The sequence below is a fragment of the Leptotrichia sp. oral taxon 417 genome, from assembly GCF_013394865.1.
GTDB classification, from domain to species: Bacteria; Fusobacteriota; Fusobacteriia; order Fusobacteriales; family Leptotrichiaceae; genus Leptotrichia; species Leptotrichia wadei_A.
The window spans coordinates 1384116-1614801 of record NZ_JABXYV010000001.1 but is presented as its reverse complement, the minus strand read 5'-3'; the positions used below and the strand labels follow the sequence as shown (position 1 = coordinate 1614801).

The following is a 230686-nucleotide window of genomic DNA, read 5'->3' as shown; positions in this document are numbered from 1 at the left end:
CTTCTCCGTTATCATCAGCTAATGCCCCTATTCCATAAATAGTTGATGTTGTTGGTGCTGGAGTTATTATTGCCTTAGATTTACTGTTTTCATCTCCATCATAAGTTGATACTGTTACTTTTGAAGTTGTTGAATTTGAACCTAAAGTTACTTTACTTCCAGGACCTGTAGCATATCCTCCTATATTTGTGTAATGGTATTTTTTAGTTTCGTCATCATGTGATGCCGCATCATCTGTTGCAGTAACAGATCCATAGTTAGTCACTTCTCCTTCACCAGAAGCATATCCAATTATAGAACCATATCCATGAGCTGTTGTATTTTTGTAAGCATTTACTTTACCTTTATCCATTGCAGCAAAAGCTATTGGATATGATTTTGACTTATTGCCGTTATCATCTGTAACTTCTCTGTATCTTGCTGACAACTCAACATCTTTTCCTATGTTGATTTCACTTCCTTTTCCTTGTAATGCTTGAGCACTAGACGATTGCATTTGATTTTTATGATCAATTGCACTTGTATAATAATTTCCTGTATCCCATGTTCCTTTAGAATAAGCAATTATTGTTCCTGTTGCCGCTTTATTATTAGCATCATTATAAGAAGAGGTTGGAGCAGTTGTGCCAGAATAATCTTTAACAGATGATCCCATTTTTGTTACAATCGTAGGATTAGTCGGCATCAAGACATCCATAACAGTTCCATTTTCTGAAGCTAGCATAATTCCATCTTTAGAGTATTTTCCAAATGTTATTTCAGCATTGTTTATTTGTAAATTGTGTATTAAATCATTATCAAATTTGGCACCATTAGTTTTACTAGTTTCAGCTCCTAAATTTTCAGATGGCTTAATACCGTCTCTTTGTCCAGATTTTGCATAAACTCCCACATTCTTTTCAACATAATGCTCATTGCCTTCTGTATCACCATCAGTTGTTTGAGTAGTTTGTTTTGAATCTATCCGTGCCTGATTACCTATATTAGCTCTTGCTTCTATTTCACCTTGATAAATACCTATTGTTGTTTTATTCCAGTTATCTCTTTCAATACGAGCTTGCGCTGGATTGTGAGTAGGTAAGTCAGATAGCCATGGATTTTGACTAGTTGATGAAGATAAAGTATTGTTAAAGAATAAGATTACATTATTATCTCCATAAGATTCCACAGGTTGTGTTAATTTTATAAATGGTTTCCAATAAGTTGCTGGCTGATTTTTTCTTATCAATCCTGTTTCAGAAAATTTAGAGAAATCTGCTGAATATCCTAAACCTGCATAAACTAAGTTACCTGCACCTTCTAATTTATAAGTTCCGGTACTATCTATTCCATAACTTCCTGAAGCCCCTAGTATAGAATATATTATATTATTTTTGGAAGCTATATCAGCATTAAAATTTCCCTCAAATCCTCCTCTTTGATAATATGCACCTCGATTGTTTCGTGTTATCTCTTGGTATATTGTTGGAAAAATAAAAAATACTGTATTCTTCTCTCTTGTTACATCTAACTTAACATCTGTTAATGTTGTTTTTCCAGCCCACCAAGTTTCAAGTGAAATAAATGCAGCTTGACCATACAAATATCCATGCACATTTTCTATTGTTCCATTAGCAACTGTATGTATTCCAATTTCACCAGTTACATTTCCTCTATTATTATGAGGGCCACCAGCTACGTGTATATCAAAATTGCTCAATTTAAATTGTCTGTTTAAAGTATAGCCATCACCATGAGCATAAATTATATTAGGTGTTATACCTTCAAAAACAATTGGCAACCCAGTATATTGCTTTGAAGTGGTATTATAAATACCACTTGCATTTGTAGAATTTCCAGTTCCTAAAAAATTTATACCATTGTAATTGGGTTTATATCCAGCAAAAAAAACATTATTACTCCCATCAAATTCTTTTGGTAGTTGACCTTCCAAAATATCCGCACCCGCAGGTTTACCTTGGTATGCCCGATCGAAATAATAATCAGTAAATACATCTGTATTTACCACAGGTGGTGTCACAGTAATTTCAGGAACATTAACTTTTATTTCATCTATTTTAGCAGGTTCCGATACACTTATATTCAAATTTGGCTTTTGTGGTGGCTCGATTATTGGCAGGTTAAGATTTAAAGGAGTTTTGTGAATGTCCTTTGGTCTTACTGCGGCATTTACTGGTATAGTTGAAACAGGCTCTATTACGTTTCTTTTCAAAGTTGTAACTCCGTATTTTCCTCCAGAATAAGTTCCAAACTTGTCATCTGGGTTTCTTGTGTACTTCGTGTTTCCTGCTTTGCCTCCATAGCCTTTGTATGTGCCGTGCCAGTCGTTATAAAAATTATTGACTCCATATTGCCAGCTTGACCAAGGTGACTTAACTACATGATCTCCTTGTTCCATTAGCTTGATTAGTTCCATATTTGATTTTTTTAGAAGTCTGTCGTTTTCTTTTCGGACTTCCGTGAATTGATTGTGTATGTCCTTTATTGATGTAGTGATGACTTGTTTTTGATTTTCGATGCTTTTGCCCGTTTCAGCAGAAAACAAGTTGTTTGCAATGCTTATAGCACCTGTAATCAAAAATATAATTAATGCTGAATCTGTATACTTAAAATCTTTGCATTTTTTAGCAAATGAGCATAAGTCTTTTTTTGCCTTTCTTAAATTGTTTGTCATTTCTAATCTCCTTTTTCTAAATTTTGATAGTTATTTGTAAAAGTAGAAGACTTTTAATAAATACAATATGTTTTAATGCTTGTCTTTGCTATCTTTTCGCTTTCTGGCAAGCAGTTTTGACATAAATAATTTATTTGCTTTTACAATAACTTACTAAATTTTGATACTAAAACTATTTGAAAAATAGACAAAGATCTTTTTTATTCTTTGAAAAACCTATGATTCTAACAGGGAAATAGTATCGCTTGTTTATTTTGGAATCTAAATTCATATTTTATAGCTCCAAAAATCAGCTCTGGTTATCATTTTTTAAAATCAAATTAATAAAAATCAACCAAAGTTAAGTTCAAAATAACCTCTCATCTCCTTTAAATCCAGCTTTAAAGCACATTTAATATGAAAACAATCCAAAAATATTTCTGTTTCATTGTATTATATCATAATGGCAAATATTTTTCAAACATTTTATATTAATTTTTAATGAATATTAATCATTATTTAAATTTAAAAGCGGGAGAGTTCATAAAATGTTTTGACAATATTGTCAAGCGATAATATAATTAAATCGATCTAAAATTGACTTTTTAAAGATAAAAAAACTTAGGTTGTCAAACATATTTATCAATGAAAATTATATTAAAATTTTTATTCTGTCAAAGTAGAAAAATAAATTGGAAAAAAATAGCAAATTTGCTATAATATAAAAAATGAAAAAATTTGGGAAAATGGAGAGAAAATTAAGTTGAAACAGGAAATGGATTTTGGAAAAAATAAAAAAATGAATATTTTGGCACCAGCAGGAAATTATGAAAAATTAGTTGCTGCAGTAAAAGCTGGAGCCAACGAAGTTTTTTTTGGATTAAAAGGATTTGGAGCAAGAAGAAATAATGAGAATTTGGCTATGCAGGAGGTATTTGACGGGATTGACTATGCTCACTCACGTGGGGTTAAGACGCTTATGACTTTGAATACGATTTTGAAGGACAGCGAAATTAACAGTATGTACAATAATGTTAAAAGAGTTTATGAACACGGAATTGATGCCGTCATTGTACAGGATCTTGGATTTGTGAAGTTTCTAAAGGAAAATTTTCCAAACTTAAAAATTCACGGAAGTACACAGATGACTGTGGCAAATCATGTAGAAGCCAATAAATTAAAGGAACTGGGCCTAACTCGTGTCTGTCTTGCGAGAGAACTTTCCTTTGAAGAAATAAAAAAAATTCGTGAAAAAACTGATATAGAGCTGGAAATCTTTGTTTCAGGTTCACTTTGCATTTCCTACTCTGGAAATTGCTATATAAGCAGTTTTATTGGGGGAAGAAGTGGAAATCGTGGACTTTGTGCATATTCCTGCCGTAAAAAGTTTATAGATGAAAATGGAAAAAGTGCATATTTTTTAAGTCCAAATGACCAGCTTCTGCAGGAAAAGGAAATTAATTTGTTAAAAAGCATTGGAATTGATGCGATAAAAGTTGAAGGGCGGAAAAAATCGAGCGAATATGTTTATGAAACTGTGAGTTATTACGATAATATTTTAAAAGGGACTCCACGGCCGACAGAAAGCTACAAGCTGTTTAACCGTGGATATTCAAAGGGATACTTTTATTTGGATGGCAAACTTATGAACTTTAAATATTCTTCAAATTTTGGATATTTTCTGGGAGCGAGAATTGGAGAGTCAAATAACTTTAAAATTGATGATGAATTAATTTTAGGAGATGGAGTTCAATTTGTAGATGAAAATTTTGAACAAATTGGCGGAGAATATGTAAATAAAATTAGGATTATTGAAGCTTATGAGAATGGAAATAACGAGAATAGGGAGTTTGGAAAAAAAGATTCTGAAAAGAAAAATAAAAAACAGAACCCAAAAAGTAAAGGTAAGGAAAATGAAGATAAAAAAGCTGAAGAAAAAACTTCAAAAGCTGATAAATACGATATTATTTCCATTGGAAAGTTGCCAAAAGGGACAAAGTACATTTATAAAAATTATTCTAAAGAGATTAACGACAGAATTATTCATAATATAAAGGTTTCCAAAAGATATGCGGCTGTTAATGCAAAATTGCTGGCAAAAAAAGGGCAGGAAATTGAACTTACACTGGAAATTGAAAACTTGAAAAATGAGATAATTTCTGTTACGAAAAAAGGGAATATTATCGAGCAGGATGCCAGAAAATTAATTACAAAGGAGCAAATTGCCGAAAAAATTGGAGAGTTAGGGGATACAACTTTTGAACTTGGAAAAATTCAGATTGACTATGATGGAACTTCGTTTATTCCCTTTAGTGAACTGAAAAATTTGAAAAGGGAATGTGTTTCAGAACTTTTGGAAAAATTGCTGGAATCATATAAAAGAACAGCTGCTGAGCGAAAAAAATATGATTTTGAATTAAATAAAAATTCTGAAAGCAAGGAAAATGAAAATACAGAAAATAAGAAAAGGCCTGTTATTTCAGCACTTGTTGCGAATGATGAGCAGGAAAAAGCCTGTCGTGAAATGGGAATAACAAAAATTTATCGAAAACAGTTTGATGTTGCCAAAGAAAAGAACTTGTCCAAAACAGATAAAATAAAAATTGAAACAAATTTAGTTTCTAATCTTTATCAGGCAATCATGGGAGAAAAAACTGGAGCAAGAGGGCAGTCCTTAGATTGGAACTTAAACGTTTTCAATAATCATACAATTGAAATGTTTTCTAACTTTAAAAATTTAGAAACCGTATTTTTATCGCCAGAATTAAGCTATCGACAGTTAAAAAACATAAAATCTGATAAATTGAAAAAGGGTCTTGTGATTTACGGTTATCTAAAGGGAATGTATATTGAACATAAAATTTTTGATGAGAATTACAAAGAATTGGAAGGAGAATTTTATGATAAGTATAAAATTGTGAAAAATGAATTGGATAATATTGAGCTTTATTTGGATAAGCCGATGAATTTGATTCCAAGGCTAGATGAGATTTATGAACTGGATTTGGATGAATTGAGGCTGGATTTTACGTTTGAAAATGCTGATGAAGTAAGAAAAATTATAAAAAGCGTTGATACGAAAAGTGGAAAATATACTCCTTATGCTTTTGAGCAGGGAGTTTTATAAATTTTTAAAATTAAAGGAGGAACCTTGGAAATTGAGAAAAGACAGAAATATCTGGAAAAGTTATATTTACTTTTAGGTGCATCGATTTTTGTGCATTATGCTCTAGTTATTTTATTTAGCATTTTAATATTAGTAAATATTTTTACAACTGGCGAATATAAAAAGATATTTAAAGATAAATCGCTTATTACTGTGGGAATTGTTCTTGGATTTTCCCTTATAACATCTGCCTTTTACAAAAATATTCTGGGATTAATGGCAATTCCAATATTTTTGTGCATTATAGTCGGGCGCTATTATACATTGATTGTAGATGTGGAATTTAAAAAAAATAATCTGGAATGGATGGCAAAATTTTCTGGAATATCGCTTTTCATTGGAATTGGTGAATTTCTGTTCACGCATAACAGAGTAGGATATTTTGCATATTTTAATCCAAATTATCTTGGAAGCATTATGATGATGTCGGCAATTATAAATTTATATTTTACTTTTGAAAAAAGGTCAAAAATTAATTTTGCCGTATTTATTATGAATATTTTAACAATCCTGATAACAGGCTCAAGGTCATCGCTAATTGCAGTAATTCTTGGAGTATTTGTACTTTTTTTCTATTTTTTGAAAAGAAGATATTTTGCAGGATTAATTTTAATGCTATTGTCATATATTTTAGGAGTAATTTCAGGAGTTTTTCCATTTTTGCGAGAAAGCACGCTAATAGAATATTTTTGGCTAAGAGTAGAAATTATTGATATGGCAATTAGAATTTTCAAAAGAACGAATCTTTTATACGGACACGGAAACTTTTTTTACTATAAATTTACGAATTACGTGTATCCACATTCGCATAATGCATTGGTAGAATTGCTTTTAAGCTATGGATTAATTGGAACAATAGCTTTACTTACTGTATTTTTACGATATTTATACGATATTTTAAGAAACGACAGAAATAATGTCTTAAAAATTGCTTTAATTGCTGGGATTGTAGTTCATAATTTTACTGATTTTGCGATTTTTTGGGTACAGACTGTACTTTTATTCATTATGGCTCTGGCTTATAAGGAAAAAAATGAAAAAATACGTGGCTATAGACAAATACGAAATAAATAAAAAATCAAAAACAAGAAAGGAACAAAAAAATGAGAGATAACATATATGTGGGACTTGTCCACTATCCTGTATACAATAAAAATAACGCAGTTGTAGCGACTTCCGTTACAAACTTTGATATACACGACATTTCCAGAACATGCAGAACTTATGATATAAAAAAATATTTCATAATTACTCCAGTTGATGCCCAGAAGGAGCTGACAGGCAGAATAATCGGCTACTGGACTGAAGGAAACGGAATAGAATTTAACAAAAATCGAAATGAAGCCTTTGAAAATACAGAACTTGAAGATTCTGTCCAAAGTGCAGTAGAAACAATTGAGAAAATCGAAGGAAAAAAGCCAAAAATCATTACAACTTCAGCAAAAATTTTCCCAAATACTGTAGGATATGCTGATTTAGGCAGGGAAATAGTCGAAGATGACACTCCATACTTAATTTTATTTGGAACTGGATGGGGACTTACAAGTGAAATTATGGATTTGTCCTACAAAATTTTAGAGCCAATCCGTGGAAAAACCCAATATAATCATTTGTGTGTCAGAAGTGCTGTCTCAATAGTTTTAGATAGGCTGCTAGGTGAAAATTAAATTAATAAAAAATATATAGAAAATCTGGAAGGAGAGAATGAACAGAAATATGGAAGCAAAAAATAAAGGATTAGTAGGAATTGTAGTAGTCAGCCACAGTAATACACTTGCAGAAGAAGTTATTAACTTTGTAAAAGTGTTCAAGCAAGAGGATTTTGCCTTGGAAAATGGAGGAAATGCGAAAAGGGAAGTTTATGGAACAAATGTTGAAAATGTAAAGCAGGCTATAATCCGTGCTGACAAGGGAGCAGGAGTGCTTGTCTTTGTCGATATGGGAAGTTCTGTATTTAATGCAGTTAAGGCAATAAAGGAATTGGAAGGGCAAGTTGAAGCTAAAATTGCAGATGCTCCGTTTTTGGAAGGGGTAATTTCAGCAGTTGCAGGTAATTTTGAAGGAATTGACCTGGATGATCTGAAAATAATTGCTGAAGATAGCAGAAAATTTACAAAATTAAAAAAGGAAATCTAATTAAAATAAAAAATTAAGAAAGTGAGAAATAATAGTAAATAATGGAAAACTTAGTAAATATAGGAACAATTGTTGGAACACACCATTTACGGGGAAGTGTCAAAATTAACTCAATTTTTGAAAACATCGAACTTATCCAAAATGAGCGTGTTCTTCTTGAAAAAGATGACAAAAAAAGATTGCTTACTGTAAAAAATGTAAAAAGACTAAATGAAAAAAAAGCAATTTTAGATTTTGAAGAAATTGGCAATGTCGATAGTGCAAAGGAACTAAATGGCTATAAAGTTAAAATTAGACGTGATTTATTGCCAGAAAAAAGTGAAGATGACTTTTATATAAAGGATTTATTTGGACTAGAAGTATTTTCTGAAAATAATAAAATCGGTGAAATTGTTGATGTAATGGAAACCGCTGCCCATAACATTTTAATTATCGAAGATATTGATACCAAAAAAGAAATCATGATCCCGCTAATTGATGAATTTGTAACAAAAATTGACTTTCCAAATGGGAAAATCGAAGTAACTCTAATTGATGGAATGCGAGAATAATAAAATCTAATATAATTTTATTAGATGTGTCATTAAATTCTATTTTTTAAAATTATTATAAAAGGAGTAAAATCAATGAAATTTAGCGTACTCACATTATTTCCAGAATTATTTGAGCAATATTTATCACAAACAATCCTAAAAAGAGCAAGTGATAAGGACATCATCAATTTTAATATCGTAAACATCAGAGATTATGCCAGAAATAAACATAGCCAGATGGATGACATCCCTTTTGGCGGCGGTGCAGGAATGGTTCTAAAGCCAGAAGCCTACTGGAACTTCTTTTACGAAAACTACGAATTTTACAGCAATGAAAATAATGAAAATTCAGAAAAGCCTTACGTAATTTTCTTATCTCCGCAAGGGAAACAGCTGACCCATAAAAAAGTTACAGAACTTTCAGAAAAAGAGGAAATTGTCCTCATTTCAGGGCGTTACGAAGGATTAGACCAAAGAGTAATTGATAAATTTGTAGATGAAGAAATTTCCATTGGTGATTATGTGCTGAGTAGCGGAGATTTGCCATCTCTTGTAATCATGGATTCTGTAATCCGTATAAAAGAAGGCGTAATAAAAAAGGAATCCTTTGAAACTGACTCATTTTATAACGGGCTTTTGGGATTTCCGCAGTATACAAGACCTGTGGAAATTGATGGCTATACTGTTCCAGAAGTCTTGCGAAGCGGAAATCATGCTAAGATTGATGAATATCGGTTAACAAAGTCTATTGAAAAAACTATTCAAAATCGGAAGGATCTGTTTGAGAAAAAGTTGTCTGAAGATAAAGAATTTTTGAAATTTTATGAAAAATATAAAAAGATCTAAATAAAAAAATAGAGAATAGGGTATTCTAAATTTAATTCTCTATTTTTAAATTGTTAAAATTTTAATGCTTTAAAACTTTCATAATTAACACCATTAATTTCTTGATTAGTTATCCAAGCACCATTGTATTCGTAAAATTTACCATCAACTTGATTAATAACATTATCTGGATCAAAAAAAGTAAATTCAAGGTTTCTTAGTGAATTAAATTTTTCCTGTGTTAAATTAGAAAATTTTATAGTTAGCCATAAATATTCATCTTTAGGATCTCCAACATCATTTTTTAAATTGTCTGGATTAAAAACACATCTTGTATATTTAATTTTACCAATTCCTGTAGTTTCATCAAAATATCCTTCTACTGGAGCTCTACAATTGGGTATATGTGGATAATCTGCTCCCCATGATGGATATTCATCTAAATTAATTGTACTTTGATATTTTTCTTCAGCAGTCGTATTTGTATCTTCATTTACAGTTTCAGTTTCATCATTTTTTGGAGTTTCTGTATTTCCTTTTATAGTTTCAGTAGTTGTATTCTCTATTTTTTTATTATTACTATTTTTATTGTTGTTTAAAAATAATAATAAAATCATTAAAAGTAAAATTATTGTAGATACTGAAAAAAAATAAATTTAAAAAAATTTATTTTTTGGTTTATTTTCTAATTCTTCTATTTTTTTCTTTAGTTTTATGATTTCTTCGTCTTTTTTATCATCTGTCATTTTAATTTCCCTTCTAAATCAATTGTAATTCATTTTTATTAATAATTTTTCTTTATTATTTTCCAATCATGTTTTTTATTTGGTGATTTAGGACAACTATTTCCTTTAGGTGGTTCACCTTGTGTTCCCATTCTTATTTTACAATAATTACATTCATATTTAATTCTTTCATTCATTTTTATTACCTCCTATTAATTTATTCATAACTTTTAACTATATCTATAAATGTTTTTTCATCAGAAGAAAGTGAAATTTGATTTTCATCGGAAGTATACCCTTTATACCATGATTTATTTAAAAAATATTTTTTTAAATCTTTATTTTTGAAGATATATCCTTTTTTCGCATATATTGTATTTCTAATGATTTTTAACTCATCTGATGAATATTGATTTAATATTTCTTCATTTCCATTTAAAATTTGATTCATTATTTCATAAACATTTTCTGAAATATCTAATTTAGAATTATTATTTTGGTTAGATTCTTCACACAACTCCCCTGTATTAAGATGATAACATTCATATGCTGGAGTATAATCTAATTCACCATACCCTCTTTTTGGATCAAAATCCCAATATGTGTAAGTATTAACTGCAAATAAGATAAATATTAACATGCTAAAAAATTTCAAATTTTTTATATATTTTTTTTGATGAAAACATAAAATATTGTACACTCCTTCTTTTAGAATAAAGATTGTATTATTCTATTATTTTTGATTCAATATACACAATTTTTTATAAAGTAATCTTTTTATTTTATTACAAAAGAACTATTTATACTAGTATTGTACCCCCCCCCGAATTATTTTAAACTTATTTTAAGATTAAAATTAATTTAATTTTTTAAAATGTGATTTAAAAATTTTTCTAAATTAATTGATCATATAAAGAATTATACTCAAACCTATTTAAAATCAAACTACTAAAATTGTATAAATGTAAGTAGCCATAATTTTTGAGTTTAGTTTTAAAGCAGTTTTACTATATTATAGAAATTAAAATAATTTTACAATAAAAAAGAATTTAGTAACTTAAACTAAATTCTTTAATTTTTTTTAAATTTATTCAAATGAAATTACTAATTTTTTACCAAATGCAGCAGCCAGTTTTTTTAATGTTTTCAATGAAGGATTGGCATTTCCATTTTCTATTTTGCTTATATCTCCTTGCGTTATCCCAGTTAAGTCTGACAATTCCTTTTGTGTGATATTTTTATCTTTTCTTGCTTCAATAATTTCTTTTATAATTTGAAATTCTGCTTCAAGACTTTCATATTCTTTTCTAAACTCTTCATCTTTTAATTGCTCGTTTAAGGAATCTCTAAAATATCTACTCATATTTCTCACCCCTTTTCATATATTCTGAACGAAATTTTTTAGCTTTATTTATCTCTGACTTTGGTGTTTTTTGAGTTTTTTTATAAATCCATTAGTTAAAATAATCTTTTTATTTACTACAAAAAAATATAAAACTCTCCCAATATTATTCCCTTGTCGTACCCTTACTTCATAAATACCATCTCCTAAAAACTTGGAATAAGGTTCTCTAATATTGTTTCCAGCTGTTTCTAGTACAGCTAATGTACGATATAATCTAGACTTCATTTTTAAGTCTTGAGATAAAATAAACTCTTCTGCTGGATAAGTTCCATCAGATTTTTCAAAAAATTCTACAATAAATTTACTCATATTTTCCCCTCCCTTTTATATTTTATATGATATAACATATATTGTCAAGAATTTTTTAATAATTTTTCTTCAAAAGCCCAACTACATCCCTAACTTCATCCATCTTGGCAGTCGCAATACTTCTAGCCTTAACTGCACCTTCATGTAAGATTTCATAAACATAATCCATATTATTTTCCAGCTCTTCACGTTTTTTCTGGAATGGTGCGAAATAATCCATGAATTTGTCAAATAATTCATTTTTGGCATGTCCATATCCAAAGTTTCCTGCTCTGAATTTTTCTTTCAATGCCTCTACTTCTGCTTCTGTTGCAAAAAGGGCATATAATTTTGTAATGTTATTGTCAGGATCTTTTGGCTCTTCTAAAGGCGTTGAATCTGTTACAATGCTCATGATCTGTTTTTTCAATGCTTTTTTTGAACCAAACATATTTATTACGTTTCCATAGGATTTACTCATTTTATCGCCATCTGTTCCTGGCACAGTTGCTACGTTTTCAACGATTTTTTCCTTTGGTAATTTAAAAATTTCCTTTTCGTAAGTTTCATTAAATTTAATGGCAATATCACGAGTTATTTCCACGTGCTGCTTTTGATCTTTCCCAACAGGCACAATATCAGGTGAGTACATTAAAATATCAGCCGCCATAAGTATTGGATAAGTAAATAATCCTACATTTGGCTTAATTCCTTTTGCGATTTTATCTTTATAAGAATGAGCTCTTTCCAATAGCCCCATTGGAGAAATATTTGATAAAATCCAAGATAATTCTGTATGTTCAGGCACATCCGACTGTAAAAATAATGTGGATTTTTTAGGATCTAGACCCAAAGCCAAATAATCTAAAATTACGTTTATTGTGTTAGATTTTAAATCTTCCCCTTTTGGCGAAGATGTCAGAGCGTGATAATTTGCTAAAAAATAGAAACCTTCATATTCATCCTGCAATTCCACAAATTGCTTAATTGCTCCAAAATAATTCCCAATATGTAAAATACCGCTGGGTTGAATACCAGACAAACTTCTCATAAAAACCTCCATAATTTGTTTAAATATTTTTATTCTAAAACTTAATTAATTTAATTTTAAAAAAGTTAAAATATGTTTTAATAATATGTCAATATTATATCACTAAAAAAATTTTTTGTAAAACATTAAAATATAGTTCATTCTATTGATTTTAAAATATAACTTTGATATAATATGCTCAAATTGAGATATGAAAAGGAGAAGTTTATAAAATGAACAGAAATAGATTAACAAAAATATTGTTGCTTATTGTTATTGTACTATTTGGACTTGGAAAAATGTATTTTGGAAGAAACAGTAATAAAATAAAAAATGATTTTTCAAAAGGATTTGTTGCACAAGATGAAAAAAGCAGAAAATTTGCCAAATGGGAAAATAATAAAAAAAATGAGAATAAGAAAAATAGTGCTGAAAAACAATATAAAAGTGATGAAAAATTAGAAAATAAAAAATATAAAATTGATTATGAACATGTGATTGGCGGGGATGAGAATTCGCAAGGGAAAGTTACGGGAGGACATTCGCTTTTACGTGGAGATGTCAGAATTGTGAAAAAGATTGGAAGTCCAGCTAAAAATGGGGTATATCGGGCAAGCATTGAAGTAAAGAAAAAAGATGGAACTTGGCAAGTAAAAACATCTAATGGTGGAGTAAATACGATGTTTCCAGAAAATTGGGATGAAGCTAGAATTATTGATGAAATAAATTCAGCCTGGGAAAATAGAAAAGATTTAAAGGGCAGAGATAGCAATATGTGGCAAGGGATCAGCAAAAGCGGAGTTTTAATTCGAGGTTATAAAAGTCCTAGAATAACAGCTTATCCAGTTTATGAAAATCGTTAAAAATTAGTTTGAAGAAAGGAAAAGCGTAATGATTATAAAATTTAGCTATTATGATGATGAAGATTTTGGGCTGATTGCATTTCCAGAAATAAAATTTTCTGAAGTAGAAATAGAAAAAAATAATAAAAAAAATAGATCTTTGGAAAAAAAGAAAAAAGAATATACAAAATATTTAATAACTGGAATAATGGAAGATTTTCCAGATACAGAAATAATTGATATCCTATTGCCTAAATTGGAACAAGTTGAAAGTGGGGAATTACGTGAAATTACTTGGGATGGACAGGCTTTTCAGCATAAAATTAATAAAAATAGAGTAGAATTTGAGCATACGATTTTTGGGATTTGTGAGGAATATCCGCTGTGGAGCTGTAAGTTTGAGGAGTATAAAAAAGTTTTGGAAAGCTGGAAAAGGTTTTTGGGGATGGAATTCGATTTAAAAAGCGAAATTGTGGTGGAGATTTAATAAAAAATCTTTATTACAATTTAAAAATTTTATGGTATAATATATTTACTAAGAGGAAAACCTTGTAGGGTATAAATTGTGACTAAAAAAAATAGCGATGGAAAGACTAGATTTTTCTAGTCTTTTTTGTTACGTTAAAAAAAATAAAAAAGACTATCAAAAGAATTAAATTTTTTCTAAAAGATAGTCTAATTATTTTATTTATTTCTAAATTATATTTTATCAGGTTGTTAAAATTAAGGTCTTAATTTTGCCAATTCTTCTAAATCAAGATCAGCATCGTAATCTACGTTGTCAAAGTCAAATCCGTTTAATTGCATGAATTCTTCCCTTGCTCCAGCGTAATCACTTATTTCCTTAAAGTTTTCTGGAGTTACTTTGTCCCAAAGTGTTTCTACTTCAGCTTGAACGTCTTCACGCATTTCCCAGTTATCTGGACGTAATCTTCTTTCTTCGTCAATTACTGGATGATTTCCATAAACCATTTGAGTTAATAATCTATGTTTTTGCTGAATTGTACCTTCGTGAATACCTTTTTCCTTCATTACTTTATAAAGCAATGCCGCATATAATGGGAAAATAGGGATAACTGCACTTGCTTTTGTCATTAATGCCTTACTTAATGAAACATAAGCCTCTCCATTATATTTTTCCTTCAAAAAGTCATTTAAAATATCAGAAGTATGTTCCAAATCTCTTTTTGCCGCTCCAATTGTACCTTCCTTGTAAATTCCGTAAGTTACTTTTGGACCTAAATATGAGTAAGCAACTGTTTTAAAGCCTTCAGAAAGAACGCCACCTTTATCAAGTGCTTCAATCCATAATTTCCAGTCTTCTCCACCCATAACTTTTATAGTACTTTTAATTTCTTCAGGAGTTGCAACACCCATTGTTGTCTCTTCCATAGTTTCCTTTTCAAAATTGATAGTTGGGCCTGTAATTTCTTTTGTAGTAGATTTTAATGCTGAACGGTAAGTTACGCCATCAATAGGATCAGTTCTAACTCCACTTGCTAAACTGTAAATTAACAAATCAATTTTTCCACCAAATTCTTCTTTAATAAATTTTATTACATCATCTTTCATTTCAAATGAAAAAGCATCACCAATGAAATTCTTATATTTTAATCCTTCCTTTTCAGCAGCTTCATCAAATGCAATTGTGTTCCACCATCCAGCAGATCCAGTTCTTTTCCCTTCTATACCTTTTTCAAATGCCACTCCAATAGTTTCAGCTCCAGCACCAAAAGCAAGGGAAATTCTTGTTGCAAGCCCATAGCCAGAAGAAGAACCAATAATTAGTACTTTTTTTGGACCTTCATACTTATCTTGAGATTTTACATAATCAATTTGTCTTTTTACAAATTCCTTTGCTCCAATTGGGTGGTTTGTAAGTGCTAAACCACCTTTTAATCTAGGTTTTATAACCATTTATTTTTTCCTCCTAAAATTATTTATTATATCATTTTTTATTTTTTAAAATACATATATTTAAAATGATAACATATTTTAAGCCACGTTTTCAAGAAATATTTTAAATTAAGTAAAAATAAATAACTTTGATTATCAAAATATTTTTAAAAATATTGACTAAAATAAATTATGTGGTAAACTAATAAAGAAGATAGAAGTATCAAAAAAATTTAAAAATAATATGGAGATGAGTAAAATGGGAATGACTATTGATTTTACAGGAAAAACAGTTTTAGTGACAGGAGCAGCAAAAGGTTTAGGAAAAGATATGGCATTACTTTTTGCATCTTGTGGAGCAAATGTTCATATTGGTGATTTTAATACAGAAGAAGCTGAAAAAACAGTTGCTGAACTTAAAAATTTTGGAGTAAAAGCAGATTTTACAAAATGTGATGTTTCAAATGAAGAAGAAGTTCAAAAAATGGTAGAAGATGCAAAAGCGTTAGGAAACGGGAAATTAGATGCGGTAGTAAATGCAGCTGGAGTAATTTCTATACAAGACTTGCTTTATACAAATGCAAAAGAAATGCAAAGAGTACTGAATATTAATGTTGTAGGATCTGCATTAGTTTTGAAACATTCTTTGGAAATTATGATGAAGCAAAAATCTGGAAATATAATACTGGTGTCATCAATTGCTGGTAGAGAAGGAATGGATATGCTGCAAATTTACTGTGCTTCAAAAGCAGGAGTTACTTCATTGGTACAAAGTGGAGCAAGAAGAGGAGCACCGTATAATGTCCGTGTAAACGGTATCTTGCCAGGAATTATCCGTACATCAATGTGGGAAGAAATATTAGATGGAATGTCACATAACTGGGATCCTAACAATAAAGAAGAAGTATCACCAGAAGTTCGTGAAGAATTGTGGAAAAAATCTGTAGAATCACTAATACCTTTAGGTCATGCTCAAAGTGGAAAAGACATAGCATACGCAACTGCTTTTTTAGCTTCTGATTTTGCAAAGGAAATCACAAGTGAATGCTTGTCAATTGATGGTGGAACTACTGTTGGAAGATAGGAAACTTCATAAATAGTAAATTTTATTAAGTGTGTTAGAACACTCGTTGTTTAGCCATGAGATGAGTAACACCAACATTGAAAATGTTGCTTTAAAATTTGCAATATTACTAATATATTTGGGTTTAAAATATAATATACAGATAAAAAGTAGCAGTGTAGACATAATGTCTTATCTAGTAGTGGCTATTGTGGACTAGCCAAAAAGAATAAGGATTTTAAAATCAAACTTCTTAGAAGATAACTTACTTTTTCAGTTATCTTATGAAGTTCTCGACTTTTAGTCGTGAGTAGTTCACAAAATAGCACAAGGAAACTCGGAATTGAAAATATGGGAGGAATTGTGCTATTTTTAAATTGGAAAAATATAAAAAGGAGAAGTAAAAATTGGACGATAAAAAATTAATGATTTTGGAAGAAAAGTTAAAAAATGAGTTGTCAGAAGATAAAATAAATTATATAAACAAATATAAATTAAAATTAAATGATAAAAGGCAATGGATGACGACTAAAAATAATGTTCCAGAAAGAGTCTATTTTTCGCATAATTTTATCTTGAAAAATACGATATTAGAAGTTATTTTTAGAAAATATCAACTATGTTATGCAAAATTAAAATACTTCAGAGAAAACCTTGATAAATTTTCATATTTTAAATATGATCCAAAATTAGGATTTATTGAAACAGAATTTTGGGATATTGAGTTTTTTTATCATAAAAAATCTGGAAAATATATTGACTTGAGATATTTGCAACAAATAACAGAGATAGAGGTGTTTTTAGAATTTGTAAATTGGCTAGAGAATTTATAGTGGAGGAGAGTTATTTAGAAATTAGAAAAATATTTTGAAAAATTGAAATAGATCCCATTTTTTGATATAATTTATTCATTAAAGTAAAAATTTTAAGAATAATCGAGGAGGGTTGTTATGATAAAAAGAATAGATACAAAAAGTGGGAAAACAATTTCATATGTATATAATTTAAAAGATGAAGATTATAGAATTGTATCTGAAAGATTGGAAATGGATGAAGATAAAATAAAAAATGTTATTGATGAAGAAACTTTCACTCCAAGAATTTCAAAATCAGACTGGGAAATTTATAAGCTGTATTATCCGACTGTGAAGAAACCTGTGATAGATAAAGAGATTACATCTTACGAGATTAATCCAATTGTAATTTGTATGAGAGAGGATAGGGTTGTCATTTTAGATGATGACTATTTTGAAGATTTTTATGATTTTGTTGAAGAATATGCTGAATTAAGAGATGATGTTCTTGAGGAAAATCGTTTTTTTCTAAATATGCTTCATAAAATTTCTCAAAGTCTTTATAAATATGTGCGACTTTTGATTGGTGAGCACGATAATATTGAAACAGTTTTAAGGGAACAGCAAAGCAATGAAAAATTGATTTCATTATCGGAAGTGGAGCAAGGCTTTTATGTTTACAATATTGCAATGAGAAACTTGGATTATGTCGTTGAGAATTTGAAAGAGGATGAGCAATTTGATCAATATGAAGAATATATGACAAGAATTTTACAAGAGATAAACTTTACACTTGATTTGTCGTCTTCATACTGTGAAATCTGTAAAACAACACGAGAAACATATTCATCATACATTGGCAATAATATGAATATTACAATGAAAGTTTTAGCAGCGGCGACAATACTAATTACAGTTCCAAATATGATTTTTGGATTTTATGGAATGAATGTGAAGTTACCGCTTCAAGACACAGGATTTTGGGCATTAGTCATAATTTTTGTGATAATGGTAGCTTTGATGGTTGTATTGTGGAAGTATTTGAAAGATAAGGTTTTGTAGAACGATATTATAATATTGTAATTTATAAATTTAATAAATTTTGAAGGATTAGTTTTTATGAAAAGTGAAGGCTAATCTTTTTTATTTTCGTATTTATTTGCTAAGTTATAACTTATAAAATTGTAAAAAATATATTTTTGTAAGTTATAACTGATAAAAATATTGATTTTTAATTTTTTGTAAGTTATAATTGAAAAGAGGTGATAAGATGTTAAAAAGAGATGAGTATATAAAACAAATAGTACCTTTTATTGATAAAGATGTGATAAAGGTTTTGACAGGAATAAGGAGAAGTGGAAAATCGGTTATGTTAAAACTTTTAATGGAGGAATTGAAAAATAGAGGAATAAATGAAAATCAGTTTATTTATATTAATTTTGAAAATTTGAAATATAGAAATCTAAAAAATTATGAGAGATTATATGATTTTATTTTAAATAAAGTTGATGATAAATATAAGAGCTACTATATTTTTTTAGATGAGATTCAAGAAGTGGAAGAATGGGAAAGATGTGTGAACTCTTTGAGGGTGGATGAAGACTTTAATTTTGATATTTATATCACAGGTTCAAATGCTAAGCTTCTTTCAGGAGAACTTTCGACATATCTGTCTGGGAGATATATTGAATTTGTTGTGTATTCGTTTTCATTTAAAGAGTTTTTTGAAATTATGAAAGAGAAAAATAAAGAAATAGATTTAAAAGAAGCATTTCAAAAATATGTAAAATTTGGAGGAATGCCATTTCTTCATAATTTGGATTATAATTTTGAAGCAAGTATGCAATATTTACAGGATTTGTATGCTTCCATTATATTAAAGGATATTACCCAGAGAAATAATATTAGAGATACAGATTTGCTTGAAAGAATAATAAATTATGTTATTATGAATATTGGAAATACATTTTCAGCGACATCAATTTCTAAATTTTTTAAAAGCGAGAATAGAAAAGTGGCAACAGAAACAATACTAAACTATATAAAGGCATGTGAAGAGGCATTTTTAGTTTACCGAGTTGCTAGAAATGATTTATTAGGAAAAAAGATACTGAATGTGAATGAAAAATATTACATAGCTGATCATGGGATAAGAGAAGCTATAATGGAAAATAATCAGAAAAATATAAATCAAGTACTGGAAAATATTGTGTATTTTGAAATGCTAAGAAGAGGATATAATATAAAAATTGGAAAGGTAGATAATCTTGAAGTAGATTTTGTCTGTAAAAAAAATGATGAAACGATATATATTCAAGTAAGTTATTTATTAGCTTCAGAAGATACAAAAGAAAGAGAATTTTCAGTTTTAGAAAATATTAAAGACAATTATCCAAAATATGTGCTGTCGATGGATGAATTTGATATGTCAAGAAATGGGATAAAGCATGTAAATTTGATAAAATTTTTAGTAAAATAAGCTAACTGCAAAAATTGAATAATTATAAAGAACAATATTGATTAAAAATAATATTTTTCAGTATTTTTTGTTATATAAAATACTGTTGCTAAAAGAAAAAAAGTAGGTATACTTATAGTAGAATAAAAACAATAAATAAAAAATCAAAGAAAGGAATGGTAATGATGAAAATAAACAAATTTATTGATCACACAATTTTGAAGGCGAGTGCTACGAGAGAAGATATAAAAAAATTATGCGATGAAGCAAAAGAATATGGATTTTATTCAGTTTGTGTAAATGGGGCAAATGTTGAGTATGCTTTTAGTCAAGTTAAGGATAGTGATGTAAAGGTTGCAGCAGTAGTTGGGTTTCCTTTGGGGGCTATGGCGACGGATGTAAAGGTATTCGAGGCGAAAAAGGCGATTAAAGATGGAGCTTCAGAAATTGACATGGTTATTAATGTTGGAGCATTGAAAGATAAGGATTATGAATTGGTGGAAAACGAAATTAGAAGAATTAAGGAAGCGATTGGAAAAAATATCTTGAAAGTGATTATTGAAACTTGCTATTTGACTGATGAGGAAAAAGTGAAGGCTTGTGAATTGGCTGTTAATGCTAATGCTGATTTTGTGAAAACTTCGACAGGTTTTGGAACAGGAGGGGCTACATTTGAAGATGTGGAACTTATGAAAAAAACAGTTGGAGATAAGGCTAAGGTTAAGGCAAGTGGTGGAGTGAGAGACTTTGAAACTGCGAAAAAATATATTGAATTGGGTGCTGAAAGATTGGGAACAAGTTCTGGGATTGCGATTGTGACTGGGGATGAAAACAAAAGTTCTGGATATTAAATTTTGAAAAAATATTTTTTTCTTTGAATAAAAAAAATTATGATAGCAAGGGGTCAATGCCCCTTGTCAAAAAATTATAATTTTTACAAATAATAAATTTTCTAAAAATAGGTGGGAAAGATGAAATTTAAAAATTATTTATTTTTTGTATTTTTGCTATTAATTTCTGTAGTTGGTTTTGGGAAAAATACGAATGCTCAAGAAATTTTATTGACTGATAACGGTGTAATTTTAAATTTAAGAGGGATTTTTAAGATGGATTGGGATAAAAGTGATCCAGATGTTCCTTGTTTTGCGACAGGATATGGTGAAATGCTATTTTATCCTGAAAATAAGGATATTGTGAATGGGAAACCGCTAGTTTTGAGGTTTAGAAATTTTGACTATAATAATCCAGATATGAATGTGGATTATGAAAAAGAAGCGTCTAAGGAAGAGAAAATTATTACTGAAACATTGAAGAAAAATTTTCCAGAAGAATATCAAAAAATGCAAAAAATTCGTAAAGGGAAATTTGAAGTTCCAGCGACAGTTAAGATAAAAAAAGTTTTGCCATATACTGAATGTGATTTTACGACTGTTTATGCTTATGCTACAGAATTAAAGAGAGTTGATGGTGCGAAATCGAAAATTACTGAAATAAAAACAAAAAAATCGAAGGATTCTGAAGAAGAATTTTCGGATCCGAATGAACCTTTTGATTTGAAAAAATATGAAGTGAGTTCGAAGGATGGATATGCGAATTTGCGTGAAAAACCGACAACAAACTCGAAAATTATTTCAAAAATGGATAACGGAACTGTTGTGAAATATATTACAAAATCTGGCGACTGGTATTATGTTTTTGATGTTGAGTATCCTGATGAAAGTAATAAACTCTCAAAAACAAAGGAATATCGAGGTTTTATTCATAAAAGCCAGTTGAAAAAATATGTTGATTAAAAATTTGAAAATATAAGAATTTCATACAAAAATTTTATACTAAATATCATTTGAAAAATAGGAAAATATTTTATTTATTTTTTGATAAGGAGTTTTGATTTCTCATTAAATAAGATTTATATCTAATGGGAAATAGTATGAAAATATAGAAAAAGGAAGAGAAAAAATGACTTTTGAAGAAATAGAGAAATTTTACAAGAAAGACACGATTACGGTAGCAAAGGAGTTACTTGGAAAAATTTTGATTTCAAAAAGTGAAAATGAGATATTTGCTGGATACATTGTTGAAACAGAGGCGTATTTGGGTGAATTTGACAGAGCGGCTCACGGTTATGGGAAAAAACGGACTCCAAAAGTAGAAGCGTTATTTGAAAAAGCTGGAACTGTCTATATTCACTCAATACACTCTCATAAAATGCTAAATATTGTGACTTGTGAAAAAGAAAATCCGCAAAGTGTATTAATTAGAGCAATAGAGCCAATTTTGAATGTCAAAAGAATGGAAGAAAATCGTGGAAAAAGTGGAATTTTAGTGAGTAATGGTCCAGGAAAATTTACAAAGGCATTTGGGATTGACGACAGATTTTATAAGACGGAAATTCAGATTGTTGAGAAAAATATGTTTGAAATTGAAAATTTTTCTGAAAAATTAGAAAATAAAAATTTTAAAATTAAATATGACATTTCTAAAATAAATGAGAAATATTTGTATCTTGATTTTGAAAATGCTAAAATTCCTAAGAAAATAGGTACTTCTGCGAGAATTGGGGTTCCGAATAAAGGTGTTTGGACTGAGAAAAAGTTGAGATTTTTTGTGGAAGGAAATAGGTTTGTTTCTGGGATGAGGAAAGCGGATATGAAAGATGATGTTTGGGAGTGAGATGTTTTATTGTAATTTTTGTTTGAAAAGAAATTTATAAAATTGAATTTGAATCGAAAGGAGAATATGTGAAGAAAAATATCTTAAAAGTATTGTTATTTCTAGTTTTGGGAAATGTGGGATTTGGAGATGCTGCTCAAATTTTAGGAGATTATTATTCGATAGACAAAGGAAAGGTTTATTATGGAAACAAAATTTTGGAAGGAGCAAATCCGAAAACTGCTGAGTTGATAGGATTTTCTCTTTTAAAAGATGATGAGAATGTTTATTACATGGGTGAAAAAATAAAAGATGTAAAAATTAAAAATTTTGAAAAATTAGGTAAAAATTATTGGAAAAATGATAATAAAATTTATTATCGGGATGAAAAAATAGAAAATGCTGATATTATGAGTTTTAAAGTTTTAAATGAATATTTTGCGAAAGATAAAAATCATATTTATAGAGGAAGTGAAGCAATAGATTCTTCATTATCTGGAAAAATTAAAGATCCTAAAACATTTGAATTTTTGCCAAATGGAATAATAAATGCTACATTGTATGGAAAAGATAAATATAATGTATATTATATTGAAAATAAAATGATAAATTGTTTTGATACATACTATTCTATTTATGAAGTAAAAGGAATTAATAAAGATAAAGTAGAACTTTTGAATGATTGGTTTATAAAAGATGATAAAAATATTTATTTTAAGGGAAAAATTTTAGAAGGTGCAGATTATAATACATTTGAAGTGCTTCCAAATGGAAATGGAAAAGATAAAAATCGAAGTTATGAATATTTGACTAAAGATGAATGGAAATGGTTTTAATCAAGAAAAAATTAATTATTTATAAAAATAAAAAAGATAGGAAACAAAAATGGAATTTAGAATTATAACATACAATATTTTTGGGGCAAGACTTACCAATGGAAGGGAACTTGCTCGGAGCTTGAAAAAATATAATCCAGATTTTATCGGACTTCAGGAAGTTGATAGAAATACGAAGAGAAGCAAATTTCGGGATGTTGTACAGGAAATGGCACAGGAATTGGGTTATCATTATCATTATTTTCAGAAAACGATGGATTTTGATAAAGGTGAGTTTGGAATTGCGTTTATTTCAAAGTATGATGTGAAAAATATTTACATTCATCAGCTACCTGGAAAAAGCAAGGAAAAAAGGCAAGTTTTGGCAGCTAGATTGAATACTTCAAAATTTAAAAAGAAAATTTTAGTTGTGAATACACATCTTGATAACAGTTTGGACAATAAAAATGAGGAATTGGATGATTTATTTACTGCAATTGAGAGATTTAAGGGCGATGTGAAGTTTTTGTGTGGAGATTTTAATCTTTTACCAACGACAGAATATTATGCGAAAATCAGGAAAGATTGGAATGACAGCTATTTTCAAGGTAGAGATTTGGAAAATAAGAAAAACTCAGAAAATAGGGAGATTGAAACAGCTAGAATTGATTATGTGATGGTGAAAAAAGGGACAGATTACAAAGTAAAAAAGAGTTTTTATATTAACGATGATTCAAGGAATTGGACGAAATTGTCGGATCATCTGCCGTATATGGCGGTTTTTGAGGTGGAGTAAGTTTGTTGGGAATGATTTTGAGATTTTTGAAATAGAGTAAAATTTTGAAATAATGAAGTATTGTTGTAATTTTTGTTGATGTGTGGAAAATAATATTAACAAGAAATAGAAAAAATGACTGATATTTTGACTGATAAAATGACTGATAAAGAGCTACAAAGGCTGAAAATATTGGAAATGTATTTTGAGAAAAATAATTATATTGATAGTAGTGAGGCTCAAAAGATTTTGAATGTTTCGGATTCTACGGCGAGAAGATTTTTGAATAAACTTGTGAAAGGTGGGATTTTGGAAGCGGTTGGAGAGAAGAAAGGGATAAAATATAGGAAGAAATAATAAAATATGGAGATAAATTGAATGAAAATAAGATATTCAAAATTTGAAATTAATATGTGGGATATATTTTTTCTAGTAATATATTTAAGTCATTTATTAGGAGGAATTGATATTTTATTTAATAAAAAAGAAAAGGTTGGAATAATTTTTTTGGTTATTGGAATAAGTTATTTTGTTTATAGATTTCTTTTGGTAATGATTATTAAAAGTAAGATGAAATTTGATTTTTTTGATTATGAAGTGAAAATAAAAGGTCTATTTTTTGAGAAAACTATTGAATATAGTGATATAAAAAAATTGATAGTGAGAAAAAATATACTAGGTTCTTATGATATTCTTTTGAATTTTGACAGTACAATAAGTGTTTATAAGTATTTATGCAATTTGATAACTGATGTTTCAATAGAAAATAATCATGAGAAAAGTTATGTTTTTTGTGATATAAAAAATAAAGATGAAATTTTGGAATATTTGTTGGGGAAAATAGGTTATCCAAAAAAAGAAATTCGTGAAAAAGTGAATGGAGAAAAATTATATGTGAAATATTCAATTTTTGAAAGATTTCATATGTTGTGCTGTTCAATATTTAGCATAGTATCAATTTTTTCGGTTGGAGTTGCTTGGGGGGATTTAGAATTAATGATTGAACTATTTGTAATAATAATATTATTACTAGTGATGATTATGATAAAATTTTTTAGAAAAGATTATATTATGAAAAGATATAGTAATTATAGTATATCAATATTTGAAAGGAAAAAAGGAATTTATATTGTAGACAGTTTTTTGGAAACAGATGAAAAAGTAGTGATTAATTATGAAAATTATTTTTATAAAAGGGATTATTATTATTTTCAGAATAATGTTATGCCTAAAAATTATAAAAAATATGATAATTGAAATTATAAAAATAACGATTTACAGGAATGAACGAAATTATTAGATTATTTATCATATTTAAATGGCTATGGATGGGCGGCTTTAATTGAAAGTTATTTGGAAAATAATTATCCAGAACTTTATGAAGATTATGATTCTGATCCTGAAGCTGGGGGATATGTTGGACGCTATTTTGGAAATACTAAGGAAAATTAGGAAAAAATACGGAAAGTGGCTGAAATAGTTGAGGATTTGATTGAAAATGAAGATAAAATTTATAAGTATATTAAAGAAAATGGAGATGATATTTTCTGGGATTCATTCTAGGTAAAAAAATAGAAATGAGGGAAAATGAAGATGGCGTTTAATGTAAATGATAATGGCGATATTGAGGATTTTGAAGTTGATTGGCTTGGGAAAAAAGTGTATGTGTCAATGGAAGAAGCTGAAATTTATGATAAGGAACTGGAAAAACAGATATCTTTTATTTTTAATAACATAAAAGAATGGGATGTTAAAATAAAAAATAGCATTGTAAAAAAATATTTAGGTATGGCAAACAGCCGTTTAAGAGAGAATAAATTGTCTGTTCCATTGGAGAACGTTATTCAAAAGTTGGGAAATAGTCTAACTAAATACGATGTAGAAAATGCTAGAAATGGAATTATTACAGAAAACTTTTTCTTTCAAAATTTAACAATTGATGAAATAATGCCATATTCTATTAGTCAATTTAGTGTGTGGGCTTACGATGAAGTACTTTTTGATGGATATATGTTTATAACTGATGCTGAGATTTATGAGAAAGTTGTTTTTGACGATTTGACAAATATTTATAAAAAATCATAATTTTGAAAAGGAATTATCACAATGAAGAATAAGGATTGCATTGAAGGATTTATTAAAGGTGTCTCAATGTGTTGGATAATGGGATGAAGATTTATCCTGAATATACAGCAATATATATTTATACATTTTTTATTGATAATGATAAAAATAATGATTTGAATGAAATAATAAAGAAAAAATTATTGCAATATTATGAAAATATTTCATTTGAGAAAAAAGACGATAATATTAGAAAAAAATTGGAAAAATTGAATATTGTTTTCAAAAAAAATAGAAAATACGAAAAGCTGATAAAACAAAATGAAACAAAAACTGGTTACGATAGAATTTCTGAATTTATTAAATTGCAAACAGAATTTACTGTTGAGGAAATAATTGAAAATTTAGAAAATAAAGCAGATAAAAAGGAACAATACTGGAATGTAAGACATTTTTTTTATCAAATAACACATTGGTTTGGTGAGCCTGTAAATTTTTATTTAGCGATAAAGAAATATGAAGATATTTTAAGTGAATTTTATGCATATAATGTTTTTTCAGCTGGAATAATACGGTACAAAGAACATTTATTAATGATTGTTTATGGTTCTGATGAATAAAAAAATCTTAAAATCAATTGCTTTTAAAACAGATAAAAGATATAATTAAATAAAAAAGAAAGGAAGATAAAAAATGAAAAAAATAGAAAGAATAACAATAATAGTTTTAGACAGTGTTGGAGCAGGAGAATTGCCTGATGCGAATTTGTTTGATGATTGCGGATCAAATACTTTAGGGAATATGGCGAAAGCTCATGGTGGAATGAGTTTGCCTAATATGGGTAAATTAGGACTTGGAAATATTACTGAGATTGAAGGAACTCCAGCTGTGGAAAGTGCTGAAGGGGCCTATGGAAGAGCGATTGAGGTGTCGCATGGAAAAGATTCTACGACTGGACATTGGGAAATTGCTGGTGTGCCATTGGAAAGACCGTTTCCAAACTATCAAAATGGATTTTCAGATGAAGTTATAAAGGAATTTGAAGAAAAAACTGGAAGAAAAGCTATGTTGAATAAGCCAATTTCAGGGACTGTAGCGATTGATCAATATGGAGAAGAACAAATTAAAACTGGAAATTGGATAGTTTACGGTTCGGCAGATCCTGTGTTTCAGATTGCTGCGAATGAAGAAATTATACCATTGGAAGAACTTTACAAAGCGTGTGAAATTGCACTTGAAATTTGTAATGAAAAATCGCCTGTGGCAAGGGTAATTGCAAGACCTTATGTTGGTAAAAAAGTTGGAGAATTTAAAAGAACTGCAAACAGACACGACTTTTCGATTGATCCGCCAAAAGAAACAATGCTTGAAAGATTGGAAAAAGCTGGACTTGATGTAGTTGGAATTGGAAAAACGAGCGACTTGTTCAATGGAAAAGGAATTACAGACAATAGAAAAGCTAATCAGGATAATTTAGATGGAATTAAGAAAACAATTGCAGCATTGAAGGAAGATACAAAAGGATTGATTTTTACTAACTTGGTTGACTTTGATGCTGTTTATGGGCATAGAAGAAATGTGGAAGGTTATGTAAATGCTTTGATTGAATTTGACAATTGGTTGCCTGAAATCGAAAAGAACTTGAAAGATGATGAAATCTTGATTATCACTGCCGATCACGGAAATGACCCTACTTATAAAGGGACTGACCACACAAGAGAGTACATTCCAATATTGATTTACGGTAAAAATGTTAAAAAGAATGTAAATATTGGAACTAGAAAAACTTTTGCTGATATTGCGGCAACTGTTGAGGAAATTTTGTTGGGGACTGAAAAAGAAGGAAGTTTTGCGAAAGAGATTTTGGAAGACTAGGAAATAGGTAAATGTGGGTTAACAAAAAGATAGCAAGAAGTCTCCGACTTTTGTAAGTGGGAGATAAATTGCTTTTTTTGTAAAAAAATTAAAAAAAAATATACATATGGATACAATATCAAAAGGAGGTGTAATTTTATGAAATATAATTTAGCATTCAAATACAGAATTTATCCAAGTAAGGAGCAAGAATTATTGATAAATAAGACTTTTGGATGTGTTCGTTTTGTTTACAATACGATTTTGTATATTGCTAATAAAATTTATGAAGAAACTGGGAAAAATAAAATAATTACACCTGCTAGTTTGAAGAGTGAAAATCAATTTCTAAAAGAAGTAGACAGTCTGGCACTTTCAAATGCTCAATTAAATGTAAAACTATCATTTACGAATTTCTTTCAAAAGAGAGCAAAGTTTCCAAGATTCAAATCTAAAAAGAATACTGTTAAAAGTTACACGACAAATTGTGTGAACAATTCGATACGAATTGAGGAAAACAAATATTTGATTTTGCCAAAATTGAAAAAAGTAAAATTGAAATATCATAGAGAAATACCAAAGGATTACAAGATAAAGTCAGTAACATTGATAAATAGTAATGGAAATTATTATGTTTCTATTTTGACGGAATTTGGAAAGGAAATTCAAAAGGTAGCTAGTAATGATAAAGTAATTGGACTTGATTTCTCAATACCTGAATTATTTGTCAGTTCTGAAAACCAAAGAGCTGATTATCCAAGATATTTTAGGATGTTGGAGAAAAAATTGAAGAAATTACAGAAATCGTTATCAAGAAAAGTGAAATTTTCTAAAAATTGGTATAAACAAAAAATGAAAATATCAAGATTGCATGAGTATATCAAAAATTGCCGAAGGGATTTTTTGCATAAATTATCGAAAAAATTGTCTGAAGAATACAATGCCGTGGTTGTTGAGGATTTGAATATGAAGGGGATGAGCCAGGCATTAAATTTTGGGAAAAGTGTAGGAGATAATGGATGGGGAATGTTTTTGAGAATGCTTGAGTATAAACTGATGTTTTTAGGGAAACAATTTTTGAAGATAGATAAGTGGTTTCCATCGTCGAAAACTTGCAGTAAATGTGGAAATGTTAAAGAGAAACTGGAATTATCAAAAAGAAGTTATAAATGTGAGTGCTGCGGGATTGAAATTGATAGAGATTACAATGCGGCATTGAATATAAAAAACATTGGAAAAGCGATGTTGGAATATTAAGAAAATAAAAGAAAACAGGGCAGGGACTGCCCGAAGAGCTTGGTAAATATATTTGGCTAACAAAAGCAGATACTTCCCAAGAAGCTCCCGCTTCTAAAAGTGGGAGTAGTTCACAGATAGGGATAGCATTTTATGGGAAGAAAGTAAAAGTTTTTAGTAAATAAATTAGATTAAGAAGCATTAAGTAGGCGATAGATATGAAACCAAAAAAATTTTCAATAAATTTTATTCATAGACCAGAATTTTTTTATGCAGCTTTTGAATTGGAATTAAAAATTGAAGGAAAAAATATTTGTGAATTTACAGTTGATGGGAAAATAGAAAAGGATACAGCAAATTTAATATTTTTATCGGATTGGTTTGAGAATAATTTAAAATTTATTTTGAGTGAAGAAGATAAGTTTCCGTATAAAATAAAAGGAAATTGTGGAATTGAAATAATAGAAAAAGCATATGAAATGGGAAATAAGAATCATGAAGAGATAGAATGGTTTGAAAAAATTCATGAATGGAGTGAACGGCATTTATGGACTTTTTCAGGACTCGAAATGGTGTATCCTGATGTAATGTTTAGAAAAATTAATGATAAAATAGAAGTTTCTTGGGATAGTACAAATAAATATAGAGATAATATGACATATAAAATTGAATTTACTAATTTAAAAGGAAAATCTTTTATTAAAATCGAAGAGTTTAAAAAGGAAATATTGAAATTTATTGAAAAAATAAAAAATATTTATAAAATTATAACAGATAAAATGAAATCAATTTTTTATGGAGAGTATTTTAATAGTGAATATTTATACAAGAGAGAAGAAACAAATAATTTACAGGAAAATTTTTTAAAAGAAATAAATAATTTAGGTTATAATTTTAATACAATTTATGACTTAATTCTTTTAGAAAAAAAACATAAAAATGTGATTCCAATTTTTAAAAAATATTTAAAATTATTTGATTTAGATACAAGAAAAAATTTAGTTAGATTTTTAGGTGTAAAGGGATTTGATGAAATAATTCCGCTTTTGGAAAATGAATTTTTGGAAAATGTAGATAAAGAATATAGAATATCAATAGTAAACAGTCTAAGATTAATAGAAAATGATGAGATGGCAAAGGATTATTTAAAAAAATTGATGAAGATATAAATTTTAAAAATAAAAAAAATTTATTAATTTATATTCCTGATTAATGATTTCATCATGATTTTCTAAATTAAATTTTTATAATGTAGGCTAATATTGAAGAATAATAATTAATTAATAACTTTAAAACAGTAGGTGATAATTATGAATAAAAATGAAGAAGAAGAACAAAAGTGGCTAAATTGGGCAATTGAACTGCAAAGTCTAGCACAAGCAGGACTTGCATATGGAAAAGATAAATTTGATATTGAACGATTTGAGAGAATTAGGGAGATTTCGGCAGAAATGGTGGCACACAAAACTGAGATTTCGGTGGAAAAGGTAAAGGATTTATTTTGTAATGAAGTTGGATATCAGACGCCTAAGATTGATGTGAGAGGTGTGATTTTTGAAGATGATAAAATTCTTTTAATTCAGGAAAGTAATGGAAAATGGGCATTGCCAGGTGGATGGGCGGATGTTTATCTTTCTGTGAAGGAAAATGTGTTGAAGGAAGTTAAGGAAGAAGCTGGGATTGAGGCTAGTGCTGAGATGATTATAGCTTTGCTTGATGTTACAAAAAATCAAGGTAAAAAGATACCGTATGGCATAACAAAAGTTTTTGTTTTGTGTGAATATTTGAGTGGAAAATTTGAAAAAAATATTGAAACGATTGACAGCAGATATTTTGGGATTAATGAATTGCCTGAACTGGAAACAAAGAAAATTACAGCTGAGCAAATAAAAATGTGCTTTGAGGCGAATAGAAATAGGGATAAATGGAAGGTTGTCTTTGATTAAGAGAGTATCCATAATTTTGTGTAAACTCAAAATATAATACATGGTAAAGAATGTCAGGGATTAGTTGAAATTTCATAAGTTGAAATTTTTTAGAAACAGGAATATTGTTTATTCTAATTGCTCTAGAAAGTAAAAAAATAGATTATTTTTATTAGTTTTGAGAGTATTCAATTTTTTTAAAAACTGTAAATCATCTAAATAAACAAATTAATTATTTTATTATACAAAAATTTGTACTCTCTTAATTTTGAAAATTTATAAAAAATTAGAAAAGGAAAAATAAAAAATGAAAATTAGAAAAGCAACAATTAATGATTTAGAAGAATTGACAAGAATTGAAGCAGAGTGTTTTCCTGCTGCGGAGGCGGCAACGGAAGAGAGTTTTCGTGGGAGATTGGAAGTTTATCCAGATTTTTTTTGGATTTTGGAAAATGAGGGTGGTAAAATTGTTTCGTTTGTAAATGGGATGGCTACGGATGATGAAATTTTGACTGATGAAATGTTTGAAAATCCTAATTTGCATGATGAAAATGGCGATTGGCAGATGATTTTTGGAGTGAATACGCTTCCAGAATTTAGACGGAGAGGCTATGCTGAGAAAGTTTTGAGAAAAGTTGTGGAAGATGCAAAAAATTTTGGAAGAAAGGGTGTTGTATTGACTTGCAAAGATAGGCTTGTTCCGTTTTATGGGAAGATTGGGTTTGTGAATGAAGGAGTATCAGAGTCGACTCATGGGGGTGCGGTTTGGTATAATATGAGGATTGTTTTTTAAAAAAATGAGAAATGAAAAAGTAGTATCGCTAAAAAATAGTTAATGTGATATAATAGGTTATAAATTAAAATCAAAAAGAACGGAGATGAGAAATGACAACAGGTGGAATAGAAACTTTTATAACGTTTGGAATATATTTAATATTTTTAATGGCGATAGGAGTATATTTTTATGTGAAAACGGATACTCACGAGGAATATATTTTAGGTGGAAGAGGTGTAGGTTACTGGGTAACAGCAATGTCAGCTCAAGCGAGTGACATGAGTGGATGGCTATTGCTAGGATTGCCAGGAGCCGTTTACTTATCAGGATTAAAGCAAGTCTGGGTTATAATAGGATTAATAATAGGAACTTATATAAATTGGAAAATAGTAGCACCAAGATTGAGAATGCAGACAGAAGAACACGAAGCATTGACAATTCCAACATTTATATCAAAAAAATCAAATGATACGAAAGGTTATGTAAAAACCTTTTCAGCAATTGTAATTTTATTTTTCTTTACAATTTATTCGGCATCAGGATTGGTTTCAAATGGGAAATTATTTGAATCGTTATTGGGAATTGATTACAAATTAGGAGTATTAGTAGGTGGAGGAACTATAATATTTTATACATTTTTAGGTGGATATTTGGCAGGAGTTTGGACGGATTTTTTTCAAGGAATATTGATGTTTTTTGCAATTATAATTGTTCCAGTTGCAGCGTATTTTGTAGTTGGAGGAAGTAGCGCTATTGATGTTGCAATGACTCAAAAGCATATTTCACTTAACTTGTTGAAATATCCAGAAGCACTTAGCGTACCAGTAATTATTTCTGGATTAGGTTGGGGACTTGGATATTTTGGACAGCCACACATAATTGTAAAGTTTATGAGTATAAACAGTGTAAATGAACTTTGGAAAGCTAGATTAATCGCAATGGTATGGGTTATAATTTCATTGGTTTGTTCTATCGCAATTGGTATTACGGGAATTGCTCTTTTCAAAAATGTTCAAGATCCAGAAAAAATCTTCATTTACATGATAGGAAAATTATTCAATCCTTGGATAGCTGGTATTTTATATGCAGCAATTTTATCAGCAATAATGTCAACAATTTCAGCACAATTGCTAGTTGCTTCAAATACTTTGACTGAAGATTTCTATAAATACATTGTTAAAAGAGAAAAAACGAATAAAGAACTTATTTGGGTTGGAAGAATTTGTATTATAATCATTTTTATAATTGCAACATCGTTATCAATGAATCCAAATTCAGAAGTATTGTCGTTAGTTTCATACGCATGGGCAGGTTTTGGAGCTGTATTTTCTCCAGTAATTTTATTTATTTTGTACAAAAAAGAAATGAACTGGAAAAATATTTTGATTTCAATGATTGTCGCTACAATTACAGTAATTTTCTGGAATCAAAGCGGACTTGGTAAAATAATTTATGAAATTGTACCAGGATTTTTAGTAAATATGTTTTGTTTGTATATTTTGGAAAAATTTAATAAGAGTAAAGAGTAAAAAATAAAAAATATAAAAAAGACTGATTTTAAAATTTAAAATTCTAAAATAGTCTTTTTTTATATATTAAAGTTCTTTTATTCTTAAAATATTAAATGCTTTTTATAAATTAAGATTGACGAGTACCTTTTTTGTTGTGGTCTTTTTGTTTTTCTTTATATTTTCTAACTTGTCTTTCCAATCTGTCGGATAGATCATCAATTGCTGCATATAAGTCTTTATTTTCAGCTTCTATTTTTATTTTTGTACCACTTGCGTAAACTAATCCATCAGCTTTGTGAACTGGACCTTCAGATTTTGTATCTTCGACAGTCAGAACAACATCGACTTCTGTGATAGCATCTGAATACTTGGAAATTCTGCTTATTTTTTCTTCAGTATAAGTTTTAATTGCATCTGTGACTTTAAGTTGTTTTCCGCTAATAATGATTTTCATAAATCATCACATCCTTTCATCTATGTCAATAATATTGTACCTTGAAAATTCAAAATGTCAATAGCGAAAATAAAATAATTAAAATTTTTTAGTAAAATATTGTAAAATTTTATTAAATTAAAGAAAAATAGGAAATGGAGATTTAAGAAATATTGGGAAAGTATACTATGAAGAAAGAAACTTATTTTGGCACAGAAATAATTTTTTTGGTATTGAAAAAATAGTAAAATTTTGTTATACTTTTAATAGGTAGGAATTTTACAGCAATACAAGATTTTTTAAGGGAAATATTTTATTGGAGGAAAGATGAAAAAAAGATTTTTTGTCAGAAGAGCATTCAGGATATTTTTTACTAGACAAATTGTAAAATTGTCTACTTTGTTATATAAAAAATATAAAAAATTAAATATACAAATATATGAAAAATCTGGGTAATCTTTTTTGCTTGGATTTTTATTTTTTATAAAATATAAAATATAGAAGGAGAGATAAAGATGAATTATAGAATCTTTGTGGAAAAAAAGAAAGATTTTAGAGTAGAAGCACAGAACTTGTTCAGCGACTTGAAGGAAAATGTTGGAATAAGTGGACTTAGCGATGTAAGAGTTCTGAATATTTATGATGTGTTTAACTTGGGTGAAAATGATTTGGAAAAATTGGAAAGAACGGTGTTTTCAGAAATAAATGCTGACAATGTTTTTAGATCGTTGGATGAAGTATTTGAAGAAAAAAATTCAGAAAATGTATATTTTTCAGTGGAATTTTTGCCAGGGCAATATGATCAAAGAGCAGATTCTGCAATTCAATGTGTAAATTTATTAATTGATAAAAACAATAATATTAACGTAAAAAGTGGGAAATTGATAATTTTATACGGAAAAATTTCTCCTGAAGAACTTGCTAAAGTAAAAAAATACTATATAAATGAAGTTGAAGCAAGAGAAAAGGATTTGAATGTTTTAAGTGAAAATGTTGAAAATGAAAATAAAGATGATGTTATTGTTTACGATGGATTTACTGAAAAAACAAAAGAAGAAATTGCAGATTTAAAAGATAAATTGGAACTGGCAATGACAGTAAATGACTTGCTATTCATTCAGGAATATTTTAAAAATGAGGAAAAAAGAAATCCTACAGAAACTGAAATTCGTGTTCTTGACACTTACTGGAGTGACCACTGCCGACATACAACTTTTGAAACAATCATTGATGACATTAAAATTGAAAATGAAACTTATAAAAATATCATTGAAAAGGCTATTAGCGAGTATTTAGAAAGCAGAAAATATGTTCATGCCGACAGAATTTCTAAAAAGCCTATGACTCTTATGGATCTTGCTACAATTTTTGGAAAAGAGCAGAGAAAAAATGGAAACTTGCCAGATCTGGAAGTTTCAGATGAAATAAATGCCTGCTCGATTTATATTGATGTGCCAATTGAAAGAATTGGTGAAGATGGGGAAAAGAGCATAACTACAGAAAAATGGATTTTGCAGTTTAAAAATGAAACTCATAATCACCCAACAGAAATTGAGCCATTTGGTGGGGCTTCTACTTGTATTGGTGGAGCAATTCGTGATCCGTTATCTGGAAGAACTTATGTTTATCAGGCTGTAAGAATTAGCGGTTCTGCTGATCCAACTGAAAAAATTGCAGATACAATGGCTGGAAAATTGCCGCAAAAGGTTATTACACAAGTGGCAGCACACGGATTTTCATCTTATGGAAACCAAATTGGACTTGCGACAACTCATGTAAATGAAATTTATGATGAAGGCTACAAAGCTAAAAGAATGGAATTGGGACTTGTTGTAGGAGCAGCGCCTGCTGAAAATATTATCCGTGAAAAGCCTAAAAATGGAGATGTTGTAATTTTACTTGGTGGAAGAACTGGAAGGGATGGAATTGGTGGAGCAACTGGTTCATCTAAGGAGCATACAACAGAATCTTCTGAAAAATCAAGTGCAGAAGTGCAAAAAGGAAATGCAATTGTAGAAAGAAAAATTCAAAGACTTTTCAGAAACAGAAATGTTACAAAATTAATTAAAAAATGTAACGATTTTGGAGCTGGAGGAGTTTCAGTCGCAATTGGGGAACTTGCTGATGGACTTGAAATTGACTTGAATAAAGTAAGAGTGAAATATATCGGGTTAAATGGAACGGAACTGGCTATTTCAGAGTCACAGGAAAGAATGGCAGTTGTTATTGAAAAACAAAATTTAGATAAATTTATAGAATTTGCAAATGAGGAAAATTTGGAAGCATATCAAGTGGCTGAAATTAATGATTCAAATAGACTTATTATGAAATACAATGGAAAAGCGATTGTTGATATTTCAAGAGATTTCTTAAATACAAATGGAGCTGCTTCAAACATTAATATTACAATTGAAAATACGCCAAAATTGAGCTTGAACAGAGAAATTGAAGGAAATGACTTTAGAAGCAAATTTGTAAATAATTTGAAGGATTTAAATGTAGCTTCACAAAGAGGACTAGTTGAAACTTTTGATTCAACAATTGGAGCAACTACTGTATTAATGCCATTTGGTGGAAAATATCAATTAACTCCTGCAGAAGTTTCGGTGCAAAAAGTATCAGTAATCAATGCAGAAACTGATGTCGCTTCAATGGTCGGATATGGATACAATCCTTATGTGGCAAAACAAAGTACGTTCCACGGTGGTGCTTACGCTGTAATTGAATCGATGGCAAAAGTTGTCGCTGGTGGAGGAAATTACAAAAATATCAGATTTACGTTCCAGGAATATTTTGAAAGATTGGGACAAGATTCTAAAAAGTGGGGAAGACCATTATCAGCATTATTAGGAGCATTGCACATACAAAAAGCCTTTGGATTACCTTCAATTGGTGGAAAAGATTCGATGAGCGGAACATTTAATGATATTTCTGTACCGCCAACATTGGTATCGTTTGCAGTAAGTGTTACAGATGCGGAAAATGTAATTTCTAGCGAATTTAAAAAGGCTGGAAACAACGTTTACTTGATTACAACTCCAAATGATGAAGATGATTTGCCAAAACTTGATGAATTAAAGGCAAACTTTGACTTTGTGACTGAAAATATTAGAAATAAAAAGATTGTTTCCGCTATGGCTGTTAAAAATGGTGGAATTGCTGAAAGCATTGCAAAAATGGCATTTGGAAATAAACTTGGTGTAGATGTTGCAGCAGATCTTTCTGAAAATGAATGGTTTAAAGTAAATTATGGAGCATTTATTGTAGAAACTGCTGGAAGTATTGAAAATAAAAATGCTGTTTTACTTGGAAAAGTTACGGATAATGCGAAAATTTCTATAAATAATATAACTTTTGACTTGGATGAATTAATTGGAACTTGGGAAAGTAAACTTGAAAGAATATTCCCAACTAAAAAAGAAGTTGAGGAAGAACATAAAATTGCACATTGCAAAGGTGTAAAATATGAAAAAATCGAAAAGATTGAAACTCAAAATATAATTAGCAATATTTCAAACGCTTATGCGAAACCAAGAGTATTTATTCCAGTATTCCCTGGAACAAACTCAGAATATGACTTGGAAAGAGCATTTAATAGAGAAGGTGGACTTGCAAAAATTGGTGTATTTAATAACTTGTCACATAGCAATATTTTAAGTTCAATCGATAATTTTGTTAAAGAAATTAATAATTCGCAAATATTGATGTTGCCTGGAGGATTTAGTGCGGGAGATGAACCAGATGGATCGGCTAAATTTATGGTTGCTGTATTGAAGAATAAAAAAGTTAAAGAAGCAGTGGAAAATCTATTGAAGAGAGATGGATTAATTTTAGGAATTTGTAATGGATTCCAAGCATTGATTAAATCAGGATTGTTACCTTACGGAGAAATTCGTGAATTAAATGAAACTTCGCCAACATTGACATTTAATACAATTGACAAACATATGTCGAAAATTGTGCAAACAAAAATTATTACAAATAATTCACCTTGGTTAGCTAATATGAAAGAAGGAGATATTCATTCAGTAGCAATTTCTCACGGAGAAGGAAGAATTGTTATTACAGAAGAAGAATACAAAAAATTATTTAAAAATAATCAAATTGCAACTAAATATGTTGATTTGGATGGAAATTCGACAATGGATTCACAATTTAATCCAAATGGTTCGTATTATGCGATTGAAGGAATGTTGGCTTATAATGGTAGAATCTTTGGTAAAATGGGACATTCTGAAAGAAAAGGTAAAAATGTTTATAAAAATATTTATGGAGATAAAGAACAAAATATCTTTAGAAATGGAATTAAATTCTTTAAATAGAGAAAAGGAGAAAGTAGAAAATGAAAGTAGCAATATTTTTTGGAAGTCAGTCAGATACTGACAAAATGAGAGGTGCAGCAAATTGTTTGAGAGAATTTGGGATTGAGTTTGAGGCTTATGTATTGTCGGCTCACAGAGTTCCTGAAAAATTGGAAGAAGTTTTGGCTGATGTTGAAAAAAGAGGTGCAGAAGTGATTATTGCTGGTGCTGGACTTGCGGCACATTTACCTGGAGTTATTGCTTCAAAAACAATACTGCCAGTAGTTGGAGTTCCTTTAAATGGAGCACTTGAAGGATTGGACGCACTTTATTCGATTGTTCAAATGCCAAAATCTATTCCAGTAGCAACTGTTGGAATTAATAATTCATACAATTCAGGAATGTTGGCAGTACAAATTCTTGCAATAAAATATCCTGAAATTAGAGAAAAATTGGTTACATTTAGAAAAGAAATGAAAGCTAAATTTATTGCTGATAATGATAAGAAAGTTGAGTTATAATTTGTAATAGACTTATTCAAAAATTATATGTATTTATAATTTAATAAAACAAATATTTTGAAGCAAGAGGCATTGATATTGATCCCTTGTGGAAATAAAAAAAATTCAAGTTATTGAACAATATAATATTTATTTGATATGATTTAAAAATAAAAAATGGAGGAAATAAAAATGGAAAAAAGAGAACAAATTTATGAAGGAAAAGCAAAATCAATTTTTGCAACAGATAATGCGGATGAAATAATTATGTATTTTAAAGATGATGCGACTGCATTTAATGGAGTTAAAAAAGATCAATTGGAAGATAAAGGAATTTTGAATAATAAAATTTCTACATTACTTTATGGATATTTGATTAAACATGGTGTAAAAACTCACTGGATTAAAACTTTGAATGAAAGAGAACAACTTTGTAAAAAAGTGGAAATTGTGCCTTTGGAAGTAATTATTAGAAATAGAGCAACTGGAAGTTTTGTAAAAAGATATGCGGCTGAAGAAGGAAAAATCTTTAAAAGACCTACATTTGAATTGTCTTACAAAAATGATGATTTAGGAGATCCATTATTGAATGATGATCATGCTTTAGCATTAGAATTGGTTACTGAAGAAGAATTGGCTGAAATTAAAAAACAAACTTTCTTAATTAATGATTTGTTGTCTGCATTATTTGATAAAATGAACTTGATTTTAGTAGATTATAAAATTGAGTTTGGAAGAGATAAAGATGGAAATATTTTACTTGCAGATGAAATTAGTCCAGATTCAATGAGACTTTGGGATAAAGATACACTTAAAAAATTGGATAAAGATAGATTTAGACAAGATTTAGGAGACGTAATGGGTGCTTATCGTGAAGTTCTTCGTCGTATGGAAGAAGTTTTAAAATAAATTAAAAAAATAAATTTCTGAAATCATATATTAGCAAGGGGTCTTGACCCCTTGTCATTTAAATAAAATAAAAAATATTGATAAAGTATAAACTAAACTGTTTATAACAAAATGGAGGAAAACTACAAATGATTAAGAGCTTGAATGAAGAATGTGGAGTTTTTGGAGTTTTTGGACACCACGAAGCGGCAAGACTTACTTATTATGGATTGCATAGTTTGCAACATAGAGGGCAAGAAGCAGCAGGAATTGTAGTAAGTGACGGTAAGCGTGTGAATGGTCATCGTGGGCCTGGACTTGTGTCGGAAGTATTTAACGATGATAGAATTTTTAACCGTTTGCAAGGAAATTGTGCTATTGGGCATGTTAGATATGCGACTTCTGGAAGCAGCAGTGGTCGTAATATTCAGCCATTCTTGTTCCAATTTTTTGACGGAAGTATCGCTTTGGCACACAACGGAAATTTGATTAATGCGAAAAAATTGAAAAGAGAATTGGAAAAACACGGTGCAATTTTTCATTCTACATCAGATACAGAAGTGTTGGTTCATTTGATTAGAAGAAGTAAAGAAAAAGATTTTTTGAGCCAATTGAAAGATGCATTAAGACAAGTAAAAGGTGGATTTTCTTTCTTAGTTCAAACTCAGACAGAATTGTACGGTGCAGTTGACCCTTTTGAATTTCGTCCTTTAATTTTAGGAAAAACAAAAAATGGAGCGTATATTTTGGCGAGTGAAACTTGTGCGTTGGAAATTGTTGGAGCGGAATTTGTTAGAAATATTAGATCTGGAGAAGTTGTAATCATTGATAAAGATGGATACAGAATTGAAAAATATACTGACGATACTTCGACTGCGATTGCGGCGATGGAATATGTGTATTTTGCAAGACCTGATTCGGATATTTCAGGAATAAATGTACATTCAGCTCGTAAAAGATGCGGAAGAAGATTGGCACAAGAAGCACCTGTTGAAAATGCAGATATTATAATTGGAGTTCCAAATTCGTCATTGTCGGCAGCGAGTGGTTATGCAGAAGAAAGCGGAAAACCTTATGAAATGGGATTAATCAAAAACCAATATGTAGCGAGAACATTTATTCAGCCAACTCAAGAATTGAGAGAACAAGGTGTCAGAATGAAACTTTCTGCTGTAAAAGGTGTCGTAAAAGACAAAGTTGTAGTTATGATTGACGATTCAATAGTTCGTGGAACTACTTCAAGCCGTATTGTTCAGTTATTGAAGGAAGCTGGAGCAAAAGAAGTTCATGTAAGAATTGCATCACCAGAATTTAAGTTTCCTATTTTTTACGGAATTGATGTGTCAAATTCATCAGAATTGATTTCGGCAAATAAAACTGTTGAAGAAGTGAGAGACTACATCGGTGCAGATTCATTGGCTTTCTTGAGTATTGATGGATTAATTGATTCGATTGGATTAAATTTTGATGCACCATATACAGGACTTTGCATGGAATGCTTTAATGGAGATTATCCAGCTGGATTGGGAGATTACGAGGAAGAATTTTATGCTTCGTTGACACCAATTCAAAAAGAGGCTTTGAAAAAATTGGAAAAATAAGGTGAAAAAATGTATATAGTAAGTTTAAATTATGTAAAAGCAGTAAGTGAAGTTGAAAAATATTTAGAAGAACATATAAAATTTTTGGAAAAATATTATGAAATGGGAAAATTTATTTGTTCAGGAAGAAAAAATCCTAGAACAGGTGGTATAATTTTGCTAAATGCAGAAAACTTGGAAGAAGTTAAGAAAATAATTTCAGAAGATCCGTTTAATATAAATGGAATTGCAGAATATGAAATTACAGAATTTTTCCCTACAAAATATGCAGAAGATTTTGCAAACTTTGTAAAATAAAAAATAGAGATTTAATTTAAAACAGGAGGATAAAGAATGTCAATTTCTTATAAAGATTCAGGAGTAGATAAAGAAGAAGGATACAGAAGTGTTGAGAAAATAAAAGAAAGAGTAAAAGCAACTTACAACAAAAATGTTATGAACGAATTGGGAAGTTTTGGAGCTTTATACAAATTAGGAGAATATAAAAAACCAATTTTAGTGTCTGGAACTGATGGAGTTGGAACAAAATTAAAAGTTGCATTTGAAACAAATAAATATGACACAGTTGGAATTGACTGTGTTGCAATGTGTGTAAATGATATTTTGTGTCACGGAGCACAACCATTATTTTTCTTAGATTACCTAGCTTGTGGAAAATTGGACTCAAATGTTTCTTCTGAAATAATTAAAGGTGTTGTAGAAGGTTGTCTTCAAGGAGATTCAGCTTTAGTAGGTGGAGAAACTGCTGAAATGCCAGGATTTTATGCAGATGGAGAATATGACATTGCAGGATTTGCAGTTGGTGTAGTTGAAGAAGAAAAAATGGTCAATGGAAGTAAAGTTCAAGAAGGAGATGTAATTGTTGCAATTCCATCGAGTGGAGCTCACAGTAACGGATTCTCATTGTTAAGAAAATTATTTACTGATTTTAGCGAAGAATTCAATGGAAAAACAATTGGAGAACATTTATTGACACCAACAAAAATTTATGTAAAACCAATTCAAAAAGTTATGGAAAAAGTGCAAGTGAACGGAATGGCTCACATAACTGGTGGAGGACTTATCGAAAATGTTCCAAGAACTATACCAGATGGACTTTGTGCAAACATCGAAAAAGCAAAAGTAAAAGTTCATCCGTTGTTTAAACACGAAGCATTCTCAAGAGTTCCAGAAGAAGAAATGTGGGGAACATTCAACATGGGAGTTGGATTTGTTGTTATCGTAAATAAAAATGATGCTCAAACAGTTATTGATATTTTAGCTGAAAATGGAGAAGAAGCCTATGAATTAGGAACTATTGTTAAAGGTGACGAAAAAATTAATTTGTATTAAAAATAAAGATGATAAAAATAAATTTAAAGAGAGTGAAAAAATGTCTAATAAAAATAAAAAAAGAATAGCAGTTTTAGTTTCTGGTGGAGGGTCGAACTTACAGTCAATTATTAACAATATTGAGCAAGGAAACTTAAATTGCGAAATTTCTTATGTAATTGCAGATAGAGAGTGCTATGGATTGGAAAGAGCAGAAAAACATGGCATAAAAAATATTTTGCTTGACAGAAAAGTATTAAAAGAAAAATTGTCTGATGAAATTAGCAATGTTCTTGAAAATGATGACGAAAAAACAGATTACATCGTATTAGCAGGATATTTGTCGATTTTATCGCCAGAATTTATAAAAAAATGGTCAAGAAAAATTATAAATATCCATCCATCATTGCTTCCAAAATTTGGTGGAAAAGGAATGTATGGAATGAATGTTCACAGAGCAGTTATCGAAGCAAAAGAAACTGAAAGTGGATGTACAATTCATTTTGTTGATACAGGAGTTGACACAGGTAAAATAATTTTACAAATAAAAGTTCCTGTACTAAGTGACGATACACCTGAAATTTTGCAAAAGAGGGTGCTAGAGAAAGAGCATATTTTGTTAATTGAAGGAATTAAGAAGTTAATTGAAAATTAAAAAATCTTAATTATTTGGAAAGTTAAAGTAAAAATGGACAAAACATGGATATACAAAGAAATATTATAGTTTCTTTCTCTTAAAAAAATTATATTTTATTTATAGGTAAGGGGTCTTGCCCCCTTGCTAACAAAATTCATAATAAATTCACTATTTAAATGGGAGACAGCATAAGCTATTTATGTTATACAAAAAATTAAAAAAAATTTTGAAAAATCAGAAAAATATGGTAAAATAAGACTGTGGAAAAAATTCCTACCACTATAAGAAATGAAAAATAAGAAGAAAAATCCACTCAAAGTCAATAAAAATGAGCATTAGGAGTTACGGAAAATGATAAAAAAACAGCAAAAAATAATAAAAATTAAGCAAAAAAATGTGATTTTAATGTCTGAAAAAATCGCTGTAACACTAATAAATAAAGGATTTTCTCAAAAAGATGGGTTAAAGTAGAGTATCCATTAAAATAAGGATTGAAACAAGAGTTCTGTATAATGAGTACAACTTGGTATGGGAAGTTAAAGTAGAGTATCCATTAAAACAAGGATTGAAACCGTCAATTAATAATAAATTAATCATATATTTCCTCCTAAAGTTAAAGTAGAGTATCCATTAAAACAAGGATTGAAACATTCATGTAATCAATTTCTTCTTCTGTCAGACTTTCATAGTTAAAGTAGAGTATCCATTAAAACAAGGATTGAAACCCCATATCTAAAATATCGTCCAGTACTTTATCAGTGTCGTTAAAGTAGAGTATCCATTAAAACAAGGATTGAAACATTATATCTGGAATTCCAGACCTTGTTATTTAGATATTGTTAAAGTAGAGTATCCATTAAAACAAGGATTGAAACGACAACTTAAATACATCGCATTCGTTTTGTGTTAACTCAAGTTAAAGTAGAGTATCCATTAAAACAAGGATTGAAACATGGTGGTAAAATGTTCTTTTATGAAGAGATAACAAATGTTAAAGTAGAGTATCCATTAAAACAAGGATTGAAACCAAATCTACTTTTCATTTCTATACCTCCGTATTTATTGTTAAAGTAGAGTATCCATTAAAACAAGGATTGAAACCTTTATCCCCCATTTCTGTAGCGATTCTTGATACTTCCGTTAAAGTAGAGTATCCATTAAAACAAGGATTGAAACTTGATCATTCACAAATACAAAGACTTAAACCAGTTCGTTAAAGTAGAGTATCCATTAAAACAAGGATTGAAACCTTTATCCCCCATTTCTGTAGCGATTCTTGATACTTCCGTTAAAGTAGAGTATCCATTAAAACAAGGATTGAAACTTTCCTGCCCCAGCTCTGTTAGCACGTTTTTCAAATCTTGTTAAAGTAGAGTATCCATTAAAACAAGGATTGAAACAAGAAGGAGCTTGTAAGAAGCTCCGTTCTGGGTGGTGTTAAAGTAGAGTATCCATTAAAACAAGGATTGAAACTTTGTACCAGATACAATTCTTTACTAAATCCTCATCAAAGTTAAAGTAGAGTATCCATTAAAACAAGGGTGAAAACAACTTTTTTATAAGGTTGTTTTTTTGTTATTGTCAAATATGAGAATAAAAAGCAAAAAAAAATAGAGAGTCAATACAAATTTTGTATATTCTCTCTATTTTATTTATCATAAATTGTATAATTTCAAAAAAGATTTTCAAAAACTATCTTGAGTAAACTTTTGTTAATTTAGCAATTCTTTCTGCTAGTTCATCAGTTAATATGCCTTCTTTCAATCTCCATTGCCAGTTTCCGCTAGCAAGTCCAGGAGTATTGATTCTAGCTTCACTTCCTAATCCTAAGAAATCTTGGATTGGAACGATTGCCATGCTTGCGACAGAGCTCCATGCACCTCTTATTGCATCCCAATGAATTTCATCATCAGATCTTGAGTTTAAATAGTCTCTTGCAAATTGCTTATCGTCTTCATTGGCTTTTGTGAACCATCCGATTAATGTGTCATTATCGTGAGTTCCTGTATAAACTACACAGTTTTTTGTGTAAGTATGAGGCAAGTAGTCGTTTTCTTCTTTAGAATCAAATGCAAATCCTAAAATTTTCATTCCAGGGAATCCAGTTGCTTCTCTCAAATCAATAACACCTTGCGTCATTGTTCCTAAATCTTCAGCAATTATAGGTAATTCTCCAAGTTCATTTTTGATGGCGTTAAATAAGTCCATTCTAGGTCCTGGACACCAAGTACCATTTTCAGCTGTTTTATCTCCATAAGGAACAGCCCAGTATTCATCAAATCCTCTAAAGTGGTCAATTCTTATGATGTCACAAGTGGAAAGGTTGGCTTTAACTCTGTCAATCCACCATTTGTAGTTTAATTCTTTTAATTTATCCCAGTTGTATAATGGATTTCCCCAAAGTTGTCCAGTAGCACTGAAATAATCAGGCGGAACTCCTGCAACTTTAACTGGTTTTCTTTCTTCATCAAATAGGAAAATTTCTGGATTTGCCCATGCGTCAGAGCTATCAGCAGCTACGAAAATAGGGATGTCTCCAATTATTTTTACACCATTTTCATTAGCATATTTTTTTACAGCATTCCATTGTTTGAAGAATAAAAATTGAATAAATTTTTGATATTCAACTTCTTCTTTAACTGTTTCATAATATTTTTCCATTGCTTCAGGCTGTCTAGATTTAATATCTTCTGGCCATTCATTCCAAGGCAATCCGTTAAAATGATTTTTTAAAGAGATGTACATTGCAAAATCATTTAACCAGCTTTGGTTATGAGCTTTAAATTCTTCAAATAAATGTTTTAGTTCTTCTCTTTCTTTATTTTCTTTAGTGTTTTTGTAATTTTCGTATGCTTTTCTCAATAAAGGATATTTTTGATTGTAAATAGCACCATAATCAATATTTTCAGGATTTTCTCCAAATGAAATTCCTTCTAAGTCAGATTGTGACAATAAATTTTCTTCAACTAGCAAATCAAAATCAATAAGATATGGATTACCAGCAAAAGTAGAGAATGATTGGTATGGAGAGTCACCATATCCTGTCGGCCCTAACGGGAATATTTGCCATAATTTTTGATTAGATTTTTTCAAAAAATCTACGAATGCAAAAGCTTCTTTTCCTAAAGTTCCAATTCCATATTTCCCTGGAAGTGAAGTAGGATGTAATAAAATACCTGAACTTCTTTCGAACATTTTTATGTCCTCCTTAAAATTATTAATAAAATTAAATTTTTATTTCTCACTTTAAATATACTATATTTTATTTGAATTGTCAACATATACGTAAATGTAAATTTTTAAAATTGTTAAAAATATTGAAAATAAAGGATTTTTAGTCATTTAAATATTTGGATGAAATAAAAAATTAATGAAATTTAAGGATGAATGTGGTATAATATATTTAATAAAACAGTTTTAAAAAATAAATTAAATAAATAAAATTGTAAGGAAAGGTTGTAATTATGAAAATATTGACAATAAATGTACATGCGTGGTTGGAAAAAAACCAAATGGAAAAAATCGACATTTTAGCAAAGGCTATTGCTGAAAAGCAGTATGATGTGATAGCAATGCAGGAAGTGAATCAGCTTATGAATAATCCTGTAATTTTTGATGACATAAGACAGGAAAATTATGGATGGGTTCTTCTGGAAAAATTACAAGAATATACAGATACAGATTATTATTATCATTGGAGTAATTCACATATTGGATATGGAAAATACAATGAAGGAGTTGCAATAATTACAAGACATAAAATAAAAGAAGAAGATGAGTTTTACTGCACTTTTGCTCAATCGGTAAGAACAATTTCTTCAAGAAGAATTGTAAGTATAACAATTGATTATAATGGACAGGAAATTGAATTTTACAGTTGCCACATGAATCTTCCAAACTGTGAAACTGAAGATATGGGAAAAAGTATTCAAAATATCTTAACAAGAACTAAAAATGATAATTTGAAAATATTAATGGGTGACTTTAATACAGATGCCATTGGAAGTTCTGAAGATTATAAAAATATCATATCTCAAGGATTGTTTGACACATATACTTTAGCTGAGAAAAAAGATAGTGGAATAACAGTTGATAAAAGTATTGATGGATGGGCTAATGATAAATCTCAAAAAAGAATTGACTACATATTTAGTAATAAGGAAATAAAAGTAAAAGAAAGTAAAGTTATTTTTAATAATGAAAATAAAAAAATTGTTTCAGATCATTTTGGAGTAGAAGTAGAAATAGAACTTTAACAAAAAGATAGCAAGAAGTCTCCGACTTCTATAAGTGGGAGATGAATTGCTTTTTTTGTAAAAAAAATTGAAAAAAGGATATGCCTATGATACAATTTTTGTATAAAATATCGAAGAGAAATAATTAAAAATAATATTCAAAATCAAAAGGAGGTGTAATTTATGAAATATAATTTAGCATTCAAATACAGAATTTATCCAAATAAAGAGCAGGAATTATTGATAAATAAGACTTTCGGATGTGTTCGTTTTGTCTACAATACGATTTTGTATACTGCTAATAAAATTTATGAAGAAACTGGAAAAAATAAAATAATTACACCTGCCAGTTTGAAAAGTGAAAATCAATTTCTAAAAGAAGTAGACAGTTTGGCACTTTCAAATGCTCAGTTAAATGTAAGACGATCGTTTACGAACTTTTTTCAGAAGAGAGCGAAATTTCCAAGGTTCAAATCTAAAAAGAATAATGTTAAAAGTTATACAACAAATTGTGTGAACAATTCGATACGAATTGAGGAGAATAAATATTTGGTCTTGCCAAAATTGAAAAGAATAAAATTAAAATATCATAGAGAAATACCAAAGAATTATAGAATAAAGTCGGTAACATTGACAAACAGTAATGGAAATTACTATGTTTCTGTTTTGACAGAATTTGAAAAAGAAATTCAAAAAAATCCAAGTAATGATAAAGTGATTGGACTTGATTTTTCAATGTCTGAATTATTTGTCAGCTCTGAAAACCAAAGGGCTGATTATCCAAAATATTTTAGAATGTTGGAAGAAGAATTGAAAAAATTACAGAAATCGTTATCAAGAAAAGTGAAATTTTCTAAAAATTGGTATAAACAAAAAATGAAAATATCAAGATTGCATGAGTATATCAAAAATTGCCGAAGGGATTTTTTGCATAAATTATCGAAAAAATTGTCTGAAACATATAATGCTGTGATTGTTGAGGATTTGAATATGAAAGGGATGAGCCAGGCATTAAATTTTGGAAAAAGTGTAGGAGATAATGGATGGGGAATGTTTTTGAGGATGGTTGAGTATAAACTGATGTTTTTAGGAAAGCAATTTTTGAAGATAGATAAGTGGTTTCCGTCATCGAAAACTTGTAGTAAATGTGGAAATATTAAAGAGGAACTTAAATTATCAGAAAGAAGTTATAGATGTGAGTGCTGTGGAATTGAGATTGATAGAGATTACAATGCGGCACTGAATATAAAAAACATTGGAAAATTGATGTTGGAATATTAGGAAAATAAAAAAAGACAGGGTAGGAACTACCCGAAGAGCTTGGTAAATATATTTGGCTAACAAAAGCAGACACTTCCCAAGAAGCTCCCACTTCTAAAAGCGGGAGTAGTTCACTTTATTTATAAAAAATATACATATTCAAAATCTAATAAAACAAAAAATTTAGATTATTATAAAAATTTAAAATGAAATAATAATAAGTTTGATAAAAATATAAAAAAATTCAATAAAATAAAAACTTATAAAAAACCAGTAATAATCGCTATTTTTTATGTAGCGATTATTTTTTTTTGAAAAAAAATGAAAAAAGATATACGTAAATGTATTGACAAATCAAAAAAGTGTGGTATATTTAAAATAAGGGAAAAATAAATTAAATATATAAATTTTTAGGAGGTACTCAATCATGATGAAAAAAATTCAGCGATTTGGTGGAGCAATGATGGCGCCAGTTCTATTATTCGCATTCACAGGGATAGTCGTAGGAATAGCATCACTATTTACGAATCCACAAGTAATGGGTTCAATTGCAAATGAAGGGACAAACTGGTATAAATTCTGGTTTGTAATAAGTGAAGGTGGTTGGACAGTATTTAGACAAATGCCGTTATTATTCGCAATCGGATTACCAATCAGCCTTGCAACTAAAACAAATGCAAGAGCATGTCTTGAAGCTTTTGCTTTATATACAACTTATAATTATCTTGTAGCAGCAATGCTTACACAATGGAGTTTCTTTGGTGTTGACATGAGTCAAGAAGCTGGAGGAACAAGTGGACTTGCAATAATTGCTGGAGTAAAAACACTTGATACAAACTTATTTGGTGCAATTATAATTTCTGCAATAGTAGTTTATTTACATAATAAATATTTTGATAAAAAGTTACCAGACTTTTTAGGAGTATTCCAAGGAACAGTATTTGTTTATATTATTGGTTTCTTAGTAATGCTTCCATGTGCTTTCATAACTGCACTTTGTTGGCCAAAAGTTCAAATTGGAATTAATAACTTACAACAATTATTAAAAGTTTCAGGACCAATTGGAGTATGGATTTATACATTCCTTGAAAGAGCATTGATTCCAACAGGATTACACCACTTTGTATATACACCATTTATATTTGGACCAGCGGCAGTTCCAGGTGGAATTCAAACTTACTGGGTTCAACATATAAGTCAATTTGCTCAATCTACAAAACCTTTAAAAGAAATGTTCCCACAAGGTGGATTTGCATTACACGGTAACTCAAAAATCTTTGGTTCAGTAGGTATCGCACTTGCAATGTATTCAACTGCTAAACCTGAAAACAAGAAAAAAGTAGCAGGATTGTTATTACCAGTTTTATTAACTGCAATAGTTTCAGGAATTACAGAACCACTTGAATTTACATTCTTATTTATAGCACCAGTATTATTTGGATTACACGCAGTATTAGCTGCAACAATGTCAACATTGATGTATATGTTCGGAGTTGTAGGAAACTTCGGTGGAGGATTCTTAGACTTTATGTTCTTAAACTGGATTCCAATGTTTAAAAACCACAGTGGAACAGTAATTACTCAAATTGTAATTGGATTAATCTTCACATGTATTTATTTCGTATTATTCAGATTCTTAATTTTAAAAATGGATTTAAAAACTCCAGGTAGAGAAGATGATGATGAAGAAATGAAACTTTATACAAAAGCTGACTATAGAGCTAAACATGGTGAAGGTGGAGCACAAGGTGCAGCAGCCGTAGCTGGTGGAGATGAATATGCTCAAAAAGGTGCAATCATTCTTGAAGCATTAGGTGGAAGAGAAAATATTGAAGAACTTAATAACTGTGCAACTAGACTTAGAGTAAGTGTAAAAGATGCAAGTAAATTATTACCAGATGCAGCGTTTAAAGCAGCAGGAGCTCATGGTGTAGTTAGAAAAGGAACAGCTATTCAAGTAATCATCGGATTGTCAGTACCTCAAGTAAGAGAAAGAATTGAAGACATGATGAAAAAAGGGTAAAACAATAGTTTTTTGAAAATTATCTAAAGTTTATAAAAAAAAATAAGTTTGTGTAACTTTTTGCTTGACTTTTTAAAAAATGATGCATAATTTATTGAAAAAAGTAAAAATATTCTGGATAAACTTGTATTCACCCAAGAGAGTGGAGCAAGTCATTTTACGGAATTATAATAAGTAACACATTTTGGAATTGATAAAGACTTACATATAAGTGAAATTCCGAAATGTTAGGATAACTGTACATCCTTTAATATATTTTATATTATAAAAGCAATCTTGAATATCTTGATTAAGTTTTCAAGTTACGGTAAAAATAAAATTTGATAAATAATTGAAATTAAATTTTATAAAAAAATTAAGAAAGAATTTTCAAAAGTTAAAAATTTTAAGTATAAAATTATAAAACTTGTGAAAGTTCTTTTTTTTCGATATAATAAGTTTATGTTATTTTTTATTTTAATACTATTCCCCGTTTAAAAAGCGAATGTTTATTTTAATTATCTGAAAATAAATATCAGGTTTAATCTGCTAAAAAGATTTACAACATATTCGTTATTCAAATGGGGTTTAGTATAAATAGTAGATTTATTATAATTTTTTTATTAAAGAATTAAGAAAATATCTAAAAAATAATTTTTTTTAAATAAAGTTTAGTATTAATGTAAATTTTGATATGAAAAGGAGATAAAGAAAATGAAAAATATAGTTTTTGTAATTTTAGATGAATTTGCAGATTGGGAAGCAGCTTTTTTATCTTCAGCATTGAATGATAAGAATATAACAAAAAATTATACAACTAACTTTGCTTCGATTGATAAAAATTTAAAAAAGTCAATGGGAAATTTAAAAGTGTTACCTGATTTGACATTGAAAGAGATTGATGAAAATGATGTAGATGGATTAGTTTTAATTGGTGGTAGAACTTGGAGAAGTCAAATAGAAGAAACAAATACTAAGATTGTTGAGCTTGTGAAAAAATTTAAAAATAATCCTAATAAAGTTGTAGGTGCTATTTGTGATGCTGCATATTTTCTTGCGACAAATGGATTATTGAATGATCGAAAACATACGGTAAATAGCTTTGATGAAATAAAAGATAATTCGAATTATACGAATTCTAAAAATTTTGTAGAAATGGAGTCAGTAATTGATGGAAACTTGGTAACTGCAAAAGGAGATAGTCCTATACATTTTGCAAAAAATGTGATGATGGCGTTAGGTGATATTCCTGAAAAAAATGTAAATTTATTTTTTGATATTTATACGATTGGATTTGTTAAAGCATTTGAAAAAATTTCAAAATAAAAGAAAAAGAGGTTGCTTCAAAAATGATATAACCTCTTTTTTTGTATAAAAATTATCTTTTTGCAATAGCGGTAAAGTAAATTTCTCAGGATGATGAATTATTGTTTCATACTGAAAAAGAGTTCCGTTTGATAAATAGGCATGAGTTTCAATGACAACAACCATATTTATATCTTTCAATTTAAAATATTTTTGCTCTTCAGAAGTAATTTTTCTAAATTTTATTTCTCTACGAGAGTAGGAAATTTTTAATTTTAAGTCTTTTTCTAAATATTCGTAAATAGAATTTTTTGCAATTTCCTCATTTAGAAATGGAACAATTCTTCTATCAAAAAAGGAAGTAGAATAATTCAGCACTTCACCATTTAATGAAGTGGTCCTAACAACCTTATAAAAATCAGCATTTTCAGAAACTTGGAATTTATCCATGAGTTCCTTTACCCCTTGCACAATATAAAGACTTATTAATTCTTTTTCAAGATGGAGATTTTGAATTTTATTAAGTTCTTGTGTAGTTTGGATAGAAGTCAAAGAAATATTTTCTAAATTTTTTTTCTCTAAAACAATTGACTTTTTTCCTTTCACTTTTTGAATGTGCCCCTCTGTTTCTAACATTGAAAGAGCTTTTCTCACAGTAAGTTTTGAAAAATTATACTCTTCTGCCAAATCATCTTCTTTTTTTAAAAAATCACCAGGTTTAAGCTCTCCATTTTTTATTTTTTCTTTTATATCTTGATAAACTTTTTCATATTTTTTCATTCGTTTATATAAACCTTTCATAGAATTATTATTTCACTCAAATTTTTAGGTATTAAATAATTAAATTTAATAAAGATAAATAAATTGAGTAAAATAGATAAATTTCACTAAATCAAATATAATTTTATTATACAATAAATTACATAAAATATCAACTCATATCAAAAGGTATATATATAAATAAAAAAAAATAAAAAAGATTTATATAAATCTATTGACTTTTAAAAAAATCATGTTATAATAATTAATGAAATAAGAAAGCAAAAAATATATAACTAATAAATTATAGGAGATGATTATTTATGAAAAAATTTTCAATCGTAGTAGCTGGTGGAGGGAGTACATTTACTCCAGGGATTGTTTTGATGTTGTTAGAAAACTTGGATAAATTTCCAATTAGACAGATTAAATTTTATGATAATGACGCTGAAAGACAAGAAGTTATTGCAAAAGCGTGTGACATTATAATAAAAGAAAAAGCACCTGATATTAATTTTGTTTATACCACTGATCCCGAAACAGCATTTACAGATGTTGACTTTGTTATGGCACATATAAGAGTTGGAAAATATGCAATGCGTGAAAAAGATGAAAAAATACCTTTAAAACATGGAGTATTAGGACAAGAAACTTGCGGACCAGGAGGAATTGCTTATGGAATGCGTTCAATTGGTGGAGTTATTGAATTAGTTGATTTTATGGAAAAATATTCGCCAAATGCTTGGATGTTGAACTATTCAAATCCTGCAGCAATTGTAGCAGAAGCAACTAGAAGATTACGTCCAAATTCTAAAATATTGAATATCTGTGATATGCCAATTGGAATTGAAATAAGAATGGCTGAAATGCTTGGATTGAAATCAAGAAAAGATATGGTTATTAGATACTTTGGATTAAATCACTTCGGATGGTGGACAGATATTAGAGATAAACATGGAAAAGACTTAATGCCTGCATTAAAGGAAAAAGTTGCAAAAATAGGGTATAATGTAGAAATTGAAGGAGAAAACACTGAAGCAAGTTGGAATGATACATTTACAAAAGCAAGAGATGTATTTGCAGTTGATCCTACAACAATGCCTAACACTTACTTAAAATACTATTTCTTCCCAGACTATGTAGTAGAACACTCAGATCCTAATCATACAAGAGCGAATGAAGTAATGGAAGGAAGAGAAAAATTTGTATTTGGTGAATGTAGAACAATTGCTGAAAAAGGGACTGCAAAAGATAGTAAACTTCATGTAGACGATCATGCTTCATACATAGTTGACTTGGCAAGAGCAATTGCTTATGATACAAAAGAAAGAATGTTATTAATCGTAGAAAATGACGGAGCAATCTCAAACTTTGATTCAACTGCAATGGTTGAAGTACCTTGTATAGTAGGTTCAAATGGTCCTGAAAAAATTGTTCAAGGTAAAATTCCTCAATTCCAAAAAGGATTAATGGAACAACAAGTTTCTGTTGAAAAATTAACAGTAGAAGCATGGATTGAAGGTTCATACCAAAAATTATGGCAGGCAATTACATTGTCAAGAACTGTGCCAAGTGCAAAAGTTGCAAAAGCTATTTTGGATGACTTGATCGAGGCTAATAAAGATTTCTGGCCAGTTTTGAAATAACGGATTTGAAATAAATAATTTTTAGTGCTTGAAATGTTAATTAATTATGATATAATTATTTAAAAAAATAACCATTCAGCGTGGTATAGTAAAATAAATTGCAAAAATAAAGGCACTACTATTGAAGTAGTGTCTTTTTTTATGATATAATTACTTATAAAGTATTTTTTATTAATCAATTGTAAAAGTAAATTTTTAAAGGTTAAATAATGTCAATATTCATTAATCAAAAAAGAAAAAAGTTATATTAATAAAAGTTTATAAATTATTTATAAATTAAATATGAAGGAGAAAAAATGGATATAAAAAAATTAGATAAAAAATGGTGGAAAAAAGAAGTTGGATATCAAATTTATCCAAGAAGTTTTTATGATAGCAATAACGATGGAATTGGAGATTTGAATGGAATTACAGAGAAATTAGATTATTTGAAGAATTTGGGGATAATGCTTATTTGGGTTTGTCCAATTTTTAAGTCGCCAATGGATGACAATGGATATGATATTTCAGATTATTATGATGTGAATCCTGAATTCGGGACAAAGGAAGATTTGGAAAAATTGATTGCAGAGACCGAAAAAAGAGGGATAAAAGTAATTTTAGATTTGGTAATTAATCATACTTCTGATGAGCACGAGTGGTTTTTGGAAGCATTGAAAAATCCTGAAAGCAAGTACAGAAATTACTATATTTTCAAAAGAGGAGAAAATGGATTGCCACCAACAAACTGGAGATCACATTTTGGAGGTTCTGCTTGGGAAAAAGTTGAAGGGGAAGCTGATGAAAATGGAAATGAAATGTACTATTTGCATTTATTTACAAAAAAACAGCCTGACTTAAACTGGGAAAATCCTGAAGTTAGAAAAGAGCTTTACGAAATGGTAAATTATTGGCTTGAAAAGGGAATTGCTGGATTTAGAGTTGATGCGATTAATTCGATAAAAAAAGATGCAAGATATTTGGATTTGCCAGTTGATGGAGCGGATGGAATGGCATACAATGTGGAATATACTTTGAATCAGCCTGGAATTGAAGAGTTTTTAAGCGAATTGGCAAAAGAAACTTTCAAAAAATATAATGCGATGACTGTTGCGGAAACTCCAATGCTTGAGTATGAAAGATACAATGATTTCATTGGAGATGATGGATTTTTTACAATGATTTTTGATTTTAGCTATACGGATTTAGATATGACAAAAGGCGGATTTTATTATTCATTGAGAGATATTCCAACAATAGAGCTTAGGGATGCTATTTTTGAAAGTCAGTTGACTCAGCAAAAATATGGATGGGGAGCACCATTTTTAGAAAATCACGATTTGCCAAGAAGTTTGAATAAATTTTTTGGTGAAAAAGCGAATGAAACAAATGCAAAATTGTTAGCAAATGTATTTTTCTTCTTGCGAGGAACACCGTTTATTTATCAAGGTCAAGAAATTGGGATGGATAATTTTGTGAGAAATGATATTTCTGAATTTGATGATATTGCAAGTAAAGACCAATATCAACGGGCTTTAGGAGAAGGATTTTCATCTGAAGAAGCATTATATTTTGTAAATAAACGAAGCCGTGACAATTCAAGAACGCCTATGCAATGGGACAACAGCAAAAACGCTGGTTTTTCAAAAGATGAAAACTCAAAATCATGGATAAAATTAACAGGAAGCCAAGCCATAACAAATGTAGCAGACCAAATAAATGACAAAGATTCAATTTTTTCATATTACAAAAAAATGATTGATTTGAGACAAAATGGGAAATATTCAGATTGCTTGACTTTTGGTGATTTTATTTCTGTTCCGTTGGAGAATGAAAAAATTATTGCTTATGTGAGAAAATATAAAAATCAAAAAGTTCTTTGTATTAGTAATTTTTCTGAGTTGAAACAAGAAGTTAAATTAAGTGAAATTGCAAAAGCTCTTGGAGAAAAAGAAATTAAAATTGGAGAAATTTTGATTAATAATTTTGATGGGTTTGAAAAAGATGGAGAGAAAGTTGTTTTTGAAGGCTTTCAAAGTTTGTTAGTTGAAATTTAAAGAATTTTTGTTAAAAATGGATTTGTTTTATAAGCTGTGAAATAAGATAATTTAAATAATTCGTAAATAAAAAAACTGCCTTTTATTTTTAAAAATAGAAATATTAGACAGTTTTTTGTGTTTAATGCTCAATTTAACCCAATAATTTAAAATTCAATTCAATTTATTTTAATCCCTTCCAATTCCAACAAAAATCGCTTAATATGAAGTCCCCCGCCATAACCAACCAATTTTCCATCTGCACCAATCACACGATGACAAGGAATAAAAATAGCAATTTTATTTCGATTATTCGCCATTCCAACTGCACGGACAGCTTTTGGATTGTTAATTGCGATTGCAATATCTTTGTAAGAACGAGTTTCGCCATAAGGAATTTTTTCAAGAGCATTCCAAACAGAAATTTGAAATGGTGTTCCTTCTTTCAAAAGTGGCAAATCAAAATTTTTTCGTTTTTTTTCAAAATATTCAAAAAGTTGTTTTTTCGCTTGTTTAATCAGTTCAGTTTCACAAATTTGAAAATCATTTTCTTTTATTAAATTTTCAAAATCAGATTCCCAAGTCAAATCTGTAATGTGAGAGTCATCTTCTGTTGTAGCAATCCCAATTTTTCCAATCGGAGTGTTTGTCTCATAAAAATAGATGTTCTTTTTCATTGTTTTTACCTCTTAATTTTCATTTATAAAACTACTTTAAAACTAAACTCAAAAGTTATGTCTACTTATTCAAAATCCAAATTTATACAATTTTAGTAGTTTGGTTTTAAACAAGTTCAAACATATAATTAATTAAAAAAATTAACTTCAAATTACAAAAAATTTTTCATGAATTATTCTCTCTTAAATTTTACTTCAAACTCTTTTCCAAAAAACGCAATTCCAATTTTTAAAATATTGTCAATTCCAGCATTTTTCAAAATTGAAGTATACTCTTTTTCTTCAATTTGATTTAGTGCAACCTCACATTCATTTAACAATTTTTCGTGAATCTTTTCCAAATCTAATTTCAAATTATCTATATTTATTGCTTTTAATTCAATGATAATTCCTTCTTTTCTTTCAAAAATATTTTTAGGTTTCAAAAGTAAATCATATCGACCTTTTCCAGCGAAATTATTTGATGAAAGTTCATATTCATTTTTTAATTTTAAAATTAATCCGAGTATTAATCCATGATAAAATTGCTCTTTATAGATTCCAGATACATCAAAAATACTTGTATTTTCTAACAAAATTTTATTCAATTCAATTTTAAAATTTTCGATATTTCCATTTTTTAATGCATTGGTTAATTTTGAAAAATTATTAGAATTTCCAAAATATACTTCAATAAACATATTTGAGAACATTTTTAAAATTTCTTCATTTGGAATTTTTAAATATGTTTCTTCACTATTTTCATTATATTTTCTAGATAATGTTAAATAACCGCTATGGAAAAAGAGATTCCAAATATTTTTCTCAAAATTAGCTTCTAAATTTCCAAAAGTCATGCTATCGTTAATTATTTCAAAAATTTCTTCTTTATTCAAAAGTTTTGAAAAATCATCAAAAATTTCTTTTTTCATTTTTTGTAAATATAGTTTTATAAATCCATTCTCACTTGTATTTACCCAATAAGGCTTCAATTTTTCATTTTTTAAAAAATTAATAATCGACCAAGGATTATAAACTTTTTTTTCGCCAAATAAATATCCATTGTACCACTTCTGGACATCATTTAATTCATATTTTAAGTCAAAATCTTCAAGAGATTTTTCAACTTCATTTTCCATAATTCCAAAGTATTCTGTAAATTCATCATCTAAAATTGTGTGAACTTCCAAATTATTCAATCCCGAAAAGACATTTTCCTTTGCAACTCGTAATATTCCAGTTAAAATTCCCATTTCCAAATAATTATTATCTTTCAAAACTTTTCCATAAAATGCTTTAAAAAACGCAATACATTTCTCATAATTTCCTTTTATATAGGAATCAATTATTGGCTGGTCGTATTCATCTATCAAAACAACAACTTTTTTTCCAGAGATTTCATACAAATATCTAGTCAAATTAAATAAAGAATTAATCCAGTCAGCATTATTTTTTTTCAGCCAAATAGCATCAAAATCTGCCAAGTCACTTTGATTTAAATTATCTCTTATCAAATAAAATTCGTTATACAGCAATTTTATTTCATTTTTAATCGTATTAAATCCACTTTCCCAGCTTTCTGCATCATAATTTTTGAAAGAAATAGAGATGACAAAGAAATTTCCTTGCTTTTCAAAATATTCACTTTTAGAAATTTCTAAATTTTCGAATAATTTTTTGTTTTCGTCTTTATTTTTAATGTCAAAAAAGTACTTTAACATCGAAATATTTAAAGTTTTTCCAAATCTTCTCGGACGAGTAAATAATTTAACTTTAGAGCCATCTTCTAAAATATTTTCTATAAATTTTGTTTTATCAAAATAGTAGTAGTTATTTTCGATAATCTCTTTAAAATCAGATATTCCAATTGGTAATTTCTTTCTTTTGCGATTTCCCGTCTTCATTCGCCCTCCTTTTTATTTATAAATAATTTTATTGTTTTAACTAAGTGAATATATTATAATATGAATTGTAGAAAAAGTAAATTATTTGATTATTACAAAATAGTTTTGAATTTGTAAAATAGATTGTATAGTAAAATACAATAATTTTAGAATAAAAGTGTTTTATTTAATTATTGTAATATGAAAAATAAAAGGGAGTAAAGAAATGAATTTATTTGATGAAGTATATGAAAATAAGAAGCCACTTGCATTTAGATATCGTCCGAAAAGTTTGGATGATTTTTATGGTCAGGAAAAATTGGTTGGGAAAAATGGAATTTTGAGGAAGATTATTGAGCGTGGAAATTTCATGAATGCGATTTTTTGGGGAGCACCTGGGACGGGGAAGACGACTCTTGCGGAAATTGTTGCTGAAAAAATGAATTATCATTATGAATATTTGAATGCGATAAAGGCGTCTGTGACTGATATAAAGGACATTTCTGATAAGGCACACAACAGATTTCATACGAATGGACAGCAGACACTTTTGTTTTTGGATGAGATTCATAGATTTAATAAGTTGCAGCAGGATTCGCTTTTGCAGGATTTGGAAAATGGGAATATTATTTTAATTGGTGCTACGACTGAAAATCCTTATTATAATTTGAATAATGCGTTGTTGTCACGATGTATGGCATTTGAATTTAAAAAATTGAGTGAAAAAGATTTGCTTAAAATTTTAAAAAATATTAATGAAAAAGAGAAAATTGGAATTTCAGATGAGATTTTAAAATATATTTCAGAAATTATTGAAGGAGATGCGAGACAGGCTATAAATATTTTGGAATTGATTGCGAATGTTGGGGTGGATTTTACTCTTGATGAAGTGAAGGAAGTGTTGAATACGAAAAAGTCTTATCACAAGACGGAAGACAAGTATAATACGGTTTCTGCGATGATAAAAAGTATTCGTGGGAGTGACCCTGATGCGGCGGTTTATTGGATGGCAAAAATGCTTTCTGGTGGTGAAGATATTTTGTATATCGCTAGAAGACTTGTAATTTTGGCTTCTGAAGATATTGGACTTGCAAATCCACAGGCGTTACCAATTGCGGTGTCTGGACTTAATGCGGTAAAGGAGATTGGAATGCCAGAAGCAAGAATAATTCTTTCGGAAGTTGCAATTTATTTGGCAATTTCTCCAAAGAGTAATTCAGCTTATAATGCGATAAATTCAGCACTTAGCCATATTGAGAATGAAAAAATTCAAGATGTGCCAACTCATCTTACAAAAGTTGGGAAAAAAGATTATAAATATCCTCATAACTATGAAAATCATTATGTTAATCAGGTTTACATGAATGAAAAAATCAAGTTTTATAAGTTTGGAGAGAATAAGTTTGAGAGAGCGGCTAAGGAGTATTTTAAGAAAATAAAAAAGAGTGAAAAGTAAATTTGTCTATTAAATTTTATTTATTATAACAAAATATTTAAAAAGTACTTAATATAAAAAATACTCAAACAATGATATAGTTTATTGCAAGAGTATTTTTTTTATATTTAATAACAAGCTGAAGGATCATAACTTTGTATAAAATTTCTTGCAGTATCACGTCCGCAGTCGTATTTTACTGCTGAATCATGGCCAGCTAATTTATAATCTATTAATTCTTTATTCAAATTGTAACTATAAATGTCTGAACCAGGATGATGAAGAATTAAACCATATTCCATTTCAACTCCATTATTAACGCCAGTTGCCGCCCAAGTGCTGCCAATTAATGATCTTAAGGCAGAATTAGTTATATTTTTGAAACCTTTTAAATTAATATATCCTCTTTTACCTTTATTATTTCCTTCCAAAACACGGACTAAAACTTTATTCCCATCTTCTACACCTTTAATTTCTACAAGTGTGTCATTCATATCAGAAGCCGTAAATCTTCTTTCATACGGATCAACTTCTTTAGTTTCAGTTTTAGCTTCATTGGTTTTGGTTTCACTCGATTTATTATTTTCTTTAGTTTGAGTTTGTACTGAAGCCATCATTTGATTTTCCAACTGTCGTTTTTCCTGCTCCTTTTGGACTTTTTCCATCTCGCTTATCTTATTTTTCATACTTATAAATTGATAAATACCACCACCTATGATGATAAATCCTATAACCAGAACAAGAGCAATTATTATTCCAATTAGAATTTTTACTAAATTTTTATTTTCAACATCTTCAGTTTTCATTATTTTTACTCCAATCTTTTAAAATATATATTTTTTATCAAAGTAAATTTAAAAAGAATTAATGAATTTCATAAAAAAACACTTAAAAATATTAAATTAACTTTTCGGTTTAATTATACCTTGCTTTTTATTTTTTTCAACACGTTTGAAAATTAATTTATAATTAAATTTAAAGAGATTGCTAAATAACAAATAAAAAGTTGGAATAGATCAAAATAAATTATTTGTTAGCAATACTTAGATTAAGCAAATTACAAGCCTTGATAAAAACTAGGCATTGTGGTAAAATATAGTAATGAAAATTTAACTGGAGGAGAATGATACCTAATGAAAAAAAGAGCATTAATAAGCGTTTTTGATAAGACAGGAATTTTAGAATTTGCACAGTTTTTGGATAAAAAAGGTGTGGAAATTATTTCGACAGGAGGGACTTACAGATATTTGAAGGAAAATGGTCTTTCTGTGATTGATGTTTCAGAAGTTACAAATTTTAAAGAAATGCTGGATGGGAGAGTAAAAACTTTGCATCCAAATATTCATGGTGGAATTTTGGCGATTAGAGATAATAAAGAGCACATGGATACGATTGCAAAAGAAGGAATTGAAACAATTGATTATGTTGTTGTTAATCTTTATCCGTTCTTTAGAGAAGTTCAAACTGACAAAACTTTTGATGAAAAAATCGAATTTATTGATATAGGTGGACCTACAATGCTTCGTTCAGCTGCAAAATCTTTTAAAGATGTTACAGTTATTTGCGAAACTGAAGACTATTCAGTAGTTATGGAAGAAATGGAAAAAGATGGACAAGTTTCTTATGAAACTAAGAAAAGATTGGCTGGGAAAGTATTTAACTTGACATCAGCTTATGATGCGGCAATTTCTGCGTTCTTGTTAGAAGAAGATTATCCTAAATATTTGAATGTTTCTTATGAGAAAAAATTTGACTTGAGATACGGGGAAAATCCTCATCAATCTTCAGCTTATTATGTTTCAACTACTGAAAATGGAAGCATGAAAGATATTAAGCAATTGAATGGAAAAGAATTGTCATTTAACAATATTAGAGATATGGATATTGCTTGGAAAGTGGTTGGAGAATTTGATGGTCCAGCAGCTTGTGCGATAAAACACTCAACTCCTTGTGGTGTGGCTGTTGCAGATGATATTTTCATAGCGTACAAAAAAGCTCACGATTGTGATCCAGTATCAATTTTTGGTGGAATTGTGGCACTTAACAGAGAAGTTAACAAAGAAACTGCTGAAGAATTGAAAAAAATCTTCTTGGAAATTGTAATTGCACCTTCATTTACAGATGAAGCGTTGGAAATCTTGAAAACTAAGAAAAACTTGAGAGTTATCGAATGTAAAACTCCAAAACCTCAAGATAAATTCGATTATGTAAAAGTTGATGGTGGAATTTTGGTTCAAGGAACAAATAATAAAATGATTGATGAAATGAATGTTGTTACTGAAAAACAACCTACTGAAAAAGAAAAAGCTGATATGGAATTAGGAATGAAAGTTGTAAAATATGTAAAATCAAATGCAATTGTAGTTGTTAAAGATGGAATGGCAATTGGTGTAGGAACTGGTCAAACTAACAGAATTTGGTCAACAGAACACGCATTGCAACATGCTCAGGAAAAAGTTGGAAAAGACTTGACAGGAGCAGTATTAGCTTCAGATGCTTTCTTCCCATTCAGAGATTGCGTAGATACAGCTGCAAAAACAGGAATTAAAGCGATTGTACAACCTGGTGGATCAATGAGAGATCAAGAATCTATCGATGCTTGTAACGAACATGGTATTACAATGGTATTTACTGGAATTAGACATTTTAAACATTAATTTTTTAACAGAAAAATAAGATTGAATGTGCTACACTAATAGTTTTAGAGATTAAAATTTAGGTGTGGCATTTTTATATTAAACTCTATTTGAATAACGAATGCATTATAAATCTTTTTATTAGATTAAATTTTAAATAATTAAAATAAATATTTACTTTTTAAACGGAGAATAGTATTAAGTATAAGTGGATTTGAAATTGCAATAAAAAAATTAAGAGTAGAAAAAAATTCTACTCTGCAATTCATTAATTAGCATTGTGTTGTAACCAATCTAAATATATTTTTGTATTTTTTTCTGTTTCAGAATTAAGCCTTTTTGCATTTTTAGATTTTAATAAAGCATTTAATTCATTTTCTGAAAGCATTTGGAAGTCAGTTCTTTCGTATTTATTACCTTTTTTTATTTCTGTTCCAGTATTAATTACTCCAAATTCAACCCTAATTTCATACGAATCCGTAACTGGTGTATTTTGATTTTTTTTGCTATTTACATAATATTTTTTTTTAATTTTATAATTTAATATTGGATATTTTTCTTTATTATAAGATTTTACATTGTCAAATGGTGTGTATGAAACTCTATATTTGTTTCCAATTGAAACTACATTAATAAAATAATTAAGTTTTTCCCATATTATTTCATCATTATCTGATGCTGGATCCATACCTGAAAACCAATCTTTTTGATTTGAAACATAAATTTGTGCTTTTGGGGTGAAAAAACTTTCTACTTCACTAGTTGTAATTTCAGAAAAAGTAAATGTTCCCAAAACAAACACTAACATTAAAATAAATTTTTTCATAATTTTAAACCTTCTTTCTTTTTATGACTTGTCTATCATCTCCATAATTTTATAAAACCTCATTTAATAGGTATTATACTTTTATTATAGCATATTTTTATAAATTCGTATATCCCAATATTTTATCATCTTGATTATGCAATCACTCAATACACCTTTTTAAAATTTATAAAATTAAAGTCTTGACAAATATATGATATTATGATATTATAATTGTGTTGTTAAAAAAGTTATAAACAATCCGGGACCGTAGCTCAACTGGTCAGAGCAACCGACTCTTAATCGGTAGGTTGTGGGTTCGATCCCCACCGGTCCCACCATTATAAAAGTTATGTTTTACAAGAGTTTTTAAACTCTTTTTTTTTATTATAATTGACAATATATTAATAATGTGATATAAATTACATTGATGAGATTAAATTTAGAATATTCTCAAATTAAAATTTTTACAGGTAGAAAAGAAGGATTAATATGATTTTAAAAAATGATGAAACTGAAGTAAAATTAAAGATTTGGAAAGAAGGATTTGTTGATGAAATCTTTTTTGATAAAAATTCGACAGTGGAAAATCTTCCAAGACTAGAGAAATTATTAGATGTGCAAGAAAGTGATTTTTTAAGTTTATTTCAAGAGGAAAACGAAGTTGTAATCGAAGGCAATATCATTGCGATGATGAATGGAAATGAAATAATCAAATATGATTTTAAGAAAAAATATGAATTTATGGATAATAATGGAAATATTTTAAATATGGTAAATGAAGAACAACTAGAATTGATAGAAACTGCAGAAAATATGTTTGAAAAAGCGATGATTTATATTTCTGATAAAACAAAATGGATTGCTGAAGCATTTAAACTTTTTTCGATTTCATTAAAGATATTGAAAGAAAAAGATGAATATAATAAACAAGAACTTATCAGTTATCTGAGAGAAAATAGATAATTTTGTAAAAAAATTAAGTTGTTGAACAGATCTATTATAAGGAGAGATTGTGGAAAATAGAAGTTATTTTGATGGGGGACTGTTAAGTTATATTGGCTGGATCATTTTAGGAAGTCTTTTAACTTCGTGTACATTTGGAATTTGTTATCCTTGGGCTTTGTGCATGATTTATGGTTGGAAAATAAATCACACTGTTATAGAAGGAAGAAGGCTGCAATTTAATGGAACTGCAGTAGGACTATTTGGAAATTGGATAAAATGGCTATTATTAATAGTGGTGACATTGGGAATATACAGTTTTTGGGTTCATATTAAATTGGAACAGTGGAGAGTTAAAAATACAACATTTTTAAATTAATTTTTGATAGAAGGCTGATTATTTCAGTCTTTTTGTATTTATTAAATTTGTATTTGTTAAATGATTTTTGATGAAGGAGAATGGTGTTTATGAAAAAATTTTTTAGAATGTTAGGATTAATTATTTTAACAAAAAGATAGCAAGAAGTCGTAGGCTTTCTATAAGTGGGAGATGAATTGCTTTTTTTTAAAAATTTGAAAAAAGGATACACTTATGATACAATTTTTGTATAAAATATTGAAGAGAAGTCATTAAAAATAATATTCAAAATTAAAAGGAGGTGTAATTTTGTGAAATATAATTTAGCATTCAAATACAGAATTTATCCAAATAAAGAGCAAGAATTGTTGATAAACAAGACTTTTGGATGTGTTCGTTTTGTTTACAATACAATTTTGTACACTGCAAATAAATTTTATGAAGAAACTGGAAAAAATAAAATAATTACACCTGCTAGTTTGAAAAGTGAAAATCAATTTCTAAAAGAAGTAGACAGTCTAGCACTTTCAAATGCTCAATTGAATGTAAAACGATCGTTTACGAATTTCTTTCAAAAGAGAGCGAAGTTTCCAAAGTTCAAATCTAAAAAGAAAAGTGTTAAAAGTTACACGACAAATTGTGTGAATAATTCAATACGAATTGAGGAAAATAAATATTTAGTTTTGCCAAAATTGAAAAGAATAAAATTAAAATATCATAGAGAAATACCAAAGAATTATAGAATAAAGTCGGTAACATTGACAAACAGTAATGGAAATTACTATGTTTCCATCTTGACAGAATTTGAAAAAGAAATCCAAAAGGTAACTAGTAATGATAAAGTAATAGGACTTGATTTTTCAATGTCTGAATTATTTGTCAGTTCTGAAAACCAAAGAGCTGATTATCCAAGATATTTTAGGATGTTGGAAGAAGAATTGAAAAAATTACAGAAATCATTATCGAGAAAAGTGAAGTTTTCTAAAAATTGGTATAAGCAAAAAATGAAAATATCAAAATTGCATGAGTATATCAAGAATTGTCGAAGAGATTTTTTGCATAAATTATCGAAAAAATTGTCTGAAACATATAATGCTGTGGTTGTTGAGGATTTGAATATAAGAGGGATGAGCCAGGCATTAAATTTTGGAAAAAGTGTAGGAGATAATGGATGGGGAATGTTTTTGAGGATGCTTGAGTATAAACTGATGTTTTTAGGGAAACAATTTTTGAAGATAGATAAGTGGTTTCCGTCATCGAAAACTTGTAGTAGATGTGGAAATGTTAAAGATGAACTGAAATTATCAGAAAGAAGTTATAAATGTGAGTGCTGTGGAATTGAGATTGATAGGGATTATAATGCGGCACTGAATATAAAAAACATTGGAAAAGAGATTTTGAAATATTAGGAAATAAAAAGACAGGGTAGGAACTACCCAAAGAGCTTGGTAAATATATTTGGCTAGCAAAAGCAGATACTTCCCAAGAAGCTCCCGCTTCTAAAAGCGGGAGTAGTTCACTGAAATATAAAAATAAAAGAAAGAGAGTTGGTAGTCATGAAAAAAATCAGAATACTGCTATTATTTGCTCTAGTTATGATTTTTGGTGCGAACTTATTGGCGAATGACTGGGAATTTGGGTCGGAAGGTGGGCATATCGTACCGATGAATGTGTCGAATGTTTCGATAAAGAGTGAGAGGCTTCGTTTTAAATTGGAAAAATTTAGGTCGGAGTATGGGACGATAGACAATGAAATGGTGGTAACTGTTAGATTTGTGTTTGATAGTCCTGAAGCTGGGGAGAGATACATTGGATTTATTACGCCTGAAGGTGGGAATGAAGCATGGGATGAAAGAGATCATTTCAAGGATTTTAAGACTTCTGTCAATGGACAAAGTGTGAGTACAAAAGCGTATAGATTGACTGATTTTGCACCGAAAGATGTAAAACAACTGGAAGAAGTTAAAAAATATTTTAAGGAATATGATGAAGAAAAGATACTAAAAGAATATGAATATTACAAAAAGAGTTATGTTTACTATTTTAAGGCTAATTTTAAAAAGGGAGAAAATGTAGTTGAGCACAGTTATCATTATGATGGAAGTAGTGGTGTTGGAACCGTTGATTTCAACTATGTTTGGTCGACTATTTCAAAATGGAAAAATCAGAAGGTGGATGATTTTGAAGTGATTGTTGAGCCAGGAGATGCTCTTATTGCGATGCCTGTGGTAAAGACAAAAGATGGAAAAGAGATAAAATGGCAATTGGCTGGAGAAGGAAATGTTGATTATGCTTACAAAGAAAACTATGAAACAAATGAGCCATACAAAGTTCTTTATGCAAAATTAAAAAAAGGTTATTTATATTTTAAAACAAATAATTTCAAGCCTAAAGAAGAATTTGAATTGACAGAAATAAAAGGTTTGAGAGTTAATTATATATTTCCTGATAAAACAGAAAAAGGTTTTAAATTTAAAGATGATTTGACAGACGATGCCTATGCGATAAAATATTTAGATAAAGATGAAATAAAAGATATTTCAGATGAGGAATTGAAAATAATGAGAAATTATCCTTATGCGATGGCAGGTTATGATTTTTCGGACAAAAAATTGAAAGACTATTTTTCAAAATTTTTGTGGTATGTGCCAACTGGAAAAGATGTGAAATTGGGAGAAGCTGATTATGAGTATGTTAAAGATGTGGATAAAGTTATAAATAATAGGAAGAATGGAAGTAGATAATTTGAAGATAGAAAAAGGTTACGGGATTTTATTGTAGCCTTTTTTATTTTAACATTTGGTGATAGATGAAAGTTGAAATAAAAATTTGAAGAGATTCTAGAAAATTACTAAAATCTCTTCTCCATTATTCCAATTTTCTTAACAAAATAAACATTCCCATCTTCCCTATATTCCAAAAGCATCGGATAAATTTCAACGCCATTTTCTATCGCTTCATAAAAAGTTTCAGAAAATTCTCTGTCAATAATATGTTCGGGTGCGAAAATTTCAGATTTTCTAAATATCAAAATAAAAACTGCTGTCCGAAAACCTTCTTTTTTAAGTTCCATAAGTTCTCTCAAATGTTTTAAGGCACGAATTGAAGGAGAGCCAGGAAATTGAGCAATTTTTTCGTTTACTAAAGTACAACCTTTTACTTCAATAAAAATTTTTTCTTTTTCAGTTTCTAAATAGAAATCTAGTTTACTATTATTATGCTTAATTTCAGGTTTTATATACGAAGGTTCTCCAAATGGAGAAATTTCATTATCGTAAAATATGGCTTCTGTAATATATCGATGAAAAGCCGTATTTATAAGAATAATTTCCCCATGAACTTTTACTGCGATAATATCCCATTTAGTTTTACGATTTTCATTATTTGCCTTTTTTATCAACAATTCTGCACCATCAATCAATAATTCTGTCAATCTTCCAGTATCGTGCAAATGAGCAAAGTCTTCTCCTGAATATTCTTCATTTTCAGAATCTTTAAATTCAAATCTAACAGTAAAACGAGTTACTCTTTCCTTAAAATTTACAATTTTGTCATAGTTTATCGTATAAAGAATTTTGTTTTTTTTCATATATTTTTCCTTTTTTTAGTATTTTTGATTTTAGGATAACATATTTGAAGTTAGGGAGCAAGAAAATTTTATAAAATTGTAAATATTGATTTAAAAATAGGAAAAATTTATTTTTTAGATTTAATATTGCAAGAAAATATGATAAAATATATTTATAAGAAAGATATAAAGTAAATCAGAAATATAAATATTCAAGGAGGAAACAAGGAAATGAAAGTATTAATCGTAGGAGCAGGTGGAAGAGAACATGCAATTGCTTGGAAAATATCTCAAAATGAAAAGGTAGAGAAAATATTTATAGCACCAGGAAATGCAGGAGCTGAGTTGTTGCCAAAAGCTGAAAATGTGAATTTATCGAATAATATAGACGAGTATGTTAAATTTGCTAAGGAAAATAATATTGATTTGACATTTGTTGGAAGTGAAGAATTATTAGTAGCTGGTATTGTTGATGAATTTCATAAAAATGGATTGAAAATTTTTGGGCCTAATAAACAAGCGGCAATTCTTGAAGGAAGCAAGGCTTATTCTAAAGATTTTATGAAAAAATATGGGATAAAAACTGCTGTTTATGAAATTTTTGATAATGCTGAAAAAGCAAAAGAATTTTTGAATAATTGGAAAGATTTTCCTGTAGTTGTAAAAGCTAGTGGTCTTGCGGCTGGGAAAGGTGTAATTATTGCTCAAAATCTTGATGAGGCGATAAAAGCGGTTGACGATATAATGATTGATGAAAAATTTGGAGATGCTGGAAATCAAGTTGTAATTGAAGAATTTTTGGATGGAGTAGAAGCTTCAATACTTTCATTTACAGATAGCAAAGTTATTGTACCGTTGTTATCAGCAAAAGATCACAAAAAAATTGGGGAGAATGAAACTGGATTAAATACAGGTGGAATGGGAGTTATAAGTCCTAATCCTTATGTGACAGATGAAGTTTTTGAAAGTTTTAAAAATGACATTATGAATCCAACTTTAAAGGGAATGCAAGCTGAAGGAATGGATTTTGAAGGTGTAATTTTCTTTGGACTAATGATTACGGCAAAAGGTGTTTACTTGCTTGAATACAATATGAGATTGGGAGATCCTGAAACTCAAGCAGTTCTACCATTGTTGGAAAATGATTTGTTAGAATTGGTAGAATATTCATTTGACAAAAAATTATCGGAATTAAATGTTACTTGGAAACCACTTCATTCTTGTTGTGTTGTAGGAGCTGCAGGAGGATACCCAGAAAGTTACAAAAAAGGTGATGTTATAACTGGAATTGAAAATGCTGCAGATGATGAATTAGTATTTATCGCAGGAGCAAAATTTGAAGATGGAAAATTCAAAACTAATGGTGGAAGAGTATTAAATGCTGTTGCATTTGGAAAGACATTGGACGAAGCTAAGGAAAATGCTTATAAATTATTGAATAAAATTAAATTTGATGGAATGTACTTTAGAAAAGATATAGGTAGAATTAAGTAAAATAATCGGGAAGAAAAAACTGTTTTAATTTTAGGACAGTTTTTTTGTTATATAAACAATTATTAAACAGCGGACTAATATAAAATATAATTTTTATTTTTTAAATTAGATTTAGTGGAAAATTCCATTGTTACCAAATAAATAAATATAATAAAAGCCAGTATTTGAGATTAAGTCTTGTAAATTGGAAAATATAATATAAAATATTTAATTTGAAATTTGAAAAATGTGTGATATAATTGAAAAAACTGGAATAATAAAACTAAAATTTGGAGAAAATATTGTAGCCTTAGGATTTGAAATTTATTCTTTTTCTATTTGAATTTTAGTAAGGGAATTGATTTTCTAAATGTAAAAATATTTATCTCAAAAAGGATTTAGTATAAAGAAGTTTTATTATAATAAAAAAATGAAAAAAAGGTGAATACTTTGGATAAGCAGAAATTTAATCAATATAGGAAAGTAAAATTTTACATCGCAGTCTGTTTCTGGATATTTTCATTGTCAATGTTTGCTGGCGGGAGCAGAAAAGCTGTTAGTGAAAATAAAAGTGGCGAAAAGAAAATTAGTGGAAATAGAGTTGAAGATGAGGCGATAAAGATTGATATTATTATTAATAAAGATAGTAATACTGATTTTGAAAATGAAAATGAAGATTTGAAAAAAACAGATGATGAAGATGGGGATTTGATTTATTTGGATCGGATTCAGGATGAGGAAGAGGAAAAACAGCAGAAAAAGTTGAAAAAAACTAATAGAATTGAACGATTTATAAAAAAAATAGATGATAAAGTTAATCCAATTATAAAATTTCAAACAGCAAAGAGTTATGGAACGTGGTATTTAATAAAAACAGATGATAATTTAGAGAAAAAATTGAAAAATGTAAGATATGATTTTTTGCAGGAGGAAAATGGATATCGTATAATTAAAAGCTATTTTGATCCGCAGACTGATAAATGGAATGAAGAAATGCAGAGAGGGTGGATCGAAGAAAAAAAAGGGAATGTATATTTGGATATTGAAAAGAAATATTTTAAAAATAATAGGAATGAAATTGTATTCTTTGATAAAAATTATCGCTATATGATTATAAGATATTATAATGGAGTTACAAGAGTTCTTTCACGTTATCCGAATAATAATAAAATTTCGCTTGAAAATGATGAATTGGATGAGTTTGAAAAAATTGTGGATAATAAAAGTAATCTTAAGAATCTTGATTATGATGTAAATATGAAAAGTATTCGGGAACTTGAGAATGAAAGGAAAAAAGCTGAATTAAAAAATAGAACGGATGATTTGGAAAGAAGATTGAGTGAAAATCCTGCAAGTGTGTTTCAAATTGATACAATTGGTGCAAAAAGGGAATTTGAGAGAAGAATGAGAAAAGAGGGAATGACAAGGTTTGAAACTAAGGATGGAACTAAAAGTGTAGAAGTTATTGAGCTTAATGATGAGGATTTAAAAAATAAAAATTTAAAAAATAAAAATAAAATAGAAAATAATGGTAAAGATACAAAAAAATGAAAAAATTAATTGAAAAAGTTCACATTAATTGAAATTTGTAGGCTTTTACAAATAAAAATACTGAATATTTGGGAGAAAAAAATGAAAAATACATTGAAAATTACTTATGTCATAATATTTTTAATATTGTTTATGTGTCTGTCACTCTTTTTTAACTTCTTTTTTGCAAAAAGGGAGTATAAAAATGTTAATGTAAATGTAAAAAAAGGAACAAATTTTATACAAATTTATAAAGACTTAAAATTGAATTATGGAATTATGGATAGAATATATCTAAAATTAAATGGTGGAAATATAAAGTTAAAAGTGGGAACTTATAAATTTAATGGAAAATATTCAAAATATGAAATTATAAAAAAAATAAAGAATAGTGAAACTAATGGAATAAGACTTACAATTCCTGAAGGATTTACATCAAAGCAAGTGTTTGCTCGGATGGAAGCGCTTGAATTGGGAAATGCTGAGGAAATTAATAAAGCTTTGAGCGAGGTTGATTTTCCATATCCGCATGAAAATAATAATTTTGAAGGATATTTCTATCCTGAAACTTATATTTTTTCTGAAAATGTTACAACAAAACAAGTTATTAGAACTATTCTTGATGAGTTTTTGAAAAAATTTCCACCTGAAAAATATCCTGACAAGAAGAAATTTTACGATGATTTAAAATTGGCTTCTATTGTGGAAGCAGAAGTGCCTGATGAAGCGGATAAGCCTAAAGTTGCCGGAATATTTTTGAAAAGATTGGAAATTGGGATGAAGCTGGAATCAGATGCTACGTTAAAATATGAGTTGGGAAGACAGGCTACGAGAAATGATTTGAAATTACAGAATACAGCATATAATTCGTATAAAGTCAAAGGATTGCCTCCAACACCAATTGGAAATCCTCCGATTGAAACTTTTAAGGCTGTGTTAAATGCTGAGAAGACAGATGATTTATTTTTCTTTACATATAAGGGGAAAACATATTATTCAAAGACGCATGAGGAACATTTGAAAAAACGTCGTGAAAGCGGGCAATTAAAATAAATCTAATTAGATTAAAATTATAGTTAAATTAAGTAGTATAAAACAAGGAGTTTGGCTATTTGTAAGAGTAAAAATATTGGATATATAGATTTAATGGAAAAAAATAAAAAATTGGGAATAAATTTAATGGAAAAAGTAAAAAAAATAGAAAAGAAAATATTGAAGAGATCAATAGAAGTTATTGAAAAAAAATTGATTTCTGAAGGAGATAAAGTTCTTATTGCATTTTCTGGAGGGCCTGATTCAGTTTTTCTTTATAATTTTTTAAAATTTTTAAAAAGTCGAATTTTGATGGAAATTTCACTTGTTTATGTCAATCATAATTTGCGAACTGATGTTGAGAATGATTTGGAATTTGTAAAAAAGTTTGCGTCTGAAAACGATGTTGACTGTTATATTCAAAGTGTGGATGTGAAAAAATATTCAAAAGAAAATAAGAAATCATTGGAATTGGCGGCTAGGGAATTACGGTATGAAGCGATTGAGGAAGTTAGGAAAAATATTGGGTATAATAAAATTGCAACAGGTCATAATATGGATGACAATGTGGAAACTTTTATTTTTCGGCTTTTGCGTGGAACGTCTATGAATGGGTTAAAGGGTATTCCAGAAGTGCGTGAGAATATAGTAAGACCAATTTTAGGATTTGAAAAAAGTGAAATTTTGTATTTTCTGAAAAGTCAGAATTGGGAATATTTAGTTGATTATACAAATAATGAAAATGATTATACGAGAAATTTTATTAGAAATGAAATTTTCCCATGCTTTGAAAGGGTTAATCCAGATTTTAGAAGAAAAGTGGAATCTTTGATTGTGGAAATTAATGAAAGAAATTTTGCTGGAGCGGAAAAATTTGAAAATGAGAAAAATTTAGAAGAGAAAAGTTTTAAAATTCTAAAGAAAAATGAGGTTAATCAAAAGGATGAATTGAGTTTTTTTCTGAAAAAAAATAATGTGCAAGTTTCAAGGGAAAAGATTGATCAGATTTTTAGGAGTTTTTTTAATAAAAATGGAGAATTGAAAAATGCAGGGACAAAGGAATTTTATTTAGGAGAAAATAAAATTTTGCAAAATGTTTATGGGAAATTGAAAATTGTAAAAATTTTAAATAGAAATACAAAAGAAAATCTAGAAAGTGATAAAAATAGAATATTATCTGATAAAACCATAATTTTAAAGGAAAATCAAAGTATTAAATGGTATAATTACAAAATAACCCTATATGAAAATATTGAAAATTTTAAAAAGGATGAAAATGCAGAATATGCTATTTTTAAAATTGATGATAGAATAGAAAATGGGGAATTTTTTGTCAGAAATAGAAAAGATGGAGATAGAATTTCTTTGAAAAATTTAGGACATAAAAAGGTGAAGAAAATCTTGATTGATGAAAAAGTTCCAAAGGGGGAAAGAGATTTTGTTCCGATTGTAGGAGTTAAGGTTTCTGGAGTTCAAAATAATTTAGAGTTTTCAAGTGATGATGTAAAATTGGGAAATGGAAATACTAATGAAATGACAGAAATTTTAGCGATTTCGGATATAAAATTTTCAAAATTTTTGGAAAAAATTCAGGAAAATGAGATAGAAAAAGAAATAAAAAAATTAGGAAACGGGAGTAAAAGTAAATTATTAGTAATTGGGAGGAAAAATGGCAGAGAAAGATAAAAACGATATTAGAAAGCGGTTGGAAGAATTGCGGAAGGATAACAATAGAAAAAATAATAGACAGGATGATGGAAATAAATCTCCATTTTCAGGATTTCTGTTCTTTATTTTCGTAGTGTTGCTATTCACTTTTACAGCGATATTCCATCAGGATATACAAACTTATTTTCAAGCTAAAAAGGAAATTTCATATACAGAATTTGTAAATAGGACACAAGCTGGGGAATTTGCTGAAATAAATGAAAAAGATGATAAATTGATTGCACAGTCTCATGAAAATGGAAAAGATACCCTTTATTTCACAAAGAAAATAACAGATAGAGTCGGAAATGAACCGATTATCATTAATGCGATTGAACGTAAGAAAGTGAAGTTAAATTCATTGCAGCCATCGGGAGGAAGTTTCTTCTTGCTGCTTTTAGGGCAATTTTTACCGATGATTATAATGATTGCACTTATGGTTTATTTAGCTAAGAAAATGGTTGGAGGATCACAAGGTGGAGGACCTGGAAACATTTTCGGATTTGGAAAATCTAGAGTTAATAAAATTGATAAAAAGCCTGATGTAAAATTTGATGATGTTGCAGGTGTTGATGGAGCGAAAGAAGAATTACGGGAAGTTGTTGACTTTTTAAAAAATCCTGAAAAATATACAAAAGCTGGGGCAAGAGTGCCGAAAGGCGTGCTTTTGTTAGGAAGACCTGGAACAGGGAAAACATTGCTTGCAAAGGCGGTTGCTGGTGAATCTGGAGCTTCGTTCTTTAGCATTTCAGGTTCAGAATTTGTGGAAATGTTTGTTGGGGTTGGTGCTTCACGTGTAAGGGACTTGTTTGAAAAAGCTAAGGAATCTAGTCCGTCAATTATATTTATTGATGAAATTGATGCTATTGGTAGAAGAAGAAGTGTCGGAAAAAATAGTGGAAGCAATGATGAAAGAGAACAAACATTGAATCAGCTGCTTGTTGAAATGGATGGATTTGAAACTGATACAAAAGTTATCGTGCTTGCAGCAACGAATAGGGAAGATGTTCTTGACCCTGCGTTATTACGTGCTGGACGTTTTGATAGACGTGTGACAGTTGATGCGCCTGATTTACAAGGACGTATTGCAATATTGAAAGTTCATTCGAGAAATAAAAAGCTTGCTAAAGATGTAAGACTTGAGGATATTGCTAAAATAACTCCAGGATTTGTCGGGGCTGATTTGGCTAACTTGTTAAATGAAGCGGCTATTTTGGCGGCAAGAAGAGCCAGTGATACGATAAAAATGGCTGATCTGGATGAAGCTGTAGATAAAATTGGAATGGGACTTGGACAAAAAGGTAAAATTATTAAACCTGAAGAAAAGAAATTGCTGGCTTATCACGAAGCTGGACATGCTATTATGACTGAATTAACGCCAGGAGCTGATCCTGTTCATAAGGTTACAATAATTCCTAGAGGTGAAGCTGGTGGATTTATGATGCCGCTTCCTGAAGAAAAATTAGTAACTACAAGTAAACAGATGCTAGCTGAAATAAAAGTGCTGTTTGGTGGGCGTGCCGCTGAAGAAATCGGATTGGAAGATATAAGTACAGGTGCTTATTCTGATATAAAGCGTGCTACAAAAGTCGCAAGAGCTTATGTTGAAAGTGTCGGAATGAGTAAAAAATTAGGACCAATTAACTTTGAAAATTCAGATGATGAATATTCATTTGCTCCAAACAAAAGTGATGAAACAGTTAGGGAAATTGATCTTGAAATAAGAAAAATACTAACTGAAGAATATTTAAATACTTTAAATACTTTACAGGATAACTGGAGCAAATTAGAAGAAGTAGTGGCATTATTGCTGAAAAAGGAAACTATTACTGGAGATGAAGTTAGACGAATCATTAAAGGTGAAACAGCTGAGCAAATTTTGAAGGAATCTGAAAATTCTGACAAAGATGAAAAAACTCAAAGCTTTAAAACAGAAGAAGTTAAAAATAAAGAAATTCAAAAATCTGAGAGCGAAAAAGCAGCAGAAGATGCTAAGCAGGAATTAGAACTTGAAAATGAAACAGAAAATAAAGTGGAAGAAGATGCTAAAAAGCTGGAAGAAAAAAATAAAACTAAAAAACTAGCTGAAGCTGTAAGAGAAATTACTGGAAAATCAGACTGGTCATCGGAAGGTGATTCTGATTCAGAAGAAACAGAAAATAGTAAAAATGATGATGAAAATAAAGACAAAGACAAAAAAGATAAAGATAATAATAATTCTGATGATTCTTCTGATAACAATAGCGGTTCTGGAAGTGATGGAAATAAAGATGAAAATGATGATTCTTCAAATCAGGCAGGTAATAATAAAAAGAAAAAAAATAATTTTAAATTGCCTAGTTTTATGGAGTAGAATATAAAAATTTAAAATATTGGGAAATAACATTGATAAACTTTGTTATTTCTCTTTTTTTTGTTTAAAATATATAGTATAATACAAATATGTAAGGAGGTAATTTTAAAGATGAAAAAGATAATCTTAATAATAGCAGTTTTAGCATTAGGAATAATGAATTGTTCAAAGTATGGAAAAGAAAATAAAAAAAGTAAAAAGCCAAATACAGTAACAGTTTCAAAAAAGCCAGATATTTTAAAGATCAGTTATGAAGATTATATGAAGCAAAGAATGGAAGATACGAGAAGAGATGCCTTGCCTGTGGATGTAGATGGACAAATGATAGAAGCATGGAAATCAGAAGTTGCAAAACTTTATAATTTACTTTTAGGAGAGTTATCTGACAAGGAAAGGGAAAAGTTGCGTTTGAATCAGAAGGAATGGGATACGAAAGTAAATACTGAATCTAAAGAGAAAAAATTAGAAAATATAGAAAAAAAGGCAATAGAAATGGCAAAACGATATGATAAGATACGGAAAAAATAAATTTTTTTAAAAGAATTTATAAATATAGATATTAAAGTATTTTCATCAGTAGAAAAAATACAAAAATTAAATCAGGAAAAGCATCCAATAAATACGTGATAAACTGATTGAATAAATGAAAAAATAATAATACTAGAGATAAAAGCAGAATTTTATTTATTTGAAAATGGGCAGTTTTGCAATTGACAGAGTATAAGAATAATAAAAATATAAAAAAATTATGAAAATTTGGAAAAAAAATTTGCACTTTTAAAATGATATGGTATAATACTATTAGTGAGGTATAAAAAGTGAGTAAGTTTTTTTTATTTAAAAGGAATAAAATGATCTTGGGTATAATTTTATTGTTTTTTAGTCAAATAATGTTTCCAATAACTTTTAAATATGACACTGGAGAAAATCTGGTAACGAAGAAAAAGGAAGAGGATACGAAGGAAAGGCAGATAAAATCATTGCTTGATGCTATTCGAAAACATAATAACAAATATGTTCAGTTTTATCTTGCAATTGAAAAAAATATTAAGAACCGTAAAGGATTACTAGAAGAATATATAAATAGACCTGCAGGAGTATATGGAGTAGATTTGAACGAATCATCGCTAATTGCCGGTGGAGGAGCTGAATTAGTCGATGTCAACTCTAAAAGCAAGGATGGGTATACTCCGATTATTGTTGCTATTGAAGCAAGAAATCAGGAAATACTGAAACTTCTGATTGAAAATGGGGCAAATTTATATGAAAGACATCCAATTTTTAATAGAACGACTGTGGGAACGGCTGCATACTATGGAAATGAAGAAGCAGTGGAAACATTGTTAAAAAAGGATTCCAGGCTTGCTAATATTGGAAGTACGGTGGATGGCTGGACTCCGCTTGAAGATGCAACATTGAAGGCAAATGTGGAAATTGTAAAGATGCTGTTAAAATATGGAGCTAATCCGACACTTACTGATAAGCATGGCGGTACTCCAATGGATATGGCGACAAAGTTTGGAAAGGGAGAAATTGTTAAAGTTTTGAGGGATCATATAAAGGCTAATAGAAGTAAGTATTATAAGTAAATTTATGTTTATTAAGTTTAAAGTTAGTTTAATTTTAAAAAAATTGCATTAAAATTTGTTTGTAAAAAAAAATTATATATATAGAGGAGAAAAACATGAAAAGAATGACAGGAATTGGTGCTTCTGAAGGAGTATCTATAGGTAAAGTATTACTTTTTATAACAGAGGAAATTGTTGTGCCGGAAACTAAGGATGAAAATTCAACAATTGAAGCTGAACTTGCAAAATTGGAAAATGGATTGAAAAAATCTAAAATGCAGTTAATTGCAATTAGAGAAAAAGTAAAAGACAAAATGGGAGAAGATAAAGCAGCAATTTTTGATGGTCATATTATGCTTCTTGAAGATGATGATTTAATTTCGGAAGTTGAAGATAAAATTAAAGGAGATGGGCTTCCAGCCGCAAAAGCATTACACGATGGAATTAATGAATATCGTGATATGATTTCACAATTGGATGATCCATATTTAAGAGAAAGAGCTGCTGATTTAAAAGATATAGGTGAAAGATGGCTTAAAAACTTGCTAGGTATGAAAATTCATGACTTGAGCAACTTGGAACCAGGGACAATTGTTGTAACTGAAGACTTGACTCCGTCTGATACTGCTCAATTGGATTTGGAAAACTGTATTGGATTTATTACAGAAGTTGGAGGAAAAACAGCCCATTCTGCAATTATGGCAAGATCGCTTGAATTACCGGCAGTAGTTGGAGTAAAAGGAATTTTGACAGAAGTTAAAGATGGAGAACTTGTTGTTATGGATGGAGAAACTGGGGAATTATATCTGGAACCATCTGAAGAATTGATTAGCGAATATGTTAAAAAACAAGAAGCATTAAGAAAGGAAAAAGAAGAATTAAGAAAATTAATTCATGAAGATGCAGTTACTGTTGATGGAAGAAAAGTCGACATTTGGGGAAATATTGGAAGTCCTAATGATGTTGATGCTGTAATCGAATCTGGAGCAACTGGAATTGGATTATATAGAACAGAATTCCTATTTATGAACTCTGATCACTTCCCAACAGAAGAAGAACAATATCAAGCATATAGAGTAGTTGCTGAAAAAATGCAAGGAAAACCTGTAACAATAAGAACAATGGACATTGGTGGAGATAAAGAATTACCATACTTAGACTTGCCAAAAGAATTAAATCCATTCTTGGGATATAGAGCAATCAGAATTTCATTGGAAAATAAAGATATGTTCAAAACTCAATTGAGAGCAATCTTAAGAGCATCTCAATATGGACAAATTAAAATTATGTATCCAATGATAAGTTCAATTAATGAAATTAGAAAAGCAAATGCTATTTTGGAAGAATGTAAAAAAGAACTTGATGAAATTGGAAAAATTTATGATAGAAATATAAAAGTAGGAATAATGGTTGAAACTCCTTCAACAGCTATTGTTGCTTATAAATTTGCAAAAGAAGTTGACTTTTTCTCAATCGGAACAAATGACTTGACACAATACTTCTTAGCAGTAGATAGAGGAAATGAAATGGTTTCAACTTTATATAATTCATTTAACCCTGCTGTATTGGAAGCTATTCAAAAGGTAATTGATGCTGCACATGGTGCTCACATTAGTGTAAGTATGTGTGGAGAGTTTGCAGGAGATAAGAGAGCTACTAAGTTGCTTTTAGGAATGGGACTTGATTCATTTAGTATGAGCGCTTCATCTGGTTTAACTGTTAAGAAAATAATTAGAAATAGCAGTTATGCTGATGCTCAAAAATTTAGAGATTTAATTTTGCAACAAGATACACCTGAAGATGTTATAGCAAAATTAGTTTAATAAATTAAAAAAAGGCTAGTGATATTACTTATTAGCCTTTTTTGTCTTTATAATTTTATGATAAATTCTATTTTGGAAATGAAAACTATATTTTATTTATTTTCTGACAAGGATCGAGATTCTTTGTTAAATAGGATTTATAAATATCTTACTCTAATGGGAAGTAATATTGCTTATTTTTAATATAAATTTTTTTGGCAAAGAGTGGAATTTTTTGTCATTAATTAAATTAAATAACACAATAAAGGAGTGGAAAATATTATGAAAGAAAAAAAAGTTGCAGTATTTTTGGCAGATGGATTTGAAGAAGTTGAGGCGATAACGCCGGTTGATTTGCTTCAAAGGGCTGGAATTACTGTGGATACGGTTTCAATTACAGATGATAATCTTGTGAAAAGTGCAAGAAAAGTGAAAATATTGACTGATAAAGTTATTGGAGAAATTGATTTTTCAGAATATGATATGCTTGTAATGCCTGGTGGACCAGGGACAGGCAATTATTTTAAATCACAGCTTCTTTTGGATAATGTTTTGAAATTTTCAAAAGATACTGAAAATAAAAGAGTTGCCACTATTTGCGCTGCTCCAACAGTATTGGCAAGTCTTGGGATTCTAGAAGGGAAAAATGCGGTTTGCTTTCCAGCCTGTGAAGATGATTTGCTGAAGGGAAAGGCAATATTAAAGAAGGAAAGAGCTGTTGTGGATGGGAATATTATAACTAGCAGAAGCGCTGGAACTGCAATGGACTTTTCACTTGCGATTATTGGTGAACTTTTAGGAAAAGAAGCGGCTGAGAGAATTGCAAAGGAAATTGTGCTTTAAAAAAATTGAAAAATAAAAAATAAAAAATTTAAAAAGTTATATGGAAAAAATAAGAAAAGTGTGGTAAAATATCTCAGTAATTGTAAAAGAAATAAAATAATCTGATAATTAATTAGACTGTAAATTACTAATTTAATTGTGATACGTAAAAAATTTGAAATTTAAAAATATTAGAAAGGAGAAATTTATGGAATATCATAAACCTGTGCTGTTTGATGAAGTGATGGACAATATAATAACAGATGGGGATGCGGTTTATGTTGATTGTACGCTTGGCGGCGGTGGACATACACAAGGTATTCTGGAAAATTCTTCTGAAAATTCAGATGTTATTGCAATTGATCAGGATATTCAGGCTATTGAATTTGCAAAGAAAAGGCTGGAGAAATTTGGTAACAAGCTTCAAATATTTCAGGATAATTTTAGAAATATTGATACGGCTGTTTATCTTGCAGGATTTGAAAAGGTGGATCGAATACTGATGGATATAGGAGTTTCTTCAAATCAGCTAGATAATGCTAAAAGAGGTTTTTCATATAGATTTGAGGCAAGGCTGGATATGCGGATGGACAGTAATTTGAAAATAAGCGCTTATGAAGTTGTCAATGATTTTTCTGAAAAAGAGATTGCTGATATTATTTACAAATATGGTGAAGAGCCAAAATCTCGAAAGATTGCAAAGAAAATTTTGGAATATAGGAAAAATAAACCTATTGAAACTACGACAGAACTTGCAGATATTGTTATACGGTCGATAGGGAAAAGTATGAAAAGACATCCTGCTAAAAGAACGTTTCAGGCTATTAGAATATTTGTAAATAAAGAACTTGAAGTATTGAGTGAAACGTTGGATAAGGCGGTAAAATTGCTTAATAAAAACGGCAGACTTTTGGTAATTACTTTTCATTCTTTGGAAGATAGGATTGTAAAGGAAAAATTTCGTGAATATGAAGATCCTTGCACTTGTCCAAAGGATATACCGATTTGCGTGTGTAACAAGAAAAGTTTAGGAAAGATAATTACAAGAAAGCCAATTGTTGCTAAAACATCAGAGCTGGAAGAGAATAACAGGGCACATTCGGCAAAATTGAGAATTTTTGAAAGGAGTGAATAAAAGGAGTATGAATAGTGTATCTAAAAATAAAAAAATGCAAATGGAAATATTAGATGTTCCCAAAATTACAAATACAGCAAGATCACACGAAGAGGCAAGAAGAAAAAAAGTAGTAGCTCCTACAGAAGTTAGAAGAAAACTTTCCAGAACTGCAGGGCTAGATAAAAAACTTATAAAAACGGTTATGTTTTATATTGTGATTATAACGTCAGTGGCATTATTAAGATCTTTTGTTGGATATGATGTTGCAAGTTTAGGGAAAAAAATACAAAAAGAAGAGAATAAATTAAAAGAATTAAAAAAAGATGTTGCAAGATTAGATAATGAATTTATTAATAGTGATAATTTAAAAATTCAGGAACAAAAAGCAAAGGAACAAGGTTTTTCTTTTCCAAGTGATCCTACATATATAGATTTGGGAAAATAGTGCTAAAAAAATATAGCATAATTAATTGTGTTATATTTTTTTTATTTAAGGAAGTAGTATAAATATAGGAATAAAAACTTGACAATAATTAAAAAAATTGGTAACATAATAGATATAATGACTAATCAGTCAACTTGAAAAATCTTATCTATTAATGGGTATTATGATTAGTTAAAAAAATAATTTGTGAAGGAGGTTATATCTTGGCAAAAGAAGTTTTGGAAAAGATTAAAAGTGCTGAAGTGGAGTCAGATCAGATTATTGCTGATGCAAATGAAAAAGCAAAGAATATTTTGAAGGATGTTGATCAGAAGATAAAAGATGATGGCGATAAAATAATTTCTGAAGCTAAAATTGAAGCACAAAATCTGGAAAAACATTCAATAGAAGAAGCTGAAAAAAAAGTAAACTCTCTTTTAAGTAGTGAAAAAGAGAATATTAACAGTATTCTGAATATTGATGAGAAAAAAATAGATGAAGTTGTCAATTTGTTGGCAGAGAGGATTGTGAAATAATGGCAATAGTTAAAATGAGCAAATTTGAATTGGTTGTTTTCGCAGAACAGAGAGCTAAAGTATTAAAGGCACTTCAAAAATTTAAGGAAGTAAATTTTGTAGACATTAAGTTGCATGATGAAAATGGAGAAATAGATAAGGATGCGGTTGAAGGTGTTTCAAAATATGTAAATAATGAAGAATTGACACATATCGATGAAAGACTTTATCAGTTAAGCAGCGCAATTTCTCTTATTAAGAAGTATGATGAAAGAAAGACACGTTTAAGGGATATTATTCATGGAAATGAAAATTATACTTTTGATACATTGTCTAAAAAAGTACTGACTTATGACTGGAAAAAAGTTACTTCAGAATTAAATTCAATTGGAGTGAAGTATTCACAAATAAAATCTGAAATTTCTAAAAAATATGCACGATATGATGAGATTGATTTGTGGGAACGGCTAGATGTAAATCCTATGGAATTAAAGAAATTGAAAAAGGTAAATACATTTCTTGGAACGATACCGTTAAAATTAAAGGGTGAATTTATTGAAGGCATTTCTAAACTTGATAAAACTTATTATGAAGAACTTAAAATAGTAAAAGATGAAGTTTATTATCTTGTAATTTCAAGTATAGATGAAAGTGAAAAGGAAAAATTGTCTGAAGTTTTTAGAAATAGCAGTTTTGGTGTGGAAAATCTTGATATTGATGCAGTTCCGCAAGACTATAAAAATGAATTGCAAAAGGAAATAGGTGAGCTGAAAAAGCAAAAACGTAAACTGAAGGCTCAAATTAAGACTTATAGTGAAGATTTGACTGATTTACAGGCGGTTTATGAATATATGCAAAATAAAAAACTGCGTATTGTGGAATCAGAAAAATTGGCACAAACTGAAAATACTGTTTTAATAAAGGGATGGATTCCTACGGAAAAAGTTCAGGAATTTGAAAAAGTTGTAAAAGGTGAAACTGGAAGCAGTTATTATTTGACGTTTGAAGAAGCGGAAAGAGATGATGCGACAGTGCCAATAAAATTGAAAAATGGAAAAGTTGCGAGTGTATTTGAAAATTTAACAGGGATGTATGCTTATCCTAGATATAATGAAATTGATCCGACACCGCTGTTTACACCATTTTATATCTTGTTTTTTGGAATGATGGGAGCAGATGTAGGATATGGACTCGTTTTGCTGCTTGCAACAATGTTTGTCTTGAAAGTGGTAAACTTAAGTTCACAAATGAGAAAATCGGTTAAATTTTTCTTTTATCTAAGTTTTTCAGTTATTTTCTGGGGAATTTTATATGGTTCATATTTTGGAGCAGAAATACCTGGAATGTGGCGGCTTATAAATCCATCAAAAGAATATAATACTTTATTAATTGGTTCGATTGTATTTGGAGTAGTTCATATATTTATTGGATTGGCAATAAAGGCGTATATGCTTATTAGAGATGGTAAGGCATTGGATGCTGTTTATGACGTGTTATTCTGGTATATGGCACTTATGGGCGGAATGGCTTATTTAGTATTTAAAATGAAAAATTTATCGCCTGCTGTAACAAGTGTGTCAATGTGGATTATGATTATTGGAATGGTTGGAATCGTACTTACTGGTGGACGTGATGCTAAGGGAGTTGGAGCAAAACTTGGAGGAGGGCTTTATAGCCTTTACGGAATCTCAAGTTATGTTGGAGATTTTGTGTCTTATTCAAGACTTATGGCTTTGGGACTTTCTGGTGGATTTATTGCGTCGGCTATAAATATGATCGCTGGAATGATTAGCGGAAGCTGGGTTGGAATGATATTTATTCCAGTAATATTGCTAGGTGGACATTTATTTAATATGTTCTTGTCTTTCCTTGGAGCTTATGTTCATACTTCAAGACTTATGTATGTTGAATATTTTGGTAAGTTTTATGAAGGCGGAGGAAAGCCGTTTAAAGATTTTAGAACAGAAAATAAATATATAAATCTTGATGATTAGTTTTTTGATTTTCAAGAAAATTAAGTTTAATAAAATTATTAATAAATAAAAAAATTAGGAGGAAATAAAATGAATTTTTCACAGTTTTTAGTACAAAATGGAGGAATCGTAATGGCGACATTAGGTGCGGCATTAGCGACATTATTAGCAGGAATTGGATCAGCAAAAGGTGTAGGAATCGTTGGGGAAGTAGCATCAGGACTTATGAGTGAAGAACCTGAAAAGTTTGGTAAATCGTTAGTATTGCAATTATTGCCAGGTACACAAGGATTATATGGATTTGTTATCGGACTTATGGTGTTAGGAAAATTAAAACCTGAAATGCCAATACAAACTGGATTAGGAATTTTAATGGCTTGTTTACCAATCGCATTTGCAGGATATGGATCAGCTATTGCACAAGGTAGAGTTGCAGCTTCTGGTATTAGCTTACTTGCTAAAAATGAAGAACAAAATACAAAAGGTATTATTTATGCGGTAATGGTTGAAACTTATGCATTGTTAGCATTCGTTGTTTCAATTATGTTATTGGCAAAATTCTAGTTTTATTTTATAAAAGAAATAAAAAGAATTAAATATGGCATAAAAAGCAAAGAAGGAGTAAATATGTCTAATTTAGATAATTTAACATCAAAAATATTAGCTGATGCTAAAGCACAGGCAGACAAAATTGTAAAAGATGCACAGGAAAAGGCGCAACATAAATATGATCTTGAAATAAAAAAAATTAATGCAAAAAAAGAAACTGTTCTTGAAAATGCAAGAAGAGATCGTGAACTTCTTTCTGAAAGAATTAAGTCAAGCGCTAATTTAAAGGCTAGAAATAAAAAACTGGAAGCAAAGCAGGCTGTAATTGATAAAGTTATAGATAAATTAAAAACAAAACTTGTTAATATGGATGAAAAAAAATATATTAATTATTTGAATAAAAATATTGATAAAAAAACTATAACTGGGAAAGAGCTAATTGTAAAAAAAGAATTTGTGGGAAAAGTTAAAAAGGAATTTCCAGGTGCAAAAGTAAAGGGAAATGAGTTTGTAACTTCAGGATTTATTATTGAAGAAAATGGGATTCAGGAAAATTACACTTTTGAAGTGAAATTGGACTTTATGAGGGATGAACTGGAAGTTGAAATTTCAAAACTTTTATTTTCATAACAGGTTTATTTTATAACTAGAAAGCTGAATAATAAAAAATTAATATTTTTAGTATAAATTAAAAAATAGGTCTAACATAAAAATAAATTGAGAGTTAATTGTAAAAGTAAAAATTAAAAAGCTGAAAAATAATAACATTTAAATGATAAAAAAATAAAAAATTAAATGCTGTATCAGTAAAAATTATAACTTTGTACATGCGACTAAAAAATGAATCAGTAAAGGGAGAAAAAGATGGATAGAATGGATTACGGACAGAGTGTCGTAACTATTAGGGTACTGGAAAAGAGGCTTTTAACTAGAAATAGACTGGAAAGAATGATAGAAGCCGAAACTCCCGAAGAAGTGCTAAAATTATTGGGAGAAACAGAATATTCTCAAGATATGGCTGATATTCATGGTAGTCAAGATTATGAAACAATACTGAAAAGGGAAACAGAGCGGGTATTTTCAATTGTGAGAAAAATGGTTAAAAATACTGCGATTGTTGATATTTTATCTTTGAAGTATGATTATCATAATTTGAAAGTATTACTAAAAAGTAAAATAACAGGAAAAGATTTTTCAAATTTGCTTATGCATGCGGGAACAATTGATGCTGGAAAATTTAAAACAAAATTTGAGCTGCAAAGTAATGATTTGCCAAGGGAAATAATAGAGGCAATTGTTGAAGTTCAAAAAGATTTTGAAGAAAATCATAATCCGCAAAGAATTGATATACTTGTAGACAAGCATTACTTTAGAAATTTATCACGTTTAGCAAAAGAAATTGATGTAAAAGTTATTACTGATTATGTTGAAGGATTGATTGACTTTCAGAATATGATAACTTTGCTTAGAGTTCAAAAGCAAAACCGTGATGCGAGATTCTTGGAAACTGTTATTTTTGAAGGTGGGACAATTTCAAAAAGTAAAATTGTCGCTTCAATAAATGATAATATAGATACTATTTTGAATAAGTTCAAGAAAGAAAAATTGGGAATGTATCTGGCAAAAGGGTTAGAAACATTTAGTGAAACAAAAAGATTATCGGAACTTGAGAAAATTTCTGATAATTATTTAATGGAATTAAATAAAGAATCAAAATATGTTGTATTTGGACCAGAACCGTTATTTACATATCTAGTTGCAAAAGAGCGTGAAATTAATGCAGTCAGAATGATAATGGTAAGCAAGATTAACAACATAAGTTCGGATAAAATAAGGGAAAGGTTGCGTGAAACTTATGCATAAAATAGGTGTAGTTGGAGATAAGGATTCTATTTTATCATTTAAGGCATTGGGAATTGATGTGTATCCAGTCATTACAAAGGAAGAAGCCAGAAGTACAATTGATGAAATGGCAAGCAATGACTATGGCATTATCTTTGTAACAGAGCAAATTGCCACATTAGTTGAAAATACTATTGAAAGATACAATCGTGAAGTGCTTCCAGCTGTTATTTTGATTCCGAATAATCAGGGAAGTCTAGGAATTGGACTTAAAAAGATAGACGAATACGTTGAAAAGGCAATAGGATCGAACATATTTTAGATGAAAGGAGAAATTCATTGAAAACAGGAAAAATAATAAAAGTATCTGGGCCTCTTGTTGTTGCAGAAGGTATGGAAAATGCCAATGTGTATGACGTGGTAAGAGTTTCAGAGAAAAAATTGATAGGTGAAATTATTGAAATGAGAGGCGACCAGGCTTCTATTCAAGTATATGAAGAAACATCGGGAATTGGACCAGGAGAAGAGGTTTTCACAACTGGAGAGCCTTTAAGTGTTGAATTGGGACCTGGGCTTATTGAAGCGATGTTTGACGGGATTCAACGTCCGTTAAAGGAATATCAGGAAATAGCAGGGGACTTTTTGGATAAAGGAGTAGAAGTTAAACCTTTAGACAGAAAGAAAAAATGGGAATTTGAACCTGTTTTATCTGCTGGAGCAACTGTTGAAACTGGAGATGTTTTGGGAACTGTTCAGGAAACTTCTGTTGTAAATCATAAAATTATGGTGCCGACTGGAATTAAAGGGACTTTGAAAACTATTAAAAGTGGAAGTTACACAGTAGTTGACACAATTGCAATTATTAAAACTGAAAAAGGTGATGTAGAAGTTCAAATGATGCAAAAATGGCCAGTAAGACGTGGAAGAAAATATAAACAGAAATTAAATCCAGAAGCACCATTAATTACAGGACAAAGGGTAATTGATACATTTTTCCCTGTAACTAAAGGTGGGACTGCTTGTGTGCCAGGACCTTTTGGATCTGGAAAAACAGTTGTGCAACATCAAATGGCTAAATGGGCAGATGCTGAAATTATAGTTTATGTAGGGTGTGGAGAACGTGGAAATGAGATGACAGACGTTCTTATGGAATTTCCAGAAATAATTGACCCAAAAACTGGACAATCATTAATGAAAAGAACTGTGCTTATAGCAAATACTTCAAATATGCCGGTTGCAGCCAGAGAGGCAAGTATTTATACAGGGATTACAATTGCAGAATATTTTAGAGATATGGGATATTCTGTGGCAATAATGGCTGATTCTACTTCAAGATGGGCGGAAGCACTTAGGGAAATGTCTGGACGGCTTGAAGAAATGCCAGGAGATGAAGGATACCCAGCTTATTTAGGTTCAAGAGCCGCAGAATTTTATGAAAGAGCAGGAAAAGTAATTTGTCTTGGACAAGATGGAAGAGAAGGAGCATTGACAGTTATTGGAGCAGTTTCACCTCCAGGTGGGGATATTTCAGAGCCGGTATCACAGGCTACACTTCGTATTGTTAAGGTGTTCTGGGGATTAGATGCGAATTTAGCATATAGACGTCATTTCCCTGCGATTAACTGGTTAAATTCTTATTCATTGTATCAAGCAAAAGTTGATAATTGGATGAATCAAAATGTAGGACCTGAGTTTTCTAGAAATAGAGCCCGTGCAATGTCATTGCTGCAAGAGGAAAACAGTTTGCAGGAAATTGTTAGATTAGTTGGTAAAGATACTTTATCAGAAAAGGATCAGCTTAAACTGGAAGTTGCAAAATCAATAAGAGAAGATTATTTGCAGCAAAATGCGTTTATGGAATCAGATACTTATACTTCGCTTGAAAAACAGGATAAAATGCTTGATTTAGTATTGAAATTTTATGATGAAGGGTTAAGAGGGCTTGAAAATGGCGCTTATTTAAATGAAATTGTAGCAATGCCAGTGAGAGAAAGAATTGCGAGAGCAAAATATTTGCCTGAAGCTGAATTAAATAAAATTGATGAAGTGGCAAAGGAATTGGAAAAAGGAATAGATGAACTTGTAAATAAAGGAGGTGTAGCAAATGCTTAAGGAATATAAAACTATTAAGGAAGTTGTAGGACCATTGATGATGGTTGAAGGTGTTGAAGGAATCAAATATGAAGAACTTGTTGAAATTGAAACTCAAAAGGGAGAACTTCGTCGTGGGCGTGTGCTTGAAGTAAATGGAGATAAGGCTGTCGTTCAATTATTTGAAAATTCAGCTGGAATTAACCTGAAAGATTCAAAAGTTAGATTTCTTGGTAGACCACTTTCACTTGGAGTGTCTGAAGATATGATTGGACGTGTATTTGATGGACTTGGACGTCCAAAAGACAATGGACCAAAAATTATTCCTGAAAAGACATTGGATATTAACGGAACAGCTATAAATCCAGTTGCCCGTGATTATCCGTCAGAATTTATCCAAACTGGAGTTTCTGCAATTGATGGGCTAAATACTCTTGTTAGAGGACAAAAATTACCAATATTCTCTGGTTCAGGACTTCCACATGCAGAATTAGCACTGCAAATCGCGAGACAGGCAAAAGTTTTGGGAACAGATTCTAAATTTGCGGTAGTATTTGGAGCGATTGGGATTACATTTGAAGAAGCTCAAACATTTACGGAAGATTTTATAAAAACTGGGGCAATAGATAGAGCAGTATTGTTTATGAATTTGGCTAATGATCCAGCAATTGAGCGTCTGTCTACACCAAAAATGGCACTTACTTGTGCAGAATATTTGGCATTTGAAAAAGGAATGCATGTACTTGTAATTTTGACTGACTTGACTAACTATTGTGAAGCATTGCGTGAAGTGTCGGCGGCAAGAAAAGAGGTTCCAGGAAGAAGAGGATATCCAGGATACTTATATACTGACTTGTCAACAATTTATGAAAGAGCGGGAAGAATTAAAGGGCGTGAAGGATCAATTACGCAAATACCTATTTTAACAATGCCTGAAGATGATAAGACTCACCCAATTCCAGATTTGACTGGATATATTACGGAAGGGCAAATAATCTTATCAAGAGATTTATATAAACAAAATTTGATGCCTCCAATTGATGTTTTGCCGTCACTTTCAAGATTGAAGGATAAAGGAATTGGAAAAGGGAAGACAAGGGAAGATCATGCGGACACAATGAACCAATTATTTGCGGCTTATGCAGCTGGTAAAGAAGCTAAAGAATTGGCTGTAATTTTGGGAGAATCAGCATTGTCTGAAACTGATAAGGCATTTGTTAAATTTACGACTGCATTTGAGGAACAATATGTGGCTCAAGGGTTTGATAATAACAGAACTATTGAAGATACATTAAATTTAGGATGGGATTTACTAAAAATATTACCAAGAACAGAGTTGAAAAGAATTAGAGATGAATATTTGGAAAAATATTTACCTGCAGGAGATGAATAGACTATGGCAAGATTAAATGTAAATCCTACAAGAATGGAGTTAAGCCGTTTAAAGACACGTCTAAAAACTGCTAAAAGTGGACATAAACTGTTAAAGGACAAGCAAGATGAACTTATGCGGCAATTTATTATTTTGGTAAAACAAAATAGAAAGTTACGTGTAGAAGTTGAAGGAAAGTTACAAGATTCATTTAAGGATTTTCTTCTTGCAAGGGGAGTAATGTCTGATGAAATGCTGGAAAATGCCATTGCCTATTCAGAAGATAAACTTTCTGTAAATATAGAAACTAAAAATGTAATGAGTGTAATTGTGCCTCAAATGACTTTTAATAAGGATATGGAAAGTAGGGAAGTAAACTATCCTTATGGATATGCTCAAACTTCTGCTGACCTAGATGACGCTGTTGACGGCTTAAATCAAGTAATGAAAGATTTGCTTGAACTGGCGGAAATAGAAAAGGCTTGTCAGCTTATGGCAGATGAAGTGGAAAAGACAAGACGTCGTGTAAATGCACTGGAATATATGACAATTCCACAGCTTGAAGAAACAATCCGTTATATCCAGATGAAACTTGATGAAAATGAAAGATCAAGTATCACAAGGCTTATGAAGGTTAAGGATATGATGGCTGAAAAAGCATAAATTTAATAATACTTATTTAAATAATAGATTTTTTAGCAAGGGGTTAAGCCCCTTGTTATATAATATTTCAAAAAAAATAGAGCCGTTTAAATTACGACTCTTTTTATATTTAATATTATTTTTTCAATAATTTTCAATCTAAACATTGGATTTATTGAATAATTAATTAATATTTTATTTTAAATCTTTTATATATTTTTTTACAAAATCCTGAATATCAGCCTTATCAATCACATCTGAAAATCTAATTTCAGAATTTCTAACTTCAGTCAATTTTTCGGGAAATTTCACTCCAGTAATTTCTGAAACTTCATCCAAAATTGTATATGGCTCTTTTGTGTCATCCAATCCTAGTGCTTTTGCAATTGGAGTCGGGAATTTAAATGGATGGGCTGTTGACATTACTACTGTGTGAATATTTTTATCTAAATGTTTTTCGTCTAATTTTTCATAAACAGAATAAGCAACTGCCGTATGTGGATCCATCAAATAGTGATAGTTTTCATAAATTTCTTTAATTGCACTTACAGTTTCTTCATCATTTGCAAATTCTCCGTAAAATTCAGTTTGAATATTTTTTAGTTCTTCATCGCTTACCGACAATTCTTCGCCCGAAAGCAAGTTTTTAATTAATTCGCTTACTCTCTTGCTATCTTCATTTAACGCATAATATAAATATCTTTCAAAATTTGATGAAAGAAGAATGTCCATTGATGGCGAATTTGTTGCATAAAAGTCTCTGTTTTTGTTATATGTTCCTGTTTGGAAAAAGTCAGCTAAAACTTTGTTTTTGTTTGAAGCTGAAATAAATTTTTTGATTGGTATTCCAAGTTTTTTTGCAATAAACCCTGCTAAAATATTTCCAAAATTTCCAGTTGGAACTACTACATTAAATTCTTCCCCAGCTTTAATTGTCCCAGCATTTACCAAATTTACATAAGTTGACACATAATATATAACTTGCGGGAATAGTCTTCCAATATTTATTGAATTTGCACTTGAAAACATAACATCGTGTTCATTTGCATATTTTTTAAATTCTTCACTTGAAAAAATTACTTTTATGGCGCTTTGAGCATCGTCAAAATTTCCGTTAATTGCAACGATTTCCACATTGTTTCCAAGCTGTTTTCTCATTTGTTCTTCTTGCATTGGACTAACTCCATTTTTTGGATAAAAAACGACAATGTTAATTCCATCAACATCTTTAAATCCTTCAAGTGCTGCTTTTCCAGTATCTCCAGAAGTTGCTGCCAAAATTAAGATTTTTTTGTCTTCTTTTTGTTTTTCCTTACTCAAAAGAAGTAAATATGGGAAAAGTGATAAAGCCAAATCTTTAAACGCCAATGTTCTTCCGTGAAATAATTCTCCAAAGCTCACTTTATCATTTAATTTGTGAACTGGAACAATGTTTTTATTGTTAAAAGTTGTGCTGTTGTAGGCATTATTTATAGCAGTTTTTATTTCTTCGTCTGAAAATTCTGTAAAAAATAATTTTATAATTTTTTCTGAAATTTCTTGATAAGATAAGTTTTTTAATTCATCATAAGTCAATTTTACATCTGGCAATTTTTCTGGAATATACAATCCTCCATCTTCACAAAGTCCATGAAGTGCCGCAAAAGTGGAACTTTTTACATTACTGGGATTAATTTCTCTTGTACTTTTATAGTTCATAATATACCTCTTTCTATTTTTCTTTTTTTATCATTTTTTATATAGAGTAATTATACTATTATTTTTTATAATATGCAAGATTAGTGAAGAAAAAACATAAGATTCTCATTTTCTTTTAATAAATTTATTGTATAATTTAAATGAAAGATAGAATAAGTATTTATTAAATTAAGATGGAAGGGTGTGTTTTTTATGAAAAAAATATTTTTAATTTTATTGTTGTTATTTTCCGTTGTGGCATGTGAATTAGAAGATGCACAAAGGGCATATAATAATGGAGAATATATAAAAAGTGTATCTCTTACTTTAAGTTATTTTGAGAAACATCCAAACAAAGTTGAAAAAATTAAACCGAATGTTAAAAATGAAATTATGGAAAAATTTTCTAATATTGTAAATCGTTATAAGACAGAAGCTGGAAGTAGTGATTTGAGGGAAAAACAAGATGGTTATGAAGGACTTTATGGAATTTATGTGTTGTTTGATACTTATTCTCAATCTTCAAATTTTACTGATTTTTTGTCAAAATATGATGGCGATGAGCTTTTAAGTGAAATTTATAAAATTATAGATAAACGTATAGAATCAAGAAACTTGGAAAGTAAAGATTTTGGAGATATTATTTCAACACTTGATAAATACTATGGTAATATTATTAATTATACTAAAAATTTAAATAAAATAAAAAATGTATCTAAAAGCAAAATATTAAAATATGAATCTGTATTAAAAAAAATATCTCAAGTTAAAGCTGATAAATTTATAGAATATGCTAATACAAAAGAAAAAGTTGGAGAATATCGTGATGCGCAAAAATTAAATGAAGCAGCACAAAAAGTTTATGGAAAATATGAAAGAAATTACAAAAACGTATATACAAAAGCTATAGAATTAAAGGAAAAGGCTGATTATCAAGAAGCAAATGAACTTTATCAAAGTGCTTTAGTTAAAATTTCTTACGCTCGAACTAAAAAGGATTATAGGGAAGCAATATATACTTTTAGGAAAGCACAAAAAATTGTACCTAATTTTAGAGATACAGAAAGCAAAATTAAAGAATATTTTGGGGAAGCCTATGTAAAATATCATATTTTTGGCTGTAATGATACTAAAGTTTATAGTTATTTAAATGATTATTTATCAGGAATTGGAGTTCTTACAAATTCTAGTGAAGCTGAAGTCAAAATAAATTGTAGAGTTACAGATAATTACCAAGTTTTCACATATCCTAGCCAAATAAGAAATTTATCTGAAGTAAAAAACATTATAAATAATGATGCGCAAATAGTGAGAAAAGAATTTAAATTTCAAGAAAGTATAACTAAGTCGGTTGAAAAACTAAATTTAAGTTATGAAATAGAACTTTTTGGACTCGTAAATAAAAGTTATTCAAGCAGTTCAAATAAGCAGCATGAAATAAATTCTTTGCAATATTTAGGAGATGTGCCGTCTGATTATTTAAACAAAGATAAAATTGAAAAACTTTGGGGAGAAAGTGAAATGAGAAAAAAAGCCTATGAAAATTCTTCACTTTATAATGATCTTAAAAATATAGCTAAAGAATTAGAAAGATTATGATTATTGATAAATTCAAAAATAAATTTTTAATCTTTTTGTTTTTAACTTTATTGATTATTAAAAAAATTATTTAATATTTTCGAGATTTCAAAATTGGAAAATTTTATTTTTATGTAATGCTTGTATTTTTCTCTTGAAAATGGTATTATAATAATAAAACTAGTTTAAGATTGAATTTAAATGGAATAATGTATTTAAATATTAATATCATTTAATTTATTGGATGATTTAAAATTCGATGAGGAGGGAAGTCAGAATTGAAAAGCAGGATTGAAGAACAAAATGGAAGAGTGATAAATAGAAATGTAGCTTCCAGTAGGGTAAAAAAGGATGTGGAATTAAATAAAGATAATTTGGAAAATGAATCTAAAGTTAAAAAAGAAGAAGTATTAAAAAATATGCTAAAAAATGTGGATGATGAGATGAAAAGGGAAGAAATCATACATATGCTGCTGGAACAAAAAGTTTCAAAAGTTATAAAGGAAGAAGAAAGTGAGAAGAAACAGTTTTCATATAAAGTTTTAAATTTTGTAGGAAGTGGAAAATTCATTGCTTTTATGGGGATATTTTTGTTGGCGTGGACTTTAATAGATGTTATTTTTCTTTTAGCAGATAAGTTTAATCCATATTCATTTGTTATAATGAATGTGATTTTGTCGTTTGTAGTATTGATTTTTTGTTCACTTATTGTTTTTAATCAAAATAAAAAAAAGAAAATGGATAGAAGAAAATCTGAAAATGATTATAAAGTTAATTTAAAAAATGAAATTATAATTGAAGATTTACATTATAAACTGGATGACTTGATTGAAAAACAAGATAAGATAGCAAAACGTGTTTTGGAGCTGGAAAAGAAGAAAAAGGCTGTAGCTGCAAAGGGTAACAAGGAATATAAATTTATTGATATTTCAGAAGGTGAAAAGAAAAATAAATAGGTTAATTCATTTAAGTTATATTTAAGAAAGTCAAATTTTTTATCGTAAATTTTTAAAATAAGGTTTTATGTAAAAGGGGGAGAAATAAATGGGGACAAGTGAAATAAATGAAATTGAAAATGGAAATAAAATGGAAAAGATAAATATTTTTGATTTAAAGGATTTATCTGAGAGAAAAGAAGTTGTAAAAATTTTGACTGAAAATGAGAATGTGAAAATTGAGAAAATTATTTCGACTGGACAAGTGACAGGTTGGCAGGAATCTGATAAAAATGAATTTGTAATTTTGATTCAGGGGAATGCTGAAATTGAATATTATAGAAATAGAAGCTGTGAAGATAAAAATTTTAATGCAAATGAAAATATAATAAAAAACATAAAAAATACTAATGATATGAAACTACAATTAGGAAAAGGAGATACAGTGCTAATAAAAAAGGGAGAAAGGCATAGAGTCAGTTATACAAGCAAGAACCCTTGCTGTATATGGATTTGTATCTTTTTTGATTAAAAATCTTAAATTTAATAATATTCTTCATTTAAATAAAGTAGAATTGTCATAAATGTTTTTAACAAAAGAATGATTTTTTTGGTAAATAAATAAAAATATAGTTAAATGGAGTTTAGTATAAAAAATTTAAAAAAAAGTAAAAGAAGGAGCAGTTATGATGTTATTTGTAATATTTGCATTAGTTGTCGTTATTGCGACAGGAATTCCTTATGTGAAAAAGGGAATTGAAAATAGGAAATTGATGAAAGAATATATGGAAGAACAAGGACTTGGGAAAAATGAGGCTATTGGAAAAGTAAGAGATGCCAAAACGACGAATGATAAAGTTATTGAAGGCTTGTTTTATTTATCACTTATAGCTCTTTTAGGAGGAGGATTTTATAATATTTATTTATATAATAATGAAAATTCAGATAATATGAGCGCTCAACAGCAATCTGAAGGGACAATGGCAAATATAACAACTGATCAGAATCAAAACCAAAACCAAAATCAGGATCAAAACCAGCAGGATCAGAATCGACAAAATCAAGGAACACCAGTTATTCAAAATAACATAATTTCAAACCCGAATGATGCGCAAGTTCAGGAAAATGTAAAAAGGGAGCAAGCTAGAATTGATAAAATGTTTGCAGATAGTGAAAGAAATACATCAAGCTTGATGGATATGTTAAAGAAAAGTTTTGAAAAAAAGGATACAGGCGAAGGAATTAGAAATGGCGAAAAGGCTTTGGACAATGTAAAAAAATCTAGTAACTTATTTAAAAATACAAAATGTAATCCAACTGGAGATGCGACATTTGACAAGGAATGTCCAAAATTACTTCAAAAGGGTAAAGAATTGTATTCTTCAAAACAAATTGATGTTGAAAAAATGCTTAGTGCATTGAAGGGCATTGAAAAGAGCATAAATGATGTTAAAAACAGCGAATTGGGACAACAGGCAGTTCAAGAAGGAAATAAATTATGGGACAGTCTTATGAAAAAAGTCGATGAGTTTCAAAAAAAGTAAAATAGACTTGTTTAGTTTATAATTTATAAAATTATTTCATATAATAAATTTTAAATATTAAAGTCTTAATAACTAAAATGATAAAAGGAATTTATTTTAACTGGTTTAAGGTAATTCCTTTTATTTTATAATAAAATTTTTGATTCTCTGTAAAATACTGGGAAATTAAAAGGTTTTTTTAGGAAAAAAAACAAAATTTTGACAAAAATGTGATGTATAATAGAAAAATAAATTAATAAGGTAATTAAATATAAAATATTTTAAGAATAGGAGGAAACGTTATGAAAATGAAAAGTTTAGGAAATGCAGTGCTTGGAGCTTTGATTATGCTAGTTGGGCTTGTGATATTGACAGAAAGTAAGGATAATCATATTGATATAAAAATTGCAGACAAGGGAAATCTGAGTGTAAATAATGTAAAAAATGTAACGACAGTAACTGAGAACAAAGGTTCAGGTAAAAAAGTAAAAGCTGTAGTTATTGAATTTGATAAGTCCATCAAAAATGAAAAATTGTCAAAAAATGCAGTTACAGTTACCCAAAAAAATATTTCTAAAAAAAATACAGAAGATAAAAATGATGAACCAATCGTTAATACAACTGAAACAAAAGTAAATAGAGAAGTTTCTAAAATATATACAAGTGATAAGATAGATGATGAAAATGTGGAAGCGAAAGATGGAAAATATTTGTATTTGGAATTAGCTGAAGATAAAGATTCTGATAATAAGACAGCTCAAAATGATATGGAAGATTTGAAAATCTCAGTTTCACAAAATAAAAAAAATTATTTTACAAATAATAGCAAAAGTTTTAATGTAAATAATAAATCTTAATTTCAAATATTAAATTGTAAAATAAAAAATATTTATTAAAATGGTGATTAAATGAAAAGTAAAAAAATGTTATTGATTTTAGCAGCAATTATATTTGTATTAAGCTGTTCCAATGAAAATAGTATCGAAAAGAGCAATATAAAAAAACAGAGTGCTGCTGAAAATATAAAAAATTCAAAAACAGAAAAGGAATATTTAAAAAGCATAAATTATTCAAATATAGCAGATAAGATGGCTCAGGATGAGATTAAGGAAAGCTTGGAAAATGCAGGGGTTGATTCTAATAATATAGATCTTTTTTTTGAAAGTGTAAATTACTATAATGAAGCGACTGAAAATAAAGATTTGATAAAGTCAGGATTTATTAATTCTAAAAATATAAATCCAATTTATGATGAAGTGGCGATACAGAAAATTTGGGACAAAAAGAATAAAAATTTTCCTGGATTTAACTGTCGGATAACAGCATTCACATTGATGAAAAATTATATAAAAATGGAAAAGCCAGTTGTAAAAACTGGGGAAATGCTTTTTATGGATATAGAATCATTGAAGAATATGCCGTTTAAGCTGTTTTCTCAAAATGAAGAGAATAAATTTATTAATTTATTTTCAGAAATTCCGACAAAGATGACTAAGGATGTGAGAGTTCATGCTGAAAATGTGAAAAATGCCTGGAAAGAGCGGGGAATTAAGTTTGATAAAAATAGTAAAATATCAATGATTTCTGTATTTTTCCATTTTAATGATGATCCTGAAGAAAATATCCTGTTTATAGGGCATGTTGGGATTTTAATTCCTGAAAAGGATGGAAAGTTATTGTTCGTTGAAAAATTGGCATTTCAACAGCCTTATCAGGTTTTAAAATTTAACAATCGGACAGAACTTAACGACTATTTGATGAATAAATATGATACTGCATGGGGACAGCCTGTGGCTAAGCCGTTTATTATGGAAAATGATGAATTGCTGAAGGAATACAGGACTAATCCAAATAATGGAAATTAGTAAAAGTAATTTAAATATTTAGAAAAAATAAAAAACTCGGAAAATAAGTTTATCTTCTGAGTTTTTTTGTTTTTTATATTATTTTTTTACTTTTCTTGTTTTTTTATCTTTTTTACCTTTAGAAGATTTATCTGATTTTTTACCAGATTTACCAGATTTTTTGTCAGAAGATTTTTTTCTTCCCTTTCTGTCTCTTCTTCTGTCTGATTTTTTACCAGATTTTTCTCCACCGCCGTTTCTACTTCCAGTAGCTTCTTCAACAAGCGGTTTTGCATCTTTTTTGGAATTCAAAGCTCTCATTATGTATTCTGCTTCTTGTAATGGCACTGTTATGAAAGAGTATTTATCCATAATTTTTACATCTTTTACTTTTCTTCCTGGAGTTTTTGCCTTTTTGTTTAATAAGTCAAGCAATCTTCCAACATTATAGCCGTCTTTACTTCCAAGAGCAATAAATAATCTTGTCTTATCATCAATTTTAACTTTTACATCTGTTATTTCATTATAGTTTTCAGGCAAGAATTCATCTTCATAAACGTGTCTTAATACAGAGGCTAGAACCTGCTTGGCATCTCTTCCATCCATAAGCCTTTGGGCAAGTTCTGAATATGTGTCAAAGTCGTTTTCCATTATAATTTCATCCACATAAGCAAGCAGCGCTTCTTTTTTAGCTTCTAAAATTTCTTCAACATTTGGAATATGTTCTCTTTTGATTTCTGTTTTTGTAATACGTTTAATTTGAGCAAGTTTGCTTGCTTCTCTTGGAGTTACGAAAGTTATTGCTACACCTTTTTGTCCAGCACGTCCTGTTCTTCCAATTCTGTGAACGTAAGATTCAGCTTCTTGCGGGATAGAGTAGTTTATAACATGTGTCAGGTTGCTTACATCAATTCCACGTGCAGCAACATCTGTCGCAACTAATATTGTCAATATTTTTTTCTTGAATAAATCAAGAGCTTTTTGTCTAAGAGCTTGAGTAATATCTCCGTGAATACATTCAGCATCATAGTTTCTAGCTTTCAATTTATTTGTAACATCATCAACTTCTGATTTTGTACGGCAGAATACAATTCCATAAAAATCTTGTTCATAATCTAAAACTCTGCACAATGCTTCAAACTTATCTTCTTGTTTAACTTCATAATAAATTTGTTCAGTCAAATTAGTTGTAAGTTCTTTTTTGGCAACTTTTAATAATTTATGTTCTGGCATAAATTTTTTAGCAATAGCCATAATTGCTTTTGGAATTGTAGCGGAAAAGAATAGCATTTTTTTCTCATCATTAGTTTTTTCCAAAATTGCTTCAATATCTTCTAAAAATCCCATGTTAAGCATTTCATCAGCTTCATCTAGAACAAAATAGTCTAGTTGATCAACTTTTAAGATTTTCTTTCTCATTAAGTCCATAACACGCCCAGGTGTTCCAACGACAATGTCAACTCCAGACTTTAATTTTTTTATTTGATTTTCAATAGAAGCTCCACCATAAACTGCAAGAACCTTTAAGTCCTTTTCACCCTTTAATGAATAAATTTCATCAGCAACTTGATTGGCAAGTTCTCTTGTCGGTGCTAAAATTAAGGCTCTAACTGTTTTATCCGCTTCAATTGTTTCTAAAATTGGGATACCAAATGCGGCAGTCTTTCCTGTTCCTGTTTGCGCCTGTCCTATTAAATGTGTTCTTTCCTTTAGTAATTCAGGGATTACCAGTTTTTGTATTTCACTTGGCTCCTCAAATCCTTTTTTACTCAAAGCATTAAGCATTTCTATACTTAATCCAAAATCTTCAAATTTTTGCATTATTTTTTATTTTACCTTCCTTTACTTTTATATTTTAATTTATACTTATTATTTAAAAAAATTTTTGTATATATTATTATACCATACTTTTACAGTTTTTGTACTTATTTTTAAAAATTATTTTTTATATAAAGTAACAGGAGAATTCTTTGTGGATATTTTAAGCAAAAAATTAAAAATTTTTTTAATAGTTTCAGGAATTATGGGCATTTTATTATAAAATACAAAATAAAAATAAAAATTTTAAAAAAAAGGCTTGCAAAATCTTCAAAAATGTATTATTATATTGTTAGCACTTAAAGTTATAGAGTGCTAAAATTTTCAAAATATAAATTCGGAAATTTTTATTTAAAAAAATATAAAAAGATGAAAATAAATGACTTTAGGAGGACAAAATGATAATTAAACCATTGGGAGAAAGAGTTTTAATAAAACAGACAGAACAGGAAGAAGTTACAAAAAGTGGAATCGTGTTGCCAGGGACTGCTTCTAAGGAAAAGCCGATAATAGGAGAAGTTTTGGCGATTGGGGCAAAAGTTGAGGATATTAAAGTTGGGAATAAAGTAATTTTTGAAAAATATTCTGGAACAGAAGTTAAAGATGGAGATGAAAGTTACTTGATTTTAGAAAAAGATAATGTTTTAGCAATTGTTGAATAATGAATTTGGTAAATCTAAAAATATAAATAATAAATTTCATAATAAAAAATTTACAAAATTTAGAAGGAGAAATTAAAAATGGGAAAAATAATAAAATTTAATGAAGATGCGAGAAAATCGCTTGAAGTTGGAGTAGATACATTGGCTGATGCCGTGAAAATTACACTTGGACCAAAAGGTAGAAATGTAGTGCTAGATAGAGGATTTGGAGCACCGATGATTACAAATGACGGTGTTACAATCGCAAAGGAAATTGAGCTTAAAGATCCGATTGAAAATCTTGGTGCGCAAATTGTGAAGGAAGTGGCTACAAAGTCTAATGACGTGGCTGGAGATGGAACAACTACTGCGACTGTACTGGCACAGGCTTTAATTAAGGAAGGGCTAAAAATGGTAGCTTCTGGAGCAAATCCTGTATTTATAAGACGTGGAATGGAAGTTGCTTCTAAAAAGGTAATTGAAGAACTTACAAAAAGAGCTAAAAAGGTTGAATCAAATGAAGAAATTGCACAAGTTGGGGCGATTTCAGCAGGAGATGTGGAAATTGGTCAATTAATCGCGCAAGCTATGGAAAAAGTTGGAGAATCTGGAGTTATTACTGTGGAAGAAGCTCGTTCTTTGGATACGACTTTAGAAGTTGTGGAAGGAATGCAGTTTGACAATGGATACTTATCACCTTATATGGTTTCAGATTCTGAAAGAATGGTTGTGGAAATGGATAATCCATTTATCTTGATTACAGATAAAAAGATTGCAAATATGAAAGAATTATTGCCAGTTTTGGAAAAGACAGTTGAAACTGGAAGACCGATGTTGATAATTGCAGAAGATGTGGAAGGTGAAGCACTTGCGACTCTTGTTGTAAATAAACTTCGTGGAACATTGAATGTGGCCGCTGTAAAAGCTCCTGCATTTGGAGATAGAAGAAAGGCTATGTTACAGGATATTGCAATTTTGACTGGTGGAGAAGTTATTTCTGAAGAAAAGGGAATAAAACTTGAAAATGCTGATATTAATTTATTAGGACAAGCTAAAAAGGTTAGAATTACTAAAGATAATACAGTTATCGTAGATGGATTGGGAGCAAAAGAAGAAATTCAAGCAAGAGTTGGGCAAATTAAGAATGCGATTGCTGAAACAACTTCTGATTATGACAAGGAAAAATTGCAGGAAAGACTTGCAAAATTATCTGGCGGAGTAGCTGTAATAAAAGTTGGGGCTGCGACTGAAACTGAAATGAAGGAAAGAAAATTGAGAATTGAAGATGCCTTAAATGCGACAAAAGCCGCTGTGGAAGAAGGAATCGTGCCAGGAGGAGGAACAATCTTAATTCAAATTGCAAAAGATATTGAAGACTTTAAATTGGAAGGCGAAGAAGGGCTTGGAGTGGAAATTGTGAAAAAAGCGCTATCTGCACCTCTTAGACAAATTGTTATCAATGCAGGAATTGATGCAGGCGTTGTAATTGAAAAAGTAAGAAATTCTGAAAATGGAATAGGATTTGACGCAGCAAAAGAAGAATATGTAGATATGGTAAAAGCTGGAATTATTGATCCAGCCAAAGTAACACGTTCTGCAATCCAAAATGCAGTTTCAGTATCTTCAGTATTATTGACAACAGAAGTTGCAGTTGGAAATGAAAAGGAAGAAGCACCAGCTGGTGGAATGCCAGGTGGAATGGGAATGCCAGGAATGATGTAATAATTTAGGTTATAATATTAAAAAATTGAGGTAGCGATTAAACTACCTCTTTCTTTTTTTACTTATTTTATTTTTTCCAAAATTTCCTTTACATTTTCCAAATTAATGCTTTTTCCGCTTTCCAAAAGTCTTTCTACGGCAATGTCAATTTCCTTTCCTTTAGCACCAGCAAGCAATGCCAGAGAACGAGCTTGCAATTTCATATGTCCATGCTGTATTCCAGTTGTAACGAGTGCCTTTATTGCAGCAAAATTTTGAGCAAGTCCAACAGAAGTGATAATACTTGCCAAAGTTTTCGCATTGGGATTCCCCAAAATATTAAATGCAGCTTTTACACTTGGATTTAGCCCTATTGAGCCGCCTACACTTGCAATCGGCATTGGAAGAGTAAGTTCGCCCTTTAATTTATTTTCGCTTTCATCAAAAGTCCAAGTTGTAAGTCCTTCATATTTGCTATTTTTTGCAGCAAAGGCATTTCCGCCAGCTTCAATCGCACGCCAGTCATTTCCAGTTGCAATTACCACAGCGTCAATTCCATTGAAAATTCCTTTATTATGAGTTGCTGCACGGTAAACATCAAGTTTTGCAAATTTGCTTGCAAGTTCGATTTTTTTTGCAGTTTCGATAGATGTTTCCATTGAGCTGCTAAGAAGTTTTATATTTACTTCACATTTAGCTTTTACGAGAGATTCAGTCGCATAATTTGATAAAATTGCCATTAGGCTTTTTCCATTCGTAATGTTTTCAAGCGGAGTTTTTATAGCCTCAAGCATTGTATTTAAAATATTCGCCCCCATAGCCTCCTTCACATCGGCAATCAGATAAACAACCAAAAATTCATCAATATTTCTAACTTCAATATCAATTGCACCGCCGCCACGTGCCACAATTGACGGATAAGCTTCATTTGCAATTTTCAAAAGTTCATTTTTATTTTTTAAAACTATTGAAATCGCATTGTCAAAGTCCAGAATCTCATACAATGCAACTTGCCCAATCATTTTTCTGTTCAAAATTTCTGTCGTAAAACCGCCAGATTTTCCAATAATTTTAGCTGCATAACTGCATCCGGCTACAACAGAAGGCTCTTCTGTAACCATCGGAACAGCATAGTCTTTTCCATCAACGATAAAATTTGGAGCAATGCTAAACGGTAAAGCAAATGTTCCAATTCCATTTTCAGCCATCTGATTTGAAGTTTCAAGCGGCAAGTTTTCGTTCTTTTTCAAAATTTGTTCAAATTCATCACTTAAAAAGCCATTTTCCTTTAACATCTGTATTCTTTCAAGCCGTTCCTTTTTTTGAAATCCAAGCCAGTTTAATTTTTTTATTTTTTCTTTATTTTCATTTTTCATAGTTTAAGATTAATTCCTTTCAGTCGCTTCATAATAATTTTAATTTATTCATTTAATTTTTTATAAACTCTTTTATGATTTTCAATTTTTGCAAGAACAAATGAATTATCACTTTCCTGAATAAATTTATTATTTGAAAAATCACAGTTTCCTTCCTCATCTAAAACTATTTTTTCAAAAAACATATTCTCATATTCTTCCATTGACAATTGTTTTCTATTTTCAAAGTCATTTAACCTATCACATCGCAAGTGATTTTTAAATCCCTCTACAAGAGTTAGATTAAAAAATTCACAAACAGCGCCACTTCCATAACTGTACATCCCAATTTTGTCACCACCATTTAAATTCACGCAATTTTCAAGCAATGACAGCAAACTTAGATAAAGAGAGCCAGTATAGATATTTCCAACTCGTTTTCCATAGATTATTGAAGCGTGAAATTTTTCTAGAAAGTCATTTTTTATTTCTTTTTCAATGTTTTTCTCTAAAATTGAATTAATTGCCTTTAATCCAAGTTTTGGAAATGGAAGATGAAAACAGAAGGCATCAAAATCATCTAAACTCTGACTATACCTTTTTTTATATTCTTCAAATGTCGTTGTAAGGCAGTCAAGATACTGCTTTGTTGAAAAATGTCCATCTACGTATGGAAAATCCGAGTAGTTTGGACGCCAAAAGTCCATTATGTCACGTGTCTGACATACGTTTTCATCATTTATTACGGCAATTGCTGGATCTTTTTTTATTAACATTGCTACACTTCCTGCACCTTGTGTAGATTCCCCAGGAGTGTCAATTCCATATCTTGCAATATCTGAAGCAATTACAAGAACGGAAGCATCATTATTTTTTTCAATATAATTTTTTGCAAAACTCAGTGCGGCAGTTGCACCATAGCAGGCTTCCTTAATTTCGATACATCGTGCAAATGGCTGAATATTCAATAAATGATGAATAAAAACAGCAGATGCCTTGCTTTGATCAACTCCAGATTCTGTCCCAACAATAACCATATCAATATTTTTTTTATCTTCTTCATCAAGAATCTGTGCAGCGGCAGAAGCCCCAAGAGATACAATATCCTCTGTAACTGTTGAAATGCTCATTTCACTTTGCATAAGCCCCTTTACAAACTTATTTTCATTTTCATTCCGTCCAAGTGCCAGATCCCGTATATCGAGAAAATATTTTGGCATTGCAAAACCAATTTTATCTATTCCAATTTTGATTTTTTCTTTTATTTCCTTAATTTTCATAAAATTTAGCCCTTTCTTTTTAATATTTTTTGAAAGAATCATTAAGTTTTATTATTAAATATAACTCTCATATATTGTACTATAAAAAAATTGAAATATCAACGGGTTATAAAAAAATATAACCTTAAAACTTTTATGACTAACTGTTTTTTGGTTATATTATATTCATAATTTTTATTTTAATTTCTTTTTTAATGAAATTTATTTTATTATAATTCTAATATTAATTTGAATTGTTCAAGGCATATTTTCTAATTGCTTTTGCTACGCCATCATTTTCATTGCTGTCAGTTTGATACTTTGCAGCCTTTTTGGCAAGTTCTGTACCATTTTCCATTGCAACACTGTAATTTGCATATTCAAACATTTCAATATCGTTATTTCCATCTCCAATTGCCATTATTTCTTCCTGCTTAATTCCCAGTTTTTTCGCAAGTTTTTTCAATCCAGTTCCTTTATTATTTCCCTTTGGCAGTATTTCATAAACATAAGGCTGGCTTAGCACACTGCTATATTTATCTTTTAAAATATTTTCATTTTCTTTTTGAAAATCTGCCATTATGTTAGGATTTCCAAGGAACATTATTTTTATTATTTTATGTTTTCCATTTTTTGCTTCTTTAAGACTTATATTTGTAATATCTGAAAAAACAAATCCAGCATCTGTAATAAGCTCATCTGTAGGTTTTCTGCCTATGTTGAAATAATAATAGTCATTTACCAAAGTAAAATTTATATCATAACCTTCAGAGAATTTATGTAAATAATCAATATCATCAGAAGTGAAATTTACTTGGTCAATCAGTTCCCAGTCTTTTGTTTTATGAATAGAGCAGCCGTTATTTAAAATAACATATCCTTCTGAATCAAGTTCTGATAATCCAAGTTCCTCATAAAATGGCAAAATTCCATATAAAGGTCTGCCAGTGCAAAGTACAATCTTTATTCCTGCTTCTACCGCTTCGTGAATAGCTTCCTTTTGTGCCTTGTCAATGTGTTTTTTTTCATTTAGCAAAGTTCCATCCATGTCAATTGCAATTAATTTTATCATTATTTATCCCTTCTTTCAAAAAAATATGCTTATCTAGCTTCTTAAAGTTATTAGTAAAACAGTTATGATTTATAAATTTAGTTTTTAAAATAATTTTATCATATACTCGAACCTATTTAAAATAGGACTGTTATTTAGGGTTTGAGTAAAATAGTCATAGCTTGAGTTCAGTTTTAAGGCAACTTTATTATAGTATATCTTAATTTAAAAAAATATTCAATAGCTTTAATAAAATTTCGTAAAATAAAAACCCCTGAAAACCAATGTTTCCAAGGGTATATAAAATAATACAAATACAATTATCTTTTTGAGAATTGTGGACTTCTTCTTGCTTTCTTTTTCCCGTATTTCTTTCTTTCAACCATTCTTGAATCTCTTGTTAAGAATCCTGCTTCTTTTAAAGCACCTCTTAATTCAGCGTCAGCTTCTAATAATGCTCTTGAAACACCGTGTCTGATAGCTCCTGCTTGACCTGTATTTCCTCCACCGTTTACATTAACTTTTACTCCAAATTTGTTTAAAGTTTCTGTTAATTCTAATGGTTGTTCTACGATTTTAGCTAAGATTTCTCTTCCACCAAAATATTCTCTCATATCTTTTCCGTTAATTGTCACTCCAGTTTCACCTGGTACTAATCTTACTCTTGCTACTGAAGTTTTTCTTCTTCCAGTTCCTAAATATTGAATTTTTTCTGCCACGAAAATTTACCTCCTATAACTCTATTCTTTCTGGTTTTTGTGCTGTATGTGCATGTTCAGATCCTGTGAATAATCTCAATCTGTTAATCATTTGGCTTCCTAATTTGTTTTTAGGTAACATTCTTTCTACAGCTTTTCTGATTACTTCAGTAGGTTGTTTTTGTAACATTTCTTCTAAACTTCTTACTTTCAATCCACCTGGATATCCACTATGTCTGTAATATTTCTTGTCTAATAATTTATTTCCAGTTACAGCGATTTTATCAGCGTTTAATACGATAACAAAATCTCCTCCGTCAACGTGCGGTGTGTAGCTTGGTTTATGTTTACCCATTAATCTTACTGCGATTTCAGTAGCTAATTTTCCAAGTACTTTTCCTTCTGCATCTATCTCATACCAGTTTCTTACAACTTCTTCTTTTTTTTGCATTACAGTGTATTTACTCACTTTGTTTCCTCCTGTTTTTATTCTCTAATATTTATAGAATAACGGTCCTTTGTGGGAAAGGCTCATATTAGTTAATTATATATTATTTTATCACACTTGTCAAGTGAATTTCCTTGATTTTTTACATAATTTTTCCTGCAATAAAGTAATTTATGTTATTTCTTACTTATAATAAAACTAACTTATAAACAAAACTTAAAGGCTATGGCTAGTTTACTAAAATCCTGAATTTATATAATTTTTTTATATTTTTTTTAAATAGGTTCGAGTATTAAGTAATAAATTTATTATAATAATTATAACTAAAACACATAGTGAGTTATGAGAAAAAAGTATTTGAAATTATAAAAGAGATTTGCTACAATTCTATCAGAAAGTTTTTAAAAAAATTAATTGAATAAATGTAGGAGGGAAAAATGGCATTAGAGAAAGTAAATTCTCCAAAAGATTTAAAAAAATTAAAAAGAGAAGAATTGATTGAATTAGTGGCTGATATAAGAAAAGCGTTATTAAATAGATTGACAAATTATTCTAAAGGAGGACATGTAGGTCCTAATTTTGGTGTGGTTGAAATAACAATTGCTTTGCATTATGTGTTTAATTCACCAATTGATAAAATTGTGTTTGATGTGTCGCATCAGGCTTATCCGCATAAAATTTTAACAGGGAGAAAAGATGGATTTCTTTATGAGGATAAATTTAAAACTGTTAATGGGTATACTGACCAAGATGAAAGTGAGCATGATTTCTTTAGAGTTGGACATACTTCAACATCGGTTAGTTTGGCGACAGGACTTGCAAAAGCTAGAGATTTGAGAGGTGCTAAAGAAAATATAATTGCATTGATTGGAGATGGTTCGTTAAGTGGAGGACTTGCTTATGAAGGATTGAGTAATGCTGCTGAACAAGGAGGAAATCTGATAATTATTGCGAATGATAATGATCAGTCAATTGCGGAAAATCATGGTGGATTGTATAAAAATTTAAGGGAATTGAGAGAAAGTAACGGTGAGGCACCAAACAATTTCTTTAAATCACTTGGTTTGGATTATAGATATGTGGCCGATGGACATGATATTAATAAATTGATTGAAGTATTTGAAGAAGTGAGAGATATTGATCATCCAATAGTTTTACATATTCATACAATAAAAGGAAAAGGATTGCCATATGCTGAAAAAGATAGAGAACCTTGGCATTATAATTCAAATTTTGATCCAAAAACAGGTGAACCAAAAACTAAACCTGAACCAAAAGAGGACTTTGGAACAATAACATTTGATTTCTTGACAGATAAAATGGAAAAAGATCCGACAGTTACATTTATTAATGCTGGTGTTCCTATGGGATTTGGATTTACAAAAGACAGAAGAGAAAAATTGGATAAATTGAGAAAACAATATGTTGATGTTGGAATTGCTGAAGAACATGCGACAACTTTTTCATCAGGAATGGCGACAAATGGTGCAAAACCAGTATTTGGTGTAATTAGTACTTTTATTCAAAGAACTTACGACCAAATATCTCATGATATTGCAATAAATAAAGCACCAACAGTTACTTTAGTATTTGGTGGAACATTAAAAGGTATGAACGATGTAACACATTTGGGATACTTTGACATACCAATGATTTCAAATATACCGAATATCGTGTATTTGGCACCAACTACAAAAGAAGAATACTTAGCAATGCTTGACTGGGCGATTGATCAAAATGAAAATCCAGTATTTATAAAAGTGCCTGGTGGAGCGGTTCAACATTCTGAAACTGATGTGGATAAAGATTATTCTAACTTGAATGGCTACAAAGTTGTGGAAAAAGGAAAAGATGTGGCGATTGTCGGATTGGGAGAATTTTTTGCGTTAGGTAAAGAAGTGAAGGAATTGTTGAAAGAAAAAGCTGGAATTGACGCAACATTAATAAATCCTAGATTTATAAGTGGTCTTGATGAAAATTTATTGAATGAATTGAAACAAAATCATAAATTAGTAGTTACATTGGAAAGTGGTCAAAAAGAAGGTGGATTTGGAACGAAAATTTCTAGTTTCTACGGTACTTCTGATGTGAAAGTACTTAATGTAGGTGCTAAAAAAGAATTTACTGATGAAGTTCCTTATGATGTATTTTTTGAGGAAAATAGACTTACAAAAGAGCAAATTGTTGAGGATATTTTAATGGCTATTAAATAATTTGAAATTTAAATAAGATAAAATAAAATCAGGAGTACATTTGATAATATTCCTGATTTTTTTGACTTTATTTTATTTAATAAGTGTAACTTTCTTCGCTAACTGGATAAAGATATGTTTCCCATTCTTCAAGGTTAGGATTCATAAGATTTTTCCTTTTCAATTATTTTTATTTCATAATTCTCAATACAAGTTTTTCTTTAGCATCTTTCAAAATTTCGTTAATTTCATTTTTTGAAAGATTATCTGCCAAGATAATGTAGTAATTTTCAATTTGATTTATTAGTTCAAATGGTGAATTTTCTATGTCAAAATCATCTGAAACTCTAACATAGTAAGAATCTTTTACTGTGTTTGAATCTACAATTTCAAATACTTTTGTAGAATTGAAGAAGTAATCTGATTCAATATGGTTTCTAGTTACAATTTTTACAATATCAGCCACTACTGCTGAAGCAGTTGGATCCATTCCAGCACCTTTTCCATAAAATAAAGTCTTATCTGTGTATGAACCTGTTGTTTCAATTGCATTGTAGACATCATCAACCTTTGCTAAGATTTCACTGCTTGGAATTAATGTCGGTTCAACTGAAATTTGTGCTGATTTTTCAGATAATAATTTTGAACTTGCGATTAACTTTATAGTCAAATTTAGTTTGTTTGCAGAGAAAATGTCAACTGTGCTAATATCTCTAATTCCTGATAACTGCATATCTTTGAATTTAATTGAACCTCCATAGGCAAGTGAAGCCAAAATGTTGATTTTATGTCCTGCATCAATTCCATCTACGTCAAATGTAGGATCAGCTTCTGCATATCCTTTTTCAGAGGCAATTTTTAATGCTTCGTCAAACGATAAGTTATCTTCTTTCATTTTTGTCAAAATGTAATTTGAAGTTCCGTTCATAATTCCACGGATTTCAGTAATTGTATTTGCAACTAAACTTTCCATTAAAGGCGTAACAATAGGGATTCCTCCACCTACAGCCGCTTCAAATAAGAATGATACGCCATTTTCTTTTGCAATTTGAAATAATTCAACTCCAAATTTTGCAATTAGTGCCTTGTTTGCTGTAACGACACTTTTTTTAGCTTGAAATGCTTCAATGATTATTTTTTTTGCGATAGTTTCTCCACCGATGAGTTCTACAACGATTTTGATTTCAGGATCGTTTAACACCTTTTTATAGTCATTTGTAAGAATAGATTTATCAAAATCAAATGAAAATTCACGATCTATATTTAAATCACATGCATATTTTACTTCAATGTCAGCTCTTGATTTTTCAAAAATGCTTTCTTTTTCTTTTGTTAGCACTTTGAGAACTCCTTCACCAACAGTTCCCAATCCAATAATTCCTATTTTCATATTTTCTAAAGTCCTTTCTTTCAATAAATATTATTAATTTGTTTTTAGTTTAGTTATTTAAATAATATGTTTGACAATCTTTTTTACTTTAACAAATAGTCTGAACCTCCCACGACTAAAATTGCGAGTGTTCTTGCACTATTTCATAAATTTATGTATTTTGATTATCTTTAATAAAACTCATAAAAACAACGCTTTCTAATTTTTAAAAATATAAAATATTTATCTATCAAATTCTAAATTATAATTTTTTAATTAATCTTCATTTTCAATAAATCTTTTATGTAGCGCATTTACTGCTTTATTTACATCATCTTCGTGAATAATGCAAGAAACATTAATTTCTGAGCAGGAAATCATATCAATGTTTATTCCATTTTCAGCAAGTGTATCAAAAATTTCGGCAGTAGTTTCGTAATGACTCTTAAGACCGATTCCAACAACGGAAACTTTTGCAATTTTTTCTTTGTAAGAAACTCCTTCAGCTCCGATTTTTTCCTTAATTTGCTCTGAAATAGCCACAGCTTCCTTTAAATCATCAATTTTTACAGTAAATGAAATATTATTTAATTCTTTGTTAATGCTTGAACTTTGTAAAATTATATCAGTGCTTATTTTTTCTTTTGCAAGTCTAGAAAATACCTTTGCGGCAATTCCTGGCTTGTCAGGCACTCCAAAAAGCGTGATTTTTCCTTCATTTTTAGAAGATGTGATACCTGCGATTTTTACTTTTTCCATAGCTTCTCCTTCTGTGTCAACATTTTGATTTTTCAATTTTTCAAATTCCTCATCCTTTTGAACAATTGTTCCGGTAGAATCGTCAAATGATGAACGTAAATGTATTTTTATGCCATATTTTGCGGCAATTTCAACTGATCTTGGATGTAGAACTTTTGCTCCGGAAGCAGCCAGCTCCAGCATTTCCTGGTAAGAGATAGTCTTTAATTTTCTTGCATTTTTAACAATTCTTGGATCTGCAGTGTAAACTCCGTCAACATCAGTATAAATTTCCACTTCATCAGCCTCAAGCGCCGCTCCCAAAGCAACAGCAGTCGTATCAGAACCGCCACGTCCAAGCGTAGTAATTTCATTATTTTCAGTAATTCCTTGAAATCCTGCAAATACTACTACATTTCCTTCATCTAATTTTTCCTGTATAATCTGTGTATCAATGTTAATTATTTTTGCCTTTGTATGTACAGGCGTTGTTTTAAAATTAACTTGAAACGCATTTAGTGAAACAGCCTTTTCTCCCAGTTCCTCAACTGCAATCGCAAGAGATGCAATAGAAATTTGCTCTCCAGAAGTTAAAAGCATATCAAGTTCACGTTTATTCGGTGTATCTGAAAGTTCATAAGCTCTTTTTACCAATGCATCAGTTCTTCCAGCTGGCGCAGATACAACGACAATTACATCATGTCCAGCCTTTTTATACCTTACAACCCGTTTAGCCACTTCCTTTACACGTTCTGCATCAGCAACGGAAGTTCCACCATATTTCTGTATAATTAAAGCCATATTGCCTCCTATTTTTCTCTAAAATTTCTTCACTTTATTAATATACTATTTTTTTTAATAAATTTCAATGTTTTACTAGCAAAGAATATCATATTCTAGGCAAAAAAGCAAGGTAATTTGCACATTTGATTTAATAAAAAAATTATTTAGCTTGATATTTAAGATTTTTTATTTCAAAAATTTTTAGATTAATATTAATAAAAACCTGTGTAGTTACGTTACAGTATGCTGTTTTTTATTTTGATTCTATCAATTATATTTTTTTAAGTTTTGAGATACAAATATATTAAAAATAGTATTAAAAAAATACTAAGTAAAAATAAATTGAAAAGATAAAGAAATTATGGTATTATAAACGTGGAATAATATTTAAGGTTTTTTGTGATTTATATAACAAATAACACTTAAAATATGTTCAATTTTAATTTTTAAGGTCAAATTAGGAGGAAAATTATGAAAAACAAAAAAAAATTAATAATTATAACATCAATTCTGGCGGTGGGGATTCCGTTATTTGCGATTAGCACACAGACTATATTGAAAAAAGCAAGAGATGACTACTATAAAGTGCAAAAGCAGCAGATTGAGGCTGAAAAGGCTAAGGAGAGAGCTGAAAAAGAACAAAGATTAGCTCAGGAAAAAGCAGAAAGAGAAAAACAAATTCAACAGGAAAAGGAAGAAAAGGAAAAACGTATAACTGAAGAAAGAAATGAAAGAAGACAAAAAGCTGCAGAACAAAAGCTGCAAAGGGATCAGGATAAACAGGACAGACAGGATAAAAGAGAAAAAGTTAAAATTACTAATGCGGCACCAGTTTCAGTTTCTGAGCCAGAAGTTACAGCTCCAGCGCCAGTTTCAGAAAAACGTGAATTAACGCCGGAAGAAATTAGAAGAGCAAAGAACGCATTAAAGGAAGCAAGAGCAAGTTATCTTAGCGGAAACAAAGCGGCAAAACCGGCTAAAACTCCAAAGAACACAGATAAAGTCATAATAAAATCTGACAGTAAAGGAAATGTGGAAGCAATAAGACATACCAAGGAAGAAAGTGAAAAGGCGCAACGAATTTTAAAGGAAATAAGAGACAGCTACTATAAAAATAATAAAAGATAGGGCGGTTAAATGACTCAGAAATGAGTCATTTTTTGTTTTTTTGAATAACAATAGTAAAATCACTATTTTAAGTGGAAGAATAGTGTAAAAAATGAATAAAATATTTTTTTATTTTTAGGGAATAAGTTAGATTAAATAAAAAATAAGAAAATATTGCAAAACTATTTGACTTAATCTATTTTTTTTTGCTATAATGAACGTAGAAAGATAATAATAAATTTTAGGAGGAATATGAAATGAAAATTGTAGTTTTCGATGCAAAACCTTATGATATCGAATTTTTTGACAAATGGAATGAAACTTTTGGAGCTAATATTACTTATTTTGAGGAAAAATTAAGCTTGAAAAATGTAATGCTTACAAAATATCAAGATGTTGTATGTACATTCGTAAATGATGACTTAAATGCGAAAGTATTGGATATACTTTCAAAAAATGGAGTTAGAGTAATTGCGGCAAGATGTGCTGGTTACAACAATATTGATTTAAAAGCTGCCCGTGAAAACAGAATTACCGTTTTAAGAGTTCCTGCATACTCACCGTATGCTGTTGCTGAACATGCGTTAGCACTTCTTATGTCAGTAAATAGAAAAACTCACAAGGCTTATAACAGAACAAGAGAAGGAAACTTCAGCCTAGCAGGATTAACTGGAATGGACTTGAATGGTAAGACAGCTGGAATTATAGGAACTGGTAGAATAGCAAGAATTTTCATAAGAATTTTAAATGGATTAGGAATGAAAGTTATTGGTTATGATAAATTCCCTAATGAACAAGCTGCAAAAGAAGAAAATTTCACTTATGTGACATTAGATGAAGTATTTGCAAAATCTGATGTAATTTCATTGCATTGTCCATTATTCCCTGAAACAAGACATACAATTAACAAAGATACTATTGCTAAGATGAAAGACGGTGTTATTATCATTAATGCTGCCAGAGGTGGATTAATCGATACAGAAGCATTAGTTGAAGGATTAAAAGATAAAAAAATTGGTGGAGCTGGACTTGATGTTTATGAAAATGAAAGCAGCTACTTCTTTGAAGATGAATCAGCAAGTGTGCTAGAAGATGATTTATTAGCTAGATTGTTATCATTTAACAATGTTGTGCTGACTTCTCACCAAGCATTCCTAACAACAGAAGCATTGGATAACATCGCTGAAGCAACATTCAATAACATCTTGTCTTATGTTAAAGAAGAACCATTGAAAAATGAAGTTTGGTATAACGAAGAAACTGGTAAAGTTGTTGAAGGTTTAAGAAAATAATTATTATCTAAAATATAAAAAAGTTTTTATTTTCCAAAAACTTAAAGAGAGGCTGTTTTTTAGAGCAGCTTCTTTTAATATTTATATTTTCCTAAAATTTTGAAAAAAAAGAGAATTTTGAAAAAGAAAAAAATAAAAAGAAAGAGGCAAAAAATATGGATTTATTTGAAATAAAAAAACAAAATGAAATAAATGAAGTTAATATTGAAGAAATCAGGAGGCATCTTTGACATTGAAAATTTAAAAAATGAAATTAATGAATTGGAAAAAAGGACATTTGAGGCAGACTTTTGGAATACGGATAACAGTCAGGAAATATTGAAAAATATTAGCGCAAAGAAAAAATTACTTGAAGAGTATGATAAGTTAAATGGGCTATTTGAAGATGTTTCTACAATTATTGAGTTTATTGAAATGGGAGATAATTCGTTTGAAAATGAGCTTGAACAGAAGTCACAGGATTTGAAAAATGAAATTGACAATTTTAAGACAAAATTGCTTCTGGATGAAGAATATGATACGAATAATGCGATTCTTACGATAAATTCAGGGGCTGGAGGGACAGAGGCATGTGACTGGGCTGAAATGCTTTACAGAATGTATGACAGATGGGCAAATCAGCATAATTTCAAGGTTGAAGTGCTTGACAGCCTGGCTGGGGAAGAAGCTGGAATTAAAAGCATTACGCTAAATATAAAGGGAAACTACGCTTATGGCTATTTAAAAGGGGAAAAAGGAGTTCACAGACTTGTCAGAATTTCACCATTTGATTCAAATGCCAGACGGCATACTTCATTTGCAGCAGTGAATGTTACACCTGAAATAGAAGATGACGTTGAAATTGATATTCGTCCAGAAGACTTGAAAATTGATACTTATAGGGCAAGTGGCGCTGGAGGGCAGCATGTAAATACAACAGATTCAGCCGTTAGAATTACTCACATCCCAACAAATACCGTAGTTACCTGCCAAAATGAGCGTTCACAGCTGAAAAACCGTGAAACTGCAATGAAAATATTAAAATCTAAATTATTTGAATTGGAACTGGAAAAACGTGAAAAGGAAATGGCCGAATTAAAGGGAACTGAATCTAAAATCGAATGGGGAAGTCAAATACGTTCTTATGTTTTTCAGCCTTATAAAATGGTTAAGGATCATAGGACAAAGGCTGAAGAGGGAAATGTTGAAAAAGTTATGGATGGAGATATTGATTTATTTATAAATGAATATCTGAAATATGCTAAGTCTTAATTTGTTATTTGAGAGTATAAAAATTTTTGTGTAAATAGAATAGCAAAGTACTGAATTTGCTGGATTTATCTGTTAGTTTACACAAATTCTCTATTATTTAAACAGTAAATTTATTATGAAATTTTTTAGCAAGGGATCAAGATCCCTTGTTTTATAATATTTATTTTGATTATAATTTTCTATGACAGATTTTAAGAAGTTAAATACTTCTATTTTCTGATAAAGGTTCAAGATTCCCTTGTTAAATAGAATTTATAATAAATCCGTTACTTTCAATGGAAAAAAATATAAGTTCACATATCCTTCTCATTTATTTTTTTTACCGCTTCTTCAAACTGTTCCCGTGAAATGTTAAATGAATTAAGGGCCTTTAAAAGCTGTTTTGCATTATAATAGCCGATTTTTAACAAGTCTCCCAGCATTATTCTACGTTCTTTTGAATTATTTCCAGAAACAAATCCATTATCAATCAAGTCACTGATATTGAATCTGTTTTCAACATTTTGATGAGCCGTAATAACATTTTTTAACGCATCTAAAATCGCTTCATCATTGGCATTTTCCACTCCGATATTATCATTTCTAGTCGCATCCTTTTGACTGACAAAGGCATGCTTTATATTTGGAATATATCTTTTTAACGTATCTCGAATTTTTTTCCCTGCAAAATCAGGATCTGTAAACAAAATTAAATCGTTATTTCGGGATAATTCAACCATTTTATTTATTGTTTTTTTGGATAATGCAGAAAAGCCGTTTAAGGCGATAATATGTGCATCTACAACTCTTTTTATGGCTGTTATATCATCTCGCCCTTCGACTACTATAATTTCCTTTATTTTTATTTTTTTATTTTGTGTATTTGGCTTTTTTTCCATTTAATATTTCCTTTTTTCTATTTTAAAAAATTTTTTATTTTTTATATTATAATCTTCCATAGCTTTTAGAAGTAATTCCCAAGTTTTTCCAACAGAATCTATTTCCATTCTTTCTTCAGGTGTATGAGCACCGTAAATATTAGGCCCAATTGAAACAATATCAACATTTTCCATATTATTATCAAAAACTCCACATTCTAGTCCAGCATGAATTGCCTTGATTTCAGGATCTTTCCCTGTTATTTTCTTAAATGAATTTACCACAATGTCACGGATTTTTGAATCTTTTCGATATTCCCAAGATGGATATGGCGAATTTGTTTTTACAGCCACTTCATATTTTTCAGAAAGTTCCTTCACATCGTTCAATAATTTTTCAAGCGATTTATTTACCGAACTTCTAGGCAATGATTGAACTTTTATATTAATTTTCCCATCTTTATTTTCAGTTTTTATAACTCCTAAATTTATTGAAGTTTCCACAAGCCCTTCAATATCCTTGCTCATTGCAATAACTCCATTTGGAAATTCATGGAAAAACGAAATAACGGCATTTGTATTGGAAATTGACATTTTTCCTTGATTTTTCAATTCTTCTTTTTTTATTTCTTTAACTTCAATAACAGGATTCTTATCAATTATTTTAAAATCTTTTGTCACGTTTTCAAAAGCTAATTTTGCCAATTTTTCAAAATCGCTGACGTTTTCATCTTCAAGTTTCACAGCAAGTAATGCCACAGCCTCTCGAGGTATCGCATTAGTCTTTTCTCCACCATCAATATCCATTATTGAAAGCGTATATTTTTTATTCAAATGATTCAAAACTTCTGTTAAAATTTTATTAGAATTCCCAAGCCCCAAATGAATTTCAGCTCCAGAATGTCCTCCAAGAAGCCCCTTCACATCAACACTTATCACAGTATCGTCATCTTCAAGTTTTTCAGCATCAAAGTTAAATTCGTTAAAAATTCTTGCTCCACCTGCACTGCTTACATAAACTTGACCATATTCTTCAGTATCCAAGTTTATAAGAGTCTTTCCAGAAAAAATCCCAAAGTCAAGATTATTAACTCCGCTCATTCCATCTTCTTCATCAGTTGTAAGAATTATTTCAAGTTCTGGATGTTTCAAGTCATCACTGTCAAGTATCGCAAGCGCATAAGCCACTGCAATTCCGTTATCTGCCCCAAGCGTAGTTCCTTTTGCCTTTAAAAATCCATCTTCTGCAACAAGTTCAATTCCTTGTGTTTCAAAATCAAACTGTGTATTTTTATTTTTTTCCCAGACCATATCCATATGCCCTTGCAGAATAAGTGGCGAATATTCTTCATATCCAGCTGTTGCAGGCTTTCTTATGAACACATTGAACGCCTTGTCCTGAACAACTTCTAAATTTCTTTCTTTTGCAAATTCCACAATCCAGTCACTAATTTTTTTTTCTTTATTTGAACCTCTCGGTATTTTAGAAATTTCACTAAAATAGTGAAAAACCTTTTCAGGATATAAATTCTCTATTTTCATTTTATCTTTCCTTTCATTAAACCTGTTTGATAATCAAGTTTTTTTATTTTTACAAGGAGTCAAAACCCCTTGCTTTAGAACAATTCTATTTATCAAGTTCTAAATATATATAATTTCCGAACAAGTATACTTTGAAATTGTAAAAAATAAACCTGTTATAAAATATGCTCTAATAATTCTTCCAGTTCAGCCATTTCCCTTTGAGTCAAGTCATAACCGCTTTTTAACTTTTTCAGAATTCTGTTATCAGAACCAACTGAACTGCGTTCCAAAATTTTTATAATCAGTCTTTTATAAAACTCCATTTTCCCTCCTTAAAGCGATATAGCAGTTTCAAGCGCAACTTCAATCATTTCGTTAAAAGTAGTCTGTCTTTCTTCGGCACTTGTAACTTCGTGAGTTATAAACGAATCACTTATTGTAAGTAAAGTTAATGCATTTGCTCCCAATTTAGCCGCAGTTGTATAAAGCTGAGCTGTTTCCATTTCTACACATAAAACTCCAAATTTTGCCCATTTTTTCCAAGCATTTGGGTCATCTCCGTAAAAAGTGTCACTTGTAAATACATTTCCAGCTTTTACATTAAGTCCTTTTTGTTTAGCGATTTCGTGTGCTTTAAAAAGCATTTCGGCATTTGCAGTCGGTGCATAATCTGCTCCGTTAAATCTAAGTTTGTTAATAGCTGAATCAGTTGAAGCTGACATGGCAAGTACAACATCTCTTATTTTTACATTTTCCTGATAAGAACCAGCAGTTCCAATTCTAATCAAATTTTTTACTCCGAATTCTGCAATTAATTCATGTGCATAAATTCCAATTGAAGGAACTCCCATTCCAGTTCCTTGAACAGATACTTTTTTTCCTTTATAAGTCCCTGTAAATCCCAACATTCCACGAACATTGTTATATTGAACGACATTCTCCAAAAAAGTTTCTGCAATATATTTTGCTCTAAGCGGATCTCCTGGCAGTAATATAGTTTCTGCAATATCTCCTTTGTTTGCTCCGATATGTGGTGTAGCCATTGTTTTTACCTCCTGAATTTTTTTGTTTTTCTGAAAAGTTTTTCACTTAAGTATATTTTACTTTAATTTATGAAAATGTTCAAGATATTTATTTTATTTTTTGATATTTTAAATATGTATTTTAAAAAATTTGTAAAAATTTAGAAAAAATGGTATAATTATAGAAATTTTAAGAAGGTATTTTGAGTAAGTAATTGTAAAGTTTTTTATTAATTTGAATAGTAAATCAGGTAAGTAAAGAACTTTACTATTATTTGCTCCCTTCTTAAAAAATAAAAAATTTTAGGAGGAAAAATGTTTGATGAAAAGACTTACGGTTTTAATTTAGGAAACCGGCAAATTAAAATAAGTACTGGAAAAATTGCACGTCAGGCTGGGGGATCAGTTATTGTGCAATGTGGGGGAACTGTGCTTTTAGTTACAGCGACTAGAAGTAAGGATGTCAAGGAAGGGCAGGATTTTTTCCCGCTTACAGTTGATTATATTGAAAAATTCTATGCGTCTGGAAAATTTCCAGGAGGATTTATAAAAAGGGAAACTAAGCCAGGAACGGATGAAATCTTGATTTCAAGATTGATTGACAGACCGATAAGACCGTTATTTCCAGAAGGATTTTTAAATGCTGTTCATATTGTAATTACAGTTCTTTCTTATGATGAAGTGAACTATCCTGAAAATCTAGCTACAATCGGAGTTTCTGCCGCATTGGGACTATCAGATATTCCATTTGCGGGAACTGTGGCTGGAGTTACAGTTGGATATGTTAATGGGGAATATATCTTGAATCCGACGGGGGAACAGCTTCTGGAAAGCGAAATTCAACTGTCAGTTGCAGGTACAAAGGATGCTGTAACGATGGTAGAAGCTGGAGCTAAGGAAGTTTCAGAGGAAGTAATGCTGGAAGCTATTATGTTTGGGCATGAAAGAATTAAGGAAATTTGTGCAGAGCAGGATAAATTTTTGGCACAATTTGACGTACAAAAATATGAATTTGAAAAAAAGGAAGTAGAGCCTGAAATTAAAGAGTTTATTGATAGCTTTGAAAATGAAGTTGAAAATGCGATTATGACACCTGGTAAATTGGAAAAATATGAAGCAATTGACAATTTAGAAATAGAACTTTTTGAAAGATATATTGAAAAACTTGAAAACGAAGAAAGAGAAATTGATGAAGATCTTGAAAAGGAATTTAAAAAATATTACAGAGATGTGGAAAAAAGACTTGTGAGAGATGCTATTTTGTACAAGCAATATCGGGCTGATGGAAGAAAAACTACTGAAATCCGTCCAATTGATGTGGAAATAGATACACTTCCAGTACCACACGGTTCAGCATTGTTTACACGTGGAGAAACTCAGGCATTGGTTGTTGCGACACTTGGAAGTAAAGAAGATGAGCAAATTATTGATGGAATGGAAGATGAAACACGTAAAAAATTCTTCCTGCACTATAATTTCCCACCATATTCAGTTGGAGAAGCTGGATTTATGAGAGCGCCTGGAAGACGTGAACTGGGACATGGAAATTTAGCTGAAAGAGCATTAAAGCATGTTATGCCAGATCAAGATAAATTTCCGTATACAGTAAGGCTTGTTTCTGAAATTACAGAATCCAACGGATCTTCATCACAGGCTACAATCTGTGGAGGATCGCTTGCTTTAATGGCAGCTGGAGTTCCTATAAAATCAACAGTTGCAGGAATTGCGATGGGGCTTATAAAAGAAGGGGATACATTTACTGTACTTACTGATATTCAAGGACTTGAAGATCATCTTGGAGATATGGACTTTAAAGTTGCAGGTACAAAAGATGGAATTACTGCAATTCAAATGGATATAAAAATTGAAGGAATTACAAGAGAAATAATGGAAATTGCTTTAAAACAGGCTTTGGAAGGAAGAATGTTCATTATTGATAAAATGGAAGCTGTAATAAGCGAACCTAGGGCTGAAGTTTCTGAAAATGCGCCAAAAATTGAGGTTCTTAAAATTAATCCTGATAAAATTGCGGGACTTATTGGGCCTGGAGGAAAAGTTATTAGAGCGATTATTGATGAAACTGGAGTTTCAATAGATATTGATGATGATGGAACTGTTTCAATTTTTGGAAAAGATTCTGAAAATATGAAAAAAGCATTGGAACTTGTAAAAAATCAGACACAGTCTGTTGAGTTAAATGGAATTTATGAAGGAAAAGTTACAAAATTGATGAAATTTGGTGCATTTGTGGAAGTATTACCAGGAAAGGAAGGGCTTTTACATATTTCAGAAATAAGCAACAAGAGAGTTGAAAAGACTGAAGATGCACTAAAAGAAGGTCAAATTGTAAGAGTTAAAGTAATTTCGATGGAAAATGAAGATAAATTTAACTTAAGCATGAAGGCATTGCTGTAATAGATTTGAATGTAATTAAAATAAATATTCTGCTGCAAGGAGATTCAACCTTGTCAAAATAATTAAATGTATTTGAATATTAAAAAAGTAAAAATAATAAATTTAGGCAATTGTCGAAGTAAAAAATATAAAGATTGAATAATAGCAGTATTTATAATCACAAGGGGTCTTGGCCCCTTGTCAGAAACATAAAAAAATACAATGCTTGTCGTAATTTTTAGAATTTTACAAATGATTAAAAATAATTATAAAGGAGTGTGGAAGTGATGAAAATGAATTTACCCAACAAATTAGCAACGTTGAGAATCATTTTGGTTATTCCGTTTGTGATTTTCTTGAGTTTAGCTTTGGAGTTTTCAGAAAATACGGGGATTACTATAATGTTAAGAATACTTGCAACGATTATTTTCGTAGGAGCGGCAATTACAGATTATTATGATGGAAAAATTGCAAGAAAATACAATATGATTACAAATTTAGGAAAGCTGCTGGATCCATTAGCTGATAAAATTCTTGTTATTTCAGCTTTAGTTACACTTGCAAAGTTTAATCAAGTTAGCTTGTGGTTCGTAATAATTATAATTTTTAGGGAATTGCTAATAACAGGGCTTCGTTCAATCGTAGCGGCTGAAGGAGCTGTAATTGCGGCAGATAGACTTGGAAAATGGAAAACTGCAACTCAAATGGTAGCACTTACGTTAATAATTTTGATACCTTTCAGTTTTACAATAAATAATATTTTGTTGCTTATTCCACTGATATTGACTGTAGTTTCAGGAATTGAATACATTGTAAAATGTAAAAATATATTGAATAAATAATAAAAAAACCTTTTAAATTTTTGGAGGAAAATTTTGGAAATTATTATAGAATTAATATTGAAAATATTTGATTTATATGCTCTTCTTATTTTAGTAAATATTTTGGGAACGTGGATTGATCCATATAATCAAATAATAATTTTTCAATGGGTAAGAAAAATTACAGAACCGTATTTAAGAATATTTAGAATAGTAATTCCGATCGGGAATATGAATTTTGATATTTCTGCAATTTTGGGACTTATGGTTATAGAGATGATAAAGAAAATGTTTGTAAGAGCTGTTTTATTAGGCATGTTTTAAATTTTAATCCTGATTAAAAAAATATTTTTTGGAAAGGCAGTTTTGCTCTTTATTAAATAAAAATTTATAAAATCTAAGAATAAAAAAATGAGAATATTATTTTTTCTAAGAAAAGGGGAGTAAAATAATTAACATTAAATAGTTTTTGAAATATAAATTTTACAAAAAAGGAGATTTTAAATATGAAATTAAAAAAAATTATAACTACATCATTTATGGCGGCTGCCCTAACAGCAACTGCAGCAGTAAATAAGACAGATTTTTTACAAAATAAGCAAATCGTTCAAAATACAAATGTTACAGGAGATATGTACAGCGCTCAAGATGCTTTTGCTTCTGTTTATGATAAAGCTAAAGACTCTGTTGTAAATATAAGAACAAAAAAGACAATTGTCGTAGAAACTTATAATCCGCTTGAGGCATTTTTATTTGGAACTTCTGGAGTAAGACAACAAAGACGTGAGTCTGGAAGTTTGGGATCAGGATTTATAATTTCAAGTGATGGATATATGATGACAAATAATCACGTTATTGAGGGTGCTGATGAAATTTACGTAAAATTAGCTGATGGACACGAATATTTGGCAAAATTAGTTGGAACATCGCCAGAAGTCGATATTGCGATTTTAAAAGTAAATGCTAACAGAACATTTAAGCCATTGAAATTTGCAAATTCAGATAATATAAAAATAGGACATTGGGCTATTGCCTTTGGAAATCCATTAGGACTTAACAGCTCGATGACTGTTGGTGTAATTGGAGCTTCTGGAAGAAGTTCACTTGGAATTGAGCAAGTTGAAAACTTTATTCAGACAGATGCTTCTATTAATCAAGGGAATAGTGGTGGACCGCTTCTTAACATCAATGGAGATGTAATTGGTGTAAATACTGCCATTTATTCTCCGAATGGTGGAAGTGTAGGATTAAGTTTTGCAATTCCTTCAAATTTGGCTGAAAATGTAAGAGATTCAATTATAAGAAGTGGAAAATATGAACGACCATATATTGGAATTTCAGTACTTGATTTAAGTTCAGAATTGAAGAAAGAAAGAAGAATTTCTTATTCAACTGGTATTTTAGTTCAACAAGTTTATCCAAATTCGCCAGCAGCAAAATATGGACTTAAAGCTAATGACATAATTCTTGAAATTAACGGAAAACCTGTAACATCAGCTGGTTCATTTATTGGGGAACTTGCAGCTAAGAAAATTGGAGAAACAGTTAATTTGAAAGTTGCATCAAATGGAAAAGAAAAAAATATTTCAATGAAATTAGAATCATTCAATTATCAACAACAAACAAGACAGCAAAGAAGATAAAAAAGTAAAAAAATAGGCTTTCTCAAAAATCTTGAGATTGCCTTTTTTTATTTTTATTCTTCAATTTCAATTTTTTTAAATTCCATTCTCACATCAACTCCGTCTTTCCTATTTTCCAAATAAATTTCTCCATCATTTAATAAAATAATATCTCGTATAATAGAAAGTCCAAGCCCTGCTCCTTTTTTAGCATTTTTACCTTGAAAATTACGATTAAATATTTTTTTCTTTTCTTCTTCAGGAATTCCTTCTCCATAATTTCTTACAATAATTTCAACTACTTCACTTTCTTTCGCAATTAATTCAATATTTCCAATAGAATATTTTATGCTATTGTCAATCAATCCACGCAAAACTTCTGAAATCAAGTTTTTATCGACAAAGATGTTCGCATTGTCATCAGATTTTACTAAAATTTCCCTTTTGATATTCAAAAGTTCATAATCTTTTTTTATTTTTTCAAAAAGTTGTTTTACATCAATAACTTCTTTTTTAATAGTAATTTTTTCAAGATTGGAACTTAAAAACAGTGTATTTATAATTCTTTCAAGATTTTTTACTTCAATATCCATATTTTCAATGGCTTCTTCTAATAATTTTTCATCATCTTTCCCCCATTTTAAAACATCTAAATAACCTTTCATTATGGCAAGTGGCGTTTTCAATTCATGTGACACATCAGAAGAAAATGTTTTCTGACTTTTTATAATTTCCTCTTTTTTCTTAAAAGTTTTGTTTAATACATCAATTAATTCTCCAATTTCATCATCTCTTGTTTTTGTCAATTGTGCATCAATATTGTGTTCATTCATTTCCTTACTTTGGAAAATTATGTTTGTCAAAGGATTTAACACATTTTCAGCAACAATTTTTGAAATTACGATAATCGAAATTGTGATTAAAACAAACATTAAAAGCATGACATACAAAATTTCATGTGCTTCCATAAATTCAAAATTTCTTATTGCATAATATTTTGTATTATTCACAGTGTAAATTCTTTTGTAGACAAATCTGTCCCATTTTGTTTCAAGTTTGTTCTCTTCAATTTTCTTAAAATCTGAATGATTTTCATCATCTGTCAAATAAATAAAATTCCCATTTTTTTCAACCGCAAGAGAAATATATTGTTTATCGGCATAATCGTAATTTTTGTAAGTCTCTTTCAATTTATCAGTCGGAACATTATTTAATTTTTCAATGGCAGATAAGACAAGTTTATCCATTTCTTTAGTTTCAGCTTCAACAGCTTTATGAATTAAAAATATAGTCATTCCCAATATAATTATAAATGAGATAAAAACTAGACTTATCGTATTTGCAAAAATTATTTTGTCTTTTATCTTTTTCAATTTTATTTTTTTCATATTTTTAAAATATACCCAATTCCTCTCACAGTTTTAATTTTTTCTTTTCCCAATTTTTGCCTAATTTTTTTTATCGTACTGTCAAGCAGATTATCACTAGCTTCCCAACCCCATATTTTTTCAACAATTCTATCTCGTGAAACAATTTCCTCTTTATTCTCAATCAAAAGCTTAACCAGTTCAAATTCCGTTTTTGTCAATAAAACAGGTTTTTCTTCCAAATAAACAGAATAATTTTCCGTATTTAACTTTAATGTTTTATAAATAATTTCAGAAATTTTCTCTTTTCTAATATTTATGTCAATTCTTGCATCAAGCTCAAGAAAATCAAAAGGTTTCGTAACATAATCACTAGCTCCCGATTTCAATAAGTCAACTTTTTCTTCAATGTTATTTTTTGCAGAAACAACGATTATTGGAACTTCTGATATTTTTCTAACATTTTTGCAAACATCATTTCCTTCCATCAAAGGCAGTCCCAAATCTAAAAGCATCAAATCATAAAAATCCCTCTTTTTATCAATCTCATTCAAAGCATCAATACCATTTTCAATTACCGTAATTTCATGATTTTTCCGCTCCAGCTGTAATTTCAAAATTCTAGATATTTTTTTATCATCTTCAACAACCAATATCTTTCCCATTTTTCTTTTATTTTTCCTCTCCAAAATTTATTCAGTTTAAATTCATTTTAAAATTTATTTTTTATGTTAATATTACTTATCTTAAAAATATTATATCTTAATTTTAGAAAAATAAAAAGATATAAATAATAATTTTTTCATTACTAAACCTAATAATTGGGAGCCTCAAAAACTCCTGTTTTTTATTGGGTAAATATTTATTTTTTATTTATTCAGTTTAAATTCATTTTAAAATTTAATTTTTGTGTTAATATTACTTATCTTAAAAATATTATATTTTAATTTTAGAAAAATAAAAAAACATAAATCAAATAACTAATAATTTTTTCATTTAAATAGAGAAGGAGAAGTGATACAATTGAAACCAATAAATTATATTTTTTCTGTAGATAAATTCTTTTTTAAGCATTTATCATATATTTCAGATTCGAGTATTTTTCGTCATTCAGAAAGTACTGAAAAATTTTTTCATTTTATTACTAAATTTGGAGAAGGATATTTTGAATTGTTGTTGACAGTTGTGTTATTATCGTTCTTTTTGATAAATAAAAAGAAATACAATTATTTAAAAAAATATATTTTAGCAATAATTTTTACTTTGCTTTCGACTCAAATTACAGTGAATATAATGAAAGTATTATTCGCAAGAGCGAGACCGTCAATAACTATAAATCCTGATAAATTTTATGGAATCATGACTATGATTAAAGACAGCTCGTTTTGGAAAGGAAGTTATGTATCTTTTCCATCAGGACATACAATTACTATTTGGGGAACAATTTGGATTTTATCTTTTATTATAAAAAGTAAAGCAATAAAAATACCGTTATTTATCTTAGGAATTTTAGTAGGAATGAGCCGTGTTTATTTGGTTCGTCATTGGAGCAGTGATGTTGTTGCAAGTATTATTCTTTCATATTTTATCGCAAAATTTGTGCATAAAAAAATATTCGGAAATAAAGTTAAAAAAGCAAGACCAGTTTTTGTTCCATTTTATAGAAAACTTAATATTGGAATTTTTAAAAGAAAAGTTGCTTAATTTATAATACTTTTAATAAAAAGATAGCAAGAAGTCTCCTACTTCTACAAGTGGGAGATGAATTGCTTTTTTTTTATTGAAAAAAGGATACATCCATGATATAATTTTTGTATAAAATATCGAAGAGAAGTTATAAATAATAAAATTTCTAAAGAAATAATTAGAAATAATATTCAAAATCAAAAGGAGGTGTAATTTTATGAAATATAATTTAGCATTCAAATATAGAATTTATCCAAATAAAGAGCAAGAATTATTGATAAATAAGACTTTTGGATGTGTTCGCTTTGTTTACAATACAATTTTGTATATTGCTAATAAAATTTATGAAGAAACTGGGAAAAATAAAATAATTACACCTGCCAGTTTGAAAAGTGAAAATAAATTTTTAAAAGAAGTAGACAGTCTGGCACTTTCAAATGCTCAATTGAATGTAAAACGATCGTTTACGAATTTCTTTCAAAAGAGGGCAAAATTTCCAAGGTTCAAATCTAAAAAGAATAATGTTAAAAGTTACACGACAAATTGTGTGAACAATTCGATACGAATTGAGGAGAATAAATATTTGGTCTTGCCAAAATTGAAAAGAATAAAATTAAAATATCATAGAGAAATACCAAAGAATTATAGAATAAAGTCGGTAACATTGACAAACAGTAATGGAAATTATTATGTTTCTGTTTTGACGGAATTTGAAAAAGAAACTCAAAAAATTCCAAGCAATGATAAAGTAATTGGACTTGATTTTTCAATGTCTGAATTATTTGTCAGTTCTGAAAACCAAAGGGCTGATTATCCAAGATATTTTAGGATGCTGGAGAAAAAATTGAAAAAATTACAGAAATCATTATCAAGAAAAGTGAAATTTTCTAAGAATTGGTATAGACAAAAAGAGAAAATATCAAGATTGCATGAGTATATCAAAAATTGCCGAAGGGATTTTTTGCATAAATTATCGAAAAAATTATCTGAAGATTATAATGCTGTGGTTGTTGAAAATTTGAATATGAAAGGGATGAGCCGGGCATTAAATTTTGGGAAAAGTGTAGGAGATAATGGATGGGGAATGTTTTTGAGGATGCTTGAGTATAAACTGATGTTTTTAGGGAAACAATTTTTGAAGATAGATAAGTGGTTTCCATCATCGAAAACTTGTAGTAAATGTGGAAACGTTAAAGAGAAATTGAAATTATCAGAAAGAAACTATAAATGTGAGTGCTGCGGGATTGAAATTGATAGAGATTACAATGCGGCATTGAATATAAAAAAAATTGGGAAATTGATGTTGGAATATTAGGAAAATAAAAAAAGACAGGGCAGGGACTGCCCGAAGAGCTTGGTAAATATATTTGGCTAGCAAAAGCAGATACTTCCCAAGAAGCTCCTGCTTCTAAAAGCGGGAGTAGTTCACTAAAGTATAACTTAATTTACTTAATTTTTCAAGATTTAAAAAAATGAAAATTAAATATATTGATTAAAATTTAACTAATTTTTTCAAATTATAAAGAATTATTTAGAAAATAAATTTTTTAATTTAATTTATTATTAAATATTTTTAAATCCAATTTGTTTGATATACAAATGAAAAAAATTTATATAGGATAAATAACTCTGATAATACAAAAAGTCAATATTTATTGGCTTTTTTTAAATTATATATAATATATATGCAATCATAAAAAAAATATATATTATATATCGTTGACACAATTTACGATTGGTATTATAATTAATACATAGTTGAAAATTAAATTAGAGGAAATTATGTTTGGAGGACAAAAAATGGGTATAAGTTTAACGTACAAGATTTTGAAAAAAAATCTTCTAAAAGGAGAATTAAAAGCAGGCAACGAAATCGCCGTAAGAGTTAATCAAACACTTACACAAGATTCCACGGGAACGATGGCGTATTTACAACTAAATGCAATGAATGTTGACAAAGTAGCAACGGAAATTTCTGTGGCTTATGTCGATCACAATATGTTACAATCGAGTTTTGAAAATGCAGATGATCATGAATTTATTAAAACATCAGCTGAAAAGCATAATATTGTTTTTTCAAAACCTGGAAATGGGATTTGTCATAGATTGCATTTGGAAAGATTTGGTAAACCAGGAAAAATATTGATTGGTTCAGACAGCCACACACCTACTGGTGGAGGTCTTGGAATGCTTGCAATTGGAGCAGGTGGACTTGATGTTGCGATTGGTATGGCAAGAGGACTTTATTATTTAAAAGTTCCAAAAATTTATAACATTGAACTTAGAGGGAAATTACAACCTTGGGTATCAGCTAAGGATATAATTTTATATGTTTTAAAAGAATTGACAGTAAAAGGTGGAGTTGGATTTGTAATGGAATATACTGGAGAAGGTATAAAATCACTATCTGTTGAGGATAGAGCCACTATTACAAATATGGGAGCTGAATTAGGAGCTACAACTTCAATTTTCCCAAGTGATGAAAATACTAATACTTTCTTGGAAAAACAATCACGTGGAGAAGATTTTGTAGAATTATTACCTGATGAGGATGCAGTTTATGATGAAAAATTAGTTGTTAATTTGGATGAATTAGTGCCACTTGCAGCTTTTCCTCATAGTCCTGATAATGTGCATGAAATTCCAAAAGACAAAAAATTGAAAGTTGATCAAATTGCAATTGGTTCATGTACAAATTCATCTTATTCAGATTTTATGAAACTTGCAGCAATTTTAGATGGGAAAAAAGTTCACCCAGATGTGAGTCTTGTTTTATCGCCAGGTTCAAGTAATATTATGAAAATGATTTCAGAAAATGGAGCATTGGCTAAATTTATAGCGGCTGGAGCAAGATTACTAGAAGCTGCATGTGGACCTTGTATCGGAATGGGACAAGCACCAAAAACAAATGGGATCTCACTTAGAACATTTAACAGAAACTTCAAGGGAAGATGCGGAACAATGAGTGCTGGAGTTTACTTAGTTAGTACAGAAACAGCTGCTGCATCAGCAATTACAGGATATTTAACAGATCCAAGAGAATTGGGGGCAGAAATTATCATTGATGAGCCAGAAAAATTTGAAGTTTCAGATAATTATTTCATTTTCCCAAATCCTAATGAAGATGAGGCGAAAAAAGAAAGAGAATCTGTAAAAATTGTTATGGGGCCTAATATTAAGCCATTCCCAATTGGAGAAGAATTAAAAGACAGCTTTACTAAAAAAGTTATTTTAAAAACAGGAGATAACATTACAACAGATGATATTTGTCCATCGAATGCTGCATTATTGCCATTCCGTTCAAATATTCCTAAATTATCTGAACACTGTTTTGAAACAATTATTCCAGATTTCAAAGAAAGATCTGAAAAAAATGATGGTGGAATTGTTGTCGGTGGAGAAAATTATGGACAAGGTTCTAGCCGTGAACATGCTGCATTATTGCCACTTTATCTTGGTATAAAAGCTGTTATCGCAAAATCATTTGCAAGAATTCACAAAGCAAACTTGATTAACAGTGGAATTATACCATTAGAATTTGAAAATGTAGAAGATTACAACAATATAGATGAATATGACGAATTACAATTATCAGATATTCCAAATTCATTGATAAATGGAAGATTTATTGTTAAAAATCTTACTAAGAATATCGAATTCCCTGCTAAATTCAATGGTTCAGAAAGAGAACTTAAAATATTGAAATTTGGTGGATATTTGAAATTTGCTACAAGTGATGAATTTTTGAGTTAAAACGTGAATAACAGTAGTTCTAATTTGATTTTGAGTTAAAGAATTTCGAATAAATTAGCTCTTTATTTAAACTAGAATTACTGTAATTTATATAAAAAATAATTTAGAAAGAGTGGAAGATAATATGAAAAAAATTACATTAATACCTGGAGATGGAATTGGATATGAAATCTCTGAAAGTTTAGTAAAAATCTTTGATGCAGCGAAAGTTCCTGTGGAATTTGAAACTGAAAATGCTGGATCGGATGTTTATGAAAAAACTGGAGAACTTATACCTGAAAGTCTTTATGAAAGCGTTGAAAGAAACAAAATTGCAATAAAGGGGCCTATTACTACACCAATTGGAAAAGGTTTTAGAAGTATAAATGTGTATCTTAGAAAAAAATACGATTTGTACACAAATTTTAGACCTTCTAGAAATTTGCCTGGAATTGAAACTCGATATGATAATATTGATTTGGCTATTTTCCGTGAAAATACTGAAGGAATCTATATTGGTGAAGAAAAATATGAAAATGAAGAAAAAACTAGTGCAATTGCTGTGAAAAGAATTACGAGAAAAAGAAGCGAAAGAATTATTAAAAGTGCTTTTGAATATGCAAAGAATAATGGAATTTCGAAAGTTACAGTTGTTCATAAAGCAAATATTTTAAAATTCACTGATGGAATGTTTTTGGATATTGCAAGAGAAATTTCAAAAAAATATGAAAATATTGAGCTAGAAGAACTTATTATTGACAATATGTGTATGCAACTTGTTACAAATCCTGAAAGATTCAAAGTAATTGTTACAATGAATTTATACGGAGATATTTTATCTGATTTAGTAGCTGGACTTGTTGGAGGACTTGGAGTTGCACCTGGGGCTAATATTGGAGATGATATCGCTATTTTTGAGGCAGTACATGGATCAGCACCAGACATTGCAGGACAAAATAAAGCAAATCCGCTTGCATTGCTACTTTCTTCAATCGAAATGTTAAAATATTTAAAACTTGATGATTTTGCTAAAAATATTGAAAAAGCTATTTTAAAAACATTAACTGACGGTTGTAAAACAGCAGATTTAGGTGGAAATGCTACAACTACTGAATTTACAGATAAAATTATTGAAAATCTGAAATAAGGAGTTGGTGAAAACATGAAAACTGATTTTATTAATGAGCTGGGAGTTATGTTTACCGAGAATAATTCTATTTCAGACGATATTTATAATAAATTAAATGTAAAAAGAGGTCTTAGGAATAAAAATGGGACAGGAGTTCTTGTTGGATTAACAAAAATTGGTTCTGTTTTAGGATACTCAATCGATAAGGACGGAAAAAAAATTCCAGCAGACGGAAAACTTTATTATCGTGGTATTCCTATTGAAAAACTTGTAGCTCTATTTAAAAAGGAAAAAACTTTTTGCTTTGAAAAAACAATATTTTTATTGCTTTTTGGTAAAGTCCCTTCTAATTTTGAATTAAAAATGTTTATCAGTACTTTGAAAGAATACCAGCATTTACCAGATGAATTTATCGAAGATTTTATATTGAGAAAACCGAGTACAGATATAATGAATCAGCTTCAACGTTCTGTCTTATGTCTTTATACTTTAGATGAAAATCCAGATGATGTTAGTCTTTCAAACTTGATTGATCAATCTTTAAACTTGATTGCAAAATTTCCTAGCCTTCTTGTTTATTGTTATCAAGCGTGTAATTACAAGCATTTTAATAAGAGTTTGATTATTCATAATCCAGTGGAAGAATATAGCATTGCACAAAATGTTCTTCACATGCTTAGAAGCGACAATCAATTTACAGAATTGGAAGCTGAGGTTTTAGACTTGATTTTAGTTATCCATGCAGAACACGGAGGAGGAAACAACTCAACTTTTACTTCTCATGTTGTTTCTTCGACTAGAACTGATACATATTCGTCAATTTCTGCCTCGATTGGAGCCTTGAAAGGACCTATGCACGGTGGAGCAAATTCGATGGTTACAAAAATGGTGGAAGACATTAAGAAAAATACTAATCCATATGATGAAGTTAAATTAAAAGAATATTTGAAAAAAATATTTAATAAAGAGGTATTTGATAAAAAAGGTAGAATTTATGGTATGGGACATGCTGTCTACACAATTTCGGATCCTCGTGCTGTATTATTAAAGAAAAAGGCTTATGAATTAGCAAAAGAAAAAAATGCACTTGAAGAATTCGAGTTATTTTCAAATATTGAAAAACTTACAAAAGAAATTGGAAAAGAAACTAAAGGAAAAAATTTCGAAATTTGTGCAAATGTTGATTTATATTCAGGATTTGTATATAAACTTTTAAATATTCCACAAAATATTTTTACCCCACTTTTTGCTCTTGCTAGAATTGCTAGCTGGAATGCGCATAGAATGGAACAAATTTTAGTTGATAAGAAATTAATCAGACCAGCTTATAAGGCAATCGATGAAGATGGGAATGTTTTGTTATAAATTTTTAAATAGCAGAATAATTATTAATTTTTTTACAAGGGTAATATAAAATAGAATTTTTATTTTTTAAGCGGGTTTAGTATAAGATGGGGAGAAAGTTTTGTTCTCCTTGTTTTTTTATTATAAATTGATTTTTATTTATCCGAGCCATTGTTATTTTTCAATTTTTGAGATATAATAAAAATGATGTTTCTTGAAAGGAGATATGTCTGTGAGCAAATATAAAGAGGTTTATAATGATATAAGGGAAAAAATTACAAACGGAACGTTCAAGGCAAGAGAATTTTTAGAAAGTGAGTCTGAACTGGCACGTAAATATTCGTATTCTAAAGATACAATAAGAAAAGCGCTTTCTATGCTTGAATTGGATGGATATATTCAAAAAATTAAAGGGAAAAATTCAATGGTCTTGGAAAATGGACGGTTTAAAAACAGCTTATCAAATCTTAGGACTTCAAAGGAACTTAACAAAATTGAAAATATTGATATTGCTACTAATTTGGTTGAATTGGATGTTGTTAGTGGAATTAAGGAAATTATGGATATTTTTGAAGTATCTGAAGAAGTTTCGTTTTATAAGGTTTCACGTATTCGTATTTTGGATGGGGAAGCTCTTGAGTATGAAACAACTTATTTTGATAGAAGGATTGTTCCGTTTCTGGATAAAAAAATTGCAGAAAATTCAACTTATGATTATCTTGAAAAAAAATTACATCTAAAAATATCCCATTCACGACGTGAAATAAAATTTAGATATGCAACTGAAGATGAACAGAAATATATGGATTTAAAGGATTTTAATGCGGTTATCGTAATTGAAAGCCACACTTACTTGTCTAATGGAACATTATTTCAATATGGAGTAAATTCCTACAGACCAGACAAGTTTGTATTTTCAACAGTGGCGAAAAGATAGGTTGGTGAAAATTTGTGAGAATTTTAGTAGTTGAAGATGAACAAAATTTGAATGATATAATTGTTAAAAGATTAATTTTGGAAAAATATGGTGTTGACACTTGCTTTAATGGAAATGATGCGCTTGAATATATTTTTTCAACTGAGTATGATGTTATTGTATCGGATATTATGCTGCCTGGAATAGATGGATTTGAGATTTTAAAGAGAATAAGAGAAAAAGGGATAAAAACGCCAGTTTTACTGCTTACTGCATTAGATGGAATTGAAGACAGGGTAAAAGGGCTTGATTATGGAGCTGATGACTATTTGGTAAAACCATTTGCATTTGATGAACTGATGGCTAGAATAAGAGTGCTTTTACGAAGAAATTCAACAAACGGAAATTCCAATGCAAGTAATATATTTTCAATTGCAAATTTAACGGTAAACTGTAATTCTCACGATGTTTTTCGTGATGATGTCCCAATAAAACTCTCAACAAGGGAATTTACAATTTTGGAATATATGATAAGAAATAAGGAAAGAGTATTATCTAGGGAGCAAATTGAACAGCATATATGGAATTATGACTATGAAGGCGGTACAAATGTTATTGATGTCTACATTAGATATTTAAGAAAAAAAATTGATAAGGATTTTGAGCCTAAATTAATTCATACGGTTCGTGGGATTGGCTATGTTCTGAAAGTTGAGTAAATTAAAAGTTAAATCAATTTATTATTTAGAATAAAAAATAAAAAATTTAAAATAGGAAAGTAAAGGTATGAAGAGATTTGTTAATAGTAATTGGATACAGTTAAAAATAGGTCTGTGGTATATGGGAATTATGATTCTGCTTGTAATTTCTTCGTTGTATATTGTATTTTATATAAGTGAAAATATTATTCATTCAAGCGTGCGAACTTATTTAAAGGATGTTGTAATTCATAGGCTGGACTATTTAACGATAAAAAATGGAGAAATTATAATTGACAGTAATTTTGATACAATGATTCAGAATGTAGAAATTTCCATTTATGATAAGGATTTTAAATTTCTTTATGGAAATTCTCCAAATGGATTTGAGATGGATAATAAAAAGTCGAAGGATGATAAAATTATAATTGTAAGAAGTCATAATCAAAAGTGGTATGTTTACAATAAAATGATTAATCTTGGAAGTTATGGAAAAGTATGGATTCGAGGAGTAATGCCTAATATTGGACAGTCTAGTGCCATTGAAACGGTCATTCATATTTCTTTTATAATTTTGCCGTTTTTTCTTATACTTTCAGCAATTGGAGGATATATTATTACAAAAAATGCCTTTACGCCAATTAAAAAAATTAGAAAAATTGCAGAAGAAATTAATGAGGGGAATGACTTGTCACAGCGGATTGACCTTGGAAAAGGCGATGATGAACTTCACACTCTTGCAAATACTTTTGACGTGATGTTTGACAGGCTTCAGACATCTTTTGAAAATGAAGTGCAGTTTACTTCAGATGTTTCCCACGAATTGAGAACTCCGATTACAGTTATACTGACACAGTCGGAATATGGAAAAAATCATATAAAATCAATTGAAGAAGCACAAAGATCCTTTGGAATCATTGAAAAGGAAGGGCAAAAAATGTCAAAACTGGTGTCACAGTTACTGACTCTGGCACGTATGGAACGTGGAAAACAGAAATTGAATCTGGAAAATATCAATTTAAGTGAGCTGCTGGAAATGACTGTGGAAACTCAAATTTGCGCTGCAAAAGTTAAAAATATAAAATTTGTCACAAAAATTGTTCCAGAAATTTATGCAAAGATTGATGAAATGATGATTATACGAGTTTTTACAAATTTGATTTCAAATGCAATTTCCTATGGAAAGCAAAATGGAACAGTTATCGTTGAATTATTTTTAGATGAAAATAAAAATAAAATTATTAGCAGAATTTCTGATGATGGAATAGGAATTCCAAAAAATGAACTGGATAAAATATGGCTGCGATTTTATCAAGTAGATCCATCCAAAAGTGGCGATAATTCAGGACTTGGACTTTCTATGGTAAAAAAAATTATAGAGCTGCATAATGGAGAAATTTTTGTGGAAAGTAAATTTGGCTTGGGAACAACTTTTACAGTAATTTTGTAAATAAAAACTAAAAAAACAGGGAAGAGTTAGTTGACAAAAATAACAAAAAAATTTATTACTCTGAAATGCCAATTAACAGATTAATAGATATATAGAACTAAAAAAATGAAAAGTTCTCATTTTTCTTTAATGTTTATATGGTATTATTAAACTGTCAGAAAGAATGATACATAGCTCAACTTAAAGTATCAGACTTATTTACTCGAGTAAAGCAGTTTAAATAATTAATGTAAAAATGAAAAAAATATACTAGTATTATGAGAAATATAGAAATTTTAGTAACTGTATATCTATGAGGAAAAATGTAAAATTATAGATAAATGGACTGTAGGAATTATTTAAAACAGAAGGGAGGCAGGCTTGTGAAAATCAGATTTTTAAAAATGACATTACTTGGAATGTTATTAGCCAGTTTACTAGTTTTTCCGATTGGAAAGGAAAGAAAAAAAGTGAATGTAATCAAGGCAAAGCAGATTGCTCTAGCCAAAGTTCCCGGAGCGACATTTGCGAATGTTCTTGAATTTGATACGGAAGATAATGGATTTTATAAGGGTAAAATTAATTATCGAAATGTTGCTTATAATTTTGAAATAGATATTTACACTGGAAAAATAATTAATTGGAGTGAAGAAAAAAGTAGTAATAAATAAAAAAGAGTTTATGGAGAAAATGATATGATAAATAGAATAATAAAAAAAGGAAGTTTTAACTATATAGTTACTTTAGCAATATTTCTTATTTCTGTCAGTTTTTTGACAAGGGGAAGTGTTATTGATCAAAGAAATGAAATAAAACTGGTGCCGAAAATTAATATAAAAACTTCTGATACACAAATAACACCAAATAGAGCAAAGGAAATTGCATTGGCACATGCTGGAGTTTCAGAAGCGGCCGCTAATTTTAAAAAAATTAAATTGGATAATAAAAATGGAAAATCTGTTTATGAAATAGAATTTATTGCAAACAATGCTAGATATGAATTTATTATTGATGCAAAAAGCGGTTCAATAATAAAATTTGAAAAAAGATAGTTAAAGTAAATTGAAAAAAATTAAAATAAAAAAATAAATTAGAAAATATAGATTAAAATGTGAAAAAAATGAAAAAATTAAACAGTAAAAAAATAAAGACTATTTAAAATTTTAAAAATAGTCTTTTTTTGTTAAGAAAATAATACTAAATCCCTTTTAAAAATAGAAACTAGATTTTATATTAATTGCTAACAGCGGGATCTTTATCCCTTGCAAATAGGATTTATAACTAGTCTTATATTTAAATGGGAAATAGTATAAGTTATTTATTATTACATTATTCCAAGATAAGCAGCACCTAAAATTCCTGCATCATTTCCAAGAGTAGCTGTGGCAAGTTTTAAATTTTCAAGAGTTGATGGGAATGCAACATCTTTTAATTTTTCTTTTACACGGTCAAATAAAATATCTCCAGAAAGTGCAACTCCACCACCAATTACAACAATTTCAGGATCTAATGTGCTGAGCAAGTTTCCAATACCGAAAGCCAATTTTTCAGCTTCGTAATCTACAATTTCAAGTGAAAATTTATCATTTTCTTTAGCGGCATCAAATACATCTTTTGCTTCCAATTCTCTGCCTTTTGTCATTTCATAAAGTAAATTTTGCTTGTTTACTGCAAGACGGCTGTTTGCTTCACGGATTATTCCAGTAGCAGAAGCATAGGCTTCCCAGCATCCCTTTTGTCCGCATCCGCATAATTTTCCATTTAGTTCAATTTTTATATGTCCAACTTCTCCACCAGCTCCGTTTTCTCCACTGACAAGTTTTCCATCTACAATAATTCCGCCACCAATTCCAGTTCCGATAGCAAGTCCTAATACATTTTTATATCCTTGAGCAGCACCTTTCCACATTTCTCCAAGTGTGATAACGTTGACATCATTATCAACTTTTACTGGTTTTCCAAGATTTTTTTCAAATTCTAATGCAAGGTCAACTCCATTTTTCCAAGGGAAATTTGCCCAGAATTTAACAATTCTAGAATTTAGCACAGGACCTGGAACTCCTACACCAACTGATAAAACATCATCAAAGCTGATGTTGCTTCCTTCAATTTGAGTAAGCAAAATTTTTGACAATCTTTGAATTGTTTCTGAAAATCCTTCCATTGAATCGGTTTTTACAATAGTTTTAAAAATAATATTACCTTTTTCATCTACAAGTCCAATTTTTGTGTTAGTTCCTCCTAGATCAATTCCTACGTAGTATTTCATAAGTCCTCCTAATTAATTATAATTTTTTTATATATTTTTTATTTTATTTAAAATTAAATAAATTATTATATTAATATTAGTCTACCCCATTTATTTGGCATTGTCAATATTAGGGCCTTACTTTTGTGCCATTTCTTTTGATTTTTCTGTACAGGCTTTAACTGCTTCCATTACAGTTCCTCTAAATTTACCATCTTCTAATACTTTTAGAGCAGCAATTGTAGTTCCGCCAGGAGAAGTCACCTCATCTTTTAAAATACCTGGATGTTTTTTTGTTTCAAGCATCATTTTAGCAGAACCTAAAACAGCTTGAGCAATAATTTCATAAGCCTTATCTCTAGGCATTCCTTCTAAAACTCCGCCATCAGCAAGAGCTTCTATAAACACATAGACATATGCTGGAAGAGAACCGCTAATTCCAGTATAAACATGCATAAGTTTTTCATCGATTTCTATACTTTTTCCAAAACTGTTCAGCAATTTAAAAATAACTTTCTTCTCATTTTCTTCAATGTTTGAATTAAAGGAAACAGCCGTCATTCCTTCCATAACCTGAGCAGGCGTATTTGGCATAGTTCTTACCACTTTTTTATCACTTCCAATAATTTTTTCAATAAAGTCAATACTAATTCCAGCTGCAATTGACAAAATTATAGTATTTTCATCCAGTTTATCTTTAATCTTTTTCAAAACTATCGGAACAATATTCGGTTTTACCGAAAGAATAATAATATTACTTTTTTCCACAAGTTCATTTTCAGTTTCAGCCCTTTTCACGCCATATTCCTTCACTAATTTTTCAACTTTTTCTTTATTTAAGTCAAAAACAGCTACATCATCACTTAAAAGAAAATTAGAAGTTGTAACACCTTTTAATATCGAGCTTCCCATATTTCCAGCTCCAATAATTCCTAATTCCATTTTGAATCAGCTCCTTTTTTATTTTTTCTATCTCATTTTTTTCTTTTCAATCTTTTGCTTTGAAAATTTTCTTACTTTTTTTATAGACAGTTTCATTAACTCCCAATTTTAAATTCACAAGGCATGCAATCACAAAAAAATAATCTGAAAGTCTATTTATATATTGAAATCCAATTTTGTTTATATCTTCGCCTGCTTCAATTACAGCGGCCATTTTTCTCTCAAGATTCCGTGTACTTGCCCGAATTGAATGAAACATGCTTGAAATCTTGCTTCCGCCTGGAATTATAAAATATTCTAGTTTAGGAAGCAAGGGGATATATTCATCCATCCTTTGCTCAAGCCATTTCACATCATCAATTTTTTGCTTATATTCTCGCAGTCTGTCAGGTGTTGCAAGATCACTTCCACAGTCAAATAACTGCTGCTGAATATTTTCACATTCCTTGCGGATTTCTCCTAAAATTTTATTTAATTTATCATTTTCACGAATTTCAGCCACAATTACCCCAAGCAACGAGCAAACTTCATCCATCTTTCCATACGCTTTTACCCTAACGTGAGTCTTGCTGACCCGTTTTCCGCCATAAAGCCTTGTAAATCCTTCATCGCCGTATTTTGTGTATATTTTCATAAATTCTCAACTTTCTTTATACGAAATTTTTAGTTTCCAAGTTTTTCCAGCAGTCCGACAACTTCAATATGTGCGGTTTGCGGGAACATATCCACAGGCGTAATTTTCTTCAATACATACCCATTTTCAGTCAAAATCTTTACATCCCGTGCAAAAGTCGCAGGATTGCAGGAAATATAGACAATTTTTTCAATTTTATTTTTTATGACACTTTTTAAGGCAATTTCTTCAATTCCACGTCTTGGCGGGTCAAAAACGATCGCTCCAATATTTTCTCTTTTTAGAATTTTTGGAAGTTCCTTTTCAACTTTTCCATTTACAAATTCCACATTTTGAATGGAATTTTCGTAGGATGTTAATTTTGCTGCAAGAGTAGAACTTTCAACACTTTCAATTCCAATAACTTTTTTTATGTTTTTAGAAAGCATCATTGCAATTGTTCCTGTTCCAGAAAATGCGTCAATTACTGTTTTTTCATAAATTTTGCCATTATTTTTGTTATTTTTTTCTTCATTTAAAAATTCAATCGCTGTGTCATAAAGTTTAAGTGCCTGTTTTTTATTAATTTGGAAAAATGAATTTGGATAAATTTTAAATTTTAATTCTTCCATTTCCTCTTCCAAATACTGGCTTCCAAATAAATGAATATTTTTTCCTAAAATCACGTTATTTTGTTCAGTTTTTACGGAAATATAAACTGACTTTATGCACTCATTTTCATCATACATTTCTTCCAGTACTTTTGAAAGCTGATTATATTGGGAATTTTTATTTACAATAACAATTATCATAACTTCATTCTTTTCATTGTTTCTAACCATTATTTGCTTCAAAAATCCAGTGTTATTAATTTCATTAAAAACTTTAAATTCTTTTTTTGTACCTGAAAAACTATTTACTTTTTGTAAAAATTTATCAATAATCATTTTTGCAATTTCTGATTTTAAGAGGTTTTCTTTAGCCAGAAAAACATTGTGGGATTTTCTAGAATAAAATCCTGTTTGAATAATCCCATCCTTTTTAAAAAATGGCTCAGCCGTTTTATTTCGATAATTAACCTTTTCATCACTTCCAATAATTTTCCCAACTTGTACATTCTCCAAATCAATTCCTGAAATTTTTGTGAGAACTTCTTCAAGCATTTTATCCTTATACTCAAGCTGTTTTTCATACTTTAACATTCCAAAGTCACAGCCATCGAAATCTTCAAAACTAACTTTGGATAAATCTTCAATCCTATCTTTTGACGGCTCAATTATTCTAGTTATCAGCCCTCTAGCATAAGACTTTTTCACAGAAATAATATCAATTTCCAGTTTATCTCCTGGTACGCTCATTGGCACAAATACAGTAAACCCATCAACTCTTCCAAGACCTTCGCCGCCAAATACTATTTTTTCTATTTCAATTTCCAGCTTTTGCCCAACTTCATAATTATTTTTTATTTTATTCATCTTATTCCTTTTTTATTTTAAATATTCTAAAATATTTTTCAATTGTAATCCCATTCCAATTTTTAAACTTTCTTCATCAATATTAAATTTAGGATGGTGTAAATCGTAAATTAATCCCTTTTCTTCCACTCGTGTTCCCAGTCTGAAAAAACATCCAGGAATTTCATTTAAAAAGTAGCTTACATCTTCAACATCCATTCTAGGCTGCTTTATTAGTTCCAAAGCATTTTTACCATACAAATCAACAATGTTATTTTCCACTCTTTCTGTCATTTCATCATTATTAATTACAGGTGCATAACCACGTACAATATCAACATTTGCTGTTCCGCCTAATGCTTCTACAAATTTAGGCAAGTCTCTTTCCAATGTTTCAATTATAAATGTTCGTGTTTCTTCAGACATTGTTCTGGCTGTTCCCTTCATTTCTACTTTGTCACAGACAACATTATCAGCAAAACCTCCATTAAATGCCCCAATTGTAATTACAGCCTCTTCTCTTGGGTCAATTCTTCTGCTGACAATAGATTGAAGATATTCCATAACTTTTGCACCGATTAAAATTGCATCAATTCCCTTATGAGGCAATGCGGCATGAGCTGAAACTCCATTTATTGTAAGATGTATTCTTGCTGATGAAGCGTGTGCCTTTCCATATTTTAATCCAATTTTCCCAAGTTCTATTTCTGGAGCCATGTGCAATGCAAAAAAAGCATCTATTTTTCTATCTTTTTCCTTTTCAAATTCCAATGCCCCAGCTTTTATCATTCTATCTGATCCCCCAGAAGTTTCCTCTGCAGGCTGAAAGAAAAATCTTACAGTTCCATGCCATTTATCCTTATTTTCTGCCAAAACTTTAGCTACTCCAAGCTGAATAGTTGTATGTGCATCATGTCCACAAGCATGCATTTTTCCAGTATTTTTAGATTTATAGTCAACATCATTTTCTTCAAAAATCGGCAATGCATCAATATCCGCACGAGTCGCAACGGTTTTATTTTCCATATTTTCCTTATCATTATAAATAGTCGCAACAACTCCTGTATTTATAACTTCAAAAAATTCAATACCATTTTCTGTCAAAAATCTTTTTATCAATTTACTTGTTTCAAATTCTTCATCTCCAAGTTCAGGATTTTCATGAATAGTTCTTCTAACTTTTACCATTTCATCATAAATTTTATCAACATTTTCCTTTATAAATTTATTTATCTCTTGTGAATCCATTTTTTATCACTCACTTTCTAAAAAATTATGTAACTTAATTATATCAAAAAATATTGGCTTTGTAAATTTTTGAAAAATAAATGAATGAGAAAATAAAAGGGTGTGTAAAAATTTTTGTGTAAACCTCTAAATAATATATGGTAAAATAACTATATAATATTTGGAGGTTTTTGTTATGGCTAAAAAGAAAATTGACAACGAAATTTTTAAAACACTGATTGAGGATTACAATATTAAAGATACTAATGATATTAAGGATTTGCTTTCGGGTACTATTCAAACTATGCTTGAAGCTGAAATTGAGCATGAACTGGGGTATGCTAAACATTCTATGAAAGATAAGACTACTTCTAATGCTAGAAATGGACATTCCAAGAAAACTGTTAGAAGTGAGTATGGCAATATTGACTTAGATATTCCTAGAGATAGAAATGCTGAGTTTGAACCTCAAATCATCCCTAAATATCAAAGAGAAATTACTGGTATTGAAGGACAGATTCTTTCTCTTTATGCTAAAGGAATGAGCAACAGAGATATCGAGGACCATCTCAATAATCTTTATGGAATTGATGTTTCGCCATCTATGATCAGTAAAATTACAGATAAAATTATACCTGAAATTAGGGAATGGCAGTCTAGACAGCTTGAGGATGTATATCCAATAGTTTTTATGGACGCTATCCATTACAGTGTAAGAAAAGATGGAGTTGTTGTTAAAAAGGCGGTATATTTAGCTATAGGAATAGATAAGGAAGGAAGAAAGGAGGTTTTAGGATTTTGGATAGGAGAAAATGAATCAAGCAAGTACTGGCTAAATGTTTTAAATGAATTGAAAAACAGAGGAGTTCAGGATATACTAATTATGTCTGTTGACAATTTAGGGTTCAGCGAAGCAATATCTTCAGTGTTTCCAAAGACAGAAATTCAAAAATGTGTAGTTCATCAAATTAGAAACAGCATAGATATATATCTTACAAAGATACAAGGGAATTTACATCAGACTTAAAAGAAATGTATAATGCACCAACACTGGAACAGGCAGAGTTTAAACTGGATGAATTAGAAGAAAAATGGAGTAAAAAGTATATGGCAGTAATTAATTCCTGGAGAAGTAACTGGAATGAGTTGACAACATACTTTAAATATGATACAAAGATAAGAAAGCTGATATATACGACAAACCCGATAGAAAGCTTAAACAGACAATTAAGAAAGTATACAAAGACAAAATCACTTTATCCGACAGATGAAGCATTAATGAAATCAGTATACCTAAGCTTAAAGGAAGCAACAAAGAAATGGACTGGAAGAATACCAGGCTGGGGAGAAATATATTCACAGTTAAGTATTTATTTTGAAGGAAGAATTTAAAAACAGGATGATAAAACTACCATCCTGTACCATATATTATATTTTGAGTTTACACAAAATTCTGTACACTCTCAAATTTAAAAAATGTTGCATTTAATATTACAATTTATGATAAATTTAAAACTATTTAATTTTATCTCTTAAAGTTTCTAGTGAGTTTTGAATATGTTCTAAATCTATAAAATAAATATTTACAGTTGTTCCATCACCGGAATTAAATGAAATTTCCGAATGTTCTTTCATTTCATCATTCAAAGGATATAAAAGCCATATTTCTGAGGATGTATATTTTTTTGAATAAGCGTACATTTGATACATATCACTTTGAGAAATACCATAGTTAATACGTTCGTTATTAACGAGTTTCTTCCATTTGGTATCCATAATGATAGTTCGTTTTCCATATTTGCAAACAATATCAGGTCTTAAAGCAAATTGTAGTCTTGGCTCAGTAAATAAGTAGTAACTTTTATCTTGAATTGATACTTCCCAACCAACTTCTTCTAGTATTTTTTTCAAATATTTAGCTACATAGCTTTCATATACTTTTTCCATTGGAAACAGTAATGCTCTAGAATTATTGTTTCCAGAAAAAGTTGTAAAAGATTTGTTTAGTAAAAATACTTTTGACCATTGCATAATCATTTCATAATCTCTATTGTTTCTATTTATTCTAATCTTTGAAAAATCTGCTATATAATTAATAGAAGTATCTATCATTTCAAAGGAAGTTAATAATTGTCTTATTTCTTTAGAATTTTCTGAACTTGTTGTAAGTTTTTGTAATTTTAATAGTGTAGCCTTAACTAGCTTATTTTCAACTCTATTAGGATTAAATTCATCATAGGTGACATAAAAACGTTCCTTATGTACTATATTTGTTTTAAAATGCTGTGATGTTAATAGTTTCCCTTTATAATAGTTTAAATTATCTTCTTTAAAAATATAATATGATTTAATTCCTATTTTTATTAATCGCCTTATTTCTTGTAAATACATATTAATAAATATTTCATAAAGATTCATACGCTCAACTTGAATATTGGAGTTATTAAATACTTTACTTGGAAAATCTCTCATACTTCTTAACATATTGAGAAAAATTTTTTTAGTATTCCTATTTTCTGAATCATCACTATTTGTAAAACTTATTTTAGGGAGAATTTGTATTTGATATCCATTTTTCATTTGAATTAAGCCTACATAGTTTTTAATTGATACAACATTTCCAATATTACGTTTATATGAAATTCTCATGAAATCAAGTACATCTGCAACTTGTTCATTTGCAGTAAACTGATGAATAAATTCAATTAGATTTCCAAAAGTTACAGTATCTAAATATTTGTATTTTTTATCATTTTCAAAATTAGGATTTCCAGTGATTATGTCAAACTCTTTTACTTCTAAAAGTTTATTCATTAAATCACCACTTTCTAAAGAATCTGTTTATAACTTTCAATATTTAAAAAGGCTTTTTTATTAATAGTATATTTTTTTTCTGGAAGATCCATAATATCATTTGCATCACCTTTAAAGATTTCCGCTACTTTAACTTCTTCATCTTTAATAAATTTTGTTGAAACATCTACTTTGTGATTATCACCTAAAACTAACTGTATTTTTTGATAATCTTCATAGAAATATTCTTGTAAAAGTGGAATTATAGATCTTTCAAAAATAGAACCTAATGTATTAATATTAGGCGACCCAATAAGTTTTATAAAAAATGCATGCCCAATTGTATGTTCTCTATCATATAAAAATGTTATTCTCTCGTTAATTTTTTTAAGTATCGGAGCAATTTCAACTCCCTCAACTGTAACATTTTTTAATATATCTGTATCAGGCATCATTTCAACAAACTGAAATCTTCTACGAAGAGCTGTATCCATCAGAGCGATTGAACGGTCGGCAGTAAACATTAGAGGGTACACTAAAAAGTTCACCTGAGTATGGTAGAACAGCTGACGCTTGTTCCATTTTTCCCTCACGCTTTGTATCTTCAATTAATGTAATCATCTCACCAAAAATCTTTGAAATATTGCCTCTATTGATTTCATCTATTACAAACACAAATGGCTTCATCACTTCTTTGGGATTGTTTACAAGATTTAGTATTTTGTCAGATGAAATTCTACCTAATTGATATACTGTTTTTCTATCCAGTTGTATTCCATCATTCAGTTCAGTAATATCAATTTCAGTACCTGTCATAAGCCATTTTACTTTACGTTTTCTAGGCCATTCTCCATCTTCTTTATCATACTCATAATCACCTATAACAACGCCTATTCCATCAATTGTTTTGGCATTTCTTTCTGTTACAATAACATCTCCAATCTCCATCTCATCTTGGAAATTTAAAAGAATGCGTTGAGCCTTATCACTTAACCCCTTTGCATCATCTGTAATGATTTCCGATTGCTCGTACCATCCAATACGAATGTTCCCTTCTTCAAAACATTTTTTCTTTAAGTCAGATACTCCTCCTTTATCAAGGAGTACACACCACACCTTTGCATTACTTACATCTGGCATATCTTCAGTGGCTATAATTGCTTTTTTGGCAGCTGTAATGCAAAACTTTTTAAAAATACCTGCTTCGATTGTATATCCAATCTCTTTCTTTTCATCACCAACAATTGGTTTAATTCCTTCAATAAATTCTTCATAACCGAATGATTGATGAAATGTAGTAAATGCAATACGACCTTCTTTTTTCAATTCATTATACCTATGCAATACTTTTTCATACTCTTCGGATTGTACATCTTCAATATTTTTATTTTCGCATATTGCCACTGCGTAATTAACAGTGTTATAAGTTTTTCCAGTCCCTGGAGGACCATATAAAATTGTATTTAGTTCAGGCTTTATCTTTTTCATTTCTTCCTCCACATTTTTTGATAACCTTAATTCTCGTTCACTAAGAATATATTCATAAAATGGAACTAATTCTTTAGCAGCTTCGATAGAATCTTTTATTATCTTTGATGCGTTACTTTTTTCATATGGACCAATTATATCTCTTACAACTTTTAGTTTTTTTATTTTTTCTAATTCAATTGTATTATTATCAAAACGTCTGCATGTTCCATTCAATAAATCAGTTTGATAATAAATTTTTGAATCTTTCTTTATTGGAACATCAATTATTTTATTATGAATTTTATAGTCTAAATCTTCACAAGCATTATCTTTAGCTTCAACTTTAAAAGAAAGAGTAATAGGTCCATTAATATCATGTTCAGGATGTATATTTATTGAAATAGAAATACTATGTGGAAGCTTAAGTGCTTCATTTTTCTTTAATTCAATCCAAAAATATGTACATGCTATTTGTGATTGGTATATCCAACCCGAACATTTACCTGCTTTATAGTCGAGTGATTCTGCTATATAGTTAGCATAAGCTATGAACTCTTCCCTTGCTTTTTTACCAGCTTCCTTGAACTTTTCCATCTCATTCATTCGATTTCCTGCTTTTTTTGGGTCTTCGTATTTTTTCCCAGAATAATCTCTTAAATAGGAAGTAATTCTTTCAAAATCAAATGCAATATTATTAGTAATCATATTTTATCCCTTCCTTAAATTTTTCACTAATTTTTTTAAAATATGAGTAGTTTCTTTAATTAGCTATTTCAAATATTCTAAAATATTTTCTAATTGTAATCCCATTTCAATTTTTAAATTTTTTTAATTAATATTGAATTTCGAATGATGAAAATTATAAATCATTTTTTTCACCCATATTTCCATTCTGATTTTATCATTCACTTTCTAAAAAATCATGTAATTTAATTATATCAAAAAATATTATCTTTGTAAATTTTGAAAAATAAAGCAAATAATAGCCATATTTATAAAATAAATGAATGATGAATAAGAGAAACAAGAAGAATCTAATGAAAATCTTCATTTCCCAAAATAAAATCCCTAACCTTTTCAGCAACTTCTTTTTTAGCAAAAAATAATTTCTCAGATTTAAAAGATTTAGTAAAAATAAAAGTTAAAGATGAATAACTTCCTCCACGATTATAAACTCTATCAATTGTTATATCAGAAATCCAAGAATAAGGAATTATGTATGCTGGATAGACAGAAAATAAATATCTGCTTCCAATTTTTAAGTCACTTTGTGCGACCATTCCAGTTTTAACTATTTTCTCAGAGTTGATAAAATCTTCTTTTGCATAATTTAAAAATCTGTATTTTTCTAAGTTATCTAGCATTTTGGCTAATCTTTTATTCTCTTTCTTTTTCATAAATAAGGCAAATAATAATAGAAAAAGTACAATAAACCATAAAAAAATAGGAATACCGAATTTAATAAATACAAATGACATAGGATTTATTGGAAAATCAGGAAACTCTTGTGCAAATTTCAATTCTTTTAGATATTCAGCATACCCACCGAATAAGATATAAATGGTATCTATTGTCAACAAAAAAATTTCTGCAAAGTAAACTGGTTTTGCTGTTCTTTCCATTTTTAATAAATTATAAAAAATTCTCGTGGTTTTAAGTCTTTTAAGTCGTCACTAATTTCAGCAGATATAATTTTTTGCATGTTTCTTTTTCTTAATGTTAAAGAAAAAAATATTGATAGAATAAATAAAAATGGTATAAACATTGTTCCTATAATTATTTCATATATTCCCATTTAAAACACTTCCTTTTTAGTATAAGATTTGTTATTTTTAATAAATATAATTAAATTTTTTAAAATTCTATAACTACAACATTCGAAGTTTAATTATAATTAATAGTATATGGTATCGAATATTCCTTCAAAATAGGTGTCAATTTATTAATTTCATCTAAAACCATTTGTTCAGTAACAAAAAATGTAAATTTACTTGTTTGAAAAAATCGTTTGACTACTTTTGAATTTATCGTATGAATCTTTATCAATCCTCTGCAACTGTTACGAAAACGACTGCAATAAAATTCTATGTAATCAATATCAGAAAGTGGAATCTTTTTTGTAGGCATAGAGTTTAGGCATAAAATTTCATTTTCTATGTAAAAACATTCCATTGTATTTTTTCTTGTTATTAAATAGATAATAGTTGTGATACTAATAATAAGTACTACTAATTGCAATATCAACATAAAAATAAACATTATATTTTTCTCCTTATTTTTTAATTTTGTAATTAAAAAAATTTTTATTTCTAAAATCGTATAGACTCTTAGAAATAATCATATAAATCATCAATCATCACATTATATTTTGTAAAATATTTTTTCATCAAATAATAATCAGTTGGCTTGATAGACATTTCAACAAATTTTTTCTCTTCTTTATCAAAAATTTGAAAAGTGGGATTTCTTTCTTTTCTGCCTTTTCCAGCATTAGCCGCATAAAATTTGGCATAACGGATATTATCAATTTCTATAAATTCTATTTCATTGTTTTCATATAATAATTTTATAATTCTTCCACTTATAATTAAAGAATATTTTCTTTTTTTGAGATTTTCCAAAAAAAAGCTAAAATTGACGGCAATCGTTATAATCATAAAAATAACGAAAAAAATATCTTTTGATGTAAAATTTTTTAACAATTCATTTAATTTAAAATAGAGTATTGTAATAAACATAATAAATAATACAATACACAAAAAAATATATGAATTATCTTTTAGTGGATGAATTTCAAATTCATATGGCAATGTCATTTCTTCAAGTTGTTTCAATTTTCTTTCGATGAAAGAAATATTTACTTTTATAACAATAGCCAAAAATAAAAGAAAAAAAACTGAACCTCCACTATAAATCAAAAATATTATTTGTTTTGGGGAAGTTTTATCTAAAAAATATAATTGCATTAGAGCAATGATAAAAAATAGTAACGATAAAATCAAAAATATTTTTACAAATTTTTTCTGTCTTGGAATATTAGGAATCAACATATCTAATTTTTCATCAAAGATATAACCCCATCTTTTACGATTTTTATCCATTTTATGCCTCCTAATTTTAGTATTTTAAAGTCATTTTATTCTAATTAACAGATATTTCTAAAAATCCTAAAATTTCTTCTTTACTTAACGGCTCAACAAGAATGTATGAAGCGTCAATAAAACGATACTTATCTTTTGGTAATTTTTTTATAAAATCATTATAATCTAATTGACCAATAACTTGATAACTGTTTGGATCATTTTCATCTCCATTAATAGTAACGAAACCTATATTCCAAAAAGCTATATCATCATTTTTAACGATATCTAAATTATGAAATTCAACACTAGGTTTATAAGGAAGAATTGTTCTAACATTTTCTGTCAGACTATAAGCTCCCATAATTCTTTCATCTTCATCATTTTTATAAAAACGTTGATTTGCCGAATAAGCATCTAAATTTTGAATGTTTCTTACTATTCTTGAAAAAGTATCTATAGGATTATTTGAATTATTTATTTCATCTACCATTTCTTCATTGAAAGAAACAGGTCTAGTTGTACCAAAAATAACATAAGTATCTGATTCTCCACTTTTTATATTTTCTGTAATTACTTTTATTCCATAAAGTATATCTGATTCATAGTCAAATTTATCAATGTTACCAGCAGTATAAACTTCACCTCTCTCATTCAAAATCTCCGAATCAAATTCTTTAGCCAACGCTTTTATATATTCCAACGCCAAAAGCCAATCTTCCCTAGATGATGGCGTAAAAATCCTCACGATATAATTATTATATTGTGTGTCGTAAGATAGCTCAAATCCTCTTGAACTTTCCTTATCATCTCCTATTAAAAGACACTGATAATTAGAAACTGGAGATAACAGCAAATCATTAATATCAACATTTCCAGTATTGTAGGTATAAAGCTCCTTATCAAGTAAACTCAATGCAGTTTCAACATTTAAAACGGCTTTATAACCTAAAAATTTTTTCTTGTTTTTCACATAAAAACTTATACTCATTTCTTTATCCTCCATATTTTTTGATTTACTAATTTGTTTTTTAATTTTATTCAAATTTATAAAAAGATATAATGTATTATTTTACTAATTTATTTAATTTTTCTTTCAATTCATCATCAACTTCAATTTTTTCTAAATTTTTTGTTATCATTAATTTTTTTATTAGAAAAATAATTGTTACTACAACTACAACAATAAGTGTATCTTTTTGAAAAAATTCCATAAATCCTTCATTATAATTTTACTATATTTTACCACTCATTTACAGAATATAAAAGAGCAAGCCTAATTTGTGTCAAAAGTTCTTCCGTAAGACTGTCATATTCACTTTCAAGCCCTTTTTCGTGTGCATAATAAGGAGGGCTGTCATTCCAGGAACTCATTCCACCAAAAACATTAGAAATTTTGGCGGAATAAAAAAGTCTTGCATTTATTTTAGGTATTTTAAAAAGAGTTTGTCCATAAAAAGTATTTCTTATATTTTCAAAACTTTCCCCATTTAAAATGCTAAAAGCTTTTCTAAAGATATTTCCAAAATTTGAAAAATTAATTTTATCAGCCAAAATTGCTATTTTACTTAATACATTTTTAAAATCTTCTGTATTATCATAAAATTTAAGTTTTTCATTGATAGAATTTTCGTATTTGTGAGCAGTATAAGTAACATTCCATCCACCACTTGTTTTCTTCCATTTTGGTGTAAAATAAAGAATCAAATTGTTTTTAAAATAGCAAATAAGTTTAATCTTATTTGAATTTAAATCGTTGGGAATATTTAAATTTTTAGATGAAACAGGTAATAAAATTTTTATATCTTCTAATCCTAAATTTAAACAATAATCAAACCATTCTTCAATATTTTCAGCTTTGTAGCTATTTTCTAAAAAATCCACTTTGTTTTTAGAGAATAGAAATTCAATATTTTTTTCATATTCAAAAGGAAAATATTCGATTTTAGTTTTTGTTTTTAAGGCAAATTTTACGGCTAATGTAATATCACAAATTTGTACAATTTCTATATTCATAAAAATAACCTCCATTTGAATATTTTTTATATATTTTGAACACTTCAACAATTTTATCTTATTATATGCTCATCTAACTGAATAAAGCAAACGATTTTTTTATTTTTCAGTTCCTCTATACTTGGTAATATATCGTTTTCCTCGTCATCTTCCAGTCCCACCTGAGCAATTAAATGGTCGGAAAATTCATCTTCATAAATATCACAGGTAATAAACGGAACACCTTTAATACACAGAGCATCCTGCACATCTACATAATAGATTGTATTTCTAAATACATCAAGGGTTGATTCATTAATAATAATTTTAACTTTTCTAACATAAAAAATTTCTTTTTTCCTTCTAAACATTTCATTATCCTCTCTATAAATATTTTTTTGTTGATAGAGTTTACAAAAATTCCAGATTTTATCAAATATTTTAGTTTATTTTACCATAATTTAAAAAAAAATTAAATATATTTAATCAAAGAAAAAAATTATAAAAATAGTATAAATAAATTGAATAAAATTTTTAAAAACATATGCTATAATTAATTATATTAATCAAAATTTATTCAAAATAAATTCAATATTCAAAAAATATTAAAAAGGAGTAAATATGAAAAAATTAAATTTCAAAATAGAAGAAAAAGAATGTGTTTTATATACAAATGAAAATAAAAAGACAGAATATATTTTAATACAGCCTGTTGATGAGCATGATATGAAACTTTTAGACAATGAAGTGAAATATATTTCTGAAAATACAGATAAAAGTTTTAGCTTGGCAGCTTTCAAAATAGAAGACTGGAATAGTGAGTTGACACCTTGGGAAATGCCACTTCTTCGTGGAAAAGGAAATTTTGGCGATGGAGCTGATAAAACATTAGAGTTTATAAAGGAAAAATTGATTCCAAATTTGGTAAAACTTGTGAATGAAAATAATGTGAAATATATTTTAGGAGGATATTCACTTGCGGGATTGTTTTCGTTGTGGTGCGGGTATCAGACAGATATTTTTGCAGGAGTTGTTGGAGCTTCACCGTCGGTTTGGTATAAGGATTGGATTAAGTTTGTGAAAAATAATGAGATTTTGGCAAAAAATGTTTATTTAAGTCTTGGAGATTTGGAGGAAAAGACTAAACATCAGGTTTTATCGAAGATTGGTGATAATATAAGAGAATATTTTGAGATTTTGAGAAATTCTGAAGATTTGGAAAAATGTGTCTTGGAATGGAATGAGGGGAATCATTTTAGGGATTCGGATGTGCGAATGGGAAAAGGATTTGTCTGGATTACAAAAAATTGTTAATTTTAATAATTTAAATAATTTAACTCCCCCTAAGGTTAGAGGCAGAGGTGAAATTCGATATTTTTCGACTATCTAGTCAGTCTGTAAACAATATACATAATAACCAGAAGTCTAATAAGTTCATCGCTGTTCACTGCTCTAAACCTCCTTTGTATTAAAGTATGAGTTATTGGAACTCATTAAAATTATTATAACAAAAAAAACTGGAAAACTCCAGTTTAATTTGCCAATATTTTTTTACTTTAATACAAAGTTTTTTCCCTTAGGGTTTTTAACAATTTAATTATATCATATTTTCAAAAAAAGTCAATTGCAAAAAAATATCATTTTTTTGTTTTATACACTTTTTTCTTATCCCTTATTTTGTACCCGTTATCATTTTCATTATAATGTTTATCAAGAGTTTTTACATCTGCTTCCTTAAAAATTTTACCTTTGTAATAGACATTATTCTTATCTTTTGCATAATCATCATCAAGAATTTGAAAAGTATCAATATCGACATTTTTACTTTCTAATGGAACAAATTTTGTGTTATTATTTCCATCTTCAGTAAAATAGTACAAATCTTCATTTTGCTTTACTAAAGAATAGTCTATTACTTCAAAGTTTTTAGGTTTGAATATTTCTAACTTTTTATTTTTATAATAAACATTATTTTTATCCTTAAAAAAATCATTTTTCAAAACTTCAAAGCTATTTACATCCACTCCATTTACTTTACGAGTTTCATAATATACTCCCATTTTATCTTTTCCAATAGAATACCCTTCAGGTTCAAAAGTTTTTATATCAGCACCTTCTATTTTTTTGAAATGATAATAAACGTTATTTTTATCTTTTGAATATTCAGAATAATTTTCGATAGGTTGTAAAGTTTTTAAATCAATTTCTGGAGAAATTTCAACTTTTTCAACAACAACTTCATTTTCTTTTTGATAAAAGGAATATATTCCATTTTTATCTTTTACATGTGTATAATTTACGAATGGCTCAAAAGATTTTGAATCAATCCCTTTCATTAGCATTCCTTCGTAGTAAACTCCATTTTTATCTTTGTAAAAATCTCCGTTCAAATCTTCAAATGTCACAGGGTCTAAGCCCTTTATCATCTTCCCTCTGTCATAAACAGCATTTTTATCTCTTCCCAATGCATAGCCTTCTATTGCTTCAAAAGTTTTTGCATCTGCCCCTTTAACTCTTTTTACATCACCATCATAATTATCATAGTAAAAAACATTATTTTTATCTCGATAATACTCTTTCGATACTTCTTCAAAAGTATTTAAATCAGCATTTTGGATTTTTTTCACTTCTTCTCTTCCAAGATAATAAACCCCTTTATCATCTTTGATAATAAGTTTATTTGATCCAATAACTTTAAAAGTTTTAGGATTTACCCCTGTTATTTTTTTGTTAAAAAAATATAAATTCTTTTTATCTTTTCCATATATAGAATCTATTTCAAAACTATTACTGTCAACTCCTTCTAATTTTTTTATTTCAATATCAATACTATAGTTATCATTCTCAGTTTCTTCTGCATTTTCGATATCAGTATCTAAAATTTTTTGTTCACTTTCTTTATAATTAATAAAATAGACATTATTTTTATCTTTTAAATACAAAAGCATCGCCATATTCTCTCCATCAACAACATTCAAAGTATCCATATCTATTTCTGCAGGTTTTATTGATTTTATCGTAATTTCTCCATTTTCATATTTATCAAAAGTATAAATACCATTTTTATTAATTAGTATAGTTGGTACGTAAAACTGAACAATAACTTTACTTTTTTCTGGACTAAATCCTTTAATTTTTATAATTTCATTATTTGTAATATAAAAAACATTATCTTTATCTTTTACAATAAAAGGATTTTCAATCTGAAAAGAATTCACATCTACATTTTCCAGCTTTTTATTCTTATAGTAAACATTATCCTTGTCTTTCGCAAAATTATCATTCTCTTCAAAAATTTTAAAAGTCCTAAAATCAATATTTTTCACAACTTCTTTTTTCTCAGAATCTTCTATTGTATCAATAAAATAAATTTTATTTTTCTCTTTAAAATACCCTGCATTCGCAACACTCCCTACCAAAACAAGCAAAATCAGAATTTTTAACAAATATCTTTTAATGTTCACAATAACTCTCCTTTTTTATTCCAAAATTTAGCAATTCAAACAAAGCAATTCCTATTATTTAATCTCCATCTCCTCCTCAAACTTCTTCGGATTCTCCCCTTCCATTTTCTTCCCTTCAAAATAAACATTATTCCTATCTTTTCCATATTTTCCACTCATTGTCACTTCAAAAGTATCTATATCCGCTCCATTTATTTTCACAAATTTTTCTCCATTCAAAAAATAAACTCCATTTTTATCTTTAAAATAATTAGAACTATCCATTGGAGATTCAATTCTTTCAAGAGTTTTTAAGTCAATATTTTTGCTGTCAAGTGGAATTATTTTATCTTTTTGATTTTCATTTTCCAGCAATTTGTAAGCTCCATTTTTGTCAACCAAAATTTTATCATACGAAATTCCGTCATCAAAAATATTAAAATTGTCAGGACTGATATTTCTTAATTTTTTTCCTTCATAAAAGACACTATTTTTATCTTTTATACACATTCCATTTATTACTTCGATACTGTTCATATCTATTCCTTCTACTTTTTCTCCATCATAATAAACGTTGTTTTTATCTTTAAAAAAACCAGTATATTCTATTCGTTCAAATGAATTCACATCAGCATTATCTAATTTCTTGAAATCATTTTCATCAAAATAATAAATATTTTTATCATCGCCAAAATACTTCCAATCTAATTCCTTAAGATTTTTAAAATCTATTTTTGCATTAATTGGAGTTATTTTTAGATCTTGTTCATTTTCACCTTCTTCAAATTTATAAATTCCATTTTTATCTTTTATAAAATAACTTTGTATCTGCTCAAAATCATTAGGAACAATTCCATCCAATTTTTTCCCATTATAATAAACATTATTTTTATCTTTCGCAAAATAAACAGAACTGCTGTAAGGTGAAGTTAAAACTTCAAATGTTTGTAAATCAGCATTTTTTATTTTATAAAGATTGCCACTCAATCCATAGTAAATATTATTTTTATCTTTAAAATAACCGTTATCTAATTTCTTTAATGTCTTCAAGTCAATTCCATCTGCTTTCAAGCTTTTTACCTTTATTTCAGTTTCATTAGAATCTATTAAAATATGTAAACCATTTTTATCTTTTATAATATCATAACCAACTTCTTCAAAAGTTTTCGCATCTACTCCAATCACTTTTTTATTAAAGAAATAAACATTTTTATCATCTCTTGCAAAATAATCGTCAACAATTTCAAATGTTTTCGGATTCGCACCAGCCAATTTTTCAAATTCCATTTTATCATCTTTATCATTCAAAAAATAAATATTGTTTTTATCTCTGTAATATTTGTTATAAGAATCTCCAAGAAATTCAAGACTTGGAATATCAATTCCTTTTGTATCTAAAACTTTTACTTTATAAGTAATTCCATCACTTTCTCTATCCAAATAGTAAACATTCTTATAATCTTTCACAAAATTAAATGTATCATCCAATACTTCAAACCCTTTAGAACTCACGCCTTCCAACTTTTGATTTCCAATAAAAACACTATTTTTATCTTTTGAAATAATTCCAAACTCAAATGTAGCCGGATCTGCTCCTTTTAATATTTTCAAAGAAATATCTCCATCGTTATCTTCATAATAAACGGAATTTTTATCTTTGTAATTTAATCCGCCGAAAATATCTTCAAAAGTTGCCACATCAATATTAAGATTTTTAATCGGTTTTACTTTCACTTTATCATTATCATTTACAGAAATTTCATAAACATTTTTCTTATCTTTCAAATAACCCTCATTAAAAATTTTAAGTCCATCTAATCCTACAAAATCCAATTTTTCTCCCAAATAATAAACATTTTTACTATCCACTCCATAATTTCCGTTTACAACTTTAAATGTGTTTTTATCAACATTTTTCACAATTTTTATTTTCCCATCTTCATCATTTACAAAGTAAACATTTTTCCCATCTCTCAAATAACTACTAAAAACAGAATTTCCATCATCCAAATATTCCAAATTATTTACATCAATTTTCAAATTAATTTTCTCAAGTTTTCCATCAGAAAAATGATAAATATTATTTTTGTCCTTTATAAAATCACGCAACTCAATCATTTTTTCAGCACTTTTAATATCAATTCCACTTTTAATTTTTTTTAAGTCATTATCTGAATGATAATAAAAATTATTTTTATCTTTATACAAATCGTACATTTCAAAATATTTAAATGTGTCATAATCAATATTCAAACCATTTATTTTCTTTATTTTAAATTTTTCTTTTGTATTATCATCTGATTTGTCATATGAATTTCCTTCATTTACAGTCACCAAGTAATGATCATTGCCACTTTGAAAAATATAATCGTAATCTCCTAATTCTTCAACAACTTTAGCATTATTCGAAGAAATTCCATCTATTTTTTCTCCAAAATAATAAACTCCATTTTTATCCTTTCCAATTTCCTTACTCAAAGTATTAAAACTATTTCTATCAATATTTTTCAACATTTCCAAATCATAAGGATTGTAATCCTTTAAACCAAAGATATTATTTTTATCTCTAAAATAATAACTTTCTCCCATTCTTTCAAAAGTTTTCGCATCTACTCCTGTAACATCTTTATTATCCTCAATGTAAAAAACTCTGTTCTTATCTTTTGCTAGCCCATCTTCAAAATATTTAAAGCTTTTAATATCTATATTTCCTAGCTTTTCCCCTTTAGAATAAACATTATTTTTATCTCTGGCAATATATTCCTCCAAAATTTCAAAAGAATTTTTATCCGCTCCAGTTATTTTTCTCAAATCATCTTTATGAAAATAAATGCTATTTTTATCTGTATAATAGTCTGTTAAAGAAGCTTTTTTATTTTCCAAAACTTTAAAACTTTTCACATCAAGTCCATCAATCGATACTTTTTTCGGTGTTATTTCATCAATTGAGAAAAAAGAAAGTGAATCAGTTTTAAGATTATACAAATTTTTGTAATCCTTCACATACTTTTCATCCAAAATTTCAAATTTTTTAGTTGAAACATCTTTTAATTTTTTCCCAAGAAAATAAACATTTTTGCTATCTTTTCCAAAATAGCCGATAATTTTCATCTTATCTTCTCCCAAATTTTCAAAAGTCTTCGCATCCGCACCTTTCACTTTCAACTTAATTTCAAGATATGGCATTTCATAATAAACTTCTCCATCTTTTTTCGAATATTCAGCATTTGCAATAGTTCCCGCTAAAATAAATAAAACCAATATTTTTAGTAAACTTTTTCTTTTCATATTTTACTCCTTATTTTTAATTTTTCGTTTTAATGTTAGATTTATCTAAATCCTTTTTGATAAATGCTCATAATTCCCTTGTCATTCAAAAATATTAACCACATTGAACATCAACAAAAATATCTGAAAAATCTTTATTTTTCAATTTTTCACTATTAATAAAAAAGTTCACAAATCCAGCATCGAAAATTAAAGCTCTCCAATCTCCATCTTTAGACAAATCACTTCCTAACTGAAAAAGAACCGTATCGTATTTTTCTTTTTCTCCTTCCTTTTCTCTAGGGTCATATCCTTGAAAAAAATCAGGATATCCGCCACAATGCGTTCTTGAATCAATTCCACACGCCTTTTCATCTACTATTTCCATATTTTTGTCAATATACTCATTCCATTTAAAATTATAGAATATGTCATCTTCTACCTTTAAAAATATATCTTCCTTTTCTTTTTCCGACAATTCCAAATTCATTTTTTTCAAAGTTGTCTCAAGATATTTTTTCTGTTTTTCTTCACTTATTTCTGAAATATTGTACATCGAAGAAAATTCCAATGCATACCCAATTTCTCTTCCAAGCGTTTCTCCAAAAGGAAAATCTCCATAATCAAATTTTGGATTATAAATATCTTTTAATTCTTCTTCACTGTAATGTTCCCCAATATTTTCATAATAAATCACTTTTAAGTCATTTTCATCACAAACTTCAAAATCTGTATCTCCTTGCAGATAAATTTGAATAAGCCCCTTTTCAGGAAAATTTTCAAGCCCTTTTAAATCCTCACAATTAATTTGAGCAAACAAAGCCATTGTTTCATTTCTCTCCTCTTCATCTTCACGATCTGAAAATTTATCATAAAACATCGGTGCTCTTTCTCCAATCGGAATATACGGAAATCCTCCTACTTTACTCTCTGTCAAGGAAATTTCTTCTCTATCCAAAAGTTTTGCATGACAAAGTGGTTTAATATTAAGTTCCACATTATTTTCTCTAATTTCTTGCAAAAAATCCCCTTTTATTCTTTCTAAAATCTCATTAACAATTTCTTTATTCAAATTTGACATTTTTATTACTCCCTCTTTTTAAATATTTTTATTTTTTCTTAATATATTTTACCTCATTTTTCATAATTTCAAAATCATTAAAATTTAAATATTTAATTATTTTTCTTCATAATTAAGAATTGTTTTTTAATTCCAAAATTCTAGTTCATCTTCTTCTTTCATATCTTCCTCTTCCGTTTCATCTTCAAAATCTTTAAAAATATCTTCTATATTCATATCATTAATTTCAGGATCAATTTTATCAAGAAACTGTGAGAAACTTTTTTTCGCCTTTTGAATACGGATTCTATCGCCTGTTACTACAACCATTTGATAATTTTCTAAATAATCAGAAATATGATTTCTTATTTAAGTATTCTTGCTATCTTTTCCAAAAAAGCCAGCTATTTCCATATTATCTTCTCCAACATTTTCCAAAGTCTTCGCATCCGCACCTTTCACTTTCGACTTGATTTCAAAATATGGCATTTCATAATAAACTTCTCCATCTTTTTTCAAATACTCGGCATTTGCGATAGTTCCCGCTAAAATAAATAAAACCAATATTTTTAGTAAACTTTTTCTTTTCATAATATTTGCTCCTTTTTTATTTTATCAACTTTTTATTCTCTTTCCATTTTTATAAGATTCATATTTTCATCAATTTTATAAAATTCATTATTATATTTTATCTCATTGTCTACAATTTTAAAGTAATTTGGATTAACATTATTTAACTTTTTTCCTTGATAATAAACATTGTTTTTATCCTTTGCATATAAGTATTCAATAACTTGAAAAGTTTTATAATCAGCATTTTCTATCTTTTTTATTTCTACATTTTCTTCATCCACATAATAGACATTCTTTTCATCTTTTATATATTCATTACTTTTTTCGCCATTTTTTCCCTTCAAAAATTTAAGTGTTTTTATATCAGCTTCATTTTTAAATTTAATAAGTGTTTTTCCCTTTTTTATATCATCAGTATCATCATAATAATAAAAATTATTTTTATCTTTATAAACTCTCATGGAAAAACTTTCAAAAGTATCCCTGTCAATTGGGAAATCCATTTTTTTCGCATATATTTTTTCATTCGAATTATTTTCATAAACAAGATAAAAATCATTTCCGCTTTTAATGATATTGTCAGGAACACTGCTTAACAAAGTCAAAAAATTAAAATTGTTTGGACTTACACCTTTCACTTTTTGTCCATAAAAATACAGATTATTCTTATCTTTAGCATAAAAATAGTCCAAATAAATAAATGTCTCCAAATCAACTTTTTCATCAATTTTTTTCATATCAAAATAAGCATTGTTCTTATCTTTAAAATAATAATCTCCAACTGATTTAAGCGTTTTTGTATCCACATCTTTCAATTCCTTTTTTTCATAAGCATCAAAAACAATTTTCTCATCCTTTACAAAATGACTTCCAAATATTTTAGCACTTTTAGGATCTATCTTTTCAATCTTTTCCCCTTGATAATAAATATTATTCTTATCTTTTGCAAAATCATTTTCCAATATTTCAAATGATTTTTTATCTATATTTTTTAATATTCTTGGCTTTTCTTCGCTCCATTCACGATAATAAATTTCTCCATTTCTTTTTATATATTCTGCATTTGCAAGACTTCCTACTAAAATAAATAAAATCAATATTTTTAGTAAACTTTTTCTTTTCATATTTTGCTCCTTGTCATTTTTAATTTTTCGTTTTAATGTTAGATTTATCTAAATCCTTTTTAATAAATGCTCATATTTCCCTTGCCATTCATTTAAAAAATATTAACCACATTGAACATCAACAAAAATATCTGAAAAATCTTTATTTCTCAATTTTTCACTATTAATAAAAAAGTTTACAAATCCAGCATCAAAAATTAAAGCTCTCCAATCTCCATCTTTAGACAAATCACTTCCTAACTGAAAAAGAACCGTATCGTATTTTTCTTTTTCTCCTTCCTTTTCTCTAGGGTCGTATCCTTGAAAAAAATCAGGATATCCACCACAATGCGTTCTTGAATCAATTCCACACGCCTTTTCATCTACTATTTCCATATTTTTGTCAATATACTCATTCCATTTAAAATTATAGAATATGTCATCTTCTACCTTTAAAAATATATCTTCCTTTTCTTTTTCTGACAATTTTAAATTCATTTTTTTCAAAGTTGTCTCAAGATATTTTTTCTGTTTTTCTTCACTTATCTCTGAAATATTATACATCGAAGAAAATTCCAATGCATACCCAATTTCTCTTCCAAGCGTTTCTCCAAAAGGAAAATCTCCACAATCAAATTTTGGATTATAAATCTCCTTCAATTCTTCTTCGCTATAATGTTCCCCAATATTTTCATAATAAATCACTTTCAAGTCATCTTCATTGTAAACTTCAAAATCTGTATCCCCTTGCATATAAATTTGAATAAGCCCTTTTTCAGGAAAATTTTCAAGTCCTTTTAAATCCTCACAATTAATTTGAGCAAACAGAGCCATTGTTTCATTTCCATCTTCATCGTCATCCTCATCATCTTCACAATCTGAAAACGCATCATAAAACATCGGTGCTCTTTCTCCAATCGGAATATACGGAAATCCTCCCACTTTACTCTCTGTTAAAGAAATTTCTTCTCTATCCAAAAGTTTTGCATGACGAAGTGGCTTAATATTAAGTTCCACATTATTTTCTCTGATTTCTTGCAAAAAATCCCCTTTTATTCTTTCTAAAATCTCATTAACAATTTCTTTATTCAAATTTGACATTTTTATTACTCCCTCTTTTTAAATATTTTTATTTTTTCTTAATATATTTTACCTCATTTTTTGTAATTTCAAAATTGTTAAAATTTAAATACTTAATTATTTTTCTTCATACTTAAGAATCATTTTTTAATTCCAAAATCCCAGTTCATCTTCTTCTTTCATATCTTCCTCTTCCATTTCATCTTCGAAATCTTTCAAAATATCTTCTATATTCATGTCATTAATTTCAGGATCAATTTTATCAAGAAACTGTGAGAAACTTTCTTTCGCCTTTTGAATACGGATTCTATCGCCTGTTGCTACAACCATTTTATAATTTTCTAAATAATCAGAAATATGATTTCTTATTTCTGTATTTACTATCTCAGCATAAATTCTATTTACTCTCTCAAGCAGCAGTTTATCCTTGTTTTTATTTTCAGACTGAATTTTTATTTCTTCCAGCATTTTTATTTTCTCGTTTTTTTCTTCTTCAGATAAATCTCCATTTACAATCAATTTACTTTTTTTAAGTCCTGTACTCACAACTTTTGCTTCTACTTCCAAAATACCATTTATATCGTAAGTAAATCTTACATTTATGGCTTCTTTTCCTGCTAAGTTTTGTGGCACATCTAGTAAAAATTCTCCCAAAAATAAGTTATCATCTATGTTCAAACTTTCTCCTTGATAAATTCCGACAGTTACTTGACTTTGATAGTCTTCTATTGTGTAAAAATATTCAGATCTACTTGTGGGAACTGTGGTATTTCTAGGAATAATCGGTGCGAATCGTCTTCCTACGATTTCTGTTCCTAGAGTAAATGGGCACACATCAGTCAGAATTCTCTCTTTAAATACTTTGTTTCTTTCCTTCATTCCAACTGCGATTCCAACACCATAAGCCACAACTGTATCGGGATCTGCTGCTATTGATACTAGTTTATTATTTTCAATAAAATCATCGTTATTAAAATAGATTTTTTCTCCACGCATTTTATGAAAATATTTTTCCACAAATTCTTCAATAATTCCTAATTTTACTGCTCCTCCAACTAAAATAACTTTTTCAATTTCCCTAGCATCTGTATTTCCATCTTGCAGAGCCTTATCAATAGCAACTTTCATTTTTACAAGCAATGGTTTTACAGTCTCTCTAAAATTCTCTTGTGTAATTTCTGATTTATATTTTTTTCCTTTAATTTCCATCTCGATTTCTACATTCTTCAAGCTTATTAATTTTTTTGCTCTATCTGCTTTTGTGTATAATTTCGTTCTTTCATCACGACTCAAATCTACTATTGATAACTTGATATTTTTCAAAAAAATTTCACAAATTTTAGTGGTGAAATCCTCTCCTCCAAGCATTGTATCTCCACTTATTGACAGCACTTCCATAATATTTTCAAATGTTTCGAGCAAAGTAACATCAAATGTTCCTCCGCCCAAGTCGAGCACAATAAATTTTAAATTCTGATCTAAAATATGACTTCCAAGTGACAATGCCGCAGCTGTTGGTTCATTTATAAGTCTTTCTACTGTAAGTCCTGCCAATTCTGCTGCCATTTTTGTATCTCTGCGTTGTTTATCATTAAAATATGCCGGTACACTTATTATCGCTCTATTTATTTTTTCATTTAACTGTTTTTCAGCATTTTCCTTTAAATGTTTCAAAACAAATGAAGATAACATTTGTGCATCAAAAGTTCTATTTTTAACTTTAATTTTTGCATCTGTTCCCATTCTTCTTTTAAAATTACTCGCAGTTTCCCCAGCATTCATCATTCTTCTTTCTTTTGCTAATTCCCCTACAATAATATCATCATTTTCATCAATTCCCACAACAGACGGAATTAAAATATTTCCATACTCATTTTTTACAAACTCTATTTTCCCATTATCGTCAATATATGTAGCTAGGCTATTCGTTGTTCCCAGATCAATTCCAATCATTCTTACCATTTTTATTTTTCTCCTTTAATAATATTTTGGTCATTTATAAAAGTTTAGAAAATTTTCTAATATAGCATTTTTCAATTTTTATTTTTTATATTTTATTACTTTTTGATAAATAGTCTCAATTCTTTGATTTTTAATTATATATTCTATCTAAAATTTTTTTTGCATAATTTTTCAATCTTAAATATTTTATTCTATTTACAATTATTAATTTTATAAGCATCCATATTAATATTCCAAACAATAGAAAATCTTTAATTTTATAATTAAAATAAATCGAAATTAAATAACTTCCAAGCAAAATTATCTGTATATTCAACATGCTTGCCATATTTAAATTGTTTCCACGTTTTGCAAGTGAAAAATCTAAATAAATTCTTGTAACTGTAAGTACAATCCAATAAATTCTCACTAATTCAAAACTTTTCACGACATTTCTATAATCTATTTCCTTTGTATTTATTATTGCTGGTAAACTAAATATGCAAATAAAAATTAGCGCAATACAACTAAGAAGAAATATTAGAGTGTGTATAAAAGCGTCATCTTCTCCAATATCGTCTTCGCAAGTGATTTCCAAATGATAAAATCTATTTTTTATTTTCTTATAACTGTAAACTATTCTTTTAAAAAAGAAATTATTTGCTAAATTAAAAAACAAATTGTGAATTTTTTTATTTATTTTTATATCAAGATATTTATAATTTCCAAAATAAATATTCAAAAATAAAAAAAATCCAAAAATATTCAACTTTTTCACATTAAAATATCTTTCTACAAAATTTTCTAGAGCCTTGTCATTATCTTTTTTCTCTTTACTGTTATAAAGCTCCTTTATTTCCCAAAATTCATTTTTATTATTTGATAAACAGGAAATAATGTATTCTTTTTCAAATTCAAAAAGATTCTCTGATTTTAAAATCAAATTATCTTCAAAATCATTATTTTCCAATCCTAAAATATCTCTGATTCTAGACTTTTCATCATCTGAAAACTTATTAAATCTTTTCAAAAAAACTTTTAAGTAAATAAAAGAAACTTTTTCGCCATTTAAAATCCTACGAATTTCTTTTATCCAAGATTTGAAATTTTTTTCCATCCATTCATATTTCCCATTAAAAATATCAGAAAATTCTTCATTTTCAATCTCTGGCTTTTGAATATCATTTCCAAAATAAACTTCCTCATATCTATCTTTTTCCAACTTTTGTTCAATTTCAAAAAAATTTTTATTTTTAAAATTCACCTTATTAAAATTAATTTCATTAAAATCAAATTTTTCAAACTCCAAAGCAACCCTATACGCTTCATTAATCTTCATAAACATCTCAGGAAACTCCTCAGGATGATATTTTTTCAACATTTTAGAATATGCAATTTTTATTTTCTTCTTATCAGATGTCGGCTCTATTTCCAGTATTTTAAACGCTTCGTCAAAATTCAAAATTATCACTCCTTACTTTTTTAAATAAACACATCTAAAACTTTCTTTGAAAAATTTTTCAATCGTTTATATCTCAAACACGAAATTGCTATTGTTTTAAAAAATATCATTAAATTTAAAATCATATACTGATATACAAGTTCAAATCTAAAAGACATCGTATAAATATATATTACTGTAATTAGAAAAAACATTAAAAAACTCGATTCATTATTCTTATTCCATTCAAAATTTTTTTCTTTTAGCAACACATTTATATATTCTGATATTATGAAAAATATAAAAAGTATCCACATAATCATAATTTCATTAAAAAATAAATATAAAATACAACCAAAGATCAACGCACCAACATATAAGCAACCATACAATTTCAATGCAATACTATCTTTTGAAAATTTTATATCAAAAATATACATCAAATTATTAATTACATTAAATTCATTTTTTAACCTGTATGTCATTAATTTGATTATTCTCTTTAATATATTTGAATTTTCCACATCTTTTTTAGAATACAAAGTTATATTTTTTCCAAACAGCTTAAAAATTTTAATATCCAAAAAATTTTCAATAAATTTTTCATACCCTTTTTCATTATCTTCTTCCTTTTTACTTTTAATTTTTTCAGAAATTTCAATTAAATCCTTAGCTTCATCAGGTAAATAATTTGACATGTTTTCTATTTCACTCAGATTATTTAAGTTATACTTTAATAGTTTCTTTTCAAAATCCGTTAAATTATAAGTGTGATTAAATATTCCATCTTCATTCATAAATTTAATAATCATTCTTTTTTCATTTGCATTGAAATTAAGGTGAAAATTTTTTAAAAATCTGTCATATTTTTCTAACGGACGAACTTCATATGAAAGAAAATTAGTAAATTCCAATATCCAATTATACATTTTATCAAAATCCGAAATCATTTTCTTCCTAAATCTCCTTTGTTTTCAAATAAAACGGTATTAACAATTCAAATCCCTTCAAAAATTCCTCAACAAGCTCATCCAAACTCTCAAATCTTTCAATCTCTTCCACATCAAACTTAACCAAAACTTTCCTGATTTCCCCATTTTCCAAATTTTTAAGAAATTTCTCTCTATTTTTTTCATTTCCTTCAAATCTATCCAAAGCACAGTTTTCCTTACTTTTCGCAAATTGCACAAAATAATAAAGCGGTTCATTAATCGGAACTTCCAAAACTTTATTCTGATTTTCAAGCGTATTTTCCCCAATTTTTCTTTCAACAAAACTCACTTCAAGCGAAATCCCAATTTTCTTAGTCTTCCCGTTTTTAAAAACTCTCAAAGCAATCCCTGATTCAGTATCACTATCCCCATCTTGTCGCAAAAACACCCAAAGATAAGGTCTTGCAATCTGAGCCTGATTCATCCAGCTACTAACTTTCTGCAAATGAAATCCATCTGTCTTTTCTTCCAAAGCCTTTGCAATTTCCGTAAAAACTTTTCTAGCATTTTGTCCATTTTTTCTAAAAAGTTCCATATCTTCTTTTAAATCTCCAGCTTTTTCAGGTTTTACATATTTTTTCCCTTCATAATTTGTATATTCAATTAATGGTTTGTAGTTAAATTTTTTTGTCATATTGATCATCCCTTTTCTTTATAAAATATTTTTATTTTAACAAATTTTTTCAAAATTTTAATATTAAACGATTTTATTCTTTAATCTAAATTCCAATCCAAAAACTATTTTAACAAGAAATAATATAAATGCAGTTTAAATTCAATTTTAAAATAAGTTTTCTGTAAAATTATAGCATATTTTTCAAAATTTCTAAAAAGTTTTAAGTTAAGTTTTAGATTATTTTTGATTTCAAATTTTTAATTATATATTAAATTAATAAAATTTTAAAAATAATTTGATTTTTTGGAAAAATATTGTATAATATAATTAAAAATAGGTTAATCAATTTAGGGGGAAGAAAGATGAGAAAAAAAGGGGATAGCAATGGGTTTACGCTTATTGAGGTTTTGCTGTACATTTCGATTATGGCGATTTTGTTTATGGTTATTTCTGTGAATTTGCAGAAGCAGAGGCAAAATCAGGAGTTTGCAATTCAGAAGAGGAATATTAGCCAGTTTATTAGGAAAATTCAGCAGTATGCACAGCATAATAGGAAGGAATATGTGCTGGATTTTAAGATATCTGAAAAGATGGCTTATTTTTTAGATGAAAAAAATGGGCAAAAGGATATTGTTGATAAAATGGAGATTTCCAAAAACTTATCTTATATGACAAATAATTCCAATAAAAATGCTGATTTTAGGAGAAAAACTACAAATGAGGGAAATTTTGAAAGGGGATTTTCTGTTTATTTGCTGGATAAAAAGGGGGAAAAGATTTATTATAGAATTTCCACAAATACAATAAATGCGGCAAAATATCCGATTATAAGTATTTATCGGGCTAAAAAGCCGATTAATCTTTCGGATGACTATTTAAAGGCTAATTTGTGGGAGGAGGAAATTTAAGATGAAAAAATGGGGAAATATTTGGGATAATGGAATAGTAGAGGAAAGTAATAAAAAAAGAGATTTTAAAAATGTAAGTTTTCGTAGAATAGTGAAAAAATCAAATAAAAATGAAAATTTTAGGGATGTTGAAAATATAAAGATTAATAGAAATAAAAAAGTCAATGAAAATTTAAAAAATAAGGAAAGTAAAAAAAATAAAGAAAATAGAAAAAATAATGAACATTCAAATAAATTTGAAAATAGTGAATTTGATAAATATATTTTAGAAATGAAGAAGCAGCGGGAAAAAACGGCGAGGAAAAAATATATAAAATCTGAACTTTTGCGAAGAGGGCAAAATTTAAAAAAGTTTTTTTGTATGGAAATTGGAATTGAAGAAGTAAAAAGAGCTTGGCAATTCGGGATATTGATTTTGGCAGGTATTGTTTTATTTTTATTTTATCTAAATTTTATTACTTTTAAAGGAGAGCTTGCTGGGGAAAAAGTGCTTTATGTTAAAATTGATGGGAATCGTGGGAGTGTTCTAAAAGTTAATAATAAATATTTGAAAAGTCAGGCGAGCATTGAGAATAAAAAGGGCCTGGAATATGGATTTTATCTTATGCGGTACAAGATTAGGAAGGTTATAAGTAAAAATGGAAATGTTAAAATTGATGGGAAAATTTTGGGATATAAAGAATCACGGCTGAATGGAGTTCGGAAATATATCTTGAATATTTTTGATGAATTGTTTATAACTGATGAAAATTTGTATGCTTTTTCACGTGCTGCAGTTTTAGGGGAAAAAGCAGAAGTTTCTAAAGATATGAAAGACAAGTTTAAATACACAGGGCTGGCTCATTTAATTGTAATTTCTGGAACTCATATAAGTCTTGTTGTAATTGGAATTGTAAAAATTCTGGATGGGTTGTCGTTAGGATACAGGTTTAAGTATTTAATGGCACTTGTGGCACTTACTTTTTATTGTGCATTAATTGGATTTTCACCAGGGATTTTACGTGCTTATATTATGGGAGCGATGATGATTTTAGCAAGAATCCTTTTTGAGCAGGAGGAAAGTAAAAAATCTCTGCTAGTGTCGTTTATTGTCATAATTGTGTTAAATCCCTACTCACTTTTTGATATTTCAATGCAGCTTTCCTATGCCGCAGTTGTAGCGATAATCTTTGTAAATCCTGAATTTAAGAAATTTTATCAGGAAAAAGTTTTAGATAAAATAAAAAATGAAGTTTTAAGAAATACTGTAGATTTGATATTTTTAAGCCTGACAATCCAAATCACAAGTATTCCGCTATTTTTATATTATTTTGAAAAATTGCCGTTATTCTCGTTTTTACTGAACATTGTAGGAATTCCAATTGGAACAGTTGTTATCCAGTGCCTATTTTTTGCCGTACTTTTAAATATTTTTAAATTATCATTATTTAATGGCATAGTTGTTTTTGTAACAGAAATTATTTTTAAAGCATTTGAAGGATTTATTTATGCTGGAAGCAAAATATCGCTTTTACAGATTAATATTAACGGAAAAGCTCCTTTGTGGACGGTTTTTTTGTATTATGGAGTATTATTTTTCATAACGCTTTTTATAATGCCTTTATTTACTGAAAAAATTAATATAAATGAAAATTAAGATAAAGATTATAAGTTGAAAATAAAAATAATAAATATGTTTTCTAACTCTTCATTTCGTGATATAATAATAAATAACTATGAAAATTTGAAAGGATGATAAAATATGAGTTTACCAAAATGTCCAAAATGTGGATCAGAATACGTTTATGAGGATGGAAATATGCTAGTTTGCCCAGAATGTTTTTACGAATGGGCAGAAACTGAAGAAGAAAGCAGTGATGAATCTATAGTAAAAGATGCAAACGGAAATATCTTGCAAAATGGAGATAATGTTACGATTATAAAGGATTTAAAAGTAAAAGGTGCTTCATCAGATTTAAAGAGAGGGACAAAAGTTAAAAATATTAGATTAATTGATGATGGGATTCATAATATTGATTGTAAAATAGATGGTTTTGGTGCAATGAAACTAAAATCGGAATTTGTGAAAAAAATATAAAAAATAGATTTTTTTGATAACTTATTTTATAAGTTTTTTCCTTAAATATTTAACTGGATAATATTCATTTGAATTTTAATTTTTTTGGCTAACAAATATTTTTTTGATAACTTTTATGTTTTTTCTTTGTTTTAGAGCAAAGGGGAACAATCGCCATCCCCTTTGCAATCCCCGCTTGTCTAAGCATTTTTTGAAAACAAAATCGAAACTCGCTACGTAAAACTTCGCTCAAACAGTCAATTTTATTTCCAAAAAATCAAGACATTCTTGGTTTAATTATAAATAGTTATGCTAATAAAAAATATTAGTTGAAATAGTATGAAAAATGATTAATTTAAATATTTAAGAATTGAGATTTTTAAACAAAATTATTATCATAATTAAAATAGAATTGGAGAAGGAATGAAATCAGGATTTATAACAATTGTTGGACGTCCGAATGTTGGGAAGTCTACGCTTATGAATAAGCTTGTGAAGGAAAAGGTTGCGATTGTGTCGGATAAGGCTGGGACGACTCGGGATCAGATAAAGGGGATTGTGAATATTGGACAAGATCAGTTTATATTTGTGGATACGCCAGGGATTCATAAACCTAAGCATTTGCTTGGAGAGCATATGACTAATGTGGCATTGGAAGCGCTTGAAAATGTGGATTTAGTAATGTTTATGCTGGATGGAACACAGGAAATATCGACTGGGGATATTTTTGTCAATGAAAATGTGAGAAGTGTGAAAACACCGATTGTTCTTGTTATTAATAAAATTGATAAAATGTCGGATGAGGAAATTGAGGAGAAGAAAAAGGAAATTCGTGAAAAATTGGGAGAGTTTGATGAAATAATAACTCTTACGGCGGAATATGCGATTGGGATTCATAAAATATTTGAAGTTGCCAAGAAATATTTATCAAATGATGTATGGTTTTATCCAGAGGACTATTATACAGATTTGCCAGTAAATAAGATTGTTGTGGAAACAGTAAGAGAAAAAATTTTACATCATACGAAAGATGAGATTCCGCATAGTGTGGCTGTGGAAATTATTAATGTGGAAACGAAGCCGACAATTAGAAAATATGATATTAATATTTATGTTGAAAGAGATAGCCAGAAAGGAATTATTATCGGAAAAGATGGGGCTATGCTGAAGAAAATTGGGATAGAGGCTAGACGGGAAATTGAGCATCTGATTGATTTGAAAGTTAATTTAAAATTATGGGTAAAAGTTAAGAAGAAGTGGAGAAAAAATAAGAAATTTCTTGATGAAATGGGTTATAAAATAAAATAATTTTTGATTTTCTTAGATTAGTGATTGTTTTTATTGCTTATTTATATTAAAATTTCTTAACATAGAGCATCACAATAAAACTTATTTATAAAGAAAAATTAAAGACATAGAATTATTTAGTTATTTTGATAACAAGTTTAATGTTTTACAACAAAAAAACTTTTGAAAGGAGGAAAAATAGAGATGGATTTTAAAATACATTCAAAATTTCAGCCAACTGGGGATCAGCCTCAGGCTATCCAAAAAATCGTGGAAAACTTGGAAGATGGTATTACGGATCAGATTCTGCTTGGGGTTACGGGATCAGGAAAGACATTTACAGTTGCGAATGTTATTGAAAAAATAAATCGTCCAGCGTTGATAATGGCACCGAATAAAACGCTTGCAGCACAGCTTTATAATGAATACAAGCAGTTTTTTCCTGAAAATGCTGTTGAATATTTTGTATCTTACTATGATTATTACCAGCCTGAAGCGTATATTATGCAAACTGACACGTATATTGAAAAGGACTCTTCGATTAATGATGAGATTGATAAATTGCGGCATGCGGCGACAGCGGCGCTTTTGAACAGAAGAGACGTTATTATTGTAGCTTCAGTTTCGGCAATTTATGGATTGGGATCACCAGAGGCTTATAAAGAGAGAGCAATTCCGATTGATGTGGAAACTGGATTTGAGAGAAATGAGCTTATAAAAAGGCTGATTTCACTTAGGTATGAGAGAAATGATATTGCTTTTGAGCGTGGGAAATTTCGTGTGAAAGGAGATATTCTTGATTTACATCCATCTTACCAGGATACAGGATACCGTTTTGAATTTTTTGGAGATGATTTGGAAAGCATTTCGGAAATTAATACGCTTACCGGGCAGAAAATTAGAAATATAAAAAGAATTACAATAATGCCTGCAACGCATTATTTAACTACTGAAGATACAAAAAAAATGATTGAATCAATAAAAAAAGAAATGGAAGAAAGAGTGCATTTTTTCAAAAAGGAAGGAAAACTGCTGGAAGCGCAGCGGATTGAGCAAAGGACAAAATATGATCTGGAAATGATTGAAGAAATCGGATATTGTAAAGGAATAGAAAATTATTCTAGATATTTAACTGGAAAAGGTGAAGGAGAAGCGCCTGACACGTTAATTGACTATTTTCCAGAAGATTTAGTCGTATTTTTAGATGAGTCGCATATTTCAGTTCCACAGATAAATGGGATGTACAAGGGAGATAGAGCGAGAAAAAAATCATTAATTGACAATGGCTTCAGATTGCCAAGCGCTTATGATAACCGTCCGCTAAAATTTGAGGAATTTTTTGGAAAAATCCCGCAAGTTGTGTATATTTCAGCCACTCCAAGCGATTACGAGCTGGAACATTCAAATGGAGAAATTGTAGAGCAGCTTGTCCGTCCAACAGGAATTGTAGAGCCAAGCATTGACATTCGTGAAACGAAAAATCAGATTGATGACTTGATGGATGAAATAAAAACGAGAACAGCAAGAAAAGAACGGATTTTAGTTACAACCTTGACAAAAAAAATGGCAGAAGAGTTGACAGATTACTATTTGGAATATGGAATAAAAGTAAAATATATGCACTCTGATATTGATACATTAGAAAGAACAGAGATAATAAGAGGCTTGAGAAAAGGTGAATTTGATGTTCTGGTTGGAATAAATTTGCTGAGGGAAGGGCTGGATATTCCAGAAGTTTCATTAGTGGCAATTTTGGAAGCAGACAAGGAAGGATATTTGCGTTCCAGAAGATCGCTGATTCAGACAATGGGACGTGCTGCAAGAAATATAGAAGGGCACGTTATTTTGTATGCAGACAGAATGACAGGCTCTATGAAAGAAGCTATTGATGAAGTAAATAGACGTCGTGAAGTTCAGGAAAAATACAATCTAGAAAACAATATCAATCCAAAATCAATCGTAAGAGAAATTGCAGAGTCAATCGTAGACTATGAAATTGAAAAAGAAAATGAAGCAAATAAAGCAATTAAGCAGTATAAAAGTGAAAAAGACGTGGAAAAGGAAATTAAGAAACTCGATAAGCAAATTAAAAAACTGGCTGAGGAGCTTAATTTTGAGGAAGCTATTAAGTTGAGGGATAAAATGAATGAATTAAAGAAGTTGTTAATTGAGTTATAATTATTAGGAAATATAAATTAGACTTTGTACTATAAAAGTAACTCTGAACTGTAGGAAGTTTGAGGAGTAAAGGAGTAAAATTAAAATGAGAAATAGAATATTGAGTTTTTTATTGAAAGGATTAGTTGCTATTATTTTAATATTAGGATATGTATTAATTCAAGAGTTTTTAAATCCTCTAATGCTAACAAGAATTGCATTGATTTTTGCAATAGTAATACATCCATCTGGATATATTGTTTTTGCATTAATGTTAATTTTGGCTTTAATATTAATATTTTATTTGGGATTTTTGCTACAAAGAATATTTAAATATCCTAAAATTAATATAGTTGTAATGATAATGGCATTTGCATATTTTGTTATGAAGTATGTTTTTGCTGATAGTAATAGTACATTTTTTGCTCCGACTGAAAAGGAAAGATATATATTTATTATAGTGAGTCATATATTTTTTTCAGCAGGATTATTGTGGAAGAAAAAATAAAGATGCTAATTTGAAAAAAGTCGACAGTTTGTTGACCAGTTTGAAAATATATAGATAAATTAAAAAAATTATGAAAGGAAATAAAAACATGAATAAAGTATATTGCTACCCAAGATGCACAACTTGTAAAAAGGCTGTAAAATGGCTGGAGGAAAATGGGATTGAGTATGAGTATAAGCATATTGTAGAGGAAACTCCGTCGAAGGAGGAAATAAAAAAATACTATGAAAAAAGTGGATTGCCTTTAAAAAAGTTTTTTAATACGAGCGGGAATGTTTATAAACAAATGAATTTAAAGGAAAAATTGGCAGAGATGTCGGAAGATGAACAGTTTGAGCTGCTTGTAAGCAATGGGATGGTGTTGAAAAGACCGCTTTTTGTGGGAAAGGATTTTGTATTGGTTGGATTTAAGGAAGCTGAGTGGGCTGAAAAGTTGAAGTAATTTAAAAAATTTTAAAAAAGTGAAAAAAATTTTCGTAATTGTATTGAAAATTGATTCAAAATATGGTAAACTTAATAAGTTATTGAATAAATGGATATTCCGCTTTTATTGTTGCTACCAGTTTTATGAAAGATTTAATAACAAAAAAAGTTCTTAAATTGGTGAAATTGGTATAGATAAAAAGAATGTCTTAGAAAGAAGGGAGTGAATTTCTTGAAAGAGAAATTAATCGAATTAGTAGAAAAAAATTACTTGAAAGCTGACGTACCTCAATTTAAAGCAGGGGATACAGTTGCTGTTCACTACAAAGTAAAAGAAGGAAACAAAGAAAGAATACAGATTTTTGAAGGTGTAGTTATTAGAGTTTCTGGTGGAAGCGTTGCTAAAAACTTCACAGTTAGAAAAGTATCGCAAGGAATCGGTGTAGAAAGAATCATTCCTTTAAATTCTCCATTAGTAGAAAAAATCGAAGTTAAGAGAATTGGTAAAGTAAGAAGATCTAAATTATACTACTTGAGAGACTTATCAGGAAAAGCTGCTAGAATTAAAGAAATTAGAAAGTAGCTTCAAGGCTAGCAAAATGCTAGCTTTTTCTTTTTTATAAAACAAAGATAAAAATTTAAAATTAGTATTTAATAAAAAAAATGATTTTTTACTATATTAAATACATTTCAGGCAAATAAAAATTTTAGGAAAAATGAAGTTTGATTATGTATTTTTTTAAAATAAACGGAGTTATTATAATTGATTTGTTTTAAAAAATTTTAAAATTTAAATTAGGAGAGGGAAAAATTATGAATATATTATTATGGGGAGCTTTTTATATTATTGCGACACTGTTTTTGCTATATTTCTTTATTAGAGAGAAGCAGGTTATTCAGTGGATAAGAATGAAAGAGGATGAAACATTGGAAAAAGTTTCGCTTGAGAGAAGTGATAGGAATTTTATGGCTGGAAATGTGCTTACAATAGTTGCATTGGTTGTTGCAGCAGTATTTTTTGTGATTGTAGATAAAAGCAAGGATCCAAATATATGGATAAAAGTTTGGGGAATTTATGGAGTATTTGGTGTAAATATTATAGTTTATGTGCTTAGAAAACAGCATGAATGGGTATTTTTACTAAATCTTATTATGTTGTTTCTAGGAAAATTGATGTTTAATATTTTAGATCCGAATTTTTATATTTATTTGATAATAAATGTTGTAATTTCATTGATTCTTATTTATTTATTCAGAGATTCATCAGTGGAAAAAATTACAGAACAGTCAATTTTAAAAGAAGCTGTACAAGGTAATGAAGAATTAGAAAAAATTGTTACAGAGTCAAAGATAAGAAATGAAGATATTTCAGAAACATTTAAGAAAATATTTCCAAATGACAGTCTTTCTGTGGAAGAAAGAATTGCTAAGGAAAAAAGAAAGAAAAGTACATTTGGAAAGGCATTGACAAGAATTGACAATGCACTGCTTGCGGTTATTTTAGTGGCAGTTATTCAAATGTTCTATATTGGAAATTATGTTATTCCAACTGGATCAATGGAGCCTACGATATTAGTTAAAGACAGAGTTTTTACAAATATGGTAAAATATCACTTTTCAAGTCCAAAAGTTGGACAGATAATTGCATTTAAAGAGCCGATGACTGATAAGGTGATGTATACGAAAAGAATAGTTGGAGAGCCAGGAACAACGCTTCAGATTGAAAAAGGGAAAATGACTACCAATGAATTTGAAATTGCAAATGTTGATAAAGATCCAAAATATCCAACTACAGCCAATAGCAGAAAAGAATTTAATGAAGAAATGAAGAAATACGATGAAGCTATGAATAAATTTAATTCTGAGAAAGTTAAGGCTGTTGGTGGAGCAATAATGCTAAATGATAAAAAATCAGAAGTTTTGGAAAGATTGACACCGCAAAAATTTTATCTTCCTGAAGGACTGCTTATGAATAATAAGATTTATATTCCTAAAAAAGGAGATAAAGTGAAACTGGATAAAGTCGTTGTGATTGATAAAATATTTGGACAAACGACTGACGGCACTTTAGTTGGGCAAGTTGACTGGGAAAGTTATTATGATGGAAAAGGTTTTAAAAATATTACAGGAAAAGAATTTTTAGAATTGATAAAAACAGATAAGAACTTTAAGGATATAATTGGAAATGATGATGAATTTACTGCTGATCCAAGAAATACATTGACAAATAAATATTATACGTTCACTTTAAAAGTGGAAGGCAGAAATGAAATGGTTATGCCGATTATGGATTTCAAGTATAATGATGAATTATTTAAAAAATTGTTAAATGGAGAAACTGTAACACTTGATAAAAACTATTATATGGCTATGGGAGATAATACTTCAAACAGTAAGGATACCAGATATTTTGGACTTGTGGCTGAGCCTAGAATTAAAGGGGAATTGCTTGTAAGATGGTGGCCGTTAAATAGAATAGGAATATTATAATATAATGTTATTTAGAAATTTAGTAAGTGATTATTATTAGATTATTGAACAGTTCAAATATAGGAAAGAACAGTAAAATAATAAAAAATGGAGAACAAAATGGGAAATATTGCCGATGAATTGGTAAAAATTCATAATGAAAACTTTAAAAATAAAGTTGGAGATAAATATTTTTCTGAAATGATGTTGGGTGAGCAGTATGAAATATACTGCTTATTTAATTTTGGAGAGGAAAATATTTTTGTGAAAAAATTAGAAAATAAGAGCGGAAAAGAAAATAAAAATTTGGGAGAAAATCAAAAAGAGGAAATAAATTTTGATAAAAATAGGGAAAATGAAAAAAATGTGTTGGGATATATTGTATTTTATGGTACAATAGAGAGCACGGATATTTTTGAGATAGCAATAAAAAAAGAATATCAAGGGCGAGGTTTTGGTGAAAGGCTGATGACTGAAAGCATGGAAAAATTGTTAGAAGATAGGAAAAATTTGGAAGGAAATAATATTTTGGAAAATGAGGGAACAGATTTTTCTGAAAATAAATTTTTGCTGGAGGTTAATGAAAAAAATGCAAGGGCACTGAAACTTTATAAAAAAATTGGATTTGAGAAAATTTCCATAAGGAAAAATTACTATGGGAAAGATGAGAATGCAGTAATAATGGTAAAATGTTATTAAGTTTGAGTATATAAATAAAAGCAAGGGAGAAAAATGGGACAAAAGAGTATTTCGTTAGAATTAAAAAAACAAATTACACCGAGTATTTTTGTAATTGGGCAGGAATATTACAATGAAAGTCTGGGAAATATAACTGCACTTTTTGCTGACGGGAATTTTATGACAGTGGAAGGAGAATATAAGGAAAATAGTTTGTGCAAGACTTCTATTACAGTTGAACAGAAAAAAGGTGAATTTATAGAGGCAAACTGCGACTGTATGTTTTTTAAAAACAATAAAAAGAATTGCTGTAAACATGTTGTGACACTTGGGATGATGGCAGATCATTCAGAAAAGATTTCAAAGGTTATTGGGACTGATGAGATTGAAATGATGTTTGAGGATGATTTTGAAGAGGATAATAAAAAACTGGCTCAAATCAAGGAAGAACGGAAAAAAGAAAAGGAAAAGGCTGCAAAGAGTGTTAAAAGGAAGGAAACTGAAGATGATGGAAAAAATAAATCACGTCAGAGAGTTAAACTTCGTGAAGAAAAACTTAATGCGGTAAGTTTTGCTAAATCAGAAGGAACTTCTGTGGAGGCGGATAATCTTGTTAATAATGAAAATTTGGAAAATATTGATTTAAAAAATAAAAATGAGAAAGTTAGATTTGAAGTTTTTGGAGAAGGTGGAGAAAAGGCTGGGAATGTTGAGTTTTTAGAGAAAAATGGAACGGCTGATCTTCAAGAGATGGAAAATAATGAGGAAATATTGGAAAATGTGGAAAATATTTCTGAAAAGATTAACGAAATTTATAATCTTCATCTGGAAAGTGAAAATATAGATGATGAGGAAAAGCAGGAAATGCGGCTTGAAGTGGAAATTGATGAAGGAAGTTACAGCGACTATAAATACGGGTATGACTATAATCAGGAAAATAATGTGCCAGATTATATTTTGCGGATAAAGGCAGGATTTAAGAAAATATATTATGTGAAGGATATTTTGAAATTTATTGAGGCCATTGTGAAGGAAAAAGAGTATGAAGTTACTTCTAAAATTACATATAGTCCGAAAAACTGCTTTTTCAATGAAACTAATCAGAAAATAATCAATGCGATTTATGAATACAGCAAAGAGATTCAAAGTGTAATAAACAGCGGAATTAAAGATAAAAAAGGCTTAAAAGTCTATGAAATGCTTTTAAATAAACTGCTTACAGCTATGGAAAAAGGGAAAAATCTGGTTTTACTGGGAGAAACTAAACAGATAATGAATAGTTACGAGCCTTTGTTTGTTGTGGAAAATGACAGAATTGCAATGAGAAATATTGAAAAAATTTCTGAGAACAGTCCGTTTTATACATTTGCAAATGATACGACAAAAGTTTTTAAAATGGATGAAAATGAAGAAAGATTTTTTGGGAAATTTGATTTTCTGGATACAGAGCTGTTTAATCAGCTTTCAGATGAGGATAATAGAAAATTATGTGCAGTTTTAGGATATGAGAATGTTAATATTGCAGAATATGTTGAAGAGGACGGGTGTATTGATATATTTGTATCGGAAACTGATGAGAAGGAAGTTGTAAAGGTAAATTTATCAAATACTGTTTGTGCAATAGAGAAAAATGGGAAGTATTTTATTCCTAGAAAAAATGCAAAAATATTTGAAGAGTTGAAAAAACTTGTGGAAGGTTATTCGATTACAAATGTGGAAATGATTGAAGGAACTTATAATGTAAATTATGAAGGGCTGGGGAAAATTTCAGAGTATATTGATAAAAAATATGCAGATAGAGTGAAAATTCATTTGGAAAATAAAATAAAAAATGCACGAAATATTGATGTTCATATTGGAATAAAAAAAGTTGAAAATAACTTCTTGAATGTCAGTTTTGATATTGAAGGAATAAAGACTGAAGATGTGGAAATTGTGATGGAAGCTATAAAAAATGAACAAAAGTACATAACTCTTTCAAGCGGGGAACTGGTAAAAATTGCCAATAAAAGTATTGAGGAATTAGTTGGAATTGTGGATTCTATTTCTAATTTGAAGGTTGGAGAAAATAAGATTTCCAAAATAAAGGCTCTTCAGCTTGCTCAAATTTCTAAAAATATTCAGGAAGACCTTGTAAAAATAGATGAATTTAAGGATTTGTTTCATAAAATAAAAAATCGTGAAGAAATTGAGCCAAATAATATAAAGGTAAATTTATTTCCTTATCAAAAATTAGGATTTAACTGGCTGAAGAATATGTATGACATTGGATTTGGAGGGGTTCTTGCTGATGACATGGGGCTTGGTAAGACTTTGCAGACAATTTCGTTATTAAATGAAATCTATCAGGAAAACCGAAATTTCACTGCATTAATTATTGTGCCAAGTTCACTGCTTTATAACTGGAAGGAAGAAATTATTAAGTTTACTGGAATAACTCCAACTTTAGTTGAGGGAACAGCGAGTCAAAGAAGAGAAATTATTTCAAGAGGATCGAAGGGATTCCTTATAACAACGTACCAGGCTTTGAGAAATGATATTGAAGAATATAAAAATAGGGAATTTGATGTGGTAGTGCTGGATGAGGCTCAAAACATAAAAACAACAACTTCTCAAATAAAGAAGGCTGTTATGAAAATTAACAGCAAGGTAAATTTTGCATTGACAGGAACACCAGTTGAAAACAATATTTTGGAATTATGGTCAATTTTTGACTTCGTAATACCTGGCTATCTTGATAACTTGACAAAATTTAAGAAAACTTATAAAGAAGCCATCGTAAATCCAAATTCTTCTAAAATAAACAATTTGCGTGAAATTATTGCTCCATTTCTGTTAAGAAGAACAAAGAAGGAAGTGCTGACTGAATTGCCTGATAAAATTGAATCGAATATGGTTGTAACGCTAAGTACAGAGCAGAAACAATTGTATATGTCTTATATTAAGCAGGCTAAGAGTGAAATGAAGAAATTTAACGAAAATGATAATAATCGAATGAAAATACTTGCAATTTTGACAAAACTGCGTCAAATTTGTAATTCTCCAACTTTATTTAAGGAAGATTATAAGGGGGAAGTTGCAAAACTGGAAGTGTTACGTGATATTTTGCCGGATATAACCGAAAATGGGCATAGATTATTGATATTTTCACAGTTTGTCGGTACTTTGAAGGAAATTGAGAAGGAACTTGCAGATATGGGAATTGAGTATTTTTATATTGATGGAAATGTGAAGTCTAAAGAAAGAGTTGATATTTGTAATAAATTTAATGCTGGAGAGCGGCAAGTGGTGCTAATTTCGTTAAAAGCAGGTGGAACTGGACTAAATCTTGTCGGGGCAGATGTTGTAATTCATTATGATCCTTGGTGGAATATCGCTGTGGAAAATCAGGCGAGCGACAGGGCGTATAGAATTGGACAGAAAAAAAGTGTGCAGGTTATAAAACTTGTGACAGAAGGTACGATTGAAGAAAAAATTATAAAAATTCAGGAAAGCAAACGTCAATTGAGTGAAAATCTGCTGGAAAGCAAAGATGGAGAAAAGATTCTGTTTGAAATGAGTGACAAGGAATTGATGGAACTTCTAAGTTAAATTTGTATCTAAAAATTTATATTTGTAAAATTTTTGAAATAGGAGTATAATGTATATGTGAAAAAAATCTTCTTATAATGAAAGGATGGAATTTTATGAAAAACGAAAGATATGAATTGAACAAAAATCTGGCACAAATGTTAAAAGGTGGAGTTATAATGGATGTTTCCACTCCTGAACAGGCAAAAATAGCTGAAGCGGCTGGAGCGGCGGCGGTTATGGCACTTGAAAGAATTCCAGCTGATATCAGAGCTGTGGGTGGAGTTTCAAGAATGAGTGACCCTAAAATGATTAAAGGTATTCAGGAAGTCGTTTCAATTCCAGTAATGGCAAAAGTTAGAATTGGACATTTTGTGGAAGCACAAATTTTAGAAGCGATAGAAATTGACTACATAGATGAAAGTGAAGTATTGTCACCTGCCGATGATAAATTTCATGTAGATAAGAAAAAATTTAAAGTTCCTTTTGTATGTGGAGCAAAAGATTTGGGAGAAGCTCTTAGAAGAATAGCTGAAGGAGCTTCAATGATAAGAACTAAAGGTGAGCCAGGAACTGGGGATGTTGTACAGGCAGTAAGACATATGAGAATGATGAATCAGGAAATAAGAAGAATACAAAATATGAGAGAAGATGAACTTTATTTTACAGCTAAAGAATTGCAAGTTCCTTTTGATTTAGTAAAATATGTTCACGAAAATGGTAAATTGCCAGTGGTAAATTTTGCAGCAGGTGGTGTTGCGACTCCTGCAGATGCCGCACTAATGATGCAGCTTGGAGCTGAAGGAGTATTTGTCGGATCAGGAATATTCAAATCAGGGGATCCTGTAAAAAGAGCACAGGCAATAGTTAAGGCTGTCACTAACTACAACGATCCAAAAGTGTTAGCTGAAATTTCTGAAGATTTGGGAGAAGCTATGGTTGGAATCAATGAAAATGAAATTAAGTTACTTATGGCTGAAAGAGGTAAATAATGAAAATCGGTGTATTGGCTTTACAGGGAGCTTTTGCAGAACATAGAAAAATGCTGGAGAAACTTGGGATTGAATCATTTGAAATAAGAAAAAAATCTGATTTAAGTGCTGCTGTTAATAATAATGATATTGACGGGTTAATTATTCCAGGTGGAGAAAGTACAGTTATTGGAAAGCTGCTTTATGACCTTGATTTATTTGATGACATAAAAAAACTTATTTTGGAAGGATTACCTGTATTTGGTACTTGCGCAGGATTAATTCTTTTGGCAAAGGAAATTGAAAATGACAGTCGGACTTATTTGGGAGCAATGGATATAAAAGTTAGAAGAAATGCTTATGGAAGACAGCTTGGAAGTTTTTTTACCGAAAGTGAGTTTAAAGGAGTTGGAGTTATTCCAATGACATTTATTCGAGCGCCATATATTTCAAGTGTGGGAAAAAATGTGGAAATTCTTTCAGAAGTCGACGGAAATGTTGTCGCAGCTAAGGAAAATAACATTCTTGTAACTTCGTATCATCCTGAGTTAAATGATAATCTTAAAGTACATGAGTTTTTTGTTGAGATGTGCAAAAGGGCTAATAAATAAAAAAATAATATAATAATGTATATACAAATAAAAAAAGTTAAAATAATACTTAAATATTAGTGAATTTTTGTTGCATTTTTTAAATTCATTTGGTATAATAATTTTAGAAAATAAATATGGAGGTGGCATTATAATGCTAGATAAAATTAAATCAATAGTTGTAGATCAATTAGGTGTAGATGAAGATCAAGTAACTGAAGATGCATCTTTTGTTGATGATTTAGGAGCTGATTCATTGGATACAGTTGAATTAATCATGGCTTTTGAAGAAGAATTCGATATTGAAATTCCTGATGAAGATGCACAAAAAATTAAAACTGTTAAAGATGTAATGGAATACATCGAAGCTAAACAATAAGACATAAAACTTTTTGGGGGATCTTCCCCCTTTTTTATTGAAAAAAAAATGAAAAAATGTTAAAATAAATTTATTGTTACAAAATTGAATTGATTAAAAATAAATTTAGTATTAGGAATTAATACTAAACTCCATTTAAAATGCAGAAATCATAATTTAAATGGGAGAAATATAAATTTAAATTATAAAAAAATAAAGATGAGAGGTGTATTAATGAGAAGAGTAGTTATTACAGGAATAGGATTAGTAACTCCATTGGGAACTGGAAAAGATAAGGCTTGGAAAAATTTATTGGCAGGGGAATGTGGAATTGATAAAATTACTCAATTTGACAGTTCAGAGCATCCAGTGCATATTGCAGCAGAAGTAAAGGATTTTGTGCCTGAAAATTATATTGAAAAGAAAGAATTGAAGAAAATAGCAAGATTTTCACAATTTGCAATTGCGGCATCAAAAGAGGCTTTGGAAGATGCTAAATTAGAGATTACTGATGAAAATGCAGATAGAATCGGAGTAATTATCGGTTCTGGAATTGGCGGGCTGGATGTAATTGAGCAGGAAGTGGAAAAACTTGTTACAAGAGGGCCAAGAAGAGTGTCGCCATTTTATATTCCAGCGGCAATCTTAAATATGGCTTCTGGAAATACTTCAATTTATACTGGAGCAAAAGGGCCTAATAAAACAGTTGTTACAGCCTGCGCTTCAGGGACAAATTCAATTGGAGATGCTTTTCAGGCGATTTTATTAGGAAAAGCTGATGCGATGATTGCTGGAGGAACAGAAGCTACAGTAACTCCATCTGGAATAGCAGGATTTGCAAATTTAAAGGCATTGTCAACTAATCCTGATCCTAAGAAGGCATCACGTCCATTTACAGCTGACAGGGATGGATTTGTTCTTGGAGAAGGTGCTGGGGTATTAATACTTGAAGAATTGGAACATGCTAAAAAACGTGGAGCGAAAATTTATGCGGAAGTTGTAGGATATGGAGAAACTGGAGATGCTTATCACATGACAGCTCCAGCTGATGGTGGAGAAGGTGCTGCAAGAGCATTCAGAATGGCTTTGGAACAAGGAAATATCAAACCTGAAGAAGTTGGATATATAAATGCGCACGGAACTTCTACGCCTGCAAATGATAAAAATGAAACTCAGGCAATAAAATCAGCATTTGGAGAACACGCCTATAAATTGGCTGTAAGTTCTACAAAAGGTGCAACTGGGCATTTATTAGGTGGAGCTGGAGGAATTGAAGCTGGATTTTTAGCACTTGCAATTTCAGAAGGAATTATGCCGCCAACTATAAATTATGAAAATCCTGATCCGTTATGTGATTTGGACTATGTGCCAAATAAACCTGTAAAAAGAGATATTGAAGTAGGAATGTCAAGTTCTCTTGGATTTGGTGGGCATAATGCTGTGCTGGCGTTTAGAAAATATAAGTAATAAATTTATAAAAAAACTTGATATGTATAACTGTAATAAAGTAAATGTTATGAGGCAAGGGGTTTTTAACCCCTTGTAATAATAAAAAATAGATTATTGTTAAATTATAATTTATTATGCATAAATTTTTTATTTCTTTGTAAAAAAAATTATAGTTAAAGGAATAACAAAAAATAAATTAGGTGGAATTATAAGAATAAAATATTAAAATAAATAACTGTAAAAATTATAATAATTTATTTGTTGCTGGAAAATAATAAAAATATGGAGGTGAAATGAATGGAAAATAATGGAAATAGAGATGTAAGTGAATTAATAAAAAAAATAGGGTATGAGTTTAAAAATGAAGAATATTTGCATGAAGCATTAACACATAGGTCGTATGCCAATGAAATTGAAAAGGGCAGAAGGTTTAACAATGAGAAGCTTGAATTTTTGGGAGATGCAATTTTGAATCTTATAACGACTGAGTATATTTATGATCTTTATGAAAAGAAGACGGAAGGGGAACTTGCAAAACTAAAAAGTCAAATTATAAGTGAGCCTGTATTTTCAACTATTGCGAGCGAGCTTGAACTGGGAGAGTATCTGTACTTGAGCAACGGGGAAGTTATGTCTGGAGGAAGACATAGAAGATCTATTTTAGGAGATGCTTTTGAGGCATTGATTGGTGCGATTTTTAAAGATTCAGATTATTATACTGCAAAAAATATTGCATTGAAATTTTTACTTGGAAAAATAAATAAATTGGAAGAAATAGAAGGAACAGGGGATTATAAGACAGTTCTGCAGGAATTTGTACAAGGAAAATATAGAAAGATGCCTGAATATAATTTAATTAAAACTAGCGGTCCTGACCACGATAAAGTTTTTGAAATGTCTGTAAGCTGGAATAATGAGATTCACGGAATAGGAATTGGAAAAAGTAAAAAAGAAGCTGAAAAGCATGCGGCAAAGGAAGCTCTTTCAAAATTAAAAAAATAGAAAAGTAAAAATAAAATGCGATGGTAAAATAAAAAAATAAAAACAGGAGAACAATATGGGGAAAATAGCATTGTATCCAGGGAGTTTTGATCCAATAACAAGAGGTCATATTGATATTATAAAGCGTTCTTCAAACTTATTTGACAAATTAATAATAGGTATTTTTAAAAATTCTACGAAATCAAAAGCCTGGTTTTCTGATGAGGAAAAAGTTGAAATGATACAGGAAATATTAAAAAAAGAAGGTATAGAAGCTGAAATAAAGATTTTTAATGGATTACTGGTTGACTTTATGTATAAGGAAAATGTGAATATTTTGATAAGAGGATTACGTGCATTGTCAGATTATGAATATGAGCTGCAGTTTACACTTACAAATAAGACGCTTGCTAAAAGTGAATTTGAGACAGTATTTTTGACTGCTTCAAGGGAATATTTGTATTTAAGTTCCAGCCTTGTAAAGGAAGTTGCCTTAAATAAAGGGGATCTGAGTTTTTTTGTAACAGAAAATGTAGAACGTAGATTAATTGACAAAGTTAAAAAATAAGAGGGGAATCTAAAAATGGCTGCAAAAAAGGGAAAATCTAAATATATATGTTCAGAATGTGGTTACAGTTCGTTGAAATGGCTTGGGAAATGTCCTAATTGCGATTCCTGGGGAACATTTGAAGAGGAAATTGATATAAAAAGAACCTTTAAGGATGTGGAGTCACAGGATGTTTCCATTAGCAAGATAACAGAAATTGAAATTGAAAAGGAATTTCGGATGGTAACGCCTTTTGAGGAGTTTGACAGAGTACTGGGTGGCGGGCTGATAAAGGGGGAAGTTGTGCTAATTACAGGAAGTCCTGGGATTGGAAAATCGACTTTTCTGCTTCAGTTGTCGCAGGAGTATGCAAAGATTGGAAATGTATTCTATGTTTCAGGGGAAGAGTCGCCACGGCAAATAAAACAGCGTGCAGAACGTGTTAATGTAAAAAGTGAAAATTTGTATATTTTAAATGATACAAATATTGAAAAAATTGAAAGTGTAATTTTGAGAGATAAGCCAAAAGTTGTTGTAGTTGATTCAATTCAGACGCTTTATTCTGAAAATGTAAATTCTATTCCTGGGAGTGTGACGCAAATTCGGGAAACAACTTTAAAAATCATTGAAATTGCTAAAAAAAATGAAATTGCATTTTATATTGTAGGGCACGTTACGAAGGATGGGAAACTGGCGGGTCCGAAATTGCTGGAGCATATGGTTGATGCAGTTTTGCAGATTGAAGGCGAGGAAAATAATTATTATAGAATCATCCGTTCAATAAAGAACCGTTATGGCTCTACAAATGAAATTTCAATTTTTGATATGAAGGAAAATGGAATTAGCGAAGTGAAGAATCCATCTGAATTTTTCATAAGCGACAGAGATGAAAAAAATATTGGAAGCATTATTGTGCCAATTTTTGAAGGAAGCCGTGTATTTTTATTTGAAGTGCAGTCGTTATTGGGGACACCGAATTTTGGAATGCCAAGAAGAACAGTGGAAGGATATGATAAAAATCGGGTGGAAATATTAAGTGCAGTTTTATCACGTTCTTTAAAAGTAGATGTAAATTCAAAGGACATTTATATAAATATTCCAGGAGGAATTGATTTAAATGACAGGAGTTCTGACTTGGCAGTAATTTTTTCACTTCTATCTTCGGTAAAAGGCGTGCCGATAAGTCAGAAAATAGCGGCTATTGGCGAGCTGGGATTACGTGGGGAAGTGAGAAAAGTTTCATTTATCAAAAATAGGGTAAATGAGCTGGAAAAAATGGGATTTGCAGGGGTGTACCTGCCAAAAAGCCATCAGGCTGATTTTAAAAAGGAAAAAACAAAAATAAAATTGAATTATATAAGTAACATAAGTGAACTTGTCGAGAGGATAAAGTAAGCCAGCAGAGAAAAAAGGGCGAAAGGATGAAATATGGGAAAAAAGGCAGTTAATAAGAAGAAAATATTGGAGCATATATTTGACAGGGTAGCACCTGGAACAGCATTGAGAGAAGCAATAGATAAAATTCAGGAGGCAAAACTGGGAGCATTGATTGTACTGGGAAATCCTAATGATTTAAAAGATGTGATGGGAGGCGGATTTGAATTAAATACGGTATATTCGCCACAAAAAGTTTATGAGCTGTCTAAAATGGATGGCGGAATTATTTTGTCGGAGGATATAAAGACAATTTATGGGGCAAATATTCAGCTGCAGCCTAATTATTCGATAGAAACAGATGAGAGCGGGACAAGACATCAGGCAGCACATAGAATTGCACAGCAAAAGGGGAATTTGGTTGTGGCGGTTTCTGAAAGAAGAAATAAAATAACGGTATATTATGGGAAATTTAGATATTTGCTGAACGAAATTGGGGATTTATTGACTAAATCTTCGCAGGCGATAACTGCTCTTGAGAAATATTCCCTTGCGATTGAGAAAAATCATGTAAATTTGTCTATTTTAGAATTTGACAATATGGTAACGCTTTATGATATTGTGGAATGTGTGAGAATGTACGGACTTCTTTTCAGAATGTCAGAGGAATTAATCGAGTATATGGCAGAACTTGGAAGCGAAGGACGGCTTATAAAGATCCAGTATGAAGAAATAATGCTGAATAAAAATGAGAGTTTTGACGCTCTCATAAAGGATTATAAGATAAGCAATGAAACGGCTGAAAAAATTGGATTAAGAGTAAAATCTTTGACAAAAGAGGAATTGCTGGATGATGAAAAAATTGTTTGTCTGCTTGGATTTGATACAAATATCATAAATCTGGATGAAAAGATAGAGCCACGTGGATATGGACTTTTGAGCAACATAACAAAAATAAGTAAAAAAGATAGGGAAATTCTTGTAAGGGAATTTTCAAATGTTCAGTCAATTTTGATGTCGACTGCTTCGGATATTGCAAAAATAAAGGGAGTTAGTAAATATAAGGCTGAGCATATTAATAAATCATTAAAAAGAATAAAAAATAGAGCAGTAATTGATAGAGAATAAATTAAAAATAAATTTTATTGATAGATTTATATGTTAAAATTTTTAGAAAATTGATAAATTGGGAATTTCAAACAAGTTTAACATAATGAATTAGAAAATATGAAGAAAGCAGGTAAAAATGAGAGATAAAAAAGTAACTGTTGGAGGACAGGCTGTTGTGGAAGGGGTTATGATGAGAGGGCCTAAAGCAATTGCAACAGCGGTTCGTAAGCAGGATGGAAGTATTGTTTATAAAAAGATAGCGTTAACTGAAAAAAGTAACAGATGGCTGAAGGTACCTTTCGTAAGGGGGGTTATAGCGCTTTATGATGCGATGGTTGTTGGGACAAAGGAGCTTATTTTTGCTTCAAATCAGGCTGGGCATGAGGAGGAAAAATTGACAGACAAGCAGGTTGGATTTACTGTTATGACTTCGGTTTTATTGGGAATTGCTGTGTTTATGTGGCTGCCATCGGCTATTGGAGGATTTTTCTTTAAAGATAGCGTTTTAAAGGCTAATATTGTAGAAGCAATTATAAAATTGGTACTTTTCTTGGGATATATTTATGGAATTTCGTTTTTAAAGGATATTCAGAGAGTTTTTGAGTATCATGGGGCAGAGCATAAAAGTATTATGAATTATGAAATGGAAAAGGAACTGTCACCTAAAAATGCAAAAGTATGTACAAGATTTCACCCAAGATGTGGTACAAGTTTTCTTCTGCTTGTAATGTTTATAAGTATTCTAGTGTTTTCAACAGTAGATTTATTTTTTAAAGTTCCAACTGGACATTTTTCAATGATAATTTACAAGTTAGTAACAAGAGTTCTATTTGTTCCCTTCGTTGCTGGACTTTCTTATGAAATACAACGTTGGACAAGTTACCATTTGGATAATGTCTTTGCTAAAATGATTGCAGTTCCAGGAATGTGGCTGCAAAAGATTACTACAAGAGAACCTGATGAAAGCCAGCTGGAAGTAGCAATAGTGGCTTTAAATGTGGCTTTAGGAAATGAAGTTCCGAATGCTACAGAAGTTTTTGAATAAGATTTATATGAAATTGTAAAAATAAAAGCGATAAAGATTGAATAACATCAGTATTTATAAAAAAATTTCTTGTCATCAAATAAATAGAATACGATATTTAAAAAGCACTCTTTGGAGTGTTTTTTATTTTATCCATTAAGTGAGAAATGCAGATAATTTATAGTAAAACTTTTTTAAAACTGAACTCAAAAACTATAACTATTTTACTCGACTTTTAAATTCATATAATTTTTAGTAGTTTAAAACCCCATTTGAATTGTAAATCTTTTTAGCAGATTAAACCTGATATTTATTTTCAAATAATTAAAATAAATATTCGCTTTTTAAACGGGGAATAGTATTAGTCTGAGTATACATAAAATTTTTTCAAAATAAATTATCGGACATATTTGTTTTTTTTCAATAATACAATAATATAATGTAAAACTGAACTTAAAAGTTATGACTGTTTTACTTGTATATAAATAAAATATAATTTCTATTTTTTAAATATGATTTAGAAATAGATTATTTAGAATGGCAAATTATTTGATTTATTGGAGGAAATAGGGTAAAATATAGCATAATGTGTAAAATGCATTGATGACAAATAAATTTAATTAGGGGGAATGGAAATGAAAGAAAGTAAAAATAAAAATGTGGCGGCATTTTTTGATATTGATGGGACGATTTATCGGGATTCGCTGTTAATTGAGCATTTTAAGATGCTTGTGCAGTATGAGTATATTGATATGATGACTTGGGAAGGGAAAGTTAAGGAGAAGTTTTCCAAGTGGGAAAATAGGACTGGGGATTATGATGATTATTTGGATGAGCTTGTGCAGACTTATATGGAGGCATTGAAAAATTTTAGCAAGGAGGATATGGATTTTATTGCTAAAAGAGTGATGAAGTTAAAAGGGGACAAAGTTTACCGGTATACACGGGAAAGGCTGAAATACCATAAGGAGAAGAAGCATAAGGTTATAATTATTTCAGGAAGTCCAGATTTTCTTGTAAGCAAGATGGCAGAAAGATATGGTGTTGAAGATTACAGGGCTTCTATTTATGAAGTTGATGAGAATGGGATTTTTACAGGGAATGTCATTCCAATGTGGGATGCTAAAAGTAAGCAGAAGGCAATAACGGATTTTTGTAAAAAGTATGACATTGATTTGAAAAAATCGTATGCCTATGGGGATACAACAGGAGATCTTACGATGTTTAAGAATGTAGGCAATGCTATTGCTATAAATCCAGCAAAAAAATTATTGCAAAAAATAAAGAGGGATAAGGAATTGAAGGAAAAAGTTATGATTGTTGTGGAAAGAAAGGATGTTATTTATAAATTGAAGGCAGATGTCAGCATTATATAGTATATTTGTTTTAATAAAAAATTAAAAAGAGAGATGATATTTATGGAAAAAAATTTAAAAATAGTGTATTTGGATAGGGTTACGGCTGGACCGATTGATTTAAGGGAAAAGTTTGATAAATATGGTGAATATATTGAATATGAAGATACTGAAGTTGGAGAAATTGATGAAAGAATAGAAGATGTGGATGTTGTAATAACGACTAGGATAAGACTTGGGAAAAAGCAGTTTGAGAAGGCTAAAAAACTTAAACTGATACTTATCACAGCGACTGGATTTAATCATATTGATGTAAAAAGTGCGAATGAATTTGGAATAAAGGTGGCAAATGTTTCAGGCTATTCGACTAACTCTGTTGCACAGCTGGCAATTACTTTTCTTTTAAATGAATTAACGCCTGTTAATAAATATTTTGAGGAAGTAAAAAATGGTAAATGGATTGATATTGATGTTCCTGATTATCAGAAATATCCGATTGATGATGTGGAAGGGAAAATTTTAGGAATTGTAGGATTTGGAAATATTGGGAAAAAAGTTGCTCAGATGGCAGAAGCATTGGGAATGGAAGTGATGGTTGCTAAAAGTGCTGGGAAAAATTATAAAAAAGTTGAAGAGGATGAAATTTTACGGCATGACTTGGATGAGGTGCTTGAAAAATGTGATGTTCTGACGCTTCATGTTCCATTGACTGATTCAACGAGAAATCTTATAGATCTTGAAAAAATGAAAAAAATGAAAAGAAGTGCCAGAATTTTAAATTTAGCACGAGGACCGGTTATAAATCAGGATGATTTGTATTTTGCATTAAAAAATAAAATAATAAAATCAGCGGCTGTTGATGTAACGAGTGTTGAGCCGATTGAAAAAAATTCTAAATTATTTGAATTGGATAATATTGTGATTACTCCACATATTGCATGGAAATCTGAAAAAAGTATGGTAACACTTATGAATGATGTTGAAAAAAATTTGAAATTATTTATTGAAGGAAAGTTGGAAGGACTGAAATAAGGAATAAGAAGGTACAATAAAAGAGGTGAAAGAAATGCTGGTAAGTAATTTTAATGGGATAAAACTTGAATTTGATGGGCTTTATTATGGGGGAAATTATGAAATTGAGGTTTTTGGGGATGGGAGATTTTATTATTCGTATATTGAGAATACATCGGTTGAGCTGAAAAAGGGATCATTTCAGATTAACCAGAAGGAAATTATGATTTTTGAAGAAATGATGGAATATTTTGAACTTTTGAAAAATCAGAGAAATTATATGATAAACGAGTTTAATTTTGGAAATGGAGTGCTTGTTATTCAAAAGGATAATGGAAGGGAAGAAAAGATTAAGCTGGGGAAGGAAATGATGTTTGAATATGCAAAGACATTAATTGACAAATATACAAAGAAGTCGAGAAGACTGTTTTTGCTGGATACTTATTTAGAAGGAGTTAAATATATTAGAAATTTTGCGATTAAGATTAAAGATGAAGTTCAGCTGGATTTATTTCGTGAATTTAATGGTATTTCCTTGAATGCAGTCGCTGTCTATAATTCTAGGAAGGAAAAAGTTGGATATTTGCCAAAAAGTCAGAGTGAAATTATTGCCAGAATGATTGATGCAGGGAAAAAATTTGTCGCTGTGCCGATTCCGTTTGATGAAGAAATTGCCCTTAAAGTTTATCTTGTAGATTAATTAATAAAAAATTAAAAATAAGGTTGACAAATGACTATTTTTGTTGTAAAATAATAACAGATAATTAAAATTAAATTAATTTAAAAAATAGCGCTATTATTTAATTGTCAAAAATAAAATGGGGGGAATAATTTATGGGATTCAGATTGAGCGTTAAAGGACAGGAAAATGAAATTTTGCTAGACAAGGAAAGTATCCTGGATGTAAAATATATTTCTGAAACGCCTGATGATTCAAATGCGAGAGCAACAGATCTAGGAGTAATTTTGGAAATCAGGGGGAAAATACTGGCTGCAGCAAGCGGAGATACAGAAGATGACACAAGAAAAGTTGCACAATGGTCATTAGTTCCATCAGAAGCAAGCGACGCCTACAGACAAGCAAGCCTTGAAATCATTTCAGCAGGGCAGATGGTAAGAAAAATCGACATGACAAACGTATTTGTAGTTGATTATATTGAAGAATACGGAAATCAGGCTGGAACAGGGACTTTTTCATTAAAAATTAAGCAGAAGAAGGAAAAAGTGAAGGAAGTTGCAATCGAAGGCGGATATGCGGCACAGGAAGCATAAACTGGTTAATTTTATGGAATTAAAATCTGAAATACTTAAATTTACAATTAAAAAAAGAAATAATGATAAATTATTTTTGAACTTTGGGAAATTTTTTAAATAAATTAAAAAATAATCTCTATTCTAGGCCAATATCTTAGAAAGAGATTATTTTTTTTTGAGATATTGATTTTTTTTGAAATTATGATATAATAAGTTGCAATTATATTAATAAATTATCTTATGCTATTTCCTGTTTAAATAGCGGGCTGGTTTTTGGGGATATAATTATGGAAATATTCTTTTTAAGATAATAAATCAATTTTGAGTATGGAAAAATAATCATCACTTAAATTATTATAAAAATCACTGTTTTTTCATATTTAAATTGAATATTTCTTTCAAGGAAAAATTTAAAATGATGATCTGGACTGTAAAATTTAGATTATCAAAAAATTAAAAATAAGCAATTACAAAAGTGAAAGTCTATGAAAATTGAATAACAGCAATATTTTCGGTAAAGATTTTTTTTAGAAAGGGGGAAAAATCAAAACCTAGAAATATTAAACTTGCTGGAATTTTCAAACTTTTACAAATAACTAAAAAAAATAAAAGGAGATAACAATGACAAACAACTTATTAAATTTAAAAAAGGATTTGAAATCGTTTGCGAAAAGATGTAAAGACTTTAAGTACACTGATTCGGCTTTGCTTGCATTTTTATTAAGTGGAATGTTAATTTCAACTGGACAAGTGTTTGCAGAAACTGTGACAAACTCACAGATTAATAATCAAGTTAGTCAGATTAACACTTCAATAAATCAGATGCAGACAGATTTTAAACGTGCAAGAGCTGAAAATAACAAGCTGATTAAAGATACAAACTTGGAATTAACTCAGTTAATGGAACAAGGAGATCACGTTACAAAATCTCCATGGAGCAGCTGGCAATTTGGAGTCAATGGTTTTTACAGCGACTGGCATGGAACTTATAAAGGTAAAGGAAACAAAATCAGCAACATCATTTACAAAAGAGATCAAACTTTAAACAAATACATCGCAAAACCAGTAAGTGAAAAAAATGCCAATAACACAACACTCTTAGGATTTGCCTACGAGCCAAATGCTGAAATACCAATAAGTGCATCAATAACACCAAAATCAATATCAAAAGTAAATCCGAATATTCAAAAGAATGTAACGATTGCTGGGTTGCCATCGTTTGAACCAAGGGTAGTGAAAGAGCCATTAGCTCCTAGTGCTCCAAAGGCACCTAGTATTGGTTCGTTTAGTTTTAATTTAACAGGTCAATCAAACGGTAATGGATCAAGTTACACTGCTTTTTCTAGTACATTGCTTAATGGTGCTATTGAAAGTGTTGCTTCAGGAGATGGGAATTTTAATATTATTAGAAATTCTAATGGAACAATGCAGTATGAATTTAATACATATAGTGGAACATCTCCATGGGGAAGTCTTAGTGGAGATATTACAACCACTCCTTGGATAAATAAATCAGGAACTGGAACAACAAGAAGTTTTCTTGGATTTCAAAAACTTGTTATCGGAACAGGTTTGACAAATACAAATAATGTCCTTACAAATATTCATAGTTTTATTGATGGAACAAATCCAGTTGTTAAAGAATTTGTCCATATGGATCATCATGGTCATACATCAAATGGAACAGTAGCAATTGCAGGTTTGACTTCAGCAACTTTAGATCCAACTTGGAATACAAATGTAACTAGTGGATCAACTCAAATAGCAATTTTGAAGGCTTATAAGGATGTTGTAAATAATGTAAATGGAACAACTATTCAAAATAATAAAAAAACTACTTCTAATTCGGGATTGTTTGCTTGGATAAATAGTGGTAGAATAGTAATGGAAGGAAGAAATAATGCGGTAACTAATAACTATGATCATAATAATGCAGAAGATTCAAAGTCAGTCGCAATAAATACTGGAGAAATATTAATCCAACCATATTATGACGGAACAAATTATATTGAAACTCAAAATGCTATTTTTAGTTTATCAAATGATAGTAATGATAGAACTCTAGAAAGACATCACGCAATTTCTTATAATGGAAGTACAGGAACTATTGATTTGTGGACTAATAAATCAGCATATTTTATAAATGCTGCAGGTAATGGTGGAACTTGGCAAATGAATGGTCAAACAGTTGGAAATAATGTACCTGTAAGTTTAGTTAATAGAGGAATTATTAATTTATATGGAGAAGGTAGTGTAGGGACATTTTTCTTGTATCCTACAAGAACTGATTTACAATTTGTAGAAGAAGGATTTACTTTTGATGCGGTAAATAATAAACCAAATGACAAAACACCAGGAACACCATACCAATATAAACCATTAACTATTTATGGAGATTCAAGTGTTGGTTATTACGAAAGTAGTACAGTTGGACAGAATCAATATTCAAAAACAGAAGGGAATCTTGCGATTAATATAGGAGCCTCTGGAGTAGGTAATCAGAATTTTGTAACGAAAAATACGACTTCTGTACCTACATCAAGTGGAAAGGAAACAAATGGAGTTGAAATTACTGCTGCTATGAATCATGATGTAAACCCAACAGATACTGTACTTAATCCTTATAATTCAGATCCTGAGTTAAATAAACATCCTGAATATATTAGAAATAGTTTTGGTATTCTTTCAAATTCTGCAATTAATTTGACGAGTCATCAAATTGAAATCTTTGATAAAACAGAATCTAATGTTGGGGTAATGCCAAATGCAAATGTTTTACTTGATTTAGGTGGAGGAAATATAGAACTTAAAGGTGGAAATAGTAATATAGGAATTTATGTTGTAGATAAATATACAAATGGAGGGACAACTGTTACTCCAGGAGGAGCTGTAAAATCTACAGGAGATGTTAAATTAGATGGAGGAAAAGGAAACTTGGCAATTTATGCTAAAGGTTCAAATCGTCCTTCAGTAGTTTCAGAAACTGTAAGTGTAAGAAAAGTAACATCAAATAATACTGAAAATTCAGTTGCTATTTTTGCATCCGATGATCAAGGAGTATCAGATGGTTCAATAGTGAAAGTAACAGGTGGAATTGAAGTTAAAAATGCTACAGTTTCAGCAAATCCAACAATAGCAGGACAAGAAAATGCAGGAGCTGTTTATGCAACTGGTAAAGATACATCTGTAAATATAGATATGCCAGCTATTTCACCAGCAACAACGCCTGCAACACCAACAACACCTAATATTGAAGTAAAAGGGAAAGAAATTGTAACAATTGATCCTGTGACAGGTGCAATTACAGGAACAGGTAATTATACAGGATTTGGATTATATGCTGGAAGAGGAGCACAAATTAGTGCAAAATATAATAATATTAAAGTTGAAGATGGAGGAACTGCAGTTGCATCAGTAGGAAGCGATGGAACAAATGCTTCTAATATTGATTTATCAGGAACTGCTACTAATCCAGGAAGTACAGTAGAATATAAAGGTAAAGGGTATGCATTATTTTCTAAAGATGGAGGAAAGATTGATTTATCTTATGGTACTTTAACATTAAGAGGAGAAGCTACTGGATATTCAAGAGATGTAACAGCCGCAACACCTTTAATTACTTTGACTGATACTAAACTTAATGTATTTTCAAATGATGTAATTGTAGCAAATTTAACAGGTGTAAATACGTTTAATACAAATAATTCATATATAAATGGTAATCCATCAAATACAATAGGAACTTATATACCAATAACAAAAATTACTAATACAGAAGGTGGAACAACTTATAATGGATATAAATATACTGTATTTGATGATATTGATGTAAATGTTGACAGTAATATTGATAAGGCAGATACAACAGGAGCAGGAGGAACAACTCCATCAGACAGTTATATTTTTACAAGAAGATTGCAATTGCAAAATTCTAGAATAAATGTACTTTCAGGAAATACTGTAAAAGCTCATCTTAATACAACAGAGATTAATGATATAAACTCTAAATTAACAGTACCTGTAGGGCTTGATATAAGTGCCAGCGGAAATTCTAAAAATAATACAACAACAGCTATAAATGTTCAGAATGGTTCCACAATTTCAGTTGATAGAACAGACAGTGGAAATGGTGGAGTTGGAGCTTATGTAAACTACGGAAAAGTACATAATGAAGGAAAGATTGAAGTTGAAAAGACAACGCCAAATGATCATGCAGTGGGGATTTATGCTACAAATGGAACAGAAGTGAATAATGACACTACTGGAACAGTTGAAGTTGGTGGTAAAGACAGTATTGGTATTCTTGGGCTTTCTTATAGAATAGATAGTAAAGGTAATGTTGTATATGAAAAATTTGGAACAACAGGAACTACAAAACCAGCATTAATTAGTGATAAAATTGGACTTGTTGATGTTAAGAATAGTGGTAAGATTACTCTTGATGGGGATAATTCTTTAGGGATTTATGCTAAGAATAATTCGCTTGATGCTGCTGGAACAAATGCAGATTATTTGAGAGATAGCATTACTTATACAAATGCTGCTAATGATGGTGAAATTACTATGACAGGCAAGAATGCTATTGGTATGATTATTGAAGGTGGAATTGCAACTAATGATACGAAAGGTAAGATTACTATAAGCGGGCAAGAAGGTGTTGCGATGTATGGAACTGCTATTACAGGAGCAGGAATGGCAGGTCATACTCCAGGTAAAATACATTCAGAACTTAATAATAAAGGAACGATTGATCTTGCAGATACAACAACATCTACACCGATAATTGGTATGTTTACGAATGATGCAGATACTGACATATATACATCAGGAACAATCAATGTTGGTAAGAAATCTTATGGGATTTATGGAGCTTCAAACAAGGTAGAGATGTCAAATGGCACAATAAATGTTGGAGATGATGGAGTAGGAATATTTGCTACAGGTTCATCTGATTCAGAAGCAGGATCAATACATTCAGATGTAAATCTTACAGGCGGAACAATTAATGTTGGTAATAATCAGGCAGTAGGGGTATTTATTGCAGATGATGCGACAAATCCTTTGAAAACAACTGTTTATAATACTGGAACTAATATGACTGTTGGAACTAATGCATTTGGTTATGTTGTGGATTCAAAGACTGGAACAGAACTTAACCTTGGAGCAAATTCATCAGGGGCTACAAATACATTGACTGCTTCAATTGGAACAGATTCAGTATATGCTTATACAAATGATAAAACTGGATCGGTATTCAGTAATACTAATATTACAACAACTGGTGGAAAATCTTATGGGATTTATGCGGCTGGAGAAGCTGTGAATTATGGAACGATTGACTTGACTGGCGGTACTGGAAATGTTGGTATTTATTCAACAGGAACAAGCGCATCAGGAGCTGGTGCAACTAACCGTGGGGTAATCAATGTTGGTTCAACTAATGTGGCTAGCAAGGAATACGGAATTGGTATGGCAACAGGATATTATAATGAAACTACAGGAGCTATTTCAAATGAAGGGCTTATTGAAAATAGAGGAACTATTAATGTGCTTCATGAAAACTCAATAGGTATGTATGCTGTTGGAAGCGGTTCAAAGGCAATAAACCATGCAGGCGCAACAATTGATATTTCTGGTAAAAATGCGACTGGTATGTATATTGACCAAGGAGCTGAAGGTATTAACTACGGAACTATTAAGTCGACAGGATCGGCTAAAGGAATTAAAGGGGTTGCTACTGTAAACGGAGGATATATTAAGAACTATGGAACTATTTCGATTACTTCACCTGATGGTATAGGAATTTATCAAGATGCAGCATCTGCACTTTCACAAAAGAATGTTCCAGGAAATGTAAGCGGAACAAAAGCAAATGTATATTCTGCAACTTCTACTGATCAGAAATACATAGTTACTCCTAAAGGAACTCTGCTTATTCAAAATCCGCCAAAAACTCCAAGATTGACAGTTAATGGAAGAGAAGTGGAACTTACAGGACTTGATACAAATACAGCTAGTCCGACACCATCGTATGTAACGGCAGGAGCAACAACACTTGACTTGTCATTGCCGCAATTTGCAGACTTCAAAAATTCTGTTTCAAATGCACAGGCAACAGAGTTAGGAATGTATGTCGATACTTCAGGAGTAAACTACACACATCCTATTGAAGGATTGAGTAATTTAGTTGGTCTTGATAACATAAACTTGATTATTGGTACAGAAGCATCTAAATATACTGATGCTAAAGCAATAGAAATAGGTTCAAATATAATCAAGCCATATAACGATGTAATATCTTCGCTTACTACGACAGGAACAACATTGAATATTAATTCTGCAGGATTAACTTGGCTTGCTCAGCCTTTACAAGGAACATCAACACCAATTGAAAAATTGTATATGATAAAGATACCTTATACTTTCTTTACAAGTGAAAAGGATGAAAATTCATATAATTTCCTAGATGGACTTGAACAAAGATACGGAGTGGAAGGTTTAGGAACAAGAGAAAGACAAATATTTGATAAACTTAATGGAATAGGTAAAGGTGAAACTGAATTATTCACACAGGCAGTTGACGAAATGAAAGGTCATCAATATTCAAATATTCAACAAAGAATAAATGCTACTGGAAATGCCTTGGATAAGGAATTTAGATATTTGAGACACGAATGGAGAAATCCTTCTAAGCAAAATAACAAGATTAAAGCATTTGGATTGAGAGATGAGTACAATACTGATACGGCAGGAGTTATTGACTATACAAGCAATGCCTATGGTGTGGCTTATGTTCATGAAGATGAAAAAATCAGAATGGGTAACTCAAGCGGATGGTATGCTGGAGCTGTAACAAACAGATTTAGATTCAAAGATATTGGAAAATCAAGAGAACAGCAAACAATGCTGAAACTTGGAGTATTCAAGACAATGTCGCCAAAAGGAGATCATAACGGAGCATTGCAATGGACAATCGGTGGAGATGTATTTGCTGGAATTAATAACATGAAACGTAAATTCTGGGTAGTTGATGATACATTTGAAGCGAAATCTACATACCATACTTATGGAGCCGCTCTTAAAAATGAACTTGGCTATGACATAAGAATGAGCGAAAGAACTCATTTGAGACCTTATGGAGCATTGAAGATGGAATATGGAAGATTTGACGATGTAAAGGAAGATTCAGGACAAATGAGATTGGAAGTTAAAGGAAACGACTACTTCTCAGTTAAGCCTGAAGCAGGTTTAGAATTTAAATATGTTCAGCCATTGGCAGTAAGAACTAATTTGACAGTTGGGCTTACAGCGGCTTATGAAAATGAGCTTGGAAAACTGCAAAATGGAAATCAGGCAAGAGTAAGATACACAACAGCAGGATGGTATAACCTCGAAAAAGAAAAAGAGGATAGAAGAGGAAACGGTAAATTTGATCTTAACATTGGAATTGACAATACAAGATTTGGTGTTACGGTAAATGCTAGATATGACACTAAAGGAAGCAATATTAGAGGTGGAATTGGATTTAGAGCGATTTACTAGTAGTTTTCAAAATTTGTTAAATTGTAAGTAATAAAAAAATCGGAAGAGAAATTGACTTCCGGTTTTTTTTTCTTCTTTGTTTTGTTGCTAACAATAGATATGTTCGATAACTTGAGATTTTTTATTAATACGCAATTAATAAAACATTATTTTTTAAATAAATTTTTAAAAAACACTTGTTTTTTTTTTTTTTTTTGATATAATGTAATAAGGAAGTATTCTTTTTGAAGTAATAAATAAATTTTGAACATGGAAAAATAATCATCGCTTAAATCATTAGAGAAATCACTATTTTTTTGTGTTTAAATTGAATATTGCTTTCAAAAAAACTTTTAGATGATGATCTGAAATATAAAATTTAGATTGTCAAAAAAATTAAAAATAGGCAATTACAAAAGTGAAAGGCTATGAAAATTGGATAACAGCAGTATTTGCGGTAAAGATTTTTTTTGCTGGAAAGGGAGAAAAATAAAAACCTGGAAATATTATGCTTTTTGGAATTTTAAAACTTTTGTGAATGTCTAAAAAACAAAAGGAGATAGTAATGACAAACAATTTATTGAATTTGAAAAAAGATTTAAAATCATTTGCAAAAAAATGTAAAGATTTTAAATATACTGATTCAGCTTTACTTACATTTTTATTAAATGGAATGTTAATTTCAACTGGGGAAATGTTTGCAGAAACTGTAACAAAATCGCAGATTAATAATCAAGTTAGTCAGATTAATACCTCAATAAACCAGATGCGGACAGATTTTAAGCGTGCAAGAGCTGAAAATAACAAACTGATTAAAGATACAAACTTGGAATTAACTCAGTTAATGGAACAAGGGGATCATGTGACAAAATCTCCATGGAGCAGTTGGCAATTTGGAATCAATGATTTTTATAACGATTGGCATGGGACTTATAAAGGAAAGGGCGACAAGAAAGCCAGTTATGTTTTTGAAAGAGATAAATCATTAGTAAACAGAAGCAGCTACCCAGGAAGAATCGAAACCCAATACGGAGCAACAACATTAGGATTAGTAAGAGAGCCAAACGCCGCAATGGATGTATCTGCAGGATTGACTCCAAAAAGTGTAAACAAAATTGCACCTAGGTTCACAGTCCAAGGAGCAGGAGGAGGAGTTCCTAATTTTACAACTAGAACGGTAAAGGCACCAGATGCACCAGATACTCCAGTAAGTCCTAGTATAACTGTAAATCAAGCACCAGTAATAACGTTTCAGGCAGAAGGATTTGGGCAAGATAGACAAGCAATGTTGCATGGTTCGCAAGGTATACACCTAATGAACTTTTCTAGCTATGCGGCTACAGGAACTGCAACTTTTGATGTAGCAGATAATAGTTCAATTCTTAGTTCAGGGTCAGTAGCTTATGATCCTGGAAATTTAGGAACATTAACTATGAGTCCAGGAGTTACTGCATTTCCCCATCCAGTAATACCTGCTGGAACAATAACAGCTGGAGATACTACGAATTATTTTATGAATGCAGTTTTTAGTCATGTAGTTCCCACGAATGCTACTATGACAGGAAATTATGTTGTAAATTCAACAGCAAGTCATAATATATTATTCATAAGTGTAAATCCTTATGATTATTATGAAACACCAGGAGATAAAACTTTTAGTTTTCAAGGAAATGTAACATTAAATAGTGGAAGAAGTTCATTAGTTGGTATAGAACATCAATTACTAAATGGAGATGGTGGAGGTACTAGCAATCCTGTTAATCAAGTTGTTTCGACTGTAGAAAATAATGGTACTATAACATTAGGTAATGGACAGAATATGATAGGTATGATGCTGGATACAGAATATTATGGAAGTCCAGCAAATTATAAATTTGCTCAACCGCCTCAAACTAATAATAATGGAACAATAATTATCAGCAGTAATGCTTCAAATAGTGTTGGGTTTGATTATGGATATTATGTTCCAACAGCAAGTGGAGTAGGTCCAAACGGTACTGTTAAAATTGGAAACATAGTAGTAAATGGAAGTAGTAATTATGGATACAGACAAAAAGATTACAAAACATCAAATAATGCTACTCCATACTATGATGATATGGGAACAGTTAGAAGTGGTGGTGGAACGATAACTGTAAATGGAAACGATAATGTAGGAATGGCTATTTTCCAAGGAAAAACTTCTGGTGATCCTATAAGTAATTTTCAAAATATAAATATTACAGTAAATGGAAGTAACAACGTAGGATTTTTAAGAGGAGCTTCAGGGGATCCAAATACTAACGAAATAACTTTGGATTCTACAAAACTTGGAACAATAAAATTTGGAGGAGATCTTACTCATGGTTCGGCAGATATTGCTGTAGGAACTAATAATGCCTTAATTAGAAGTGAAAAAAATAAAATAAAATTGGATACAGCAATTACTACAGGAACTTTAGATCCTACCCCTGCTTCATCTACTCCACCTGCAGCTGCACAAAACTCAATATTACAGGCTGTTAAAGATGCTCAAGTTGAAACTACTGCAAATGGTAAGATAACAGTTACTAAAGGATATAAGGTGTATGGAGTTACTGCTGGATTTGATGCAGGAGGTAGTGGAGCTAGTTTAACTACTGCTGGAGATATTGATATGAATGCTAGAGAAAGTATTGGACTTGCGGTAAGCATTGGTAGTATAGGAACTAATACTGCGACAAATGTAAAATTAACAGGTAAGAAGAATACTGCTATTTATAACTTAGGAACATTTAACCAAAAAGGAAATATTACTGTTGATGGGGAAAAATCTAACGGTATCTTTAATAAAGGATCGTTTACTTTAACAGGTAATACCACTATCGCAGCAATTAATGGAGCAAATGGGCTTTATAACTCAACTGGAGGAAGTTTTGCAAATCCAGATAAATTGACAATAAATGTAACGGATACGACTAAAAAAGGAGTTGGAGTTTTCTCGGATTCAGATGTTACACTTAATGGTATCAAGGTTAACGTAACTGGTGGAGCTTCAGCAGTTGTTGCGGATACAAAAAAAATAACTTTGAATAATAATTCAAAAATTTCTTATGATGGTGAAGGTTATGCACTTTATACGTTAAATGGCGGTAAAATTGATATGACTGGCTCTAATTTGAAACTTTCTGGAAAAGCAGTTGGATTTTCTGTTGATGGGTCAACTGGAAGTTATGTATCAGGGGTAACATTTGGAACAGGTTCAACAGTTGATATTCTTTCAGATGATGTGATTCTTATGGGTGTAAGAAATCCTTTATCATTGAATTTAAGTAACTTTGACACTACATTGTTTGGTGCTGCTGGCGGGTTGACAAGTGCTATGATTAATGCGACTACTGCTCCAAATTATAAATTGGCTGTAATTGACGGGTTGAATGGAGGAAAATCATTTACTTTAGACAGTGACCCTTCAAGTTCAGATGGAAGTTATGATAAGAGCTTGGCTGTAAGTACGCCTGCCTCACAAAGTTATAAGTATGCTAGAAACTTGCTGATTCAAAAGAGTATTTTGGATGTAAATACTGATGTGAAGGCTGTATTAAATTCAGCAGATGCAAATACTGTTAAGGGAGTTGCTTCAGGTGCACCAGTTATTGGGCTTGATATTAGTTCAAGTTCTGGAGCCGCATCTAATGCAGAAACAGGAATTAATGTAAATGGAAAGACTATAACGGCTGATAGAACTGATTCAGGTAATGGTGCGATTGGGCTATATACAAACTTTGGTAAGATTAATATTAATAACGGTACTTTGAATGTTGAAACTGATACTACTAATACTGTTAATGATCAGGCTGTTGGAGTTTATGCTGTAAATGGATCAGAAGTTAATAATAATGGCGGAAATATTAATGTTGGCGGTAAAAATTCTATTGGTATCTTAGGGCTTGCATATAGGGAAGACTCTGCAGGAACTGTAATTGGTAATGAATTTGGATCTGCTAATGAAGGAAAAGCGACTATAAATAACAATGGAAATATTACAATGGACGGAAAAGAAGCCAAGGGAGTATTTATTAAGAATAACGGTACTTCATCTGTAGCTGACAATGTTGCTAATAACTTATCAAATGGTGTAATTACAATGTCTGGAGCAGATTCGGTTGGAATGTATGCTGACAAGGCTACGCTTAATAATCATGGTAAAATTGATTTGCAGGCAGGAACTAATGGTAAGATAGGTATGTATGGAATTAATGGATCTGATATTACGAACCATTCAGATGGGCAAATTATAGTTGGAGATTCTGCTATTTCAGCAGCAACTGATGTTCCTAATATTGGTATGTATACATCTGAAAGCAATTTGCTGAAAAACTATGGAACTATAGATATTAAAGAAAATTCTTATGGAATTTATGGAGAAAATATTCAAGCCTTTGGTACTTCTAAGATTAAGGTTGGTAAAAATGGAGTAGGAATATTTGCTAAAGGGACATCTGGAACAGGAACAGTAACATTGGATGCAGGTTCTGAAATTACAACAAGCGCAAGTGCAAAAGATAAGGAAGCAGTTGGAGTATTTACAGCAGGAACGAATCCAGTAAATATTAATGACAATGGTTCAAAAATGGATCTTAAGGACTGGACATTTGGATATGTTATAAAAGCGCCAGGAACATTGACTACAAATGGAAGTTCAACTGTAACATTGGATAATGAAGCTGTTTATGCATATTCTGACAATGATTCTTCAGTAATTAATAACTATGCTCCAATTAAAGCGACTGGAGATAGAAACTATGGAATTTATTCATCAGGTACAGTTGACAACTATGGAAATATGGATCTGAAATCTGGAAATGGTGTAGGTAATATCGGTATTTATTCAACAAAAGGAGTTGCAACAAACTGGGCAACTATTGATACTGGTAAAACTAATAAAACTACAAAATCGTATGGAATTGGTATGGCAACTGGTTATTACGATGGAGCAGTTTCTAGAAACCAAGGAACTGTTATAAATAAGGGAACAATCAATGTTACTGAAGATAACAGCATTGGAATGTATGCTGTTGGAGCTGGTTCAAAAGCGATAAACGATCATGGAGCGACAATTAACCTTAGCGGTAAAAATACAATTGGTATGTATATAGATCAAGGTGCTGAAGGTGAAAATTACGGAACAATTGTAGGAAATGGTGACAGTATAAAAGGGGTTGTTGCAGCGAACCAAGGTAAATTTAAAAACTATGGAACAATTCAAATTACTGGAAATAGAGGTATTGGTATTTATACTGATAAAGGTGTAGTGTCTGCAGATGGTGTAGATGGGCCTGGCGCTTCAAATACAGGTTCGTTTAAAGCTGTATATGAATCTTCTCCAACTGATGAAAAAGTTGAAGGTGGAGTAACTATAAAGGTTCCGCCAAAGGCAACACCTGTGACAGTTACAATAAATGGAAAAGCAGTTGAAATAACAGGAGTTGATACAAATGCAACACCATCATCTGTAAATGCAACTGAAGCGACAGTTACATCACCTTCAGGAGTCACAGTATTAGACCTTGCAAAATCAGGATTCTTGAATTTTGAATCAAATCCTTCTGCAACAAGTATCGGAATGTATGTTGATACATCTGGAATAAAATATACAAATCCTATTCAAGGATTAAGCAATCTTGCAGGACTTACAGATATTAACATGTACTTTGGAACAGAAGCTGCCAGATACACAAATGCAAGAGCAATAGAATTAGGAGATAATATTATAAAACCGTATAATGATGCGCTTGCAACAGTAGTTTCCACAGGAACTGTATTAAATACTAATTCAAGCAGCTTAACTTGGCTGGCAATACCAACAAAATCATCAGTTACAGGACTTTATGATAAGGTTTACCTAGTAAAAGTTCCATATACAGATTTTGTAAGTGCAAAAGATCCAAATACGTATAATTTCCTAGATGGGCTTGAACAAAGATACGGTGTTGAAGGACTTGGCACTAGAGAAAAGGAACTGTTTAACAAATTAAATGATCTTGGAAAAGGTGAACAGCATATTTTCACACAGGCAGTTGATGAAATGAAAGGTCATCAATATGCTAATATTCAACAAAGAACCAATGCTACTGGAAATGCCTTGGATAAGGAATTTAGCTATTTGAGAAACGAATGGAGAAATCCGACTAAGCAAAATAACAAGATTAAAGCATTTGGATTAAGAGATGAATATAATACTGACACAGCTGGAATTATCGATTATAAGAGCAATGCCTACGGAGTGGCTTATGTTCACGAGGATGAAAAAGTTAGAATGGGTAACTCAAGCGGATGGTATGCTGGGGCTGTAACAAACAGATTTAGATTCAAGGATTTAGGAAAATCTAAAGAAGATCAGACAATGGTTAAACTTGGAGTATTCAAGACAATGTCGCCAAAAGGAGATCACAATGGAGCATTGCAATGGACAATCGGCGGAGATGTATTTGCTGGAATTAATAACATGAAACGTAAATTCTGGGTAGTTGATGATACATTTGAAGCGAAATCTACATACCATACTTATGGAGCCGCTCTTAAAAATGAACTTGGCTATGACATAAGAATGAGCGAAAGAACCCATTTAAGACCTTATGGAGCATTGAAGATGGAATATGGAAGATTTAACGATGTGAAGGAAGATTCAGGACAAATGAGATTGGAAGTTAAAGGAAACGACTACTTCTCAGTTAAGCCTGAAGCAGGTTTAGAATTTAAATATGTTCAGCCATTGGCAGTAAGAACTAATTTGACAGTTGGGCTTACAGCGGCTTATGAAAATGAACTTGGAAAACTGCAAAATGGAAATCAGGCAAGAGTAAGATACACAACAGCAGGATGGTATAATCTTGAAAAAGAAAAAGAAGATAGAAGAGGAAACGGTAAATTTGACCTTAATATCGGAGTTGACAACACAAGATTTGGTGTAACGGTAAATGCTGGATATGACACTAAAGGAAGCAACATTAGAGGTGGAATCGGATTTAGAGCGATTTACTAGTAGTTTTCAAAATTTATTAAATTGTAAGTAATAAAAAAATCGGAAGAGAAATTGACTTCCGGTTTTTTTTCTTCTTTGTTTTGTTGCTAACAATAGATATGTTCGATAACTTGAGATTTTTTATTAATACGCAATTAATAAAATATTATTTTTTGAATAATTTTATGGAAAGTACTTGCTTTTTTTTTTTTGATATAATACAATAAAGAAATGTTCTTTTTGAGATAATAAATCAAGTTTAAATATGGAAAAATAATCATCGCTTAAATCATTAGAAAAATCACTATTTTTTTGTGTTTAAATTGAATATTGCTTTCAAAAAAACTTTTAGATGATGATCTGAAATGTAAAATTTAGATTGTCAAGAAAATTAAAAATAGGCAATTGCAAAAGTGAAAGGCTATGAAAATTGGATAACGGCAGTATTTTTGGTAAAGATTTTTTTGCTGGAAAGGGAGAAAAATAAAAACCTGGAGATATTATGCTTTTGGAATTTTAAAACTTTTGTGAATGGCTAAAAAACAAAAGGAGATAGTAATGACAAACAATTTATTGAATTTGAAAAAAGATTTAAAATCATTTGCAAAAAAATGTAAAGATTTTAAATATACTGATTCAGCTTTACTTACATTTTTATTAAATGGAATGTTAATTTCAACTGGGGAAATGTTTGCAGAAACTGTAACAAAATCGCAGATTAATAATCAAGTTAGTCAGATTAACACCTCAATAAACCAGATGCGGACAGATTTTAAGCATGCAAGAGCTGAAAATAACAAGCTGATTAGAGATACAAACTTGGAATTGACTCAGTTAATGGAACAAGGGGATCATGTGACAAAATCTCCATGGAGCAGCTGGCAAATCGGGGCAAACGATTTTTACAATGACTGGCATGGGGCTTATAAGGGTAGAGGTGACAAACAGACAAAATATCCGTATGAGGGGATATTTAATAGATATGGCAGTGAAACATTAGGTTCTCAAAAACGGATTTTAAGATATATTAAACCGGAAAAATTGGATTATTATAATACATCTGTAATATCAGCGGACAGTGATAGTGCATCAGCATTAACAACTAATAGAGTGAATGTAAATGGCTATGGATTAATAAGTAATAACCCAGTAACTACTACTGCAGCGCAAATACAATTAAATGCTTCAATAACACCTAGAACGATTGACAAAACATCACCATTATCTGCACCGCAAGGGACAAATTTATTAACTCCAGATTTTAATCCTCCGGTTATTACACCACCGAATATAAGTATGAGTCCAATAACAATAAGTGTGAATGTTCCAACAGTAACAATACCGGCAGTAAATCCTCCAACAATAAGTGCACCATCAACAGGAAATGGAGATGAATCTTGGATTCAAGACTCTTCTGGAAATTATATAAAATCAGATTATAGTAGTGGTAGTTATGCAGCTATTTCGCAACAAAAAATAGATAATGGAAGTATGACTGTAACTGCTAGTCCAACTGGGTTTGACCTTACTACAAATGGAACAACATTCACGGGTATATATGGTCCATCACATCAAGAAGTAAATCCTCAAACATTAAATTTAAGTCAAACTGGTTATAATATTAATAATTCCTTTTATGAAGCTATGAAATTAATTGGAGGACATGAAATTCAGATTAATGGAGTTGCAATAAATTTTAGCGGTACAGGTTCAGGGAACTATGATAACTGGCTATTCCATACAGATGGACATAATGACTATGGAGAATCTACTTGGGTGTTAAATAATGGTACGAGTGTAAATGTAACAGGAAATAAACTAATTATGTATACATCTCAATATCACTGGGGAACACCTTATGCTAATATTGGATTTGTTAATGAAGGAACTATTAGTTTCAGTGGTACTAATAATATTGGGTGGGTAGCACTTGATGAAGATGGTGATCGTGAAAGACAGCAATATTTTCATAATAAAGGAACAGTAAATTTTTTGGGAAATAATAATATAATTGCTTATATTAATTCACCATATTCTCCTACAAATAGTGGTTGGAGTTTTATAAATGACGGGACAATGACGCTAGGCGGGACTGGTCAATTCGGTATTATAACAGGAAGTGCATACCCTGCATCTGAAATTTTATTAAACAAAAAAATGGAAATTAGTGGAAATAATAATGTTGGAGCAGTTTTTAGATTTGATACAGATTTAGACGGAGGGGAAGCTTTTAGTCAAAGTACAGCAGATAATATAGTCACAATTTTACCAGCAATATCAAGAGCCTCTGTATTAAATTTTGATATTTCTGGAACTTCAAATACAGGAATGTATTTTAAGTCTAGTAGTGATTCAACTCCTTCTGATCCAAGTATATTTAATATTAAAAAATCTGAAATTGGAATGATGGGTAATAGTGGAGTAGGTTTGTTAGCTGAAAAAGCAATAATTAATTATGGAGATGCAAGCAACACCCCTAAAATTAAAATATCTGGCGGATCTAACAATGTAGGGATTGCAGTTTCATCAGCTTTCACACATGCTGGTAAGAATGAAATTAATTCTTATGCAAATATAAAATTATCTGGTGGAACAAATAATCTTGGAATTGCAGCAACAACTGATGCTAAGTTTGCAAACTATGGAAAAGTAGAAGTTACAGCAACTGGTAATACTGGAATAGTTGCAAATGGAAACCAGACAGCCGGTTTAGTTACTGGTAGCGGGGCGACAGCTTCAATAGATTCAAGAGTGCAAAATGGGGATGGAACTATTAAGGGAATCATTGAAGTAGGAGCAGGAAATAGTGCAGGAATGGCAGCTGTAAACAATGGGGCTATAAAAAATACTTCAACAGGAACAATAAATGTAACAGCAGGTGCAGGAATGTATACAGATAGTAATTCACTCGCAGTAAATTATGGTACAATAAAAGCACACCCAGCTTCTACAGGTACTGGAACAGTTGGAGTTTATAATTTAGGAACGTTTAATAATTTTGGAACTAATTTAGAAGCTGATGGAAAAGGCTCTGCTTCTATTTATAGTAGCGGAACTGTAAACTTAGGAAATAGCTCTAATGAAATTACAGCTAAAAATAAAGCTGCTGGACTTTATTTAACTGGAGGAACTGTAAATACAAATGGAGCTAAAATAAATATAAGCGGAGGTTCAGCAGGTATTTTTGCGGGAAGCGGAACTCCTACAGTAAGTAGTGGCGGAATACTTCAAGTTATAGGAGATGGAGCAGCGGCTATGGCTGATGGAGGAAATCTTAATTTAACTGGTGTAGATTTAAGATATACTGGAACTGGTTCAGGTGGATTTGGATTTTATGTAAATAAAAATGCATCAGGAGTTACAAACGGATCAATTAACTTTACTAATGGAACTTTGACATTAATGGGAAATAGTGTTGCTGGAATGGAATATAAACTTGGAACTGGTCCAGTTGGAGTAAATTTAAGTGGAGCAACAATAAATGTATTTTCAGATTCAGGGGTAGCGTTCTTGTTTGACAGGAATGCAACAATGTCATTACAATTAAACGGTTTAACATCTACATTGTTTGGTGGAGGAGGAATACCTACTGTAAATTATACAGATACAGCTGGAATAGCAGGAACAGCAGGTAAAATTTATGCTGGTAAATTAGGAGTAATTGATGGAATAACATCCGGTACACTTACTATTGGAAACGGTAAAGTTTTAGATAAAACAAATACATCAGATATTGATATAGTAAATTTTGGAAGATTATTAATACAAAGAGCAAAGGTTAATATTAATGATGATATAAAAGCAGAAATGACGCAAGATCAGGCAATTTCTTTTGGAGATCCGAGTGTTGTTGGCTATGCAATATCATCGAGTAATGGTGCATCGAGTAATGCAGATACAAAAATTACTGTTCAAAATGGCTCAACAATTTCAGCCGATAATACTGGCAATACTGGAAATTCGGCAGTAGGATTATATATCAATTATGGTCAAATTGAAAATAATGGTACTATTAATGTAGAAAAAACTGGAACAGGAACTACTACTGGTGGAACAGGAATTTTTGCCGTGAATAGTTCAGAAGTAACGAATAAAAATATTATTTCTGTTGGTGGGCAAAATTCTATAGGTATTTATGGAGCAAGTTATAGAAATAATCCATCTACAGGAACACCATTAATAAATGAATTTGTAGATTCCACAGGTACTGTATTAACAGATCAAGGAAAAGTAGATATAATTAATGATACTAACGGATTAATTGAACTGGATGGAGCAAATTCTGTTGGAATTTATGCTGAGGATAATAGTGTGACAGGACAACAGGTAAAAGCAGTAAATAAGGGTAAAATTAATATGACTGGAACATCTGGAACAGGAATGGCTGGGAAAAATTTCTCTATTATAGAAAATGCAAATAGCGGAACAATTAATGTTGAAGTTGATAATGGTGTCGGAATGTTTGGAGAAGGTACATTAAATGGAACTGTATTGAATAGCGGAACAATTAATCTTGGTGCTTCATCAAGTGATACTACCTTGAGAACGGGTATGTTTACGAAATCTGATACTATACTATTAAATAATACTGGGACAATTAATGCAAAAAGTAATGGAAGTAGCGGAGCTAAGACATACGGAATTTATAATGGTTCAAATAATGGTATTGTAAAACTTAATGGAAATTCTAATATAATTGTAGGAGATGAAGGAGTAGGAGTTTATTCAACAAGTGGAAATGTTCAAATTGATTCTGGAAAAATAAAAGTTGGAAATAATAATGCTGTTGGAGTATTTATAGAAAGAGCAACTAATGGAGTACTTGGAAACTCTTCTTCGGGAGATGCTTCAGGAGACATAGAAATTGGAAACAGTTCTTACGGTTATGTTGCTAAAGGTACTACTGGCCAAAAAATGAATCTTAATAATACAAATGTAAAACTTGGAGATAACTCAGTATACACTTACACTAATGATACGACAAGCATAATAAATAATTCTTCTAATTTAACTTCAACTGGAAATACTACTTATGGAATTTATTCAGCAGGAGAAGTTAATAATAGCGGAACAATTAATTTTGAAACTGGAATAGGAAATGTTGGTATTTATTCAACAAATGCTTCTCAGCTTGCTTCAAATACTGGAACAATTATAGTAGGACAAACTGATGAATACACAAAAAGATACGCAATAGGAATGGCTGCTGGATATAATGGTCAAAATGGAGGTTCTCCATTTACGGGAAATATTGAAAATAAATTAGGTGGAACAATTACTGTAAAAGGTAAAAAGAGTATCGGTATGTACGGAACTCAAGCAGGAACTACTGTAACTAATAGTGGAACAATTAATCTTGCAGAAGACAATGCAATAGGAATGTATCTTGATAATGGTGCAACAGGAATAAATCAGGCTAGTGGAGTAATTCAAACTGTTGCAAAATCAGATGGAAGTATGCCGATTGGTGCAATTGGAGTAGTTCTTAAAAATGGATCTGTAATAAAAAACTATGGACAAATTATTATTAATTCTGCAGGAGGATCTGCAATCTATAATGATAAAGGTGATTTAACTAATTCAACAACAGGTACTACGACAGTATCTGGAGGAGCCAAGGCAGTTGATGAATATGTAGCATTACCTACATCAGTAGGTTCAAGCGGTCCTAGTGGAACACAATTAGAAGCACCAGCTGGAGTATCAGCGCCAACAGTATTAATAGGTGGAATAGTACAGCCTATTACAGCAACTAATATCACAACGCCACAAGGAACTACAGATATGCTATATATGAATGGTGTTGGAATTTATATAGATACTTTAGGGGCAACTAATCCAATTGTTGGCTTAGGTAACTTAGGACTTGAAAAAGTAAACTTAATAATTGGTGCTGAAGCTGCAAAAGCCACAACGAATAAATATATTCATGTATCTGACGAAATTATGAAGCCTTATTTACAATCAATTGCTGGAATTAAAAATTTTAATGTAACATCTGGAGCATTACATTGGGTTGCAACAACAACGAATAATAATAATGATGTATGGTTATTAAAGTTACCTTATACAGATTGGGCAGGTAATGAAGCAACACCAACAGCTACAAAAGATACATATAATTTCCTAGACGGATTAGAACAAAGATACGGAGTGGAAGCATTAGGAACAAGAGAAAATCAATTATTCCAAAAATTAAATGGAATTGGAAGTAATGAAGCAATATTATTCTATCAAGCAGCAGATGAAATGATGGGACACCAATATGGAAATACTCAATTGAGAATAAATGCAACTGGAAACTTGCTTGATAAAGAGTTTAAATACTTGAAACACGACTGGAGAAATCCATCTAAACAAAATAATAAGATCAAGGCATTTGGAATGAGAGATGAATATAAAACTGATACAGCAGGAATCATTGACTATACAAGCAATGCCTACGGAGTGGCTTATGTTCATGAAGATGAAAAAGTTAAGATGGGTAACTCAAGCGGATGGTATGCTGGAGCTGTAACAAACAGATTTAAATTTAAGGACATCGGACATTCGAGAGAAGATCAGACAATGGTTAAATTGGGAATATTCAAGACAATGTCACCTAAGAAAGACTATAATGGATCATTGCAATGGACAATTGGCGGAGATGTATTTGCTGGAGTCAATAATATGAAACGTAAGTTCCTAGTTGTTGATGATGTATTTGAAGCTAAGTCAAATTATAATTCTTATGGTGCTGCACTTAAAACAGATTTAGGTTACGACATAAGAATGAGCGAAAGAACGCATTTAAGACCTTATGGTGGATTAAAGATGGAATATGGAAGATTTAATAACATCAAGGAAGATTCAGGACAAATGAGACTGGAAGTTAAAGGAAATGACTACTTCTCAGTTAAACCTGAAGCTGGAGTAGAATTTAAATATATTCAGCCATTGGCAGTAAGAACTAATTTGACTGTTGGGCTTACAGCCGCTTATGAAAATGAACTTGGAAAAGTTGGAGATGTGAAGAATGAAGGAAGAGTAAGATACACTACAGCTGACTGGTTTGGAATAAGAGGTGAAAAGGAAGACAGAAGAGGAAACGGTAAATTTGACCTTAATATCGGAGTTGACAACACAAGATTTGGTGTTACGGTAAATGCTGGATATGACACTAAAGGAAGCAATATTAGAGGTGGAATCGGATTTAGAGCGATTTACTAGTAGTTTTCAAAATTTGTTGAAATTGTAAGTAATAAAAAAATCGGAAGAGAAATTGACTTCCGGTTTTTTCTTTTTCTTTAATTTTGTTACTATACTCAAATCTATTTAAAATTTATAAATTTAGGTCTTGAGTAAAGCAGCTGCAGTTTTCAAGTTCAGCTTTAAGACAGATTTGCTATAATAATAGACATAGTTTGATTGTTTAAATGTCTTTTCTTATATGTTTTTCAGCAATTTCAATTACTTTGTCAACCCTGCTTGTATATCTTTTTTCATTTATTAAGTAATCAGTAGTCATCCATGTTTTTACAATTTCTTGTGCGATGGCAGAACCAATAATTTTTCCACCAAGGCAAAGCACGTTTGTATTTGAGTGGGAACGGGCTAGACCTGCACAAAATGGATCTTGGCAGACAGCAGCGTAAACACCGTAAATTTTATTTGCAATTAAGGCACTTCCATAACCAACACCATCTATAAAGATTCCCCTGTCAACTTCTAGCTTACTTACTGCAAGTGAAGCAGGATAAATAAAATCAGGCAAGTCACAAGATTCTTCATTAAAAGGTCCGAAATCTATAACTTCATGTCCTTGTGATTCCAGCAATTCCTTAATTTCCTTTTTTAAATTAAATCCAGCATGATCTCCAGCCATTGCTATTTTCATAAAATCATCTCCTAATATTTTTATATATTTTCATTTTACTTTAAAAAGTTAAAAAAATCAACAAGCTAATTAAAGTTTTTTGTATTCAGGAATCCATTTTGTATTTTCAATCACTTCTTTCAAATTATCAACAGGTTCTCTATTTAATTTTTGTTCTAATACACTTTCTCCTACTGCAAGTGCCACTGTTTCAGAAAATTCTGTTAATTTTGATACAGGTGGAAGTACTGCAGCACCAGGTTTGTTTGTATCAATAATTCCCCCTAATGAATGAGCTGCTGCTGAAATTATCTTGTTATTTACAAGTCTTGATTTTGTTGCAATAATTCCAAGTCCTAATCCAGGATAAATTAATGCGTTATTAGCTTGTCCAATTTCATAAACAGTTCCTTTATATTCTATTGGATCTGATGGAATTCCTGTTGCAATAAGTGCTCTTCCATCTGTCCATTTAATAAGATCCTTCGCAGATGCTTCTGCTAATTTTGTAGGATTGCTTAATGGAAAAATTATAGGTCTTTTGGTATGCTTTGCCATTTCTTGTATGATTTCTTTTGTAAAAGTTTTTGGTACCGTTGAAGTTCCTACTAAAATTGTTGGTTTTATAGCTTTAACCGCTGCTTCTAAAGTTATTAGTTCATCAGAATTTTCAAATTCATCACGCTTTCTCACAAAAGGAATTTGTTCTGGTGTCAATCCTTCTGTATCTTCAAACAATAATCCTTGCTTATCAACTAAATAAAAATGCTTTTTTGCTTCGGTTTCAGAAAGTCCTTGTTCAATCATTTCATCAAAAATTCTTTTGGCAATTCCAGCTCCAGCAGTTCCTGCACCAAAACACATATAAACTTGGTCTGTAAGTTTTTCACCAGAAATTTTTAATGCTCCTAAAATTCCAGCTAAAGTAATAATTCCTGTTCCCTGTATGTCATCATTAAAAGTTGAAATTTCATTTTCATATTTTTTTAAAATATTAGCAGCATTTAATCTTCCAAAGTCTTCCCAATGAAGATATAAATCTGGAAAAATTTTCTCAGCTGTTTTTACAAATTTATCAATAAAGTTATAATATTCGTCACCTCTAACTCTTTCAAATTTATTTCCCAAATAAAATTCATTTTCCAACAATTCTTTTCTATTCGTACCTGCATCAATCACAACTGGAAGAACTGTAGAAGGATCAATTCCAGCTGCAGCAGTATAAACCATTAACTTTCCAACTGAAATATCCACTCCATTAGTCCCCCAATCTCCAATTCCTAAAATTCCTTCAGCATCAGTAACAACTATCAATCGAACGTTTCTATCACTTGATGCATTTTTTAAAGTTATTTCTATATTTTCTGGTTCTTTTACTGACAAATAAGCCGCATTCTGAGGATTTACAAATAATTCGCTGTAATTTTCTATACTTTCTGCAATTACAGGATCATAAACAATAGGCATAAACTCAACAACGTGTTCATTAAATAAATAATAAAATAATGTTCTATTTGTGTTAAAAATTTCCATCAAAAAATGTCTTTTTTCTATTAATTTATCTTTCGCTTGAAATTGTTTGTAAACTTGTTTCGCTTGAGTTTCTATCGTTTGGAATTGTGCTGGCAATAGTCCCAATAATCCATATTTTTCTCTTTCTTCTTTTGTAAATGCTGTTCCTTTGTTAAGAAAAGGATCATTCAAAATTTCATAACCTGATTTCATAAATAATCACCTCTAACATAAATAATCACCTCTAAATTTTTAAAATAATTTTGATAAGTCAAGTATAACATGGAATAATAGAGAAATTGATTTTTTTTTACTTTAAATTAAAGGAGAATACCTATACATTTATTGGAGAAAATGATAAAATATATTCAATTATAATTGAATAAATAATAAAGTAATTTTGAATTATGAAAAATTTAGATTGGAAAATATGTTAGGGAAATTTATAAAGTAAAGAAATAAAAAATGGAGAGATAATAGTGAATAAATTAATAAGGGATTTTGAGAATACAAAATATTTTGGATACATGTTTTTTATAGAATATAATGGAGAAAAGTTTGACTCTTTTGATGAAAATCCGAATAAAAAAAGTATAAAAGCAGAATTTAGAAAAATTTTGGAAAGTAACAAAATCAAAATATTCAAAGGAATTCAGCAGGCTGGAAGGACTGATGCGAATGTGAGTGCAAAGGAAAATATTCTTTATATAAATTCCAAAGATGTTATTGATTTTTTTAAATTAAAATTTTTGGAAATAGAAGGGCTGAAAATTAATAAAATAGTAAGAACATTGCCATTTTTAGAATTTCCACAGATGATTCAAAAAAGATATTATATTTATAAATATCCAAAACATCTTGTAAAAAATAATGAAGAGAGAATAAATCAGATTTGTGAGAAAGTGTCTGGGAAAAGGGATTTTTACGAATTTACTTCAGAAAAGGGGAAAAAATTAAAGAATCATATAAGGGAAGTTTTTGTGAAATATGAAAATGGCAGGCTATATTTTGTGGGAGATGGATTTTTGCCGCAGCAGGTGCGAATTATGAGTAATTTCATTTTAAATAACACAAAGCTTGATATTGAAAAATTAAACAATAAAAACTTTGAAAATAGAAAATTAGGGATAAAAGCCAAGGCGCTTGACGGGAAATATTTGACATTGGAGAAAGTTGGATTTTCAGAGGAATTGGAGAAAATCAGTTTTTTTGATGTGGAAAATATTGAAGAACTGATGGCTTTAGAAAATGAGAATTATGGAAAAGATTTTGTGAAATTAAATGAAAAAAGTTTAGAAGCAGAAAATTCTGCAAGTAAAATAAATGGCTTGAATGAGGAATTAAAAAATATTGGTGGAATTGCTAAAATTAAAAAAATTGAGAGAAATGTCTATTTTACAGTATTTTTTGTTGAAAAGAAGGATAAAGGGGAATTTATTGGGAAAAATGGGAAAAACATCAGGAAGTTGAAGAAATTTTTTGGAGATATAGTTGTGAAGGAAATGTAGAAACTGAGAAAAATAGAGAATATATTTCATCTATTTCCTGGCAAGGAATCTCAGGATATTCATTAAATTTTAAGTTTGTGTGGCTATTGAGAATGTCTAGCAATAAAATTAGATATAAATTAAAAATATGTAAAAGAGGTTGGAAAAATGTATATTATTAGGAAAGCGATAGAGTATTTTAAGCCGAAGATTAATAGGGCTTATATGAATGAGGCTTTGAAAAGGCTGTCAGAGAATGAAAAAAAAATATTTTTGGAAATGTCAGATTATGATAAGTTTCATTCGCTTGAAGTTTATAAAAAAGTGAGAAAAACAGACTTGAAAAATGATGAGAAGTATTTGAAATTAGCACTTCTGCACGACTGCGGGAAGGGGAATGTGTCGATTGTAACGAGAGTTCTGCATAAATTGGGATTTAAGACAGAATTGCAAAATCATGCACAAAGAAGTTTTGAAAAGTTGGAAAAAATTGATGAGGAAGTAGCAATTTTGGCTAAGAACCATCATAATCGAGGGTATTCAGAGGAAATGGATATTTTTCAGAAATGTGATGATGAGAGTTAAGAAATTGATGAAAAATTTTTAGAAAAGAGTGAATTTATGGAAGACAAGTATAAAATGACATTGGAGGAAAATATTTTTGTTGCAAAAAGGAATATAGTAGATTCTATTTGGAAATCAGCAAATTTGGAAGGAATAGCTGTGACTTATTCTCAGACTGAAACGATTTTTCAAGGGCTGGGAATTCAAAATATGAAAGTTAAGGATATAAATGCCATTGTTAATTTGAAACATTCGTGGGAATTTATTTTGGAAAATATTGAATATCTAGTTGATTTAAATTATATCTGTAAAATAAATCAACTTATTGGAGAGGCAAATGTAAATCCTTTCCCAGGACAATTGAGATTTTCTGATGTCAGTATGGGTGGAACAGATTGGAAGCCTGAAATTCCTGATAAAGAAAAAGTGAATGACAGTTTGAACAAGATTTTAGAAAGTGAAAATTCTGCAACAGAAAAAGCAATAAACTTAATGCTATATTTAATGAGAAGCCAGCTTTTTTATGATGGAAATAAAAGGACAAGCATGATGGCGGCAAATCAGGTGATGATTCAAAATGGTGCAGGGATTATTTCAGTTCCTATAAAATATCAGGAGGAATTTTTGGAATTGCTTGTGAAATTTTATGAAACTAATAATATGGATGAAATTAAGGAATTAATTTATAATCATTGTATTGACGGGATAAATTTTAAAAGGGAATGAAATTTTGGGAAATAAAAAATTATAAAAGAAAGAAAAATAGATAATTATGAATGAAAAGAAAGAAAAATATGAAATTGAAAGTGAATTTGAAGATGAAATTGATACTGAAAATAGTGAGAATGATCAAAATATCGTTATTTTAAGTGAAGAGGCTGGGAGCAGGATTGATAAATTTTTATCAGAAAGGCTGGAGTTGACACGGACACGGATTCAGCAGCTTATAAAAGATGAAAATATTTTAGTAAATGGGAAAAAGACAAAGCCAGCTTATAAAATTGAAGAAAATGATATGGTAAAAGTCGTAATTCCAGAGTTGGAAACAGTTGAGATTAAGCCTGAAAATATTGATATTGAAATAATTTATGAGGACAATGATTTGGCAGTTATTAATAAAAGGGCTGGAATTGTTGTTCATCCTGCAAATGGGCATTATTCGGGAACGCTTGTAAATGCAATTTTATATCACATCAAGGATTTATCAGGGATAAATGGGGAAATCCGTCCTGGTATTGTGCATAGGCTGGATAAGGATACGAGCGGACTTTTGATAATTGCAAAGAATGACAAGGCACATCTGAAATTGTCGCAAATGTTTCATGATAAAACTGTGAAAAAAACTTATCTTGCAATTTTGAAGGGAAAATTGAATCAAAAAAGCGGGAGAATTGTAACACAAATCGGACGTGATAAAAACGACAGAAAGAAAATGGCTGTAATAAATGATTTAAATTCAGGAAAAACTGCAATTACCAATTATGAAGTAATTTCACAGGCGGAAAAGTTTACACTTGTTAAAGTTCATATTGAAACTGGAAGAACTCACCAAATCAGAGTTCACATGAAACATCTGGGATACCCAATTTTGGGCGATAGTGTTTATGGAAGGCCAGACAGTGAAAAACGGCAAATGCTTCATGCCTATAAACTGGAATTTCAACATCCAATTACAGAAGAGAATATGGAATTTATTGCAGAATTGCCGGAAGATTTTAAAAAGGCGCTGAAAAAATGTGGGCTGGAGCTTGAAAATTTTTAATAAATTTACAAAAAATAGAGGAAAAAACTTATGGATGAAAAAAAATTAGAAAATAAAAAAAACGAACTACTAGAATTTGATAAAAAATATAATAAAATTGTTGTTGGGGTTGATGAGGCTGGGAGAGGGCCTTTGGCTGGGCCAGTTGTGGCTGGGGCGGTTATTGTAAATCAGGATTTTCCAGAGCTGCAGGAAATTAATGATTCAAAGAAATTGACTGAAAAGAAAAGGGAGAGATTGTTTGAGGCAATAGAAAAAAATTGCATTGTGGGAATTGGGATTGCTTCAGAAAAGGAAATTGATGAGATGAATATTTTGAATGCAACATTTCTGGCAATGCGGCGTGCGATTAGCCAAGTGGCGGGAAAATCTGGATTTGATATAGTTCTAGTTGATGGTAATCATTTGATTCGTGAGTATGAAGGAGAGCAGGAGTGCATTGTGAAAGGAGATGGAAAGTCGATTGCAATTGCGGCAGCTTCGATTGTGGCAAAGGTTACGAGGGATAGAATACTTTGTGAAATCGCAAAGGAATTTCCTGAATATGAGTTTGAGAAGCATAAAGGGTATGGAACTAAGAAACATAGAGAGATTTTGGTTAAAAAAGGGGCTTGCAGGTATCATAGGAAGACATTTTTGAAGAAGATATTGGATGGAAGTGAGAAAATATTTAAAGAAAGCGGAGTAGAGTGAAAAGATAAGGAAAAATTTTTGGGAAAAGAGAAAATAATAAAATAAGAATACAAATCTTAAAAAATAGTATTTTTTAAAAAGGAAGTTTAGAAAATAGGAGAACAGTTATGATTTTGTGGAAATTAAAAAAATTTTATAGTAAATATTTGCTAACTATTTTATTTTTATGGTTATTAAGTTTTACTATAATAAGTTGCTCTAAACCCGCAAATAGAGTTAAAAATGAGGATAAAAAATATCTGGAATTAATATCTTTAGGAGATGTAGAAAGAGATGAAGGTAATTATAAAAATTCTGAAAAATATTATGAGGAAGCAAAAAAATATTTGTTAAAAGTAGAAGATGGAAATGATGCCGAAGGAATATATTATCTTATGACGATTTATTACAGAGGAAAAATAAGAGTAAGATTCATAGCTTAAAGGAAAAAATGTTTGGAAAAAATAAAATGAATGGAATAGATGATGAAATAATGTTAAAAATAGACTTGATGTTAGGAAATGAGAATGAAAATAAAAAATTTGAATTAATTGATGAAGTAGATTCCTTGATAAGAAAATAAATACGAAGAAGCAAAGAAAAAATATTTTTTTAAAAGGATGAAAGGTCTTGAACAATAATAAAAGGAGATCAGCTATGATTATGAATAGAAAATCTAGAGGTTTTTATATTATTTTTTTTATTATAATATTATTATGTTCATTTTTTTATATAAAAATAGCAGAAAAAAAAGAAAATGACAATAAAAAATTTGAAGAACTAATTGAAAAGGCTAATGAGCATATAGAAGCAGAGGATTATAAAAATGCAGAAAAAATTACAAAAGAAAGTTTAAAATATAGCAAAGTTAAAGGTTACTACTATTTAGGAGCATTGTATGCAAATTATTTTAATGATAAGGAAAAAGCGAAAGAAGCATACATGGTGGCATATAAGAAAAAGAATTTTGAAGCAGCTTCTATGATAGGATTTATAGAAGAAGATAAAGGAAATTTTAAAGAAGCGGAGAAATGGTATAAAGAAGGAATAAAAAGTAATTTGGAGTATTCTTTTTATCTTATAGGGAATTTTTATTATAATCAAAATAATATGGAAAATGCAAAAAAATATTTAGAAAAATCTGCAGAACGAAAAAGAGGGGAGGCAATTTATATTCTTGCAAAAATTTATTATAAAGAAAAAAATAGGGAAGGAATAAAAAAATACCAAAAACAATTGTTAGAAGAAGTTCAATTAAAAGATGTTTCAAATGAAATGAAAAAAAATATTGAGTATATGCTTGGAAATGAAAATGAGAATAAATATTTTGATTTAGTAGAAAAAGCTAACGAACATATTTACAAAGAGGAATATGAGAAAGCAGAAGAAATTTTGTTGGAAGCTTCAAAATTAAATAAAGAAGGATATTATCAAATTGCAGAAATGTATAGATATATTTCAATAGAAGAAGCAATAAAGAAATATGAAGTTGCTTATGAAAAAGGCATAGCGAAAGCAGCAAGTAATATAGGATCATATTATTATATAAACAAAGATACAGAAAAAGCTAAAATATGGATACAGAAAGCAATTGATGGAGGAGATGTTGATTCGAATTTTTATATGGGTGAATTATACGATAATGCAAGAGATTTAAAAAAAGCATATGAATATTATTCAAAATCAGCAAATAATAAGAATGCAGTTGCAATGTTTTCTGCAGGTGAAATTGCTTTTGAGTTAGGAGAAGAAAAACTAGGAAAATATTGGTATAATAGGATACTTACAGAACCAGGAATAGAAAATTTAACATCTCAAATCTTAAAAAATATAAATAGATAAGAAAATCAGAATTTCTTAAAATAGCTGAAATAAATTTGAAAAAAATTTTAAAATATACTGAAAATCAAATATTTAGGAGTTACTCGTTATGAGAAATAAAAAATATATAATTGCTGTATCAGGAATATTATTAATACTAGTGTTAATAGCATTAATTTATTTTAAAAATAAAGACTCTAATTATACAAATAATGAAATGTTTGACGAATTACTTTTAAATTCGGAATATTATAAAGCCTCTGGAGATTACTTAAAATCAGAAGAAATTTTAAAAGAAAGTCTGAAATATAATAAATCAGAAGGATATTATTATTTAGGTATGCTATATGCTGGAAGAATGAACGATAAAAAAAGAGCAAAAGAAGCCTATATCATGGCATATAAATATAAAAATGTTGAAGCAGCAACATATATAGGAATGATTGAAGAAGAAAATGGTAAATTAAAAGAGGCAGAAAAATGGTATAAAAAAGGAATAGTAAATAATTCAGAAAATTCTTTATACAGGTTAGGGAAATTTTATTATGAGAAAAATGAAACAGAAAAGGCTAGAAAATATTTGGAAAAGGCTGCTAATAAAAAGGAAGGACGTTCAATTTATATTCTTGCAAAAATGTACTATAAAGAAAAAAATTGGGAAGAACTAAAAAGATGTCAAAAACAAATACTAGAAGAAACAGAAATTTATCATGTTGAGTATTATATGAAAAAAAATATTGAATATATGCTTGGAACAGAAAAAGAAAAGCAATATTTTAATTTAACAGAGGAAGCAAATAAATTTATTGAAAAAAAGGATTATGAAAAAGCTGAAAAAATATTTTTAGAAGCTGCAAAACTTAATAATGAAGGTTATTATGAAATAGCAAAAATGTATTCAGATATATCAAATGAAAAAGCTGTTGAAAAATATAAAATTGCTTATGAAAAAGGAGTTTCAAGAGCAGCAGGAGATGTTGGATCATATTACTATGATGAGAAAAAAGATGTGGAAACGGCTAAAAAATGGATTCAAATGGCAATTGATGGGGGAGATGTTGATTCTAATTTTTATTTGGGCGAGATTTATGAAGATGCAGGAGATTTAAGACAGGCATTAAAATATTACTCTATTCCTGCTAATAATAAAAAAGCAATAGCAATGTCGATAGCAAGAAGTTTAGCTTCTGAATTGGGTGATAAAAAATTAGCTGACTACTGGTATAATAAAATATTTTCTGAGCCAGGTATAGAACAATTGAGTGAACAATTAGTTATAGGACTGGGTAAATAAAAAAATTTTAAGTATAATTGGAGAAGTGTTTATGAAGTTAAGAAAAATAGAAAAATATAAACTTAAAATATTATTAACATATAAATTATGTCAAAATTCAATGAAAAAAGAAAGTATTTTAAAAAGTTAAAAAATAAATATTCAAAATATTACTGATGAAATAACAGGAATAGAATTTTATAAAGATGTCAAATTATATGAAAGAGAAAGAGACTATATTTCTTTTGATATAGACAGATGATGAAATTAAAAATTTTAAAATAAATAAAATTGAGGAAATATTTAAAGAAAGTGGATTAGGGTGGAAAGATAAGGAAAAAAATTAAAAGAATTAAATAATAAAAAAAGAAGAGAAAATTTTCCAGTCTTGAAAAAAAAGTAAAAAATTGGTATTATATTAAAAGAATAAATATAGATATTTGTGGTATAATATCAAAAAAGGGGGAAAAGAGAGTTAGAATGAATAAAAGGGAAGTTGGGTTTAAGTATGAGAATGTAGCGAAGGAATATTTGATTTTGCAGGGGCTTGTGTTTGTTGAGAGTAATTTTTATACTAAATTTGGGGAGATTGATCTGATTTTTTTTGAGAAGAGTAGCCAGACGCTTGTGTTTGTGGAAGTTAAGTATCGAAGAAATGACTTTTTTGGATCGGCGATTGAGATGGTAACGGAGGAGAAGCAGAACAGGATTCTTGCCAGTTCGCAGGTTTATCTTTTGAAAAAAAATTGGGATAGGAATGTGAGGTATGATGTTGTTGGAGTAAGTAAGGACTCTGGAAATATTGAATGGTTAAAAAATGCGTTTTGAGGTGGTTATATGAGAAATGATGAAAAATGCTGTAAATGCGGAATGGATATATTTGAAATAAAAAAGGTGGCTATTCCTACAAAAAAGGCTGTTGGAGCAAAGATAGCCATTGATACATTTTATTTGAAAATATGTAAAAACTGTGGATATACGGAAATGTACTCAACCAAGATAATTCAGAAGGTTGAAGATCCAGTCTAAAGTTTTTGGGAAAATAATATTTAATTTTAAAGGAATTTTGTTTAGGAATCGGGATATAATTTCTGGGGAGGAACTGGTTGAGTGTGATATTGTGTCAAAGGATACAAGAAATATTTTGAACAGCTTAAAAAAATTGCGGAAATTAAATAATATTTACTATGTATGGGATTATAACAGGGAATTTAAGAGATTGATTTATTCCTATAAATATAATCATAGGAAGATTATGGCAAAATTGATTGCTGAATTGGTAAAAGAGGAGTTTTATTATGTTTTAAAAAGGGAAAAAATAGATGTTGTTGTGAGTGTGCCTGTCAGCAGGAAAAGGAAGAATGAGAGAGGATATAATCAAGTTGATGAAATTTTGAATTTTTTAAAGGTTAATTATGTTCAGCTTGAACGGATTAAGAATACGAAAAAGATGGCTGAAATTTTAAATGAGGAAGACAGGAATAAAAATATAAAAGGAGCTTTTAAAATTTCTGGAAATATTGATTTTAGGAATAAAAATATTCTGATACTTGATGATATTGTAACGACTGGGGCTACGCTTAGGGAAATTAAGAATAGTATTTTAGAGCAGTTTGACAATGGAAAAAATACCAGGAATATAAGAATAACTGTTTTTTGTCTGGCTGCGGCTAGGGAAATTAAGATGAATAGAGGAGAAATATGAGTTTTAAATTAAAGATGAAACTTTTGCTGTTTTTAGTAAGTTCAGTTATTTCATTTTCAGCTTCTGTACAGAATGAGAATTTTCACGAAAATGTAAATGATACTGTGAATATTCAGGAGAATTACTTGATTAGTGCGGCAAAAAGAAATAATAAAAAAAATAGTGAAAATTTGGAAGAAAATGAAAAAGTTGATGATAATGATAAAACTGATGCGGCAGATGAAAATGCAGATGTTTCTAAATCAAATGAATCATTGAAATATAGTCAGAGAAATGATGGGATTATTGACTTAAATTCGTTAGTTCACAAAGAGGATACTGAATTTAGGGTGCTTAATGGGAATAATGTGAAAATTATGTTAAGAACAAAAAATAATGATGTTTATTCTGCGGAAGTTGTCTATGATGGCGGGAAAAAGCTGATGCGTGGAATTGGAAACTATGGTGGAAATGAAATTTTTATGGCTGAAATCCCAAGCAGTGTGTCAAGTTATTATTTTGTGCTGACAGATGACAAGACAAAATATTATATGGGAAGAAATATTTCAAAAAATCTAAAGGACATAGAAAGATTTGAGTTTTCACGTTCAAATAAATTAACAACGATTCCAGAATGGGCTAGAGGTTCTGTAGGATACCAGATTTACATTGATTCATTTAGAAATGGAGATGTGGATAATGATGCGATTTTTAACGAATTTGGGACAGATGACTTTGCTGAGCCTACTGGGGAAATTCGTTCAGGAAGATCAAAAAAAGATTTAGTTTTGGCGTATTGGGGTGGAAATGAGAAGCCACAATTTTCGCTAAATGAATGGAATAGTAATTATGAGGAAAAGAATGAGTGGGAAGAAAATACGTTAAATGATGTTCAAAATTACACACGTTATTATGGCGGAGACTTAGAAGGAATAATTGAAAAACTTGATTATATTAAAGATCTTGGTGTAGAATATATAATTTTATCATCGCCATTTTATTCGCTTTCTAACCATAAATACGACACAATTTACTTTAATCACGTTGATCCGTATTTTGGCTACATAGAGCAGACTGGAACATCTAAAGGGCTTGACATAAAGTCAAAAGTTCATAATAACAATGGGGATATGGAATTGAATTTGCTTATTTTTAATCCTGAAACTGATAAAAACTTGCTTGATGAAGACTTGCTAGATCCAAAAACATGGGTTTGGACTGATTCTGACTTAAAACTGGCTAGTCTTGTGAAAAAGGCCCATCAGAAAGGGCTGAAAGTGGTTCTGGAAGTGGCTGCTGACACTACATCGAACAGATTTTTTGCGATAAATAATAAGGAATTTTCAAACTGGTATTTGAAGGATACTGTGCTTGACTTAAAAAATCCCGAAGTTAGAAATTATATTGAAAATGCAATGAAAAAATGGATTTTAGGGCCTGACGGGACATTTAAGAAGGAAATTTATGATGACGGGATTGATGGGATAAGATATGTTTACTATGATAATGCGAATAAGGAATATATTGCAAATATTACAGAAAATTTGAAAAAGTATAAGCCAGACTTGCTGATTACAGGGGAAGTTTCAAATAGCATTACAAAAGATATTGAAGATGGAATTTATGATAGTGGAGCAGATTATAATATTATTAACAATATTATAAAATATACTGTAAATACTAATCCAAATTTCCGTATTGGCGGAGTTGAATTTGCAACAAAATTAAATGAAATTTATAACAGATATTCAAGCAATCGCTTTAATATGACACAAGTGTTTATCGGATCGCTTGATACAGACAGAATTTTTAGCGGAATGATAAATCCAAACAGGGTTTATGATAGAAATAACCAGTCGGATCAAGGATATTTAAATATCCGTCCAGATCTTTACGATGGAACTGCTGTAAATAAATTAAAAAGAGTAGTTGCAATGCAAATGATGCTGCCTGCCACGCCAATTATATATTATGGAGATGAAAAGGGAATGTGGGGAGCAGATTCGCCTAGAAATAGAAAGCCTATGTTATGGGAGGATTATGAACCCTATGACAATGAAACTGACAATATTATCAAATATAAAGACAGGCTTAGAAGTTTGCCGAGCGTTGTGGAAGTAAATGAAGTTCAAAAGTGGATTTCATATCCTGTAAAAAGCAATCCTGATATTGAAAATCATTACAGGGCATTGTTAAAAGTACGGAAAGAGCATAAAAACTTATTTAAAAACGGGAAATTAAGAATACTTGAAGTTTATAGCGATCCAAAGACAAAAGGACGTATTGACTCAGAAATTACAGCTTATCTAGATGACCAGAAAAGACGGGCAAAATTATATCAAGGACGTGATATAAATCCTGCAAGACCAAATACAGACTTTATTTCCTATGAAATATCAGATGGAGATGAGTCAATGATAATAGTGGTAAATAACGGGTCAGATGAGTATCCATTATCGTTGCAAGTACCAAAATTATTTGGATTTTACAGAAATCAGCTGAATTTAAAGGAAAATTATGCAATTTCTGACAAAAAAATTCAAGTTAACGTAAAGCCTTATGAAGTTAAGGTTTTATACAGCAATGCGAAAAATATGTTTGATTCATTTAGACAAAATAAAAAATAAGAGAATCTGAATTAAAGGTATGTAAGGGGCAAAAGCCCCTTTTTAAAACGTAATTTATTTAAATATTCAATAATAAAAAAAGAGGAAAGATAAAATGATACAAAATTCTAAAATTGGAACATTGGAAGTCGTTACTGGAAGCATGTATTCAGGGAAAAGCGAGGAGCTTATAAGACGGCTTAGACGTGCAGAGTATGCAAAACAGAAAATAGTTGCATTTAAACATGCGATTGACAATAGATATGGGGAAAATGGAGTATTTTCACATGAAAATAACAGTTTCAGGGCCTATCCT

The 230686-nt window shown here is 29.7% G+C and carries 192 protein-coding genes, 1 tRNA gene, 4 pseudogenes and 1 CRISPR repeat array (2 of these 198 only partly in view); of the genes and pseudogenes, 138 read left to right on the top strand and 59 right to left on the bottom strand.

The genetic code is table 11. The features are described from left to right. Positions 1–2674: the 5' end (the start) of an autotransporter-associated N-terminal domain-containing protein gene (locus HW276_RS07440; RefSeq protein ID WP_178938000.1), read on the bottom strand. It extends 4385 nt beyond the left edge of the window; 2674 of the gene's 7059 nt are visible here — the first part of the coding sequence; it begins with the start codon at positions 2672–2674; its stop codon lies off the left edge, out of view. A gap of 754 nt (positions 2675–3428) precedes the next feature. On the opposite strand from HW276_RS07440, the gene HW276_RS07435 reads away from it, so the two are divergent. The 6 genes from HW276_RS07435 (at position 3429) to trmD (ending at position 9334) form a co-directional block, all read left to right on the top strand. Next, a complete protein-coding gene (locus tag HW276_RS07435; protein WP_255460401.1) occupies positions 3429–5780 on the top strand; it encodes a U32 family peptidase in 2352 nt (783 codons plus the stop codon). 24 nt (positions 5781–5804) lie between these two features. Continuing rightward, entirely contained in the window at positions 5805–6893 is a 1089-nt protein-coding gene (locus HW276_RS07430; RefSeq protein WP_178937998.1) for an O-antigen ligase, read from the top strand. A 29-nt stretch (positions 6894–6922) separates the two neighbouring features. Further along, complete coding sequence (locus HW276_RS07425) at positions 6923–7486, top strand: RNA methyltransferase (protein WP_147003956.1); 564 nt, start codon at positions 6923–6925, stop codon at positions 7484–7486. Positions 7487–7523: 37 nt separating this feature from the next. Continuing rightward, on the top strand, positions 7524–7955 hold the full coding sequence (locus HW276_RS07420) for a PTS-dependent dihydroxyacetone kinase phosphotransferase subunit DhaM (RefSeq protein WP_255460400.1): 432 nt from the start codon (positions 7524–7526) through the stop codon (positions 7953–7955). Between the two features lie 41 nt (positions 7956–7996). Continuing rightward, positions 7997–8506, top strand: a complete 510-nt coding sequence (gene rimM / locus HW276_RS07415) for a ribosome maturation factor RimM (RefSeq protein ID WP_147003955.1) — start codon at positions 7997–7999, stop codon at positions 8504–8506. Between the two features lie 75 nt (positions 8507–8581). After that, positions 8582–9334 (top strand): tRNA (guanosine(37)-N1)-methyltransferase TrmD, encoded by a 753-nt coding sequence (gene trmD / locus HW276_RS07410; RefSeq protein ID WP_178937997.1) that lies wholly within the window; start codon positions 8582–8584, stop codon positions 9332–9334. Positions 9335–9387: 53 nt separating this feature from the next. Here the strand turns inward: trmD and HW276_RS07405 are convergent, their stop codons facing one another. The 6 genes from HW276_RS07405 to trpS all read right to left on the bottom strand — a co-directional run bounded on the left by HW276_RS07405 (position 9388) and on the right by trpS (position 12782). Continuing rightward, positions 9388–9930, bottom strand: a complete 543-nt coding sequence (locus HW276_RS07405; protein WP_010128704.1) for a hypothetical protein — start codon at positions 9928–9930, stop codon at positions 9388–9390. Positions 9931–10097: 167 nt separating this feature from the next. Next, positions 10098–10235, bottom strand: coding sequence for a hypothetical protein (locus HW276_RS07400; protein ID WP_010128706.1), 138 nt, complete (start codon positions 10233–10235; stop codon positions 10098–10100). A 20-nt stretch (positions 10236–10255) separates the two neighbouring features. Further along, a complete protein-coding gene (locus tag HW276_RS07395) occupies positions 10256–10678 on the bottom strand; it encodes a YARHG domain-containing protein (protein WP_178937996.1) in 423 nt (140 codons plus the stop codon). A gap of 447 nt (positions 10679–11125) precedes the next feature. Then, the gene (locus tag HW276_RS07390; RefSeq protein ID WP_147003951.1) at positions 11126–11401 is read right to left on the bottom strand and encodes a helix-turn-helix domain-containing protein; all 276 of its coding nucleotides are present in this window, start codon (positions 11399–11401) and stop codon (positions 11126–11128) included. Positions 11402–11449: 48 nt separating this feature from the next. Then, complete coding sequence (locus HW276_RS11635) at positions 11450–11752, bottom strand: type II toxin-antitoxin system RelE/ParE family toxin (protein WP_255460399.1); 303 nt, start codon at positions 11750–11752, stop codon at positions 11450–11452. Positions 11753–11807: 55 nt separating this feature from the next. Further along, positions 11808–12782, bottom strand: a complete 975-nt coding sequence (trpS, locus tag HW276_RS07380; RefSeq protein ID WP_178937995.1) for a tryptophan--tRNA ligase — start codon at positions 12780–12782, stop codon at positions 11808–11810. A gap of 212 nt (positions 12783–12994) precedes the next feature. Here trpS and HW276_RS07375 point away from each other — a divergent pair, with 212 nt between their 5' ends. Both HW276_RS07375 and HW276_RS07370 read left to right on the top strand, forming a co-directional pair. Continuing rightward, the gene (locus HW276_RS07375; RefSeq protein ID WP_178937994.1) at positions 12995–13624 is read left to right on the top strand and encodes an EndoU domain-containing protein; all 630 of its coding nucleotides are present in this window, start codon (positions 12995–12997) and stop codon (positions 13622–13624) included. Between the two features lie 28 nt (positions 13625–13652). Beyond that, positions 13653–14090 carry a hypothetical protein gene (locus HW276_RS07370; protein ID WP_178937993.1) on the top strand — a complete coding sequence of 146 codons (438 nt, stop codon included), beginning with the start codon at positions 13653–13655 and terminating at the stop codon, positions 14088–14090. Between the two features lie 236 nt (positions 14091–14326). On the opposite strand, the gene fabV is transcribed toward HW276_RS07370, so the two are convergent. After that, on the bottom strand, positions 14327–15520 hold the full coding sequence (gene fabV / locus HW276_RS07365) for an enoyl-ACP reductase FabV (RefSeq protein WP_178937992.1): 1194 nt from the start codon (positions 15518–15520) through the stop codon (positions 14327–14329). Positions 15521–15758: 238 nt separating this feature from the next. Between fabV and HW276_RS07360 the strand changes: the two genes are divergently transcribed. The 20 genes and pseudogenes from HW276_RS07360 to putP all read left to right on the top strand — a co-directional run bounded on the left by HW276_RS07360 (position 15759) and on the right by putP (position 33439). Next, positions 15759–16583 carry an SDR family NAD(P)-dependent oxidoreductase gene (locus HW276_RS07360; protein ID WP_172617461.1) on the top strand — a complete coding sequence of 275 codons (825 nt, stop codon included), beginning with the start codon at positions 15759–15761 and terminating at the stop codon, positions 16581–16583. A 386-nt stretch (positions 16584–16969) separates the two neighbouring features. After that, on the top strand, positions 16970–17395 hold the full coding sequence (locus tag HW276_RS07355) for a hypothetical protein (RefSeq protein WP_178937991.1): 426 nt from the start codon (positions 16970–16972) through the stop codon (positions 17393–17395). A gap of 117 nt (positions 17396–17512) precedes the next feature. After that, on the top strand, positions 17513–18418 hold the full coding sequence (locus HW276_RS07350) for a CorA family divalent cation transporter (protein ID WP_178937990.1): 906 nt from the start codon (positions 17513–17515) through the stop codon (positions 18416–18418). A 208-nt stretch (positions 18419–18626) separates the two neighbouring features. Further along, the gene (locus HW276_RS07345; protein ID WP_178937989.1) at positions 18627–19835 is read left to right on the top strand and encodes an ATP-binding protein; all 1209 of its coding nucleotides are present in this window, start codon (positions 18627–18629) and stop codon (positions 19833–19835) included. A 164-nt stretch (positions 19836–19999) separates the two neighbouring features. After that, entirely contained in the window at positions 20000–20665 is a 666-nt protein-coding gene (gene deoC / locus HW276_RS07340) for a deoxyribose-phosphate aldolase (RefSeq protein WP_178937988.1), read from the top strand. Positions 20666–20785: 120 nt separating this feature from the next. Next, positions 20786–21607, top strand: a complete 822-nt coding sequence (locus tag HW276_RS07335) for an SH3 domain-containing protein (protein ID WP_178937987.1) — start codon at positions 20786–20788, stop codon at positions 21605–21607. 166 nt (positions 21608–21773) lie between these two features. Next, positions 21774–22487 (top strand): DNA-3-methyladenine glycosylase, encoded by a 714-nt coding sequence (locus HW276_RS07330; RefSeq protein WP_178937986.1) that lies wholly within the window; start codon positions 21774–21776, stop codon positions 22485–22487. 68 nt (positions 22488–22555) lie between these two features. Then, positions 22556–23302, top strand: a complete 747-nt coding sequence (locus HW276_RS07325) for a DKNYY domain-containing protein (RefSeq protein WP_178937985.1) — start codon at positions 22556–22558, stop codon at positions 23300–23302. Between the two features lie 49 nt (positions 23303–23351). Further along, positions 23352–24077, top strand: a complete 726-nt coding sequence (locus HW276_RS07320) for an endonuclease/exonuclease/phosphatase family protein (RefSeq protein WP_178937984.1) — start codon at positions 23352–23354, stop codon at positions 24075–24077. A 114-nt stretch (positions 24078–24191) separates the two neighbouring features. Then, positions 24192–24413, top strand: coding sequence for a DeoR family transcriptional regulator (locus tag HW276_RS07315; protein ID WP_178937983.1), 222 nt, complete (start codon positions 24192–24194; stop codon positions 24411–24413). A 21-nt stretch (positions 24414–24434) separates the two neighbouring features. Beyond that, the gene (locus HW276_RS07310; protein ID WP_178937982.1) at positions 24435–25313 is read left to right on the top strand and encodes a hypothetical protein; all 879 of its coding nucleotides are present in this window, start codon (positions 24435–24437) and stop codon (positions 25311–25313) included. Between the two features lie 66 nt (positions 25314–25379). Next, positions 25380–25508: pseudogene (locus HW276_RS11835) on the top strand (Imm51 family immunity protein); the annotation flags it as partial. Between the two features lie 135 nt (positions 25509–25643). After that, positions 25644–26141 carry a DUF2262 domain-containing protein gene (locus tag HW276_RS07300; RefSeq protein ID WP_255460398.1) on the top strand — a complete coding sequence of 166 codons (498 nt, stop codon included), beginning with the start codon at positions 25644–25646 and terminating at the stop codon, positions 26139–26141. Positions 26142–26209: 68 nt separating this feature from the next. After that, positions 26210–26740, top strand: coding sequence for a hypothetical protein (locus HW276_RS07295; RefSeq protein WP_178937981.1), 531 nt, complete (start codon positions 26210–26212; stop codon positions 26738–26740). Between the two features lie 73 nt (positions 26741–26813). Next, positions 26814–27995 (top strand): phosphopentomutase, encoded by a 1182-nt coding sequence (locus HW276_RS07290; protein ID WP_178937980.1) that lies wholly within the window; start codon positions 26814–26816, stop codon positions 27993–27995. 138 nt (positions 27996–28133) lie between these two features. Beyond that, positions 28134–29231, top strand: coding sequence for an RNA-guided endonuclease TnpB family protein (locus HW276_RS07285; protein WP_178937979.1), 1098 nt, complete (start codon positions 28134–28136; stop codon positions 29229–29231). Between the two features lie 197 nt (positions 29232–29428). Next, complete coding sequence (locus tag HW276_RS07280) at positions 29429–30379, top strand: hypothetical protein (protein ID WP_178937978.1); 951 nt, start codon at positions 29429–29431, stop codon at positions 30377–30379. 141 nt (positions 30380–30520) lie between these two features. After that, entirely contained in the window at positions 30521–31156 is a 636-nt protein-coding gene (locus tag HW276_RS07275; protein WP_178937977.1) for an NUDIX hydrolase N-terminal domain-containing protein, read from the top strand. A 286-nt stretch (positions 31157–31442) separates the two neighbouring features. Beyond that, positions 31443–31928: a GNAT family N-acetyltransferase gene (locus HW276_RS07270; protein ID WP_178937976.1), complete on the top strand. Its 486-nt coding sequence runs from the start codon at positions 31443–31445 to the stop codon at positions 31926–31928. A gap of 92 nt (positions 31929–32020) precedes the next feature. Beyond that, entirely contained in the window at positions 32021–33439 is a 1419-nt protein-coding gene (gene putP / locus HW276_RS07265) for a sodium/proline symporter PutP (RefSeq protein ID WP_178937975.1), read from the top strand. Positions 33440–33548: 109 nt separating this feature from the next. Here the strand turns inward: putP and hpf are convergent, their stop codons facing one another. Beyond that, on the bottom strand, positions 33549–33875 hold the full coding sequence (hpf, locus tag HW276_RS07260; RefSeq protein ID WP_178937974.1) for a ribosome hibernation-promoting factor, HPF/YfiA family: 327 nt from the start codon (positions 33873–33875) through the stop codon (positions 33549–33551). A 306-nt stretch (positions 33876–34181) separates the two neighbouring features. On the opposite strand from hpf, the gene HW276_RS11830 reads away from it, so the two are divergent. The 8 genes from HW276_RS11830 to purN all read left to right on the top strand — a co-directional run bounded on the left by HW276_RS11830 (position 34182) and on the right by purN (position 43110). Next, the gene (locus tag HW276_RS11830) at positions 34182–34310 is read left to right on the top strand and encodes a hypothetical protein (protein WP_018497847.1); all 129 of its coding nucleotides are present in this window, start codon (positions 34182–34184) and stop codon (positions 34308–34310) included. Positions 34311–34369: 59 nt separating this feature from the next. Then, positions 34370–38176: a phosphoribosylformylglycinamidine synthase gene (locus HW276_RS07255; RefSeq protein ID WP_178937973.1), complete on the top strand. Its 3807-nt coding sequence runs from the start codon at positions 34370–34372 to the stop codon at positions 38174–38176. 20 nt (positions 38177–38196) lie between these two features. After that, entirely contained in the window at positions 38197–38676 is a 480-nt protein-coding gene (gene purE / locus HW276_RS07250) for a 5-(carboxyamino)imidazole ribonucleotide mutase (protein ID WP_178937972.1), read from the top strand. A gap of 171 nt (positions 38677–38847) precedes the next feature. Beyond that, positions 38848–39564 (top strand): phosphoribosylaminoimidazolesuccinocarboxamide synthase, encoded by a 717-nt coding sequence (purC, locus tag HW276_RS07245; protein ID WP_178937971.1) that lies wholly within the window; start codon positions 38848–38850, stop codon positions 39562–39564. 128 nt (positions 39565–39692) lie between these two features. Next, on the top strand, positions 39693–41144 hold the full coding sequence (purF, locus tag HW276_RS07240) for an amidophosphoribosyltransferase (protein ID WP_178937970.1): 1452 nt from the start codon (positions 39693–39695) through the stop codon (positions 41142–41144). 9 nt (positions 41145–41153) lie between these two features. Further along, positions 41154–41441, top strand: a complete 288-nt coding sequence (locus tag HW276_RS07235; protein ID WP_178937969.1) for a YciI family protein — start codon at positions 41154–41156, stop codon at positions 41439–41441. 36 nt (positions 41442–41477) lie between these two features. Beyond that, positions 41478–42476, top strand: coding sequence for a phosphoribosylformylglycinamidine cyclo-ligase (purM, locus tag HW276_RS07230; protein ID WP_178937968.1), 999 nt, complete (start codon positions 41478–41480; stop codon positions 42474–42476). A 40-nt stretch (positions 42477–42516) separates the two neighbouring features. Further along, complete coding sequence (gene purN / locus HW276_RS07225; RefSeq protein WP_178938541.1) at positions 42517–43110, top strand: phosphoribosylglycinamide formyltransferase; 594 nt, start codon at positions 42517–42519, stop codon at positions 43108–43110. Between the two features lie 443 nt (positions 43111–43553). Beyond that, positions 43554–44641: a CRISPR direct-repeat array (repeat unit 37 nt; unit sequence GTTAAAGTAGAGTATCCATTAAAACAAGGATTGAAAC). Between the two features lie 143 nt (positions 44642–44784). Here purN and malQ read toward each other — a convergent pair. Next, on the bottom strand, positions 44785–46293 hold the full coding sequence (malQ, locus tag HW276_RS07220) for a 4-alpha-glucanotransferase (RefSeq protein WP_370464645.1): 1509 nt from the start codon (positions 46291–46293) through the stop codon (positions 44785–44787). 263 nt (positions 46294–46556) lie between these two features. On the opposite strand from malQ, the gene HW276_RS07215 reads away from it, so the two are divergent. From HW276_RS07215 to HW276_RS07200, 4 genes are all read left to right on the top strand, one after another. Beyond that, positions 46557–47348, top strand: a complete 792-nt coding sequence (locus HW276_RS07215) for an endonuclease/exonuclease/phosphatase family protein (RefSeq protein WP_147003901.1) — start codon at positions 46557–46559, stop codon at positions 47346–47348. Positions 47349–47510: 162 nt separating this feature from the next. Then, positions 47511–48608, top strand: coding sequence for an RNA-guided endonuclease TnpB family protein (locus HW276_RS07210; protein ID WP_178937966.1), 1098 nt, complete (start codon positions 47511–47513; stop codon positions 48606–48608). Between the two features lie 406 nt (positions 48609–49014). Further along, positions 49015–50610, top strand: a complete 1596-nt coding sequence (locus tag HW276_RS07205) for an alpha-glucoside-specific PTS transporter subunit IIBC (protein WP_178937965.1) — start codon at positions 49015–49017, stop codon at positions 50608–50610. A 693-nt stretch (positions 50611–51303) separates the two neighbouring features. Further along, positions 51304–51915 (top strand): DJ-1/PfpI family protein, encoded by a 612-nt coding sequence (locus HW276_RS07200; protein ID WP_178937964.1) that lies wholly within the window; start codon positions 51304–51306, stop codon positions 51913–51915. Between the two features lie 52 nt (positions 51916–51967). Here HW276_RS07200 and HW276_RS07195 read toward each other — a convergent pair. Continuing rightward, positions 51968–52674 (bottom strand): annotated as a pseudogene (locus tag HW276_RS07195) (GntR family transcriptional regulator). A gap of 302 nt (positions 52675–52976) precedes the next feature. On the opposite strand from HW276_RS07195, the gene HW276_RS07190 reads away from it, so the two are divergent. Beyond that, entirely contained in the window at positions 52977–54299 is a 1323-nt protein-coding gene (locus HW276_RS07190; RefSeq protein WP_178937962.1) for a 6-phospho-alpha-glucosidase, read from the top strand. 296 nt (positions 54300–54595) lie between these two features. Beyond that, a complete protein-coding gene (locus HW276_RS07185; protein WP_178937961.1) occupies positions 54596–56335 on the top strand; it encodes an alpha-glucosidase in 1740 nt (579 codons plus the stop codon). 158 nt (positions 56336–56493) lie between these two features. Here the strand turns inward: HW276_RS07185 and HW276_RS07180 are convergent, their stop codons facing one another. Both HW276_RS07180 and HW276_RS07175 read right to left on the bottom strand, forming a co-directional pair. Further along, positions 56494–56991: a methylated-DNA--[protein]-cysteine S-methyltransferase gene (locus HW276_RS07180; protein WP_178937960.1), complete on the bottom strand. Its 498-nt coding sequence runs from the start codon at positions 56989–56991 to the stop codon at positions 56494–56496. A 173-nt stretch (positions 56992–57164) separates the two neighbouring features. After that, on the bottom strand, positions 57165–58874 hold the full coding sequence (locus tag HW276_RS07175; RefSeq protein WP_178937959.1) for an AAA family ATPase: 1710 nt from the start codon (positions 58872–58874) through the stop codon (positions 57165–57167). A 205-nt stretch (positions 58875–59079) separates the two neighbouring features. Here HW276_RS07175 and HW276_RS07170 point away from each other — a divergent pair, with 205 nt between their 5' ends. Continuing rightward, positions 59080–60309, top strand: coding sequence for a replication-associated recombination protein A (locus tag HW276_RS07170; RefSeq protein ID WP_178937958.1), 1230 nt, complete (start codon positions 59080–59082; stop codon positions 60307–60309). A gap of 107 nt (positions 60310–60416) precedes the next feature. Here the strand turns inward: HW276_RS07170 and HW276_RS07165 are convergent, their stop codons facing one another. Next, positions 60417–61094 (bottom strand): hypothetical protein, encoded by a 678-nt coding sequence (locus HW276_RS07165; RefSeq protein WP_178937957.1) that lies wholly within the window; start codon positions 61092–61094, stop codon positions 60417–60419. Positions 61095–61421: 327 nt separating this feature from the next. Here HW276_RS07165 and purH point away from each other — a divergent pair, with 327 nt between their 5' ends. Next, the gene (purH, locus tag HW276_RS07160) at positions 61422–62945 is read left to right on the top strand and encodes a bifunctional phosphoribosylaminoimidazolecarboxamide formyltransferase/IMP cyclohydrolase (protein WP_178937956.1); all 1524 of its coding nucleotides are present in this window, start codon (positions 61422–61424) and stop codon (positions 62943–62945) included. A gap of 247 nt (positions 62946–63192) precedes the next feature. Here purH and HW276_RS07155 read toward each other — a convergent pair whose 3' ends face one another. After that, positions 63193–63750, bottom strand: coding sequence for a hypothetical protein (locus tag HW276_RS07155; protein ID WP_178937955.1), 558 nt, complete (start codon positions 63748–63750; stop codon positions 63193–63195). A gap of 243 nt (positions 63751–63993) precedes the next feature. Between HW276_RS07155 and HW276_RS07150 the strand changes: the two genes are divergently transcribed. The 5 genes from HW276_RS07150 (at position 63994) to HW276_RS07130 (ending at position 67776) form a co-directional block, all read left to right on the top strand. Then, positions 63994–64070: transfer RNA gene (locus HW276_RS07150), tRNA-Lys, on the top strand. A 151-nt stretch (positions 64071–64221) separates the two neighbouring features. Beyond that, positions 64222–64695: a hypothetical protein gene (locus HW276_RS07145; protein ID WP_147003876.1), complete on the top strand. Its 474-nt coding sequence runs from the start codon at positions 64222–64224 to the stop codon at positions 64693–64695. Positions 64696–64744: 49 nt separating this feature from the next. Further along, positions 64745–65053, top strand: a complete 309-nt coding sequence (locus tag HW276_RS07140; RefSeq protein WP_370464632.1) for a DUF898 family protein — start codon at positions 64745–64747, stop codon at positions 65051–65053. 290 nt (positions 65054–65343) lie between these two features. Next, positions 65344–66441 (top strand): RNA-guided endonuclease TnpB family protein, encoded by a 1098-nt coding sequence (locus HW276_RS07135; RefSeq protein WP_178937954.1) that lies wholly within the window; start codon positions 65344–65346, stop codon positions 66439–66441. Between the two features lie 147 nt (positions 66442–66588). Next, positions 66589–67776 carry a YARHG domain-containing protein gene (locus HW276_RS07130; protein ID WP_178937953.1) on the top strand — a complete coding sequence of 396 codons (1188 nt, stop codon included), beginning with the start codon at positions 66589–66591 and terminating at the stop codon, positions 67774–67776. A 107-nt stretch (positions 67777–67883) separates the two neighbouring features. Here HW276_RS07130 and sfsA read toward each other — a convergent pair whose 3' ends face one another. After that, a complete protein-coding gene (gene sfsA / locus HW276_RS07125) occupies positions 67884–68621 on the bottom strand; it encodes a DNA/RNA nuclease SfsA (RefSeq protein ID WP_178937952.1) in 738 nt (245 codons plus the stop codon). A gap of 210 nt (positions 68622–68831) precedes the next feature. Between sfsA and purD the strand changes: the two genes are divergently transcribed. From purD to HW276_RS07025, 20 genes are all read left to right on the top strand, one after another. After that, on the top strand, positions 68832–70094 hold the full coding sequence (purD, locus tag HW276_RS07120) for a phosphoribosylamine--glycine ligase (RefSeq protein WP_178937951.1): 1263 nt from the start codon (positions 68832–68834) through the stop codon (positions 70092–70094). A 420-nt stretch (positions 70095–70514) separates the two neighbouring features. Next, positions 70515–71624, top strand: coding sequence for a hypothetical protein (locus tag HW276_RS07115; protein WP_178937950.1), 1110 nt, complete (start codon positions 70515–70517; stop codon positions 71622–71624). Between the two features lie 81 nt (positions 71625–71705). Next, positions 71706–72656 carry an endolytic transglycosylase MltG gene (gene mltG / locus HW276_RS07110; protein WP_178937949.1) on the top strand — a complete coding sequence of 317 codons (951 nt, stop codon included), beginning with the start codon at positions 71706–71708 and terminating at the stop codon, positions 72654–72656. A gap of 93 nt (positions 72657–72749) precedes the next feature. Then, on the top strand, positions 72750–74321 hold the full coding sequence (gene tilS, locus HW276_RS07105; RefSeq protein ID WP_255460397.1) for a tRNA lysidine(34) synthetase TilS: 1572 nt from the start codon (positions 72750–72752) through the stop codon (positions 74319–74321). Then, on the top strand, positions 74305–76695 hold the full coding sequence (gene ftsH / locus HW276_RS07100) for an ATP-dependent zinc metalloprotease FtsH (RefSeq protein ID WP_178937948.1): 2391 nt from the start codon (positions 74305–74307) through the stop codon (positions 76693–76695). Before tilS ends, ftsH begins: the two co-directional genes overlap by 17 nt. A 111-nt stretch (positions 76696–76806) precedes the next feature. After that, on the top strand, positions 76807–77223 hold the full coding sequence (locus tag HW276_RS07095) for a hypothetical protein (protein WP_178937947.1): 417 nt from the start codon (positions 76807–76809) through the stop codon (positions 77221–77223). 323 nt (positions 77224–77546) lie between these two features. Further along, entirely contained in the window at positions 77547–78284 is a 738-nt protein-coding gene (locus HW276_RS07090) for an ankyrin repeat domain-containing protein (protein ID WP_218975002.1), read from the top strand. Between the two features lie 95 nt (positions 78285–78379). Next, positions 78380–80086 carry a phosphoenolpyruvate--protein phosphotransferase gene (ptsP, locus tag HW276_RS07085; protein ID WP_178937945.1) on the top strand — a complete coding sequence of 569 codons (1707 nt, stop codon included), beginning with the start codon at positions 78380–78382 and terminating at the stop codon, positions 80084–80086. 261 nt (positions 80087–80347) lie between these two features. Beyond that, complete coding sequence (locus HW276_RS07080; protein WP_178937944.1) at positions 80348–80908, top strand: DJ-1 family glyoxalase III; 561 nt, start codon at positions 80348–80350, stop codon at positions 80906–80908. Positions 80909–81095: 187 nt separating this feature from the next. Continuing rightward, positions 81096–82022 (top strand): 16S rRNA (cytosine(1402)-N(4))-methyltransferase RsmH, encoded by a 927-nt coding sequence (rsmH, locus tag HW276_RS07075; RefSeq protein ID WP_178937943.1) that lies wholly within the window; start codon positions 81096–81098, stop codon positions 82020–82022. Between the two features lie 7 nt (positions 82023–82029). After that, positions 82030–82449, top strand: a complete 420-nt coding sequence (locus HW276_RS07070; RefSeq protein ID WP_178937942.1) for a cell division protein FtsL — start codon at positions 82030–82032, stop codon at positions 82447–82449. A gap of 203 nt (positions 82450–82652) precedes the next feature. After that, the gene (locus HW276_RS07065; RefSeq protein ID WP_178937941.1) at positions 82653–82964 is read left to right on the top strand and encodes a hypothetical protein; all 312 of its coding nucleotides are present in this window, start codon (positions 82653–82655) and stop codon (positions 82962–82964) included. Next, the gene (locus HW276_RS07060) at positions 82964–84937 is read left to right on the top strand and encodes a V-type ATP synthase subunit I (RefSeq protein WP_178937940.1); all 1974 of its coding nucleotides are present in this window, start codon (positions 82964–82966) and stop codon (positions 84935–84937) included. Before HW276_RS07065 ends, HW276_RS07060 begins: the two co-directional genes overlap by 1 nt. Before the next feature lie 69 nt (positions 84938–85006). Further along, positions 85007–85480 (top strand): V-type ATP synthase subunit K, encoded by a 474-nt coding sequence (locus tag HW276_RS07055; RefSeq protein ID WP_018499629.1) that lies wholly within the window; start codon positions 85007–85009, stop codon positions 85478–85480. A 63-nt stretch (positions 85481–85543) separates the two neighbouring features. After that, entirely contained in the window at positions 85544–86095 is a 552-nt protein-coding gene (locus tag HW276_RS07050) for a V-type ATP synthase subunit E (RefSeq protein ID WP_147003848.1), read from the top strand. A gap of 234 nt (positions 86096–86329) precedes the next feature. Further along, positions 86330–87328, top strand: coding sequence for a V-type ATP synthase subunit C (locus tag HW276_RS07045; protein WP_178937939.1), 999 nt, complete (start codon positions 86330–86332; stop codon positions 87326–87328). Next, positions 87321–87629, top strand: a complete 309-nt coding sequence (locus tag HW276_RS07040) for a V-type ATP synthase subunit F (protein ID WP_021746909.1) — start codon at positions 87321–87323, stop codon at positions 87627–87629. Before HW276_RS07045 ends, HW276_RS07040 begins: the two co-directional genes overlap by 8 nt. Before the next feature lie 17 nt (positions 87630–87646). Beyond that, complete coding sequence (locus tag HW276_RS07035) at positions 87647–89419, top strand: V-type ATP synthase subunit A (protein WP_178937938.1); 1773 nt, start codon at positions 87647–87649, stop codon at positions 89417–89419. Then, positions 89412–90791 carry a V-type ATP synthase subunit B gene (locus HW276_RS07030; protein WP_147003845.1) on the top strand — a complete coding sequence of 460 codons (1380 nt, stop codon included), beginning with the start codon at positions 89412–89414 and terminating at the stop codon, positions 90789–90791. The genes HW276_RS07035 and HW276_RS07030 overlap by 8 nt, the downstream gene beginning before the upstream one ends. A 3-nt stretch (positions 90792–90794) precedes the next feature. Beyond that, positions 90795–91433 (top strand): V-type ATP synthase subunit D, encoded by a 639-nt coding sequence (locus HW276_RS07025; RefSeq protein ID WP_147003844.1) that lies wholly within the window; start codon positions 90795–90797, stop codon positions 91431–91433. A 174-nt stretch (positions 91434–91607) separates the two neighbouring features. Here the strand turns inward: HW276_RS07025 and thrC are convergent, their stop codons facing one another. Next, entirely contained in the window at positions 91608–93110 is a 1503-nt protein-coding gene (thrC, locus tag HW276_RS07020; RefSeq protein ID WP_178937937.1) for a threonine synthase, read from the bottom strand. A 192-nt stretch (positions 93111–93302) separates the two neighbouring features. Here thrC and HW276_RS07015 point away from each other — a divergent pair, with 192 nt between their 5' ends. From HW276_RS07015 to HW276_RS06990, 6 genes are all read left to right on the top strand, one after another. Beyond that, positions 93303–94688: a hypothetical protein gene (locus HW276_RS07015; protein WP_178937936.1), complete on the top strand. Its 1386-nt coding sequence runs from the start codon at positions 93303–93305 to the stop codon at positions 94686–94688. Between the two features lie 257 nt (positions 94689–94945). After that, positions 94946–95623: a DUF1003 domain-containing protein gene (locus HW276_RS07010; RefSeq protein WP_178937935.1), complete on the top strand. Its 678-nt coding sequence runs from the start codon at positions 94946–94948 to the stop codon at positions 95621–95623. Between the two features lie 88 nt (positions 95624–95711). After that, positions 95712–96134 carry a hypothetical protein gene (locus tag HW276_RS07005; protein ID WP_218975001.1) on the top strand — a complete coding sequence of 141 codons (423 nt, stop codon included), beginning with the start codon at positions 95712–95714 and terminating at the stop codon, positions 96132–96134. A 154-nt stretch (positions 96135–96288) separates the two neighbouring features. Beyond that, positions 96289–97146: a hypothetical protein gene (locus HW276_RS07000; protein WP_255460395.1), complete on the top strand. Its 858-nt coding sequence runs from the start codon at positions 96289–96291 to the stop codon at positions 97144–97146. Positions 97147–97427: 281 nt separating this feature from the next. Next, the gene (locus HW276_RS06995; protein WP_178937934.1) at positions 97428–97982 is read left to right on the top strand and encodes a hypothetical protein; all 555 of its coding nucleotides are present in this window, start codon (positions 97428–97430) and stop codon (positions 97980–97982) included. A 51-nt stretch (positions 97983–98033) separates the two neighbouring features. Beyond that, on the top strand, positions 98034–98990 hold the full coding sequence (locus HW276_RS06990; protein ID WP_178937933.1) for a DUF4300 family protein: 957 nt from the start codon (positions 98034–98036) through the stop codon (positions 98988–98990). A gap of 78 nt (positions 98991–99068) precedes the next feature. On the opposite strand, the gene HW276_RS06985 is transcribed toward HW276_RS06990, so the two are convergent. Then, positions 99069–100790 (bottom strand): DEAD/DEAH box helicase, encoded by a 1722-nt coding sequence (locus HW276_RS06985; protein ID WP_147003839.1) that lies wholly within the window; start codon positions 100788–100790, stop codon positions 99069–99071. Between the two features lie 395 nt (positions 100791–101185). Between HW276_RS06985 and HW276_RS06980 the strand changes: the two genes are divergently transcribed. Continuing rightward, positions 101186–101449, top strand: a complete 264-nt coding sequence (locus HW276_RS06980) for a co-chaperone GroES (RefSeq protein WP_010129626.1) — start codon at positions 101186–101188, stop codon at positions 101447–101449. 78 nt (positions 101450–101527) lie between these two features. Further along, positions 101528–103150 (top strand): chaperonin GroEL, encoded by a 1623-nt coding sequence (gene groL, locus HW276_RS06975; RefSeq protein WP_147003838.1) that lies wholly within the window; start codon positions 101528–101530, stop codon positions 103148–103150. 62 nt (positions 103151–103212) lie between these two features. On the opposite strand, the gene HW276_RS06970 is transcribed toward groL, so the two are convergent. From HW276_RS06970 to rplM, 5 genes are all read right to left on the bottom strand, one after another. Then, entirely contained in the window at positions 103213–104505 is a 1293-nt protein-coding gene (locus tag HW276_RS06970; RefSeq protein ID WP_178937932.1) for a hydroxymethylglutaryl-CoA reductase, degradative, read from the bottom strand. 44 nt (positions 104506–104549) lie between these two features. After that, the gene (locus tag HW276_RS06965) at positions 104550–105764 is read right to left on the bottom strand and encodes a hydroxymethylglutaryl-CoA synthase (protein WP_255460393.1); all 1215 of its coding nucleotides are present in this window, start codon (positions 105762–105764) and stop codon (positions 104550–104552) included. A gap of 223 nt (positions 105765–105987) precedes the next feature. Continuing rightward, positions 105988–106815 carry a Cof-type HAD-IIB family hydrolase gene (locus HW276_RS06960; RefSeq protein WP_060917544.1) on the bottom strand — a complete coding sequence of 276 codons (828 nt, stop codon included), beginning with the start codon at positions 106813–106815 and terminating at the stop codon, positions 105988–105990. 299 nt (positions 106816–107114) lie between these two features. Next, positions 107115–107513, bottom strand: coding sequence for a 30S ribosomal protein S9 (gene rpsI, locus HW276_RS06955; RefSeq protein ID WP_060917545.1), 399 nt, complete (start codon positions 107511–107513; stop codon positions 107115–107117). A gap of 13 nt (positions 107514–107526) precedes the next feature. Next, entirely contained in the window at positions 107527–107961 is a 435-nt protein-coding gene (gene rplM, locus HW276_RS06950; RefSeq protein WP_021746802.1) for a 50S ribosomal protein L13, read from the bottom strand. A 416-nt stretch (positions 107962–108377) separates the two neighbouring features. On the opposite strand from rplM, the gene HW276_RS06945 reads away from it, so the two are divergent. Beyond that, a complete protein-coding gene (locus tag HW276_RS06945) occupies positions 108378–110153 on the top strand; it encodes a 1-deoxy-D-xylulose-5-phosphate synthase (RefSeq protein ID WP_178937930.1) in 1776 nt (591 codons plus the stop codon). A 169-nt stretch (positions 110154–110322) separates the two neighbouring features. Here HW276_RS06945 and HW276_RS06940 read toward each other — a convergent pair whose 3' ends face one another. After that, the gene (locus HW276_RS06940) at positions 110323–111522 is read right to left on the bottom strand and encodes a homoserine dehydrogenase (RefSeq protein WP_060917548.1); all 1200 of its coding nucleotides are present in this window, start codon (positions 111520–111522) and stop codon (positions 110323–110325) included. Positions 111523–111777: 255 nt separating this feature from the next. Then, positions 111778–113040, bottom strand: coding sequence for an aspartate kinase (locus HW276_RS06935; protein WP_178937929.1), 1263 nt, complete (start codon positions 113038–113040; stop codon positions 111778–111780). 453 nt (positions 113041–113493) lie between these two features. Here HW276_RS06935 and HW276_RS06930 point away from each other — a divergent pair, with 453 nt between their 5' ends. From HW276_RS06930 to prfB, 3 genes are all read left to right on the top strand, one after another. Next, positions 113494–114150 carry a hypothetical protein gene (locus HW276_RS06930; protein ID WP_178937928.1) on the top strand — a complete coding sequence of 219 codons (657 nt, stop codon included), beginning with the start codon at positions 113494–113496 and terminating at the stop codon, positions 114148–114150. Between the two features lie 236 nt (positions 114151–114386). Continuing rightward, entirely contained in the window at positions 114387–115421 is a 1035-nt protein-coding gene (locus HW276_RS06925) for a 2-hydroxyacid dehydrogenase (RefSeq protein ID WP_147003766.1), read from the top strand. 155 nt (positions 115422–115576) lie between these two features. Further along, positions 115577–116672, top strand: a protein-coding gene (prfB, locus tag HW276_RS06920) for a peptide chain release factor 2 (RefSeq protein WP_255460391.1) whose coding sequence is annotated in 2 segments (ribosomal slippage) — positions 115577–115648 and positions 115650–116672 — 1095 coding nt in all. Because the reading frame shifts where the segments join, the coding sequence is not laid out codon by codon here. Between the two features lie 293 nt (positions 116673–116965). Here the strand turns inward: prfB and rnmV are convergent. The 4 genes from rnmV to deoD form a co-directional block, all read right to left on the bottom strand. After that, the gene (rnmV, locus tag HW276_RS06915) at positions 116966–117550 is read right to left on the bottom strand and encodes a ribonuclease M5 (protein ID WP_178937927.1); all 585 of its coding nucleotides are present in this window, start codon (positions 117548–117550) and stop codon (positions 116966–116968) included. Beyond that, positions 117551–119071 carry an aminoacyl-histidine dipeptidase gene (locus tag HW276_RS06910; protein ID WP_178937926.1) on the bottom strand — a complete coding sequence of 507 codons (1521 nt, stop codon included), beginning with the start codon at positions 119069–119071 and terminating at the stop codon, positions 117551–117553. It abuts the gene before it with no gap. Between the two features lie 155 nt (positions 119072–119226). Then, complete coding sequence (locus HW276_RS06905; protein ID WP_018450218.1) at positions 119227–119376, bottom strand: hypothetical protein; 150 nt, start codon at positions 119374–119376, stop codon at positions 119227–119229. 9 nt (positions 119377–119385) lie between these two features. Then, positions 119386–120096, bottom strand: coding sequence for a purine-nucleoside phosphorylase (deoD, locus tag HW276_RS06900; protein ID WP_147003762.1), 711 nt, complete (start codon positions 120094–120096; stop codon positions 119386–119388). A gap of 294 nt (positions 120097–120390) precedes the next feature. Here deoD and pnp point away from each other — a divergent pair, with 294 nt between their 5' ends. The 4 genes from pnp (at position 120391) to HW276_RS06880 (ending at position 124933) form a co-directional block, all read left to right on the top strand. After that, positions 120391–122490: a polyribonucleotide nucleotidyltransferase gene (gene pnp / locus HW276_RS06895; RefSeq protein WP_178937925.1), complete on the top strand. Its 2100-nt coding sequence runs from the start codon at positions 120391–120393 to the stop codon at positions 122488–122490. A 272-nt stretch (positions 122491–122762) separates the two neighbouring features. Then, a complete protein-coding gene (gene pgsA / locus HW276_RS06890; protein WP_370464644.1) occupies positions 122763–123311 on the top strand; it encodes a CDP-diacylglycerol--glycerol-3-phosphate 3-phosphatidyltransferase in 549 nt (182 codons plus the stop codon). 33 nt (positions 123312–123344) lie between these two features. Further along, the gene (locus tag HW276_RS06885; RefSeq protein ID WP_147003760.1) at positions 123345–123614 is read left to right on the top strand and encodes a YggT family protein; all 270 of its coding nucleotides are present in this window, start codon (positions 123345–123347) and stop codon (positions 123612–123614) included. A 182-nt stretch (positions 123615–123796) separates the two neighbouring features. Beyond that, positions 123797–124933 carry a S1C family serine protease gene (locus HW276_RS06880; RefSeq protein WP_178937923.1) on the top strand — a complete coding sequence of 379 codons (1137 nt, stop codon included), beginning with the start codon at positions 123797–123799 and terminating at the stop codon, positions 124931–124933. A gap of 53 nt (positions 124934–124986) precedes the next feature. On the opposite strand, the gene HW276_RS06875 is transcribed toward HW276_RS06880, so the two are convergent. Both HW276_RS06875 and HW276_RS06870 read right to left on the bottom strand, forming a co-directional pair. Beyond that, positions 124987–126300, bottom strand: a complete 1314-nt coding sequence (locus HW276_RS06875) for a HAMP domain-containing sensor histidine kinase (RefSeq protein WP_178937922.1) — start codon at positions 126298–126300, stop codon at positions 124987–124989. Continuing rightward, positions 126297–126944 (bottom strand): response regulator transcription factor, encoded by a 648-nt coding sequence (locus HW276_RS06870; RefSeq protein WP_147003757.1) that lies wholly within the window; start codon positions 126942–126944, stop codon positions 126297–126299. Before HW276_RS06870 ends, HW276_RS06875 begins: the two co-directional genes overlap by 4 nt. 349 nt (positions 126945–127293) lie before the next feature. Here HW276_RS06870 and HW276_RS06865 point away from each other — a divergent pair, with 349 nt between their 5' ends. From HW276_RS06865 to HW276_RS06820, 10 genes are all read left to right on the top strand, one after another. Next, the gene (locus HW276_RS06865) at positions 127294–127983 is read left to right on the top strand and encodes a phosphatase PAP2 family protein (protein WP_315514573.1); all 690 of its coding nucleotides are present in this window, start codon (positions 127294–127296) and stop codon (positions 127981–127983) included. Positions 127984–128182: 199 nt separating this feature from the next. After that, complete coding sequence (locus tag HW276_RS06860) at positions 128183–129280, top strand: RNA-guided endonuclease TnpB family protein (protein ID WP_178937921.1); 1098 nt, start codon at positions 128183–128185, stop codon at positions 129278–129280. A 485-nt stretch (positions 129281–129765) separates the two neighbouring features. Beyond that, positions 129766–131718 (top strand): aconitate hydratase, encoded by a 1953-nt coding sequence (locus HW276_RS06855; RefSeq protein ID WP_178937920.1) that lies wholly within the window; start codon positions 129766–129768, stop codon positions 131716–131718. Between the two features lie 124 nt (positions 131719–131842). Beyond that, a complete protein-coding gene (locus HW276_RS06850; RefSeq protein ID WP_178937919.1) occupies positions 131843–132844 on the top strand; it encodes an isocitrate/isopropylmalate dehydrogenase family protein in 1002 nt (333 codons plus the stop codon). Between the two features lie 15 nt (positions 132845–132859). Beyond that, complete coding sequence (locus tag HW276_RS06845) at positions 132860–134191, top strand: citrate/2-methylcitrate synthase (RefSeq protein WP_178937918.1); 1332 nt, start codon at positions 132860–132862, stop codon at positions 134189–134191. Positions 134192–134402: 211 nt separating this feature from the next. Beyond that, entirely contained in the window at positions 134403–135107 is a 705-nt protein-coding gene (locus HW276_RS06840; protein WP_370464631.1) for a UTRA domain-containing protein, read from the top strand. Between the two features lie 14 nt (positions 135108–135121). Continuing rightward, complete coding sequence (locus HW276_RS06835) at positions 135122–135805, top strand: response regulator transcription factor (protein ID WP_178937916.1); 684 nt, start codon at positions 135122–135124, stop codon at positions 135803–135805. A gap of 67 nt (positions 135806–135872) precedes the next feature. Continuing rightward, a complete protein-coding gene (locus tag HW276_RS06830) occupies positions 135873–137234 on the top strand; it encodes a cell wall metabolism sensor histidine kinase WalK (protein WP_178937915.1) in 1362 nt (453 codons plus the stop codon). 362 nt (positions 137235–137596) lie between these two features. Continuing rightward, entirely contained in the window at positions 137597–137884 is a 288-nt protein-coding gene (locus HW276_RS06825; RefSeq protein ID WP_178937914.1) for a PepSY domain-containing protein, read from the top strand. Positions 137885–137908: 24 nt separating this feature from the next. After that, positions 137909–138265 (top strand): PepSY domain-containing protein, encoded by a 357-nt coding sequence (locus HW276_RS06820; RefSeq protein ID WP_178937913.1) that lies wholly within the window; start codon positions 137909–137911, stop codon positions 138263–138265. Positions 138266–138537: 272 nt separating this feature from the next. Here HW276_RS06820 and HW276_RS06815 read toward each other — a convergent pair whose 3' ends face one another. The 5 genes from HW276_RS06815 to HW276_RS06795 all read right to left on the bottom strand — a co-directional run bounded on the left by HW276_RS06815 (position 138538) and on the right by HW276_RS06795 (position 143718). Next, positions 138538–139482: an ROK family protein gene (locus tag HW276_RS06815; protein ID WP_178937912.1), complete on the bottom strand. Its 945-nt coding sequence runs from the start codon at positions 139480–139482 to the stop codon at positions 138538–138540. Between the two features lie 117 nt (positions 139483–139599). Beyond that, positions 139600–140403: a pyrroline-5-carboxylate reductase gene (proC, locus tag HW276_RS06810; protein WP_147003746.1), complete on the bottom strand. Its 804-nt coding sequence runs from the start codon at positions 140401–140403 to the stop codon at positions 139600–139602. 46 nt (positions 140404–140449) lie between these two features. Beyond that, positions 140450–141037, bottom strand: a complete 588-nt coding sequence (locus HW276_RS06805) for a cob(I)yrinic acid a,c-diamide adenosyltransferase (RefSeq protein WP_178937911.1) — start codon at positions 141035–141037, stop codon at positions 140450–140452. A 29-nt stretch (positions 141038–141066) separates the two neighbouring features. Next, the gene (gene rlmD / locus HW276_RS06800) at positions 141067–142491 is read right to left on the bottom strand and encodes a 23S rRNA (uracil(1939)-C(5))-methyltransferase RlmD (RefSeq protein ID WP_178937910.1); all 1425 of its coding nucleotides are present in this window, start codon (positions 142489–142491) and stop codon (positions 141067–141069) included. Between the two features lie 12 nt (positions 142492–142503). Next, positions 142504–143718 carry a M20 family metallopeptidase gene (locus tag HW276_RS06795; RefSeq protein ID WP_178937909.1) on the bottom strand — a complete coding sequence of 405 codons (1215 nt, stop codon included), beginning with the start codon at positions 143716–143718 and terminating at the stop codon, positions 142504–142506. Positions 143719–143893: 175 nt separating this feature from the next. On the opposite strand from HW276_RS06795, the pseudogene HW276_RS06790 reads away from it, so the two are divergent. Further along, positions 143894–145089, top strand: a pseudogene (locus HW276_RS06790) (IS256 family transposase). Between the two features lie 123 nt (positions 145090–145212). Here the strand turns inward: HW276_RS06790 and HW276_RS06785 are convergent. From HW276_RS06785 to HW276_RS06740, 10 genes and pseudogenes are all read right to left on the bottom strand, one after another. Continuing rightward, positions 145213–146511 (bottom strand): McrC family protein, encoded by a 1299-nt coding sequence (locus HW276_RS06785; protein WP_178937908.1) that lies wholly within the window; start codon positions 146509–146511, stop codon positions 145213–145215. Positions 146512–146525: 14 nt separating this feature from the next. After that, positions 146526–147014: a hypothetical protein gene (locus HW276_RS06780; protein ID WP_178937907.1), complete on the bottom strand. Its 489-nt coding sequence runs from the start codon at positions 147012–147014 to the stop codon at positions 146526–146528. Beyond that, on the bottom strand, positions 146965–148665 hold the full coding sequence (locus tag HW276_RS06775; protein ID WP_178937906.1) for a hypothetical protein: 1701 nt from the start codon (positions 148663–148665) through the stop codon (positions 146965–146967). Before HW276_RS06775 ends, HW276_RS06780 begins: the two co-directional genes overlap by 50 nt. A gap of 329 nt (positions 148666–148994) precedes the next feature. After that, positions 148995–149755 (bottom strand): annotated as a pseudogene (locus HW276_RS06770) (hypothetical protein). Positions 149756–149844: 89 nt separating this feature from the next. Continuing rightward, complete coding sequence (locus HW276_RS06765; RefSeq protein ID WP_178937905.1) at positions 149845–150219, bottom strand: hypothetical protein; 375 nt, start codon at positions 150217–150219, stop codon at positions 149845–149847. Between the two features lie 68 nt (positions 150220–150287). Further along, positions 150288–151061, bottom strand: a complete 774-nt coding sequence (locus tag HW276_RS06760) for a hypothetical protein (protein ID WP_178937904.1) — start codon at positions 151059–151061, stop codon at positions 150288–150290. Positions 151062–151101: 40 nt separating this feature from the next. Beyond that, positions 151102–152031 (bottom strand): DUF4299 family protein, encoded by a 930-nt coding sequence (locus HW276_RS06755; protein WP_178937903.1) that lies wholly within the window; start codon positions 152029–152031, stop codon positions 151102–151104. Positions 152032–152107: 76 nt separating this feature from the next. After that, positions 152108–152254 (bottom strand): hypothetical protein, encoded by a 147-nt coding sequence (locus HW276_RS06750; protein ID WP_178937902.1) that lies wholly within the window; start codon positions 152252–152254, stop codon positions 152108–152110. A 28-nt stretch (positions 152255–152282) separates the two neighbouring features. After that, entirely contained in the window at positions 152283–153056 is a 774-nt protein-coding gene (locus HW276_RS06745) for an RNA polymerase subunit sigma (RefSeq protein ID WP_178937901.1), read from the bottom strand. 53 nt (positions 153057–153109) lie between these two features. Continuing rightward, complete coding sequence (locus HW276_RS06740) at positions 153110–153406, bottom strand: hypothetical protein (protein ID WP_178937900.1); 297 nt, start codon at positions 153404–153406, stop codon at positions 153110–153112. A 250-nt stretch (positions 153407–153656) separates the two neighbouring features. On the opposite strand from HW276_RS06740, the gene HW276_RS06735 reads away from it, so the two are divergent. After that, positions 153657–154349: an alpha/beta hydrolase-fold protein gene (locus HW276_RS06735; protein ID WP_178937899.1), complete on the top strand. Its 693-nt coding sequence runs from the start codon at positions 153657–153659 to the stop codon at positions 154347–154349. Between the two features lie 323 nt (positions 154350–154672). Here HW276_RS06735 and HW276_RS06730 read toward each other — a convergent pair whose 3' ends face one another. The 11 genes from HW276_RS06730 to HW276_RS06685 all read right to left on the bottom strand — a co-directional run bounded on the left by HW276_RS06730 (position 154673) and on the right by HW276_RS06685 (position 168569). After that, complete coding sequence (locus HW276_RS06730; protein ID WP_178937898.1) at positions 154673–156499, bottom strand: DKNYY domain-containing protein; 1827 nt, start codon at positions 156497–156499, stop codon at positions 154673–154675. 54 nt (positions 156500–156553) lie between these two features. Further along, positions 156554–159766 (bottom strand): DKNYY domain-containing protein, encoded by a 3213-nt coding sequence (locus HW276_RS06725; RefSeq protein WP_178937897.1) that lies wholly within the window; start codon positions 159764–159766, stop codon positions 156554–156556. A gap of 94 nt (positions 159767–159860) precedes the next feature. Further along, the gene (locus tag HW276_RS06720) at positions 159861–160826 is read right to left on the bottom strand and encodes a YwqG family protein (RefSeq protein ID WP_178937896.1); all 966 of its coding nucleotides are present in this window, start codon (positions 160824–160826) and stop codon (positions 159861–159863) included. A 126-nt stretch (positions 160827–160952) separates the two neighbouring features. Then, entirely contained in the window at positions 160953–161135 is a 183-nt protein-coding gene (locus HW276_RS06715) for a hypothetical protein (RefSeq protein ID WP_255460385.1), read from the bottom strand. A 39-nt stretch (positions 161136–161174) separates the two neighbouring features. Beyond that, a complete protein-coding gene (locus HW276_RS11630) occupies positions 161175–161396 on the bottom strand; it encodes a hypothetical protein (RefSeq protein ID WP_218975056.1) in 222 nt (73 codons plus the stop codon). 32 nt (positions 161397–161428) lie between these two features. Beyond that, positions 161429–162502 carry a DKNYY domain-containing protein gene (locus HW276_RS06710; protein WP_178937895.1) on the bottom strand — a complete coding sequence of 358 codons (1074 nt, stop codon included), beginning with the start codon at positions 162500–162502 and terminating at the stop codon, positions 161429–161431. Positions 162503–162604: 102 nt separating this feature from the next. Further along, positions 162605–163582 (bottom strand): YwqG family protein, encoded by a 978-nt coding sequence (locus HW276_RS06705; protein WP_178937894.1) that lies wholly within the window; start codon positions 163580–163582, stop codon positions 162605–162607. A gap of 126 nt (positions 163583–163708) precedes the next feature. Further along, the gene (locus tag HW276_RS06700) at positions 163709–165523 is read right to left on the bottom strand and encodes an Hsp70 family protein (RefSeq protein WP_178937893.1); all 1815 of its coding nucleotides are present in this window, start codon (positions 165521–165523) and stop codon (positions 163709–163711) included. A gap of 130 nt (positions 165524–165653) precedes the next feature. Then, the gene (locus HW276_RS06695; RefSeq protein ID WP_178937892.1) at positions 165654–166964 is read right to left on the bottom strand and encodes a DnaJ domain-containing protein; all 1311 of its coding nucleotides are present in this window, start codon (positions 166962–166964) and stop codon (positions 165654–165656) included. A gap of 20 nt (positions 166965–166984) precedes the next feature. Then, positions 166985–167893, bottom strand: coding sequence for a hypothetical protein (locus tag HW276_RS06690; RefSeq protein WP_178937891.1), 909 nt, complete (start codon positions 167891–167893; stop codon positions 166985–166987). Positions 167894–167900: 7 nt separating this feature from the next. Beyond that, positions 167901–168569, bottom strand: a complete 669-nt coding sequence (locus tag HW276_RS06685; RefSeq protein WP_178937890.1) for a sakacin A production response regulator — start codon at positions 168567–168569, stop codon at positions 167901–167903. A gap of 344 nt (positions 168570–168913) precedes the next feature. Between HW276_RS06685 and HW276_RS06680 the strand changes: the two genes are divergently transcribed. The 27 genes from HW276_RS06680 to HW276_RS06550 all read left to right on the top strand — a co-directional run bounded on the left by HW276_RS06680 (position 168914) and on the right by HW276_RS06550 (position 216343). Beyond that, positions 168914–169459: a type II secretion system protein gene (locus HW276_RS06680; RefSeq protein ID WP_178937889.1), complete on the top strand. Its 546-nt coding sequence runs from the start codon at positions 168914–168916 to the stop codon at positions 169457–169459. Between the two features lies 1 nt (position 169460). Continuing rightward, the gene (locus tag HW276_RS06675; protein ID WP_178937888.1) at positions 169461–171095 is read left to right on the top strand and encodes a ComEC/Rec2 family competence protein; all 1635 of its coding nucleotides are present in this window, start codon (positions 169461–169463) and stop codon (positions 171093–171095) included. 105 nt (positions 171096–171200) lie between these two features. After that, positions 171201–171536, top strand: coding sequence for a zinc ribbon domain-containing protein YjdM (locus tag HW276_RS06670; RefSeq protein ID WP_178937887.1), 336 nt, complete (start codon positions 171201–171203; stop codon positions 171534–171536). Positions 171537–171938: 402 nt separating this feature from the next. Next, positions 171939–172823, top strand: a complete 885-nt coding sequence (gene era / locus HW276_RS06665) for a GTPase Era (protein ID WP_178937886.1) — start codon at positions 171939–171941, stop codon at positions 172821–172823. A gap of 183 nt (positions 172824–173006) precedes the next feature. Continuing rightward, positions 173007–174980, top strand: coding sequence for an excinuclease ABC subunit UvrB (gene uvrB, locus HW276_RS06660; protein ID WP_218974999.1), 1974 nt, complete (start codon positions 173007–173009; stop codon positions 174978–174980). An 85-nt stretch (positions 174981–175065) separates the two neighbouring features. Then, the gene (locus tag HW276_RS06655) at positions 175066–175467 is read left to right on the top strand and encodes a hypothetical protein (RefSeq protein ID WP_218974998.1); all 402 of its coding nucleotides are present in this window, start codon (positions 175066–175068) and stop codon (positions 175465–175467) included. Between the two features lie 88 nt (positions 175468–175555). Then, complete coding sequence (locus HW276_RS06650) at positions 175556–175909, top strand: arsenate reductase family protein (RefSeq protein ID WP_178937885.1); 354 nt, start codon at positions 175556–175558, stop codon at positions 175907–175909. Between the two features lie 213 nt (positions 175910–176122). After that, complete coding sequence (gene rplS / locus HW276_RS06645; RefSeq protein WP_178937884.1) at positions 176123–176473, top strand: 50S ribosomal protein L19; 351 nt, start codon at positions 176123–176125, stop codon at positions 176471–176473. A 230-nt stretch (positions 176474–176703) separates the two neighbouring features. Continuing rightward, a complete protein-coding gene (lepB, locus tag HW276_RS06640; RefSeq protein WP_178937883.1) occupies positions 176704–178380 on the top strand; it encodes a signal peptidase I in 1677 nt (558 codons plus the stop codon). An 87-nt stretch (positions 178381–178467) separates the two neighbouring features. Then, positions 178468–179058, top strand: a complete 591-nt coding sequence (locus tag HW276_RS06635; RefSeq protein WP_255460383.1) for a GNAT family N-acetyltransferase — start codon at positions 178468–178470, stop codon at positions 179056–179058. 33 nt (positions 179059–179091) lie between these two features. After that, the gene (locus HW276_RS06630; RefSeq protein ID WP_178937882.1) at positions 179092–182628 is read left to right on the top strand and encodes a DEAD/DEAH box helicase; all 3537 of its coding nucleotides are present in this window, start codon (positions 179092–179094) and stop codon (positions 182626–182628) included. A gap of 95 nt (positions 182629–182723) precedes the next feature. After that, complete coding sequence (pdxS, locus tag HW276_RS06625) at positions 182724–183599, top strand: pyridoxal 5'-phosphate synthase lyase subunit PdxS (protein ID WP_094079532.1); 876 nt, start codon at positions 182724–182726, stop codon at positions 183597–183599. Continuing rightward, the gene (gene pdxT, locus HW276_RS06620) at positions 183599–184189 is read left to right on the top strand and encodes a pyridoxal 5'-phosphate synthase glutaminase subunit PdxT (protein WP_178937881.1); all 591 of its coding nucleotides are present in this window, start codon (positions 183599–183601) and stop codon (positions 184187–184189) included. Before pdxS ends, pdxT begins: the two co-directional genes overlap by 1 nt. Before the next feature lie 133 nt (positions 184190–184322). Then, entirely contained in the window at positions 184323–184547 is a 225-nt protein-coding gene (locus tag HW276_RS06615) for an acyl carrier protein (RefSeq protein ID WP_018450158.1), read from the top strand. A gap of 213 nt (positions 184548–184760) precedes the next feature. Beyond that, positions 184761–185993, top strand: coding sequence for a beta-ketoacyl-ACP synthase II (gene fabF, locus HW276_RS06610; RefSeq protein WP_147003715.1), 1233 nt, complete (start codon positions 184761–184763; stop codon positions 185991–185993). Positions 185994–186272: 279 nt separating this feature from the next. Continuing rightward, positions 186273–186977: a ribonuclease III gene (gene rnc, locus HW276_RS06605; protein ID WP_147003714.1), complete on the top strand. Its 705-nt coding sequence runs from the start codon at positions 186273–186275 to the stop codon at positions 186975–186977. A 55-nt stretch (positions 186978–187032) separates the two neighbouring features. Next, the gene (gene coaD / locus HW276_RS06600; RefSeq protein ID WP_018450154.1) at positions 187033–187524 is read left to right on the top strand and encodes a pantetheine-phosphate adenylyltransferase; all 492 of its coding nucleotides are present in this window, start codon (positions 187033–187035) and stop codon (positions 187522–187524) included. A 15-nt stretch (positions 187525–187539) separates the two neighbouring features. Continuing rightward, entirely contained in the window at positions 187540–188898 is a 1359-nt protein-coding gene (gene radA, locus HW276_RS06595) for a DNA repair protein RadA (protein WP_178937880.1), read from the top strand. Positions 188899–188931: 33 nt separating this feature from the next. Further along, the gene (gene disA / locus HW276_RS06590) at positions 188932–190005 is read left to right on the top strand and encodes a DNA integrity scanning diadenylate cyclase DisA (protein WP_178937879.1); all 1074 of its coding nucleotides are present in this window, start codon (positions 188932–188934) and stop codon (positions 190003–190005) included. A gap of 118 nt (positions 190006–190123) precedes the next feature. Next, positions 190124–191032, top strand: coding sequence for a DUF1385 domain-containing protein (locus HW276_RS06585; protein ID WP_178937878.1), 909 nt, complete (start codon positions 190124–190126; stop codon positions 191030–191032). 614 nt (positions 191033–191646) lie between these two features. Beyond that, a complete protein-coding gene (locus HW276_RS06580; protein WP_178937877.1) occupies positions 191647–192387 on the top strand; it encodes an HAD family phosphatase in 741 nt (246 codons plus the stop codon). A 42-nt stretch (positions 192388–192429) separates the two neighbouring features. Beyond that, positions 192430–193398: an NAD(P)-dependent oxidoreductase gene (locus HW276_RS06575; protein WP_178937876.1), complete on the top strand. Its 969-nt coding sequence runs from the start codon at positions 192430–192432 to the stop codon at positions 193396–193398. A gap of 34 nt (positions 193399–193432) precedes the next feature. Next, positions 193433–194077, top strand: a complete 645-nt coding sequence (locus HW276_RS06570) for an HIRAN domain-containing protein (protein WP_147003707.1) — start codon at positions 193433–193435, stop codon at positions 194075–194077. 134 nt (positions 194078–194211) lie between these two features. Further along, positions 194212–194649, top strand: coding sequence for a hypothetical protein (locus HW276_RS06565; protein WP_018449917.1), 438 nt, complete (start codon positions 194212–194214; stop codon positions 194647–194649). A gap of 603 nt (positions 194650–195252) precedes the next feature. Continuing rightward, on the top strand, positions 195253–202173 hold the full coding sequence (locus HW276_RS06560) for an autotransporter-associated N-terminal domain-containing protein (protein WP_178937875.1): 6921 nt from the start codon (positions 195253–195255) through the stop codon (positions 202171–202173). A 544-nt stretch (positions 202174–202717) separates the two neighbouring features. Next, the gene (locus HW276_RS06555) at positions 202718–209155 is read left to right on the top strand and encodes an autotransporter-associated N-terminal domain-containing protein (protein WP_178937874.1); all 6438 of its coding nucleotides are present in this window, start codon (positions 202718–202720) and stop codon (positions 209153–209155) included. Positions 209156–209692: 537 nt separating this feature from the next. Then, entirely contained in the window at positions 209693–216343 is a 6651-nt protein-coding gene (locus HW276_RS06550) for an autotransporter-associated N-terminal domain-containing protein (protein WP_178937873.1), read from the top strand. Between the two features lie 202 nt (positions 216344–216545). On the opposite strand, the gene HW276_RS06545 is transcribed toward HW276_RS06550, so the two are convergent. Then, on the bottom strand, positions 216546–217010 hold the full coding sequence (locus HW276_RS06545) for an RpiB/LacA/LacB family sugar-phosphate isomerase (protein WP_178937872.1): 465 nt from the start codon (positions 217008–217010) through the stop codon (positions 216546–216548). A gap of 69 nt (positions 217011–217079) precedes the next feature. After that, the gene (locus HW276_RS06540; protein ID WP_178937871.1) at positions 217080–218714 is read right to left on the bottom strand and encodes a malolactic enzyme; all 1635 of its coding nucleotides are present in this window, start codon (positions 218712–218714) and stop codon (positions 217080–217082) included. A gap of 266 nt (positions 218715–218980) precedes the next feature. Between HW276_RS06540 and HW276_RS06535 the strand changes: the two genes are divergently transcribed. The 14 genes from HW276_RS06535 to HW276_RS06475 form a co-directional block, all read left to right on the top strand. Beyond that, on the top strand, positions 218981–220009 hold the full coding sequence (locus tag HW276_RS06535; RefSeq protein ID WP_178937870.1) for a pseudouridylate synthase: 1029 nt from the start codon (positions 218981–218983) through the stop codon (positions 220007–220009). A gap of 147 nt (positions 220010–220156) precedes the next feature. After that, positions 220157–220573, top strand: a complete 417-nt coding sequence (locus HW276_RS06530) for an HD domain-containing protein (RefSeq protein WP_178937869.1) — start codon at positions 220157–220159, stop codon at positions 220571–220573. A 36-nt stretch (positions 220574–220609) separates the two neighbouring features. Then, positions 220610–221278: a Fic family protein gene (locus tag HW276_RS06525; RefSeq protein ID WP_178937868.1), complete on the top strand. Its 669-nt coding sequence runs from the start codon at positions 220610–220612 to the stop codon at positions 221276–221278. 46 nt (positions 221279–221324) lie between these two features. Continuing rightward, positions 221325–222314, top strand: a complete 990-nt coding sequence (locus tag HW276_RS06520) for an RluA family pseudouridine synthase (RefSeq protein WP_178937867.1) — start codon at positions 221325–221327, stop codon at positions 222312–222314. A gap of 30 nt (positions 222315–222344) precedes the next feature. Next, positions 222345–223007 carry a ribonuclease HII gene (locus tag HW276_RS06515; RefSeq protein WP_178937866.1) on the top strand — a complete coding sequence of 221 codons (663 nt, stop codon included), beginning with the start codon at positions 222345–222347 and terminating at the stop codon, positions 223005–223007. Between the two features lie 107 nt (positions 223008–223114). Beyond that, positions 223115–223429: a hypothetical protein gene (locus HW276_RS06510; RefSeq protein WP_178937865.1), complete on the top strand. Its 315-nt coding sequence runs from the start codon at positions 223115–223117 to the stop codon at positions 223427–223429. Positions 223430–223437: 8 nt separating this feature from the next. Next, positions 223438–223569: a hypothetical protein gene (locus HW276_RS11820; RefSeq protein ID WP_255460378.1), complete on the top strand. Its 132-nt coding sequence runs from the start codon at positions 223438–223440 to the stop codon at positions 223567–223569. A gap of 74 nt (positions 223570–223643) precedes the next feature. Then, complete coding sequence (locus HW276_RS06505) at positions 223644–224828, top strand: hypothetical protein (protein WP_178937864.1); 1185 nt, start codon at positions 223644–223646, stop codon at positions 224826–224828. An 88-nt stretch (positions 224829–224916) separates the two neighbouring features. Beyond that, on the top strand, positions 224917–226101 hold the full coding sequence (locus tag HW276_RS06500) for a lipopolysaccharide assembly protein LapB (RefSeq protein ID WP_178937863.1): 1185 nt from the start codon (positions 224917–224919) through the stop codon (positions 226099–226101). 459 nt (positions 226102–226560) lie between these two features. Next, a complete protein-coding gene (locus tag HW276_RS06495) occupies positions 226561–226908 on the top strand; it encodes a YraN family protein (protein WP_147003695.1) in 348 nt (115 codons plus the stop codon). Between the two features lie 9 nt (positions 226909–226917). Then, positions 226918–227109 (top strand): zinc ribbon domain-containing protein, encoded by a 192-nt coding sequence (locus HW276_RS06490; protein ID WP_018449928.1) that lies wholly within the window; start codon positions 226918–226920, stop codon positions 227107–227109. A 91-nt stretch (positions 227110–227200) separates the two neighbouring features. Then, positions 227201–227785 carry a ComF family protein gene (locus tag HW276_RS06485; protein WP_370464630.1) on the top strand — a complete coding sequence of 195 codons (585 nt, stop codon included), beginning with the start codon at positions 227201–227203 and terminating at the stop codon, positions 227783–227785. After that, complete coding sequence (locus HW276_RS06480; protein WP_147003693.1) at positions 227782–230391, top strand: alpha-amylase family glycosyl hydrolase; 2610 nt, start codon at positions 227782–227784, stop codon at positions 230389–230391. The genes HW276_RS06485 and HW276_RS06480 overlap by 4 nt, the downstream gene beginning before the upstream one ends. A 94-nt stretch (positions 230392–230485) precedes the next feature. Further along, positions 230486–230686, top strand: partial view of a thymidine kinase gene (locus tag HW276_RS06475; protein ID WP_178937861.1) — the start only. The gene runs 879 nt beyond the window's last position; 201 of the gene's 1080 nt are visible here — the first part of the coding sequence; it begins with the start codon at positions 230486–230488; its stop codon lies beyond the right edge, outside the window.

Coding starts and splice junctions, on each gene's coding strand:
- HW276_RS07435 (WP_255460401.1), top strand. CDS start 3,429: ATGGATTTTGGAAAAAATAAAAAAATGAATATTTTGGCACCAGCAGGA.
- HW276_RS07425 (WP_147003956.1), top strand. CDS start 6,923: ATGAGAGATAACATATATGTGGGACTTGTCCACTATCCTGTATACAAT.
- HW276_RS07420 (WP_255460400.1), top strand. CDS start 7,524: ATGAACAGAAATATGGAAGCAAAAAATAAAGGATTAGTAGGAATTGTA.
- rimM (WP_147003955.1), top strand. CDS start 7,997: ATGGAAAACTTAGTAAATATAGGAACAATTGTTGGAACACACCATTTA.
- trmD (WP_178937997.1), top strand. CDS start 8,582: ATGAAATTTAGCGTACTCACATTATTTCCAGAATTATTTGAGCAATAT.
- HW276_RS07405 (WP_010128704.1), bottom strand. CDS start 9,930: ATGATTTTATTATTATTTTTAAACAACAATAAAAATAGTAATAATAAA.
- HW276_RS07400 (WP_010128706.1), bottom strand. CDS start 10,235: ATGAATGAAAGAATTAAATATGAATGTAATTATTGTAAAATAAGAATG.
- HW276_RS07395 (WP_178937996.1), bottom strand. CDS start 10,678: ATGTTAATATTTATCTTATTTGCAGTTAATACTTACACATATTGGGAT.
- HW276_RS07390 (WP_147003951.1), bottom strand. CDS start 11,401: ATGAGTAGATATTTTAGAGATTCCTTAAACGAGCAATTAAAAGATGAA.
- HW276_RS11635 (WP_255460399.1), bottom strand. CDS start 11,752: ATGAGTAAATTTATTGTAGAATTTTTTGAAAAATCTGATGGAACTTAT.
- trpS (WP_178937995.1), bottom strand. CDS start 12,782: ATGAGAAGTTTGTCTGGTATTCAACCCAGCGGTATTTTACATATTGGG.
- HW276_RS07375 (WP_178937994.1), top strand. CDS start 12,995: ATGAACAGAAATAGATTAACAAAAATATTGTTGCTTATTGTTATTGTA.
- HW276_RS07370 (WP_178937993.1), top strand. CDS start 13,653: ATGATTATAAAATTTAGCTATTATGATGATGAAGATTTTGGGCTGATT.
- fabV (WP_178937992.1), bottom strand. CDS start 15,520: ATGGTTATAAAACCTAGATTAAAAGGTGGTTTAGCACTTACAAACCAC.
- HW276_RS07360 (WP_172617461.1), top strand. CDS start 15,759: ATGGGAATGACTATTGATTTTACAGGAAAAACAGTTTTAGTGACAGGA.
- HW276_RS07350 (WP_178937990.1), top strand. CDS start 17,513: ATGATAAAAAGAATAGATACAAAAAGTGGGAAAACAATTTCATATGTA.
- HW276_RS07345 (WP_178937989.1), top strand. CDS start 18,627: ATGTTAAAAAGAGATGAGTATATAAAACAAATAGTACCTTTTATTGAT.
- deoC (WP_178937988.1), top strand. CDS start 20,000: ATGAAAATAAACAAATTTATTGATCACACAATTTTGAAGGCGAGTGCT.
- HW276_RS07335 (WP_178937987.1), top strand. CDS start 20,786: ATGAAATTTAAAAATTATTTATTTTTTGTATTTTTGCTATTAATTTCT.
- HW276_RS07330 (WP_178937986.1), top strand. CDS start 21,774: ATGACTTTTGAAGAAATAGAGAAATTTTACAAGAAAGACACGATTACG.
- HW276_RS07320 (WP_178937984.1), top strand. CDS start 23,352: ATGGAATTTAGAATTATAACATACAATATTTTTGGGGCAAGACTTACC.
- HW276_RS07315 (WP_178937983.1), top strand. CDS start 24,192: ATGACTGATATTTTGACTGATAAAATGACTGATAAAGAGCTACAAAGG.
- HW276_RS07310 (WP_178937982.1), top strand. CDS start 24,435: ATGAAAATAAGATATTCAAAATTTGAAATTAATATGTGGGATATATTT.
- HW276_RS07300 (WP_255460398.1), top strand. CDS start 25,644: ATGAAGATGGCGTTTAATGTAAATGATAATGGCGATATTGAGGATTTT.
- HW276_RS07290 (WP_178937980.1), top strand. CDS start 26,814: ATGAAAAAAATAGAAAGAATAACAATAATAGTTTTAGACAGTGTTGGA.
- HW276_RS07285 (WP_178937979.1), top strand. CDS start 28,134: ATGAAATATAATTTAGCATTCAAATACAGAATTTATCCAAGTAAGGAG.
- HW276_RS07280 (WP_178937978.1), top strand. CDS start 29,429: ATGAAACCAAAAAAATTTTCAATAAATTTTATTCATAGACCAGAATTT.
- HW276_RS07275 (WP_178937977.1), top strand. CDS start 30,521: ATGAATAAAAATGAAGAAGAAGAACAAAAGTGGCTAAATTGGGCAATT.
- HW276_RS07270 (WP_178937976.1), top strand. CDS start 31,443: ATGAAAATTAGAAAAGCAACAATTAATGATTTAGAAGAATTGACAAGA.
- putP (WP_178937975.1), top strand. CDS start 32,021: ATGACAACAGGTGGAATAGAAACTTTTATAACGTTTGGAATATATTTA.
- hpf (WP_178937974.1), bottom strand. CDS start 33,875: ATGAAAATCATTATTAGCGGAAAACAACTTAAAGTCACAGATGCAATT.
- HW276_RS11830 (WP_018497847.1), top strand. CDS start 34,182: ATGAAAAAAAGATTTTTTGTCAGAAGAGCATTCAGGATATTTTTTACT.
- HW276_RS07255 (WP_178937973.1), top strand. CDS start 34,370: ATGAATTATAGAATCTTTGTGGAAAAAAAGAAAGATTTTAGAGTAGAA.
- purE (WP_178937972.1), top strand. CDS start 38,197: ATGAAAGTAGCAATATTTTTTGGAAGTCAGTCAGATACTGACAAAATG.
- purC (WP_178937971.1), top strand. CDS start 38,848: ATGGAAAAAAGAGAACAAATTTATGAAGGAAAAGCAAAATCAATTTTT.
- purF (WP_178937970.1), top strand. CDS start 39,693: ATGATTAAGAGCTTGAATGAAGAATGTGGAGTTTTTGGAGTTTTTGGA.
- HW276_RS07235 (WP_178937969.1), top strand. CDS start 41,154: ATGTATATAGTAAGTTTAAATTATGTAAAAGCAGTAAGTGAAGTTGAA.
- purM (WP_178937968.1), top strand. CDS start 41,478: ATGTCAATTTCTTATAAAGATTCAGGAGTAGATAAAGAAGAAGGATAC.
- purN (WP_178938541.1), top strand. CDS start 42,517: ATGTCTAATAAAAATAAAAAAAGAATAGCAGTTTTAGTTTCTGGTGGA.
- HW276_RS07215 (WP_147003901.1), top strand. CDS start 46,557: ATGAAAATATTGACAATAAATGTACATGCGTGGTTGGAAAAAAACCAA.
- HW276_RS07210 (WP_178937966.1), top strand. CDS start 47,511: ATGAAATATAATTTAGCATTCAAATACAGAATTTATCCAAATAAAGAG.
- HW276_RS07205 (WP_178937965.1), top strand. CDS start 49,015: ATGATGAAAAAAATTCAGCGATTTGGTGGAGCAATGATGGCGCCAGTT.
- HW276_RS07200 (WP_178937964.1), top strand. CDS start 51,304: ATGAAAAATATAGTTTTTGTAATTTTAGATGAATTTGCAGATTGGGAA.
- HW276_RS07190 (WP_178937962.1), top strand. CDS start 52,977: ATGAAAAAATTTTCAATCGTAGTAGCTGGTGGAGGGAGTACATTTACT.
- HW276_RS07185 (WP_178937961.1), top strand. CDS start 54,596: ATGGATATAAAAAAATTAGATAAAAAATGGTGGAAAAAAGAAGTTGGA.
- HW276_RS07180 (WP_178937960.1), bottom strand. CDS start 56,991: ATGAAAAAGAACATCTATTTTTATGAGACAAACACTCCGATTGGAAAA.
- HW276_RS07175 (WP_178937959.1), bottom strand. CDS start 58,874: ATGAAGACGGGAAATCGCAAAAGAAAGAAATTACCAATTGGAATATCT.
- HW276_RS07170 (WP_178937958.1), top strand. CDS start 59,080: ATGAATTTATTTGATGAAGTATATGAAAATAAGAAGCCACTTGCATTT.
- HW276_RS07165 (WP_178937957.1), bottom strand. CDS start 61,094: ATGAAAACTGAAGATGTTGAAAATAAAAATTTAGTAAAAATTCTAATT.
- purH (WP_178937956.1), top strand. CDS start 61,422: ATGAAAAAAAGAGCATTAATAAGCGTTTTTGATAAGACAGGAATTTTA.
- HW276_RS07155 (WP_178937955.1), bottom strand. CDS start 63,750: ATGAAAAAATTTATTTTAATGTTAGTGTTTGTTTTGGGAACATTTACT.
- HW276_RS07145 (WP_147003876.1), top strand. CDS start 64,222: ATGATTTTAAAAAATGATGAAACTGAAGTAAAATTAAAGATTTGGAAA.
- HW276_RS07130 (WP_178937953.1), top strand. CDS start 66,589: ATGAAAAAAATCAGAATACTGCTATTATTTGCTCTAGTTATGATTTTT.
- sfsA (WP_178937952.1), bottom strand. CDS start 68,621: ATGAAAAAAAACAAAATTCTTTATACGATAAACTATGACAAAATTGTA.
- purD (WP_178937951.1), top strand. CDS start 68,832: ATGAAAGTATTAATCGTAGGAGCAGGTGGAAGAGAACATGCAATTGCT.
- mltG (WP_178937949.1), top strand. CDS start 71,706: ATGAAAAATACATTGAAAATTACTTATGTCATAATATTTTTAATATTG.
- tilS (WP_255460397.1), top strand. CDS start 72,750: ATGGAAAAAAATAAAAAATTGGGAATAAATTTAATGGAAAAAGTAAAA.
- ftsH (WP_178937948.1), top strand. CDS start 74,305: ATGGCAGAGAAAGATAAAAACGATATTAGAAAGCGGTTGGAAGAATTG.
- HW276_RS07095 (WP_178937947.1), top strand. CDS start 76,807: ATGAAAAAGATAATCTTAATAATAGCAGTTTTAGCATTAGGAATAATG.
- HW276_RS07090 (WP_218975002.1), top strand. CDS start 77,547: ATGATCTTGGGTATAATTTTATTGTTTTTTAGTCAAATAATGTTTCCA.
- ptsP (WP_178937945.1), top strand. CDS start 78,380: ATGAAAAGAATGACAGGAATTGGTGCTTCTGAAGGAGTATCTATAGGT.
- HW276_RS07080 (WP_178937944.1), top strand. CDS start 80,348: ATGAAAGAAAAAAAAGTTGCAGTATTTTTGGCAGATGGATTTGAAGAA.
- rsmH (WP_178937943.1), top strand. CDS start 81,096: ATGGAATATCATAAACCTGTGCTGTTTGATGAAGTGATGGACAATATA.
- HW276_RS07070 (WP_178937942.1), top strand. CDS start 82,030: ATGAATAGTGTATCTAAAAATAAAAAAATGCAAATGGAAATATTAGAT.
- HW276_RS07060 (WP_178937940.1), top strand. CDS start 82,964: ATGGCAATAGTTAAAATGAGCAAATTTGAATTGGTTGTTTTCGCAGAA.
- HW276_RS07055 (WP_018499629.1), top strand. CDS start 85,007: ATGAATTTTTCACAGTTTTTAGTACAAAATGGAGGAATCGTAATGGCG.
- HW276_RS07050 (WP_147003848.1), top strand. CDS start 85,544: ATGTCTAATTTAGATAATTTAACATCAAAAATATTAGCTGATGCTAAA.
- HW276_RS07045 (WP_178937939.1), top strand. CDS start 86,330: ATGGATAGAATGGATTACGGACAGAGTGTCGTAACTATTAGGGTACTG.
- HW276_RS07040 (WP_021746909.1), top strand. CDS start 87,321: ATGCATAAAATAGGTGTAGTTGGAGATAAGGATTCTATTTTATCATTT.
- HW276_RS07030 (WP_147003845.1), top strand. CDS start 89,412: ATGCTTAAGGAATATAAAACTATTAAGGAAGTTGTAGGACCATTGATG.
- HW276_RS07025 (WP_147003844.1), top strand. CDS start 90,795: ATGGCAAGATTAAATGTAAATCCTACAAGAATGGAGTTAAGCCGTTTA.
- thrC (WP_178937937.1), bottom strand. CDS start 93,110: ATGAACTATAAAAGTACAAGAGAAATTAATCCCAGTAATGTAAAAAGT.
- HW276_RS07015 (WP_178937936.1), top strand. CDS start 93,303: ATGAAAAAAATATTTTTAATTTTATTGTTGTTATTTTCCGTTGTGGCA.
- HW276_RS07005 (WP_218975001.1), top strand. CDS start 95,712: ATGGGGACAAGTGAAATAAATGAAATTGAAAATGGAAATAAAATGGAA.
- HW276_RS07000 (WP_255460395.1), top strand. CDS start 96,289: ATGATGTTATTTGTAATATTTGCATTAGTTGTCGTTATTGCGACAGGA.
- HW276_RS06995 (WP_178937934.1), top strand. CDS start 97,428: ATGAAAATGAAAAGTTTAGGAAATGCAGTGCTTGGAGCTTTGATTATG.
- HW276_RS06990 (WP_178937933.1), top strand. CDS start 98,034: ATGAAAAGTAAAAAAATGTTATTGATTTTAGCAGCAATTATATTTGTA.
- HW276_RS06985 (WP_147003839.1), bottom strand. CDS start 100,790: ATGCAAAAATTTGAAGATTTTGGATTAAGTATAGAAATGCTTAATGCT.
- HW276_RS06980 (WP_010129626.1), top strand. CDS start 101,186: ATGATAATTAAACCATTGGGAGAAAGAGTTTTAATAAAACAGACAGAA.
- groL (WP_147003838.1), top strand. CDS start 101,528: ATGGGAAAAATAATAAAATTTAATGAAGATGCGAGAAAATCGCTTGAA.
- HW276_RS06970 (WP_178937932.1), bottom strand. CDS start 104,505: ATGAAAAATGAAAATAAAGAAAAAATAAAAAAATTAAACTGGCTTGGA.
- HW276_RS06965 (WP_255460393.1), bottom strand. CDS start 105,764: ATGAAAATTAAGGAAATAAAAGAAAAAATCAAAATTGGAATAGATAAA.
- HW276_RS06960 (WP_060917544.1), bottom strand. CDS start 106,815: ATGATAAAATTAATTGCAATTGACATGGATGGAACTTTGCTAAATGAA.
- HW276_RS06945 (WP_178937930.1), top strand. CDS start 108,378: ATGGCATTAGAGAAAGTAAATTCTCCAAAAGATTTAAAAAAATTAAAA.
- HW276_RS06940 (WP_060917548.1), bottom strand. CDS start 111,522: ATGAAAATAGGAATTATTGGATTGGGAACTGTTGGTGAAGGAGTTCTC.
- HW276_RS06935 (WP_178937929.1), bottom strand. CDS start 113,040: ATGGCTTTAATTATACAGAAATATGGTGGAACTTCCGTTGCTGATGCA.
- HW276_RS06930 (WP_178937928.1), top strand. CDS start 113,494: ATGAAAAACAAAAAAAAATTAATAATTATAACATCAATTCTGGCGGTG.
- HW276_RS06925 (WP_147003766.1), top strand. CDS start 114,387: ATGAAAATTGTAGTTTTCGATGCAAAACCTTATGATATCGAATTTTTT.
- rnmV (WP_178937927.1), bottom strand. CDS start 117,550: ATGGAAAAAAAGCCAAATACACAAAATAAAAAAATAAAAATAAAGGAA.
- HW276_RS06910 (WP_178937926.1), bottom strand. CDS start 119,071: ATGAAAATAGAGAATTTATATCCTGAAAAGGTTTTTCACTATTTTAGT.
- HW276_RS06905 (WP_018450218.1), bottom strand. CDS start 119,376: ATGGAGTTTTATAAAAGACTGATTATAAAAATTTTGGAACGCAGTTCA.
- deoD (WP_147003762.1), bottom strand. CDS start 120,096: ATGGCTACACCACATATCGGAGCAAACAAAGGAGATATTGCAGAAACT.
- pnp (WP_178937925.1), top strand. CDS start 120,391: ATGTTTGATGAAAAGACTTACGGTTTTAATTTAGGAAACCGGCAAATT.
- pgsA (WP_370464644.1), top strand. CDS start 122,763: ATGAATTTACCCAACAAATTAGCAACGTTGAGAATCATTTTGGTTATT.
- HW276_RS06880 (WP_178937923.1), top strand. CDS start 123,797: ATGAAATTAAAAAAAATTATAACTACATCATTTATGGCGGCTGCCCTA.
- HW276_RS06875 (WP_178937922.1), bottom strand. CDS start 126,300: ATGAAAAAAATAAAATTGAAAAAGATAAAAGACAAAATAATTTTTGCA.
- HW276_RS06870 (WP_147003757.1), bottom strand. CDS start 126,944: ATGGGAAAGATATTGGTTGTTGAAGATGATAAAAAAATATCTAGAATT.
- HW276_RS06860 (WP_178937921.1), top strand. CDS start 128,183: ATGAAATATAATTTAGCATTCAAATATAGAATTTATCCAAATAAAGAG.
- HW276_RS06855 (WP_178937920.1), top strand. CDS start 129,766: ATGGGTATAAGTTTAACGTACAAGATTTTGAAAAAAAATCTTCTAAAA.
- HW276_RS06850 (WP_178937919.1), top strand. CDS start 131,843: ATGAAAAAAATTACATTAATACCTGGAGATGGAATTGGATATGAAATC.
- HW276_RS06845 (WP_178937918.1), top strand. CDS start 132,860: ATGAAAACTGATTTTATTAATGAGCTGGGAGTTATGTTTACCGAGAAT.
- HW276_RS06830 (WP_178937915.1), top strand. CDS start 135,873: ATGAAGAGATTTGTTAATAGTAATTGGATACAGTTAAAAATAGGTCTG.
- HW276_RS06820 (WP_178937913.1), top strand. CDS start 137,909: ATGATAAATAGAATAATAAAAAAAGGAAGTTTTAACTATATAGTTACT.
- HW276_RS06815 (WP_178937912.1), bottom strand. CDS start 139,482: ATGAAATACTACGTAGGAATTGATCTAGGAGGAACTAACACAAAAATT.
- proC (WP_147003746.1), bottom strand. CDS start 140,403: ATGGAATTAGGAATTATTGGAGCTGGAAATATGGGAAGCTCGATATTA.
- HW276_RS06805 (WP_178937911.1), bottom strand. CDS start 141,037: ATGAAAATATACACAAAATACGGCGATGAAGGATTTACAAGGCTTTAT.
- rlmD (WP_178937910.1), bottom strand. CDS start 142,491: ATGAATAAAATAAAAAATAATTATGAAGTTGGGCAAAAGCTGGAAATT.
- HW276_RS06795 (WP_178937909.1), bottom strand. CDS start 143,718: ATGGATTCACAAGAGATAAATAAATTTATAAAGGAAAATGTTGATAAA.
- HW276_RS06785 (WP_178937908.1), bottom strand. CDS start 146,511: ATGAATAAACTTTTAGAAGTAAAAGAGTTTGACATAATCACTGGAAAT.
- HW276_RS06780 (WP_178937907.1), bottom strand. CDS start 147,014: ATGTTTACTGCCGACCGTTCAATCGCTCTGATGGATACAGCTCTTCGT.
- HW276_RS06775 (WP_178937906.1), bottom strand. CDS start 148,665: ATGATTACTAATAATATTGCATTTGATTTTGAAAGAATTACTTCCTAT.
- HW276_RS06765 (WP_178937905.1), bottom strand. CDS start 150,219: ATGTTTATTTTTATGTTGATATTGCAATTAGTAGTACTTATTATTAGT.
- HW276_RS06760 (WP_178937904.1), bottom strand. CDS start 151,061: ATGGATAAAAATCGTAAAAGATGGGGTTATATCTTTGATGAAAAATTA.
- HW276_RS06755 (WP_178937903.1), bottom strand. CDS start 152,031: ATGAGTATAAGTTTTTATGTGAAAAACAAGAAAAAATTTTTAGGTTAT.
- HW276_RS06750 (WP_178937902.1), bottom strand. CDS start 152,254: ATGGAATTTTTTCAAAAAGATACACTTATTGTTGTAGTTGTAGTAACA.
- HW276_RS06745 (WP_178937901.1), bottom strand. CDS start 153,056: ATGAATATAGAAATTGTACAAATTTGTGATATTACATTAGCCGTAAAA.
- HW276_RS06740 (WP_178937900.1), bottom strand. CDS start 153,406: ATGTTTAGAAGGAAAAAAGAAATTTTTTATGTTAGAAAAGTTAAAATT.
- HW276_RS06735 (WP_178937899.1), top strand. CDS start 153,657: ATGAAAAAATTAAATTTCAAAATAGAAGAAAAAGAATGTGTTTTATAT.
- HW276_RS06725 (WP_178937897.1), bottom strand. CDS start 159,766: ATGAAAAGAAAAAGTTTACTAAAAATATTGGTTTTATTTATTTTAGCG.
- HW276_RS06720 (WP_178937896.1), bottom strand. CDS start 160,826: ATGTCAAATTTGAATAAAGAAATTGTTAATGAGATTTTAGAAAGAATA.
- HW276_RS06715 (WP_255460385.1), bottom strand. CDS start 161,135: ATGGTTGTAGTAACAGGCGATAGAATCCGTATTCAAAAGGCGAAAAAA.
- HW276_RS11630 (WP_218975056.1), bottom strand. CDS start 161,396: ATGAAAAGAAAAAGTTTACTAAAAATATTGGTTTTATTTATTTTAGCG.
- HW276_RS06710 (WP_178937895.1), bottom strand. CDS start 162,502: ATGAAAAGAAAAAGTTTACTAAAAATATTGATTTTATTTATTTTAGTA.
- HW276_RS06705 (WP_178937894.1), bottom strand. CDS start 163,582: ATGTCAAATTTGAATAAAGAAATTGTTAATGAGATTTTAGAAAGAATA.
- HW276_RS06700 (WP_178937893.1), bottom strand. CDS start 165,523: ATGGTAAGAATGATTGGAATTGATCTGGGAACAACGAATAGCCTAGCT.
- HW276_RS06690 (WP_178937891.1), bottom strand. CDS start 167,893: ATGATTTCGGATTTTGATAAAATGTATAATTGGATATTGGAATTTACT.
- HW276_RS06685 (WP_178937890.1), bottom strand. CDS start 168,569: ATGACAAAAAAATTTAACTACAAACCATTAATTGAATATACAAATTAT.
- HW276_RS06680 (WP_178937889.1), top strand. CDS start 168,914: ATGAGAAAAAAAGGGGATAGCAATGGGTTTACGCTTATTGAGGTTTTG.
- HW276_RS06675 (WP_178937888.1), top strand. CDS start 169,461: ATGAAAAAATGGGGAAATATTTGGGATAATGGAATAGTAGAGGAAAGT.
- HW276_RS06670 (WP_178937887.1), top strand. CDS start 171,201: ATGAGTTTACCAAAATGTCCAAAATGTGGATCAGAATACGTTTATGAG.
- era (WP_178937886.1), top strand. CDS start 171,939: ATGAAATCAGGATTTATAACAATTGTTGGACGTCCGAATGTTGGGAAG.
- uvrB (WP_218974999.1), top strand. CDS start 173,007: ATGGATTTTAAAATACATTCAAAATTTCAGCCAACTGGGGATCAGCCT.
- HW276_RS06655 (WP_218974998.1), top strand. CDS start 175,066: ATGAGAAATAGAATATTGAGTTTTTTATTGAAAGGATTAGTTGCTATT.
- HW276_RS06650 (WP_178937885.1), top strand. CDS start 175,556: ATGAATAAAGTATATTGCTACCCAAGATGCACAACTTGTAAAAAGGCT.
- lepB (WP_178937883.1), top strand. CDS start 176,704: ATGAATATATTATTATGGGGAGCTTTTTATATTATTGCGACACTGTTT.
- HW276_RS06635 (WP_255460383.1), top strand. CDS start 178,468: ATGGAGAACAAAATGGGAAATATTGCCGATGAATTGGTAAAAATTCAT.
- HW276_RS06630 (WP_178937882.1), top strand. CDS start 179,092: ATGGGACAAAAGAGTATTTCGTTAGAATTAAAAAAACAAATTACACCG.
- pdxS (WP_094079532.1), top strand. CDS start 182,724: ATGAAAAACGAAAGATATGAATTGAACAAAAATCTGGCACAAATGTTA.
- pdxT (WP_178937881.1), top strand. CDS start 183,599: ATGAAAATCGGTGTATTGGCTTTACAGGGAGCTTTTGCAGAACATAGA.
- HW276_RS06615 (WP_018450158.1), top strand. CDS start 184,323: ATGCTAGATAAAATTAAATCAATAGTTGTAGATCAATTAGGTGTAGAT.
- fabF (WP_147003715.1), top strand. CDS start 184,761: ATGAGAAGAGTAGTTATTACAGGAATAGGATTAGTAACTCCATTGGGA.
- rnc (WP_147003714.1), top strand. CDS start 186,273: ATGGAAAATAATGGAAATAGAGATGTAAGTGAATTAATAAAAAAAATA.
- coaD (WP_018450154.1), top strand. CDS start 187,033: ATGGGGAAAATAGCATTGTATCCAGGGAGTTTTGATCCAATAACAAGA.
- radA (WP_178937880.1), top strand. CDS start 187,540: ATGGCTGCAAAAAAGGGAAAATCTAAATATATATGTTCAGAATGTGGT.
- disA (WP_178937879.1), top strand. CDS start 188,932: ATGGGAAAAAAGGCAGTTAATAAGAAGAAAATATTGGAGCATATATTT.
- HW276_RS06585 (WP_178937878.1), top strand. CDS start 190,124: ATGAGAGATAAAAAAGTAACTGTTGGAGGACAGGCTGTTGTGGAAGGG.
- HW276_RS06580 (WP_178937877.1), top strand. CDS start 191,647: ATGAAAGAAAGTAAAAATAAAAATGTGGCGGCATTTTTTGATATTGAT.
- HW276_RS06575 (WP_178937876.1), top strand. CDS start 192,430: ATGGAAAAAAATTTAAAAATAGTGTATTTGGATAGGGTTACGGCTGGA.
- HW276_RS06570 (WP_147003707.1), top strand. CDS start 193,433: ATGCTGGTAAGTAATTTTAATGGGATAAAACTTGAATTTGATGGGCTT.
- HW276_RS06565 (WP_018449917.1), top strand. CDS start 194,212: ATGGGATTCAGATTGAGCGTTAAAGGACAGGAAAATGAAATTTTGCTA.
- HW276_RS06560 (WP_178937875.1), top strand. CDS start 195,253: ATGACAAACAACTTATTAAATTTAAAAAAGGATTTGAAATCGTTTGCG.
- HW276_RS06555 (WP_178937874.1), top strand. CDS start 202,718: ATGACAAACAATTTATTGAATTTGAAAAAAGATTTAAAATCATTTGCA.
- HW276_RS06550 (WP_178937873.1), top strand. CDS start 209,693: ATGACAAACAATTTATTGAATTTGAAAAAAGATTTAAAATCATTTGCA.
- HW276_RS06545 (WP_178937872.1), bottom strand. CDS start 217,010: ATGAAAATAGCAATGGCTGGAGATCATGCTGGATTTAATTTAAAAAAG.
- HW276_RS06540 (WP_178937871.1), bottom strand. CDS start 218,714: ATGAAATCAGGTTATGAAATTTTGAATGATCCTTTTCTTAACAAAGGA.
- HW276_RS06530 (WP_178937869.1), top strand. CDS start 220,157: ATGTATATTATTAGGAAAGCGATAGAGTATTTTAAGCCGAAGATTAAT.
- HW276_RS06525 (WP_178937868.1), top strand. CDS start 220,610: ATGGAAGACAAGTATAAAATGACATTGGAGGAAAATATTTTTGTTGCA.
- HW276_RS06520 (WP_178937867.1), top strand. CDS start 221,325: ATGAATGAAAAGAAAGAAAAATATGAAATTGAAAGTGAATTTGAAGAT.
- HW276_RS06515 (WP_178937866.1), top strand. CDS start 222,345: ATGGATGAAAAAAAATTAGAAAATAAAAAAAACGAACTACTAGAATTT.
- HW276_RS06510 (WP_178937865.1), top strand. CDS start 223,115: ATGATTTTGTGGAAATTAAAAAAATTTTATAGTAAATATTTGCTAACT.
- HW276_RS11820 (WP_255460378.1), top strand. CDS start 223,438: ATGTTTGGAAAAAATAAAATGAATGGAATAGATGATGAAATAATGTTA.
- HW276_RS06505 (WP_178937864.1), top strand. CDS start 223,644: ATGATTATGAATAGAAAATCTAGAGGTTTTTATATTATTTTTTTTATT.
- HW276_RS06500 (WP_178937863.1), top strand. CDS start 224,917: ATGAGAAATAAAAAATATATAATTGCTGTATCAGGAATATTATTAATA.
- HW276_RS06495 (WP_147003695.1), top strand. CDS start 226,561: ATGAATAAAAGGGAAGTTGGGTTTAAGTATGAGAATGTAGCGAAGGAA.
- HW276_RS06490 (WP_018449928.1), top strand. CDS start 226,918: ATGAGAAATGATGAAAAATGCTGTAAATGCGGAATGGATATATTTGAA.
- HW276_RS06480 (WP_147003693.1), top strand. CDS start 227,782: ATGAGTTTTAAATTAAAGATGAAACTTTTGCTGTTTTTAGTAAGTTCA.